A 227656-nucleotide genomic window follows, 5' to 3' on the forward strand; every position below is an offset into this window, starting at 1 on the left:
CACGAGGTCAGGTCGACCCCGATCCAGGCATCGTACGTGAAGGGGCTGCAAATCTCATCTGCTGTCGAAATGCAGCCGCCGCGATACACCATCTTGTGGGGCGTCGCTGACGCGGATCGGTCGGCGGCAGCGGGGGGCTCGACTAGCCTGGTCGCGTCGAACCTTTATGTCGCAAGCAGGTCGCTGACGGGCGTTGATAATGGATTTGGTGTCCAGGCGGATTGTGCTCGCTGCCCCGTGCATCGGAGCGCTCGCTATAACCGTGGCGGCAGGTGCATCAGCCGCGACGACGCCCAGCACCCTTGCCAACTTGCCGGCCTGGATGGGCCTGGCGTCCGCACAGGGCGCAAGCTGGGCAGTGCTGGCAGGCTCCGGAGCAATCTCGTCCGGTATGGTCGGCTATGCAAAGGCTGATACGGTGCTCGCGACACCCGAACCTCTGTTCGAAGCGGCATCTCTGTCCAAGGTGGTTCTGGCGGTCGCGGTTCATGACATAGTGGGGGAGGGCCTGATCGATCTGGATCGACCAGTGGCCGAGCATGTCGCGTCCACCGACGATGGCGTGACGGGGTCGATCACGCCTCGCTACCTGCTCTCTCACTCCAGCGGCCCGCCTAACTGGCGCGACGAAGCGAGCGAGCCGCTAACAAGCGCGTTCGCCCCCGGCATCCGTTTCCGCTACGCTGCCTTGGCCTGGCTGAAGCGACCTCTGCCGGCCCATTGGGCTCCGTTCGCGACATCAGGGTAGCCGTGTTGGGGTTGCAGCCCTATCCATCAGTGCTTCGTAGTCCGTTCCGACCGTCAATGCACATGAACGGGCGTCAGCGTCTGGCTATGAACGAGAGGCTCTTAGTGGCCGGATGTGGGCCTAGCATTACCTAGTGGTCCAAAGGTCAGTCTTAATCTTCGGCCCAGCGCCTGAGCAGGTTGGACTGCGTCTTTGCCAGCAAGTCCAGTTCGGGCGTCTTGCCAAGGCGGTCGAACAGGACGTGCCGTGCGGTTTCCAGATCGAACAGGAGTTCGCGGGCATCGGCATCGCGGATCAAGCTGCGTACCCAGGTTACGGCGGCGAGGCGCTCGCCGGATACGACTGGCGCGACGCGGTGCAGCGCCGTCGTCGGATAGACCACTGCATCGCCTGCCGCGAGTTTCACGTCCTGTTCGCCCGCCGCGGACTCGATCACCAGTTCGCCGCCTTCGTACGTGTCGGGCTCTGACAGGAATATCGTAACCGACACGTCGGTGCGCATGCCGCCCATGATCGCGTCGTCGACATGGCTGCCATAGGCCATGCCAGGTTCGTAGCGGCTGAACAGCGGCGGGCGAACCACGTGCGGTCGTGTGGCCATCCGGAACAACGGGTTCGCGAGCAACCGGTCGACCACCAAGTCCTGCATGTCGGCCAACAGCGGGTCGGCGCGGTCGACCTGCTCGTTGCTCTTGACCGGGCGGGCTTCGCGACCAGCGGTCCGGCGCCCATCGACATAACGCGTCTTGCCGAGATTATCTCGCAACGACTGGAGATTGTTGGCGTCCAGAACGTTGGCAATCATGATCAACATCAAGTTTCTCGTCGCGTCGGCGTGACGTCGGGACGGGTCCCTATCAGTCCAAGGCCATGTGGCCAACGCATTGGCGAGTAAGGAATTAGTATGCGTATGAAATTGTGGATGGGCGTTGGCGCCTTCGTCGTCGCGCAATCCGGTCAGGGGATCCTGACCGAAGCGGCAGCCAAACCTCTGGCGCCGTCCGTCGACCAGGTCGGCGAAGGCGGCGAGAACGAGCGCGGCGAGGGTGAGGGTGAAGGTGAGGGGCGACACGTCGTGCGCTCGACCAAGTCGCGCCACGTCGTCCGCAATCCCCGTCGCGCACGTGCCGCGCAACAGCATGCGGGCCAGCGCGGCGAAGGCGAATATGAAGGTGGCGAGAACGAAGCTGGTGAAGGCGAGGGCGAACGCTGATTCTCGGTCAAAAACGAGGAGGAGCCAGTCTGGGATCACGCGCACACTCACATGGGCCGTGGCGGCGATAAAACAGTATACCTGGTTAAAAAGCGAGATCGTCTCGCACCGGCTGATTCTGGACTCGAGCGTCTTTAATGCGGTTAAAACGCCGGGAACGGTGCTGGCGGCATCGTAAGCACAGGCGCTACCCAGCCGCTCCGCCTTGCTGACAACGGCACGTCCCTGAAACCGGTGGCCGGGCGGGCTGATGGTCACCTCATGCGCGCTTAAGTTCAACCGTTCGTCGTTCGTTGGACCCGCATCGTGCGGTGAGGTCTCCTGCAAAAAACGATTGTCGTCGGGCAAATCGGATGATCGGTCGTCGTCCCCGGCTGACCGTTTGCATCGAAACACTACATTGTCACGGTTCGCCGTCACTATCGGTAAGGGCTACGATGACGTGCCCCGCCGGGTCGGGATCGTGGTCGATCAACCAGTCACGGGTTTCCTGGCCATTTACGTCGGCCGTCTACTGCTATCCCCTTCCATGCGGACCAGTATAATTTCTCGTCCCAGCGCCTGTGCGGTCGCTGTTCGCGCATCGCCAACGTCAGGTGTTCAGGACGAGTATCGACGCCGATCCTTGCCGAGTTACGGTTGCTACCTCCGGTTCGTGGCCAGTTTCCCGTGCTGTAGGATCGGCGAGGCTGTCGGGTTGCGACGACTCAAAAGAGTTGAAATTTCTATAAATTTAGACGTCTTCGATTGCGGTCACTTGTGGCGCAGTTCCACCATCGCGACGTCTTGCTCGCGCATTGGTAGCGTCAGTCGAAAAGGCTTTCCTGCGCGGACATGAATAGTGCTGATAAGCGGGGCGTCGGTCGTAACGCTTTGCAGTTTTTGCAGCTGCGCATCAGTCAGCTTGGCGGGGCTGCCCATTTCCAGGTAGGTCGAATACGCGTCGTTCTGCTGAAAGCCGGTGCGCCGCGTCCGTAGCTGGTATGATCCCGGCTTTAATCCTGTCAGGTCGAGCGTGAGCGGCGTGGTCAGTGCAGGCTTGCGCAGCTTGGTAAAGAACGGGCGATTGCTGACGGGCTGATTTGGCAACACCGCTCGCCAGGCCAGTACCTGCAATGTTCCATCCTTCAATGCGGCGATGGTCTGATCATCGCCGGTGGGCAATTCACGGTCGCCGAGATCCGCCAGATACTTGTACGCGAACCACGATGCCTTGCGCACGCCTTGCGGCGTCATCAGTCCGAAGCCGCCCTCGAACGGTCGGGCTTGTGGGCCCGGCTCTTCGAACAAGTCGCTGTAAGTCCAGTAACTCATGCCCTGCGCCAGTCCCTCGGTGCGACGGAGCTTCGACAAGATGTACGCAGCGCTCAGATAATCATCGTGAATGGGATCGCGCGGATTGTAGCTGGTACTCCATTCGGTGAAAAAGAGCGGAAGGCTGGATCGCCCGGCTGCTTCCATTTCCTTGCGAACCTTACGCACGTCCTGAACAATAGCATCCGGATTACGCGAGAGTTTGTTGTCGCCCTCACCCTTTTCGTCCAGAAAACCGCCTTCGACGCCGTAGGTATGCGTCGTGATGAAGTCGACCGGAACGCTGTTCGTCTTGGCGTATGCGAGAAATTCGGGGATCCATGCCGCGCCCGCGGTCGATGGTCCACCGATGCGCAGCTGCGGGTCGATCGCCTTGATCGTGCGCGCCGTCCGGGCATAATAATCGAAATACGCCTGCTGGTCCGCTTTCTCCCAGAAACCGTCGAGGTTCGGCTCGTTCCAGAATTCGAAATACCAACTGCGCACCTCCTTCGCCCCATAGCGTGACACCGCATGGCGAACGAACGCATCGACCAAAGCCGTCCATTTTGCGGGCTCTGGGTGTGAGGTATTGCCCTTCCAGTAAAAGAGCGTTTGGTCGGATTGTTTCATGCCGTCGGGCGTGAAGCCGAGTTCCACAAACGGCTTCAAGTCCATCTTCAACAAATTATCATACAGATAATCAATACGACGCCAGTCATAGACGGGCTTGCCGGCAACTTCCCGATACACATGCAGTTGATCGGCAAAGATGTTGTGGAAGCGAATATGTCGGAAGCGAAGTTCCTTCTGCACCGTTCGCAGTTGCTCCAGACTATCATGACGGATGAGCGTGCCCGGATAATCCGCGCCGATGGACATTTCCGCCATTCGATTTCGCGGTTGGGTTTTACCCTGAACGTTGACCGCAATGACGTGGGGTGCCGTCTTTTGCGCGCTCGCGTCACTTGGAACTGAGACGCCCAGAACGATCCCGGTTGCCAATGCGGATGCCCGTGCTGCGTACCGAAAATGCATTCTGTGCTACCCCGCTGAAGCGGTCGACGTACGATGATAGCCTTATCAAGGCAATTCCATGCGGTTCGCCTGGTTCGAACCACATAATGCCGAGGTCGGTGCCGGAACAAGAGCCTGCCGTTTCCGGGGGAATGCCGGGGCGGCGAAGCAGGCCCGGTAATATCCAGGCCACGGCTCGTGGCTCGACAGGCGAAATTTGGAGCGATGGCAGCGAGATGAGGGGTAATTGCGACGAAGCCGCGCTCTTGCGGCTGTCCAAGGGATCTCATCACGGCGGCGGAGCAGGCTGCATAAAAGATGACGTATTATTCAATTGTCCTATAATAGTGTTAGGGCTAACGCCGGCGTAGAAGCATCGTGACGAGAAGATGCAGCTAGAGGATGTGGCGTCCCAAAGGGTGTCGCATAATGGGGGGGGATTTATGAGCGTTTTCACTACCGATTCCGGTCGACGTTGGCATGCCGCAGCCGCAATGCGCGCTAGTGTGTCCTTGGCAGCGCTGCTCGCTGCCGGCGTTAGCGGCAATGCCTGGGCACAGGCCGCTACGCAGGCCATATCGCCGAACACGACGCAGGCAGCAGCACCGGGACAGGGTCCCGGCGATCCGGCCGCTGACCAGGGCGATGGTGACATCGTCGTCACCGGCCGTCGCGCCGCACTGGAGGCGGCGGATGAGCGCAAGCGTCGCAGCGAGACGATCGTCGACTCGATCGTGGCCGACGATGCCGGCAAGCTTCCCGACAACTCGATCACCGAGGTTCTTCAGCGTGTCTCGGGCGTGTCGATCGTGCGCTTTGCAGCACTCGGCGATCCCGATCACTATTCCGTCCAGGGTTCGGGCGTGCAGGTCCGCGGCCTGACCGGCGTGGCATCGCGTCTCAACGGCCGTGAGATCTTCAGCGCGAACAACGGCCGCGCGATCCTGTGGAGCGACGTGACGCCCGAGCTGATGTCGGCGGTCGACGTCTACAAGGCATCGACGGCGGACCTGATCGAGGGCGGCACCGGCGGTCAGATCGATCTGCGTACCAAGCTGCCGTTCGACTTCAACGGCAAGTTCCACATCGCGGGCACCGGGGAGCTCGCGCTCGGCGACATGGCGAACAAGGCCGATCCTTCGGGCTCCGTGCTGGTCACCGACTCGTTCGATACGCCGATCGGCCGGATCGGCCTGCTCGGCGACGTCGCGTTCAGCCAGTTCAGCTCGCTGTCGCAGTTCATCCGCGTCAGCCCCTATTTCAAGACGAAGCTCGGCGATGGCAGCGAGCGGTACGTCCCCAGCGGCTTCGCGTATGGCGACGAGGCGTTCCAGTACAAGCGCTATGGCATCTACGGTGCGGCGCAGTGGCAGCCGGTCGACTCGCTGACCTTCACCGGTAGCTTCTTCCAGTCGCGCTACAAGAGCCAGTCGAGCGACTACGGTACGCAGCTCGATTCGCAGACGCTGGCGGTCGATCCGGCGAGCAGCACGTTCGACAGCAACGGCCTGCTAACCAAGACGAACGCACTGTTCAATCGCGATACGGGGACGTTCCTGCCTACCGGCGGCTCGGTCAACAGCAGCGGCAACAAGGGTTTCGTGGAGAGCAATACGCGGACACGCGATTACTCGCTGTCGTTCGCGTGGGCGCCGGATGACAGTCATCTGTCGCTGAAGGGATCGCTGCAGCGTGTCGATTCACGCCAGATCTACGACCGCGTCGACATCTTCCGCGACATCGGGTTCGGCCAGAGTTTCGGGATGGACCTGACGGGCGACCTGCCGCAGATCACCGTCGGTCCGGCGACGCAGGCGTCTTTCGCCAATCCAGCGAATTATTTCTGGACGGCATCGATGCCGCACAACGAACGCAACAAGGGTCGGCTGGACGCCGGGCAGCTCGATGCCGAATACAAGTTCGACGACAGCTTCTTCCGGTCGGTCAAGGTCGGCGGCCGCTATGCAAAGCGGACTGAGCGCGACCTTGCGAACGGCTATAACTGGGCGGCGCTCGGCCGCGGGTGGAATGGCGATCCGCAGCTGACCTATGCCAACGCGGCACCGGGCGACGTCGCCAGCCACGCGTTCAAGGACTTCTTCCGCGGCGACACGACCCTGCCGGGCAACCTGATGTTCGCGTCGGAAAGTCTGGCGGACCGGTTCAACGTCAATCGCACCGGGTTGGTACAGTCGCCGCCGACGAACTTCTGTGGTCCCCCGACTATCGACGATGACAACAACCCGGCTACGCCGAACGTCTCCAATCCTCTCTGGAACGATTGCTCGTCCAAGGGCCCATTGCCGGCCACTGGCTATGGCGGCCTTTCTGGGATCCGAGCACCGGGCTTCGTCCTCCCAGGCGACGAGGTGCAAAATCGTACCAAGAACATCGCGGGCTATGCGCTGGTGCGGTTCGGGCCCCAGGGGGATGCTCGTGGCATCTCCGGTAACGTAGGTGTGCGGGTCGTGCACATCGAGAACGAGGGCAGCGGGTTCATCCAGCAGAATGGCGGCACTGTCTTTATCCGCAACGGCGCTCAGGTTTCGCTCGCGAACACCTTCCTAGCGCGCGGCGGCAAGGCGGACTTCACGCGCGTTCTGCCGTCGGTCAATATCGAATATGCGCCGACCGACCGGATCAAGGTGCGCGGCGGGTACAACATCACGATGGATCTGCCGACCTTCAACGCGCTGCGCGCCTCGGGGTCGATCGGCGTGGCGACGACGCCCAGCCAGACTCCGGGCGGTATCGGGACGTTCAACAACTTCACCGCAGACACCGGCAATCCGTTGCTGAAGCCGACGCTGTCGAACAACTTCGACGTCTCGCTCGAATATTACGGACGTGCGGGGACGTCGTTCCACATCGCACCGTTCTACAAGCGGCTGACCAACCTCCCAATCTATGCGCTGACGACCCGGCAGGTCACCGTCCAGTTCACCGACGGGACGACGGAGAACGTCTCGGCGTCTGCGACCGACTATAGCAACGCTACCAAGGCGGCGACGGTCAAGGGCGTCGAAGTCGGGGGACGCTTCTTCTTCGACATGCTGCCGGGCGCGCTTGCCGGTATCGGGTTCGAGGGCAACTACACGTTCATCAAGAGCAGCAATCCGGGCGATGCCTACCGCGATATCACCGGTGCCAGCAGGAACGATGCGCCGCTCGTGGGCCTGTCGAAGCACAACCTGAACGCGACTTTGCTTTACGAGCGTAACCCGATCTCGTTGCGGATCGCGTACTCGTGGCGCTCGCAATATCTGCTGTCGACGAACAGCAACGGCACGAACGGTACGTACACCTATTACAGCGCGCCGGGCGTCGTCAGCAATCAAGATGGCGGCCTCGATCCCACCACCCAGATCGCGCTGCCGATCTATGGCGGCAACTACGGGTCGATCGATGCCGGCGTCCGCTTCAAGGTGACCGACTATCTGTCGTTCGGCGTGCAGGGGACCAACCTGACCGCGTCGACGCAGCGCACGCTGATGGGGGGCTACCCTGGCGGCAAGCTGGTCGGGCGTAGCTGGTTCCAGGCCGATCGTCGTATCAGCACTGGTATCAACCTCGCCTTCTAACGATGATACGCTGCTCGCCGACACGGTGTCGGCGAGCAGCAAAGCGAGGCTGCAATGGGCAAGCGGATATTGATCGTGGGCGGTGGCACCGCCGGGTGGCTGACCGCGGGCTATCTCGCCAAGCGGCTTGGCGCGGACCTGCCGGGCGGCGTCGCGATCACGCTTGTCGAGTCGCGAGACATTGGGATCCTTGGCGTCGGTGAGGGGACGTTCCCGACGATCCGGCGAACGCTGGCGACGATCGGGATCGACGAGGCCGACCTGATCCGTCGTTGCGGTGCGACGTTCAAGCAGGGTGCCAAGTTCGTGCACTGGCGCCACGCGCCGGGGCAGGGGGCGACCGATCACTACTCGCATCCCTTCCAGGTCGCGGATTCAAGCGATGGCCTCGACCTGCTGCCGTATTGGCTGCTGGGGCATGGCGGTCCGGAGAATTGGGACGAGGTCTCCAATCCGCAGAAAAAAGCCTCCGACCAGCATCGCGCACCCAAATTGCCGACCAATCCCGATTATGTCGGGCCGCTCAACTACGCGTTCCACTTCGACGCCGTCGCGCTGGCCGGTCTGTTGCGCGAGCAGGGCGTGAAGAACGGCGTCCGGCACCTGACCGACACCGTGAGCGAGGTGCTGCTCGATGCCGAGGGTGCGATCGGCGGCGTGCGCACCGAGCGGAACGGCGTTCTGGACGCGGATCTTTATATCGACTGCACCGGCTTTCGCGCCGAACTGATCGGCAAGGCGATGAAGGTTCCGTATCGCTCGTGCCGGGACGTCCTGTTCTGCGATCGCGCGATCGCGGCGCAGCTACCCTATGCGCGGCCCGACGATCCGATCGCCTCCTACACGATATCGACCGCGCAGAAGAACGGATGGATCTGGGATATCGGGCTCGATCGCCGGCGGGGCATCGGCCATGTCTACTCGTCCGATCATGGCGACGACGAGACGGCGGAGCGCGTCCTGCGGGACTATCTCGGCGCGGCGGGTGAAAAGGCCGATGTGCGCCATTTCAAGTTCGATGCCGGCTACCGCGAGGTCAACTGGTACAAGAACTGCGTCGCGGTCGGGCTGTCGAGTGGTTTCTTCGAGCCTCTCGAAGCGACCGGCATCGCGTTTGCAGAGGTGTCGGCGGGAATGATCGCCAACCTGTTCCCGTGGGGCGGCGATTACGAGACGTCCGCGCGTCAGTTCAACGCGAACATGCTCCGCCGCTACGAGCGCGCGCGCGATTTCATCAAGCTCCATTATTGCATCTCGGAACGGCGCGACACGGCGTTCTGGCGCGATAACGTGGCCGACGCGTCGGTGCCCGACAGCTTGCTGGCACTGCTAGACCGGTGGCGCTTCCGGCCGCCCAACGAGCTAGACATCGACGGCCAGGTCGACATCTTCACCGAGGCGAGCTGGCAGTATGTGCTGTACGGCATGGGGTGGAAGACGGACCTGAGCGCGAAGGCCGGTGCCCTGCGCTATCACGAGGATGCGCGGCGCGCGTTCGCCGAGGTACAGCGTCAGGCGCGCTACGCGATCGCCAACCTCCCGTCGAACCGGGACCTTGTCGCGTACGCTCAGACCCACAGCTTTGGTGCGCGGGCCGCGGCATGACCAGCGACGGTGCCGCCCGAGTCACGAAGGTCGTCATCGTCGGCGGTGGCACGGCCGGCTGGATGACCGCCGCTGCGCTGTCGCGGCTAGTGCCGAGCGGCGTATCGGTCACACTCGTCGAATCCGAGGAGATCGGCACCGTCGGCGTCGGCGAGGCGACGATCCCGCCGCTGCTCGACTTCAACCGCATGCTGGGGATCGACGAAGACGCGTTCGTCCGCGCGACCGGCGCGACGTTCAAGCTGGGGATCGAGTTTCGCGACTGGGCTCGGCTCGGCGACGCGTATCTGCATCCGTTCGGTACGCATGGCCGTGATATCGGCGGGGTGCAGTTCCATCAGCTCTGGCTCCGTCAGGCCGCGTTGGGCAACCCCGATCCGGGACCGATCGGCGACTATTGCCTGTCGGCGGTCGCGGCGCGTCGCGGGCGGTTCACCCGGCCGAGCGCCAATCCCGAGTCGGTCCTGTCGACCTTGTTCTACGCGTTCCACTTCGATGCCGCCTTGTACGGGAAGTTCTTGCGCGACATGGCGGAGCAGGACGGCGTGGTTCGCGTCGAGGGTCGCGTGGTCGCGGTCGAGAGGGACGCGGGGACGGGATTCATCGAGGCGGTGCGGCTCGAAGGCGATCGCCGCATCGACGGTGAATTGTTCATCGACTGCAGCGGTTTCCGATCGTTGCTGCTGGGCGGCGCGCTGGACGTTCCGTTCACGAGCTGGAAGCATTGGCTACCGTGCGACCGGGCCTGGGCGGTGCCGAGCCAGCGACAGGGAGGTCTGACCCCGTATACGCGCGCGACCGCCGATACCGCCGGATGGCGCTGGCGCATCCCGCTTCAGCACCGGGTCGGCAACGGGTACGTCTATTCCAGCGCACACATCGACGACGACGATGCAAGGCGGGCGCTTTTGGCGGGGTTGGAAGGGGAGGCGTTGGGCGAACCACGCCAGTTGCGCTTCGAGGCAGGTCGACGGGACCGGCTATGGGAGCGGAACTGCGTCGCGATCGGGCTCTCCGGCGGCTTTCTCGAGCCGCTCGAGTCCACCAGCATTCATTTGATCCAGTCGGGCATTACGCGACTGATGAGCCTGTTTCCCGACCTGGGGTTCGGCGTGACCGAGATCGACGAGTATAACCGCGTGATGCTGCGCGAATACGAACAGGTCCGCGATTTCATCATCCTGCATTATCACGCGACCGAGCGATCGGACTCGCCGTTCTGGGACCAGTGCCGGACGATGGCGATCCCGGCGTCGCTGTCGGCCAAGCTGGCGCTCTGGTCGGGGAAGGCGCGGGTGTTTCGCGAACAGGGGGAATTGTTCACCCCAGATGGCTGGATCGCGGTGCTGCTCGGCCAAGGCATCCGGCCGGCGTCGTTCGACCCCCTGGCCAGCGCGTTGCCGGCCGACGAGTCCGCGCGGTTCCTGGCGCATGTTCGGGACGTGATCGACAAGACAGCTGCGGCGATGCCGACGCACGAGGCGTTCATCGCCCAGAACTGCGCTGCACGAACGCACCAGGCGGCATGATCCCGTCGCGGCGGTGCACAGACGGACGGTTGGCTTGGGCAAAGCGGCTGCGCATCGTCGCGACGACGGCGTTGCTGCTGGCGTCCCTCGCAACGCCGGGGTCCGCCCGCGCGCCGGACGCGGTGGCGTATCGCTGGACCAACGTGACGGTCGGCGCGGGCGGGTATGCGCCCAACATCGTCTTCAGTGCGGTGGAGCGGGGGCTCGCCTATCTCCGGACCGACATGGGTGGCGCGTATCGCTGGGACGAAAAGATCGCGCGCTGGGTGCCGCTGCAGGACGGTAACGCGGTGCCGAGCTACATGGGTATCGAGAGCATCGCGCCCGATCCCCGCGATCCCGATGTTGTCTACATGGCGGCAGGGGTGGGTGCCAGCCAGCCCGCGGCAATTCTGCGATCCTCCGACCGGGGACGATCCTGGCGGATCACGCCCGTCCCGTTCGCGATGGGCGGCAACGAGGATGGTCGCGGGCTCGGCGAACGGCTCGCGATCGATCCCAACGTGACACGGCGACTGTTCTTCGGCTCGCGGCACGACGGCTTGTGGCGCAGCGACGATGCCGGCGCGACCTGGGCAAAGGTCGCGCGCTTTCCGGTCGCCGGGCTGGGACGCCCCGGTTTTCGCCGGACGCATGGCGGGGTCGCCTTCGTCGCGATCGATCCTACCAGCGGCGGGGCAGGCCGACCGTCCCGACGCGTGTGGGCCGGCGTTGCCGATCCGGGCGCCACGCATCTGTATCGGTCGGACGACGCCGGCGAGACGTGGGTCGCGGTGACGGGCCCGGCGCTGCTCGCGGCCAAGGGCGTCGTCGATCCGCGGGGCGTGCTGTGGGTCGGCTATGCGAGCGGGCTGGGGCCGAGCGGCATCGCGACCGGGGCGGTGTGGCGTTACGATCGCGACGGCACCGGCCGCGACGTGACCCCCGTCGCGTGGCGCGATACCGGGGCAGAGGGCGCATTCCTCGGCGTTGCGGTGTCCGCGATGTCGCCGGGAACCGTCGCGGTCAGTACCGTCGACCGCTACAAACACCGGGATTCACTCTGGATCAGCCGCGACGACGGCCGAAGCTGGGACGATGTCGGGCCGCGCAGCCGGCGCGACGTGTCGGCGACGCCGTTCCTGCTGCATGAGGGCAAGGGCGCCGATTTCGGCCACTGGATTTCCGGCCTTGCGATCGATCCGTTCGATCCTGATCATGTCGCCTACACGACCGGTGCGACGGTCTACGCGACCCGCGCGCTCAGGCGTTTGGGCGCGGTCGACTGGGCGCCCTGGACCCGCGGGATCGAACAGACGGCGATCATCACGCTTGCATCGCCGACCGGGGGCGCGCCGTTGATCTCGGGGTTCGGTGATCTCGCCGGTTTCGTACACGACGATCTCGACCGCTCGCCGCGGCCGACGTTCGTCGATCCGTACATGTCGAACACCAACACCATCGATTACGCCGGGATGGCGCCGAACGTCGTCGTCCGAAGCGGCAGCCTGTACCTGGACAGGCCGCGGGACGCGTCGATGGGGCGGTCGGAGGACGGCGGCCGCACCTGGACCGAGATCACCGTGCCGCCGATGGGCAACCCACCGCGGCGCGAGGATCTGAATGGCGATTGGCCGATCACCGTATCGGCCGACGGCACGACGATGGTCGTGGCGACCCCGGTCCCGCAGATGTCGCGCGACGCCGGCCGCCATTGGTCGATCGTCGCCGGGCTGCCGGGCAAGATCCGTGCGGTCGCCGACAAACGCGACCCAAGGATTTTCTATGCGATCGACGTCCTGCATGGGCGGGTGCTGGTGTCGCGCGATGCTGCAGCCAGTTTCTCCGTCGTCGCGGCACGAGGGCTGCCGGCCGATCTCAAGCCGGTCGGCCGGCAAGGTCGCGAAGCGCAGAGCAGCCTTGTGGCGGACCCCGACCGCACGGGAACGTTGTGGCTGCTGGCGGGCGAACGGCTGTTCCGGAGCATCGACGGCGGCGCAAGTTTCGCGCCCGCGCATGGTGAGTTGCGGGTCGAACTCTTCGGTCTCGGCCGGAACGGTGTGTTCGCGATAGGAACGCTCGCCGGTGTCCGGGGGGCATGGCGCTCGGTGGATCAAGGACGGTCCTGGGCGCGGATCGACGACGACGCGCATCGCTGGGGCGGCCGCTACCGCGTCATCTCCGGCGATCCCAGGCGCGAGGGGCGGGTCTATATCGGCACGGACGGCCGTGGCCTGTTCTACGGCGATCCGATCGCGGCGCGATAATCCGGCGCTCACGAACGCCCGGCATGCGTCGCTAGGGTCGGCTCGAAGGAGCGGATCGTCGAATGCTAGACCAGGCCGCGGCCTTCCAGCTTCAGGACGGGGACGAAACCCTCGCCGGGGTTGGCAGGCATCGTCAGGTGCAGCCCGCGTGCATCGCGGCGGTGCGCCACGCGGTTGCCGCCGAGTAACGTCACGCGCTCGACCACGCCGTCGGCGAAGCGGTTGCGTCCCAGCGCCTCGATCGTGACCTCGCCCTGCGGCCAGCCCAGGAACAGCGCGTAGAGCGCCCCCTTGTTGGTGGTGAAGCGCACGTCGCGCGACGTGAACACGCCCGAAGACTGTTCGTTCTGCATGCCGGCCTGGAGCTTGGTCGGGCCTTCGCCGTAGATGCGCCATGGCCGCGAACCGAAGATTGCCTCGTCGTTGACCGCGATCCAGCGGCTCATGCCGTCGAGGATCTTCTCCTCCTCGCCGTCGATCGATCCGTCGCCGGGCTGCGGGATCGAGAGCAGCAGGTTGCCGTTCTTCGACACGACGTCGGCAAGCCGCTGGATCACCTGCTCGGCGGTCTTGTAGCTCTTGTCGGTGAGCCGCGCGACGTTGTAGAACCAGTCACCGATGCACGTATCAGTCTGCCACGGCTCGTCCCACAGATGGTCGGTGAAGCCGCGCTCGACGTCCTGCACGAGGCCGAACCGTGCATAGGGCTTCAACTGCTTGGCAGTCAGTACGACGTCGATCTCGCCGTGCCACGCGATCGAGCGGTTATAGTAATCCGCCGCTGCCTGGAGTCCGATCGGGCCGAACGGCAGCTCGTAATCGTCGAAATAGCAGAAGTCGGGCTTGTACTTGTCGATCAGGTCGGTCTGGCGCAGCAGCCATTTGGCGGCATAGGACGGATCGTTCGGCGGCGGCGTTTCGATCCACTGGCCATCGTTCGCGTCGTGCCACGCGTTCATTGCCGCCACCGTGTCGATGCCGTTGGGCAGGACCGCGTGCGCGCCGGTGTAGAGATGTTGCGGGTCGAGCCCGTCCCACCACTTGCCGTGCCCGTCGGCGGTGCGCAGCGTGAACGCGTCGTAGCGCTGGCCCTTCAGCGGACCGGTCGGGTCATAGCCATAGGCGGTCTGATACCAGTGCCAGCTGTGTGCGGCATGGTTCGAGACGCCAAACTTGAGCCCGGCTTTCCGCGCGGCCTTTTCCCAGGTGCCGACGACATCACGCTTCGGCCCGACGCGGAGCGAATTCCAAGCGTGATAGCGGCTGTCGTAGCAGTCGAGATTGTCGTGGTGATTGGCGAGCGAGACGAAATATTTCGCCCCCGCCTTGGCATAGCGGGCGATCAGCGCGTCGGGATCCCAACGCTCCGCCGTCCAGCGGTTCATCACCTCCATCATCCCCGACTTGGTCGGATGACCGTACGTCTTGAGGTGATGTTCGTAGGCAGGGTGCCCCTGCATGTACATGAAGCGGCCGTACCAGTCGCCCTGCTCGGGCACCGACTGCGGCCCCCAATGCGACCACAGGCCGAGCTTCGCGTCGCGGAACCACTCGGGGTAGCGATAGTGATCGACCAGCGATTGCCAGGTCGGTTGCACCGGGCCCCGCGCCAGCCCCATCGGGCTCTGCGCTAGCGCATGTGTTGCGGGACCGAGTGCGGCGATCCCGGCGAGAACCGAACGGCGGCTGAGATCGATACTCACTTGGCTGCGACGGTCCGGCGGATCGCGGCGAGCGCCAGCGGGCGCATTACCGCATAGCCGGCGGGGGTCGGGTGGACGCCGTCGCTCGCCAGCCCCGGCTTCATCGCGCCCTCGGGCGTGGCAAGCACGGTGTAGTAATCGACATAGGTGAAGCCGTTCTTCGCCGCATAGGCCTTCAACCAGGTGTTGAGCGCGCGGATCTGCGGGACCGGCTGCTTGTCTTTGCTCCACGGGAAGGCGGCGGCGGGCGGGGTCGAGGCGATGATGACCTTGATGCCGTTCGCACGCGCGAGGTCGGCCATGCTGGCGATGTTGCCCTCGACGATCGCCATCGTCGAGGCGCCGGTGTTGCCGGCGATGTCGTTGGTGCCCGCCATGATGTGGACCGCACGCGGTTTCAGCGCGACCACGTCCTCGCGGAAGCGCACCAGCATCTGCGGCGTGGTCTGCCCGCTGATCCCGCGATCGACCAGCCCGCCGGTGAACAGCGCAGCATCCGCACCGATCCAGTTGTCGGTGATCGAATCGCCCATGAAGACCACGCGGACCGGCGTGTTCGAGGCCTTCAACTGTTCGTTCTGCGCACGGTAGCGGCACAGTTGGCCGAAGTCGCGCGTGAGCGAATGCAGCTTCCATGCCTCCCATCCGGCTCCATCGGTCGGCGACGGATGCGCAGGGCAGGGGGCCGCGACGATCCCGACCGGATCACCGGCATAGGGATCGCCCGGAACATTGGTCTGCGCAGCCGCCGGCAACGAGACCAACGCCAACGCCGCAATGGCGATGCCGCGCATCACTTCCCCGCGCATCACTTAGCCGAGACGATCTGGACCAGCGACGCGGCGTCCTGCCCGGTCGGCAGCTTGCCCGATGCGGTGAGCCTCCGGGTCTTGTCGTCCCAGCGCAGCATTGCCTTGCGCCCGCCCTTGGTCCGATAGTCGTTGGTCACGCCGTCATCGTCGTACAGCGCGAAGTTGGCATCTGCGCCCGGATACACGCGGATGCTCTCCAAGGCCTGGGCCGTCGCCGTGCTCGGCACCTGGACGCCCATCGGTATGATCGACCCGGCGCGCACGAACAGCGGGATCTTGTCGATCGGCGCATTCGCGGTGACGGTCTGGCCGCCGGTGAACCGCTGGTTGGTCCAGTAATCATACCATTCGGCACCGGCCGGCAGATAGACCTGGCGGCTGGTCTTGCCCTGTTCGGTGACGGGCGCGACCAGGAAGGCGGGACCGAACATATATTCGTCGCCCATGTCGGCGACGTTGGGATCGTTCGGGAAATCCATGAACAGCGCGCGCATCATCGGCGCATTGCTCTCGTACGTATGGCGCCCGAGCGAATAGATATACGGCATCAGCGAGTAGCGCAGCTTCAGGAAGTTCGCGAGGACCGGCTCGGCCGCGGTGCCGTACTGCCAGATTGCGGTGGCCGGCCGCTGGCCGTGGATCCGCAATGTCGGCGTGAACACGCTGTAGCCGAACCAGCGCGTGAACAACTCGGGATAATCCGCGTAGTCGGGCGCCATCGCGGTCGCGCCCGCTGGATCGAGCAGCACGGGGCGGGTCGCCTTGGGTCCGTTGGGCCACTGCCACCCGCCGATGTCGCTGCCCCAATAGGCCATGCCGCTCGCGGTGAAGCCGAGCCCGGCGGGCACTTGGCGGTGCAGCGCCTCCCAGGTCGACTTGATGTCCGACGACCAGAACAGCCCGCCGTTGCGCTGTGCGCCGAGATAGGCCGCGCGCGACAGGATCAGGTTGCGCATCGTGGGGCGATCCTTCGCCGAACCGTCCGCCACGCTCATCGTGTGGAGCAGCGGGAAGACGTTGTGATAACGGTCGCCCGAACCGATCGAATAGAAGCTGCCATCGGGCACCAGATCGGGCTCGGTCTCGTCGAGCCAGAACCAGTCGAAGCCCTGGCTGGCGATGTTGTCGCGGATCCGGTCCCAGAACCAGTGGCGCGCATCGGGGTTGGTGCTGTCGAGCAACGCGCCCGCGCGGTCCGACCGGATCGGCAGGCCGTCGACGACGTTGCCGTCCTTGTCCTTCAGCAACCAGCCCTTGGTCGACAACAGGTCGAAGTAGCGCGATTCCTTTTCGAACCGCGGCCAGACGCTGATGATCGAATGCATCCCCATCGACTTCAGCTTGTCGTTCATGCCCTTGGGATCGGGGAAGTAATTCCGGTCGATGTCGAGCTGGCCCATGCGCGACCAGTAGAACCAGTCGAGCACCATGATGTCGAGCGGCAGGCCGCGGCTGCGATACCCGTTGGCGACGTCGAGCAGTTCCTTCTCGGTCTCGTAGCGCGCCTTGCTCTGGATGAGGCCGAACGCGGCCTTTGGCGGCAGCGGCGTGGTGCCGGTCAGCGTGGCGTAGCCGGCATAGATTTCGTCGGTAGTAGCGCCGGTGATGACGAAGAACGAGACGCGCTCGCCGACTTCCGACTGCCAGTGCGTCGCGCTGTGCAGGCCGGGGGAGACGATTGTCGAGGACGGGTTGTCCCAGACGATACCGTAACCCTTGTTGGTGACCATGAACGGTACGCACACCGTCTCGCCCGCGGGCGCATCGTAATTGTGGCGGCAGTCGATCGTGCGGCCGCGCAGGTCGAGCTTGCCCTCCTGGTTCTGGCCCAGGCCGTAATAATGCTCGTCTGCGGGCGAGGCGAAGCTCGCGCCGACGCGGAACGTCTTCTCGCCGTTGACGGTGTGCGGCGCCATTTCCCAGCCGGTCATCTGCGTCAGCATCGAGCCATCGGGCTTGCGGATCGTCACCGACACGGGCGGCAGCGAGGGCGCGAAATAGCGCTCCATCTGCGACGGCGCCTTGGGCCAGGGCTTGGCGTCGACCGACAGCGACAGCGCGGACGAGGTGAAGACGTCGGCGCCTGCGTCGTTACGATGCGTCCAGCCGGCGGCATCGGGCTTTGCGTTGGGGCCATCGCCGGGGGGCGCGTCGACCTGGCCACGGTCGGTCGCGATCGTCACGCGGACGATGTTGGGGGCATAGGCCTCGACCGAAACGAGGCTGCCGTTGCGATCGACTGTCGCGATCGGTGCGGCAAAGGCGGTGGTGCCGAGCGTGGCGAGAGCGACACCAATAGCCAACCGTGCGACCAGGCGCGACGACCAACCCCGCGACGAGCGGTCTAGTCGTGACGTCTTGCCGGACTGATCGGACGGCTGCGTGACGACACGGGCTGGGGCAATATGCATTAAAATCCTCTCCACGGGCTTATGCCCTTACGGTAACGCGATCATGGCCGGAACGGCGATTTTGTCGTATAATTGCAGATACGGGAGATGGATCAACTGTATTTCCGTTGATCGTCGTACCCCGGGACTAGAAATCCGGGCGTAACCCGTTCGCTTTGCGCTCACGGAGAAGGATGCAGTCTTGGTTCGTATGAATAAGCTAATCGCGGGCGTGGCCCTTTCCGTGTCGTTGACCGGCGGTACCGCGTCGGCGCAGACCACGACCGAGGTTCCGCGGATCGTCAGCAAGGCGGGCCGGCATGCGCTGATCGTCGACGGTGCGCCGTTCCTGATGCTGGGCGCGCAGGTCAACAACAGCAGCAACTACGCGTCCGCGCTGCCGCAGGTGTGGCCCGTGCTCGACCGGATTCATGCGAACACCGTCGAGATCCCGATCGCGTGGCAGCAGGTCGAGCCGGTCGAGGGCAGATTCGACCTGAGCTTTCTCCAGACGCTGCTCGATCAGGCGCGGACGCACGACAAGCGCGTCGTGCTGCTCTGGTTCGGGACGTGGAAGAACACTTCGCCCGGCTACACGCCGGATTGGTTCAAGGCCGATAATCGCCGTTTTCCGCGGATGAAGATGAAGGACGGCACCGACCATTATGTCCATTCGCCGATGTTTCGCGCGACGCTGGAGGCGGACAAGCGCGCGTTCGTCGAGGTGATGACATATCTGAAGGCGCATGATCCTCAGAACACGGTGATCATGGTGCAGCCCGAGAACGAGGTGGGCAGCTATCGCTCGCCACGCGACTACGGCCCGCAGGCGAACGCGGTGTTTGCAAAGCCCGTGCCCGCCGCGCTGGCGAAGGCGTTGAAGAAGCCGGGCGGCAGCTGGACGCAGATGTTCGGCGCGCAGGCCGACCGCGCGTTCAACACCTGGCACACGGCGCGTTTCGTCGACGAGATCGCCGCGGCGGGCAAGGCGATCAAGCCGCTGCCGATGTACGTCAACGCGTCGCTCGCCGGGCCCTCGAACGTGCCCGATCCGACCGGCGTCGCGAGCGGCGGACCGCAGCAGGACGTGCTGGATATCTGGAAGGCGGCGGCGCCTGCGATCGATTTCCAGGCGCCCGATATCTACGACCGCGATGCAGGCCATGTCGCGCTGTACCTCGACGCGTATGCGCGGCCCGACAATGCGCTGATGGTGCCCGAGATCGGCAATGCGAAGGAGTTTGCGCGGTTCTTCTATGCGGCGCTCGGGCGCGGTGCGATCGGCTATGCGCCGTTCGGCATGGATGACACCGGGTATTTCAACTATCCGCTCGGGGCGAAGGCGCTCGACGACGACACGGTCGACGCGATCGGGCTGAAATACGCGGTTCTATCGACGATGGCGCGCGACTGGGCGAAGATCGCGTACGAGCATCCGACCTGGGGGGCGGTCAAGCCCGACGAGAGCACGGGGCCGACCGCTCCCCAGTCTACCACCATGGGGAACTGGACGATCGCCACCAGCTACGGCGAATGGCAGTTCGGTCAGAAGGACTGGACCTGGATCAAGTCCGAGCCGCCCATTTGGGCGAAGCAGCCTGTGGGCGGCGTTGCGGTCGCACACCTGTCGCCGAACGAATTTCTCGTAGTCGGCGATCACGTCCGCCTGAACTTCGGGACGGCGAAGGATGGCCCGAAGAACGGTTCGGTATTCCGCGTCGAAGAAGGTCGCGTGGTCGACGGACGATGGGTGATGAGCCGCGTGTGGAACGGCGACCAGACCGACTACGGGATCAACCTCACCACGCCGGCCGTTCTCAAGGTGATCATGGGTAGTTACAAGTAACTGCGCCGGGCTCGACCGATATCAGGCAATGGGGAGGGCTCTATAGTGCTGCTCGCGATCGGTGTTCTCTCTTCGTCGTAGCGCATCGCGGATGCCATGAACCTGCACCGCGTCATGGCTTCGGGCTGCGCCGGAGAATTCGGTGTTGGCGCTGGAACACTGCGTTGGAAATTGAAAACCACGCTTGGATGTCCGCTATTGGGGCTTGGCGCCACACATCCGTACCCGCCGGGTAAGAATAGCCTTACTCCGCGCGTTATATCGTAGAATTTTCCATTCCCATTTCAGGGTCATCGGAAAAGAAAACTTAAAGGGCGTCTCAAGACCGGCTATTTGCGCCAAATCTTATGGCCGCAACACGTATGTTCCAATAATGGCTTAACCACGTTTCCACCACAAAGTGGTGGTTGGTGACCCCTACGGGAATCGAACCCGTGCTTCAGCCGTGAAAGGGCCGCGTCCTAACCGCTAGACGAAGGGGCCTGCGTGGTGGAGGCCGACTAAGGGGAAGGGGGCGGGGCGTCAAGCGTTTCGGTACAAGAATTTAGTCCGCCCATGCCGCGTCCTCGACATGGAGTTCCGCCGACGGCCGCGAGGACCAGTCGTCGATCTTCGCACGACCGGCGAGCCAGAGCTTGCGGTGGGGGGCGGCACCGAGCAGCGCCTGGCCCAGTGCGCTCTCGGCGGCGCGGAATGCCATCGCCTTGATGCTGCGGCCGTCGTCGCCTGTGACGATCGTGCGGACGTGGCCGTTGCCGACCACGTCCGCCTTGATGACGCGGACCGGGCCCATCGCAACGCGGGGGGCCGGCCAGCCCATCCCGTAGGGGCCGCCGGCTTCCATCGACTCGACGAGGCCTGGGTTTACGCCGCCGGCTGCGAGGACCGCATCTAGCAGGAGCGCGCGGTCGCCATTCGAGCGTTCGACCGCGGCGGAGAGGCGCTCTTGGAGGAAGTCGGTGAAGGCGGGGATTGCTGCCTCGGCGATCGTCAGGCCGGCGGCCATCGCGTGGCCTCCGCCCGCCACGAGCAGGCCGTGTTCGCGTGCGGCCATCACCGCTGCGCCGAGGTCTACGCCGGGGATCGAGCGGCCGGAGCCCTTGCCGATGCCGTTCTCGTCGATCGCGATGACGATCGCGGGGCGGCCGAGCTTCTCCTTGAGGCGACCGGCGACGATGCCGATCACGCCGGGGTGCCAGCCGTGCCCGGCGACCACGGCGACTGCACGGTCGCGGCTGGAGAGGAGGTCGGCGGCCTCCTGTACCGCGGTTTCGATCGCGCGACGTTCTTCGTTGAGGCGGTCGAGTTCGGTGGCGATCTGGCGGGCTTCGTCGGGGTCCTGCGTGGTGAGCAGGCGGACGCCGAGGTCTGCGCGACCGACGCGGCCGCCGGCGTTGATGCGCGGGCCCAGCGCGAAGCCGAGGTCGGTGCAGGTCGGGTTGCGCGTCAGGCGCGAGGCCTCGATCAGCGCGGCGACGCCGATGTTCTTGCGCGCGCCCATGACCTTGAGACCCTGCGCGACGAACGCGCGGTTGAGGCCGCGGAGTTGTGCGACGTCGGCGACCGTTCCGAGCGCGACGATGTCGAGCAGGTCGATCAGTTTCGGCTCGGCGCGATCCTTGAAGAAGCCGCGGCCGCGGAGTGTGCGGACGAGTGCGGCGGCGGCGAGGAAGCACATGCCGACGGCGGCGAGGTGGCCGTGGGCCGCACCCTCGGTCTCGTCGAGACGGTTGGGGTTTACCAGCGCGAGCGCGTGCGGGAGCGCGGTCGAGCATTTGTGGTGGTCGATGACGATCACGTCGACCTGCGCGTCGCGGGCGGCATCGAGCGCGTCGAACGCCTGTGCGCCGCAGTCGACCGTGACGATCAGCGTAGCGCCTTCGCCGGCGAGGCGGACGAGCGCTTCGCCCGACGGGCCATAGCCTTCGAGCAGCCGGTCGGGGATGTAGGGGCGGGCTTCGATGCCGAGATCGCGCAGTACCAAGACCATCAGCGCGGCGGAGGTGGCGCCGTCGACGTCGTAATCGCCGAAGATCGCGACCTGTTCGTGCGCCTGTACCGCGTCGGCGAGGCGGTCGGCGGCGCGGTCCATGTCGCGGAAGATCGACGGGTCGGGCATGAATGCGCGGATCGACGGCGTGCGGTGCGCGTCGAGCGCGTCGCGGGGGCAGCCTCTGGCGAGGAGGAGCTGGGTGACGAGGTCGTCGCCCGACCCGTTGATACCGAAACCGTCCCGGCCGTCGGCGGCGAGTGCGCGCCAGCGCCAGGGTTGGCCGAGGATGGAAGAGGTTACGCCGAGAACTGTCATGCCTTGGACGTAGTGGTTGTGAGGGGATTGTCGAGCGGGGAGGGACGCGTGGTTAGGGCGATCTGGCAACCGCGTGCACCACTCGCGTCATGGTCTCCCGCGAAGGCGGGAGGCCAGTCTGCGTCCCCGCCTTCGCGGGGAAACAGTTTTGCGCGGACTGGCGGAATGTAAACTCTCCCCCCGTTCGTGCTGAGTAGCGACCGAGTAGCTTCGTAGAAGCGTATCGAGGGCGCGTATCGAAGCAGGGTTTCGTGCGCCAACCTGTCCTTCGATACGCCGTCTCGATACGCCGCCTGCGGCGCCTACTCGACGGCTACTCAGGACGAACGGGGAGGGGGGCGAGATAAGGAATCCACGCCGGGCGGATCCGCAACAGGGGAGGCGAGCGATGTTGGAGTCGGTCTACGCAACCCTCACTTCATCCACGGCCGCTCGCGAAACCACTTCGTCACGATATACTTAACGCCCTCAACCACCGGCATGCCCTCGTGCAGCGTCAGTCCGTTCGGCGTCCCATCCGGGTTCATGTTGTTCCACGCGAGCAGCATGCCGCGTTTCGGCGCGATCTTCACGCCGGCCTGCGGGAACCAGGTCGCACCGCCCTCGGGGACGTCGTTGAGGAACACCATCGCGGTCCAGGTGCGCTGGCCGCCCTGCTCCTGCATCTTGGCCCAATAGCTTTCGGACTCATGGAAATAATCATGGTGCGCGCGGAATTGCTGGCCGGGGGCGTAGCGCTGGCCCTGCATGGTCTCGCCGTGGAGCAGGTCGATCCCGAGCAATGTCGCGATCGCTTCGTCGGTCGGCTGCACCTCGGGCGACCAGCGATCCATGTCGCAGCTCTCGCTGGTGCGAAAATTGCTGTTCGGGCGATCGGACAGCAGCGTCGACGGACGCCGCTTCGAATCGATCACCGCGATCAGTCGCTTGCAGGTCGCGGGGTCGAGGAACTTGTCCTGATAATAGAACTGCACGGTGTCCATCGCGATGCGCTGCACCGCCGGATTGGCGTCGAGGCGCGCGGCGACCTGCGATCCGAAGGCCTGGCGAACTGCCGCGGCCGGATCGACCCTCTTGGCTTTTGAAAAGATACCCACGCCGTAGGATTTGGCGAACTCGCCCCGAAAGGCAAGAGGGGTAAACGCAAGAGCCCCGCGGCGATCTGGACCACCGCGGGGCTCTCCCCTGTTACTGCGTGACGGTAAGCTGGAGCCTACCAGAAGATGTCGTACACCGTGTCGACCACGCGGCCGCTGTCGAGATCGACCAGCAGCGCGTCGTTGTAATAGCGCACCCAGCGATACGGGCCGTACGCCTCGGGCAGGCGGTAGGTGTACGGGTCCTGGATCCAGTAATTTTGGTTGTAGAGGATGCTGTTCAGCGAGAAGCCGACGCCGAAGCGACGATAGCCCGAACCCCAGCCGCTCGGCGCGTAGTAGCGTGGGAGGCGGTACGCGCCGCGGTTGGATGCGCGGTAATTGCTCCAGGCATAGCGGTTGTCGTTACGCCAGCCACGGTTCCATGCGCCGCCTTGGTTGTAATGCCCCTGGTTGTAGCCGCCGCGACCATAGCCCTGGACGTTGCCGTAGGCGCGGTTGGGCTGGCGGTTCTGGTAGCCATCGCGGCCGCCGTTGCGCCAGTCGCCGCGGTTGTCGCCCCGGTTGTCATTGCGCCCGTCGTTGCGCCAATCGCCGCGTCCACCGTTGCGGTCGAACTGGCCGCGATCCGCTTGCTGGTTGCCGCGATCGAAACCGGGGCGTCCCTGGTCGCGGTTCCAGTCGGGGCGGTTCTGGCCGGCCTGCGGGTCGGGACGGTTTTGGCCGTTCCAGCCCTGACCGTTGCCACGCTGGCCGTTCCAAGCCTGTCGGTCGCCACGCTGTCCGCCGCGCTGCCCGTTCCAATCGGGACGGCCTTGACCATCGGGGCGGTCTTCGCGGACTTGCGGTTGCGTGCCGAGATCGGCGCGTTGCGGGCGCTGGCCTTGGTCGGGCGCGGCGGGGCGGTCGGGGCGCTGCTGCTGGAAGGGTTGTCCGTCCGGACGTGGGCCCCGATCGCCACGATCCTGACGCTGGCCGCGATCGGGGCGCTGGCCACGGTCACCGCGGTCCTGATCGACCTGTTGCGCGGTCGCGGTTGTTGCCATCATGGTTGCCGGCACCAACGCGGAAGCCGCCATCAAGAGTTTGAGAAACTTGCCCGTCATCGCCGTCGTCCTCGACTGCCGGCGCACGAGCCGGCTCCTATGATGTGTCGGGTCTAGACAATGCGGGGTGTGGGGAGGCTGAATGGGTTCGTCAGCGATTAGACAGGTTTAGTGCGGATACGTCGCTACGTCTCTGAAGCATCCACCCCGGCGAAGGCCGGGGCCCAATTGAGGGCGGAGAGTAACAAGGCGCGCGGCCAATTACCTCGGACGTTCCAATTGGGCCCCGGCCTTCGCCGGGGTGGTGGAAACCGCCGACGTGTTCATCGAGAACCTTGTTCTCCCGCGAAGGCGGGAACCCAGACTGGACTCCCGCCTTCGCGGGAGAACAAGCTTGGCTCTGGGGATCGCCTACCGCGCCGGCGGCGGCACCAGTGCCGGCACCAGCCGCGCCGAGTCCGCGGGATCGATCCCCGGGCGCGGTCCTGCCGGGATAACCTCTCCCTCGCGCATTGCCCGCCCGGCGCGTTGGATCGCCTCGATCACCCGCGGATACACCCCGCATCGGCACAGGTTCGTGATCTGCTCGCGGATCAACGCTTCGCTCGGGTCGGCATTGCGCTTCAACAAAGCCGCGGCGGCCATGATCATCCCCGGGATGCAGAACCCGCATTGCGACACCGACTCCGCGATAAACGCCAGTTGCACCGGATGATTGCGCTCCCTCGACAGTCCCTCGATCGTCGTGACGTACGCGCCTTCGATCGAGCCGATCGGCACCCGGCAACTCCGCACCGCGCGCCCATCAATATCGACCGTGCATGCGCCGCACTGCCCCGTGCCGCAGCCATATTTGGTCCCCGTCAGGTTCGACGCATCGCGCAGCGCCCACAGCAGCGGCGTCTCGTTGTCGAGCTTGTATTCGATCGGTTCGTTGTTGACGGTGAAGCGGCTCATGCCCGCCGTCCTAGCCCCGCAGGACGGATCGCACCACGCGGCATTGCCACGCGCTGCCGCCCCGGCTTATGTCGCGCAGATAATACCGCGAGGGGGCGCACCACGATGCACGTCGATACCAAATCCACACCAGCCGCCGGAGGCGATGCCAGCCACGGCTACGACGCGCCCGACCTGCGCGTGTTCGTGTTCGCGCTGTTCTTCATCTTCGGCGGCATCACCTCGCTGAACGACATTATCATCCCGAAGATGAAAGAGCTCTTCACGCTGGACCACGCGACCGCGATGCTGGTCCAGTCGGCGTTCTTTCTGGCCTATGCGCTGTTCTCGATCCCCGCCGCCGCGATCGTGCGCAAGGCCGGCTACATGCGGACCGCGTCGATCGGCCTCGTGACCATGACCGCAGGCTGCCTGTTGTTCATCCCCGCTGCAGGACAGGCGAGCTTCGGCATGTTCCTGTTCGCGCTGTTCGTGCTCGGCGCAGGCATCACCGTGGTGCAGGTCGTCGCCAATCCGCTGATCTCGGCGCTCGGCCATCCCAAGTCGGCGTCGAGCCGCCTGACGTTCGCGCAGGCGTTCAACTCGCTCGGCACCACCATCTTCCCGTATGTCGGCTCCGCGCTGATCCTCGGCGGGCTGGCGACGGTCGACTCTTCGAAGCTCACCGGCGCCGCGCTCGACGCGTACCGGACGGAATCGTCGCGGACCGTCGTGCACACCTATATCGGCCTCGCGATCGCGCTGCTGATCGTCGCCGCGGTCGTGTGGACCCGTCGCAACCGGCTCAACGAGGAGCAGGACCAGACCGGCAGCATCTTCCACGCGTTCACGCTGCTGAAGCGCCCGCGGTTCGCGATGGGGACGGCGTGCATCTTCCTGTACGTCGGTGCCGAAGTCGCGGTCGGCTCGCTGATCGTCAACTATCTGATGCAGCCGAGCGTGATGGACCTGAGCGACGTCGCCGCGGGCAAGCACGTGCCGTTCTACTGGGGCGGCGCGCTGGTCGGCCGGTTCATCGGCGCCTACGTGCTGAACAAGGTGTCGCCGGGCAAGGTGCTCGCCGGCGTCGCTACCGGCACGCTGGCGCTGATCCTGATCTCGGCGAACACCGAGGGCGCTTTGTCGGGCTGGGCGCTGCTGGCGATCGGCCTGATGAACGCGGTGATGTTCCCGACGATCTTCTCGTTGGCGTCGGAAGGTCTGGGCAAGCGCGCGGCGGAAGGCTCGGGCGTCATCGCCACGGCGATCGTCGGCGGTGCGATCGTCCCGTATCTGACGGGTATGCTGGCGGACAAGTCGGGCAGCCTGCACTTCGCGCTGCTGCTCCCGGCGATCTGCTACGCGCTGATCCTGGCGTATGGGCTGTATGCCCGGAAGCCGGTGGTCGAAGCGGCCTACTGAGCGTGTTCCCCCGCGAAGGCGGGGGCCCAGACTGTGTCCCCGCCTTCGCGGGGAAACAATTCTACGTTGGTGACCCCAACATCGGCGCGGCCCGCCCGGTTGCGAGATCCGCATCGGAAAACCGGATCGGCGTACGGAGGCCGGGAACCAACGACCCATCCGGCCGCGCGACATCGATGGCCATCCCTCGCGCGATGACCTGCGGATCCTCGAAAGCCTGCGCGACCGTATTGATCGGCCCAGCCGGCACCCCCACCGCCTCCAGCCGCGCCAGTAACTCGAGCTTAGGCACACGAGACGTCGCCGCCTCGATCCCCGCGAACAGCAAATCCTTGAACGCCAACCGCCCGGCATTGGTCGCGAACCGCGGATCGTCGCGCATCTCGGGCAAGCCCATCGCGTCGCAAAACCGCCGGAACTGCCCGTCATTCCCGACCGCCAGGATGAACCACCCATCGGCACACGGAAAGACCGCATACGGACACACGTTCAAATGCGCATTCCCGACCCGCGTCGGCGACACGCCGCTCGCGAACCAGTTCATCGCCTGGTTCGCAAGCACCCCCGTCATCGTATCGAGCAACGCCATGTCGATCTGCTGACCCCGGCCGGAGCGCTCGCGCATCGCCAACGCCGCCTGGATCGCGATCACGGAATACAGCCCGGTCATGATGTCGGCGAACGCGACACCGATCTTCTGCGGCGCGCCATCAGGCTCGCCGGTCAGATCCATGATTCCGCTCATGCCCTGGACGATGAAATCGTAGCCCGCGCGAGGCGCGTAGGGCCCGTCCTGCCCGAACCCGGTGATCGAGCAGTACACAAGGCGTGGGTTGATCGCAGCGAGCGTGGCGTAGTCTAGCCCGTATTTGGCCAGTCCTCCGACCTTGAAGTTCTCGATTACGACATCCGCGTCGGCGATCAGGTCGCGGACGATCGCCTGGCCTTCCGGCGTGGTAAAGTCAGCTACGACCGACCGCTTCCCGCGGTTGGCGGCGTGGAAATACGCCGCGTCGCGCGTGCCGTCGGGATTGTCGATGAACGGCGGGCCCCAAGTGCGAGTGTCGTCACCGGCGGGGCTCTCGACCTTGACGACGTCGGCACCGAGATCGGCAAGGACCTGTCCCGCCCAAGGCCCTGCAAGGATCCGAGCAAGTTCAACGACCTTCAGCCCGGTGAGGGGGGAAGGTTTGCCCTCCACGATCATAGCACCACCCCGGCGGAGGCCGGGGCCCAATTGGAAAGTTCGGAGTAACAACGCGCAGCGTCAGCCAATACGCGTTCCCCAATTGGGCCCCGGCCTTCGCCGGGGTGGTAGGACGTAGGGGTTGAACTCAAAACGCAGCGATACCCGTGATCGCCCGGCCGAGGATCAGCGCATGAACATCATGCGCGCCCTCATACGTGTTGACCGTCTCCAGGTTCATCAGGTGGCGCATCACCTGATACTCCCCCGAAATCCCGTTGCCGCCGTGCATATCGCGGCTCATGCGCGCGATATCGAGCGCCTTGCCGACGTTGTTGCGCTTCACGATCGAGACCATTTCCGGCGCGAACCGGCCCTCGTCCATCAGGCGCCCGACGCGCAACGACGCCTGCAACCCGAGGGCAATCTCTGTTTCCATGTCCGCCAGCTTCTTCTGGAAAAGCTGCCGCCCCGCCAGCGGCGTCCCGAACTGGTTGCGGTCCAGCCCATATTGCCGCGCCGCATGAAAACAGAACTCCGCCGCGCCGAGTGCCCCCCACGAAATCCCGTAGCGCGCGCGGTTGAGGCAGCCGAACGGTCCCTTCAATCCCTGCACGTCGGGCAGCAGTGCGTCGTCGCTGACCTCGACCTCGTCCATCATCACCATGCCCGTGATCGACGCGCGCAACGACAGCTTGCCCTCGATCTTGGGCGTCTCCAGCCCCTTCATCCCGCGCTCCAGGATAAAGCCGCGGATGCCGCCGCCATGCTCGTCGGACTTTGCCCAGATCACGAACACGTCGGCGATCGGCGAGTTCGAAATCCACGTCTTCGCGCCCGAGATCACATAGCCGTTCGCCGTCTTCTTCGCCCGCGTGGTCATCCCGCCGGGATCCGACCCCGCATCCGGCTCGGTCAGTCCGAAGCAGCCGATCCATTCGCCGGTCGCGAGCTTAGGCAGGTATTTGCGCTTCTGCTCTTCGGAGCCGAACGCATTGATCGGATACATCACAAGGCTAGATTGCACCGACATCATCGAGCGATAGCCCGAGTCGATCCGCTCCACCTCGCGCGCGACCAGCCCGTAGGCAACATAGGACGCGCCGACGCCGCCATATTCCTCGGGGATCGTCGGCCCGAGCAGCCCAAGCGCGCCCATCTCGCGGAAAATCGCGGGATCGGTATGCTCGTGCTGGAACGCATCGATGATCCGCGGCGCGAGTTTGTCGTCGGCATAGGCCTTCGCGCTGTCGCGGATCATCCGCTCGTCCTCGCTCAACTGATCGTCGAGCAGGAACGGATCCGCCCAGTCGAACTTGCCCATTCCGGCCATATGAATCTCCTTCGTTGACCGCCGACTTCGTGGTTCGGCCAGCGAAAGTCCACCCCTGACGAGACGTTTACGCGTCGATCAGCGTCAGCACGGCGATCGTCACATGCTCGCGGTCGCCGATCGACTCGATGCGGTCGACCACCAGATCGGCGACGATGTGCCCGCGCATCGCGAACTCCGCGTCGGGCAACGCGTCGATCCAGTCTCGAAGACCGGGTACGGGCATCGCCGCGATCGTCAACCGGTGCAGCGTGCCGACGAACGTAGCGCTCGCCCAAGGCGTGCACGCGATCGTCTCGACGTGCATCGTCAGGCCTGCCGCCCCCGCATGGCCGCGAAGCGCGCGGATCAGCAGCGTGCCCGCATCGGGGCCGCGGATCGCGTCCATCCTCACGATCCGTGCCGTTCGATAAAGGTTTCGATCCGCGCCACCATCGGCGCGCGCGGCTGGCGACCGAGTCTGAGATCGTGGACCAGCCGCGGATCGCCGACCGCCAACCGGCCGAACTTCGATGTCGGCATGCCGGTCTGCCGCAAATATCGGTCGATCTTGATGAGAACGGACATGGTCGCTCCTTCCTGTTCCTGGCCTCGAGTCCCTGGCCCGGGTCCCTGCGTGTTCTTGATCTGTTCCGGCAAATCCTACTTGTCTAGGAAAATTCCTACGCTACGGTTCGGGCGTGGCTAGAACCGTGTCCGATCCCGATCCAAGAACCGCGCTGGCAACGCTGGCCGCGGCGCGTGGCGACAGTCTGGCGGCGCTGTCGGCGATGCTGGGGCGCAACGCGGCGTACCTTCAGCAATATGTCCGGCGTGGATCGCCGCGGGTGCTCGGCGAACGCGACCGTCGATTGCTGTCGGAATATCTGGGGGTGAGCGAGGTAACGCTGGGCGCACCCGCCGACGGGCCGGCAGGGTTTCGCATCCGCAAGCTCGACGTCGCGGCGTCGGCGGGGCCGGGCGCGCTGCTCGATGGCGAGATCGTGCTCGGCACCGACACGCTGGACCCCGGCCTCGCGCGGAAACTCGGGCTAAGGGACGGGCGGGCGGCGATCATCCGCGTGCGCGGCAATTCGATGGAGCCGGTACTGTTCGACGGCGATCACATCGTGGTCGACACCGCCGACCATACGCCGCGCGCGAAGGGCGGGGTGTACGTTATCCGGATCGACGACGCGGTGATGGTGAAGCGCGTGGCCCTGATACAGGGAGCGCTGGTGGCGACGAGCGATAACCCGGATGCGGTGGCTGTGCCGGACGGAGCGATCGCCGTCATCGGCCGCGTAGTCTGGCAAATGCGCGAGCCACGCTGAGGGCTAGCAGATTTCCCGAACCAATCTCGTTCTCCCGCGAAAGCGGGAGCCCAGGGTTACAGGTGACAGCCTTTGTGGTCCTGGGCCCCCGCTTTCGCGAGGGAACGGTCGGAAAATTCTAGCCTGCCATGTGGGGCAAGTGGTCAGCGCCCCTGCAGCTTGCTCAGGATGGTCACCGACTGTTCCGAGCCAGACTGCGGGACGATCTCACCAGTCCGGTCGATGATCGCGTCCCAGTGTGCCGCGACACCCTCCACTGACAGGTCGTCGCGGGTCAGCAGCTTGCCCTGCGTCAGCGTGACGTACGCCGCCTGGAACACGCCCGCGCCCGCGCCAACGATCATGTTGGTCGGCGCATCCTCCGATACCAGGAACACCGCGGCGGGCGCGACCTTGTCGGGGGAGAACGCCTTGAACGCTTCCTCGGGGAAGATGTCCTGCGTCATGCGCGTGCCCGCGGTGGGCGCGATCGTGTTGACCTTGATGTTGTTCTTCGCGCCCTCGATCGCGAGCGTCTTGGTCAGGCCGGCGAGGCCGAGTTTGGCCGCACCATAGTTTGCCTGGCCGAAATTGCCGTAAAGACCGGTCGACGACGCGGTCATCAGGATGCGGCCGTAATTCTGGCTGCGCATCGTGTCCCAGACCGCCTTGGTAGCATTGGCCGAGCCGTTGAGGTGGACGTCGACGACGAACTTGAAGTCCGCGGGCTCCATCTTGGCGAAGCTCTTGTCGCGCAGCACGCCGGCATTATTGATGAGGATGTGGACGCTGCCCCATTTCTCCGAGGCTCGGGCAACCATCTCGACCATCTGGTCGTACTCGGTGACGCTGCCGCCGTTCGACATCGCCTCGCCGCCGGCCGCTTCGATTTCCTCGACGACTTTCAGCGCGGCGTCGGAATGGCCAGTGCCATCGCGCGACGTACCCAGATCGTTGACCACGACCTTGGCGCCACGCCGGGCGAGTTCGAGTGCGTATTCGCGACCCAGGCCACCGCCTGCGCCGGTGACGATCGCGACCCGATCTTCGAAGCTGATAGACCCAAAGTTCTCAGACATGGAAAAGGCGCCCCTCTCTTATAGTTGGAGCGCCTTTCCTAGAACGTAAAGCCAGCTAGGCAAGCGGCAGGATCACCCGCCGCTTGCCGTCTGACTTACTTGCCGCCGCGGTTGCGGCAGCCGTCCTTGACCGTCTTCGAGCACACCGGATACTCGGCGGGTGCCGGCGTCGGCGGGGTCACGGTCGGCTGGCCGAACGTCACGCCACCGGCGGGTGCTGGCGGTGCCATCGGTGCGGCGGGTGCTGCTGCCGGATCGGCAGGAGCGGCCATCGCAGGATCGGCAGGCGCTGCGGGATCGGCCGGTGCCGCCTGGTCCGCGGGCGCGGTCTGCGCGGCGGGGTCTGCCGGCGGCGTCGTCTGGGCGATCACGGGCGACGCGAGAAGAGCGGCGGCAGCGAAGAGAATGGACTTCATACGAATCTCCTAAATGGGTGCACCATTTTGGTAGCGCGACGTCTGAACGCACTAAGTCGTGCTTGGGTCCTTCGTTTCGCATCCGATTCCATTCGCCCCACCGCGGGACAGTCTCGTTACCCCCCCGTATCGAGCGAATACCCCGCCGAACGGACGGTGCGGATGATGTCCGGACGCTCGCCGACGTTGATCGCCTTGCGCAGTCGCCGGATATGCACATCGACCGTCCGGCTCTCGATATCGCTGTCATGCCCCCACACCGCATCGAGCAGGCGTTCGCGCGAGAACACCCAGCCCGGATGCTCGAGGAAATGCTTCAGCAGCCGGAACTCTGTCGGTCCGAGCGACACGACTTCGCCCGAGCGGCGGACCTTGTGGCCGACCGTGTCCATCTCGATGTCGGCATAGCTGAGCGCTTCACCGGCGAGGGCAGGGCGGACGCGACGCAGCACGGCCCCGACACGAGCGACCAGTTCGCGCGGCGAGAAGGGTTTCGTCACGTAATCGTCGGCACCGGTTTCGAGCCCGCGCACGCGATCTTCTTCCTCACCGCGGGCGGTCAGCATGATGATCGGCACGTTCTGCGTTTCGGGTGCACGGCGCAGGCGACGGCACACCTCGATCCCCGACAGCCCCTCGACCATCCAGTCCAGCAGGACGATGTCGGGCACCTTCTCCTTTGCGAGCAGCAAGGCTTCCTCGCCATCGGGAGTATGCGCGATCTCGAAATCCTCGCGCTTGAAATGCCAGACCAGCAATTCGGCCAGCGCAGCATCGTCCTCGACCAACAGCATTTTCGCGCGTGCCATTATGCCTGCTCCTTCTTTATGCCGCGTTCGCGATCGACCATCTGCGTGCCGGTCGCGGCGAAATAGACCATCTCGGCGACGTTGGTGGCGTGGTCGCCGATCCGCTCCAGGTTCTTCGCGACGAACAGCAGATGCGCGACCTGGCTGATCGTCTTCGGATTCTCGACCATGTAAGTGACCAGCGTGCGGAAGATGCTGTCGTAGAAATCGTCGAGCGCATTGTCGCTTTCGACCACGCGCACCGCCTCTTCCGCGTCCCGAGCGGCGAACGCGTCGAGCACGTCGTGGACCATCTCGCTCGCCATCCGGCCCATCGCCGGCAGGATCGAGATCGGCTCGATCCGGTGCTCGCTCTCGATCATCGGCACGCGCTTGGCGATGTTCTTGGCGTAGTCGCCGATCCGCTCGACCACGCCCGCGATCTTCAGCGCGGCGACGACCTCGCGCAGGTCGACCGCCATCGGCGCGCGCAGGGCGATGATCCGCACCGCGAGGCGCTCGACCTCCGCCTCGATGACGTCGATCTGCTTGTCGGCGACGCGCACCTGTTCCGCGAGCGCGAGGTCGTTGCGTTGCAGCGCCTGCATCGCCTTGTCGATCGCGTCCTCGGCGAGCCCGCCCATCTGCGAGATCAACCCGCGGAGCTCGCCGATGTCGTTGTCGAAGGCCTTGACCGTATGCGTGTTCATGGTCGTTTCCCGACTCAGCCGTAACGGCCGGTGATGTAATCCTTGGTCCGCTCTTCGCGGGGATTGGTGAAGATGTCCGAGGTGTTGCCGTATTCGACCAGCGTGCCGAGGTGGAAGAACGCGGTCTTCTGGCTGACGCGTGCGGCCTGCTGCATGTTGTGCGTGACGATCACCATCGCATAGCGGCCGCGCAGTTCGTGGATCAGCTCCTCGATCTTGGCGGTCGCGATCGGATCGAGCGCCGAGCAAGGCTCGTCCATCAGGATGACCTCGGGATCGACGGCGATCGCGCGCGCGATGCATAGCCGCTGCTGCTGTCCGCCCGATAGCGCCGTGCCGCTGTCCGAGAGGCGATCCTTGACCTCGTCCCAGAGACCCGCACGTCGCAGCGACTTCTCGACGATCCGGTCGAGATCCGCCTTGGCGCCGGCGAGCCCATGGATGCGCGGGCCGTAGGCGACGTTCTCGTAGATCGATTTCGGGAACGGGTTGGGCTTCTGGAACACCATGCCGACGCGGGCGCGCAGCTGCACCACGTCCATGTCCGGCGAATAGATGTCCTGGCCGTCGAGCTTGATCTCGCCCGTTACGCGCGCGCTCGCGACGGTGTCGTTCATGCGGTTCAATGTCCGCAGGAAGGTCGACTTGCCGCAGCCCGACGGGCCGATGAACGCGACCACCTCGTCCTGGTCGACGTCGATCGAGACGTCGTTGATCGCGATCTTGCTGCCATAGGCGACGGAGACGTTGCGCGCCGTCATCTTGAGGATGGGAGGCTTAGAATGTTTTGGCATCACCAGCGGGTCTCGAATCGGTTGCGGAGGTAGATCGCGACGCCGTTCATCGCGAGCAGGAACACGAGCAGGACGATGATCGCGGCGGAGGTCTTCTCGACGAAACCGCGGCTGACCTGATCGGACCACAGGAAGATCTGGACGGGCAGCACGGTCGCGGGATCGCTGAGCCCGGACGGCGGGGCTGCGATGAACGCGCGCATGCCGATCATCAGCAACGGCGCGGTCTCACCGAGCGCGCGCGCCATGCCGATGATCGTGCCGGTGAGGATACCGGGCAGCGCGAGCGGCAGGACGTGGTGGAACACGACCTGCACCGGCGACGCGCCGATCCCGAGCGCGGCGTCGCGGATCGACGGCGGCACCGCCTTGATCGCGTTGCGGCCGGCTATGACGATCACGGGCATCGTCATCAGCGCGAGCGTGAGGCCACCGACGATCGGCGCCGAACGCGGCATCCCGAACGTGCCAAGGAAGACCGCGAGCCCGAGCAACCCGAAGATGATTGACGGCACTGCCGCGAGGTTGTTGATCGACACCTCGATCAGGTCGGTCCAGCGGTTCTTCGGCGCATATTCCTCGAGGTACAGCGCCGACAGCACGCCGATCGGGAACGCCAGCAGCAGCGTGACGATCATCGTCAGCAACGATCCCTTGAACGCGCCCCAGATCCCGACGCGCGTCGCATCGGTCGAGTCCGCCGAGGTGAGGAAGCCTGCGTTGAACCCGCGGGTCAGCGCACCGCTCGCCTTCAGCCGCGCGACGACCGCTTCGGCGTCGCGCGTGCCGTTGCCCTTGGCGGCGACGTCGATCGGGCTGGAGACGGGGACCTCGAACACGGTCTTGCGCTGCAGCAGCGACGGGTCGGCCTTGATCGCATCGCGCACCACTGCCCAGGCGCCGTCGGAGAGAAGGTCGGTGCCGTCCTTGCCGAACGCCTTCGTGGCGGCGGAGTCGACGGTGCCTTCCAGCCCTGCACCGGCGAGCGCGAGATCGGCGCCGCGACCGACGAGGCGGGCGGGTTCGATCGGCAGCTTGGCGGCGGCGAGATCGACCGGGAGCGACACGCGCGTCTCCACGAAGCCGCTGGCGCCCTGCATCACCATCGTGATCAGCAGATAGGCGAGGAACGCGGCGGACAGCCATACCGCGGCGAGCCCGGCGAAGCGGAAGCGGCGTTCGGATGCGTAGCGGCGGCGGATGCGCGATTGCATCGCCTGCGTCGTCCAGTCGGTCGGGACGCGGCGCACGGGCTCCGCATTCGTCACAGGAATCTGGGGCACGAGCGTGTCACTCATAGGCTTCGCGGTACCGTTTGACGACGCGCAGCGCGACGATGTTGAGAAGGAGCGTGACCACGAACAGCGTCAGGCCCAGCGCGAACGCGGCGAGCGTCTTGGGGCTGTCGAACTCGGCCTCGCCGGTCAGCAGGTCGACGATCTGCTTGGTGACCGTGGTGGTGCTGGCGAACGGGTTGAGCGTCAGCGTCGCGACACCGGAGGCGGCCATCACGACGATCATCGTCTCGCCGATCGCGCGCGATACGGCCAGCAATACGCCGCCGACGACGCCGGGGAGGGCGGCCGGGAGCAGCACGCGGCGGATCGTCTCGGACGAGGTCGCGCCCATCGCGAGGCTCCCGTCACGCATCGACGAGGGGACCGCGGCGATCGAATCGTCGGCCATCGACGACACGAACGGGATGATCATGATGCCCATCACGAGCCCCGCGGCGAGCGCGCTCTCCGACGACGCCCAGCTGATCCCGACCGAAACCGCCAAGTCACGCACCGCCGGCGCGACCGTCAACGCGGCGAAATAACCGTAGACGACGGTCGGCACGCCCGCGAGCACCTCGAGGATCGGCTTCATCCATTTGCGCGTGTTCGGCGCAGCATATTGCGTGAGGTAGATCGCGCTCATCAGCCCGAACGGAATGGCGACGATCATCGCGATCACCGCGCCGATGAAGAACGTCCCCCAGAACAACGGCACCGCACCGAGCGACGCGCCCGGATCGCGCCCGTCGATGACCTGCGGGCTCCAGTGCGTGCCGAACAGGAAATCGGTGATCGGCACGACCGAGAAGAACCGTGCGGATTCGTACAGCAGCGACGCGACGATCCCGACGGTGGTCAGGATCGCGATCAGCGACGCACCGAGCAGCATCAGCATCACGACCCGCTCGACCTGCGTGCGTGCGCCGAAGCCGGGCTTGACGCGGGTAAAGGCGAACGCACCGCCCGCGAAGGCGAGCAGCAGGGCGGCGGCGGTGGCGATCCAGTCGTAGCGCGATTGCGCCGCGGCGTAGGAGGGCGCGAGCGTGCGGGCGAGCCCGTGGAACGCGCCGAAGCTGCGACCCTCCGCGAGGCTGCGCGCTTCGGACAGGATCGAGGCGCGGTCGAAGCCGGGCGGCGGAAGCTGGATCGCGGCTGGCGTGGCAAGCACGGCATCCGTGACGAGCGCGGGTGCGGTCATCGACCAGACGACGAGGAAGACGAGCGGCGGGATCGCGGCCCACAACGCGACGTACCAGCCGTGATGCGACGGCAGCGAACTGAACCGCACGGTGCTGCCGGCGCGGAACCGGGTGGCGCGGACGCGCGCGGTGAGCCAGCCGATGAGGCCGATGCCTAGGACCAGGAAGAGGAGGGCGATGGGGGACATCAGGCATGTCCTCCGAATGCTGATATTCCGGCCTGCACCCGATGGAGCACCGGGGGGGGCTCCCCCCCGGCGAAGGCCGGGGTCCAATTGGAAAGGTCGGGGTAAAGGGGCGCTGCACTCACCAATGCAACGGTCCCCAATTGGGCCCCGGTCTTCGCCGGGGTGGTTGCCCTGTTAAGTGATGTTGCCGCCGCCAAATCCCCGTTCCCCCGCGGACGCGGGGGCCCAGCTAAGTTCCAGTGGCGCGCTTGGCTCCTGGGCCCCCGCGTTCGCGGGGGAACTAGGAGGGGCGTGCGATTACGTGGGCCGAACATCACGACAACACCGCCGGATCCAGCACCGTCTCATTCGCGATAATCGCCGCCGACCGAGCCTGAATCGCCGCCGGAGACGCAATCAACCCCCGCTTCACCAACGGCCCCGTCGCACCCCAGTTAGCCGCATACAGTTTCAACAAATTCCGCAGCCCCGGAATCGCGGTCAGATGCGCCTTCTTCACATAGACATACAGCGGCCGAGACCCCGGATATGCGTTGTCCGCGATCGTCGCATAGGTCGGCGCGACGCCCGAGATCGATACACCGTTCACGTCGTCCTTGTTCTCTTCGAGATAGCTGTACCCGAACACCCCGATCGCATTGGGGTTCGACTGCAATTTCTGGACGATCAGATTGTCGTTCTCACCGGCATCGACATAAACCCCATCCTCGCGCACCCGCGTGCACAGCGCCTTGTGCGCCTCAGCATCCGACTTCGCGAGCGCCTTCGCTGAAGGGTCGCTAGCCTCGCACCCTTTGGTCAGGATCAGCTCGGCCAGCGCATCGCGGGTGCCGCTGGTCGCCGGTGGCCCATAAACCTGGATCGGCACCGCGGGCAGCGCAGGATTAACGTCGCGCCACACCCGCGCCGTGTTCACCTTGCCCCCCGGATTGGCGGCGAGCGCCTTGTAGAGATCGGTCGGCGTCAGCTGCATCTTCGGGCCGTTCTTCGCCTCGGCGAAGGCGATGCCGTCGATCCCGACCTGGATCTCGATCACGTCGCGCACGCCGTTCTTGGCGCACGTCGCGTACTCGCTCGCTTTCATCCGCCGCGACGCATCCTCGATATCGGGATGCGCCGCGCCGACCCCTGCGCAGAACAGCTTCATGCCCGCGCCGGTCCCGGTCGATTCGATCACCGGCGCCTTCGCATCGGGATCGTTGGCGACGAGTTGCTCGGCGATCATCGTCGTGAACGGATAGACCGTCGACGACCCGACCGCCGTGATCTGGTCGCGCGAGCCCGCCCCGCCGCCGTTCGCCTGATCGACGCACCCGGCCAGAGCCCCAACCACCCCTAGAAGAACGAACCGCTGCACCAGAATTCCCGTCATGCACCGGCCTTAGCGGTACTTAAGGCGATCCTGTGTGACAGTTGAGTTACCCTTTTATGACAGCGCCTTTGGCCGCGCCGCCGCTCGGGGGCAGGATGACCGAAACGACCGTCCCGATACCGACCTGGCTGGCGATATCCAGCCGCCCACGGTGCCGCTCGACGATGTGCTTGACGATCGCCAGCCCGAGACCCGTACCGCCCAACGACCGGCTGCGTCCCGCATCGGCACGATAGAAGCGCTCGGTCAGCCGAGGGATGTGCACCGCCGCGATCCCGTCGCCCTCGTCGCGGATCGACAGGCGGATCATACCGGCATCGTCGCGCTTCAGTTCGATCGTCACCGGCGTCCCCGCACGCCCGTACTTCATCGCGTTGCCTATGAGGTTGTGGAGCATCTGCGACAGCTGCACCCGATCCCCCGACACCGACGAGAGGTTCGGATCGATCGTCGCGACCAGATCATGTCCCCGATCGCCCGCGGCGTCGGCCAGTTCCTCGCGCGTGTCCTCGACCAGTTGCGCGAAATCGACCGCCTGGTCGGGCAGGCGAAATTTCTCCGCCTCGATGCGCGACAACGAGATCAGGTCCTCGACCAGCCGCTGCATCCGCCGCGCCTCGTCGTCCATCACCTTCAGGAAGCGCGCGCGGACCTCCGCATCTTCGCCTGCCTCGTCGCGCAACGTCTCGATAAAGCCGAGGATCGACGCCAGCGGCGTGCGCAGTTCGTGACTCGCATTGGCGACGAAATCGATCCGCATCCGCTCGGCCGCGTAGTTGCCGGTCTGGTCGACGAGGTGGACGATTCGCTGGCCCTCCGACGTCTCGCTGAGCAGCATCTCCCAGCGCTGGTCACGCGTGCCGAGCCCGACCAGTTCGATCGGTCGCTCGCCGTCGATCGGTCCCGGCGTTCCCAGCCGTTCGGCGGCGGCAGGATGGCGGATCGCGACGCGCGCGTCCTCGCCAAGGATATGCGCGCCGAGCAACGTCCGCGCGGCGCGATTGGCGACCACCACGCGGCCGTCCTCGACCAGCATCACCGGTGCGACGATAGCGTCGAGGACGTCGTCGAGCACGGACGGCGACACACTCGTCGCGTCATCGGGAGCCGGCACTTCGTCCCCGGTGCCGGCGGCGACCAGCGCGGCGGCGATCCCACCGACCAGCGCGACGACCGCGCCTTGCACGTCATGCGTGAGTGCGAACACCGCCACGGCGGCGATGACGACCACGACGATCGCCCAAAACGTACGCAGGCCAAATCCGGAAAGCATTGCGGTCTCCTGGGACGGAATCGACGTCCACGCACCGCGCCATACAGCGCCGCAGTGCAAACCGGTATCGTCTGTTGGCGCCGTCGACTTGCCGACCGCGGAAACGAACGGCGTGTGAAGTCGTCCTACTCCGGCACGCTCTCCCAAGCGTCGATACGGCGATGTTGTCAGCGCTTCAGGATTATGAAAGGGCTGTGGTCTAGCAGGGGCATCATGGACGACATCGAACTCAACCAAGATCCGGTCGCAACCGCGGAGACCGACACCGGCATTCCATCGCGTCGCCGCGTGCTGGCTTTGGGTGCAGTGACGGCGGGCGCGGTCATGTCGATCCGTCCGGCGCTGGCGCAGACCGCGGGCTCGGTGCTGAATTGCGAGATTCCGGTGCCCGATCCGGGCCGCGCCGGCAGCTATATCGACGCGGATGGTGGCGTCGTGCCAGCGCGTACCAAGGGTGCATTCCCGCCCTCGACCCGCGCGTTCAAGGGTGAAGAAGTCAAGCGCGCCTTGGCCAGCGGCAGCACGCTGCCCGGTACCGATTCAGATCGCAGCCGCGCGTACGTCAAATATATCCGCCGGTTGCAGCGCGGCCAGGGCGGCTTCACCTGCTTCGCATCGTTGCAGATGCCGCGCGGCTGAAGCCGTGTCCGAGCCGATCTTTCGGGGCCCGCCCGACGGGGGCCTGCTGGTCGCGCCGCTCGATGAATTCACCGCGGTCTATCATCGCGCGTCGGGGATCACGCACTTACTGACCGAACCCGCGCCGCAGATTCTGGCGGTGTTAGGCGAAGGAGCATCGTCGCTGGACGTCCTCCTGGAGCGGCTTGGACGGGACTATGATCTCGATGACGGTACGCGTGAGGCTTTGGCGGCACGGCTTGAAGAACTCGTCGAAGCCGGACTGATCGAGCGGGCATGAGGCACGCTTTTTCCGTCCGCATCGGGCCGGTCGGTTTCCGCATCGGCTCCGATTGGCGCGCGCCGATCGCCGAACTGGAAAGCCTGTACCGCGACTATCCCAAGCCGCACGACGGCGTGCCGGACTTCACCGTGCGCCTGTTTGCGCGGCGTCCGTGGCGACGATTAATTCGCCCGTCCGTCGAGATCGGTGGCGACTACATGCTCCCTGAAGCTGCACCTTTGCCGCTCCGCCAAGGATTGCTCGCAGCCGAGATGGCGATGAATCTTCAGATGGCGCTGGGCGCCCGTCGCTATCTGTTGCTCCACGCGTCCGCAGTCGAGCGCGATGGTCGTGCCCTGTTGCTGACCGGCATCTCGGGCGCAGGGAAATCGACGCTGGCGACGTTGCTCGCGGCGAAGGGCTGGCGGTTCATGGGGGACGAGTTCGCGTTGCTCGATCCCGCGACCGGGCTGATCAATGCGTTCCCGCGACTGATCAGTCTCAAGAACGAAGCGATCGCTACGGCCGAGACAGCGTGGCCTGATGCGCGGATGGGGCCGCTGATGCCAGCGACACCGAAAGGCGACATCCGTCACATGGTCCCCGACACGCGCGCGATCGCGGCGATGGACACGCCCGCTTTGCCGGCGCTGCTCGTCTTCCCGCGCTACGGTTTCGAGCCGGAGACGCGACCGGTGCCACCGGCCGAGGCGTTCGTGCGGATGACGCAGGCCTCGACGAATTACGTCGCGCTCGGCGAGGCCGGCTTTCGCGCTTTGACGGGCCTGATCGCCGACGTCCCTTCGGTCGCGATCGATTATCCGGACGGGGCAAGCGCGATCGAGCAGGTCGAGGCGCTATGGTCCGCGCTGTGAGCGACGCCCGCATCCTCGCCCGCGCGCTCGCCGATCCGGCCAGCATCGTCGGGCTCGATTCGAACGGCTGGACCGCACTTCTGACGATGGCGCGGGCGGAGCAGTTGATCGGTACGCTGGCGATGCGTCTCGACGGCCTGCCGATGCCTGATGGCGTGCAGGCCATCCTGGCCGACGCCCGCGCCGCCGCCGAGCACGGCCGCCGTGCCGCGCTCTGGGAGGCGGAGATGGCGCGGCGTGCGCTGTCTGCAGTCGATTGCCCGGTCATCCTGTTAAAAGGCACCGCGTTCGTCGCGGCAGGACTTTCGGCGGGGCAGGGGCGGTCCATCGGCGATCTCGACATCCTGGTGCCCCGCGCATCGCTCGACGCGGTCGAGGCGGCGCTGCTCGCGGCTGGCTGGGAATGGGTGAAGCCCGACCCGTATGACGACGTCTATTACCGCCGCTGGATGCACGAACTCCCGCCGCTGATCCACCGCGACCGCGACCGGATGATCGACGTCCACCACACCATCCTGCCACTGACCGCGCGAATCACGCCGGATGCGGCAGCGTTAATCGCCGGGAGTTTCACACTGGAGAACGGCCTGCGGACTCTCTCCCCCAACGGAATGCTCATACACGCGGCGGCGCATCTGTTCGCCGATGGAGACCTCGCCGGTGGTCTCCGCAACCTGTGGGACATCCGCTGTCTGATCGAGGAGTTCGGCACCGACGGCCTCGACGAGGAGGCAGAACGTCACGGCCTATCCCGCGAAGTGGCCCGGTCCTTGCGCCTCATCGATGCGCTTTTCGCCGAAGGAACCGCACGCGGGGCCGATCGCCTATACATCCGCCGCATCACCGCGCGAGACGGCTGGGGCAGGCCGACCCGACCGATCACCCGGCTGGCCTTCTACGTCCGATCGCACTGGCTGCGCATGCCGCCAGCGATGCTTGCCCGCCACCTCTGGACGAAGTGGCGCAAGGCTTAGTTCAGACGTGCTCCACGTTTGCGCCGGACGGCCCAGACGATCAGCAACACGACCGTGATCGCGAACGTATCGGCGATCCAGTCGTAGATGTCGCAATCGCGGTGCAGCGACGGGATGGCCTGCAGGACCTCGATCATCGCGCCGAGGAACGACAGCCGCTCGCCGATCCGGAACAGCCTCGCGGTCGGAAACGACAGCGCCGCCAGCAGCGCCATCGTCGCAAAAGCGAGCATATGCCCGAACTTGTCGCCGAACTGGTCGATCGGCATGTGCGGCGGCTTCGGCAGCAAAGCCATCGTCACCGCGAACACGATCGCCACGACCAGGGCGATACGCGTGAGCGTCGTCCGGTTCATGCGCCGAGTCTTTCGAGCGTCGGGACGAGTTCGTCGAAACCGTCGATCACCGCGTCGGCGCCAAGCTCTGCTACGGGCTGCATCAGAAAACCGAAGCTGCACGCGATCGTCGGCAGGCCTGCTGCTTGCCCCGCCTGGATGTCGAAGATCGAATCGCCGACGAACGCCGCGCGGTCTCCGCCGCCCCCGCTTTCACGACACAGCTTCACCATCTCGTGGATCGGCATTGGCGACGGCTTCGACTCCGCCATCGTATCGCCGCCCAGGATGCAGGCAAATCGATCGGTCAGCCCAAGTTCGCCCAGCACGGTCCGCGCGAACCGTTCGATCTTGTTGGTGACGATCCCCAGCGTCACGCCCTTCGCGGCCAAAACGTCCAGCGCGTCGATCACACCTGGGTAAGGCTTTGTCAGCACGCAGATATTCGCCTCGTAATAGACGAGCAGCTTGGCGTGCAGCGCATCGAGCATCGGTTCGTCATACCCGCCGGTCGCGGTCAGTCCCTGCTTTAGCATGTGCCTCGCGCCGCCGCCGATCATCGGCTTGACCTGCTCGACGGTAAGGGGCGGGCGACCGACCGTAGCGAGCGCGTGGTTGACGGCGGCGGCTAGGTCGCCGCTCGTGTCGAGCAACGTGCCGTCCAGGTCGAACCCGACGATATCGAATAAAAAATACGTCATTGGGTGCGGGCCTGCCAGCGAGACTATGGAATTGGCAAGGCTTTCGTGGCAGCGATCCTTCCATGACGACGCATTCCATCGACCAACCGATTCCAGCCCACCCCATCGCAGTCGTGATCCTCGCTGCCGGCAAGGGTACGCGGATGAAATCTGATCTTCACAAGGTGCTTCACCCGATCGCCGGCCGACCGATGTTGCTACACCTCGTCGCAAGCGCGGCGGCGTTGCAGCCGGCGAAGACCGTCGTCGTGACGGGGGCAGGGCGTGAACAGGTCGAAGCGGCGGTGGCGCCGCTTGGGATCGCCACTGCGCTCCAGGCGGAACAACTCGGCACCGGTCACGCGGTCGCGCAGGCCCGCGAAGCGCTGGCCGGGTTCGAGGGCGACGTCCTGATCCTCTACGGCGACGTGCCTTTGGTCACCGCCACGACGATGCAGCGGATGATCGACCGGTTGCACGGCGACGACACGCCCGCCGTCGTCGTGCTCGGCTTTCGCCCCGCAGATCCCGGCGCCTATGGCCGCGTTATCGCCGATGCCGCGGGCCGGATGGACCGGATCGTCGAGTATAAGGACGCGTCGGAGGCGGAGCGCGCGGTGACGCTGTGCAATTCCGGGCTGATGGCGGTGCGCTCTACCGACCTGTTCGCGCTGCTCGACCGGCTCGGCAACGACAACGCGGCGGGCGAATATTACCTTACCGATATCGTCGAGCTTGCCGCAGCCGCCGGCCGATCGTCCGCGGTCATCGAAACCGGCGCGGACGAAGTCGCCGGCGTCAACAGTCGCGGTGAACTCGCCAGCGTTGAAGGGGCATGGCAGGCAACGCGACGCGCGCAGGTGATGGCCGACGGCGTCACGTTGATCGCGCCCGACACGGTCTGGTTCTCGCACGACACGGTCCTCGGCCGCGACGTCGTGATCGAGCCCAACGTCGTGTTCGGCCCCGGCGCGCGCATCGCCGACGGCGCGACGATCCACGCGTTCAGCCACATCGAGGGCGCCTCGGTCGGCAAGGGCGCGAACGTTGGTCCGTTCGCCCGCCTCCGCCCCGGCGCGGACCTGCATGCGGATGCCAAGGTCGGCAATTTCGTCGAGGTGAAAAAGGCGATCATCGGCGAAGGCGCGAAGGTCAGCCACCTTACCTATATCGGCGACGCGGACATCGGCGCTGGCGCGAATATTGGCGCGGGGACGATCACCTGCAACTACGACGGTTATTTCAAATACCGCACCGTGATCGGCGAGGGCGCGTTCATCGGTTCGAACTCCGCACTGGTCGCGCCTGTCACGATCGGCGCAGGTGCCGTCGTCGCCGCGGGATCGGTCGTGACTCAGGACGTCGAGGCCGATGCGCTGGCACTGGTCCGCCCGCCGCAAATCGCGAGGCCCGGCTGGGCCAGGCGCTTTCGCGACGGCATGATCGCGCGTAAGGCCGCGCAGGCAAGCGGCAAGTAAGACCCGTTCCACGGAGTATGATGTAAATGTGTGGTATCGTTGGAATCCTGAGCGATGAAGATGTTGCCGGTCGTCTCCTGGATGGCCTGAAGCGGCTCGAATATCGTGGCTATGATTCGGCCGGCATCGCGACCGACAATGACGGCGCGATCGAGCGGCGTCGGGCGTCGGGCAAGCTGGTCAATCTGGCGAACGAACTCGCCGCGCATCCGCTGCCCGGCAAGACCGGTATCGCGCATACGCGTTGGGCGACACATGGTGGACCGACCACCAACAACGCGCATCCGCATGCGACCGGCGAGGTCGCGGTGGTCCACAACGGCATCATCGAGAACTTCAAGCCGCTGCGCGACGAACTGATTGCCCGCGGCCGGACGTTCACCAGCGAAACCGACACCGAAGTCGTCGCGCATCTCGTCAGCGAAAAGATCGAGGCGGGGATGGACCCCGTGTCGGCGGTCCGCGAGATCCTGCCGCGCCTGCACGGAGCGTTCGCGCTCGCCATCCTGTTCCGCCAGCATGCCGATCTCCTGATCGGCGCGCGGCTCGGCTCGCCTTTGGTCGTCGGTCACGGCGAGGGCGAGATGTATCTCGGCTCCGACGCACTCGCGCTCGCGCCGCTGACGCAGCGGATCGCGTATCTCGACGAGGGCGACTGGGTCGTTCTGACCCGCGACGGCGCGCAGGTCTACGACCGCGACAACGCACCCGTGGAGCGCGCTATCACGATTTCTGGGATCACCGGCGACGTGATCTCGAAGGGCAACCACAAGCATTACATGCTGAAGGAAATCTACGAGCAACCGATCGTCGTCGCACAGACGCTGCGCTCGTATCTGAAGCGGATGGAAGGCGAGATCACGCTGCCGATCCCAGAGTTCGACCTGTCGACCATCAAGCGCGTGACGATCGTTGCGTGCGGGACGAGCTTCTACGCGGGCATGGTCGCCAAATACTGGTTCGAACAGTTCGCACGCGTCCCCGTCGACCTCGATGTCGCGTCCGAATTCCGCTACCGAGAGCCGGTGATGGAGGAGGGCGGCCTTGCTCTCTTTATCTCGCAGTCGGGCGAGACCGCGGACACGCTCGCGGCGCTGCGCCACGCCAAGGCCGAGGGCCAGAAGATCGCGGTCGTCGTCAACGTGCCGACCAGCACGATGGCGCGCGAGGCCGACCTGCTGTTGCCGACCCATGCGGGGCCTGAAATCGGCGTGGCATCGACCAAGGCGTTCACCTGCCAGTTGGCAGTTCTCGCGGCACTTGCGGCCAATCTAGCGCATGCCAAGGGTCTGCTGACGAAGGACCAGGAACGCGAGATCGTCCGCCACCTCGCCGAGGCACCCGCCGCGCTTAATGGCGCGCTCGCGTATGACGAAGCGATCGAGGCGATGGCGCACAACATCGCCGGCGCGCGCGACGTGCTGTATCTCGGCCGCGGCACGGATTACCCGCTGGCACTCGAGGGTGCGCTCAAGCTGAAGGAAATCAGCTACATCCACGCCGAGGGCTATGCCGCGGGCGAGATGAAGCACGGCCCGATCGCACTGATCGACGAGCATGTCCCGGTCATCGTCATCGCACCGTCGGGGCCGTTGTTCGACAAGACCGTCAGCAACATGCAGGAAGTCATGGCGCGCGGTGGCAAGGTCGTGCTGATCTCGGATTACGACGGCATCCAGGCAGCCGGCGAAGGCTGCATGGCGACGATCACCATGCCCAAGGTCCACCCGCTGATCGCGCCTTTGGTCTATGCGGTGCCGGTGCAGTTGCTCGCGTATCATGTGGCGGTGCTCAAGGGCACGGACGTCGACCAGCCGCGGAATCTCGCGAAGTCAGTGACGGTCGAATAATCTGTTCCCCCACCCATTACACCACCCCGGCGAAGGCCGGGGCTCAATTGGGGGGGAGGAGGTAACCGAGGCGCGGTCCTCCGTTACAGCGACCTTTCCAATTGGGCCCCGGCCTTCGCCGGGGTGGTGCGTCTGGTAGGCGGCGAGCGCCAATTTCTTTCGGGCGCGCGCATCCCTCGATTGACTAAGATTGTGCGCCGCGTCACAACCCGCGGCGTCGATGTCGGGCAACCGGCATGGCACCGCGCGGGAGAGCGTTTCCGGTCCTTTCAGGGCTGATGGAACCGCCGAAGGAGCAACCACCCCGGAATCTCTCAGGCACCAGAGACCGCGCGAGGCTGATCGACACTCTGGAAAGCGTCCTGGCGTTCGCGCCGAGGGCCACCGAAGGGGTAAGCGCTGGACAAGTCCGCCGCGAAAGCTCTCAGGTCCCGTGACAGAGGGGGTTAGGATCGTTGCACCCATTGGTGCCGCGCGCCCCTTCGACGGAGACCGGATATGAGCGATTACGCCAGCATCATCGACCAGGCGGACGACTACGTCGAGCCCGAGGTCCTGCCGTTGCCGCTCGACGCATGGCATCGCGCCCACGGCGCGCGGATGGTCGAGTTCGCCGGCTACGAGATGCCGATCCAGTATGAAGGCATCATGGCCGAGCACGCCTGGACGCGCGACTCGGCGGGGCTGTTCGACGTCAGCCATATGGGCCAGCTCGTCTTCTCCGGCGAAGGCGTCGCGCACGCGCTCGAAACCGTCCTGCCGGGCGACATCGCAGGGCTCGGCGAGGGCAAGATGCGCTACTCGCTGCTGCTCGCGCAGGACGGCGGTATCCTCGACGACCTGATGGCCACGCGCCTTCCCGACGACCAGCCGTCGCCGTTCTCCGCGCAGGACGTCGAGCCCGAAGCGTACGACCCGCTCCACCCGTCGCCGACCGCGAGCGGCAGCTTCTACGTCGTCGTCAACGGCGCGACCAAGTATGACGACATCAGCTACCTGATCGAGCATCTCCCCGACGACGTCACGATCAACATCCTCGAAGACCAGGCGCTGCTCGCGGTGCAGGGTCCCAAGGCGGTCGAGGCAGTCGCGCGGATCGTCCCCGGCATCGACGGCCTAGTGTTCATGACCGCCGGCGCGTTCCACTGGAACGACGTCCCGCTCTGGATCAGCCGCTCGGGTTACACCGGCGAGGACGGCGTCGAGATTTCGTTCCCCGCCGAGCATGCCGTGGCGTTTGCCGACGCCTTGCTCGCACTTCCGGAGATCAAGCCGATCGGCCTCGGCGCGCGCGACTCGCTGCGTCTCGAAGCCGGCCTGCCGCTCTACGGTCACGACCTCGACCCCGAGATCACGCCGGTCATGGCCGACCTCGGTTTCGCGCTGTCGAAGCGCCGCCGCGAAGCCGCCGACTTCCCCGGTGCCGAGCGTATCCTCACCCAGCGCGAGCACGGCCCCGCCACCAAGCGCGTCGGCCTGATCGTCGAGGGGCGCCAGCCCGCGCGCGAAGGCGCCGAAGTGATCGACGACACCGGCGCGACGATCGGCCGCCTCACCAGCGGTGGTTTCGCACCCACCCTCGGGAAGCCGATCGCGATGGCCTATGTGCCGCTCGCGCTGTCGACGCCAGGCACCCGCATCGAGATCGCGCAACGCGGCAAGGTCCACACCGCCACCGTCACCGCGATGCCCTTCATTCCCCACCGCTACGTCCGCGCAGGAGCCAAGTGATATGAGCCGTTACTTCACGCAGGATCACGAATGGGTCGATGTCGACGGTGACGTCGGCACCGTCGGTATTTCCGAATACGCGCAGAGCCAGCTCGGCGACGTGGTGTTCGTCGACGTTCCCGAAGCCGGCAAGACGCTGAGCAAGGGCGACGAAGCCGCGGTCGTCGAGTCGGTCAAGGCCGCGTCGGACGTGTACTCGCCGGTCTCGGGCACCGTCACGGAGGGCAACGCCGCTTTGACCGACGATTCCAGCCTGGTGAACTCGGATGCCGAAGCGGCGGGCTGGTTCTTCAAGCTGACGCTCAGCGACCCGAGCGAACTCGACAGCCTGATGGACGAAGCCGCCTACGCAGCCTTCGTCGAAGGGCTTTAAGTCACTGCTCCCCTCCCGCTTGCGGGAGGGGTCGGGGGAGGGGCTAATACAGTCGTTCCCCGTCTCATTCCCTCCCCCGACCCCTCCCGTGAACGGGAGGGGAGGAGACTAGAATGCGCTACCTTCCCCTGACTCAGCCCGACCGCGCGGAAATGCTCGCCGTCATCGGCGCCGCGACGATCGACGACCTGTTCGTCGACGTGCCCGAAGCCGCGCGCCTCGACGGCCCGGTCCGCGACCTGCCGATGCACGCCTCCGAAATGGCGGTCGAACGCCACATGTCGGCACTCGCGAAGAAGAACCTCACCGCCGGCGAAGCGCCGTTCTTCCTCGGCTGCGGCGCGTACAAGCATCACGTCCCCGCGTCGGTCGACCACTTGATCCAGCGCGGCGAGTTCCTCACCGCCTACACGCCGTACCAGCCCGAAATCGCGCAGGGCACGCTGCAGATGCTGTTCGAGTTCCAGACTCAGGTCGCGCGGCTGCTCGGCACCGACGTCGCCAACGCCTCGATGTACGACGGCTCGACCGCGTGCTGGGAAGCGATCGTGATGGCCCGGCGCATCACCAAGCGGGGCAGGGCGATCCTGTCGTCGGGCCTCCACCCACATTACGTCTCCGTCGCCAACACGATGGCCAAGTTCACCGGCGACGTGCTCGACACGACCGCGCCCGAACTGGTCGCCGACATGGACCTCGACCAGCTGATCGCGAAGATCGACGACGACACGTCGTGCGTCGTCGTCCAGTACCCCGACATCCTAGGCCGCATCGCCGACCTGCGCCCGCTCGCGGATGCGTGCCACGCGAAGAAGGCGCTGCTGATCGCGGTCGTCACCGAGCCGGTCGCACTCGGCGCGATCACCTCGCCCGGCGAGATGGACGCGGACATCGTCGTCGGCGAAGGCCAGTCGCTCGGCGTCGGCCTCCAGTTCGGCGGGCCTTATGTCGGCCTGTTCGGCTGCAAGGACAAATATGTCCGCCAGATGCCAGGCCGTCTCTGCGGCGAGACCGTCGACGCGGACGGCCGCCGCGGCTTCGTCCTCACGCTGTCGACCCGCGAGCAGCACATCCGCCGCGAGAAGGCGACGTCGAACATCTGCACCAACTCCGGGCTCTGCGCGCTGGCCTTCTCGATCCACATGACGCTGCTCGGCGAAGCCGGCCTGCGCCAGTTGGCCGAGGTGAACCACGTAGGCGCGGTGTCCGCCGCCGAGCGCCTGTCGCAGATCCCCGGCGTGGAACTGGTCAACGACAGCTTCTTCAACGAGTTCACGCTGAAGTTGCCCGTCGAAGCCCGCCCCGTCGTCCGCACGCTCGCCGATCGCGGCATCCTCGCCGGCGTATCGCTCGGGCGTCTTTACCCCGGCCAGGACGCCCTCGCGAACGGCCTCGTCGTCGCCGTGACGGAAACGACCACAGCGGAGGACGTCGAAACGCTTGCGTCCGCACTCCAGGAGATACTGGCATGAGCATCAACCAGAGCGGCTGGCGCCCAAGCTCGCCCGAGCAGAACACGGGTAATGTCCCCGCATCGGTAACCGGCAACAAGGCCCTGATGCTGGAAGAAGCGCTGATCTTCGAGATCGGCGACACCAACACCACTGGCGTAGATTTCGATACCTTCGGTTCTCCTGCGAACGCAGGAGCCCAGGGTTCCAAGGACGCCGCTCGCAACCCTGGCTTCCTGCGTGCGCAGGAAAACAAGCTGGGCGGGTTGCTCCGCACCGCACCCATCGGCCTCCCCGGTCTCTCCGAGCCCGAAACCGTCCGCCACTACACCCGCCTGTCGCGCCAGAACTACGGCATCGACCTCGGCTTCTTCCCGCTCGGCAGTTGCACGATGAAGCACAACCCGCGCCTCAACGAGAAGATGGCGCGGCTCCCCGGTTTCTCCGACGTCCACCCGCTCCAGCCGGTCGACACCGTCCAGGGCGCATTGGAAGTCATCCACCAGCTCGCACACTGGCTCGTCACGCTCACCGGCATGACCTCGGTCGCGATGAGCCCCAAGGCGGGCGCACACGGCGAACTCTGCGGCATCCTCGCGATCCGCGCGGCACTCGAAGCCAAGGGCGAAGGCGCGCGGAAGATCATTCTCGTCCCCGAGAGCGCACACGGCACCAACCCTGCCACCGCCGCGTTCGCCGGCTATAGCGTAGAGGACATCCCCGCCACCGCCGAAGGCCGCGTCGACACCGCCGCGCTGAAGGCCCGACTCGGCCCCGACGTCGCCGGCGTGATGATCACCAACCCCAACACGTGCGGCCTGTTCGAGCGCGACATGCGCGAGATATCCGACGCGGTGCACGCGGCGGGTGGCTTCGTCTATTGCGACGGCGCGAACTTCAACGCGATCGTCGGCCGCGTCCGGCCAGGCGATCTCGGCATCGACGCGATGCACATCAACCTCCACAAGACGTTCTCGACGCCCCACGGCGGCGGCGGCCCGGGCTCGGGTCCGGTGGTGTTCTCGGAGGCTTTGACGCCCTACGCACCGCTCCCGTTCGTCGAGAACCAGGACGGCCAGTTCGTCCTCGTCGAGGAGGAAACCGCAGGCGAACATCACGCCGGCAGCTTCGGCCGCATGGTCGCGTTCCACGGCCAGATGGGCATGTTCACGCGCGCGCTGACCTACATCATCAGCCACGGCGCGGACGGCCTGCGCCAAGTGTCGGAGGATGCGGTGCTCAACGCGAACTACATCCTGCGCAGCCTCGACGACACGCTCGACGCACCGTTCGGCCCCTCGGGTCCGTGCATGCACGAGGCGCTGTTCTCGGACTCGGGTCTCGCCGCCGGCTTCTCGACGATCGACATCGCCAAGGGCCTGATCGACGAGGGCTTCCACCCGATGACGATGTATTTCCCGCTCGTCGTCCACGGCGCGATGCTGGTCGAGCCGACCGAGACCGAGTCGAAGGCGGCGCTAGACCAGTTCATCGCCGCGCTCCGCTCGGTCGCCGAACGCGCCAAGGCCGGCGACCCAAGCCTCAAGACCGCCCCGCACTTCGCCCCCCGCGCTCGCCTCGACGAGACTCTCGCGGCACGGAAACCGGTACTGGTCTGGAAGGACCCCGCCCCGCTGGCGCAGGCGGCGGAGTAAGGGAAGCAGGTGACCTTCGGGGTGTGACGCTTCCACCCGAAGAATAATACCACCCCGGCGAAGGCCGGGGTCCAATTGGGCGACGCTGCTGAGGGATGGCGGCGTATCGTTATTGCCACCTTTCCAATTGGGCCCCGGCCTCCGCCCGGGGTGGCAGTTCAAATGTGTCGCCGCCTCTTTTACCTCGGCTGTATTGCTGCCATGCTACACCAATTGAAGGTGATCGCGTGGGGGACGCAATGCAGACGCACGAAGCACAAGGCTGGATCAGCTACGCGATCACCGCAGTCGTCATCGGCATAGTCTTCGCGGTCCGCTGGCGCCGCATGAGTATCGTAAAGCCGCTCAAGCTCGAACGCCTCTGGGTCTTCCCCGCGCTCTACGCCGCCGTCACGCTCTACATGTTCGCGATGTACCCGCCGCACGGCCTCGCCTGGCTGTTCTGCGTGCTGGCTTTGGTCATGGGCGCAGCGCTCGGCTGGCAGCGCGGCAAGCTCATGCGGATCACGATCGACCCCGACAGCCACGCGCTCAACACGACGTCCTCCCCGGCAGCGGTCCTGTTCATCGTAGCGATCGTCGCAGTCCGCATCGGCGCGCGCGCGGTGATCGGCGACGGCCAAGCCCTCCACCTCGACGCGTTCGCCATCACCGACATGCTGGTCGCGCTCGCGCTAGGCTTGTTCACCACCCAACGCATCGAAATGTACCTCCGCGCCAAGCGGATGCTCGAAACGGCACGCGTCCGCTAACCCGCCGCTACCGTACGATCCTCCCCCGCAAGGGGGAGGTGGCTGGCCCTTTGCCAGACGGAGGGGGAGGAAAGGGCAACCTTTGTTGCGTGTCCTCCCCCTCCGACGCCGTCGGCGCCACCTCCCCCTGGCGGGGGAGGATCGAGGGGTTCGCCATCAAGCGATCGCTTGCTCGGTCTCTTCCCGCCGCCGCACATGTTCGCGCCAGACGATATACAATCCGCTCGCCACGATAACCGGCGCCCCGACCCATGTCGCCTCCGCCGGCAGCGTGTCGAACACCAGCCACCCCAGCAGCGTTGCCCATAGCAAGCTCGAATAATCCATCGGCACCACCACCGACACCGGCCCGAGCCGCAACGACGTCGTCATCGCGATCTGCGCCAGCCCGCCGAATATCCCGACACTCGCCAGGCAAATCCACGCGACCAGATCATGCGACTGCGCCGCCCGCCCGTAGAACACCGACAACGGGATCAACGACAGCGCCGAGAACCAGAACACCGTCGTCAGCGCGCTCTCGGTCTTGCCGATCTGCCGCAACAGGATCGACACGCTCGCCGTCCCGAACGCTCCCGCCAGCGCACACCCGGCACCCCATAACGGAAAGTGATCCCCGCCCGGCTGCGCGACGATCAACACGCCCGCGAACCCGGTCGCGACCGCCGCCCAGCGATGCCACCCGGTAGGCTCGCGCAACACCAGCGCCCCCAGGATCGTCGCGAACACCGGCACCGTGAACCCGATCGTCGTCGCCTCCGCGAGCGGCAACGCAACGATCCCGTTGAACGTGAACGCCATCGCCGACAGCCCGACGATCGCGCGGACGATGTGCGCCGGCAACCGCTTGGTAGCGATCGAAGGCAGACCCGGCCCCGCGACGATCACCGCCGACACCAGCAAGCATGCGCCGAACTGGCGGAAGAACAGGATCTCCGACACGCTCGCGCCGTGCCGCTCGGCCAACTTGATCGCGGTATTCATCAGCGCGAAGATCACGACCGACAGCAACCGCATGCCGATAGCGGGAAGGATGCGGTCGGTGGGCATGCGCGACCCCTACGCAAACCACCGCCGCGTCGCCACCCCGCAACTCACACGTGACGAACCCCCGCGCACCCGCTATCCGCACCCCATGATAAAGCGCGCACTCCCCGTCACCCGCGAGGCGGATTTCTCCGCCTGGTACCAGGCCGTCATCTCCGAGGCCGATCTCGCCGAGGAATCCGGCGTCCGCGGCTGCATGGTCATCCGCCCGTGGGGCTACGGCATCTGGGAGCGTATCCAGCGCCTGCTCGACGACCGGATCAAGGCGACCGGCCACGAGAACTGCTATTTCCCGCTGTTCATCCCGCTCTCGTACTTCGAGAAGGAGGCCGAGCACGTCGACGGGTTTGCCAAGGAAATGGCCGTGGTCACGCACCACCGCCTCAAGGCCGACGGTTACGGCCGCCTGATCCCCGATCCCGACGCCAAGCTCGAGGAGCCGCTCGTCGTCCGCCCGACCTCCGAGATGGTCATCGGCGCCGCGTTCGCGCGCTGGGTCCAGTCGTGGCGCGACCTGCCCGTGCTGATCAACCAATGGGCCAACGTCGTCCGTTGGGAAATGCGCACCCGCATGTTCCTGCGCACCAGCGAGTTCCTCTGGCAGGAAGGCCACACCGCGCACGCCACCGCTGACGAAGCCCGCGACGAGACGCTCAAGATGCTCGAAGTCTATCGCGACTTCGCGGAGGAGTGCCTCGGCGTCCACGTGATTGCCGGCGAGAAGCCCGAGAACGAGCGCTTCCCCGGCGCCGTCGCGACCTATTCGATCGAGGCGATGATGCAGGACGGCAAGGCGCTCCAGGCCGGCACCTCGCACTTCCTCGGCACCAACTTCGCGTCGGCGCAAAACATCCGCTTCCAGAATGCGGGCGGCGAGTTCGAGCTGTGCAACACCACCAGCTGGGGCGTGTCGACGCGGATGATCGGCGCGGTCATCATGGTCCACGGCGACGACGACGGACTGCGCGTGCCGCCGATGATCGCCCCGTGGCAGGTCGTGATCGTGCCGATGCTGCGCGACGTCCCCGAAGACGCGGCGATCGTCGAATACTGCAAGTCGCTCCAGGCCGAACTCGCCAAGCAGTCCGCGCTCGGCGAACCGGTCCGCGCGCTGCTCGACCTGAAACCCGCCAAGGCCGCGACCAAGCGCTGGGGCTGGGTCAAGAAGGGCGCGCCGATCGTAATCGAGGTCGGCGGCCGCGACATGGCCGGCGGCAACGTCACGGTCATCCGTCGCGATCGACTCTACCGCGAGGACGGCAAGCTCGACAGCGTCGCAACGCCGCGCGACGCGTTCGTCGGCGACGTCTCGGGCATGCTGCATGACATCCAGGCCACGCTCCACGTCGAATCGATGAACCGCGTGAAGGGCAACATCGTCCCCGCCAACGACTTCGCCGCGGTCGAAGCGCATTTCGCCGATGGCGTGAAGAACCCCGGCTGGGTCGACGTCCGCTGGTCCAAGCCCACTGGCGCGGCACTCGACAAGGTCGTCGAGCGGTTGAAGGCGCTCAAGCTCACGATCCGCAACGCACCGATGGGGCAGACCGGATGTGACGACGGCGCCTGCATCTTCACGGGCGAACCCGCGGTGGAACGCATCCTGATCGGCCGCGCCTACTAGGCCCTGACAAGCTGGGACCGGCGTCACGTCCAAGGCTGCTTACCGGCGCTGTGCCGGGAGTAGCCTGGATACCCGATGCCCTAGAGCAACCGAAACGGACCGGTCTGTAGGCTGTGTCGCCATGCTCCGTCTGCTATCATCCCCGTGGCTTTGGCGGGGCGATATTAGGGGGCGGCTATGGGCGTGACCGGGATCGGCGGCTTCTTCTTCCGGGCAAAGGACCCGGAGACGATACGCGCATGGTATGTCGAGCATCTCGGTGTCGGCTCAGTGCCCTATGGATCGTGGGAGACGCAGGCCGGACCCAGCGTCTTCGCGCCGTTCGCGGTCGACGCCGATTATTTCCCCGCGGATCGGCCCTGGATGCTCAATCTGCGCGTCGACGACCTCGACGGCCTGATCGCGACGCTCCGCGCGGCCGGGATTGCGGTGATCACCAATCCCGAGTGGGACATGCCGGGCTTCGGCCGTTTCGCCCGCATCCACGATCCGGAAGGCAACCCGATCGAACTCTGGCAACCCGAGGGTGCTGCATGAGGACGATAAGCGTTAAGTTGGTCTGACGAGCTGCCGGGTTCGTGGCGTACCAGAACTCGACCGGGCGAGCGCCAAGACTTCCCCTCTCCCTGAAAGGGAGGGGCCGGGGGGTGGGTTGGCCCAATTGAGCCATGACGGTTCGGACGCACGGAAGCTGACCCACCCCCAACCCCTCCCTTCCAGAGAGGGGGGCAGAACGGCAGGTCTGACCCGCGTGGGGGATAGCGCGGGGATCGCCCGCTGAGCCATCCACCGCGCCACCCGCCAAGCCTCCGCTCAAAACAACTCTCCCTGCGGCCCTCGCGGCGCCCGGAACAGATCGCTCCGCAAAGCCACCCGCTCCCGGTTCAACCCGTGCTTAGCGCACGCAATCCGGAACCGCGTTCCCAGCAGGTCCGCCCAAGGCCCTTGCCCCTGCATCCGCGTGAAGAAGTTCGGATCGTTATCCTTTCCCCCGCGCAGCGACGCAATCGTCGCCATTACCTTCCCAGCGCGATCCGGGAAATGCTCGTCGAGCCAAGCCCGGAACAGCGGGGCCACCTCATGCGGCAATCGCACCGGGATGAAGAACGCCCGCGTTGCCCCAGCGTCGGCCGCGCGCGCGATCAGATGCTCGATCTCGTGATCCGTAATTGCCGGGATGACCGGCGCGATCGAAACGTAGACCGGCACGCCCGCGGCCGCGAGCTTGCGCACCGCCGCCAGTCGTCGCTCGGGATGCGGCGCGCGCGGCTCGATCGTCGACGCCACCTTCGAATCGAGTGACGTGATCGACATTGCCACCGCCGCGAGGCCTTTCGCCGCCATCGGTGCCAGCAGGTCGATATCGCGCACCACGCGGTCGGACTTGGTGGTGATCGTCAGCGGATGATCGGTCTCAGCCAGCACCTCGATGATGCCGCGCGTGATCCGCCAGTCGCTCTCGATCGGCTGGTACGGATCGGTGTTCGTCCCCAACGCCATCGGCGCACAAAGATAGCCGGGCTTGCCGAGCTCGACCCGCAACAGCGCTGCCGCGGACGGCTTGGCGAACAGCTTGCTCTCGAAATCCAGTCCCGGCGACAGGTCGTGAAACGCATGGCTCGGCCGCGCGAAGCAATAAATGCAGCCGTGCTCGCACCCGCGGTAAGGATTGATCGAACGGTCGAACGGTACGTCCGGCGAGGCATTGCGGCTGATGATCGTCCGCGGCGTCTCGACCGTCACCGTCGTGCGCAGTTTGGGCGCGATCCCGTCGATCCCCTCGCGCATGTCGAGCCAGTCGCCGTCAGCCTCGGTCCGCGGCAGGTTGAACCGCCGGCTCTCGCTATTTAGCGTCGCACCACGATCCGGACGGGCCTGTTTCATGCAACGAAACTAAACGCCGCCCGGGAACATAGCAAGAACGAAATCAGAAGCGAACGCCGAGCCCTGCAACTACCTGATGCCGGCTGAAATCTAGGCTCGCCTTGTCGGTGCCGTCGGTGATCTCGTAGCCGTTATAGTCGGTGTAGACATATTCGAGCTTGCCGTAGAAATTGCGTCCGAACGCGGTCTGCACGCCTGCGCCGGCATGGAAACCGCTCAGATTGTCCGACACGCGGAAATTGTCCTGGGGAAAGTCACGGTCCGAATAGCCGATGCGGATCTGGCCGTTCGAATAGCCGCCCTTGATGTACAACACCGTGTTAGGGTTCAGCAGGAAGCCGCCGCGTACGCCTGCCGTCAGGTTGCGCCCGGGGGTAAGGCACGTTTCCGTCCCGGTGCCGGGGAAGCACTGCTCGACGCTCGATCCCTCGATGCCGCCATAGACGCCCAGCATCATGTCGGTGTTCACGACCATGTCGTAGCCGAGTTCGCCACCATAAGTGACGCCGCTCTTGCCCTCGCGCACGCTAGCCGAGTCGTCCGCGGTCTCGACGTTCAATTCGGTGATCACGCGGTCGTACCCGATGCGCGGCTCGGCACGGAAACCGCTGACGCCGTCGGTTGCGCCGTAGCCCGGTCCGGCATCGCGGCCGAAATCCTGCCCGGTATCGGACTGTGCGAACGCAGGCGCCGCCGGCGTTGCGGCGAGTGCCGCGATAAGCATGAACTTGTACATTAGACGATATCCCCTTTGGACCGGCCCCCTGGCCTATTCCACGCCGGGTTCATGGATTCGACGTGCCTTCCAGACGGTTAATTCGGTGGTGAAACATTCGTTTTCGATCTGTTTGCACCGGTGCGAATGATCGCTCGCAGAGGTGCGGCAGAGCGCCTAGGGCAGAGAGATGACGGAACAGATCACAACGGTGGAGCGCGCCTTCGAGTTAGCAAGATCGGGTGCGTGCAACTCGGTCAACGACTTGCGCCAACGGTTGCGGCGCGAGGGGTATGACGCGGTGCATCTCCATCTGCACGGGGCTTCGATCAACAAACAGCTGGTCGACCTGATTCACGCCGCTAAGGGCTGAACTCCGGTCACGTTATACGCCGCGACGCGGCCCGCTACCCTAGCGGACCGCGCAACGCCGGTCACTTCTGTGCGAGCTCGGTCGCCTTCGGCATGTTCAGTCCGGCTTCAGACCATTGTGCGGAAGTCCGGCAGGTTTTCCGATCGATCCGTGTTCCGGTCATTGCGAGTTCGGTCAGGCAATATTGACCGGTTTTCGCCTCGTATTTGAGAACGGTCTTCTGTTGTGGATCCGACGGTGCTGCGAAGGCTGGCGCGCTGGCGACGAGCACGGTGGCGAGGGCTAGGCTCTTCAGGATGGTCGAGATCATGGTGGCGTCCTTCGATGGTTGAGACGCGCCCGGTTGGGCGGTATCCAAACCTTTGCATCGACCGTGCCAGTTATGTAATACAGCAGCACACAGCGTTGAAGGTGTTCAATTAGCGAGATATTATCGCCAGTTCATGACGCAGCCCCGGTCAGTTCTGACTGGTGGGATGCGCCACAACTTGGCAAAAATTGCAGCAAATTGGGAGGGGCGATCTTCTCGTACCCCTCGCTCTCTCGCACGCCAGTCAGGGGCCGCAGCAGCTAGTCGGGGACGGGAAGGCAGGGGAGTTACCAGAGCCCCCCAAATAAAAGGTTCAGCGCTCCAGCAGTCGTGGCATCAGCTCGACGAAGTTGCAGGGGCGGTGGCGGCTGTCGAGCTGGTCGCGCAGTATGCCGTCCCAGCCGTCCTTCACTGCCCCGGTCGAGCCGGGCAGCGCGAAGATATAGGTGCCATGCGAGACGCAGGCGCACGCGCGCGACTGGACCGTCGATGTGCCGATCGTCTGGTAGCTGAGCATGCGGAACAGCTCGCCAAACCCAGGAATCATCTTCTCCGCGACCTGTTCGACCGCTTCCGGGGTCACGTCGCGCCCCGTCACACCGGTGCCGCCTGTCGTAATGATGCAGTCGACCTCGGGGTCGCCGATCCACGCGTGCAGGCGCGACACGATCGTCTCGACGTCATCCTTCTCGATCCGGCGGTCGGCGAGAACGTGACCCGCCTCGGTCAGTCGCGCGACCAGCGTATCGCCCGAGCGATCTTCTGCAAGGCCACGCGTGTCCGACACGGTCAGCACGGCAATTCGGACCGGCAGGAACGTCCGGCTCTCATCGATCGGCATGAAACTCAGTCCGCGCGCGTGACGGTGGTGGACTGCGGCCCGACGCTGGCATTCACCGCGACGGTGGCATTCAAGGGCGCCGTGCTCGCACGATATTGCGTGTACGGCTTGGCCGCCATCCGCACCGCGGTCGCACCCGGCAGGCCGGGGAAGCGCGGCCACATGCCCTGCGCCAGCGCGTTGCGGCTGGTCGATGCCTTCTTGCCGCCCTGCGCCTCGTACATCCAGTAATTGCGCAGCACGGTGGTGACGTATCCGCGCGTCTCCCAATACGGGATGCTCTCGATATACATCAGCGGATCGCCATTATCGTGGACGATCGCGTTCCAGTCGCCAACGGGGCGCGGACCTGCATTATACGCCGCGATTACCTTGGGCAGCAGCCCGCCGGTGACGCCTGCCATGTCGCGCAGCCGCTCGAGATGGCGCTGGCCGACATCCATGTTGGTGCTCGGCTTGGTCAGCGCTTTCACATCGATCGAGGTGCCACGCTCGCGCGCGAAATCGGTCGCGGCGGCGGGCATGATCTGCATGAGACCATACGCGCCGGCCGGGCTCTTGATCGTGTTGCGGAACCGCGATTCCTCGAGCGTGTGCGCGTAGACCAGCGCCTTGTCGATGTGCCAGCCGCTGTCGGGCGTCCAGTTCGGCGTCGGATAGCGCGCCTCGGCGGTCGACGTGACCCCCTGCGGGCAGTTGTGCGCAAGCCATACCGTGGTCGCCGGCAAGCTCAGCGCTTCCGCCACGCGGACCAGGTTGGCGAACTCGCGCGGATCGCCGATCTTGGCCTGCTGGCGGATGACGGTATCGGCCAGGTCGGTCTCGCCGACCTCGACCAGCGCCGCCGCGACGCGCACGTTCGGGCGCTTGCCGACGACCTTCCAGTCGCTGGCCACGAGCCCGCCGACGGACGTGCCCTTGTCCTTCATCGCCAATTGCTGGCGCGCTAGCTGGCCGTAGAAGCTCTCGCCGAACTGGGCCGCAACCTTCAGTCGACCCTCTATCTTGTCGGGGCGCGAGCACACCATGTCCGCACGCGACGCCCAGTACAAAGCCGCCGCGCGGAGATCGACGTCGCCGGCCCGTGCCGCAACACCTTCGAACCCGGTCTCGGCATTCGCGCAGTCGTTCTGCCGCCATGCCGAAAGAGCGCCGACCCAGCGGCCCTGGACGGCCCAGTCGCCGACGCCGTCCTGTGCCTTCGCCGCCATCACGCGCGCGTTCACGTCGTCGCCCTGGAGGAAATAGATCCACGCGATCTTCTGCTGCCACTCGGTCAGCGCTTCCGGAGTAAGCCCTGGCGTACTCTCCAGCAGGGACTGCGCCTCGCGGCCCATGTCCGCCTTGACGTAAGGCTGCATCTTCAGCGCGAGATCGGCGGCGATCATGTCGCCCTGCAGGCTCTTGGCGCGGACGCGACGCGGGGCGCCGTCCTGCCAGATCAATCGCTGGGCTGTGGGGAGGGGAGGCAGGTCGACCGCGCCACGAGTAGTCGCGAGGCGCGAGATCTGTGCGGCTTCGGGGAGTTCGGGCGCTTCGTTGAGCAGCGCGACCAGCGGCTCCATCTCGACACGCGGCGAACCCTTCGCCGTATACATCTCGGCGCGCGCGATCGCATGCAGCGGGCCGGGCTTCATCGTGTCGAGCCCGATCTGCGCGTCGGTCCACTTGCCGTCGCGGATTGCGGCGAACACGGTCTTGTAAGCCTCGCGCTGGCTGGCGTCGAGCTGGTCGGGGATCTGCTCAATCGTCGGCGCGCCGATCAACTGCATTGTGCCGAGCCGCGCGTCGCCAGCAGGCTCACCGGCAACGGTCGCCGCGAGTGCTGGAAAGGGAAGGGCGCTGAGCCCCAGAACGATAGCTAGAGTCCGAATCATCTCACACCCTCTTGCGACGTCAATCCGCGCATCAGCATCTGCAAATCCTTCCAGGCCTCGGCCTTGGCCGCGGGCTTCTCGATCAGAAACCGCGGGTGAAAGCTCGCGACCACGCCGGTCTCGTCGGGAGCTTCGCCAGACGCCGAACCGGACCCCGTTTCTCCGGTCTTATGGTTAAATCCGTGTAAACGCCCGCGGGCCGCCTGCAATTCCGTCCCGAGGATCGCACGGCTCGCCGCATTGCCGAGCAGCAACAACCGCTTGGGCGCAACCAACCCGATGTGATGCTTGGCGATTTCCGACAGCCGTGCCTCGACCTCGCTCTGGATCCGGCCCGCGGTCGGCCGCTTCGCGCAGACCGCCGCGAGATGCACTTCGTCGCGCGTCAGACCGATCGCACCGAGCATCTTGTCGAGCAACCGTCCCGATGCGCCACTCAGCAGCGCCCCGGCATCGCCGTCATCGCGATCGGGACAATCGACAAGCACCATGACCGTAGCGTCAGCCGGACCTACGGCAGCGAGCGAAACCCCGCTCCAGTCCGCCTCGGGAACCTCCGCACTGCTCCGCCACGCCAGGAAATCGGCGAGCAAAAGCGGCATGGCGGACGGTGCGACGACCGGCGCAACAGGTGCTGCGGCTGGTAGGACCAGCGGTTCGGGCGCCGCAAACCAGTCGCGCGGGACGTCGTCGACCAGCGTGTCGACGCCAGCCTCGTGCCACCAATCGAGCGCGCTCGCGGCGGCGTTTCGCCAATCGATGGTTTGATCCGCCCCCACTGGGTAACCTATGCTGCATGGTTGACGTGGCGGTCAACTCGCGCAATCGCCATATTGGACAAGACGGTGCCGGCCCGAGCCCGAACGAAGGGTGGGGCGCAAAGCTATGGCAATAGGGGACATCCCCCGGGAGACGATGATGACGACACGTGAATCGATGCCGTACGACGTGGTGATCGTCGGCGCTGGCCCGGCCGGTCTCTCGGCAGCGATCCGCCTGAAACAGCTGGCGGCCGAGAAGGACGCCGAAATCAGCGTCTGCGTGCTCGAAAAGGGCTCCGAAGTCGGCGCGCATATCCTGTCGGGCGCGGTGATCGATCCGAAGTCTCTCGACGAACTTCTGCCGAACTGGCGCGAAGACGGCTGCCCGCTCGCCGAGGTGCCGGTGACCGAGAACCATCACTGGATCCTGACCAAGACGAAGAAGAGCGAGATGCCGCACTTCGTCACGCCCTCGTTCATGCACAACAAGGGCACCTATACCGGCTCGCTCGGTAACCTGTGCCGCTGGCTTGCGGGCAAGGCGGAGGAACTCGGCGTCGAGATCTTCCCGGGCTTTGCCGCGGCGGAAATCCTGTTCAACGACGACGGCTCGGTGAAGGGCGTGGCGACCGGCGACATGGGCGTCGCGCGCGACGGCACGCACAAGGGCGACTACACCCCCGGCCTCGAACTCCACGCCAAATACACCTTCTTCTCGGAAGGTTGCCGCGGTCACCTCACCAAGGAACTGATCCGCAATTTCGCGCTCGACAAGGACAGCGACCCGCAGGTCTACGGCCTCGGCATCAAGGAGCTGTGGGACATCGATCCCGAACTCCACGTCCCCGGCCGCGTCATCCACACGCAGGGCTGGCCGTTGTCCGAGACGGACGGCTCGAACGGCGGCGGCTGGATCTATCACCAGGCGAACGGCCAGGTCTCGATCGGCTTCGTCACGTGGCTGAACTACACCAACCCGTATCTCTCGCCGTTCAGCGAGATGCAGCGCTGGAAGACGCATCCCGAGATCGCCGCGCTGCTGAAGGGCGCCAAGCGCGTCAGCTACGGCGCGCGCGCGATCAGCGATGGCGGGCTGCAGTCGATCCCCAAGCTCGTCATGCCCGGTGCGGCTCTGATCGGCGACAGCGCAGGCTTCCTGAACGTGCCGCGGATCAAGGGCACGCATACCGCGATGAAGTCCGGCATGATGGCCGCCGAGGCCGCGGTCGAGGCGATCGTCTCGCAGCGCGGCCATGACGAGCTCGCCGCCTATCCCGAGGCGTTCGAGAAGTCGTGGGTCAAGAAGGAGCTGTCGGTCGTCCGCAACGTCGTGCCGCTGGTCAAGAAGTTCGGCGACCTCGTCGGCTCGGGCCTCGCCGGCGTGACGATGTGGATGGAGCATCTCGGCATCAAGGTGCCCTTCACGATGCACCATCACCCCGACAATGAGAGCCTGTGGCGCAAGGATCTCGTCAAGCCGATCGTCTATCCGAAGCCCGACGGTGTCCTGACGTTCGATCGCCTGTCGTCGGTGTTCGTCTCGAACACCAACCACGAGGAGGATCAGCCGGTCCACCTGACGCTCAAAGATGCGAGCGTGCCGATCGCCTACAACCTGCCGATGTACGACGAACCCGCGCAACGCTATTGCCCGGCCGGCGTTTACGAAGTCGTCGGTGAGGACACGGCCGATCCGAAGTTCGTCATCAACGCGCAGAACTGCGTCCACTGCAAGACCTGCGACATCAAGGACCCCACCCAGAACATCAACTGGGTCGTACCCGAGGGCGGCGGAGGCCCCAATTATCCCAACATGTAAGCGTCTGTTTTTAGCCCTAGGTCTTGCCGTGGCGGCGCCTGCCACGGCTGCGCCTGCCACGGCTGCGCCTGCCACGGCGGCGCGGGCAGATTTGTCCGCGTATCTGAAGGCCCGCGCCGCCGACGCTGCCGGCGAGACGGGCCTTGCCGCCGCAAGCTATGCCAAGGTGCTGGCCGCGGCGCCCGACGACCCCGTCGTCGCGATTCGCGCCTATCGCGAGGCGCTGGAGGCGGGCGATATGCCGCTTGCGACCCGCGCCGTCGCAGTATTGAACAAGGCCGGCGTCGCGCCCGCGGACGCCGCGCTGATCCCGCTCGCCGATGCGGCGCGACGCGGCGACGCGAAGGCCGCCAGCGCCGCGATCGCAACACTGTCGGGTGGCCCACTCGTGGTGCTTGCGCCCTCGCTCTACGCCTGGGTCGCGCAGGCAGAAGGTCGCGATCCCGAACCCTCGCTCGCCACCGCCGCGAAAGACCCGGTCGCCAACCGCTTCGCCACCGAATCCCGCGCGCTGATCGCCGCGGCACCGCGCAAGCAACCGCTCGCGATCGGCGTCTCGCGCCTGCTCGCCCGCCTCGCCAGCGACCTCAGCGCGGGCGAGCCGTCACCGCTGTCGATTGCGCTAACCCAGGCAGCCCTGCGCGCCGACCCCAGCTACGACGCAGCGCGCGTGCTCCTCGCCGACGCGCTCGCCCGCAACAAGCTGGTCGACCGCGCGCTCGTGGTGCTCGACGGCATCGACGCGAAAAGCCCCTCCGCCCCGGCCGCCGCCGCCGAACGCATCGACATCCTCGCCACCGCCGACCGCAACGGCGAAGCGCTCGCCGCCGCCAAGAACCGCGTCGACCAGAAGGGTTCGGAGCCCGCCGACTGGCAACGCTACGCCGACCTGTTGCTGACCACCGGCAACCCCGCCGCAGCGGCGACGTGGTACCAGCGCATCATCGCCGCCGACGGCGCGAAGGGCGGCAGCTGGGGCAACTGGCTGCAATATGGCGGCGCACTCGACCAGGCCGGCCGCTGGCCCGAAGCGCGCGACGCACTGGAAAAAGCCGTCGCCCGCGGCCCCGCGCAACCGCTCGCGCTCAACTATCTAGGCTTTGCGCAAGTCGAGCACGGCGACGACATCCCCGCCTCGATCAAGCTGTTAGAACGCGCCACCCGCCTCGACCCGACCAACGCGTCGATCACCGACTCGCTTGGCTGGGCTTACCACCTCTCCGGCAACACTGCCCAAGCGCTCCCCCTGCTCGAAATCGCCGCGCAAGCCGAACCCACCAACGCCGAAATCGCCGACCACCTCGGCGACGCCTATTGGAGCGTCGGCCGAAACTACGAAGCACGCTACGCCTGGCGCGCCGCCTTGCTGACCGCCGAACCCGCAGACACGGCACGCATAACCGCCAAGATCGCCAACGGCCTCCCGCCACAAGCCCGCCGCTGAAACAACGGCCCCCGCCCCAAAAACTGAGAGGGAAGGGGATTGCTCCGCCAACATCCGTCACCCTAGCGAATGCTGGGGTCTCCCACGAGGCGCGCACCGCCCGCCAAACGATGATATCCCAGCGTGCGCTGGGATGACGGTCGATTGTTGGCTAAGCGCATGGGCAAAGCACGCACCAAGCCCGCCGCCAACTCCCGAGACCCTCAATGCCCGCCATCACCGAACCCGCCCCCGCCAAGATCAACCTGGCCCTTCACGTCCGCCGCCGCCGCCCCGACGGCTACCACGACCTCGAAACGCTCTTCGCCTTCGCCACCGACGGCGACCTGATCACGGTAGAACCCGCCCAAACCAACAGCTTCACCATAACCGGCCCCTTCGCCGCAGCACTCCTGCCCGCCCAAAACGCTGCCCCAACCCCCAACACCACCCCGGCGAAGGCCGGGGCCCAATTGGGGACGGACAATGACGAAGCACCCCGCTCGTCCGGCGCCGCCCCCTGGCAAGGCAACCTGGTAACCGCCGCAGCAGACGCCTTCACCACCGCGTTCGCCCCCGAGGCTCACCACGCCATAACCCTGGAAAAGCACCTCCCCATCGCCTCAGGCATAGGTGGAGGCTCCGCCGACGCCGCCGCCACGCTCCGTGCGCTGGCCCGCCTCCACGGCATAGCCCCAACCGACCCCCGCCTCCACGACATCGCCGCAAAGCTCGGCGCAGACGTCCCCGCCTGCCTAGCCAACCGCACCACACTCGGCACCGGCAGAGGCGACACTCTCACCACCCTCGAAGGCCTGTCCGGCACCCCCCTCCTGCTCGTAAACCCAGGCGTCGCGGTCTCCACCGCCGCCGTCTTCAAGACCTGGGACGGCCACGACCGAGGCCCGATCCCCGAAGGCAATCTCCTCGACCGTGCAAAAGCCGGCCGCAACGACCTAGAACCCCCCGCGCTGGCCCTCGCCCCCGTAATCGCCGAAGTCCGCACGCTCCTCGACGCAGCACAAGGCGTCCTCCTGTCCAGAATGTCTGGCTCCGGCGCCACCTGCTTCGCCCTGTTCGAAACCCCCGAAGCCAGAAACACCGCCGCCACCGCCGCCCAAGCCAAAGGCTGGTGGACGCTCGCAACAAAGCTCGCCTGATCGATAGATAGGCGGCGGCACCTTTGAGACTGGTCGCCGCGTTGCCGCAACCGCCCGTCATCCTGACGAAAGTCAGGATCCAGAGCGGCAAACGAAACCGCCCGTCACAACCAGTTGCCGACACCATCGATGAGTTGATCGCCGCCAAACCCGCGCTCGAACAACCGGAACCGTTCTCGACCAAACTCTGCCCGGCCCATCTCGTCATCCAGACATGTTCGGCACTTATCCCCTTGGAACATGTGTGAGTCTGCAGTCATACGGCACCACGCCCTTCCCTTGTTCTCCCGCGAAGGCGGGAGCCCAGTCTGGATCCCCGCCTTCGCGGGGAGACATATTTTATTTGCGAGAAAGGACAGCAGCCGGCGCGTTCTGGGGCCAGCGCTCCGCATACTCAAAGGTCGACAAGCGCGGACCGGTGGATGCTGAACCAAGCCCCGCATGACGAGGATTGGCAACCACCCACGGCCGTTACCAAATGTCCACCTTTTCCGAAAAACCCATCGTTCCCCACTTGTTCCAAAAGAACAAAGAGAATACATGGTGTTTGACGCGTTGAATGGCACGCGCGCTTGCTTTAGCGATGGGAGCATATTCGATGGCCGCTAATCTGAAAGTGATCGACACCGGCATGGCAACCGCAACCAACGACCGGCAGAAGGCGCTCGACGCCGCGCTCGCGCAGATCGACCGCGCCTTCGGCAAGGGCTCGGCAATGCGCCTGGGCTCCAAGGAAACCATGCAGGTCGAGGTCATCTCGACCGGCTCGCTCGGGCTCGACATCGCGCTCGGCGTCGGCGGCCTGCCGCGCGGCCGCGTGATCGAGATCTACGGTCCGGAGTCGTCAGGCAAGACCACGCTCGCGCTCCACGTGATCGCCGAAGCGCAGAAGGGCGGCGGCACCGCCGCGTTCGTCGATGCCGAGCACGCGCTCGACCCGGTCTACGCCAAGAAGCTCGGCGTCAACATCGACGAACTGATCGTGTCGCAGCCCGACACCGGCGAGCAGGCGCTCGAGATCGTCGACACGCTGGTCCGCTCGAACGCGATCGACGTGCTGGTGGTCGACTCGGTCGCAGCACTCGTGCCGCGTGCCGAAATCGAAGGCGAGATGGGCGACAGCCATGTCGGTCTCCAGGCCCGCCTGATGTCGCAGTCGCTGCGGAAACTGACCGGCTCGATCAGCCGCTCGCGCTGCATGGTGATCTTCATCAACCAGCTCCGCATGAAGATCGGCGTCATGTACGGCAACCCCGAGACGACGACCGGCGGCAACGCGCTGAAGTTCTACGCCTCGGTCCGGCTCGACATCCGCCGCATCGGTGCGATCAAGGCCGGTGAAGAGGTCACGGGCAACCAGACCCGCGTGAAGGTCGTCAAGAACAAGGTCGCCCCGCCGTTCAAGCAGGTCGAGTTCGACATCATGTACGGGCAGGGCGTCTCCAAGCTCGGCGAGATCCTAGATCTCGGCGTGAAGGCGGGCCTGGTCGAAAAGTCCGGCGCGTGGTTCAGCTATGACAGCGTGCGCCTTGGCCAAGGCCGCGAGAACTCGAAGACGTTCCTCAAGGACAACCCCGAAACCGCCGACCGCCTCGAAAAGCAGATCCGCGCACGCACCGACAAGGTCGCCGAAGAAATGATGGCCGGCCCCGAAGAAGGCGACGACGCCTAACCCTACTTTCCCTCTCCCTCAGGGGAGAGGGAGGGACCCATTGCCTTCGCAATGGGAGGGTGAGGGCACGCTGCATGGCTCACGGCTCACGGCTCATGGCTCATGGCTCATGGCTCATGGCTCATGGCTCATGGTGGTCGAGGGTACGCTCGGCCTATGGTTTAGACACATGGTGAACTGACGCCGCATCCACTCACTCTCAGCACCACCCCGGCGAAGGCCGGGGCCCAGTTGGCATGACCCCGCAAATAAAATCCCGCGCTAAGCCAAGCTCTTTAGCGGCATGGCCCCGCATTCTTAAACGAGTCCATGCCTTGTTCTCCCGCGAAGGCCGGACTCCAGCCTGGATTCCCGCATTCATGGGAAAACAAAGCTGCTGATGTCAGCATGCTCGCCTACATCGGACCGCAAAACACCGCTTCACAAATACCACGCCAGCGTCTGCACTTTGTGCACTTCGGACCCAATGTACCGATTATGTGAGACCCTATAGACCGTCCAATTGTCCCCCCGCCCGAGCATGAAACGGATCACCGAATGACCACCGCCTATGACTGGACCGGCAGAATAGGCGACGTCTGGGCGGAGGAATGGCGTCGAACCGACCGAAGCTTCACCAACCTGACACCGTACCTGAACGCAGCGATCCTGTCCGTCGCCATCCCCCAAACCCGCAAGATCATCGACATAGGCTGCGGCGCTGGAGCAACCTCTCTAGCCACGGCCCAAGCGATCCCGACCGCGCAGATAACCGGCATAGATCTCTCACCCACCCTGATCGAGATCGCCAAACACCGCGCCAAAACCTCATCCAACGCCAGCTTCGAGTGCGCGGACATCACCGCCGCCGCCCCGAACCACGCTCCCATCGACCTCTACGTCTCGCGCCACGGCGTCATGTTCTTCGCTGACCCCGTCGCCGCCTTCACGACATTAGCCGAAGCCGCCGCCCCCGACGCGACGCTCGTCTTCACATGTTTCGCCGACCGCGCCGCCAACCGCTGGGCCACCGAAATCATCACCGCGACCGGCGGCAATGCAGACGCTCCGGCAAGCACCGCACCCGGCCCCTTCGCCTTCGCCGACCCGACTTACGTCGCGAGCATCCTCGAGAAATCCGACTGGCATGTCGCGTCACCCGAGCGTGTCGAATTCGCCTACCGAGTAGGGGACGGCGCCGATCCCGTAGCCGACGCCGTCGACTATTTCAGCCGCATTGGCCCGGCAGCATCCGCCATCCGAGACGCTGCCCCCGAGGAACGCGAGCGCCACATCGCGCGTCTCACCCAGGTCTGCGACCGGTACCGAAGCGGCGACACGGTGGAATTCCCCGCCGCCGCTTGGATCTGGACCGCGCGCAAATCGTCCTAATAAAAACAGGGGGTTCAGCATGATCATCGTCCACCACCTCGAAAACTCGCGATCGCAGCGGATCCTGTGGATGCTCGAGGAACTCGGCCTCCCCTACGAGATCAAGCGCTACGAGCGGAACAAGGCAACGATGCTCGCGCCGCCCGAACTCAAGCAGGTCCACCCGCTCGGCAAGTCGCCGGTGATCGAGGATGACGGCCAGGTGGTGGCCGAGACCGGCGCGATCGTCGAATATCTCGTCGACAAGGCGGACGGCAAGCTGGGCGCCCCCGCCAACCGCGCCGACGCGCTGCGCTACCGTTTCTGGCTCCACTATGCGGAAGGCTCGATGATGCCGCCGCTGCTGCTGAAGCTCGTCCTCGCGCGCATCCCGATCCTCGGCAAGGCGGCGACCAAGAAGATCCAGCCGATGATCGACGTCCATCTCGACTATGTCGAATCCGAACTGTCGAAGCGCCCCTGGTTCGCCGGCGCCGAGATGACCGCGGCCGACATCATGATGAGCTTCCCCTTGGAAGCTGCGCGCAATCGCGGCGGCCTCAACGAGTCCCGCCCCGCGACGATTGCATGGCTGGCAAAGGTCCACGCACGGCCCGCGTATCAAGCAGGGCTCAAAAAAGGCGGTCCGTACGCCTACGCCTGAGGCGCTCGATGGGGAGCCTCCGACCAGGGTAGATTACTCCACCGTCTTTAAGACACCTCCCCGGCGAAGGCCGGGGCCCAATTGGAGAGGTCGGAGTAACGAAGCGCACCGTTCGCCAGCCAAGTTTCCCAATTGGACCCCGGCCTCCGCCGGGGAGGTGCTTCTTTAGCGCTCCGCCAACGTAAAAGGGTATCCTCGAGCAATTACCGGTTCAACATTGCCCTCAAACCTCAAACCTCAAACCTCAAACCTCGAACCTCAAACCTCAAACCTGCCCCGGCCCGATCTTCTCATAGCTGTCCACATCCACCTTCGGACCATGCCCCGTCGGCGCAACCGGTGGATCCCGATCGGCCGGCTCACGCTCATCAAGCCCGCCCTCCCACTTCGCGACCACAGTCGCCGCCACCGCATTCCCGATCACGTTAGTCGCCGAGCGCCCCATATCGAGGAAATGATCCACCGCCAGGATCAGCAATATCCCAGCCTCCGGGATCTTGAACATCGACAGCGTCCCCGCGATCACCACCAGCGATGCGCGAGGCACCCCCGCAATGCCCTTCGACGTCACCATCAGCACCAGCAGCATCGCGATCTGCTGCCCGATCGGCATGTGGATGCCGTAGGCCTGCGCGATGAACAGCGACGCGAACGTCATGTACATCATCGACCCGTCGAGATTGAACGAATAGCCCAGCGGCAGCACGAAGCTCGCGATCCGCGGCGGCACGCCGAACCGGTCGAGCGCCTCCAGCGTCCGCGGATACGCCGCCTCCGACGATGCCGCCGAGAACGCGAGGATCAACGGATCGCGAATATACCGCACCAGCAACCGCGTCCGCGGACCGATCAGCAGGAACGCAATCCCGATCAGCACCGCCCACAGCAGCGCCAGCCCGATATAGAAGCTCAGCATGAAATAACCGAGCTGGCCGAGGATGGCCGGCCCCCGCTCGGCAAGCGTCGCGGTCACCGCTGCGAACACTGCGAAGGGCGCGAATCGCATCACGTAGTTGGTTATCTGGAGCATCACCGCAACCAGCGCCTCGATCGCCTTCACCAGCGGCGCGACCTTCTCGCCGACCGCGGTGATCGCGACGCCGACGAACACCGAGAACACGACGATCTGGAGGATCTCGTTGCCCGCCATCGCCGCGATCATCGAATCGGGGACGATGTGCGTAATGAACTTGGCAAGATCGAACGCCGCGCGGTCGACGCCGCTCGACGCGGTGGCCGGCGGGATCGCGAGCGCGAGGCCGACGCCCGGCTGCAACACGTTGACCAGGATCAGGCCCAGGGTGAGTGACAACAGGCTCGCGCAGATGAACCAGCCGAGACTGCGCAGGCCGACCCGCCCGAGCGCACCGGTATCGCCCATGTGCGCAATCCCCACGACGAGCGTCGAGAACACCAGTGGCGCGATGATCATCTTGATCAGCCGCAGGAACAGCGTCGTCACGATCGAGAAATAGCCAGCAATGTCCTTCAGCCGTTCCGCGGACTCGGCCGTGCCGTTGTCGATCGACGCGTTCAGGATCCAGCCGACGACCATCCCCGCGACGAGGCCGAACAAGATGTAATAGGTTAGCCGCTTGGCCATTAATCGCTCCCGAGAATTGCCGACAGGGAAGGGGATTGCGGCGCCCGGGTCAAGGACCCTATCGTCCGGCGATGTCGACCGCACGCCACAAACCCGCCTTCAGCCCCTCGCGCCGCGACCTGCTGAGCCTCGCCATCGCGGCGCCGTTGCTGTCGACCAGCGCGATCCTCCGCGCCGCCGAACCCGACCTGTCGGCGCTGTCCGACATCACCGGCACGACCAGACCGATCGATGCCGCCGAACGCGCCGCGAGGCTGGTCCGCGCGCAATCGCTGATGAAGGCGGCCGGCATCGGCGCGGTGCTAATCGAGCCGGGATCGTCGATGATCTACTTCACCGGCGTCCGCTGGCACACGAGCGAGCGGCTGACGCTGGCGATCCTCCCGGTCGAGGGCGAACCGTGCATCGTCACGCCGTTCTTCGAGGAACCGTCGGTGCGCGAGACGCTCGCCGTCCCCGCCGAGATCCGCGTCTGGCAGGAGGACGAGAACCCGCTCGCCGTGGTCGCCGGATTCTTGCGTGACCGGAAACTCGCCGCGCGGCCGATCGGGCTGGAGGCGGAGGTGCGGTACTTCGCCTATGCCGGGCTCGCTCGCGTGCTGCTGGCGGCGAGAATCGTGTCCGCCGACCCGGTCGTTCGCGCCTGCCGGATGATCAAAACGCCCGCCGAGATCGCGTTGATGGAGGCCGCGACCGAGGTAACACTCGCTGCGTATCGCTGGACGAAGCCGCGCGTCGAGAAGGGCATGACCGGCCCCGAGATCGGTGCGCTGATGAACGCCGCGACCAAGAAACTTGGTGGCGCGCCCGAGTTCGCGCTCGCGCTGATCGGCGAAGCGTCGGCCTATCCGCATGGCAGCCGCGAGATCCACCGCGTCGCCAACGGCCAGGTCGTGCTGATGGATTGCGGCTGCACCGTGCAGGGCTATCAGTCCGACATCTCGCGCACCTGGGTCCACGGCGCGGCAACCGCTGACCAGCGCAAGACGTGGGACCAGGTCGCCCGCGGCCAACAGATCGCGTTCGCCGCCGCCAGGATCGGCGCACCCGCCAGCAGCGTCGACGATGCGGTCCGCCGACATTACCAAACGCTCGGTTATGGGCCGGGGTACAAGCTCCCCGGCCTGTCGCACCGCACCGGCCACGGCATCGGCATGGACGGCCACGAACCCGTCAACCTCGTCCGCGGCGAGACGACCAAGCTGGCGGCGGGGATGTGCTTCTCCGACGAGCCGGGAATCTACATCCCCGGGAAGTACGGCGTGCGGATCGAGGATTGCTTCCACATGACGGATGCGGGCCCGAAATGGTTCAGCGAGCCGCCCAAGTCGATCGACGCACCCTTGGGGTAGTGGACGCCCAAGGAACGCCACCACCCCCACCAACACCACCACCCCGGCGAAGGCCGGGGCCCAATTGGGGGACGGCGATAACGAAGCGCTGCTCTCCATTATTTCCACCTCTCCAATTGGGCCCCGGCCTTCGCCGGGGTGGAACATCGGGGCGAACGGCAGCTTTTACCTACCTTGTTCTCCCGCGAAGGCGGGAGCCCAGTCTGGGTCCCCGCCTTCGCGGGGAAACAAGCTATCTTCGTTTCAATGCGATGCGTGCAAGGCGAGCGCTACACCTCACTTGAGCGAACCGCCCCGCTCGCCTAAGTCCCCGCGCATGACATCGACGAACGACATCCGCCGCGGCTTCCTCGACTATTTCGGATCGCAGGGGCACCAGATCGTGCCCAGCGCGCCGCTCGTGCCGCAGAACGACCCGACGCTGATGTTCGTCAATGCCGGGATGGTGCCGTTCAAGAACGTCTTCACCGGCCTCGAATCGCGCCCGTACACCACCGCGACCTCAAGCCAGAAATGCGTCCGCGCCGGCGGCAAGCACAATGATCTCGACAATGTCGGCTACACCGCGCGCCACCACACGTTCTTCGAAATGCTCGGCAATTTCTCGTTCGGCGATTATTTCAAGGAACAGGCGATCGTCCACGCCTGGACGCTGCTCACGCGCGAATGGGGCCTGTCGCCCGACAAGCTGACCGCCACCGTCTACCACACCGACGACGAGGCGTTCGATCTCTGGAAGAAGGTCGCCGGCCTCCCCGATCACCGCATCATCCGCATCCCGACCAAGGATAATTTCTGGTCGATGGGCGACAACGGGCCGTGCGGGCCGTGCTCTGAGATCTTCTACGACCACGGCGACCACATCCCCGGTGGCCCTCCCGGCAGCCCCGACGAGGACGGCGATCGCTTCGTCGAGATCTGGAACCTCGTGTTCATGCAGTACGAGCAGGAGAACGCCGAGATCGTCGGCAACCTGCCCAAGCCGTCGATCGACACCGGCATGGGGCTCGAGCGCATCGCCGCGGTCATGCAGGGCGTCACCAACAATTACGACACCGACACGTTCAAGGCGCTGATCGCAGCGTCGGGCGCGCTGACGCACACCGCGACCGACGGCGCCAACACCGCCAGCCACCGCGTCATCGCCGATCACCTGCGCACCGCCGGTTTCCTGATCGCGGACGGCGTGCTGCCCGCGAGCGAGGGCCGCGGCTATGTCCTGCGCCGGATCATGCGCCGCGCGATGCGTCACGCGCACATCCTCGGCGCCAAGCAGCCGCTAATGCACCGGCTCGTTCCCGCGCTCGTCACCGAGATGGGCGCCGCCTATCCCGAACTGTCGCGCGCACGCCCGCTGATCGAGGCGACCTTGCAGCAGGAGGAAACGCGCTTCCGCCAGACGCTCGACAAGGGCCTGAAGCTGCTCGACGAGGCGACCACCGGGATGACCGACGGCACGCTGGCGGGCGACGTCGCGTTCAAGCTCTACGACACCTACGGCTTCCCGTACGACCTGACCGAGGACGCACTGCGCGAACGCAACATCGCGGTCGACCGTGCAGGCTTCGACACCGCGATGGCCGAGCAGAAGCGCGCCGCCCGCGCCGCCTGGAAGGGCTCGGGCGCGAAGGCCTCGGACGACATCTGGTTCGACATCGTCGAGCAGACCGGCGGCACCGAATTCCTCGGCTACGCGTCCGACACCGGCGAGGGCGAAGTCGTCGCGCTGGTCAAGGACGGCGCGCGCGTCGATCACGCGACGACTGGCGACACGGTCGCGATCGTCGTCAACCAGACGCCCTTCTACGGCGAGAGCGGCGGACAGGTCGGTGATGCCGGGCACATCTCGAACGACACCGGCTTGCGCGCGAACATCACCGAGACGTCGAAGCAGCTCGGCCGCGTGTTCGTCCATCACGCGATCGTCGACTCCGGCGAGATCAAGGTCGGCGACCCCGTCAAGCTCCAGATCGACGTCGCCCGCCGCGCGCAGATCCGCGCCAATCACTCGGCAACGCATCTGCTGCACGAAGCTCTCCGCGAACGCCTCGGCAAGCACGTCGCGCAGAAGGGGAGCCTCGTCGCGCCCGACCGCCTGCGCTTCGACTTCTCGCAGCCCGTCGCGATGACCCCCGCCGACATCGCGCAGGTCGAGGCCGACGTGAACGCGCAGGTTCGCGGCAATGGCGCGGTGACGACGCTGCTGATGACTCCCGACGACGCGATCGCGATGGGCGCGATGGCACTTTTCGGCGAGAAGTACGGCCACGAAGTTCGCGTCGTGTCGATGGGCGAGACCGACGAGGGCACCTACTCGATCGAACTGTGCGGCGGCACGCACGTCAACGCGCTCGGCGACATCGGCCTGTTCAAAGTGGTCGGCGAAGGCGCGGTCTCCAGCGGAATCCGCCGTGTCGAAGCGCTCACCGGCGAAGCGGCGCGCGCCTACCTGACCGGCCGCGACGATCGCCTCCGCGAAACGGCGGCGGTGTTGAAGTCGACCCCCGACGAGGTCCCAGCCCGAGTAGCGTCGCTGCTCGAAGACCGCCGCCGCCTCGAACGCGAACTCGCCGACGCGAAGAAGGCGCTCGCGCTCGGCGGCGGTGGTTCGGGCGAAGCGGCTGGCCCCGAACAGGTCGGCGGCGTTGCTTTCATCGGCCAGGTGCTGAACGACTTCGAAGCCAAGGGCCTGCGCGGCGCGGTCGACGAAGCCAAGCAGCGCCTCGGCTCGGGCATTGCGGTGATGGTCGCGATCAACGATGGTCGCGCCTCGGTCGCGGTCGGCGTGACGGCGGATCTGGTGGCGAGCCACAACGCAGTAGACCTGCTCAAGATCGCGGTAGCGACGCTGGGCGGGCAGGGCGGTGGCGGCCGTCCCGACATGGCGCAGGGCGGTGGTCCCGATGGCGACAAGGCTGCGGAAGCGGTCGCTGCGGTTCGCGCCGCGCTCGAGGCCGTTAACGCATAATCCTGTCGTTGCGCTAACGGTCCGTGCGTAGGGTGGTGCCTTCCAGGAGAGTATCATGATCATCACGACCCTGATCCAGACGGTGTCTGCCATGTTCCCCACGGCGCCTCCGGCACCACCTGCGCCGCCTGCACCGCCGATGATGATGCAGCGCGGATTCGGCGGCGCGATGGTGGCGGAACGCTACGTCGTCGATGTCGACGTTCGCGCAGACGGTGCGGTCGTCTGGACGGGATCGCTCCGGGTCGCATCGAATGCGGCAGCAAGCTTCCGCCGCGATCAGACCGAAGCAGAGGAGAGTGATTGCGGCGTCCGGGCGGGATATCGCAGCGGCGTACAGACAGGCTTCTCGCTGCAATTGCGACCGACCAGGTTCGACGAAGCGGATAGCGGCGTCGCCGTCACGTTGCGCTGGACCCGCCCTGGAACCGGGCAATGTCCGGTGCAGGCCAGCACACGAACGGTTGAAATGAACGATGCGGTCAGATTGAAGGCCGGCGAGACGGTGACGATGAAGGGGGACGGCGGGCTCGTCGTCAAACTTCACCGCCGACCGTGACGGGCAGGGTCAGCCCCGAACCTCCGCCAGCGTCGTCCCGGCGGTAATCGCCTCGATATCCGTCACAACATGCAGCAAACGCACCCCAGACCGCGCCATCGCCCGGTCGAGCGCCGCTGCGAAATCTTCGGTCCGCTCGACGGTTTCCGCCCAACACCCATAAGCCCGCCCCAGCGCGGCAAAGTCCGGATTGCGCAACGCAGTCCCTGACACCCGCCCCGGATACTCCCGCTCCTGATGCATGCGGATGGTGCCGTAGCCGCCATTATCCACGACGATCACCAGAATGTCCGCGCCGTGTGCCACCGCGGTTGCCAGTTCCTGGCCGTTCATCAGGAAGCAGCCGTCGCCTGCCAGGGCGACGACGGTCCGCTCTGGATGCCGTAACGATGCCGCGACGGCGGCCGGGACGCCGTACCCCATCGCTCCTGCGGTCGGCGCTAGTTGCGTCCCCGGACCAGCATACGCCCAGTACCGGTGCCACCACCCCGAGTAATTCCCCGCCCCGTTGCAGATGATCGCATCCCCCGGCAGCCGCTCGCGCATCGCCGCCACGCACGGACCCAAGTCCATCACCAGATCCCGCGGCGCCGGCGTCGACCAGTCGAGCCACTCGGCATGCGCGTCCGACCCGGCAGTTCGCGGCGGCAAGTCGACCGCTAGCAACGCCTCGGCAAACTCCGCCATCCCCCCACACACCGCGACATCCGCGCGGTACGCCCGGTGCAACTCGTCCGGATCGGGATGCACATGGATCAGCCGCTGCCCCGGATGATCGGGCGTGATCAGCGCATAGCCATCGGTCGTAGCCTCCCCCAGCCGCGGCCCAACGACCAGCAGCAGATCCGCCGCCTTGACCCGCTCGACCAGCTTCGGATTAGGCCCATACCCAAGGTTGCCAGCCCAAACGGGGCATTCGTTCGGAACAGCATCCTGCCGCCGAAACGCCGCCGCCACGGGAATGCCGTTACGATCCGCCCAGGTCGAGAACGCCCCCGACGCCGCGACATCCCAGCCAGCCCCGCCAACGATCGCCACCGGCCGCTCCGCCGTCGTTAGCAAATCCGCGAGCAGGTCCATTGTGTCGGCGTCGCAAGCCTGCGCCACCCGTTCGACCCGCGGCCGATCGACCGCGTCGACGACATCGAGCAGCATGTCCTCGGGCAACGCCAGCACCACCGGCCCCGGCCGCCCTGACATTGCGGTCGCATAGGCGCGCGCGACATATTCCGGGATCCGCCGCGCATCGTCGATCCGCGCCGCCCATTTCGCGATGGGGGCGAACATCGCCGGGAAATCGATCTCCTGGAACGCCTCACGGTCGCGCGTGGCGCGGTCGATATCGCCGACAAAGAGTATCATCGGCTGCGAATCCTGCATCGCCACGTGCACGCCGATCGACGCATTGGTCGCGCCCGGCCCGCGAGTCACGAACGCCACCCCCGGCCGATGCGTCAGCGTCCCGTCCGCGCACGCCATGAACCCGACGCCGCCCTCCTGCCGACACACGACCAAGTCGATCGCCGGCGTATCGTGCAGCGCGTCGAGCACGGCCAGGAAGCTCTCCCCCGGCACGGTGAAAATCCGGTCGCATCCCTGTGCGACGAGTTGGTCGACCAGGATACGGCCGCCGGTGCGTGGTGTGATCATTGGCGCATCCTGCCTTCCGTTGCCCCCGAAGTCGAGAAACGGTTACGCTTGCGCCGAAGCCGGGACCAACCCGACTCGCTGGAGAGGATCATGACCGAATTCACCGCCGTCGCCAGTGGCTTGCGCTTCCCCGAGGGTCCCGTCGCGATGCCCGAGGGCAGCATCATCCTCGTCGAGATCGAGGCGGGCCGTATCACGCGCGTCGCTCTCGACGGCACGAAAACAACGGTCGCAGAACCCGGCGGCGGCCCCAACGGCCTTGCGATCGGCCCCGACGGCAAGCTCTATTGCTGCAACAACGGCGGCTTCGCGTGGCGCGAGGCCAACGGCTTCCTGACCCCCCACGGCCAGCCGGACAACTATTCAGGCGGGCGGATCGAACGAATCGACATCGCCACCGGCGCGGTCGAGATCCTCTACAAGGACGGCGATTTCGGCTGTGCGTTGCGCGGACCCAACGACATCGTCTTCGATTCGCTCGGCGGCTTCTGGTTCACCGACCACGGCAAATCGCGCGACCGCGACCGCGCCCGCGACATCACCGGCATCTTCTACGCGAAGGCCGACGGCAGCCATTTGGAAGAAGTCATCTTCCCGAGTGAAAACCCCAACGGCATCGGCCTCTCGCCAGACGGCACGCGGCTCTACGCGGCGGAGACGTTTACCTGCCGCCTGATGGCATTCGACATCGTCGCGCCCGGCAAGGTCGCCAGCGCGTCGGGCACGCCGCTCTACCGCCCCGCCGGCTACAAGTTCTTCGATTCGCTCGGCGTCGAGGCATGCGGCAACATCTGCGTCGCGACGATCGGCGAATGCGGGATCAGCGTCATCTCGCCGGCGGGGGAGTTGGTCGAGTTCGTCGCGACCGACGACGTGTTCACCACCAACATCTGCTGGGGCGGTGCAGACATGATGGACGCGTACATCACCTGCTCGGGCAGCGGCCGGCTGGTGCAGACGCGGTGGAAGCGGCCGGGCTTGAAGCTGGCGTATTGAAGGCGTCGGGAGGAGGCCGCCCAACTCCTCCGTCACCCCGGACTGGTTCCGGGGTCCACCGTTCCGCGTACTCATCGGCTAGCGAGTTTGCGGAGCCGTGGATGCCGGAACGAGCCCGGCATGACGGAGAGTAGCCGAGTGTCGCTTGAGGTACGTTGCCGACCGACCGCCAGCGCCTTATGCGAGGCGAAAGACCTGAGGAGGATGCATGGCGAACAAGCGCTACACCGATGCGGCAACGGCACTCGAAGGCGTGCTGTTCGACGGCATGACGATCTGCGCGGGCGGGTTCGGGCTCTGCGGCATCCCAGAACGCCTGATCGACGCGATCGAGGCGTCTGGGGTGAAGGACCTGACGATCGCCAGCAACAATGCCGGGATCGATGGGCAGGGCCTCGGCAAGCTGCTCCGCTCGCGCCAGGTGAAGAAGATGATCTCGTCCTATGTCGGCGAGAACAAGGAATTCGAGCGGCAATATCTCAGCGGCGAACTCGAGGTCGAGTTCTGTCCGCAGGGCACGCTCGCCGAACGCTGCCGGGCAGGGGGAGCGGGCATCCCCGGCTTCTACACCAAGACCGGCGTCGGCACGCAGGTCGCCGAGGGCAAGGAGGTCAAGGTCTTCGACGGCCAGGACTACATCCTCGAACGCGGCATCCGCGCCGATCTCGCGATCATCAAGGGCTGGAAGGCGGACGAGAGCGGCAACCTCATCTTCCGCAAGACCGCGCGCAACTTCAACCAGCCGATGGCGACCGCGGGCAAGATCTGCGTCGCCGAGGTCGAGGAGATCGTCCCCGTCGGCAGCCTCGATCCCGACACGATCCACCTGCCCGGTATCTATGTGAAGCGGATGATCGTCGGTGCGCCGTACGACAAGCAGATCGAATTCCGCACCGTCCGCGAGCGGGTTTCCGCGTGATCCACTTTCGGTTCTCCTGCGCACGCAGGAGCCCAGGGTCACGGGCGTTGCGGGCGGTATCCTGGGCCCCTGCGTTCGCAGGGGCACTGGTTTTGCAGGGCTGCGTCAGCGTGTCTGCGCCGACGTCGATCGCCGCCACGCCGACTGTCTCCGCGCCCGTCACCGTCGATGGCGTCCCCGCCGGCATGCAGTATCTCTACGCCTCGGGCGAAGCCGCAGCCGTCAGCATCCAGGCCTGGAACGCACTCGTCGGCTATGTCCGCGCGCAACGCACGCCAACATCCGTCGTCCTCGCCCAAGGCGCTTCGCTAGCCGCACCCACCTGGACCACCTGCGGCACCAAACCCAAAGCTGCGGTGTTCGACGTCGACGAAACCGTCCTCCTCAACCTCGGCTTCGAATACGACGCGTCCTCTGGCCAACCCTGGTCCGATCCCCGCTGGCAGGACTGGGAGCGCACCGGCGCCAAGCAGATCGCCCCCGTCCCGGGCGCGCTCGCCGCGCTCACCCAACTCCGCGCGATGGGCGTCACGGTGGTCTTCAACACCAACCGCTCCGCCGCCAACGCCGCGCAGACGCAAGCGACGATCGAAACCGCCGGTCTCGGCCCCGCGCGCCACGGCGAAACGCTGTTCCTCGCCGGCGACGACGCGACGGGCTCGAAGAAGGACGGCCGCCGCGCGACGATCGCCGCGAAATACTGCGTCGTCGCGATGGGCGGCGACCAGCTCGGCGACTTCAGCGATCTGTTCAACGCCGGCCAGACCCCCGCCGCCCGTCGCGCAACAGTCCAGTCGCCCGCGATCGCGGCCAGATGGGGGGCAGGGTGGTTCGTGCTGCCCAACCCCGTTTACGGCACCGCGCTGAAAGGCAACCGCGACGAGGTATTTCCGCCAGCAGTCCGCTGGGCCCCGACTGGAGGCGTACGCTAATGGCCGACCATCCCGCCAATCACCCCAATGCGATCGCGCTCGACAAGGGTGCGCAACTCACCAGTGAATCGGTCGAGGTCGCGCGCATCTGGATCACCAACGGCGCCGGCAGCAACGTGCTGATCGACGCGGGCATTCTCGAGGATCCGACCGTGTTCGGCTACCTTCTCGCCGACACGATCCGCCACGCCGCGCGCGCCTATGCGGGCACCTGGGGCCTCGACGAGGACACCGCATTGCAGGCGATCGTCGACGGCGTCGGCACCGAACTCCGCGAACAATTCACGACCATCACCACCATCCAGGAAGGAATGCACTGATGCCCTGGGACCGTAACCAGATGGCCGCGCGCGCGGCGCAGGAACTGAAGGACGGCTATTACGTCAATCTCGGCATCGGCATCCCGACGCTGGTCGCGAACAACATCCCCGAGGGTATGACCGTCACGCTCCAGTCGGAGAACGGCATGCTCGGGATCGGGCCGTTTCCGTACGCAGGCGAGGAGGACGCCGACCTGATCAACGCCGGCAAGCAGACGATCAGCGAACTCCCCTCGTCCGTCTATTTCAGTTCGTCGGACAGCTTCGCGATGATCCGCGGCGGCCATATCGACCTCACGGTACTGGGGGCGATGGAGGTCAGCGAAGGCGGCGACATCGCCAACTGGATGATCCCGGGCAAGATGATCAAGGGCATGGGCGGCGCGATGGATCTCGTCGCCGGCGTCAAGCAGATCATCGTCGTGATGGACCACACCGCCAAGGACGGAAGCCCCAAGTTCATCCCGTCGTGCACGCTGCCGCTCACCGGCAAGAACGTCGTCGACATGATCGTCACCGACCTCGCCGTGTTCCAGCGCGCGGATCACGACAGCCCGTTCAGGCTGGTCGAGATGGCGCCGGGCGTTACCGCCGACGAGATCGCTGCAAAGACCACCGCGCGCTACACCGCCTGATGGGTTACACGCTCGTCACCGCGAACCGCAATTATTCGAGCTGGTCGCTGCGCCCCTGGGCCTTGATGAAGGCGCTCGGCATTGACTTCGAGGACCGGATCGAGCCGTTCCTGGAACCCGTCAATTACGAAGCGTTCCGCGCCTTCTCGCCGACCGGGCAAGTGCCGGTGCTGATCGACGGCGAGCGGACGGTATGGGATTCGCTCGGCATCGTCCTCTACCTCGCCGAGCGTCATGACGGAATCTGGCCGGTCGATGCCGAGGCACGCGCGTGGGCGATCTGCGCGACGGCGGAGATGCATGGTGGGTTCTCCGCACTCCGCAACGAGCGGACGATGAACGTCGGCGTCCGTGTGAATGCCGCCCCCGGCAGCGACGCGCTCGACTGCGACGTCGCGCGGATCGCCGAACTCTGGACCGAGGGACTCGACCGGTTCGGCGGCCCCTGGCTCGCCGGCGCTCAGTTCACTTCCGTTGACGCCTTTTATGCGCCGGTTGCGTTCCGCGTGCGGACCTACGGGATCGACGTCGGCCCGGCAGGTCTCGCCTGGGTCGAGCGGATCATCGCGCACCCGGCAATGCGCGAATGGGAAGCGACTGCGCTCGCCGAGACATGGCGCGAAGAAAGCCACGAGGCCGACCTCGCGACATGCGGGTCGATCACTGCGGATTTTCGCCGCTGATGCGCCGCGCCGTGATCGTCATAGCGCTGATCGTGATCCTGATCGCAGGCACGGCGTTCACCGCAGGGCCGGGTACGCTCAGCGTCCTCGACGGTATCATGGGCGGCGGACGCGGCACCGCCCGTATCCGCGAAGGCGTCCCGTTCGGCACGCACGGTCAGAAACTCGACGTCTGGCGCCCGTCCGGTGGCGCCAAGACCGGCCTGCCGGTGCTGATCTTCTGGTACGGCGGCGGCTGGGTGCACGGCTCGCGCGGCGCCTATGCGTTCGCGGCGCGCGCCTATGCGAAGGCAGGCTACGTCGTCGTGATGCCCGATTACCGCAAAGTGCCCGACGTGCGCTTCCCCGCCTTCCTCCAGGACGGCGCCGAAGCGGTGAAATGGACCCGCGACCACATCGCGCAGTCTGGCGGCGACCCGAACCGAATCGCCGTCGCCGGCCATTCCGCGGGTGCCTACACCGTCGCGATGCTGACGCTCGACCAACGCTGGCTGAAGGCGGAGGGCGTCGACCCGCACATCATCAAGGCGGCGGTCGGCCTGTGCGGGCCGTACGACTTCTACCCGTTCACCGCCAAGCGCGCGGTCGACGCGATGCAGGGCGCCACCGACCCGGTTATGACCCAGCCGATCCACTTCGCGCGCGCGGACGCCCCGCCGTTGCTACTGATCACCGCCGGCGACGATACGCAGGTCAAGCCGCACAACGCGATCAACCTCACTGCGCGACTGAAGGCGCTCGGGGCGTCGGTGACGCACATCGATTACCCCGGTTTGAGCCACGAGAACGTCGCGATGGCACTCTCGAAGCCGTTCCGCGGCAAGGCCCCGGTGCTGGCCGACAGCGTCGCATTCCTGAACAAGGCGATGCCCGCGCGGTAATCCATCTTGTTTCCCCGCGAAGGCGGGGACCCAGTCTGGGCTCCCGCCTTCGCGGGAGAACAAACTTCCTCTGAGCGTGACCCCGGCTCATCCGAACGACCGAAAATTACATACAACCTTGGCGCAGCACCCCTTTTCGGTTACCGCGCGCTCCATCATGGCCACTCCCCAAACGCTGTACGAAAAGATCTGGGCGGCGCACGTCGTCGAACGCCGCGACGATGGCACCTGCCTAATCTATATCGACCGTCACCTCGTGCACGAGGTCACCAGCCCGCAGGCCTTCGAAGGTCTCCGCGTAGCAGGCCGCAAGGTCCGCCGCCCCGACCTGACGCTCGCCGTCCCCGATCACAACCTCCCGACCACCGCGCGGAAAGATGCCGCCGGCCGCGTCCTGCCGATCGCCGACCCCGAAAGCGCGCAGCAACTCGACGCACTCCGCCGCAACACCTCCGAGTTCGGCATCGACTATATCGACGCGACCGCGATCGAGCAGGGCATCGTCCACGTCGTCGGTCCCGAGCAGGGCTTCACGCTGCCCGGCACGACGCTCGTCTGCGGCGACAGCCACACGTCGGCGCATGGCGCACTCGGCGCGCTCGCGTTCGGGATCGGCACCAGCGAGGTCGAGCACGTCCTTGCCACGCAGACATTGCTGTTGTCGCAGGCCAAGACGATGGAAGTCCGCGTCGACGGCGAACTCGGCTTCGGCGTCAGCCCGAAGGACGTCATCCTCGCGATCATCGGCAAGATCGGCGCGGCGGGCGGCACCGGCCACGTCATCGAATTCACCGGCAGCGTGATCCGCGCGATGTCGATCGAGGGCCGCCTGACGATCGCCAACATGTCGATCGAGGCAGGCGCGCGCGCCGGCCTGATCGCGCCAGACGACACGACCTTCGCGTACCTCAAGGGCCGCCCGATGGCCCCGACCGGCGAGAACTGGGATCGCGCCGTTACGTGGTGGCGCAGTCTCGCGACCGATCCTGGCGCGAAATACGACAAGTCCGTCACGCTCGACGCCGCCGATATCGCGCCCGGCCTCACCTGGGGTACCAGCCCCGAGGACGTCGTGCCGATCACCGGTTTCGTGCCCGAACCGTCGAGCTTCGCGGACCCCGCCAAGCAGGCCGCCGCGCAGAAGTCGCTCGACTATATGGGCCTCACCGCCGGCACTGCGATGCGCGACGTGCCGATCCAGCACGTCTTCATCGGCAGCTGCACCAACAGTCGCATCGAAGACCTCCGCGCCGCCGCGGCGATCGCGGACGGCCGCCATGTCGCGACCGGCGTCCGTGCGCTCGTCGTCCCCGGCTCGGGCCTCGTGAAGCGTCAGGCCGAAGCCGAAGGGCTCGACCGGATCTTCATCACCGCTGGTTTCGAATGGCGCGAACCGGGCTGTTCGATGTGCCTCGCGATGAACCCGGACAAAGTCCCTGCGGGGGAGCGTTGCGCTTCCACGTCGAACCGTAATTTCGTCGGCAGACAGGGTCCCGGAGCGCGCACGCATCTGGTATCACCCGCGATGGCGGCAGCGGCGGCGGTTACCGGTAAGCTGAGCGACGTCAGAGAGTTGATGGGGGAACGAGCATGAAGAAGGTTTTTGTATTGCTGGCGGCTGGGGCAATGCTTAGCGGCGTAGCGGCCTATGTCGCATCGGCACGTGTGGTTCCGGAGCGCACGGAACAGCGATGACTCCCGTCACGACCGTCTCGGGCCGCGCCTATCCCTGGGGCGCGAAGAACATCGACACCGACGTTATCATCCCGGCGCACTGGCTGAAGACGATCACGCGCACCGGCCTTGGCCGCGGCGCGTTCGAGACGGTCCGCGCGCAACCCGGCAACATCTTCGACGACGCGCGCTACGCCGGGTCGCCGATACTCATTGCCGGCGATAATTTCGGCTGCGGCTCCAGTCGCGAGCATGCCGCGTGGGCGCTCGCCGACATGGGCATCACCGCGGTGATCGCGCCGAGCTTCTCCGACATCTTCTCGGGCAACGCGTTCAAGAACGGCATCGTCCCCGTCGTGCTGCCCCAGGAGGCGATCGACCGGCTTATCGAAGTCGCAAAGGACCAGACCGTCACCGTCGATCTCGAGACGATGACCGTCACCACCCCGTTCCAGGACCGCTTCACCTTCGAACTCGACGCATTCCGTCGCCAGTGCCTCATGGAAGGGCTGGACGAAGTCGGCCTGACGCTGGCAAGGGATACCCAGATTTCAAATTTCGAGGAGGCGGTCGCATCGAATCGCCCCTGGATGACGGTGGAGAGCGGGTATGCGAGCATTGGTGTCGAAGGTAGTCGGCGGACCTGAAACTCTGGAAATGGTCGAGCTGCCCGATCTGGTAGCCGGCCCCGGACAGGTGGTCGTCGCGGTCAAGGCCTGCGCGATCAACTTCCCCGACGTCCTGATCATCGAGGACAAATACCAGTTCAAGCCGCAGCGCCCGTTCGCACCGGGCGGCGAAATCGCCGGCACGATCGATTCGATCGGCGAGGGCGTCACCGGCTGGACAGTCGGCGACCGCGTGATCGCGATGCTCGGTCACGGCGGGCTGTGCGAGAAGGTCCTCGCCGACCCCGCCAAGCTCTACCGCCTTCCCGAAGGCCGCAGCTTTGCCGAGGGCGCCTCGCTGATCCTCACCTACGGCACGACCATCCACGCTTTGCTCGACCGCGGCCATATCAAGGCGGGCCAGACGCTGCTCGTCCTCGGCGCCGCCGGCGGGGTAGGGCTCGCCGCGATCGAACTCGGCAAGGCGTTCGGCGCGAAGGTCGTCGCCGCCGTCTCGTCCGAGGAAAAGGCCGCCGCCGCCAAGTCCGCCGGTGCCGACGAAACGCTGATCTACGCCCGCGCCCCGTTCGACAAGGACCAGTCGAAAGCGCTCGCCGAGCAGTTCAAGGCCGCGGTCGGTCGCGACGGCGCGCATGTAATCTACGATCCGGTCGGCGGCGACTATGCCGAGCCCGCGCTGCGATCGATCGCCTGGGAGGGCAAGTATCTCGTCGTCGGCTTCCCCGCCGGCATTCCGAAATTACCGCTCAACCTGACGCTGCTCAAAAGCTGCGACGTGTGCGGCGTGTTCTGGGGAGCATTCGCGGCGCGTGATCCCATGGCGAACCAGGCGCATATCGAAACGCTGTTCGATCTGTGGGAAGCGGGAAGGATCGCGCCGCGCGTGACCGAGACATTTGCGTTCGAGGACGGCGGCAAGGCTATCGCGAAGATGGCAGCTCGAGGTGCTATCGGGAAACTCGTCGTAGAGGTCGGCTGAGTACAGCCGCCTCTACAGGGGGTTCAAAACACGTTGTACGCAACGGTGGCGATCGCGCCCCACATCGCTATCGACGCGAAAATTCCGTAGGCAAGCCCGTGAACGACCGGCGGCGTCGCGCGCGTCTTGGTCAGGGGAACGGATGGCAGTTGGGATAGCGTCGACATATCACTCTCCTATCCGTGCACTGTGTCACGTGATCGACTTATATATCGTTACAACCAGACCATAGTTCCAGTAGTTTTTGTACGTTTTCGTCGATTGTTGCGCGGGGGCGCTGTGCGACCTATCTCGGGGCCGACGACAAGGCTGAACGGGGACCCGCGACATGACCACTTTCGACGACCGCGAACGCGCCAGCGAGGCGAATTTCGCGCGTGAGGAAGAGATGGCCTTCCGGATAACGGCCCGTCGCAATCGCCTGTTGGGTGGCTGGGCGGCGCAGGAAATGCAGCTGACCCCTGAAGAGACGGACGCCTATGCGACCGCGCTCGTGCATGCCGACATGGAAGGCGGCGGCGACGACGACGTCGTGCGGAAACTGGTTGGCGACCTGACCGCCGCGGGGCTCGACCATGACGAGGCTACCGTCCGCCGCGCGCTCGCACAGCAGATGATCGAGGCGCGTCGCCAATTGCTGGAGTCGCATTGATATGCCGATGGCTGCCAACGATATCGAAGCGATGATCAAGGACGCGATCCCCGATGCCCAGGTCGAGATTACCGATCTCGCGGGCGACGGCGATCATTATGCTGCCAAGGTCACCGCCGCCAGCTTTGCCGGGATGAGCCGGGTGAAGCAGCATCAGGCCGTCTATGCCGCGCTCGGCGGTCGGATGGGCGGCGTCCTGCACGCACTACAGCTTACGACCGCAATCTCCTGAGGACCGAAGACATGACCGACGATTCCAACGCCCGCATCGACGCTCTGGTAAAAGCCAGCCCGGTAGTCTTGTTCATGAAGGGCAGTCCGCTGTTCCCGCAGTGCGGCTTTTCCAGCCGAGCGATCGCGATCCTCAACCACCTCGAGGTCGAGTTCGAGAGCGTCGACGTGTTGCAGGATCAGGGCATTCGCCAGGGCATCAAGAGCTATTCCGACTGGCCGACCATCCCGCAGCTGTACGTCGATGGCGAATTCGTCGGCGGCTCGGACATCATGATGGAGATGTATGAGAGCGGTGAGCTGGCGCAGTTGTTCGAGACGCAGAAGGCCAACTGATCGAGGCACCGGGTGGGTGGATCGACGCGAGACCGGAAGGAAAAGCGGTCGATCCACCCTGTGAACGCGATCGCATTCGGTGACGGGACTACATCTGCACTGTCTGTGCCAGAACCCGTCGTTCGCAGTTTTGGCGACGTTCGATAGTTAATCCAGGTTTGGCCCGGCGTCGGCCTGTAAGAGTTTCCGACAGCTCTCCGCGACTAACTGAGGTCTTGCCATCGCCGCGTCGAGCCGCCATTTCGCATCCATGGCTGAGCATCCGACCGGTATCCCGATCCAGCTCGAGCCGCTCGTCGTTCGCGTGCTCGCGCCCAACGCCTCTCCCTATACCTATACGGGTACGCAGACGCACATCGTCGGCATGACCGATATTGCCGTGATCGATCCGGGCCCCGACGATCCCGCGCACATCGACGCACTGGTGCGGGCGATCGATGGCCGCCGGGTCGAGGCGATCGTCGTCACGCATCACCACCGCGACCATAGCCCCGCCACGCGTCCGCTCCAGTCGCTAACAGGCGCCCCGATCGTCGGCGCTGCGCCGTTCGACCTTGCCGACGTGGGCGCGCGAGCAGACGCCACGTTCGATGCCGCCTACGCACCCGACCGCGTTCTTTCCGAGGGCGATACCGTCACCGGCACAGGTTGGACTCTGGAGGCGATCGCGACGCCTGGCCACACCTCGAACCATCTCGCTTTCGCGCTGCCCGAGACGAAGGCGCTGTTCTCCGGCGATCACGTCATGGGCTGGTCGACCACGATCGTCTCGCCGCCCGACGGCAATATGACGGCGTACATGGCGAGCCTGGAAAAGCTGATGAGCCGAGACGACCGCATCTATTATCCCGGCCACGGCGAGGCGATCGATAAGCCGCAACGGCTCGTGCGCGGCATGCTCGGTCACCGCAAACAGCGCGAAGGGCAGATTCTCCGCCTGCTCCGCGAGGGCGCGCGGCCGATCCCGGCGATGGTCGAGCGCATGTATGTCGGTCTCGGCGCGCAACTCGTGCCCGCCGCCGAACGATCGGTGCTGGCGCATCTGTACGACCTGCAAACCCGCGGACTGGTTATCGAGGAAGGCGAGACATGGCGAACGACAGCGTGACCGAACCCGTACGCAAGAGCGGCGTGGCCCCGTTTCTGGCCAAGGCGGTCGGCGTCGTCGTCATCCTCGTCCTCGCTGGCCTGCTCGTGCTCTGGGGCGTCCAGCGCTATGTCACCAATCGCCTCACCCCCGATCCGACGACGATCGCCAGCGCGAGCCTCGAAGGACTGCGCGAGCAGAACCGCCTCTCGGCGTTCGCCGCGCGCTACGTCGCGGTTGTAACGTCGAAACAGTCGCAGCTCGGCTTCACGATGGAGAAGACGCTGATCATGCCCGGCATGGTGCGTTACGAGGTCGACATGGCCAAGCTGACACAGTCGGATGTCGCTTGGGACGGCAATTCGAAGACGCTGTCCGTGCGCTTGCCCGCCGTCGAAGCCGATGGCCCGCAGGTCGATCTCAACGCGGTGCGCGAATATGGTTCGGGCGGCGTGTTGACGACGTTCACCGATGCCGAGAAGCGCCTCGACGCCGCCAACCGCCGTGCCGGCCAGATCGAACTGATCCGGCAGGCGGGCGAGCCCGCGATGATCAAGCTCGCCCGCGATGCGACGCGCCGTGCGGTCGAACGCAGTTTCGCGATGCCGCTGCGGGCTGCCGGAATCGACGCGACCGTCGCAGTGCGCTTCGCCGACGAGCCGACCGCGAATACCGAGCGCTGGGACACCTCGCGCTCGCTGCAGGACGTGCTAGGGAATCGTCGCTAGAAGACGGGCGCTAAACTCGGGATACGACCATGGAATTGAAGCAGAACTTCGCCGGCATCGACATACGCGCCGAGATCGAGCGCCTCCGCAAGGAAAAGAACGCGGTCATCCTCGCGCATTATTACCAGAAGCCCGAGCTTCAGGATCTGGCCGATTTCGTCGGCGACAGTCTCGACCTCTCGCGCAAGGCCGCTGCCACCGACGCCGACGTCATCGCCTTCTGCGGCGTGCGCTTCATGGCAGAGACCGCCAAGATCCTGTCGCCTAACAAGATCGTCGTGCTCCCCGACATGGACGCCGGGTGCAGCCTGGAGGACAGCTGCCCGCCCGAGCAGTTCGCGGCCTTCCGCGCGAAGCACCCCGATCACATCGCGCTGACCTACATCAACTGCTCGACCGAGGTGAAAGCGCTCTCCGACATCATCGTCACGTCTTCGTCGGCGGACACGATCCTCGCGCAGATTCCGCCCGAGCAGAAGATCATCTTCGGCCCCGACCGCAATCTCGGCGGTTACCTTGCGCGGAAGACCGGCCGCGACATGCTGCTCTGGCCGGGCGTATGCATCGTCCACGAGGCGTTCAGCGAGACCGAGCTGATGAAGCTCAAGGCGCAGCACCCCGGTGCGCCCGTGGTCGCGCATCCCGAGTGCCCGCCGATCATCCTCGATCATGCCGATTACGTCGGCTCGACTCGCGGCATCCTCGATTATGCGCTGGCGATGCCTGGCGACACGCTGATCGTCGCTACCGAGCCGCACATCATCCACCAGATGGAAAAGGCGCTCCCGAACAAGCGCTTCATCGGCGCGCCGGGTGCGGACGGCAACTGCAACTGCAACATCTGTCCGTACATGGCGCTCAACACGCTCGAAAAGCTGTATGTCGCGCTACGCGATCTCTCGCCGCGGATCGAGATCGAGGAAGGGCTTCGGCTCCAGGCGAAGACGAGCCTCGACCGCATGCTGTCGATGGCATCGAATACCGTGGGGAAGGGCGATCTCGGGCCGAAGTGACGGCCCGTTTCAGTTGGCCGTCATTCGGGCTGGATTGTTCCAGCCCGGCGCGGTCACATCAGGAACAGTTCAGATCAGGGCGCGCTCAGAGCGCCGGGACGTCGACATCGCTCAACTGGGCGAGCGCCTGGTCGATATGGATGGCAGCAAGCGGCAGCTGTAGCGTGTCGGCCAGCGTCAAGGCTTCGTCGAGCAGGGCATGCAGGCGTGCGGTATCGGCCATCGTGGTGGTGGGCATAAGAATATCCTCGGTAGTGATCGGCAAACCCTCGACGTCTCGAATGGTTCCTATACCGGAAAAATAATTCGATGAGTCGAATGAACCGTGAAGTCACTGTTGCGACCGTCTCTTTTTTGGCACCGCGCGCCGAGCATATTTTCGACGAACAATCCGGAGACGCCAGGTGAAGACAGCATTGCCCGAGTCGTTCGATATCGACGCCTTCGTCGCGGCAACGCTGGCCGAGGATCTCGGCACGATCGGCGACATAACCTCGGCCGCAGTGATTCCCGCCGACGCACGGTTCACCGGCGTCATGGACAGCCGCGATCCGATCGTCGTCGCTGGCCTCGATCTCGCCGAGGCGTTCTTCCGTGCGCTCGACCCGGGCGTGCGGATCGAACGCCTCGTCCGCGACGGTCAGCAGGTGGACGCCGGCACCGAACTCATGCGGCTAGAAGGGGCAGGGCGCGCCATGCTGACGGCAGAGCGATCCGCGCTCAACACCGTCCAGCATCTGTCGGGAATCGCGACGATGACACGCGTGTATGTCGACGCGATCGCGGGCACGGGCGCGATCCTGCTAGACACGCGCAAGACGATCCCGGGCCTGCGCGTACTGGAGAAATACGCGACGCGGATGGGCGGCGCACAGAATCACCGCATGGGGCTGTGGGATGCGGCGATGATCAAGGACAATCATGTCGCGGTTGCCGGTGGCGTCGCCGAGGCGGTTCGTCGCGCAAAGGCCGCTGGAATCGCGCAGATCATCGTCGAGGTCGACCGCATCGACCAGATCGAGCCGGCGCTGGAGGCTGGCGCGACGCACCTGCTGCTCGACAACATGCCGCCGGCGGTGTTGCGTGAAGCGGTGGCGCTCGTCGCCGATCGCGTTCCGACCGAAGCATCGGGCGGTGTCAATCTAGACACGATCCGCGCGATCGCCGAGTCGGGCGTGACCTATGTGTCGGTCGGCCGCTTGACGCAGTCGGCGCCCGCAGCAGATATAGGGCTGGACTTCGCGACCGTCGAATAGCTCCGCCAGATCCGGCGCGGGCCTTCGGCTGGCCAGGTCAGGGAGTAGGACCATGATCAGGCCGGTTGCCATCGTTCGCTACGAGCGTCTCTATTGGGCGGCGTTCATACTGGATACTGTCGTCGCGGCGATGACCTGGACGCAGCGCGAGGCGATCGTCACCGCCTATCCGGTACTTGCCAAGGCGACGTGGATTTTGCCGACGTTCCAGGCCATCGGGATCGCGGTGACGGTGCTGCTTTGGTACTTCACCGCGCGCGCGCCGAGCGTCGTCGCGAAATGGGTGGTCGTGATCCTCGCGGCTTTGTCGATCTGGGCCGCCGTCCAGGCGCTCGCGACGCTCGCGACGGGTAGCGCGATTGTCGGCACGGCATCGATCCTCTCGCTCATCGCAGAGGCACTCTACGTCGCCGCCGCCGTCCACCTTTTCCGGCCCGGCAGCAAAGCCTGGTTCGGTCAGGACGACGCCGCCGAATTCGATACCGATACCGACAGAGGAAACGTCGCATGATCTCCAGGCTGACCCTCGCTGCCGTCGCGATCGCACTGCCGAGCGTCGTGCAGGCGCAGGCCTATCAATGCTCGACCCCCACGTCGGTCGAGCGCGTCCGCCCGGACCTGCCGTCGGAGAGCCAGCCGAAGCGGGATATCCCGACTGGTAGCTACACGCTCGCGATCACCTGGGCGCCGCAATATTGCCGTGAGAATGGCGATCGCACCGGGTCGACCTTCCAATGCGGTGCGGGGAACCGGTTCGGCTTTACGTTGCACGGCCTGTGGCCGGACGGGGTCGGCAAGGACTGGCCGCAATATTGTCATGACGCCGAGTTCGTGCCGCCTCCGGTGATCCGCGCGCACCTGTGCACGACGCCGTCCGCGCAGTTGCTCCAGCACGAATGGGCCAAGCACGGCACCTGTATGCCCGGCTATCGTCCGGCGAAGTATTTCAACCAGTCCGCCGGGTTGTACGGCAAGCTCCGCTATCCGGACATGGATGCGTTGTCGCGAGCGCCTCTGACCGCAGGCCGGTTCGCGGCTGCGATGGCGGGCGCGAATCCCGGCCTGAAGGCGGACATGATGCGCGTGACGGCGACGAAGCAGGGTTGGCTCGACGAGGTCTGGATCTGCCTCGACCGCCGCTTCCGCTACCGCCGCTGCCCGGTGCATCAGGGCGGACTGAACCCAAGCGCACCGCTTCAGATCTGGCGCGGGAGTCGGTAATCTCTACGAGGTAGGTGGCCGCTAAATCGGCATGGTACGGGGCCCCACGCCACATCCCGTTCGTGCTGAGTAGCGACCGAGTAGCTCCGTCAGGAGCGTATCGAGGGCGCGTATCGAAGCATGGGTCTCACGCGCCAACTGTCCTTCGATACGCCGTCTCGATACGCTCCGTTGGAGCTACTCGACGGCTACTCGGGACGAACGGAAATGAGGCGCGATGCCCCTACCGCCGGTCCCTCAACCAAATCAACACCGCCGCCAGCACGCCAATCCCAGTCCCAACCAGAAACCCCGGCGTCGCCTGCCCGATCGCAAACCCCACCCCAGCACCGCCCAGCATCCCCAGCGCGACGAGGAACCCGCCCGCAGCGCTCGGGTCCTTGTGGGGGGGGAGGGTGTCGCGGGAAGTCGGGTCGGTCATCGCTATGTCCTGCCACGCGCCGCCGCCAGACGCCACCCACACGCCGAGCGCGATCCGCCGCCCGGACGAAACGTGGCGGAAATACGGCGTTAGATACTGTTCCGCAACGACAAGCCCGGCTAGAGGCCGGACATGGTGTTCCGCGTCGGGCGAGCCGGGCCGGCCGCCGCCTTTTTCGTTCTGACGACAGCGGGTGCCGTACCTTGCGCGGGCGTACGCGCCGCAGAAGCGCAGACCGTGCCTGTGCCGACGCAGACTCAGGCCAGCCCGACCGCCGACACGCCGATGTCGCTCGACCCGAATTCGCCGCTGGCCCCGCTGCCCGAGATCGGTGTCGCCTGGCCCGACCTCGCGACGTCGCCTATGGACCCGGCCGCCACGGTCGCCGCAGTCGATGCCAATGCCGAAAGCCGCTACGCCTGGCGGATCGACGGCATCGACGGGATCAACGACGCGCTGCTGCGACAGCGGTTCGCACAACTTTCGACGCTCGACGCGAACGATCACCAGGCCGCCAACGCCGCCCAACTCGATCGCCGCGCGCGCGAAGATGCCGATCTGCTCAACAGCCTGCTCCGCGCGGAAGGCTATTACGACTCCAACGTCGTCACGCGCGTCGAGCCGGGCCCAAAGCAGATGGTCGTGCTCTCGGCCACTCCCGGCACGCTCTACACATTCAAGGGCGTGACGATCGACGGCATCGCCGCGGCAGGCGACAAGGCGCCTGGCCTCACGACCGCGTTCGGGATCAAGCCCGAAGACCCGGTCAATTCCGATGCGATCGTCGCGGGGCAAGCCAAGCTGACGACGCAGATCGGCCGCGAAGGCTTTCCGTTCGCCAAGGTCGGCGATCCGGCGATCGTGGTCGATCACGCCACCCGCACCGCGACGCTCGACCTGTCCGTTCAACCCGGCGGCGTGCGCAAGTTCGGGCAAGTCGTCGCGCTCCCCGGCAACCGCGTGTTCGGCGCGAACCATGTCGCGGAGATCGCGCGCTTCTCGCCCGGCGACCCATACGATGCCGCCAAGCTCGACGATCTCCGCCGCGCGCTGATCCAGACCAGTCTGGTCTCCGCCGTCGACTTGAAGCCGGTGCAGGGCGCGACCCCCGATACCGTCGACATCGCCGTGAAGCTCGATCGCGCGCCGCCGCATACCGTTGCGGGCGAGCTCGGCTACGGCACCGGCGAAGGCGCGCGCGCGGAACTCAGCTGGACGCACCGCAACCTGTTCCCGCCCGAAGGCGCGTTGACGCTGCGCGGCGTGTTGGGCACGCAGGAACAGCTCGGCTCGGTCGTCTTCCGCCGCAACAACTTCAAGGCACGAGACCGGGTGCTGACGCTCCAGGCCTCCGCTGCACATACCAACCGTGACGCCTACGACGCCAAGACCTATTCGCTCGCCGGCACGCTGGAGCGCCAGACCAACATCTTCTTCCAGAAGACCTGGACATGGTCGGTCGGCGCCGAGCTGCTAGCGTCGGACGAGCAGGACGTGATCCTCTCGACCGGCGCGCCACGTCGCCGCACCTTCTTCATCGGTGCGTTGCCGACCAGCCTCAACTACGACGGATCGGACGATCTGCTCAACCCGACCAGGGGCTTCCGCCTCGGCGGCCGGATCAGTCCGGAAGTGTCGTTGCAAGGTTCGGTGTTCGGCTATGCGCGTACGCAGTTCGACGGTAGCGTGTACCAACCGTTCGGCGATCGGGTGGTGCTCGCCGCCCGCACCCGGCTCGGCACGATAGTCGGCGCGCCGCGCGATCAGGTCGCGCCATCACGCCGCTTCTACGCCGGCGGCGGCGCGTCGGTGCGCGGCTATGGCTATCAATCGATCGGCCCGCGCGATCCCAACAACGACCCGATCGGCGGCCGCAGCCTGACCGAATTCTCGATCGAGGCGCGCGTCCGCGTCCTCGGCAGCTTCGGGATCGTGCCGTTCCTCGACGCGGGCAATATCTACACCTCGCCGCTGCCGAAGTTCACCGGGCTGCAATACGGCACCGGGATCGGCGTGCGCTATTATTCGAACTTCGGCCCGATACGCCTCGACGTCGGCACGCCGATCAATCCGCAGCCGGGCGATAGCCGCATCGCCGTCTACGTATCGCTGGGGCAGGCGTTTTGACCGAAGAGGTCGTTCTTCCAAAGCGCCGGATCGCTTGGTGGCGATGGATCGCAAGCGCAGTCATGGCGCTGCTCGCGATCATGGGTGCGGCGTTGCTGATCGTCGACACCGACATCGGCCACCGCTTCGTCGCGGACCGGATCGCGGCGATCAAGACCGCGAACGGCCTGCGTTTCACGGTCGGTCGGATCGACGGCTCGCTGTACGGCGACACCCGCCTGACCGATCTTCGCGTGTACGATCTCGAAGGGCTCGTCTTCCAGGCGCCCAACGTCACGCTCGACTGGTCGCCGTTCGACTGGTTCTCGAACCGGCTCGAGATCCGCCGCCTGATCGTCGATCGCGCGATCCTGACTCGTACCCCGCGCACCCGGCCCTCGAAGACGCGCGGCCCGATACTCCCCGACTTCGACATCCACATCGGCAAGCTCTCGGTCGGTCGCCTCACACTGGCGAAGCGCGTACTCGCGACCCAAAGGATCGGGACGCTCGAAGGCCGCGCGGACATCCGCTCCGGCCGCGCACTCGTCGACCTCAAGGCACGCGTCGCCGGCAGCGACGACCTGAAGCTCCGGATCGACGCCGAGCCCGCGCGCGACCGCTTCGACCTCGACGTCGCCGCGAAGGGGGCTGCGGGCGGCGTGCTCGCGCGGATGGTGAAGGCAAAGGGCCCGGTCGCGCTGGCGGTCACCGGCGACGGCAGCTGGGCGAAGTGGAACGGCCGCGCGAACGGCATCGTCGGTACGACGCGCGTCGTCGATCTCGCGCTCGCGCAGGTCGCCGGCCGCTACACGCTGTCGGGCACGCTTTCGCCTTCGTCTCTGCTGAAGGGCCGGCTGCAAAAGCTGACCGCGCCGCGCATCCTCGTCAACGGCAGCGCCAGGTTCGCCAACCGCCGCCTCGACGGCCAGCTCTCCCTGCGTACGCCCGCGCTGGCGGTCGATACGACCGGGATCATCGATCTCGGCGCCAACGCGTATCGTGACGTCCGGATCAAGGCGCGGCTGCTGAGGCCGCCCGCGTTGTTCGACAACATGACCGGCAACATGGTCGAGCTGCGCGCGATCCTCGACGGCCCGTTCGCGACCGCGGCGTTCGACTATCGTCTCGATGCGAGCCGGTTCGCATTCGACCAGACCGGGTTCGAGAACGCGCACGCCGCCGGCAAGGGCAGGCTATCCGCTGCGCCGGTGACGGTGCCGATCCGTTTCACCGCAGCGCGCGTAACCGGGGTCGGCACCGTCGCGGGCGGGATCCTGCGCAACCTGTCGGTCGACGGCCTGCTTCGCGTGACGCCAACGCTGCTCACCGGCGACGCGCTCAAGCTCCGCTCCGACAAGCTCACCGGCAGCATCAATCTCGCGGTCGACCTGCGCAACGGCCAGTTCGAGGTCGGCATCAACGGCGGGCTCGGCCGCTATCTGATCCCCGGCCTCGGCATCGTCGACGTCAAGTCCACCTTGCGCGTCGTTCCCGGCCCCAACCGCCACGGCACGCGCGTGATCGGGCAGGGCAGCGCGCAGATGGTGCGGCTCGACAACGCGTTCTTCCGCAGCCTCGCAGGCGGGCTGCCGCGGATCACCACCAATCTCGAACGCACGACCGACGGCGTGCTGCACTTCACCAACCTAGTCCTCACCGCACCGCAGATCCGGCTGACCGGTAACGGCTATCGTCGGCGCGACGGGACCTTCCATTTCGAGGGCGGGGGGCGACAGCAGACTTATGGCCCGGTGACGCTGAAACTCGACGGCCAGATCGAGAAGCCGACGCTCGACCTCGTCTTCGCCAGCCCGAACGCGACGCTCGGGCTGTCGAACGTCCGCGCGCATCTCGATCCGACGCCGCAGGGATTCGCGTTCACCGCGGCGGGTGGATCGCGGCTTGGGCCGTTCACCACCAACGGCGTGATCCTGTTGCCGCCGGGCGCGGGCGCGACGATCGCGATCGCCGCGCTGAACGTTGCCGGCACCAAGGCGAGCGGCAACATCGCGGTCGTCGATGGCGGCTTCAACGGCGCGCTCGCGGTTGCCGGCGGCGGCATCTCGGGTGAACTCCTGTTCCGCCCGGTCGGCCAGATCCAGCGCGTCGAAGGGCACCTCGCCGCGAAGGCCGCGACGCTCGACGGCATCGCGCTGCGCCAGGGCAAGCTCGATTTCGTCACGTTGCTCGATCCCGCCGGCACCTCGATCGAGGCGACCGCGACCGGCCTCGGCCTGCGTCGTGGCACGTTCAGCCTCGCGCGGTTCAACGGTTCCGCGTCGCTGCGCGGCGGCGTCGGCACGATCAAGGCATCGATCGTCGGCTCCCGCGGCCGCGCGTTCGATATCCAGAGCGTCACGCAGGTGACCCCCAGCAGCTACGCGATCTCCGCGCAAGGCACGCTCGACGGCCGTCCGCTGAAACTGCTCACCCCCGCGGTTTTGACCCAGGAAGACGATGGCTGGCACCTCGCGCCGACCAGGCTCAGCTTCTCGGGCGGTGAGGCTCAGGTCGGCGGCCGCTTCACCGGCGACAGCACCGCGATCGACGCCAGCCTGACGCGGATGCCGCTCGCGATCCTCGACATCGCCTATCCCGGCCTCGGTCTCAGTGGCAGCGCCTCGGGAAGCTTCACGATCGCGACCGCCAATGGTGCGGCCCCGACCGGCAAGGCGAACGTGACGATCCGCGGGCTCAGCCGCGCCGGCCTCGTCCTCTCGTCGCGCCCGATCGACGTCGGCGTCGCGGCGGTGCTGTCGCCCGACAAGCTGGGCCTGCGCGCGGTGATCGCGTCCGCCGGCAAGACCATCGGCCGCGCCCAGGCCCAACTCGCGCCGCTGGGGCAGGGGGACTTGGCCTCGCGGATCAGCAACGCCCGCCTGTTCGGGCAGCTTCGGTACAGCGGCCCCGCCGACACGCTCTGGCGCCTCACCGGGGTCGAGCTGTTCGACCTGTCCGGCCCGGTCGCGATCGGTGCGGACGTCGTCGGTACGCTCGCCAACCCGACCCTGCGCGGCGTCGTCCAGGCCAATGGCGCGCGGATCGAGAGTGCGACCACCGGCACCGTCCTCACGAACGTCCAGGCGACCGGCCGGTTCGGCGGTTCGCGGCTCGTGATCGACCGGTTCGGCGCGGACGCGGGCAAGGGCGGGCGCGTCACCGGCACCGGCCAGTTCGAATTCGCCGCCGCCGCCGGGATCGGTCTCGATTTGACGCTTCAGGCCGACAAGGCGGTGATGATCAACCGCGACGACATCGGCGCGACCGTCTCCGGGCCGCTGACGTTCAAGTCGAACGGCTCGGGCGGCACGATCGCCGGCGACGTCATACTCGACAAGAGCCGCTACCGCCTCGGCCAGGCCACCGCCGCCAGCGCCGTGCCGCAGCTCAACATCCGCGAGATCAACCTGCCCGACGGCGGCGAGGAAGTCGCGACGCCGGCCAAGCCCTGGACGCTGGCGATCAAGGCGCGCGCGCCGAACCAGGTGATGGTCAGCGGCCTCGGCCTCACCAGCGAATGGTCCGCCAACCTCCAGATCGCCGGCCAGCCCGAGAACCCGGCGATCACCGGCCGCGCCACGCTGATCCGCGGCGACTACGAGTTCGCCGGGCGACAGTTCGAGTTGGCGCGCGGCGTGATCCGCTTCGACGGGCAGGTCCCGGCGAACCCGGCTTTGGATATCGAGGCGAACGCGGACTCGACCGGGCTCAGTGCGTCGATCCGCGTCACCGGCTACGCCCTCAAACCCGAGATCGGCTTCACCAGCACGCCCGCGCTGCCCGAGGACGAACTGCTCTCGCGGCTGCTGTTCGGTACGTCGATCACCAATCTGTCCGCGCCCGAGGCTCTCCAGTTGGCCGCGGCGGTCGCGGCATTGCAGGGCGGCGGCAGTGGCTTGAACCCGATCAACGCGGTGCGTCGCGCGGCCGGTCTCGACCGCTTGCGCATCCTTCCCGCCGATCCGCAGACGGGACAGGGCACCTCGATCGCCGCGGGCAAATACGTCACCCGGCGCCTGTATGCGGAGATCGTCACCGACGGTCAGGGCTATTCCGCCACGCAGGTCGAGTTCCAGGTCACCCGCTGGCTGTCATTGCTGTCGAGCATCTCCACGCTCGGCCGCCAGAGCGCCAACGTCCGCGTGTCGAAGGATTATTGAAGGATGATCGCGCACGCCGGTTTCGCTAGGAAGAACGCATGAAGCCCGTCATCTTCGGCCTGTCCGGCCCCGTCCTCACTCTCGCCGAACGCGCGTTCTTTGCCGAATGCGAGCCCGCCGGCTACATCCTGTTCAAACGCAACATCGTCGATCGCACCCAAGTCCGTGCGCTGACGGACTCGCTACGTGCGCTTGCCGGACGCGACGACCTCGCGATCCTGATCGACCAGGAGGGCGGCCGCGTTGCGCGGATGGGACCACCCGAATGGCCCGCATTCCCCGCCGGCCCGGTATTCGACGCAGCTTACGAACGCGCGCCAATGACCGCGATCCAGGCGGCACGCGCCAATGCGCAGGCCCTCGGCGTCATGCTCAGCGAGGTCGGGATCACCGTCGACTGCCTGCCGCTGCTCGACGTGTCGCAGCCGGATACCACCGAAGCCGTCGCCTCACGGACGTTCGGCTCCGACCCCATGCGCGTCGCAGCTCTCGGTCGCGCGACGCTCGAAGGGCTGGCCGAAGGCGGCGTGGTCGGTGTCGTCAAGCACATGCCGGGCCACGGCCGCGCCAAGCTCGACACGCACCATCACCTCCCGACCGTCACCGCGACCGACGCCGACCTCGAGGTCGACATCGAACCGTTCCGCACGCTCAACCAGGCGCCGATGGGCATGACCTCGCACATCGTCTTCGACGCCTGGGACGCCAATCGCTCCGCGACGCTGTCGCCGATCGTGATCGACGAGATCATCCGTCGACGGATCGGCTTCGACGGCCTGCTGATGACCGACGACATCGACATGAAGGCGCTGTCGGGCACCGCCGGCGACAAGGCGGCGGGTGCGATCGCGGCGGGTTGCGATCTGGTGCTCGATTGCTGGGCACGGATGGACGAGATGGTCGAGATCGCCGGGCGGCTCGGGGAAATCTCGGAAGCGTCGCGCGCGAGGCTCGATCGGGCGATGGCGTCGGTCGGGGCGGCTAAGGGTGACTTCGCGGAACTGATCGCAATGCGTGATGCGCTGTTGGCGCGCGCCTGACGCTAGCCCATCATCCACCACCCGGGCGGAGGCCGGGGCTCAATTGGAAAGGTCGCAGTAACGGAGCGCCGTCCTCAATCATCGACGTCCCCCAACTGGGCCCCGGCCTTCGCTGGGGTGGTGGGCTCTGTGGAAAGCACGCCATCCGTTCGTCTTGAGTACTGCTGAGCTTGTCGAGGTGGCGTATCGAAGGACAGGTTGGCGTGCGGAACCCATGCTTCGATACGCGCCATCGACACGGCTCTGACGAGCCTGCTCAGTCGCTACTCAGCACGAACGGAATGGGGATGCGAACGGCCACGCATTCCCCCCGTCACCCCAATCCGCGCGCCCGTTCGTCCCCCCGCAACGTCAGCACCTCGACCCCATCGCGCGTCACCGCCACCGTATGCTCGAACTGCGCCGAAAGCTTGCCGTCGTCGGTCACCACCGTCCACCCGTCGTCCTCGGTCGACACCTTGCGCGTCCCCTGGTTGATCATCGGCTCGATCGTGAACACCATCCCCTCGCGCAGCGTCATGCCCGTCCCCGCGCGCCCGAAATGGAGCACCTGCGGCTCCTCATGCATCTCTCGACCGATGCCGTGCCCGCAATAGTCGCGCACCACCGCATAGCCGTGCTTCTTCGCATGCCGCTCGATCGCAAAGCCGATATCGCCGAGATGCGCGCCCGCCCGGACCTGCCGGATACCCTGCCACATCGCCTCCTGCGCGACCCGCACGAGGCGCTTTGCGGCGGGCGAAACGGTGCCCACCATGTACGTCTTGCTCGAATCGGCGATGAAGCCGTTCTTCTCCAACGTGACGTCCAGATTGACGATGTCGCCGTCGCGGATGACATCGCGCGGGTTCGGCACACCGTGGCATACGACATGATTTATCGAGCTGTTGAGAACAAACTCGAAGCCATATTGCCCTTTGCTTGCGGGGCGGGCGGCGAGGTCGTCGGTGATGTAGCGGTCGACCATGTCGTTGACCTGCAACGTCGACATTCCCGCAAGGTCCAGCGCGTCGAGCATCTCGAACACCGACGCGAGCAACGCGCCGGATATTCGCATCAGCGCCAGTTCGGCGGGCGTCTTCACCATCTCAGGCGACGCGTACCGAGGCCGCGGCGAGTTGCGCGGTGACGATATCGTTGAACGACAGCGTCGGGTTGGCCTCGGCGAGCATGCCGATCTTCATCCAGAACTCCGCCTGCGCATTGATCGACCGACACAGCACCTGGCTCGCCCGCCGCGCATCCTCGTGCAGCGCGTCGTCGATCTTCACGATACCCATTCAAGCCTCACATTCACCCTGACCATATGAAACGTCTACGGTTCATATGGTTCGTAGTCAAACGTGGAGGGTGGATGCTCGGCAGCGCGCGCTGTAGCGTCCGGCGATGGACGACGCGCAACTGACCCTGGATCTCGACGGATGGGAGGGGCCGCTCGATCTGCTGCTCTCGCTCGCGCGCGGGCAGAAGGTCGATCTACGGAGAATCTCGATCCTCGCGCTGGTCGAGCAGTATCTGGCGTACGTCGACTCCGCCCGCGCGTTGAAGCTCGAACTGGCCGCCGACTATCTCGTGATGGCCGCGTGGCTGGCGTATCTAAAGTCGGCGTTGCTTCTGCCGCGTGATCCACTCGCCGAGCCCGATCCCGAGGAACTCGCGCTGCGGCTCCAACTGAGGCTCGAACGCCTGAGTGCGATGCGCGAGGCCGGTGCGCGGCTGATGGCGCGCGACCGGACCGGGCGCGATGTGTTCCTGCGCGGCGCACCCGAGGGGCTGCGGACGGTCCGCAAGGCGTCGTGGCAGGCCGAGATTTTCGACCTGATCGCTGCGTACGGCCGCATTTCCGCGCGGACGCGGCCGGTGATGCACGTCGTTGCCGACCGTGAGGTGATGACGCTGGAAGCGGCGCTGGAGCGCGTGTCGATGCTGGTGGGCGAGCGGATCGACTGGAGCGTGATCGAGAGCTTCCTCCCCGAAGCGGGCGAGCGTCTCCGGCGGTCGGCGCTGGCATCGAGCTTCGTCGCGGCGCTCGAACTCGCGCGGCAGGGCAGGATCGAACTGCGCCAGGCGTCACCCTTCGCGCCGCTGTATCTGAGAGCCCGCGCGTGACCCCGCACGATGACCTCACCCGCGCCGTCGAGGCGGTGCTGTTCGCGGCCGAGACTCCGCTGACGCTCGACGCGATTCGCGCGCATGTCGGCAGCGGTGACGTCCGAGCGGCGCTCGACCAACTGACGGCCGACTATGCCGGCCGCGGCATCGCCATCGTCCGGCGCGGCGAGCGCTGGCAGTTCCAGACCGCGCCCGACATGGCGCACATGCTCCGCCGCGACCGCGAGGAACCGCGCAAGCTTAGTCGCGCTGGGATCGAGACGCTGGCGATCATAGCGTACCACGAGCCCGTCACCCGCGCGGAAATCGAGGCGATTCGCGGGGTGCAGATTTCGAAGGGGACGCTCGACGTCCTGATGGAAGCGGGCTGGGTGAAGCCGGCCGGTCGGCGCGAAGTGCCGGGGCGCCCACTGATGTTCGCGACCACGCCCGCATTCCTCGTCCATTTCGGCCTCCAGAGCCGCCGTGACCTGCCCGGAATCGACGATCTGCGCGCCGCCGGGCTGCTCGATCCGGTCGATCTCGCCTTCGATCGCCTCGAAGATGGCGAAGATGACAGCGGAGATGGCGAGGTGGCTGGCAAAGCGGCGGGATGAGGCTTAGATAGGGTTCAGTTTCCAGGAGAATTGCCATGGGCGGTTTTAGCCCGATTCACTTGCTCGTTCTCGCGGTCGTCGCGATCCTCCTTCTCGGCGGCGGCCGATTCTCGAACCTGATGGGCGACGTCGCCAAGGGTGTGAAGAACTTCAAGAAGGGCATGTCCGAGAACGACGACGAGACGCCGGCCAAGCCATCGGCCCGGATCGAAGCGCAGAAGACTGCCGATCCGGCGTTCGATCGCGACGGCAATCGCGTCCGCGACGACCGTCCTGCCTGAAGCCGGCAGAGTTGACGACCCTAGATAGGCGCGGCTGAATGTTCGATATCGCGCCCTCCGAGTTTCTGCTCGTGGCCTTCGTCGCGCTCGTCGTGATCGGTCCGAAGGATCTGCCCAAGGCGATGCGCGTGGTCGGCTATTGGGTCGGCAAGGCGCGCGGCGTCGCGCGGCAGTTCCGTTCGGGCTTCGATTCGATGGTCCGCGAGGCCGAACTCGAAGAGATGGAAAAGCGCTGGGCGTCGGAAAACGAACGCATCATGCGCGAGCATCCGCAGACGGGCACGGACTCGACGGCCGATACCACGGAGGTGGTGCACTCGCCGGAGACGGAAGAGCACCGCCGCGATTACCGGTCCGTCGATCATACCGACGAGCCGGTGATGGTCGAGAAACCCGTGGTGGCTGCTGCTTCGGAGCATGCTTCGCCGATACCGGCCGAGCAGGAGCATAAGCCATTGGCGGATCGCGGTCCGGACCTGTTCGACGGACCGCTGGATACGCCAGCCGCGACCGCACCCCATCCCGGCGACAAGACCGGCAAGTCCGACGTTGCGTCATCGTGAACGCAGCGGTCGTGACTACCCACCATAACGCCGAAAGCCAGACATGAGCGAGATCGACGAAAGCCGGGCGCCGTTGCTCGACCATCTGATCGAGCTGCGGCGGCGGCTGCTTTATTGCATCGCCGCGCTGGTCGTGACGTTCGCGGTGGCGATGTATTTCGCCGAGAACATCTTCGGCTTCCTGGTTCATCCGCTGCTCGCAGCCGGCCAGAACAAGGTCATCTATACCGAGATTTTCGAGGCGTTCTTCGTCCAGATCAAGGTGGCGTTCTTCGCCGCGATGATGCTGTCGTTCCCGGTGATCGCGAACCAGGTGTGGCAGTTCGTCGCGCCCGGCCTGTACAAGAAGGAACGCGGCGCGCTGCTGCCGTTCATCCTCGCCACGCCGGTCCTGTTCCTCACCGGCGCCGCGATGGCCTATTACGTCGCGATCCCGATGGCGCTGCACTTCCTGCTCGGTTTCGACGGCATGGTCGGTGGCATTCATCGCGAAGCGCTGCCGGCGATCGGCAACTACCTCTCGTTCACCATGCAGTTCCTTTTCGGCTTCGGCATCTCCTTCCTGCTGCCGGTCCTGCTGATGCTGCTGGAACGGGCAGGGATCGTCACGCGCAAGCAACTGATCGGCGCGCGTCGCTATGCGATCGTCGCGGCGTTCGCGATTGCGGCCGTGCTGACACCGCCGGATATCGGCTCGCAGCTGCTGCTCGCGATCCCGCTGGTGATCCTGTACGAACTGGCGCTGATCGGGATCTGGTTCACCGAGCGTAGCCGGGCGAAGGCCAAGGCGGTCGAGGGCGATTCTACCGACATCGTCGAGGGCTGACCCAAGCCGCAGAGTCTATTTGAGAAGCAGAGCAGATATGAAAACGGGGCCCGGTGCATGTGCACCGGGCCCCGTTTCATTATCATAAGCGCAAAGGCTTACTTGGCGTTGTTCGCGGTCTTTGCGACGGTCTTGCCCGCCGAGCTCACGTCCTTGCCTGCGCCTTCGACCGTGTTGCATGCCGACACCATCAAAGCGCTGGCTACAATCGCCAGTCCAACCAACTTACGCATGATACTTCCTCCAAGAAGGGCTTGAATGCCACGGGAGGGGGAATGTTCGGGGACGCCATTCGTTCCGCCGCTGGAACCAACGCACGGCAGGAAAAGGCTATTTTTGGAATAAAGGCCCGGCAGCATCACCAGGGGGGGGAGGGTGTGCTACCGGGCCTGTGTTCTGGATAGCGAGAGCGGGGGGGCATAAAGTCGCTATCCGAAGTGTAGAACGGTAACGGCGATGGTCGGTTCCCGCTTTTCTTCGAATCTATTCAATTAAATGCGTCGTCTGATATGGATCAGTCGACTTTGCAAAAAGCCTCAGTCGCGCCCCGTAATGGCGAAGGCGATCTCGTACGCGCCGACCAGTGGATCGTGGTGGAGAGGCGACCGCAACTGGCGCGACAGGCCTTCCATGACGCGACCATAGCGCGACAAGGCCTCTCGGAACGCATCGCTCTCGACCAGCGCGCGCGAAACGACTCGGACAACCGCCCGGTCCGGTTTGTCGGCAAGCTTGTCGGCCGGCTTCACGACGATCCTGATCTGCGCCGCAGGATCGCAGCTCATCGCCAGTTCGATCGTCTCCGTCACCAGGAACGCCAGCGCAACCGCGACGTCCTGGTTGACCAGATACGGATCGATATCGAGCGTGATGCCCAGGCCGTGCGAGCGATCCGATGCGGTCGCGCGGATATTGGCGGAAAGCTCGCCGATCATCGTCCGCAAGTTCAGCCCACGGTTTTCCTCGAGCTCGGCAAAGTGGTTCCGGTGAACCACGGCCAGCGCATCGACGCGGCGCTGGATCGACGAATAGGCTGCAGTGGCGTCAGGGCTGGGGGCACTGCGGGCGTGAAAGTTGATCAGGCTGGAGATCACCTGAAGGTTGTTCTTCACGCGGTGGTGCACCTCGCGGGTCAGCTTGGTCTGGCGCACCAGTCCTTCGGCAAGGCCGGCCTCGTGCAGCGCAACCGTCCGGCTGATCGACTGGAAGGTTTCCCCCAGTTCGCGAATTTCCTGTGCGGGCAGGGTGTGGACGGTGCCGAAGTCCAGTTCCTCGCCGGGCGTGAAAGCGGCGACCGCACCGCGCAGGCGGCGGAGCGGTCGGATCAGGAGCCGGTCGACCACGAACCACGCTATGCTCGCCGCGGCGATCCACATCAGCAGCGGCAACAGCATCGCCACGATCAGCGACGACGTCACCGGTGCGCTGCGAATGCTCGTCCGCAACGCCAGCCCAGCGACGCCCAGTTCGGTCCGCATAGTCTCCATGCGATCGAGCGGTCGCTCGTCGGCAATCGTCTCGAGGTGAAGCGCGTCCTCGTCGAGCACGATCGCGCTGCTGAACGCGGACGCGCGCGTCGAGGGACGTCCGATCTTCTCCAGGAACGCGCGTGGGAAGAAGGCGCGGGCAGAGGTATCGCCGCTGGGGCCGGAAATCGCGAGGATCAGCCCATTGTCGGGGACGATCGCTGCCGCGACGGGCATGTTGTCCTGCCGCACGGTCACTGGGTTTGGTAGAGGCACGCCGCACAGGACATGGCCGGCGCGGTCGGTGATGATGAAGCGCGTACCGGCCGACGACTGCTGGGCGAACACGCCCTGAGCGCGTGCGCAGCTTGGGGCATCGGCAGGATCGGTCCCCAGCGCGTTCACCGCAACCCGAAGCGCGGTCATGTCACCGACGAGTTCGATCGCGATGGCGCGGGCGCTCTCGTCCGCCGTCACGCGCAAGCGAGCACGCGCCTCTGCATCAGCCAATCGCGTCGTCTGCAACGTGGCAAACACCGCGATCAAGGCCAACGGCAATAGAGCCGCACTGATAATCAGGAAAAGCTTGGCGCCGGTGGGCAAACTGCCCATCGCGGACAGCAGGCGACGTTTATTTAGCGGCGCTGGCTCCGGGGAGATCGTATCTGGAGCGGTCACTATGGGCTCGCGGCCCACCGTCAGTCCAGCTTGCCGAGGAGTTCGAGAAGGTCGTCCGGGATCGTCTCGTCCACGGTCTTCTGATACACCGAGCGCAACGCCGAACCCATTTGTTGGTCCTTATCAGGGACCTTGGCGGGTTTCGTTGCAGGCACTGTCTTCTCCGTGTCGTGGCCCAAACTCAAAACTTCCCCCTGCACGACGCAAACCAATATGTGATGACGAGCAAAACTGCGCCCATGGGCACCGGACTACATACTCGCGAAAGATGTTCGTGAAACCAAATAGCGTCTGGATGGTTCCACACCCGAGCGAAAAATACGCATCTCCGCTCGATCGCGGCCTATATCTGGCGGCGATGGCGTGGACACGGGGCATTTTCGACCGACACCATTGCAATGACGCGAGCCACCCGACACATGAGGGGCCGCGTAGGATCAGGGAGTATTCGTTACCCATGTCTCTTGGACAGCAACTTGCACCGCACCTTCCATTTTTGCGGCGCTATGGCCGGGCCCTGACCGGCAGCCAGATGCACGGCGACAAATATGTGCGCGCCACGCTCGAGGCGATCGTCGCCGCACCCGAAGAATTTCCCCGCGACGTCGATCCGCGCCTCGGTCTCTATCGGATGTTCCAGGCGATCTGGAATTCGGCGAACTTCGACGAGGTCGCTGACGAGACTGCGACCGATTCCGAAGGTCACGAAGCCGTTGCCCGTGCGCGGCTGGCGCGGATGACGCCGCTGTCGCGTCAGGCCTTGCTGCTGACCGCGATGGAAGGTTTCACACCCGAAGACGCGGCGTATCTGATCGAGGTCGATACCAGCGAAGTCGACGATCTGGTCGCGGATGCGCTGTCCGAGATCGAAAACCAGACCCGCGCCAAGGTCCTCATCATCGAGGACGAGCCGATCATCGCGATGGATATCGAGACGATCGTCCGCGATCTTGGTCACGACGTTACCGGCGTTGCGGTCACGCGTGACGAAGCCGTCGCGCTGGCGATGGAAATGCGTCCCGGTCTCGTTCTTGCGGACATCCAGCTCGCCGACGACAGTTCGGGCATCGACGCGGTCAAGGACATCCTGGCCGAATTCGAGGTCCCGGTGATCTTCATCACCGCGTTCCCCGAGCGTCTGCTGACCGGCGAGCGTCCCGAGCCGACGTTCCTGATCACCAAGCCGTTCCAGCGTTCGACCGTGAAGGCCGCGATCAGCCAGGCGCTGTTCTTCGACCAAGCGACCGTCCCGACCGCCTGAAGGCGGCAATGCGTATCGGGTTCGTGACCGCAAGACGGTTACGGACCCAAAACGTTTTTCGCGAGTTTGGTGATTATGGCTGATCCGAACGAACCAATTCATATCGATACCGAGGATGCACGGGCTGGCGCCACGCCGCACATGACCCGCTACATCCTGGCGATCTCCCTCGTCTTGGTCATTGTTATCTTTGGCTTTATAATCCTGCGCTGAGCCGGATTATGAGCAGGTCGCTGGTATTTCCCGCGACCTGTGCCTATGTCTGTCGTCCGCGTACGGCAGTGTTTTATCGGGATTGATCGGATTACCATGACCCAGCCTGCTTCGCCCGTGGATGACGAAATCGAGAACGTTGTCGAGCCGGTCGAGCATGTTTCCTTGTCGGATGCCGAGTTCAAGGTTCAGCTTGCCCAGGTGATCCCACATTTGCGCGCGTTCGGTCGCTCGTTGTCGGGTAGCCGTGATTTAGCCGACGATCTCGTGCAGGAAACGCTGCTCAAGGCCTGGGCCGCACGTCTTCGATTCCAGGCCGGGACGAACATGCGGGCGTGGACGTTCATCATTCTTCGCAACCTGTATCTGTCGCAGATGCGGCGTGCGCGCTTCAAGGGCGAGTGGGACGATCTGGTCGCAGACCGTATCCTCGCTGCGCCTGCGAGCCAGGATCGTCACGTCGAGCTGGGCGATATGCAGCGTGCGTTGATGCATCTCCCTCAGCCGCAGCGTGAAGCGCTGATTCTGGTCGGTGCGGGTGGCTTTGCGTATGAAGAGGCGGCAGAGATCTGCAGCGTTGCCGTGGGCACGATCAAGAGCCGTGTTGCGCGTGGTCGCGTTGCGCTCGAAACGATCCTCACCGATGGTTCGCTACCATCGCGACGCGATCACGAGACGGATACGAGCAAAACCGCACTTGATTCCATCATGGGCGATGTCGAAGAACTCAGCCGCGGTCGCTAAACTCGACTGACGAATGCCGCATCGCTCAGTTGAGGCGATGCGGCATGGCGTCCAGACGGCGCAACATCATCATCATATCGTCGGGTACCGAGTGCGTGTCGTCGAACGCGCCACGCAGCGCGTGACCGATCACGTCCGTCGCGCGGGGGTGGCGCACGACCTGCTGGCCGTTCTCTTCGCGCCTGATCGTGAGGAATGCGTAAGTCATGTTCGCTACAACGGGCCAATAGCGTTTTCGTTGCTTTATCGTGACACGCGTAGGCAGCGGATTATAGCGATGTCGCATGGCTTTAGTCTCACCTGAACTGGCGATAAACGCCGCGCTCGACCGCGCAAGACTTTGGTCCCCATTCCTGGCGATGGTCCTCAACCGTGAGCCGGACTTGGCGCGATCGCTGGCGGCCGGAAAGCTGGACCTCTCCGTGTCGAGTGCCGAAGCCGACATGCCGGTCGCGCGTCGCCTGCGCATCGAACGGCGCGCGATGGCGCTCAACGTCGCGATCGGCGACCTGGCCGGCGTTCTCGATCTCACCGCCGTGACCGGCGCGCTGACCCGCTTTGCCGACTATGCGCTCGACACCGCGATCCGCACCGCGATGGAGGAACGGACCCCTGGCGCCGAACCACGCGGCTTCGTCGCGATCGCGCTCGGCAAGCAGGGCAGCCGCGAACTCAATTATTCGTCGGACATCGATCCGATCCTGTTGTTCGACCCGGCGACGCTGCCCCGGCGTCCGCGCGAGGAGCCGGAAGAAGCGGCGGTGCGGATCGGCAAGCGAGTCGTCGAACTGCTCCAGGCGCGTGATGGCGACGGCTATGTCCTGCGCGTCGACCTCCGCCTGCGGCCATCGCCCGAGATCACGCCGATCGCGCTGCCGGTCGATGCGGCGATCGGCTATTATGAGGCACAGGCGCTGCCTTGGGAACGTGCCGCGTTCATTCGAGCGCGTGCGGCGGCCGGTGACATCGCGCTAGGCCAGCGATTTCTCGACGCGATCCGTCCGTTCGTCTGGCGTCGCGCGCTCGATTTCGGCGCGATCGGCGAAATCCGCGGTATTTCCGCCCGGATCCGCGATCATCATTCACAAGGCCAGGCATTCGGCCCCGGCTATGACCTGAAGCGCGGTCGTGGCGGCATCCGCGAGGCCGAGTTCTTCGCGCAGATCCATCAGCTGATCCACGGCGGTCGCGATCCCGCCCTGCGCGCGCCTGCCACCCGCGATGCACTCGCCCGGCTGGCCGAAGCAGGATGGATCGGCACAGACGAATCGACGGCACTGATCGAGGGCTACACGCTGCTCCGGACGATCGAGCACCGCGTCCAGATGATCGACGATCGCCAGACGCACGCCTTGCCGACCGGTGAGGCGCTAGACCGCATGGCGAAACTGCACGGGCTGGACGATTCGGGCGCGCTGCTAGCCTTGCTCGAACCTCGTGTCACGGCGACCGGCCGGATCTACGATGCGCTCGACGATACCGTCCGCCCCGCCTTCTCCCATGACGCGGTGACGCTGGAAGCCGACCTCGCCGAGGCGGGCTTCGACGAGCCCGAATCGGCACGTCGGCGGATCGAGGCATGGCGAGGGGGCGCCTATCCCGCGCTGCGCAGTCCGGCCGCGCGTGAGGCACTGGAGGCGGTGTTGCCTACGCTCGTCCCCGCGCTGGCGACCGCGCCCGTCCCGCAGGCGGCGCTTCTCCGATTGGACGCATTGCTCGAACGCCTGCCGAGTGCGATCAACATCTTCCGCTTGTTGGAGGCGCGACCGGGCTTGGCGACGTTGCTTGCCGCCATCCTTAGCCATGCTCCGACGCTCGCGGATGATCTCGGTCGCCGCCCCGACCTGCTTGACGGACTGATCGATGCGACCGCGTTCGAACCCGTCGGCGACGTCGCCGCGCTCGAAGCCATCATGCGTGCGGGCGAGGCGGGCGGCGACTATCAGTCTCGGCTCGATCACGTCCGGCGCGTCGTCGGCGAGCTTCGATTCGCGCTCGGGGCACAGATCGTCGCTGGCGTGTCCGATCCGCTAGACGTCGCGGCGGGCTATGCGCGCGTCGCGGAGGCGGCGATCGGCGTCCTCGCAACCGCGACGATAGAGGAGTTCGCCAAGGTCCATGGCCGCGTGCCGGACAGCGAACTCGTCGTGCTGGCGCTAGGTCGAATGGGTGGCGCGATGCTCACCCACGCGTCCGATCTCGATCTCATCTATCTGTTTACGGGCGATTTTGCCGCAGAGTCCGATGGCCCCAAACCGCTTGGCGCAACGCTCTATTATAATCGTCTCGCACAGCGGCTGACCGGCGCTCTGTCGGTCGCGACCGCAGCAGGCCCGCTGTACCAGATCGACACCCGGTTGCGGCCATCGGGCGGGCAGGGGCCACTGGTCGTCACGCTCGACAGCTTCGCCCGCTACCAGCGCGAGGATGCCTGGACCTGGGAGCACATGGCGCTCACCCGCGCCCGCCCGGTATTCGGATCGGCCGTAGCTCGGGATGCGGTGGCGGCGATCGTCCGCGGCGTGCTCGAAGGTGATCGCCCGGCTCGCGACGTGATCGCCGACGCGCGAACGATGCGGAGCGACATGGCCGCGCACAAACCGCCCAAGGGCGCACTCGACGCCAAGCTGCTTCCCGGTGGCCTCGTCGATCTCGAATTCGCGACCCATGTCGTCCAGCTCGTGAACAAGGCCGGGTTCGATCCCAATCTAGGCGGCGCGATCGATGCATTGATCCGGGAGGAGCTGGTCCCGCCGTCACTTCGACCGGCGCACGACGTCCTCACGCGTTTGCTCGTGACGTTGCGGCTCGTCGCACCCGATGCCGCGCCGCCAGGGCATGCCACGGAGGATCTCATCGCCCGCGCGATCGGCGTGACGGACTGGCCGGCGGTGGTTGCCACGCTCGAAACGACGCGGCAGGAGGTCCGCCAGTTCTGGGCGCAGGTGACGGGAGAGTAGGATGAATGAAGGTTCGAAGATCCCTGACGTGTCGGTGACGATCGATGACGCCGTGGTTTCGCTGGCAAGCCTTGGCGCGCCGCTGGTGGTGTATTTCTACCCGAAGGACGACACGGCAGGGTGCACCACCGAAGCGAAGGACTTCTCCGCACTTTCCGACGCTTTCGCAGAGGCGGGCGTTACTGTCGTCGGCGTGTCCAAAGACAGTGCGGCATCGCACGCAAAATTCACCGCGAAACATGGACTTGCGGTCCGGCTTGCGAGCGATGTCGAAGGTGCCGCGTGCGAGGCTTTCGGCGTGTGGGTCGAGAAGGCGATGTACGGTCGCAAATATATGGGGATCGAGCGCGCGACGTTCCTGTTCGGCGCCGATGGGACGCTGGCCAAGGCTTGGCACAAGGTCCGCGTGGCGGGGCATGCCGAGGCGGTTTTGGTCGCCGCCAAGGCGCTCTGAACAGCCAGCAGTAACGTTCGGAGATTCGCTGACATTTCACGTCCGATGTCATTGTCGCCTTCCTGTTCCCTCGCAATCGTCCCAATTTGCATCAACTCGCCGCATCAACCTGCCGCTCCACCGCCCCGATAACGTCGCGCTCTTGCCCGGAACGGCGGTATCCGGCCTAACCCACAGTGTCTGGTGCGCGGAGGGGCTGCGAGTCAGGACAGAGTTTCGGAGCCGTCCGCCTTGAAGCGAACGGCCCTGCATTTTTGTGTCGGGGACCAATGGTCGAATTTACCGCAGCAGCCATCGTGACGCGCCTCAAGGCCGTGTCGATGGTGTCCAAGTCGTTTACGTTTCGCCGGTTGGCGATTGCCGCAACAGTGATGGGAATGGCCACGGTCGGCGCCACTGCCGAGGCTCAGGTCGTCGCCTCCAAGGTAGCGCACCACGTCGCTGCAACCGGTGGTCCGATGATCGCCGCGAACACCGAGGAAGCCACCGCGGATCTCCGCGCCGACGCGCAGTTCCGCACGCTGTTCCAGACCTGGAAGAAGCTCGATGCGACGCAGCAGGGCGTGATCGCGATCCCGTCAGTGCAGCCGGTCCACTCGCTCTCGTTCACCAGCAATTTCGGTATCCGCTCCGATCCGTTCCGCGGGACCGCGGCGATGCATGCCGGCGTCGACATTCCCGGCCCGGTCGGCACGCCGATCTACGCCACCGCCGATGGCATCATCGCACACGCCGGTCGCCAGGGCGGCTACGGCAACATGGTCGAGATCAGCCACGGCAAGGGCATCGCGACGCGCTACGGCCATCTGTCGAAGATCCTCGTCGGCGACAACGCCCGCGTCGTTCGCGGCCAGCTGATCGCACTGATGGGCTCGACCGGCCGTTCGACCGGTTCGCATCTTCACTACGAAGTCCGCATCGACGGCCACGCGGTCAACCCGGTGCCGTTCCTGACCACCGCGGATTACCTCCTCGCCGCACAGGACCGCTCGGTAAACGCGATCCCGGTCTCCACCGGTGGCCCCGCCGCGCAGGACTGAACCCCATCTAGCTCCCCTCCCTGAAAGGGAGGGGCTGGGGGTGGGTAGGCCAGCTTAGGCCACCACCGTCCACCATGCGGAAGCCGACCCACCCCGACCCCTCCCTTCCAGGTAGGGGAGAAGCAGGCTCTGGTTCAGCCCTCCCAAACCCCAAGGTTGCCGCCGCTACCGCAACCTCCTATCTCCAGCGCATGGCAACGCTGGTCCAAGACATCATCCTCACCCCCTCCGCCGCGGCGCGCGTCGCGGCGATCGCCGTCAAACAGGGGAAGCCGGCGATCCTGCGTCTCTCGGTTGACGGCGGCGGTTGTTCCGGCTTCCAGTACAAGTTCGGGTTTGCCGATTCGGTCGAGTCCGACGACGTGATCGCCGAGCATGACGGCGTGAAGCTCGTCGTCGACAGCGTCAGCATCGATCTCGTCCGTGGCTGCGCGGTCGATTACGTCGAGTCGCTCGCCGGCGCCGCGTTCAAGGTCGAGAACCCCAATGCCGCGTCGGGTTGCGGCTGCGGCTCCAGCTTCTCGGTCTGAGACTGCAATGAAAATCGTCACGTACAACGTCAACGGCATCAAGGCGCGGTTGCCGCGGCTGATCGAGTATCTCACCGAAGACCAGCCCGACATCGTCTGTCTCCAGGAACTGAAGTCGAGCGACGACACCTTCCCGATCGCCGACATCGAGGCCGCCGGATACGGGGCGGCCTGGCACGGCCAGAAGGCCTGGAACGGCGTCGCGATCCTCGCGAAGAGCGGCACGCCGGTCGTGCGCCAGCGCGGTCTCGAAGGCGAACCCGAGGACGAGCACAGCCGCTACATCGAAGCGGAGATAGACGGCCTGATCGTCGCCGCGCTCTATCTGCCCAACGGCAACCCGCAGCCTGGTCCGAAGTTCGACTATAAACTTCGCTGGATGGACCGTCTCGCCGCTCGTGCCCGCGTCCTGCTCGCGGAGGAAAAGCCGGCCATTCTCGCCGGCGACTACAACGTCATCGCCAACGACGACGATACCTTCTCCGTCCGCGCGATGCAGGACGACGCTCTGATGCAGCCCGAGAGCCGCGAACATTATCGCGCGCTCGTCGCGCAGGGCTGGACCGACGCGCTCCGCACGCAATTCCCCAAGGGCGGCGTCTGGACGTTCTGGGATTATCAGGCGGGCGCGTGGCAGCGCGACGCCGGCTTCCGGATCGATCACCTGCTGCTCAGCCCACAGGCCGCCGACCGGATGATCGATGCCGGCGTCGACAAGGCCTATCGAGGGCGTGAAAAGGCAAGCGACCACGCGCCGACCTGGGTCCGCCTGCGATGAAACGGCTACTGATCGGTATCGCCCTGGCGAGCCTGTCCGGCGCGGCGATGGCGCAGGACCGCGAATATTGCCCCGATCGTCCTGGCATCGACACCCCCGCCTGCACGATCGCGCCTGGCAAAATCTCTGTCGAGACGTCGATCGCGGACTGGACGCGCGACGATCAGCCGGGCTCGCGCGAGGACAATATCCTGTTCGGCGATACGCTCGTCCGCGTCGGCGTCAGCGACACGATCGAGGCGCGGATCGGCTGGACGCCGTTCGGGCACGACCGGATGCGCGATTCGACCAGCCTCGATACGGTGAACGGTGTCGGCGACGTGTCGCTCGGGATGAAGGCGAATCTCCACAATCCCGACGGCGCCGGCTTGTCGGTATCGGTGCTGCCGTTCATGACGCTGCCAGTCGGCCGCTCGTCGATCGGCGCCGGCGATTGGGGCGCAGGTTTCCTCGTCCCCGTCACGTACGAGATATCCGACACGGTCTCGCTTGACCTCACACCTGAGATCGATGCGGCGGTCGATCAGGACGGCAATGGCCGGCATCTCGCGTACAGTTCGACGGCTGGCCTGGCGGTGAAACTCGACAAGGCCTTCACGCTTACCGGCGAGATGCAGGCGCTCCGCGACGACGATCCGCAGGAGCATGAGACGCAGGCTGTCGCGGCGTTGTCCCTTGCCTGGATGGCGAACGACAATCTCCAGTTCGACATATTCGGTGCGGCGGGGTTGAACGCGAACACGCCGGATGCGCGGGTCTACGCCGGCATTTCCCGGCGGTTCTAGATGCTGGCCGGCCTGCTCCTGCTGCAAGCGGTAGCCGGGCCGCCGCTTCCACCCGAATTTCGCAAGCGGCCTGTTCGGCCGACGATGCCGTGTCCCGTCCAGACGGACCCCGATGGCGAGATCGTCGTCTGCGCCCTTCCAACCGACCAAAGGCTGGCGACGCTTCCCGAACCGGTCCAGCCTCCGCGGGGTGACCCGCTGTCGTTCCGGCTGCCGGGTGGTGGCAAGGGGAATGTCCACGCGATCCGAACGCAGCTACCCGGCGCAAGCGGGCAGGGGGCTGCGGTCACCCTCAAGCTTCCGTTCGGCAATAGGAAACGGGAGTAGGGGCAGCAACAACCGTCGGTTTCAGCCTTCTTGTTCTCCCGCGAAGGCGGGAGCCCAGTCTGGATCCCCGCCTTCGCGGGGAAACACGCTGTTCTTCGGTGGAAGAATGTCGCCGCCTCGCCCTAAAGCACCCGCTCGTACACCTGGTACACCTTGTTTACCCGGCTCTCGATCGTCTCGGCGATCGACCGCATCCCTTGGTTGTCGTCCAAGATCCAGCCGATCTCCGCGCGCTGCGCCCCGTAATTCTCGACCGAAGCACGACGGATATATTCGATCATCATGAAGGCCAGCTGGCTCGCCATGCGCGACGCCTGCAGTTCCTTCACCACCCCCATCAACGGCACGCGCACCGTCCGCACTTTGGGTTTGCGCAACCACCACAACAGCTTTGCCCAACCGAACGGCAGCAGGTTCCCGTTCAGCGGCTTGATCGCCTCATTGAGGTCCGGCAACGTAATCATGAACGCGACCGGCTTGCCGTCGAGTTCGGCAATCCGGATCAGGTCGTTGAACACGATCGGCTTCAGCTTCACGCCCACGTCCTTGATCTCCGGCGGGGTCAAAGGCACGAACCCCCAATTGTCGCGCCACGCGTCGTTGAGGATCGACAGAATGATCGCCGCCTCCTCCTCGAACTTCGTCTTGTCGACGTTACGGACGCTGATCCGCGGGTTCTTCTCACCCGACTTGATGATGCGCTGAACGATCGGCGGGAACTGCTTCGTGACGTCGACCTCATAGGTCATCAGCTGCTTGATCGGACGGTACTGCGCCCATTCGATCCAGCCGCGATATTCGCGCTTGGCGTGCCCCATCATGATCGTCGGCGGATGGTCGTATCCGTCGATCAGCAGGCCCGGCTCCTCCCAGATCGACATGCTGACCGGCCCCAGCGCGCGCGTCATGCCCTGCTCGCGCAGCCATGCCTCGGCGCGCTCCAGCAGCGCCTGGAACACGTCCTGCCGCTCCGCTTCCATCAGCCCCCATTGGCCGACGCCGGGCCCGAACCCCTGTTCGGGCGGCATCGTGAGCGCGAGTGTATCGATATGCGCCGAGATCCGCCCGACCACGCGACCGTCCTCTTCTGCAAGGAACAACTGCGCCTTGGCATGGCTGAACCAGCCGTTCTTCTCGGGCGTGATCAGTCCCAGCGCTTCCGACTTCAAAGGCGGCACCCAATTGGGATCGTCGGCATAGAGACGAAACGGCAGATCAATGAAGATCTTGCGGTCCTTCTTGGTCTCGACCGGTCGAATGATGAGCTTGGCCATGTCGTGTTCCCAAATAGGCAGTTGCGCGTGTCTACCCAGCGAAGCGAATAAAGGCGAGTGACACGTGCGTCATCGCAGGACCCTGTCAGAGTGATCGGGTTTCCTCCGGCACGGCGGCTCCGCGCGACCTGTAAATGCCACGGTACCGCCACTATCTTCGGGCAATGGACATGCCCATGGACACATCGCTCAGCCTCGCTCGCGGCACGGCCGCTCCAGCTTCCACTCCCGCGGGTTCGCCCCGTGTCGGAGGGATGGAGCGCGTTGCCGACGACAAGGCGATGTTGCGTGCAGCCGCAGACCTGACGCGAGATCTGGTGAAGCCGCGTCCCGCAATCTACTGGGCGGACCTGATCGCATCGATGGTGGTCGGCTACGGTGCACTGGCAGTGGCGGCCACATCGACGTCGACGCCGGTAGTGATCGTTGCCGGCATCGTGGCAATGCTGGGGCTCTACCGCGGTCTGAGCTTTATCCACGAAGTCAGCCACATGAAGCATGCGTCCGTGCCCAACTTCCGGCTCGGCTGGAACGTGCTGGTCGGCATTCCCCTGTTGACCCCGTCCTTCATGTACGAGGGCGTCCACAACCTTCACCACGCCAAGACCCGCTACGGCACGGTCGAGGATCCCGAATATTTGCCGCTCGCACTCATGAAGCCGTGGACGCTGCCGCTGTTCATCGTCGTATCGGCGCTCGCACCGATCGCACTGCTGATCCGGTTTGCAATTCTGTCGCCGATCTCGCTGCTGTCGCCCAAGCTGCGGACGATGATCGTCGAGCGCTATTCGGCCCTCGCGATCAACCCGCAGTTCCGCCGTCGCGCTCCCGACGGTGAGGCAAAGGTCTATTGGGATCGGCTCGAGATTGCTGCGAGCCTGTGGGCGATCACGCTGATCGCGATTACCGTGACCGGCGTGCTGCCGTTGCGCGCGTTCGTGACGATCTTCGCGGTAGCCTCGGCATTCGCGGTGCTTAACCAGGTTCGTACGCTGGTCGCGCATCTTTGGGAGAATGACGGCGAGCCGATGACGGTGACCGCGCAGTATCTCGACACGGTCAACGTGCCGCCTCCGGCGCTGCTGCCCGCGCTCTGGGCGCCGGTGGGTCTGCGCTACCACGCGCTGCATCACCTGTTGCCGGGTCTACCCTACCACGCACTGGGCGAGGCTCACCGGCGGATCACCGCCGAACTCGACGCGCTCTCGCCGTATCACAAGGCGAGCTATCCCGGTCTGCCCGGTCTGGTGAGTAAGATCGCACGCAGCACGATGGTCCGCCGCTGATCAGAATGCCGGGCCGGTCCCGAGTGACTGGCCCAACAGTCCAGATTATTTCGCAGCGTCGAACTGCTTGAGCGCCATGACCGCGTTGCGTCCGACATCGGTCGTCGGCGACAATTTCGCAGCCGTTCCCCATGCCTCCCGCGCAGCCGCTTCGTCGCCAGCCGACGCCGCGATGTTCCCCGCTTCCAACTGAACCGACGCATCGTCGGCCGAGCGCTTCAAGGCCTGTGCGATATCTGCTTTGGCGCGCGGAATGTTGCTCATCCGACGGGCTAGCGTCGCCGACAACAGCCACGCGAGCGGGTCGGCGCCGGCGGTCGTCAGCGCAAGATCGAGATCGCTCCGCGCCGCATCAAGCTCGCCCGCCGCGACCAGCGCGCGCGCATGATCCAGTTGCGCTTCACCGAGCGGCAGTCCGGTCAGCGACCCCGCGGTAAGCGCGGAATCGAGCGCGACACGCGCCTTGGCGGGCTGCCCCGAGGCGAGCCATGCATTGCCCGCCTGTGCCCAATAATTGGCTGCTCGCGTGTCCTTCGCGATCTGTGCCTCCCGCGCCGCTTCCTCGAATTCGGCCGCCGCCGACGGCCAATTCTTTTCGGCGGCGAAGGCGAGCCCGGCGCATTGCCGCGCGAAATACCGTCCCCCGCTGATTCGCCAGCGCCCCGCCGCGGCCCGTGCGCCGGCGGGGTCGCTCTGCGCCAGGGCAGCACAGCGAGCGAACCGACCGCTCTGCGCATCGACGGGGCCGGCAGCAGGAGCGGCGGCTGGACTGGGGGCGGCGGCCTGCGCAGCGGCAAGCAACACTATCAGTATCATAAGGCGGCGATCACATCCTCCACCGCCCGGATAATGAGGGAAATGTCGCTGTCACGCGACAGGCGGTGGTCGCCGTCCTTGACCAGCCACGTCTGCACGTCGGCTGAACGCAACAGTTCGGCCAGCCGCGCGGTGCGGTGCCACGGCACGTCCGGATCGCGCTGCCCCTGGACCAGCCGGACCGGGCCGTCGAACGCGATCTCGCCGAACATTAGCCGGTTGGCCTCGCCCGACGACCAGAAGGGGCGCGTATAGACGGTCGGCTCGGGACCATAGGGGTTCTTGCGCTCGATCCGCCCGTTGCTGAGCAGCGCCATCTTCTCGTCGGTGCTGAAGCCCCAGTCGGTGAAGTCGGGCGCCGGCGCGATGCCGACCAGCCCCTTCACCAGATCGGGCCGCATCTTCGCCGCCAGCAGCATCAGCCAGCCGCCCATCGACGATCCGACGAGGATCGCCGAATCCTCCACCAGCGCATCGATCATCGCCAGCACGTCGTCGCGCCAGTCGACCAAAGTCTGGTCCTCGAACGCGCCCTCGCTCTGCCCGCAGCCACCATAGTCGAACCGCAGGAACGCGCGCCCCTCGGACTTCGCCCACGCCTCCAGCGTCACCGCCTTGGTCCCCATCATGTCGGACGCATAGCCCGACAGGAACACGATCGTCGGTCCCGTCACGCCCTCGGCTGCGGGCGTATGATGATAGGCGAGGCGAGGGCGCTCATTTGCGGGCGGCGTCGGTGCAGGCGGCGTGGCGGTATCGGTCATGCCGATACCTTAGCCGCCCCTCAGTCGCGGAGAAAGGCGTCGAGTGCAGCCTGGAACGCGGCAGGTTGATCGAGCATCACGAAATGGGCCGCATCGCCGATATCGACGAAGGTCACGTGCGGTGCCGTCGCGTAGGCCTTCCGATAGAGCGCATCGGCGACTGGCTTGGTCGGCCCCACCGCGTTCCACGGGTAGACCAGCGTAATTGGCGCTGCGATCGACGCCATGTCGGGACGCAAGTCGGTGGTCAAATCTTCGTACATCGCCTGCGCAGAGACGCGCGCATCCGCCTTCGCTGCCCAATCGGCTACGGTCATGCGTGAGTCCGGCTTCAGTGCCATCCGCGCGGCAAGCGCCTCGTTCGCCGCCGGGTTCGCCGGCTTCCCGTACGCTGCGGCCATCCCGGCACGCATCGCCTTGGCCTGTGGTTCGAGCGCCGCAACCGTCGCACCAGGCGCGAAGATCTCCCCGATATACGGCAGCGAATCGACGATCATCAGCTTGCTGACGTCATCCGGATGCGCCTTGGCCAGCATCAGCGCGACCAGCCCACCCATCGAATGCCCGACGATGGCCGGCTTGCCGAGCTTCGACTGGGCGACCAGCGTGTGCAGGTCGCCGACGATCCCATCGAGGATGCCCGGCGACAGGTTCGCGCGCGGATCGTCGCCGCCGAAGCCGTTGACCTGCACCACATACACTTGGTGCGACTTGGCGAGTGTGGGCACGACGCCCGCCCACACCGCGCGAGGCGACGACAGCCCCGGAACGAGGATCACCGGCGTACCCTTGCCGATGGTCTGCACCGAGATGTGCGGCATCTGAGTCTCGGCCGCATCGACCTTCGGCGTGGCGGCCGTCGCAGCCTGCGCGTGGCTCGCGGCGGGGCTCAGGACGATCATCAGCGTCACGGCGGTAGCTGCAAGGCGAGCTTTGAAGTGCGAAATCATGTCACGACTCCTTCGACGGGCTAGTGAAAATGTCTTCGATGCTGAGGTCGAACAGTTCGGCGATCTTGAACGCGAGCGGCAGCGACGGATCATAGCGCCCCGTTTCGATCGCGTTGACGCTCTGCCGCGACACGTCGAGACGGTCGGCGAGGTCGCCCTGGCTCCAGTCCCGCTCGGCGCGCAGCACCTTGAGGCGGTTCTTCATGCCGAGCGCCGCGTCACCACGATATTATATCCCAAGCCGACCCACATGCCCGCGAACCAGAGCACCGCAGCGTAGTAGGAAACGATGTGCGGGACGAGGCCGAACCCTTCGAGAAACCCCCAGGCCGTGACGATGCTGAGCATGAAACCACTAGCGATCAACGACTGCCGGATCATCAGCATCCGGAGATATTCGTCGGTTTCCTCGATCAGGTAGCGGCCCATCGCGATGAATATGCCGATGATCGGCAGGGCGGGCAGGATCGCCGCCACATAGGCCGGGGGACCCGTCAAGAGATGCCGGCTGAAGCTGTAGACGACCGCCATCAGGCTCGCCGCATACAGGAACATCAACACCATGACCCGTTGGCTGTATCGCCGAACCGCTGCACTGTTAGCCATGGAAAGCACCCTTTCGAATCAGTAAAGGAAACTTGTCACATGAGTCATTTAGTGTCAACCGAACTTTACACTAAGACGTGCCAGCTTGTCATGAGGCATCGCTACCAGACGCTAGCGAACGCGTCCTAGGTGTGACTTTATCCTAACCTTTGGAAACCGGCGGGCTTCCGAAGCATCCTCAGATGATGAATTCGACCGTCTTCATCTGCGTCTGGTCGGCCGCGACCGCGCCGCGTTTGAGCACCATCTGGCGGTGCAGCTCGGCGACCGTCTCGCTCCCGCGCGTCTTGCACAGAGCGGGCACGAACGCATGGACCAGAGCGCCGAGGCCGCCCTTGATCATCGTCATCCCGAAGCGTCCGGCGACGCCGAAATGCTCGACATAGCTCTCCCCGACGGTGGCAGGGTGGTCGAGGAACAAGCGGCGGAACATGGGCGGTCTCCTGTCTTGCTCTGTATCAGGTAGCGGCCAAGGCGTCGACCATCCCCGCCGCCAGCACGCTCAGCGTGTCGTCCCGCGCGCCCATCACCACGATCCGGTCGCCCGGCCGCGCCTCCGCGACCAGCGCCGCGGCAGCCTCGGCACGGTCGGCGATGTGCCGCGCGACCCGACCACCCTCGACGATCTGCCCGACGATGTCCGCGCTGGTGACCTCCCGCGCGACCGTCCCGCCGTAATAGGCCGGGTCCGGCAGCACGAGCACGTCGTCCTCCGCCATCCGCTCGACGAACGTAGCTACAAGCTCGCGCCCCATCACCTTCAACGGCCCATACCCATGCGGCTGGAAGAAGAGGAGCAACCGCCCCGGAAACGCATGGAGCGTATCGAGCGTCGCGGCGATCTTGTCCGGGTTGTGCCCGAAATCGTCGATCACCGCGACCCCGCCGGCCTCTCCCACGAGGTCGAAGCGGCGACGCAGCCCTGTGAACCCAGCAATCGCCTTGACCGCATCGGCCAACGACACGTCCGCCGCCATCGCCGCACCGATCGCCGCGAGCGCATTCGACACGTTATGCCGCCCAGGCACGGCCAGCTTCACTGGCGTCCGAACGCCACGCGAGACGATGTCGAAGCGGATAGCGAACGGCTCCGGCTTAAGGTTCTCGGCACGTAGATCCGCCGACGCATCAATCGCAAAGGTGGTGATCTGACCGCGCGGCAGCCGTGAGGCGAGCGCCGCCGCATCGGGATCGTTCGCGTTCACCACCGCCGTCTCGGCCTTCGCGATGAAGTCCCCGAACAGGACGCGCAGTTCCTCCAACGACTTGTGGTCGAGGCTGACATTGTTCAGCACCGCGATCTTCGGCGCATAGCCGGCGATCGACCCGTCGCTCTCATCCACTTCGCTGACGAAAGCCTCACCCTCTCCGCCCAGCGCGCTGGCGAACGGAGCGTCAGCCGTGGCAAAGTTCTTCATCACCGCGCCGTTCATCACTGTCGGATCGCGCCCGACGGCGTGCAGGATCCAGCCGATCATACCGGTCACGGTCGACTTGCCGCTCGTCCCTGCGACACCAATCGGCAGCCGGCTGTCGTTGAACAAAGACGCCAGCATCGCCGCGCGGGTCGAACGGGTGCAGCCAAGCGCATCCGCCGCGATCATGTCCGGCACGGTCGCCTCGATCGCCGCCGAGGCAATAACAAGCTGGTCGGCCGATACGATCCCGCTGCCGTCCTGCGGGAACAGCGCGACGCCCTTCGCCGCGAGGTCGTCGAACTTGGCGGGCACGCGGCCCTGGTCGAGATTGCGGTCCGATCCCGCAACGGTCGCGCCGCGGCCCGCGAGGATCATCGCGAGCGGCATCATGCCGCTGCCGCCGATGCCGACGAAGAAACAGGGTTTGCTGATATCCATCGGCCCGCGATATGGGCGGTTTGGTAACGGGGCAAGGTCGGGAACACGAACAATGCGCATCGGTGTCCTCGCCGCGTCGAGCCGGACCAATCCCGCGGCAATTGCGAAGATGACCGCTTACGCGGCAACCGCGTTCCCGGAGGTCGAGCTCGTCTTCCACCCGCAATGCATGGAGATCGATGGCCATTTCGCTGGCTCCGACTTTCGCCGCGCGGGGGCGTTCCTCGAATACGCGAACGATTCCACATTCGACGCGATCTGGTTCCTCCGTGGTGGCTATGGTTCGAACCGCATCCTGGCGATGGTCATGCCGGAACTCGGCCGCGCCGCTCGGCACAAGACGTATCTCGGCTATTCCGACGTCGGCTTCCTGCTCGGCGCGCTCTACGCCCGGCGGATCGGCAGACCCGTGCACGGCCCGATGGTCAGCGACATCAACCGCCACGACGGCGCAGCTACGGTGGCGCGATCGCTCGGCTGGATGGTGCGCGGTGACAGGGCGGGGCTGGAGCCGGGACTGAACGGGCAACCGTCGGCGGCGTTCAACCTCAGCATCATCACCTCGCTGATCGGCACGCCGTGGCTGCCCGACCTGACCGATCACGTCTTGATCGTCGAGGAGGTGTCCGAGCCCATGTACGCAATCGACCGCATGCTCTTCAAAGTCGCCAACGCCACGCAGTTGAAGGGCATCGCGGGCCTGCGCCTCGGTGCGGTGACCGCGGTGCAGGAGAACGATCCGCCCTGGGGCGAGACGCTGGATTACATGATGGTGCGGTGGAGCCGCGACATGGGCGTGCCGTATCTCGGCCGCGCCGAGGTCGGCCACACACAGGCAAACCATGTCGTCCCGTTCGGGGTAGCGTGACGTTCGACGCCGGCTTGCCTATATAGGGTGTGCGACGGCATAAGCCGCGCCTCTTCCAACACCAGAAAGTCCTCCATGTCCGCCATGTTCCGAATCACGCTGCCCGACGGTTCCGTCCGCGAGGTTGCGCCCGGGACTACCCCCGCGGATGTCGCCGCCGCGATTGGGCCGGGCCTCGCCAAGGCGGCACTTGCCGCGCGCATCGACGGGCAGGTGCGCGATCTCAACCGACCGTTCGAGGGCGACACCGCGCTCGCGCTGGTGACCGCGCGCGACGAGGCCGATGCGCTCGAACTGGTCCGCCACGATCTTGCGCACGTTATGGCCGAAGCGGTCCAGCACCTCTTCCCCGGTACGCAGATCACCTTCGGTCCCGCGACGGACGATGGCTTCTACTACGACTTCGCGCCGAAGGATCGTCCGTTCACCGACGAGGACCTGCCCGCCATCGAAGCCGAGATGCGCGCAATCATCGCCCGGAACGAGCCGTTTCTGCGCGAGGTCTGGTCGCGGCAGCAGCTGATCGATCGTTGGACGCAGCAAGGCGAGAGCTTCAAGGCCGAATGGGCCGCCGAACTGCCCGAGGGCGAGGAGCTGACGATCTACCGCCAGGGCGAGTGGCTCGACATGTGCCGCGGGCCGCACATGGCCTCGACCGGCAAGCTCGACCCCGCCGCGTTCAAGCTGACGCGCGTGTCGGGCGCGTATTGGCGCGGCGATCAAAAGAACGCGATGCTCAGCCGCATCTACGGGACCGGCTGGCTCAACAAGAAGCAGCTCGACCAGCATCTTTTCCGTCTCGAGGAAGCCGCCAAGCGCGATCATCGGAAGATCGGCGCGGAGATGGACCTGTTCCACCTACAGTCCGAAGCGCAGGGCTCGGTGTTCTGGCATCCCAAGGGCTTCGTGCTCTGGCGCCAGATGGAGGCGTATATGCGCCGCCGTCTTGATGCTGCCGACTATGCCGAGGTCAAGACCCCGCAGCTGATGGACGCCAAGCAGTGGGAGCAGTCGGGCCACTGGGGTAAGTATCGCGAGAACATGTTCGTCGTGCCGGACGAGATCCCGAACGTCGAGGACGAGGGCGCAGTGTTGTCGGGCGAAGGCGACCTGATGGCGCTGAAACCGATGAACTGCCCCGCGCACGTGCTGATCTTCAAGCAGGGGATCAAGTCGTACCGCGACCTGCCGATCCGGATGGCCGAGTTCGGCTGCTGCCACCGCAACGAGCCGCACGGTGCGCTGCACGGCATCATGCGCGTCCGCCAGTTCACGCAGGACGACGCGCATATCTTCGTTCGCGAGGACCAGCTGGTCGAGGAAGTGCGCAAGTTCTGCGAGCTGCTCGACAGCGTCTACAAGGACCTCGGTTTCGACAATTACGCGGTAAAGCTCGCGTTGCGCCCCGAGAAGCGGTTCGGCGAAGATTCGATGTGGGACAAGGCCGAGGCGGAACTGCGCGAGGCAGTGATGCAGTCGGGCCTGAGCGACACGATCAAGGCGAACTTCGAGGAACTGCCGGGTGAGGGCGCGTTCTATGCTCCGAAGCTCGAATTCCACCTGACCGACGCGATCGGCCGGACGTGGCAGGTCGGCACGATCCAGTCGGACCGCGTGCTGCCCGAGCGACTCGATGCGTCGTACGTGGGCGCGGACGGCGAACGGCATCGCCCGGTCATGCTCCACCGCGCGATTCTCGGTACGTTCGAGCGCTTCATCGGCATCCTGATCGAGCATCATGCCGGCCGCTTCCCGCTTTGGCTCGCGCCGGTGCAGGCGGTCGTCGCGACGATCGTGTCGGATGCCGACGACTATGCGCTTGAGGTTGCGGCCAAGCTGAAGGCTGCCGGGATCCGCGTCGAGACCGATCTCCGCAACGAGAAGATCAACTACAAGGTGCGCGAGCATTCGCTGGCGAAGGTGCCGAACCTGCTGGTCGTTGGCAAGCGCGAGGCCGAGGAGGGCAAGGTCGCACTCCGCACGCTCGGCAGCCAGGCCCAGACCATCCTGACGCTCGACGAAGCGATCGCGCGTCTTGCGGACGAGGCACGCGCACCCGATATGTGACGTAGCCAATTGATCTTGGGAGGGCCGGCTTTCCGAGCGCGGGTTTCTGCGCTATAAGCCGGCCCAAATATTGTCAGAAACTTCAGGAGCAAACCCCATACGTCCTCCCACGATGCGCCGGCCGATGCAGACGCCCGCAATGAACGGCCCGCGATTCAACGAATTCATCCAGAGCCAGAAGGTCCGCGTGATCGATCACGAGGGCGAGAATCTGGGCGTGATGTACACGCGCGAAGCGATCGAGCAGGCAGCCGAGCACGGCCTCGACCTGGTCGAAGTGTCGCCTAACGCCGATCCGCCCGTCGCAAAGTTCCTCGATGTCGGCAAGTTCAAGTACGAGGCGCAGAAGAAGGCGAACCTCGCACGCAAGTCGCAGAAGACGCAGGAGATCAAGGAGATCAAGATGCGTCCGAACATCGACGATCATGACTACGACACGAAGATGAAGAAGGTGAACGATTTCATCGGCGAAGGCGACAAGGTCAAGATCACGCTGCGGTTCCGCGGTCGCGAACTTAGCCATGGCCAGCTCGGCATGAACCTGTTGAAACGCGTCCAGGACGACGTCGCGGAGATCGCCAAGATCGAGGCGTATCCGCGCATGGAAGGTCGCCAGATGCTGATGGTGCTCGCACCGAAGTAAGTGGCATGGCGGCTTTGGTTGCCACCACGAGATTTGAGGCTGGTCAGTCCTGACGGACTGGCCAGCCTTTTTTGTTTGTCGGTACTGGGCGTCTGGTTGCTTGCATCTAGCGCCGGAGTTCCGGCTCCTGTGAGATCGCGGCGGCCGTATGCATTGGTTCAAACGGGACGCGCGGGCCCTCCCTAATACCGGTGAGGCGGGATGCCAGATGCGCGACCTGAGAAGCCTCGTTCGATAGGTCGGAATTGGTCAAACTCCCTTTCCAAGTAGCCGAGGGATGGTTCGTATCCACGGCTGATGCTCAGAATGCAGCTCTATCTCCTGTCTTCCAGTCGAACCCAACACTCCGGGTCGCTCGGCCCCATGGTAACCAAGTTGCAATTTGAAACTAGGGTTTGGTGCCTGTCACTATGTGGCGGTTTGGAGACACAATGTTCAAAAATAGATTTCCGTATGCGGAAATCAGTAGACGCGAAGGTTGGAATATCTCTACCTAACGGCCAAACCATAAGTTCGAAAACATTCGAACACGTCAGGGAGAGAATGCCGATGCGTATGACCGCATATCTGTTGTCCGCCGTCGCGACTGCGGCCATCGTCACGCCGGCATTCGCGCAACAGGCAACGTCCACCGTCGAAGCGCAGGCGTCGCCCTCGCAGGGTACCGCCAACGCATCGGTTGCGGGCCAGACCAACGCTGCAACGGACGCCGACACCACGCGGGCGGCAAGTGCCAACGCCGGGATTCAGGGTAACGCCAGCGACATCGTCATCACCGCGACGCGCCGTTCCGAGCGTCTGTCGAACGTGCCAATCGCGGTTTCGGCAGTCGGTCAGGAAGCGCTGCAGAATTCGGGCGGCAGCGACATCCGCTCGCTCAACCAGCTCGCACCGTCGTTGCTGATCTCTTCAACCGGTAACGAGTCGAACGCGTCCGCGCGTATTCGCGGAATCGGTACGGTCGGCGACAATCCCGGCCTCGAAAGCTCGGTCGCGGTCTTTATCGACGGTGTCTATCGCAGCCGCACCGGCGTCGGTCTCAACGAACTGGGCGAGATCGACCGCGTCGAGGTTCTTCGCGGACCGCAGGGCACATTGTTCGGGCGCAACGCTTCTGCAGGTCTCATCAATATCATCACACGGTCGCCCGAGTTCGACTGGCATGGCAACGCCGAGGCGACTTACGGCAATTACGACCAGAAGCGGCTTGCAGGCGGCATCACCGGGCCGCTGATCGCCGACAAGCTCGCCTTCCGGGTCGACGGCGTCTACGTGAACCGCAACGGCTTCTACAAGAACGTCACGGCAGCCAACGGCAGCGAAAGCCGCGTCAACGACCGCGATCGGTATTTCGTCCGCGGCCAGTTGCTGTTCAAGCCGACCGATACCTTGAGCTTCCGCCTGATCGGCGACTATTCGCACCGCAAGGAAAGCTGCTGCGGCGCGGTCTATTACAACCAGGTCGAGACGACCGATCCCACGCCCACTGCGCCAGGAGTCGCGCCGTTCTTTCCCACGGTCAACACCGATGGCGCGGTCACGAACAACACGACGAACCGCATCGTCGACATCCTGCGTCGCCAGGGCGCAGTGTTCCCGCTGGCCGGCAACACGCCTGATCCGTTCAGCCGCGACGTCGCGATCACGCCCGGTCAGACCTTCCGGAATACCACCAAGGATTACGGCGGCTCGCTGCAAGCCGACTGGGATCTCGGTGGCGCGACGTTGACGTCGATCACCGCGTATCGCCAGTACAAGTCGGGCAATGCGGGCGATGTCGACTATACCAATGTCGATCTCACGCACCGCGCGGCGGATGGCAATGCCTACCGCCAGTTCAAGACCTTCACGCAGGAAGCGCGCCTCCAGGGTTCGCTGTTCAACGACAAGCTCGACTGGCTGGTCGGCGGCTTCTATTCGAACGAGAAGCTGAAGCTGGTCGATAACGTCGTCTTCGGCGCACAGTATGGTCAGTTTGCTGCCTGCCGCCTCGTTGCAAACGTTAGCCCTGCACTCGCCGCACTGGGACAGAATTCACCCGGGTGTTTGAACAGCACCGTTGCCCTTCCCGGCACGGGCTTGACCGCGCGTCAGACTGTTTCCGGAGCGTTTGGTGGGGCTGCCGGTGCCGGCGGCCTGATCACGTCGGCGCTTGACCGCCTCACCGGTGGGGTCGGTCTCGGTGGCGGGGTCAACAACGTCGGCGACTCCGGCTCGATCTACCGCCAGAAGAGCGAGAACTACGCGTTCTTTACGCACAACATCCTGCATCTGACCGACACGTTGTCGCTGACCGGCGGTCTTCGCTACACGCACGAAACGAAGAAGTTCAACGCGAAGTTCAACAACAACAACACGGTCTGCCCGATCCAGCAGGCGGCACTCGCGCCCCTCACGCAGTCGCAAAGCGGCGCCACGGCGTTCGCGCAGGGCATCGTGACCTTGACCTGCACCGGCAACTCCAGCCCGGCGTTGAACGCGCTGAACCTCAACGACAGCTTCGGCGATGGCGAGTTCACCGGCACGGCAGTCCTGTCGTGGAAGCCGTTCACCAAGCTGCTGACCTACGCGTCGTTCGCCAAGGGCTACAAGGCGGGCGGCTACAACCTCGACCGTTCGGATCTCGGCGGGGTAAACGGCGTGCTGACGCCGCGGACCAATGCCGATGCACCGGGCCTGCGCTTCAACGCCGAGAAGGTGAACAATTACGAACTCGGTGCGAAGTTCAACACGCGCGGCTTCACGTTCAATGTCGCCGCGTTCCGCGAGGAGTTCACCGACTTCCAGCTCAACACCTTCAACGGCTCGATCTTCGTCGTGCAGAACATCGAAGCGTGCAAGGACAGCCTAGGCGGCCTCGATAGCGACAACGGGTTCAATCCGGTCACTGGTGCGCAGACCGGAGGGTGCCCGACCAACCGTTCGAAGAAGCCGGGCGTGATCTCGCAGGGCGTCGAGCTGGAAGCGACGATGTCGCCGATCAAGCAGGTCACGTTCACGGCAGGCTATACCTATGCGGATACCCATTTCCGCAAGAACCTGATCGGCAGCTCGACCACCGGCGAGCCGCTCGACCGCGCACTCTTCCTGCTGCCGGGCAGCCAGTTGTCGAACGCCCCCAAGAACGTCGTCACGACGTCGTTCGCCTGGACGCCGGATCTCGGCTCGAACGGCATGTCGGGGCTGATCTATGTCGATAGCCGCCTGTCGTCGGACTATAATACCGGTTCCGATCTGGCGCCGGAGAAGAAGCAGGACGGCTTCGCCGTGGTGAATGCCCGCGTTGGCCTGCGCGGCAAGGACCAGGCTTGGGCGCTCGAGTTCTGGGCACAGAATGTGTTCAACAAGAACTACATCCAAGTCGCGTTCAACACGCCGTTCCAGGGTGCCGGGTCTTCGGCCAACGTCGCAGCCTATGGTGGCACCGGCAACGCGCTCTACTCGGCATTCCTCGCCGAGCCACGCACTTACGGCCTGACGCTGCGCTCGCGCTTCTGATCGGGTGATTGAATGAAAAGCCGGTCCGCAGTTCGCTGTGGGCCGGCTTTTCCGTGCTCGTGCTCCCTGAAAACCCCGGTTCTCCTGCGAACGCACGGGCCCAGGATTACAGGCGCTACGCTCTGTTACCCTGGGCTCCCGCCTTCGCGGGAGAACCGGAAGCGCGCTAAGCGGCCAGATCGATCTCTTCGCCTGCCGCCGCCGCCAGCAGACGCCGCTCCAGCGTCCTCAACCGCGCGGGCTGGGTGATCCGATCGCCGGTCAGGTCGGTGACGTAGAAGGTATCCACGGCCCGCTCGCCATAGGTCGCGACGTGCGCGGAGTGGATCGTCACCTTCGACTGGAACAGCGCATTGGCGAGTTGATTCAGCAGCGCCGGCCGATCGCGCGCGTTGACCTCGACCACGGTGAACCGGTTCGACGCCTTGTTGTCGACCAGCGCATTCGGCACGATATCGAACGCCTCCGCACGCGTGCGCGGCAGCGGTTTCGCGACGAGGCGGTCGGCAAGCTTGCCGCGGTTGGCGAGCGCGTCCTCGATTGCGGTCTTGAGGCGTGAAAGCTGCCCGGACTCGTCAAACGGCCGCCCGAACGGATCCTGCACGAGGAAGTTGTCCACGGCCATCCCGTCGCGCGTGGTATGGATGCGCGCGTCGATTATGTTGCCGCCGGCGACGTGGATCGCGCCTGCGATGCGGTAGAACAGCCCGGGATGATCGGCGGCGTAGATCGTCACCAATGTCGCCCCGCGACCGGGATAGACATGCGCGTCGATCGCGAGCTGCGCGTTGCCCGTGGTCGCCAGGAAGCGGGCGTTGTGCGCCAGCACGTCTTCGGGTTCGGCAATCCAATAGGCTTCGGGAAGCCGGTGAACGAGCGTCGCGAACGATTCCTCGCTCCAGCCTAGCGCGTCCCGCAGATGCTGCTGCTTGGCCGCGATCCGCTCGGCGCGACCCTTTTGCTTATGACCCAACCGAAGGACTTCCTCGGCCGATTCGTAGAGGTCGCCGAGCAACTGGCGTTTCCAGCCGTTCCACACGCCCGGTCCGACCGCGCGGATATCGACGATCGTCAGCGTGAGCAGCAGGCGAAGGCGCTCCGGGCTCTGCACCACGTCGCAGAAATCGAGGATCGTCTTGAAATCGCTGAGGTCGCGCTTGAACGCGGTGGCGGACATCAGCAGATGCCAGCGCACCAGCCACGCGACGGTCTCAGTTTCGGCGGGCGTTAGGCCGAAGCGAGGGCACAGACGCTGCGCCACCTCCGCCCCGAGAATCGAATGATCGCCGCCGCGGCCTTTGGCGATGTCGTGAAGCAAGACCGCAACGTACAGCGCGCGCCGCGACACGATCTGTTCGAAGATCGCACTGGCAAGCGGATGGTCCTCCTTCAGCGTGCCGTTCTCGATCCGCGCGAGCAGGCCGATGGCGCGGATCGTGTGTTCGTCGACGGTGTAGTGGTGATACATGTCGAACTGCATCTGCGCGACGACGCGCGCGAAATCGGGCACGAAGCGGCCGAACACCCCAGCCTCGTTCATCCAGCGGAGTACGAGTTCGGGATCGCGCGGCGAGGTCAGCACGTCGAGGAACAGCGCGTTCGCCGTCGGGCTGTTGCGGACGTCGTCGACCAGCTTGGCATCCCGCGCGGCGGCGCGCATCGCCAGCGGGTGGATCTCGACGCCGTGCTTGTCGGCGAGCTGGAAGATCTCGATCAGGCGTTCGGGATCGGCCCGGAAGAAGTCGTCATTCGGCAGCGCGAGCCGCCCGCGATCGAGCACGAAGCCGTTGAGTTTCCGCGGAGAGCGTCGAATCGTCGGCAATCCGAAACGCCGGCCCCGCGCCGCGAACTTCTCGTCGAGATGCGCGAGGAAGACGCCGCTGAGCGTGCCGACGGTCTTGGCCTGCAGGAAATAGAATTGCATGAAGCGCTCGACCTTCGACTTGCCGGGTCGGTCGGAGAACCGCATCCGGTCAGCGATCTCGCGTTGCAGGTCGAACGTCAGCCTATCCTCGGCGCGGCCGGTGATGCTGTGCAGGTGGCAGCGCACCGCCTGGAAGAAATTGTCGGCGCGGTGGAACAGCCGGTATTCGGCCTTGGTGAACAGGCCGACCTCGACCAGTTCGGCGGCGCGCTGGACGTCGTAGATGTATTTGCCGATCCAGAACAACGCGTGGAGATCGCGCAGGCCGCCCTTGCCCTCCTTGACGTTGGGTTCGACGACGTAGCGCGTGTCGCCCATCTTGCGGTGGCGTGCGTCGCGTTCGGCGAGCTTGTCGGCGATGAAGGTGCGCGCGGTGTCAGCCTGAACTTCTGTCTTGAAGCGGTGTGAGGCCTGTTCGTACAGATCGGTGTCGCCGCAGACGTAGCGTGCCTCGAGCAACGCGGTGCGGACGGTGACGTCGCTCTTGGCCTGGCGGACCATCTCGTCGAGCGAGCGGCTGGACTGGCCGAGCTTCAGCCCGAGATCCCACAGCGCGTAGAGCATCGACTCGATCACGCGCTCGGCCCAGGGCGTCTGCTTGCCGGGGGTGAGGAAGCCGATATCGACGTCCGAATGCGGCGCCATTTCCGCGCGGCCGTAACCGCCGACGGCGATCAGCGTGAGGCGTTCGCCCGAGGTGGGATTGGGTAAGGGGTAGAGCCGCTGCGTCGTGAAATCGAACAGGATGCGGAGCAGCGCGTCGATCAGATAGGCCTGCGCACTCGATGCTTCCAACCCGCGCGATGGGTGTTCGACGAGGCGACGTTCGACTTCTACCCGGCCTTTCTCCAGCGCTGCCTTCAGCAGCGTGGTCGCGTCGCGGCGGAGCGCGGTCGGGTCGACGCCTTCCAACGCGGCAATGGTTTCGGCGACGGCGCGGCGATCGATGATCGTGCGACGGTTGGGGAGGTGATCGAAGCGGCCGGACATGACGCCCAGATAGGGGCGCCGGGCGCGTGCGTCATCAGGATTGCGCAAATGCCCGCCGAAACGTAACCGGACGCGCGAGTGGAGGACGAAAATGAGCGAACCATTGCGCGTGGCCCTTGCGGGCCTGGGGACCGTTGGCGGCGGGGTGATCCGATTGCTGGATGCGAACCGCGAGTTGATTGCGAGACGGGCTGGGCGTGAGATCGAGATCGTCGCGGTGTCCGCGCGCGACCGCGGCAAGGATCGCGGCGTGGATCTGTCGCGGTTCGCGTGGGTCGACGATACGACCGCGCTGGCAAAGCAGCCGGGGGCGGATGTCGTGGTCGAGCTGATCGGGGGATCCGACGGACCGGCGCTGACGCTCGCGCGGAGCACGCTGGGGGCGGGGCGGAGTTTCGTCACCGCGAACAAGGCGATGATCGCGCACCACGGGCTCGAACTCGCGCAGGCAGCCGAAGGGGCAGGCGTCGCGCTGAAGTTCGAGGCCGCGGTCGCGGGCGGCATCCCGGTCATCAAGGGCCTGCGTGAAGGCGCCGCGGCGAACGAGATCGCGCGTGTTTATGGGATCCTGAACGGTACCTGCAATTTCATACTTTCGAAGATGGAATCTGAAGGTCGTGATTTTGCCGAGGTGCTGGCGGAAGCGCAGGCGCTTGGGTTTGCGGAATCAGATCCGAGCTTCGACATCGACGGCGTCGATGCGGCGCACAAGCTGTCGATCCTGGCGGCGGTCGCGTTCGGGACGCAGCCGGCGTTCGACGACGTTGCGATCAGCGGTATCCGGCATCTGCTGGGTGCGGACATCGCCGAGGCGGCGGCTTTGGGGTATCGCGTGCGACTGCTCGGGCTGGCGGAGGCGGGCGCGGACGGGCTGTTCCAGCGCGTGCATCCGCATCTGGTGCCGATCGATCATCCGCTCGCCCACGTCACCGGATCGCTCAACGCGGTCGTGGCGGAGGGCAATTTCGTCGGTCGCCTGCTGTTCCAAGGCGCGGGCGCGGGCGACGGCCCGACTGCGAGCGCGGTAGTGGCCGACCTGATCGACATCGCGCGCGGCGAGTTCGGCCCGCCGTTCGCGATGCCGGTCGTCTCGCTTACGGCGGCACCCAAGGCGGACAGCGGCGAGCGGCGGGGGCGTGCGTATCTGCGCTTCACTGTGGCGGACCGGGTCGGGGTGCTGGCGGAGATCGCTGCGGCGATGCGGGATGCGGGCGTGTCGATCGAGAGCCTGATCCAGCGCGGGGCGATCGCCGATGGCAGCGTGCTGGTGGCGATCGTCACGCATGAGAGCCCGGAACGCTCGATCGCCCAGGCGTTGGAGAAGCTGCGGGGGTCGCAGAGCCTCGTGGGGCAGCCGATGTGGATGCATATTCTGGATTGAGGAAGCGGGATTGAGCGGGGCTCGGCAACCTTAGTGGCACCGCCCCGCTCATCGGCGACCACCCCGGCGAAGGCCGGGGCCCAATTGGAGAGGTCGCAGTAATGATACGCGCGGTTCGTTAGCGCCGTCCCCCAATTGGGCCCCGGCCTTCGTCGGGGTGGTGGACAGCAAAGCTACCCCCCCCTTGTTCTCCCACAAAGACCGAAGTCTAGGCTGGGTCCCCGCCTTCGCGGGGAAACAAGGGAAGGGCGATCGTGCGTGCTGAAGACATGAGCCGCGCTACCTTATTCCACCAACTCATTCGCCTAGTTCACTGAGCCAACGGGGCCATCGAGGTCGATCGGCACGCGGCCGGTTTTGTCGGGTTTTTTCGCCAGCGCGCTCTTGATCAATCCTACCGCAGCCTTCGCGATCGGGGCGATGGGTGGACCGAAGCCGACCTGGCATCCTCCCTGTCGGGCGGCGCACGGTGTATCCGACAACTCCAGCGCGCGGACGGCGGTGAGGTTGGGGTTGGAGGCAACCGCGTGGTCGGGCGGGCCGCGATCATCGCGCATCGGTAGGCGAGGGGTCGTCATCGCGGACTTGCCGCAGACGACGACCTCGTTGCCGTCCCGCGTCTGCGTGGCGCACGGATCGACGAGGATCGAGAAACGCTCGGGCACGGGCGGTGCCGCGGGCGCAGCGGTGGTGGCAGACGCTTGGAGCAGCGCAGACAGGATTATGGCGAGCATGGTCAAATCCCTACGGCGCGGGCTTGCGGAACGACGTGCCGCCTTCGCCGCCGACCGTCATCGTGACACCCACCATCCCGCCGCCAACCTGGAATGGACTGAGATCGCCAAGCGGGGAGGTGCGATTGAGAAGGCGGGTGCGCTCGTTGCGGACGCTCTCATGCTTGGGGTCGCCCGGTTCATGGACGACGAGCGGCACTCGGAACCGGTCAGCGGTGCGCATACCGCAGACGGTAATGTCGGTCTCGTCCGCGCTCTGGATACACGGTTGTTCGGCGGCCATACGGGCCCTAGCAGTTGCCATCAGCGGGTCTTCGATCAGTATCGACAGCAGCATCGCGAGCATCGGCGCCTCCCGTACAGACACGCAGACTGGCCGCGATCGCCGGGGAGGGCAAGCGTCATTGCTCGATCTTGGCGACCCCGAGCCGGGGAATGTCGATCGCCGGGCAGCGGTCCATCACGACTTGGAGGCCGGCGGCTTCGGCGCGTGCCGCGGCCTCTTCGTTGACCACGCCGAGCTGCATCCAGACGGCCTTCGCACCTGCTGCAATCGCCTGATCGACCGCTTCGCCGGCTGCGGCCGAGTTGCGGAAGATGTCGACGATGTCGATCGGGTCGCCGAGTTGCGACAGGTCTCGGAAGACGAACTCCCCATGGACATGCTCGCCGGTAATCTGCGGATTGACCGGGATCACGCGGTAGCCGTGCGTCTGGAGCTTGGCCATCACGCCGTAGGAAGGACGATCGGGGCGGTCGGAGGCGCCGATCATGGCGATCGTGCGCGCGTTTTCGAGCAGCGTCTTGATATCGGCATCGGCGGTCAACGGCATCGATGCCTCCTGCAAGAAGAAACCTGGTCCGCTCGTACCGCGACTCTACGCGTCGGGTACGACCGGTAATCACACAACGTGGATCAGGCCTGCGGGTTTCACAGTTTTCCCAGCCATGCGACGACCTGAGCCGCGATCGGCATGAAAATCATATCGTCCGGGTTCGAGGCGGGCGGCGTGCCGGCATCGGACGCGGTGCGGATCGAGATCGTCAGCGGGACGCGGCCGAGGAACGGGATGCCGAGTTCGCGCGCCGCCGCCTCTGCCCCACCATTGCCGAACGGGTCCGACGCCTCGCCGCAATGCGGGCAGATATAGCCGGCCATGTTCTCGACGAGGCCGATGATCGGGATGCCGGCCTTTTCGAACAGGTCGATCGCGCGGCGGGCGTCGATCAGCGCGAGATCCTGCGGGGTCGAGACGATCACCGCGCCTGCGGGGCGGTATTTCTGGACCATCGTCAGCTGGACGTCGCCGGTGCCGGGGGGGAGATCGAGCACCAGCGTATCGGTCACGCCCCAGTCCGCCTCGACCAGCTGGCCGAGCGCCCCCGCCGCCATCGGCCCGCGCCACGCGATCGCCTTGCCCGGCTCGACAAGCTGGCCCATCGACAATAGCGGTACGCCGTACGGGGTGGGGACGGGGTCGAGCACCTTGTCCTTCGCGGTCGGTCGCGTGCCCTCGACGTTCATCAGGCGTGGCTGCGACGGGCCGTAGATATCGGCGTCGACCAGCCCGACGCGGCGCCCCGCACGCGACATCGCGATGGCGAGATTGGCAGCGAGCGTGGATTTGCCGACGCCACCCTTGCCGCTGGCGACCGCGATCAGCCGGCGGGTCGAGCGTTCCGCGGTCACCGCGATCCGCACCTCAGACACACCGGGTTGCGTCGCGGCCATCCGCACGGTTGCCTCCAGCGCATCGCGTGCCTGCGGGTCGAGCCCGGTCGCATCGATGATGATGCCCGCTCGCGTCCCTTCCATCCGGACGGTCGCCCGCTTGCCCGCTACCGCAGCAACCGCCGCCTTTACGCCTTCGATGTCGATCATCCGCGCCAGATAGGACCGCTAAGGCCGCTTGGCACTGTTTTTCCGCCAGCGCACACCTATAAAGGTTGGTATGACGATCTTCTCGCGCTGGTTCCGGCGCCCCGATATCCTCGCCACCGAAACACCGAAAGGCCCTTGGGGCGGCTCGGGCGACGACGGTAACAGCGGCCCGCGTAATCCCTGGGCGCAACCTCCAGGTGGCCGCAAGCCTGCCGCCAAGCCGACCGCGCTCGACGAGTTCCTGCGTAAAGCGCGCGGCTCGGGCGGCGGCGGTGGCGGCACGGGCGGCTTCGGCGGCCTGCCCTCGGGCGCTAACGCCCGCGGACTCTGGGCGATCGGCGTCGCGATCATCGCGGTCGTCTGGATCCTGTTCACATCGGTCCACCAGATCGGTCCCCAGCAACGCGGCGTCGTCACCTATTTCGGTAAATACGCCGGCACGCTCGATTCGGGCGTTCGCCTGACGATGCCCGCGCCGATCGCCGACGTGACGGTGGTGGACGTGCAGAAAATCCGCACGGACAATTTTCCCGTCGGTGACGGCGAGAACCTGACGCTGACCGGCGACCAGAACATCATCGACCTGGCGTATTCGGTCCGTTGGGACATTTCGGATCCACGCGATTACGTGTTCCAGCTTGCCGAGCCGAACGACACTGTTCGTGCCGCTGCCGAGAGCGCGATGCGTGCGGTGGTGGCTACGACGACGCTGGACCAGGCAATCGGTACGGGGCGCACGGTGATCGAGCAGCGCGTCGCCGAACTTACGCAGCAGATCCTCAACGACTACAAGTCGGGCGTGCGTATTCAGGGCGTCGCGATCAAGCAGGCTGCGGCGCCTGCGCGGATCGTCGAGGACTTCAACGCGGTCACTGCCGCGCAGCAGGAGGCGATCGCCAACCTCAACCAGTCGCGCTCTTACGCGCAGCAGGTCGTGGCGCGCGCGCAGGGCGAGGCCGCGTCGTTCGACAAGGTCTACGAGCAGTATAAGCTTGCGCCGGAAGTGACGCGTCGCCGCATGTATTACGAGACGATGGAGGCGGTGCTCGCCAAGAGCGACAAGACGATCGTCGAGACGCCGGGTGGGGTGGTGCCGTATCTGCCGCTGTCGAACGCCAAGCGTCTGCCGAACCCCGAGGCTGTCCAGTCGACACCAGCGCCTGCTGCGGCGGCTGCTGCCCCCCAGCCTGGAGCTGCCCAGTGAACGCCGTGAGTTTCCGCAACCCGATCGTCGCCGGGATCATCGCGCTATTGCTCGTGATCCTCGCCGCATCGACGTTCGCGATCGTGCCCGAGACCAAGCAGGCGGTGATTCTGCGCTTCGGCCAGCCGATCCGCACCGTCAACGCGTGGCAGCCGAACACGCCGTTCGGCCAGACCGGCGCCGGCCTGATCGCGCGTATCCCGTTCGTCGACCGCATCGTCTGGATCGACAAGCGGGTGCAGGATCTGGAACTCGACAACACGCTGGTGCTGTCGACCGACCAGCTCCGGCTCGAGGTCGACGCCTATGCGCGCTACCGGATCGTCGATCCGCGCAAGATGCGCAATGCGGTCGGCAGCGAGGACCGGATTCCGGATCAGCTTCGTCCGATCCTCGGGTCTGCGCTGCGTAACGAACTCGGCAAGCGGCGCTTCGTCGAATTGCTGAGCCCGGAGCGGTCCGAGTTGATGGACAACATCCAGAAGGGTCTCCAGCGCGTCGCCAGCCAATACGGTGTCGAGATCGTCGATGTCCGTATTAAGCAGGCGAATCTTCCCGTCGGCCTGCCACTCGAAAGCGCGCTCAAGCGTATGTCGAGCGCGCGCCAGCAAGAGGCGATCACGATCCGTGCCGAGGGTCAGAAGCAGGCGCAGATCGTCCGTGCGCAGGCGGATGCGGATTCCGCGAAAATCTACGCCGAGAGCTTCGGCAAGGACGCTGATTTTTACGACTTTTACCGTGCGATGCAGTCGTACCGGCACACGTTCGGTGCCGACGGTGGCCCGGCACCGGAAGGATCGACTTCGATCATTCTGTCGCCGAACAACAGTTACCTGAGGGAATTCGAGGGCCGCGGGCGTTGAGCCTGCGGAACCTTTGAACGCCGAGCCATATTCAAGACCATATTCAAGCATCATTCAGGACGGCGTCCCTACGGGGTACCTGTTTCGATTGATGAAACGAGAGGACAACATCTAGTGCGTTACGCCTACGCCATTACCAGTGCTCTTCTCCTCGGCGGTGCGACCGCGACGCTCGCGCTTCAGCCGAGCGGCGCGCAGGTCGCGCAGAACGAACCCGGCGCGATCCAGGCCGTCTCGCCGAAGCCCGGCGCGCCGATGAGTTTCGCCGACATGGTCGCTCGGCTCCAGCCTGCGGTCGTCAACATCTCGACCAAGCAGACGATCGTCCAGAAGCAGCAGGCCAATCCGTTCGCGGGCACGCCGTTCGGCGACCTGTTCGGCGGCATGGGCGGCGGCGGCCAGGGTGGTGCGCCGGTGAAGCGCGAAGGCGCCTCGCTCGGTTCGGGCTTCCTGATCTCGCCGGACGGCTATGTCGTCACGAACAACCACGTGATCTCGCCAGGTGCGCAGGGTGCGACGGTCGATTCGATCACCGTCACGCTCAGCGACAAGAAGGAATATGTCGCCAAGGTCATCGGCAAGGATCAGGAATCGGATCTCGCACTGCTGAAGATCGACGCGGCCAACCTGCCGTTCGTGAAGTTCGGTGATTCGAACGGTGCGCGCGTCGGTGACTGGGTCGTCGCGATCGGCGAGCCGTTCGGCCTCGGCGGCACCGTGACCGCGGGCATCGTCTCGGCGATCAACCGCGTCACCGGTCAGGGCGGTGCGTATGACCGCTTCATCCAGACCGACGCGTCGATCAACCAGGGCAATTCCGGCGGCCCGATGTTCGATCTCAACGGCAACGTGATCGGCGTGAACTCGCAGATCTTCAGCCAGTCGGGTGGCAATATCGGTATAGGCTTCGCGATCCCCGCGGCCGTAGCCAAGCCGATCATCGCTACCTTCATGAAGGGCGGTACGATCGAGCGCGGCTATATCGGCGTCCAGCTCCAGCCGGGCGGCACGATCAACGAGGATACCGCCGCGGCGCTCGGCATCGCCAAGAACCAGGGCGAGTTGATCAACGACGTGACGGCCGGCGGCCCGGCGGCGAAGGCCGGCGTGCGCGCGGGCGACGTCGTGACCAAGGTCAACGGTCAGGCCGTGACGGTCGACCAGTCGTTGTCCTATCTCGTTTCGAACGTGAAGCCGGGTGCGACGGCTCGCCTCGACATCCTGCGCAACGGAAAGCCGGTGGTCGCCAATGTGGTCGTCGTACCACGCCCTAGCGCGGACAAGCTGGCGGCGGTGGTCGGCGGTGATGCCCAGGGCTTCGGCAGCGACGACGGCGATGACGGCGACGATTCGGCTACTCCCGCTGCACCGACCGCGGGCGCGGCGCTCGGCATCGGCGTACAGCCGCTGACCCCGGCGATCGCGCAGGCGGTTGGCGTCGAAGCCAGCACGCAGGGCGTCGTCATCGCCGTGGTCGCGCAGACCAGCGATGCGTATGGCAAGCTCAAGCGCGGCGACGTCATCATCTCGGTCAACGGCACGCCCGTCCGCACTGCGGTCGACGTCCAGAACGCGGTCAACACGGCGAAGGCGGCAGGCCGTCCGCAGGTGTTGTTGCAGGTGAAGCGCGGCCGTAGCCCCGCAACGTTCCTGCCGGTCAAGATTAAGTAATCCACGACCGACCCGACTGATTGAGAAGGACCGTCGCTCCCCTGAGCGGCGGTCCTTTTTCTTTATGGCGCGCGGGGTTAGGGTCCGCGCCGGATACAGAGGACGAGACCCATGACCGACGGCATCTTCATCGGCGCCAGCGTGGACGGCAAGCCGCAGACGCTGGAATTGAAGCGCGCCAACCGCCACGGCCTGATCGCAGGCGCGACCGGCACCGGCAAGACCGTGACGCTGCAGGGAATCATCGAGGGCTTCTCGGCGAACGGCGTGCCGTGCTTTGTCGCCGACGTGAAGGGCGACCTGTCCGGGCTCGCGATGGCAGGATCGCCGACCGCGAAGACGCATGCGAGTTTCGCCGAGCGTGCCAAGGCGATCGGTGACGATAGCTGGGCCTATGCAGACAATCCCGTGCAGTTCTGGGACTTGTTCGGGGAGCAGGGCCATCCGATCCGCACCACGATCAGCGAGATGGGACCGCTTCTGCTGTCGCGGCTGATGGACCTGAACGAGGTCCAGGAGGGCGTGCTGACGATCGCCTTCCACGTCGCCGATAAAGAGGGGCTGCTGCTGATCGACCTCGACGATCTGCAGGCGATGCTGACCGAATGCGCGGGGAGGGCGGACGAGCTGACGGTGAAGTACGGCAACGTCTCGAAGCAGTCGATCGGCGCGATCCAGCGGTCGTTGCTCCAGTTGCGCACGCAGGGTGCGGAGAATTTCTTCGGCGAGCCGGCGCTGGAGATGAACGACTTCATCGGCGTCGACGACAAGGGGCGGGGGATCGTCAACATCCTCGCCGCCGACAAGCTGATGTCCTCGCCGAAACTGTATGCGACGTTCCTGCTGTGGCTGATGAGCGAACTGTTCGAGCACCTTCCCGAGGTCGGCGATCCCGACAAGCCGGTGCTGTGCTTCTTTTTCGACGAGGCGCATCTGCTGTTCGACGAAGCCCCGAAAGCGCTGTTGAAAAAGATCGAACAGGTCGTCCGCCTGATCCGCTCGAAGGGCGTCGGCGTGTATTTCATCACGCAGAACCCGATCGACATTCCCGACACGGTCGCGGGACAGCTTGGCAACCGGGTGCAGCATGCGCTGCGCGCGTTCACCCCGCGGGATCAGGCGGCGGTGCGCTCGGCGGCGGAGACGTTCCGGGCGAACCCGGGCGTCGACGTCGCGACGATCATTACCGAGTTGAAGGTCGGCGAGGCGCTGGTGTCGCTGCTTCAGGCGGATGGCGCGCCGACCCCGGTCGAACGCACGCTGATCAAGCCGCCCGCCTCGCGGGTTGGCCCGATCACGCTGGCCGAGCGCAAGGTGATGATCGAGACCGATGCGGTAGGCGCGAAATACGACACGCTCGTCGACCGCGAGTCGGCGGAGGAGTTGCTGGCGGCAAAGACGCTGGAGGCGAGCGCTGCTGCCGCCGAGGCGAAGGCGACGACCGAGGCGGAGAAGGCCGCGGCGGCGCAGGCGAAGCTTGATGCCAAGGCCGCGAAAGAAGCGGAACGCTCTCGCATTGCGGACCAACGCGAGGCGGACCGCCAGCAGCGCGAGGCTGACCGCGAGACGGCGAACTCGCCCTGGACGAATATGGCATCGTCGGCGACACGCGCGGCAAGTTCGTCGATCGGCCGGCAGGTGGCGAACGAGATCGGCAAGCAGGTGTTCGGGACGAAGTCGCGGCGGTCGTCGTCGAGCGGCGGTCTGGTCGGTACGGTGCTGCGCGGGGTTTTAGGCGGCCTCTTCCGGGGGTAGACTGCCCACATGATAAGGGGCCGAGCCGCCCCCAAACCAACATGCCACCCCGGCGAAGGCCGGGGCCCAATTGGGGAACGGAGGTAACGTCGGACGGCGCTCCGTTACATCGACCTTTCCAATTGGGCCCCGGCCTCCGCCGGGCTGGAAGCTAGTTTTCAAGGAGTCAGACATGTCCCTCGATTTCGAATCTGTCACCGACTGGACCGCCGTAGGCGAAGACAGTCTCGACGACGCGATCACACTCCGGCGCGCGATCCACGCCGATCCCGAGGTCGGGCTCCATTGCCCGCGCACCTCGGACAAGGTGAAGGCTGCGCTCGCCGGCCTCCCTCTGGAAATCCGCGAAGGCACCTCGACCACCGGCTTCGTCGCGATCCTCCGCGGCGGTCGCGCAGGCAATGCCGGCGGGAACGGTCGCACCGTGCTGCTGCGCGGCGACATGGACGCGCTGCCGATGCAGGAGGAGACGGGCCTGCCCTTCGCCTCCAAGATCGACGGCGCGATGCATGCCTGCGGCCATGATTCGCACACCGCGATGCTGGTCGGCGCGGCCAAGGCGCTCTGCGCCCGTCGTGACGAACTGCCCGGCACGGTCGTCTTCATGTTCCAGCCTGGCGAAGAGGGGCATCACGGCGCGCGCCACATGATCGCCGACGGCCTGCTCGATGCGCCGCTGCCCGAGGCCGGGTTCGCGCTCCACATCTCGCCCAACATGCCGATGGGTCATGTCGTCAGCCGCGCGGGCACGCTGATGGCGTCGACCGATACGCTGCGGGCGACGATCACCGGTCGCGGGGGGCACGCCGCTATGCCGCACGACTGCCTCGATCCGCTGCCGATCGCCTGCGAGATCGTCACGGCGCTCCAGACTTATGTCGCTCGTCAGGTGGCGGTCACCGACCCCGCGGTGCTGTCGATCACCAAGCTCAACGCCGGCAGCGCGCACAACGTCATCCCGTCGACGGTCGAGATGCTCGGCACGATGCGGACGCTGTCGGAGCGGACTCGCGAGCAGGTCCGCGCGGCGTTCATCCGCATGGTCGAGGGCATCGCCGCCGCGCACGGCGCGGTCGGTACGCCGACGATCGAGGAAGGCTATCCGGTCACGGTCAACGACGAGCGTGCGACCGATCTGATGAAGGCGTGCGCGACCGCGATCGGTGGCGAGGGCGCGTATCAGGTGATGCCGCCGATGATGGGCGCGGAGGACTTCTCGTACGTGCTCCAGAAGCTTCCCGGCGCGATGGCGTTCATTGGTGCGGCGCCCGAGGGTAGCGATCCGCGTACCAACCCGCCCCTGCACAACACGAAGATGACGATCGACGAACGCGTGATGGCGCACGGGATCGCGATGCACTGCGCGGTGGCGGAGCGCTTCCTGGCGAACGGGTTCGACTAAGAGCACCTGCTGCTCCCCTCCCTAGAAGGGAGGGGCAAGGGGTGGGTCGGCGTCTGCAGATCCAGACGTTGATGGCTCGAACCGGCCGACCCACCCCCGACCCCTCCCTTTCAGGGAGGGGAGCAGAAGCTCAGTCTCTCGGCCGCGTTGTCTCGGCGTAGTTCGCCACCGCCGCCGCGGCCGCCTGGATCAATTTCTGGCGTTCGGGCATCGGTCGGATGGTATCGCCGATCATCACCGCGATCCCATATCGATGTCCATCGGGGGCGGTGAGGAGGCCGACGTCGTTGAAGCCGGCGTTGCGGCGGCCGAGGTCTTGGCCGGTGCCGGTCTTGTGCGCGATCTCCCAGCCGCCGGGCAGCGCCGCGCGCAAGCGAGCGCGGCCGGTTACCGAACGACCCATCGTGTCGAGCAGGATCTTGGTCGAGGTCTCCGACAACAGGTCGCCCTTCGCCAGCCGGGCAATCGCGTCCGCGATCGCGATCGGCGCGGCGCCGTCGGGTGGATTGCGGACATACGCGTTCAGCGCAGCCTCACGGACGGCGGGCGACAGCCGGTTGCGCGCCGTCATGAAGCCCCCATTGACCGCGTAGGACGGTTGCCAGACCAGCCCTGCCGTATCGCTCTGCAAACGCCGCTCGCCCGGCCCGAACCGGATCGCGCCGAGTTGTTTGCGCGCGATCATCGACCGTACCGCGGACGGTCCACCGACACGCGTGAGCAACCGGTCGTTCGCGGTATTGTCGCTGTGCGTCAGCGCGCGCGTCAGCAGCTCGCCGACCGTCGTCCGGTAGCCGTCGCCCTTGACCAGCATCGCGATCGGCTGGTGGAACAGCGTCAGATCTTGCGGCCGCACGACGATCGGCTCGTCGAGGCGGATCTTGCCCTGGTCGCGCAGGTCCATCACGGTCATCGCGACCCAGAGCTTGCTGACCGATTGCTGCGGCAGCAACTGCCGCCCGCCGGCCTCGACCGTCCAGCCATCGTCGACCGCGCGTATCGCGATGCCAGCCTTGCCCTGGAACCCACTTTGCAGTTCGGAGATCGCGTTGACGAGACCGGCGGGCGCGGGTCGCGGCGTACGCGGCAGGGGCGGCGGCACCGGGATCGACACGAATCCCTCGGACTGATGCACCGGGGAGACGGCGGGCGGGGTCGGCCGCGACGCCGATCCGCATCCGGCGAGCACCGAGCCGAACAGGGCGGTTGCCAGAAGACGCTTGAACGCACTCGCCGATGTCATGATGGATTGAACGTCCTGCACTGAAGCATCGACCCTTATCCGTTGATGGGCCACGCGAAACAGCACTCTTCCGACACTGCGACGAAGCGCGCGCGGGGCGCGCCGAATCGTGGTCGCGTCAGGGAACGAGAACCGTATCGACTGCGTCCGGCAACGTGTCAGGATAATCGAGCGTGAAATGCAGCCCGCGGCTCTCGTGCCGGTGCAGCGCGGATCGCACGATCAGCTCGGCAGTCTGGAGCAGGTTGCGCAGTTCGATCAGGTCGGGCGTGACGCGGAAATGCTGGTAATATTCCGCAACCTCGTCGTTGAGCAGTTCGATGCGGTGCTTGGCGCGTTCGAGCCGCTTGGTGGTGCGGACGATGCCGACGTAGTTCCACATGAAGCGGCGAATTTCGGTCCAGGTCTGCTTGATCACGACCTCTTCGTCGGAATCGGTGACGCGGCTTTCGTCCCAGGGGCGGATTGGCGGGGGCGGGGGCAGTGAGTCCCACGCGGCTGCGATGCTGTCCGCCGCTGCCTCGCCGAACACGAAGCATTCGAGCAGCGAGTTGGACGCGAGCCGGTTGGCGCCGTGCAGGCCGGATTCAGTGCATTCTCCGGCTGCGTAGAGGCCGGGAAGATCGGTCTTGCCGTGTTCGTCGATCACGATGCCGCCGCAGGTATAGTGCTGTGCGGGGACGACCGGGATCGGCTGCGTGGTCATGTCGATGCCGACTGTCAGCAGCTTCTCGTGGATGTTCGGGAAGTGATGCCGAATGAACTCGGGCGGCATGTGGCTGATGTCGAGATGGACGTAGTCGAGTCCGTATCGCTTGATCTCGGCGTCGATCGCGCGCGCGACGATATCGCGGGGGGCGAGTTCCATCCGCGCGGGGTCGTAATAGGTCATGAAGCGCTTGCCGGTCGACGGGTTGATCAACCGGCCGCCTTCGCCGCGGACCGCCTCGGTGATCAGGAAATTCTTGACCTCCAGATTGTAGAGGCAGGTCGGGTGGAACTGCATCATCTCCATGTTGGAGACACGGGCGCCCGCGCGCCATGCCATCGCAATGCCGTCGCCGGTCGCGCCGCGGGGGGCGGTCGAGAACAGGTAGGTGCGGCCTGCGCCGCCGGTCGCGAGGATCGTCGCGCGCGCGGTGTAGAGCGCGACGCGCTCGGTCTTGCGGTCGACCGCGTAGACGCCCCAGACGTTGCCCGAGCCCGAATAGCGTTCCTCGTGGCGGCCGGTGGCGAGGTCGATCGCGATCTGATCTGGGACGAGTGTGATGTTCGGATGTGCTTCGGCAGCCTTCTGCAAGGCTTCCTGCACCGCCCAGCCGGTCGCGTCGGCGACGTGGACGATGCGGCGGTGGCTGTGGCCACCCTCGCGGGTCAGGTGGAGCGCGTTGCCCTCGGTCTCGAACGGCACGCCGAGATGCGTCAGGCGCTCGATCGCGGCGGGGGCGCCTTCGACGACCATCTCGACGATCGCGCGGTCGTTGAGGCCTGCGCCGGCGACCATCGTGTCCTCGACATGGTTCTCGAACGTGTCGCCGGGTTCGAGCACCGCGGCGATCCCGCCCTGCGCCCAGGCGGTCGAGCCTTCGTTGAGCGCGCCCTTCGCCAGCACGGTGACCTTGAACCGGTCGGCAAGGTTGAGCGCTGCGGTTAGACCTGCGGCGCCCGAGCCGACGATCAGGATGTCGCTCGTCATGCGTTGGCGGCGCGAGTCAGGCTGAGGAAGACGTCCTCGAGATCGGGTTCCTTGGTCGAGACGTCGACGATGCCGAAGCCGCTGCCTTGGATCGCGGCGAGGACTTCGCCGGCGTTCACGCGGTCCTTCTTGTAGGTGATTTCAAGGGTGCGCGTGCCCTTGAGCGTGATCTTCTGGAAGCAGGCGTTGGCGGGGATGTCGGTCACGTCGCGATCGACGGTGACGGCGACGATCTTCTCCTGCGCCTTGCCGACCAGCTCGCGGGTCGGTTCGTTGGCGATGAGCCGGCCGTTGTTGATGATCGCGATCCGGTCGCAGAGTTCTTCGGCTTCCTCGAGATAATGCGTGGTGAGGACGACCGTCACGCCGGCCTGGTTGAGGCTGCGGACATAGGTCCAGAGTTGCTGGCGCAGTTCGATGTCGACGCCCGCGGTCGGCTCGTCGAGGACGAGGACGGGGGGCGAGTGGACCATCGCTTTCGCCACCATCAGGCGACGCTTCATCCCGCCCGACAGCGTGCGGGCGTACGCGTGCGCCTTGTCCTCGAGATGGACCGCACGGAGCAGTTCCATCGTTCGGCGCTTTGCCTTCGGGACGCCGTAGAGGCCGGCCTGGATTTCGAGCGTTTCGAACGGCGAGAAGAAGGGGTCGAACAGGATCTCCTGGTTGACGATCCCGATCGATGCCTTGGCGTTGCGCGGGTGCTCGTCAATGTCGAACCCCCAGATCGCGGCGCTGCCGTCGGTCTTGTTGACCAGCCCGGCGAGGATGTTGATCAGCGTGGACTTGCCTGCGCCGTTGGGGCCTAGCAGCCCGAAGATCTGGCCGCGCGGGACGTCGAACGTCACATCGTCGAGCGCGCGCTTGGGCGGGGCGGTGCCGACGGGCGCGTAGGTCTTGCTGAGGTTTTTGATTGCGATCGCAGCTTCGGTCATGGCTGCGGCATAGCGGGGCGGGCGGGGCTGGTCATCCCCTCGGGCGTTGCAAAGAAGATTTGTTCACGCGAAGGCGCGGAGACGCGGAGGTGTTGCGCTTGTCGCGTAGCGACCGCTCGATCACCTACCTGCGGAACAGATCATGATGTCTCCTGAGCGATGGGCTGGATGCAACGCCTCCACGTCTCCGCGCCTCCGCGCCTCCGCGTGAACCCATTCTTCCTTCTTGCCCACGCCGAAGAACCAATTGCCCGGCCGGCGCGCGCTTGCTATCGCCACCTCATGCATCCGCCGCTCGAAACCACCCGCGTCACCCACGCCCGCGTCGCCTGCGACGGGGCCACCGACATTCCCGGCGGCGCAGCGCTCGGCCATCCGCGTGTCTGGTTGCAGATTGACGATACCGGCTATGTCGATTGCGGCTATTGCGACCGCCGCTTCATCCTCGTCGGCGGCGCTGCCGATGGCGCGGACCAGTCGACTTTGCGCGATCACGGGGATGGCGCAGGGCGCTAAGCCGCTTATATCTATCGGATGACGATAGCAGCAGACCCCCGTTCGTTCCTCTACCGCGATACTCTGGACCCCGAACAGGCGCAGGCGCTGACCGCCAAGGCGCTCGGCAAGGCCGATGACGGCGAGCTGTATCTCCAGTACCGCAAGGCCGAGGCCTTCGGGTTCGACGATGGCCGGCTGAAGACCGCCTCTTATGACACGAGTTCGGGCTTCGGCCTCCGCGCCGTATCGGGCGAGATGACCGCGTTCGCGCATTCGAACGAGATGACCCCGGCTGCGATTCGTCGCGCCGCCGAGACGATGGCGCTGATCGAACCGGGCGTCGCCGCGAAGGCCGGTCCGCCGCAGGGCACTAACCAACGTCGCTATACCGCCGCCGATCCGCTCGACCTCGTGCCGTTCGCCGACAAGGTGAACCTGTGTCAGACCATCGATGCCGCCGCGCGCGCGCGCGATCCTCGCGTCGCGCAGGTATCGGTTAGTCTTTCGGGAACATGGTCGGTGGTTGAGATCGTCCGTGCGGATGGCTTCGTCGCGACCGACGTTCGGCCGCTGGTCCGCCTCAACGTATCGATCGTCGCGGAACAGAATGGCCGTCGTGAGACGGGCAGCTACGGCATCGGCGGCCGCTATCTCTATACCGACCTGTTCGAGCCGGCGACGTACAACCGCGCGATCGACGAGGCGTTGTCGCAGGCGTTGGTGAACCTCGACTCGATAGCTGCGCCCGCGGGCGAGATGACCGTGCTGCTCGGCAATGGCTGGCCCGGTATTCTGCTGCACGAGGCGATCGGCCACGGGCTCGAGGGCGATTTCAACCGCAAGGGGACGTCGGCGTTCTCGGGTCGCATCGGCGAGCGGGTCGCGGCGGAGGGCGTGACGGTGGTCGACGACGGATCGCTTCAGGACCGCCGTGGGTCGCTGACGATCGACGACGAGGGCACGCCGACGCGCGAGACCGTGCTGATCGAGGACGGCATCCTCAAGGGCTATATGCAGGACCGGCTCAACGCGCGGCTGATGGGCGTCGAGGCCACCGGCAACGGGCGGCGCGAGAGTTATGCACACGCGCCGATGCCACGGATGACCAACACCTTCATGAAGGCCGGCAACGACGATCCGGCCGAGCTTTTGTCGCGCGTGAAGAAGGGCATCTTCGCAAAGGCGTTCGGTGGCGGGCAGGTCGATATCGTGTCCGGAAAGTTCGTGTTCAGCTGCACCGAGGCGTATCTGATCGAGGACGGCAAGCTCGGTGCGCCGATCAAGGGCGCGACGCTGATCGGCGATGGCCCGAGTTCGCTGACCAAGGTCCGTGGGATCGGCAACGACTTCGCGCTGGACGAGGGCATCGGGATCTGCGGCAAGGGCGGACAGTCGGTGCCGGCTGGTGTGGGCCAGCCGACGTTGCTGGTCGATGGGCTTACGGTCGGTGGAACGGCGGCTTAAAGTCCGCCGACGACCATGTCGATTGCGGCCTTCAGATCATATTCGTAGTCGAGAAGCGAACCGATCTTTTCACCGAGTTGTCGGCTGTCGACGGCGCGTAGAAACTGGACGGCGACCCGATATTCCGTCTGATGCACCGTCACGAGTGGGTTGAGCCTCGACTGCGAAACCGACGGTTCGTCAGGCTGGCGTAATGGGGCAACGACCCGCGAACGTAAGTCGCTCAAAAGATCGCTCTGGCAATTCACGACAAGCCCGTGACCGTCGATCGAATGAACGTCGAATTGCGCCATTCAGAGCGGCTCGAGGCCGGAAAGCGGAATTCCGTTCTCGTCGATCCATCGATTCTGTGCTTCGATCCACTGTCGATTCTCCTCCTTCCACCGCCGTTCGCGCTCGGTCTTGATTGCGCCGCGGAGTGCGGATTCCGTGACGCGCGACAGGTTGACGCCCGCTTCCTTGGCAGCGGCGACAATGCCGGTATCAACGGACATATTTACCGATTTGCGCTTGCCGGTAGCGATAGGATCATGTTTCATGCGCACAAGTTATGCGCGTTGACGACGCGCGTCAATTCGGAGCCGAACAATGGACTTCTTCCCCGCGCTCACCGACGATCATCTCGCGTTCGTGATGCGGCAACCAGTATTCTTCGTTGCAACAGCCGCGGAAGGTGCGCGGATCAATCTAAGCCCGAAAGGCATGGACAGCTTTCGCGTACTCGATCCGAAGACGGTCGCGTATCTCGACGTCGGTGGGTCGGGGAACGAGACGAACGCGCATCTGGGCGTCGATGGTCGCATCACGATCATGTTCTGCGCGTTCGACCAGCCCGCGCTGATCTTCCGCATCTATGGCAAGGGCCGCGCGGTGTTGCCACAGGATGATGGCTGGGCTGACCTCTACGCGCAGTTCACGCCGTTGCCGGGCACGCGGCAGATCTTCTTGATCGCGGTCGACGAGGTGCAGACGAGTTGCGGGTGGGGCGTGCCGTTCATGACGCTGGACCGCGAGCGGCAGACGCTGTCGAAATATCACGCGAGGCAGTCCGACGCCGAACGGACCGAGGAATTGGCGGGGCCAGTCGCGAGCATCGACGGGTTGCCAGTTCGGCTCGGCACCGTCCTGCCGGACCGCGTCGGCGCATGAGCCTGGTCGAACTCGGGCGGTACGGCCGCAACGAGGCGCATATCATCGTCGGGCGGTTCGAGAGCGAAGGCATCCCCGCGATCGCGTTCGATGGCGGGATGTCGATCATGGAGGGGAGCTGGCTGCTGATCCCGGTCCGGGTGATGGTCGACGAGGAGGATCTCGACGAGGCTCGGGGGATTTTGGCGGGGTGAGCGGGTGCGTTAGGCGCTGATAAAATCGCCTAGCTAAACCCCAAAGTTGTCATTCCCGCGCAGCCGGGAACCCATACTGGCAATGATCGCGAGTCAATCGATAGCTCTTGAGCATATGGGTCCCCGCCTCCGCGGGGATGACGACAAGTTGGGATCGTACGCCTTTTGTATAGAGGGCGGGGCTATCGATGCCCTCCGCTGAATTCAGCCTCCCGCGCTTACCCGCCAGATCGCGTTGCCGACGTCGTCCGCGACCAGCAGCCCGCCGGTCTTGTCGGTGATGACGCCGACTGGCCGGCCCTGCGCATCGCCGTCCTTGTTAAGGAACCCGCCGAGCACGTCGACTGGCTTCGCGTTTGCCGCCGGGAAGCCGGTGTCGCCGAAGGGCACGTAGACGACCTTGTAGCCCGAGACCGGCTTGCGGTTCCACGAGCCGTGCTCGCCCACGAACGCGCCGTTGGCGAACTTTGCGCCGAGCTTAGCATCCGCGGAGAAGGTCAGGCCGAGCGCGGCGACGTGGGGGCCGAGCGCATAGTCAGGGCGCTTGGCATATTGCTGGAGCGCGGGGTTCTTCGGTTCGACGCGGGTGTCGGGATAGCCGCCCCAATAATACCAGGGCCAGCCGAAGTGATCGCCGAACTCGACCTGCGTCAGGTAATCAGGCGCGAGGTCGGAGCCGAGCATGTCGCGCTCGTTGACGACCGTCCACAGGCCGCCCGACTTGGGATTGATCGCCATGCCGTTGGGGTTGCGCAGGCCGGCTGCGTAGATCCGCCAGTTCTTGTCCTTCGGCCAGACCTGCAGGATGTTGGCGCGGTATTTCTCGGCGTCCATGCCGTTCTCGGCGATGTTCGACGACGACCCGACGCCGACGTAAAGCGTCTTGCCGTCCGCGGCGGCAATGACGTTGCGCGCCCAGTGATTGCCGCCGGGGTTGAGCTTGATGACGAGCTCCGGCTTGGCGGTGATCTTGGTCGCGCCATCGGTGTACGGCACGCGGACGAGCGCGTCGGTGTTGCCGATATACAGCTGACCGTCGAGCAGCGTCATGCCGAACGGCGAATTGAGCCCAGTCATGAACACCGACTTCGTCTCTGCGACGCCGTCGCCGTTCGCGTCACGAAGCAGCGTGATGCGGTTGGCTGAGGGCACGCCGGCGCCGGCGCGGCCCATCAGCACCTTCATTACCCAGCCGGTGATCCCACCGCCCTCGCGTGGTGGCGAGTTCGTCTCGGCGACCAGCACGTCGCCGTTGGGGAGGCGGTACATCCAGCGCGGGTGGTCGAGCCCGGTTGCGAACGGCTGGACCTTGAGACCCGCGGCAGGCGTCGGCATCGCGCCGTTCTGCCAGCCGACGACCTTGGCGACCTTGACGGTCGGGATCGTCTGGATGCGGGGATCGGTGATCTTGGGCAGCTTGCCGGCAACCTGGTCGACCGACAGCTCCGCCGTATCGGGCCAAGCGAGATAGGTGACGCCCGCGGCGATCACCAGCAGGATCAGCCCGAGGACGATGAGGATGTGTTTGCGCATGGAGGGAAGTTAGAACGGAGGCAGGGCCGGGGCAATGGATCATGGGCAAAAGGCCCGTCGATCCATTGCGTAGGCTGCGTCAGTCGTCGTCCTCGACCGGAACCACTGGCGGATGCAGGCGCAACCGATTGATGCGGCGTTCGTCAGCGTCGGTGATCTCCAATTTCCACCCGCTGGGATGATCGACGCATTCGCCGATCTGCGGGACATGCCCTGCCAGAAGCGCGGCCAAACCACCCAGCGTGTCGATATCGCCATCGACCTCCGCGAGCCGTGAATCGATCAGTTCGGCGGCATCCTCGAGTTCGGCGCGCGCGTCCGCGTCCCAGGCGCCGCCTTCGATCGGCGTCATCAGCACTTGGGGCGCCTCGTCATGCTCGTCCTCGACCTCGCCGACGATCTCCTCGATCAGGTCCTCGAACGTGACCAAGCCTTCCGTCCCCGAATATTCGTCGAGCACAATCGTCAGGTGGACGTGCTTCTGGCGCATGTCCGCGAGGAGATCGAGCGCACCGCGCGACATCGGCGCGTAGAGGGGCTCGCGGATCAGCCCGGCGATCGACGTCGGATGCTCGACGCCGGTCGCCAGGATGTTGAAGACGTCCTTGATGTGGACCATGCCGATGATCGTATCGAGGTTGTCGCGGTAGACCGGCAGGCGGCTATGGCCCGCTTCGGCGAACAGCTTGACGAGATCGGCGAACGGCGTCTCCTCCTCGACCGCAATGATGTCCGCGCGCGGCACGCCGACATCGCCCGCGTCGCGCTCGCTGAAGTGGAGCAGGTTGCGGACCATCTGGCGCTCGAGTGGGGTCAGATCGCCCTTCGCATCGGGGGCGGGATCGCCCTCGTGCCGGTCGATCGCATCCTCGAGCTGGTCGCGGAGGGATTCGTCTTGAGCACCGAAGATCAGGCCCTTGAGCCCGCGCCAGATACTGTCGCTACTATCGCCGTTACCGGCATTGGGGCCATCGGCCATCGTGGTCGTCAGTCCTCTGTTATCAGATAGGGGTCGTGGAGGCCCAAAGCGGCGAGCGCGTCGCGTTCGATCTGCTCCATGCCCTCGGCCTCGTCGTCGTCGATATGGTCATAGCCTAGCAGATGCAGCGTCCCGTGCACCATCAGATGCATCGCATGATCCTCGACCGAGATACCGCGTTCGGCCGCTTCCGCGACGCAGACGCCGTGCGCGAGGATGATGTCGCCTAGGAGGACTTCGCCGTCGTCCGAATTCTGACTGACCGTGGCGAGCAGATCGGGCTGGACCATCGGGAAGGACAGGACGTTGGTCGGCTTGTCCTTCTGGCGGTATTGCTTGTTGAGCGTGTGGACCTCGTCGTCCGACGCAAGCCGGATCGAGATCTCGACCGTCGCGGCGCTGGTCAGGAGTTCGCCGTGCGGGGTCCGCTCGATCGCTGCCGTTGCCGCGCGCAGGGCGAGGGCGTCCCAATCCTGCTCAGGCCAGGGGGCGTCGGAAGAGAGCGCGATTTCGAGCATGCAGGTCCTTCAGGCGAGATCGGTCAGGGCGAAATCATTACCCTTGTAGAGAAGTTCCGCGCCATGGGTTTTCGCGCAGGCGTACGCGAAGCAATCGCCCATGTTCAGCTTCGCGGGGTGGCGGCCCTTGCCGTAGCGTACTGCCGCGACAATGGCTTCCCTTCCCTCGCTTTCGCCGATCGGCACGAGACGAAGTCCGGCTTCATACGCAAAGCTCGAAATGAGGTCGGCCGCCTGCTGGAGGCTGACGGTTTTCAACCGTGAGATGGCCTGCGCTGCCTCCCATGCGCCGACTGCGCAATAATAGCGGTCGACGTGCGACTCGATCACGTCGGCGAAGTCGTCCGCTTCCGGCTCGCCGTGAACGATTGCGACGATAGCGGATGCGTCGACGAGAATGGTCAATCGTCGTCCTCATCGTTCAACGAATCGTAGAAGGCCTTGTCGGCCTCAAGTCCTGTGGACTCGCCTAATAGATGCGCCTCGCGCCATGCGCGCAATCGTTCTCGCATGCTCAGCGAAGCAGCTTCCGGTGCCAGTTCCGCTTTGCGCTTACGCAGTAGATCACGAACGACCTCGGTCTTGGTCACACCCAGAAGCGTCGCAAGCTCGGTCGCGAGTTCGGCGGTTTCGTTGTCCTTGATGTAGAGAGACGCCATCGTCATCCTCCTGGGATATCCCGGATATACCCCGGGATATCCCACGCATCAACCATCGGTTCCTTCGTAGGCCTCGACGACGCGGCCGACGATCGGGTGGCGGACGACGTCGCCGACGGTGAAGCGGCACATCGAAATGCTCTCGACACCTTCCAGCCGCCGGACCGCATCCGCCAGGCCGGACGCCGCGACGCCGCCGGGAATGTCGACCTGCTTCGGATCGCCGCAGATCACCATGCGGCTGTTCTGGCCGAAGCGGGTGAGGAACATCTTCATCTGCGCAGGCGTGGTATTTTGCGCTTCGTCGAGGATGACGAAGGCATCCGCAAGCGTGCGGCCGCGCATGAAGGCGATCGGGGCGACCTCGATCTCGCCCGATGCGATGCGGCGTTCGACCTGTTCCGCGGGGAGGCAGTCGTAGAGCGCGTCGTACAAGGGGCGGAGGTAGGGATCGACCTTTTCTTTCATATCGCCGGGGAGGAAGCCGAGGCGTTCGCCGGCTTCGACCGCGGGTCGTGACAGGATCAGCCGCTGGACGCTGCCGTTGATAAGCTGCTGCACGGCCTGCGCGACTGCGACATAGGTCTTTCCGGTGCCTGCCGGCCCGAGCGCGAAGATCATGTCGTTGTTGGCAAGCTCGCGCATATAGTGCGCCTGCGCCGGCGTGCGGGGGACGATCGTTTTCTTACGTGTGCGGATCATGATCGGGGGCGCACCGCCGCCACCGGCATCGGCGCGGATGATGCCTTCGAGCACGGGTTCGTCCGCCATCGCTATCGACGCATCGACCAAGCCTGCGTCGACATCTTCGCCGCGCTGGATGCGGGCGTAGAGATCGTGGAGCACGTCGCGGGCCTTAGCGACCTGTTCGGCGGTGCCCTCCAAGCCGATCTTGTTCCCTCGTGCGGTGATGTAGACGCCGAGGCGATTTTCGAGCGCTACCAAGTTCTGGTCGTACTGGCCGAACAGCCGGACGAGCAATTGGGGCTTGTCGAACAGCAGTTCGACTCGGGCGCGGTCACCGGACTGGGCGGGAACGGGTTTACGGCTCATACGGTCCTTTCAGGGTGTCAAAGGTTACGCCTGGAAGCGTCGAACCGTAACCTTTGAAAGGAAGATGAGCACGCCAAGCGACGCGTTCAAGCCGCGCCGGGGCGCTGGCCGACAGATGATTCGAGTCGCGTGGGCGAAGCTGCATCGGGGGTGAGTGTGACAGGCGATCGGGGTGTAGGACAGCGAAATCGCGGGGGTGGTTTCGCGATCCGCGCGTATTGTTTTGAAGCCTCAGGGACGCCGTTGCGATCCTCCCCCGCAAGGGGGAGGTGTCGCCGCAGGTGACGGAGGGGGAGGACGCGCAACTGCGGTTATCGCGCCCTCCCCCTCCGTCAGGCAAGTGCCTGCCACCTCCCCCTGGCGGGGGAGGATCAGATCGGGGCTTAGGCTGCCTCGGCGACCCGTTCGATGCCGGTGAGCGAGTTCGGGCCAGCAGCGGCTAGCGTCACCTCCACCAGGTCACCGATAGCGTGGTTGCCGATCAGGTGGACCGATTGCAGCCAGGGGGACTTGCCGATCAGCTGGCCAGGGAGTTTGCCCGCGCGCTCGAGCAGGACCGAACAGGTGCGGCCGACGGTGGCGGCGTTGAAGGCGTGCTGGTCGCGGTTGAGCGCGGCCTGGAGGCGTTGGAGGCGCTCGTCCATGACCGATTCCGGGACCTGCTCGACGATCGAGGCGGCAGGCGTGCCGGGGCGGGGGCTGTATTTGAAGCTGTAAGCCTGCGCGTAGCCTACCGCGTCGACCAGGCTCAGCGTGTCCTCGAACTCGGCATCGGTCTCGCCGGGGAAGCCGACGATGAAGTCGCCCGAGAGTGCGATGTCGGGGCGGACTTCGCGGACGCGGTCGAGCAGGCGGAGGTAGGAGTCGCGGGTGTGGCTGCGGTTCATCGCCTTCAGCACGCGGTCGCTGCCGGCCTGCACGGGGAGGTGGAGGAACGGCATCAGGCTTTCGATGTCGCGGTGTGCGTCGATCAGGCCTTGCGTCATGTCGTTGGGGTGGCTGGTGGTGTAGCGAATGCGCGCGAGGCCTGGGATGCGGTCTAGGTCGCGGATCAGGTCGTGGAGGCCGCGCTCATCCTCGGACCACGCGTTGACGTTCTGGCCGAGCAGCGTGATCTCGCGCGCGCCGGCATCGACCAGCGCCTTCGCCTCGTCGACGATCGCCGCGAACGGGCGGCTGATTTCCGCGCCCCGCGTGTAGGGGACGACGCAGTAGGTGCAGAATTTGTCGCAGCCTTCCTGCACGGTGAGGAAGGCGGAAGGGGCGACCTTCCGCCGGGCGGGGAGCGCGCCGAACTTCGACAGCAGCGGCATGTCGGTGTCGAGTGAGGGCGTGCCGGCGGCTGCCTTCGCAACCAGATCAGGGAGGTTGTGATAGGCTTGCGGGCCGACGACGATGTCGACCTTGGCGCGGGTGAAGATCTCCTCGCCCTCGGCTTGCGCTACGCAGCCGGCGACGGCAATCATGGGGGTCTTGCCGGACTTGCGGCGCTGGTCCTTCCGGAGGCGGCCGATGTCCGAATAGACCTTTTCGGTGGCGCGTTCGCGGATGTGGCAGGTGTTGAGGACGACGACGTCGGCGTCGACCGCATCGGCTTGGGTGAGGCCTTGGGCGGCCATCAGTTCGGCCATGCGCTCGCCGTCGTAGACGTTCATCTGGCAGCCGAAGGATTTTACGTGGAAGGTTTTGGGGGGAGACATGCGGGGGCGTGTAGCGGATTTGTGGGGGTTGGGGGAGGGGGCGTTGCTGGTTGGTAGAGCGTGGAAGGGCGCTTGACGATTTGCATCTCCCCGGCGGAGGCCGGGGCCCAGTTGGGGGACGTCGCTAACTGAGCTCTGCGCTTCGTTACTGCGACCTTTCCAATTGGGCCCCGGCCTTCGCCGGGGTGGTGGCTGAGATTGGGGATAGGTGGGAGCCTCCCTCCCTTGTTCTTCCGCGAAGGCGGGAGACCAGTCTGGGCCCCCGCCTTCGCGGGGGAACAAGCTTTGTTCGGGTTACAGCGCTTCCATGCGGCGGCGGGCTTCGGCGGCTATGGCTTTTCGGTCGCCGTATTCTGAAGGGTCGAACGGTTCGGCGAAGTGGAGTGTTGCTACGAATGTGCCTCGCCGCTTCAGGACGCGGGCGGCGTGGTGTTGGCCGGGCTCGTCGCCGACCCAAGCGAGTTCGTCCGTGGCCAAGCCATAGTCTATGCGGACGGGTTGCACGCGGACGCCGGGTGGGGGCGGGTCCAGGGCCGCCAGCAGTGCGGCCTTGAAGGGGAGGAGGGTGGTGCCGTCTCCCGTCGTTCCCTCGGGGAAAAGGGTTACGGGCCAGTCAGCCGCCAACGCGTCGCGGATTTGGGCGATCTGGGCGGTTACTGCCATGCGGTCGGCGCGGCTTACGAAGATCGTGTGGTTGAGCGTGCAGAGCCAGCCGACCAGCGGGGCGCTGCGGAGTTCCGATTTCGCCACGAACGCGCTGCCCGTCGCGCCGGACAGGAGGAGGATGTCGATCCAGCTCAGATGGTTCGAAACGAAGACGACGTCGTGGCGAAGCGGCGTGCCGACGATGCGGTGGCGGGCGCCGACTATGCGCGCGACCAGCCCCAGGAATCGCGGTGGCCAAGGCGATTTGCGGCCGAGCAGCCGCCACATACCGTGCAATGGCAGCGCCAAGATCAGCGCGAGCAGCAGCGCAGCAAGTCGCGCGCCGAGGCGGATCGCGCCGATCGTTTCAGTCCTTGCGGGTGAGCGCGACGCCGTAGAGTTCCATGCGGTGGTCGACCAGACGGAAGCCCAGTTTCTCGGCGATCGCCTTCTGCAACTGCTCGAGTTCGGGATCGACGAATTCGATTACCTTGCCGCTCTCGACATCGATCAGGTGATCGTGATGTGCCTCGGGCGCAGGCTCGTAGCGCGCGCGGCCGTCGCCGAAATCGTGGCGGTCGAGGATACCGGCTTCCTCGAACAGCCGGACCGTGCGGTACACCGTCGCGATCGAAATGCCGGGGTCGATCTGCGACGCGCGCTCATAGACCTTCTCGACGTCGGGATGGTCGTCCGCCTCGGACAGTACGCGCGCGATGACGCGGCGCTGCTCGGTAATGCGCAGGCCCTTCTCGTTGCAGAGTGCTTCCAGATCGATTTTGCGCGGCATGTGTCGTTCCCTCGTTGAGTGCCATGTAGGGCCTCCGCGCTGTTGCGAAAAGGGATAGTGACTCGCAATAAGCCTTAGCTGTTGATATCTTTCGAATATGTATGTGCGTCATACGCGACGCCGGTCTTGCCGCGGTAGTAGGCGCGGCGCTCGCCGACCTTGGTGAAGCCGTGCGCGTCGTACATCTTCACCGCGTCGTTGCCGGCGCGGACCTCGAGATGGATCTTGGCGATGCTACCGACCGAGCAATCGGCGATCGCTGCGCGGATAAGGGCAGTACCGACGCCACGGCGGCGATAATCGGGCGCGACCGCGATCAGCAGGAGTTCGGCTTCGTCGGCGACCGACCGGGTCATCGTGAAACCGGCGGGGAAATCGTCGACGAACGCGATCGTGAGGTGGACGCCGGTCAGTGCGAGTACGCCGAGGCACTGGCTGCGCGTCCATGCCTCGCCGTAGCGCGGGTCGAACGCCTCGGTCATCAGCGCGTCGACGATCGCGAGATCGCGGGCGTCGCCGGTGCGGAGCGTGACGGTGCGCGTGGTGGCCTGGCGCGTGGCCATTATTTCGGCACCGACGGCTTGGCGTCGGGCGCGCGGCCGTAGATCGGGCTTGGCGTCAGTGCAGTCAGTTCTGAAGGGAGCAGGACCGCGGAGGCCGCATCCGGAAGCGCTTCGGTGAGATCCAAGCCGTCGTCGAGCGCGGCGAGCCAGCGGATGCCGTTGCCGACTGCGCGCCGTCCTGCCAGCGCGGCGAGCGCGGCGTCGGGCTTCAGCGATACCATGTCGGATCGCGGCGACAGATCGGCGGAGAACGCTTGCATGAAGACCTCGCCATGCCCGCCTTCCATGATCACCGCAATATCGTGGGTTGGTCGCGCGGCGAAACCGGCGGCGGCGATGAGCGGGAGCGAGGAAAAACCGGCGATGTCCGCGCCCCAGCCGAGTGCGAGGCCGCGCGCGGCGGCAATCCCGACGCGGACGCCGGTGAAGCTGCCGGGGCCGCAATCGACTATGATGCGGTCTGCTCGGCCACCTTCGGGCAACTCGGCGATCATCGGAATGAGGCGCTCGGCATGGCCGCGACCGACGACTTCGTGCGAGTGGGCGATGATCGCGCCCTCTTCGATGAGCGCGACCGAGCAGGCGGTGGTGGATGTTTCGATGACTAAGGTGCGCATTACTTCTTACCCTCTCCCCTCAGGGGAGAGGGAGGGGTGAGGGGCGCCGCGAGCGCTGTCCTTCCCAACTACCCCTCACCCCGACCCTCTCCCCGCAGGGGAGAGGGAGCAGGTCCCGCCTCAAGCGATGCTGTTGAATTTCGCGAAGTCGGGGCGCGGCGAGCGGGCGTAGATCGTCGCGGGATCGCCGTGGCCGAGCGTCGAGATGAAGTTGGTGCGCACCGCGGGCGTATCGTGGAAGAACGCCGCATCGACCTTGCCCGCGTCGAAGCCCGACATCGGCCCGGTATCGAGCCCGAGCATCCGCGCGGCGATGATGAAATACGCCCCCTGCAACGTCGAGTTGCGGAACGCTGACGCCTCGCGCAGTTCGGCGTTGCCGTCGAACCACGACTTCGCATCGGCGTGCGGGAACAACTCGGGCAGGTGTTCGTGAAAATTGGTGTCCATGCCGATGATCACCGAGACGGGCGCCTTGAGGATCTTCGGCTGGTTCTGCGCGCTGCATGCATCGGCAAGCTTCTGCTTGGCCTCGTCGCTGACGACCCAGATCAAGCGCGCGGGGAGCTGGTTGGCCGATGTCGGGCCCCACTTCATCAGGTCCCAGATCGCGTGCAGTTCGGATTCGGCGACCGGCTGATCGGTGTAGCCGTTATAGCTGCGGGCGTCGCGGAAGACGGCGTCGAGAATAGTGTCGTCGAGTTTATGACGCATCAGACCGCTCTCACTTCGGTGACTTCGGGGACGTAGTATTTCAGCAGCTGCTCGATGCCGTTCTTGAGCGTCGCGCTCGACGACGGGCAGCCGGCGCAGGCGCCCTGGAGCTGGAGAAACACTTTGCCCTTGTCGAAGCCGCGATAGACGATGTCGCCGCCGTCGTTCGCCACCGCCGGGCGCACGCGCGTATCGATCAACTCGCGGATCTGCGCGACGATGTCGGCATCGGCCGGGTCATCCGACAGCGCAGGCTCGTCGGACGGCACCGAGAAGCCGGCGCGCGCGGGCTTGAATAGCGGCATCGCGGCGGAGAAATGATCGAGCAGGATCGCCAGCACGTCTGGCTTGAGGTCCGACCAGGCGGTGCCTGGCGCGGCGGTGACCGAGACGAAATCGCGGCCAAAGAACACGCCGGTGACGTCGCCGAGCCCGAAGATCGCGTCGGCGAGCGAACTTACTTCCGCTTCTTCAGGCGTGGCGAAGTCGCGCGTGCCGGCTTCCATGACGGTGCGTCCCGGGAGGAACTTCAGCGTCGACGGGTTGGGAGTGGATTCCGTTTCGATTAGCATGAAGGGCATGTGGCCCGAAGGGGGCGGGGGATCAAGCGCGGAACGGGAAACGGTTTCTTTCGGGGGGTGAGGGGCATTCCGGCTAACGCGTTCGCGCCGGCACTGCGCTCTGGCTGTCCGGCAACGCGAAACGTGTAAATTGCGTCAGGGGGCTTACGCTGCGAGCGGCAGCGGTGGACCTGACTGCTTGGTCCGTAGCTTGTCGGCCCAGCGGGCGAGCACGGCATCGTTGGCAGCGATCCAGTCCTCGGCCAGCGTGGTGAGAGCGGCGAGATACGCGGCACTCGAATTGTCCAGTCCGCCATCACCAGAGGGCAACGCGAAATCGGCGCGGTCATATGCGGCGATGTCCAGCCGTCGGGCCTGATAGGAGATCGTGCTGGAACCGGCCTGCATCAGGATCGAGAAGATCGGCACGCCCCGGAACGGGTTCACCCAGCCGAGGAACGACCAGTTCCGCGCAGAGGGATAGGGTCGATCGGACCGGCCCGTACCCAGCGACAGGATCTCGATGTCGCCGAGATGCCAGCCGAGCTTACGCCCCTCGATGATCGCCGCGATCGTCGGATCATTGGCGAACACGCCGCCATCGACCATCAGCAGATCCGGTTCCAATTTGGTGGGATCTTCGATCGCGGCCGGCTTGAAGAACGTCGGGGCCGCCGATGTCGCGCGTGCGGCGATATGCAGCGGGAAAACCCGCTCGGGGATGCCCAGCTTACAGTTATAGTCGGGGCCGCCGGCCATGAACACCGCCTTGCGCGCCAGCAAATCATACGCCGGAATGACGATGTTCGTCAGCGCGTCGCGCGTTGTCACGCGTGTGCCGATCCGCGCCGCCAGGATCCGTTCGAGCGGCCGGGCGCTATAGGGCCAGCCCGGTACGCGAAGGGGTATGCCGAAGATGTGCGGGAATATCCGCTTGCTCTCGTTGCGGTACAGATCCACGAGGTCGCTTGCCGAGCAGGCGGCCCGTTTCGGATCCGCTTCGCTGGGTGCGGTGAGGCCGGCGGCGATGATTCCACCGGTCGAGGTGCCGGCGATCAGATCGAAACAATCGTGCAGTGGCCGGCCGATCCGGCGCTCCAGCTCGGCGAGGATCAGCGCGGGGATCAGTCCGCGCGTCCCGCCGCCATCGATCGTCAGGATGAATCTCGGTTTCGTACGATCACTGTCCACGGCGCCTTCTCCCACTGCTGGGCCGAGCGTATCAGTAGGCGACCACAACGACGTCCGGAAATCGGTCCGGATCGGTGCAACCTCTCACGTGGGATCGCTCAGACGTCGAGTTGCTTCACTGCCGCGTTCCAGCTGCCGATGTTGCGGACCGCGTCCTGGACGAACGCAGAGCGGCGGACGACGCCGAGGAACAGGTCGGCGATCCACTTGCCGGGGTTGCGCAGGGGGCGCTCGAACTGGATCAGCAGCACGACGCGGGTACCGGTCGTGTCGTTCCAGACCTCGTGTTGATAGGTGTCGTCGAACACGAGCGTCTCGCCTTCCGCCCAGCGGACGGTGCGGTCGTGGACGCGCATCCGGACGTCGCCGTCGCGCGGGACGATCAGGCCGAGGTGGCAGGTGATGAGGCCCTTGGTCACGCCGCGATGCTCCGGGATATGCGTGCCGGGCGCGAGGATCGAGAAGAACGCGCTGTTGAGGCCGGGGATGCGCGCGACCGCCGCTGCAGTGTGCGGGCAGCGCGCGAGGCTTTCCTCGATTGGGTAGCCATAGCCGTAGAGGAAGAACGAGCGCCATTTGTCGATCTCGGCGATCGAGCGGTGGTCGGGCGAGATCGTCGCGAGGCTGGGCGAGGCCTCGCCTTGCAGCGCGACGCGGACCGCTTCGTCGCGGATCGCGGTCCAGTTCTCGCGCAGGCCTGCGGTCCAGGCGAAGTCGCGGACGTCGAGCACCGGATCGTTGGCGACCAGCGAGGACGAGGCGATCATGCGGTCGAACACGCCGCGTAGGTGCTTGCCGACGCGGATGATCAGCGGGCGGTTGGCCTCGGCGACCATCGGCGCACCGGGTTTGGGCGCGCCGGATATGATTTTCAGATCGGGCACGCGGGTGCTGCGGCGCACTGCCGGTTCGCCCGAATCCCGCCACAATGAACACTGCCCCAGTTCGCGCCCCAGTTCGGCTTCGACCGTCATCTCTACCCTGCATCCAGGCGCGCGGTGGCGCCGATCCCCTTGTTCGGACACGATATACCGGCAGTGTTGGACGAAATGATGGCATCACTCGCCCGGTGCGCAGGCAGGGCACTGGCGAGCGACGCCCGCGACCGCTACAGGTGAACCATGGTGTCCTTTTCGCGCTTGTACCGCGCTCCCGTCCTCATCCCCGTCATCCTCGGCCTCGCCATTCCGGCGAGCGGCCAGATGGCGACGCAGCAGGCCGTATCTACCCCTGCAAAGGAAGCGCCGACGCTTCCCGAGCTACCGGGAATCGATACGACCGCGTGGCTCTACAAGGGCAGCGATCTCACGCGGGATCCGGAGTGGAAGTTCGGCACGTTGCCCAACGGCATGCGGTTCGCGGTGCGCAAGAACGGCGTGCCACCGGGCCAGGTGTCGGTGCGCGTGCGGATCGACGCGGGCTCGCTGAACGAGACCGACAGCGAACGCGGGTTCGCGCATTTCATCGAGCATCTGTCGTTCCGCGGTTCCGAATACGTGCCGGACGGTGAGGCCAAGCGCGTGTGGCAGCGGTTCGGGGCGACATTCGGGTCGGATACGAATGCGCAGACGACGCCAACCTCGACCACGTTCAAGCTCGATCTTCCGTCGGCGACCGAGTCCGGCCTCGACGAGAGCCTGAAGATCATGTCGGGGATGATGGAGAAGCCGGTCATTACCGACGCTTCCGTCACCGCCGAGCGGCCGGTCGTGCTAGCCGAACAGCGCGAGCAGCCGGGGCCACAGGTGCGGTTCGGCGATGCGATCCGCGCGACGTTCTTCGCAGGGCAGCCGCTCGCGGATCGCTCGCCGATCGGCAACATCAAGACGCTGGAGGCCGCCACTGGTGCTACGGTGAAGGCCTTCCACGATCGCTGGTATCGGCCGGAGAACACCGTCGTCATCATCTCGGGCGACATGGATCCGGCGCTGTTCGGGCGGTTGATCGTCAAGAATTTCGCGGACTGGAAGGGGATCGGCCCGGTCGTGCCCGCGCCCAGCTTCGGCAAGCCCGATCCGAAGGCGCCGGTCTCCGCGACGATTGCCGAGCCTGCGATTCCGGCGGTGGTGACGCTCGGCGTGGTGCGGCCTTGGGAGTATAAGGACGACACCGCGATCATGAACCAGAAGCGGCTGGTCGATGTGCTCGCGACGCGGCTGATCAGTCGGCGGCTGGAGACGCGGGCGCGCGCGGGCGGGAGTTTCCTGCAGGCAGGCGTGTCGATCGACGACGTCTCGCGCTCGGCGAACCTGACCAGCGTCAACATCGTGCCGATCGGGACCGACTGGGAAGCGGCGTTGAAGGACGTCCGCGCGGTGATCGCCGACGCGCAGACCAACGCGCCGAGCCAGGCCGAAGTCGACCGCGAATATGCCGATTTCGACACGATCATGCGGACCAGCGTCGAGACGGCGAAGGTCGAGGCCGGGTCGAAGCAGGCGGACGACATGGTCGGCGCGCTCGACATCCGCGAGACGGTGGCTGGGCCGGAGACGTCGTACAAGATTTTGCAGGACGCCAAGGCGAAGGGCATGTTCACGCCCGCCACGCTGCTCGCGTCGAGCAAGGCGATCTTCGAGGGGACCGCGACCCGGGCGCTAGTGAATACGCAGACGCCGGATGCGGGGGCTGCGGCGAAGCTGGCGACTGCGTTGAAGGCTGACGTATCGGGCTTGGCCGGCAAGCGCCGCGCGCAGGCCGCGGTCGATTTCTCGAAGCTGGCGTCGCTCGGCAAGCCGGGCGCCGTCGCGAGCCGCGAGAAGATCGCCGCGTTCGACATGGAGCAGGTGAACTTCGCTAACGGCACGCGCGTGCTGCTCTTCCCGAACGCGGGCGAGACAGGGCGTGTGTATGTGCGCGTGCGGTTCGGTGGCGGCTATACTGCGATCCCGTCGAACCGGCCGACGCCGGCGTGGGCGGGTGATCTCGCTCTGGTGGCGGGTGGTATCGGCAAGCTCGACCAGGGCGATCTCGACCAGCTGACCGCGGGGCGTCGGATCGGGCTCGACTTCGGGATCGACGACGATGCGTTCACGCTGAGCGCGATCACATCGCCGGCGGATTATGCGGATCAGTTGCGGCTCATGGCCGCCAAGCTCGCGTTCCCGGCTTGGGATCCGGCGCCGGTGGCGCGCGCTCGTGTGGCGGCGCTGGCGGGGTTCGCCGGGTATGATTCATCGCCCGACGGCGTGTTGTCGCGCGATCTCGAAGGTCTGCTGCGGGCAGGCGATCCGCGTTGGGGGACGCCGTCGAAGCCTACTGTCGAGGCGCTGAGTGCGAAGGACTTCCGCGCGTTCTGGGAGCCGATCCTGAAGACCGGACCGATCGAGGTCTCGATCTTCGGCGACGTGAAGACCGAGGACGCGATCGCAGCGGTGGCGAAGTCGTTCGGGGCGATGAAGCCGCGGACGGCGGTGTCGACGGTCGGAGCGCCGGTCGGCTTCCCCGCGCACAACGCGACGCCGGTGATGCGCGCGCATACCGGCCCCGAGAATCAGGCGGCAGCGGTGATCGCGTGGCCGACCGGCGGAGGGATCGACAACATCGTCGAGGCGCGGCGTCTCGACGTGCTGGCGCAGGTGTTCAGCGACCGCCTGTTCGAGCGGCTCCGGCAGGCGGCGGGTGCGAGCTACAGCCCCAACGTGTCGAGCCAGTGGCCGGTGGGCATGAACACCGGTGGGCGGATGGTCGCGATCGGGCAGGTCGCGCCGGACAAGGTGTCGTTCTTCTTCCAGATCGCGCGGCAGATCGCGGCGGAACTGGTGTCGACGCCGATCGCGGCGGACGAGCTGGACCGGATCAAGAAGCCGATGGGGCAGTATATCCTGCGCGCGTCGACCGGGAACCAGTTCTGGTTGCAGCAGCTCGGCGGCGCGACGTTCGATCCGCGGCGGATCGCGGCGACGCAGCGGATCGCTTCGGATCTGGTGGCCACCACGCCGGTGGAGTTGCAGGCGACGGCGGCGAAGTATCTGCGGCCGGAGAAGGATTGGACGATGGCCGTGGTGCCGGCTGCGAGTTCGGCGAAGAAGTAGCCGGACCTTCCTTCTGCTCCCCTCCCTGAAAGGGAGGGGGCGGGGGTGGGTTGCCGTCCGTAACACGATCGGCCAGCCTGTCGCGTATGGCCCGCGTCGTACCTTTGATGACTATCCGCGCTCGCTCGTTGCGGACGCATGCGACGGAGACCGAGCGTCTGATTTGGCACAGGCTGAGCGGTGTCCGCCCCCGCTTCACGCGGCAGTTCGTGGTCGGGCACTGCATCATCGATCTCGCCTGTCGCAGTGTGAAGCTGGCAATCGAGTTCGATGGAAGCCAGCATATTGGCTCGCAGTCAGATATCGAGCGAACTGCTTTCCTTGAAGGACTCGGGTGGCGCGTGATCCGGTTCTGGAATTCTGACGTTCTATAAACCCGGATGGCGTCGCCGAGGTGATCTTGGCGAAGGTCGGTGGGACTCACGGGCCTACCCACCCCCGACCCCTCCCTTTCAGGGAGGGGAGCAGATAGGCAGCCGGGCGCTCAGCTTTTGTACAGCGCGTCCAGTCTCTCGCCGTAGGCCTGTTTCAGGACGTGGCGGCGGATCTTCAAACTCGGCGTCAGTTGCTCGTTCTCGATCGTGAACGGACCATCCGCAAGCACGAACCGCCGCACCCGCTCCGTGACCGTCAGGTCCTTGTTCACACGTTCGACCGCATGGCCGATCGCCGTGCGGAACTCGCTGTTCTCCGCCAGCCGGGTGAAGCTGCACGCGTCGCCGTTCTTTGCGCACCATTCCTGCGTCCACTCCGGATCGGGCACGATCAGCGCCACCATATACGGCCGCTTGTCGCCGGCAATCATCGCCTGCGCGATCTCGGGCTGGAGCGTCAGCATCCCCTCGACCTTTTGCGGGGCGACATTCTCGCCCTTGTCGTTGATGATCAGGTCCTTCTTGCGATCGGTGATGCGGATCCGGCCGCGGTCGTCGATCTCGCCGATGTCGCCGGTGTGGAGCCAGCCGTCCTTCAGCACCTTGGCCGTCTCTGCGTCGTTGCGCCAATAGCCGTGCATGACGAGTTCGCCGCGGACTAGGATCTCGCCATCCTCCGCGATGCGGACCTCGGTGTCGTTGAGCGCGGGGCCGACCGAGTCCATCCGGACGCCGGCCTTGGGGCGGTTGCACGAGATGACGGGAGCGGCCTCGGTCTGGCCATAGCCTTGCAGGAAGGTGAGGCCGAGTGCTTCGAAGAACAGGCCGACCTCGGGATTGAGCGGAGCGCCACCCGAGATCATCGCCTTCAAGCGGCCACCGAACTTCTTCGATATCTTGGGCTTGAAGAGCGTGGCGACGGCCGCCTGCATCGGGCGGTCGATCAGGCGGAGGCGGCCGGCATAGCGTTTGCCGCCGATGTCGAGGGCTTGGCGCAGGAGATACGCCGAGGCGCCGCCCTGTTTCTCGATGGTCTTCGAGATGCGCGTGCGGAGGACCTCGAACAGGCGCGGGACGACGAACATGATCGTCGGGCGCGTTTCCTCGATGTTCGCGGCGAGCTTTTCGAGGCCTTCCGCGTAGTAGATTTGGCCGCCGAGCGAGATCGGGAAATGCTGGCCGCCGGTGTGTTCATAAGCGTGGCTCAAGGGCAGGAACGAGAGGAAGACCTCGTCGTCCCAGCCGAAATCCTCCGAGATGACGGACGCGCAGCCGGCGCAATTGTGGAGGATCGCGCCGTGGTGCTGCATCACGCCGCGTGGCGCGCCGCCGGTGCCCGAGGTGTAGATGATGCAGGCGAGGTCCTCGCGTTCGAAGTCGGCGCGCGCAGCGGCGGTCTCGGGCGCGGTCTGGTGCGCGGCGATCAGCGCGTGCCAGTTGTGGAAGTCGATTCCGGCGGGGACCTTCATGTCCTCGAACCCGATCACCGTCTGCGCCTGGTTCGAGCGGATGACCGCGGGGAGCAGCGTCTTTGCCAGCTTGGCGGTCGAGACGATGATCGCACACGCGCCGGCGTTCTCGATGATGTGGAGGTGATCGCGTTCGGTGTTGGTGACGTAGGTCGGTACCGTCACGCAGCCGGCCGCCATGATCGCGAGGTCGCTGAGGCACCATTCCGGCCGGTTCTCGGCGACGAGCATGACGCGGTCGCCGCGCTTCAGGCCGATTGCGGTGAGTGCGGTGGCGAGGCTCGCGACCTGGCGCGCCGCCTCGGCCCAGCTTGTCGCGACCCACGTGCCGCTCGTCTTGGTCCAAAGGAACGGCGTGTCGCCTTTTTCGGCGGCGCGCGCGAAGAACATCGTGACGAGGTTCGGGAAGCGTTCGAGCTGGCGGGCCATTGTCTCTCCTGAACTGCTCTGCGAGCTTGCCTTGGCGGGGGTGCTCGATCTTTGGGGTGGTATAGCCCGGTGGGGTGTCACGCTCCAACCTTGTTTCCCCGCGAAGGCGGGGACCCAGACTGGGCTCCCGCCTTCGCGGGAGAACAAGGGGGCAGAACGCGGCTTATTCCGGTGCGCGTTGGAGAGCGCCGACGCGCTGGATCTTGGTGACGGTACCGTCCTCCGCGATCGCGACACCCTCGCTACGGGGGTCTGCCGCGCCGACCCATTTGTCCCCTACGCGTTCGATCGCGTTCGCCTTCAGGCCCAGTGCTGCGACCTGTACGGTCTCGCCTAGCGCCTGCAACGCGGGGACCATCGCCTCGCGCTCGGTGCCCTTTTCCGCCGCGGCAACGTGGCCCGGCGCGTACAGCAGCCCGAGTGCGATCGAGTCCTGGGCGGACAGTTTCCAGTCGACCACGCCGATGATCGCCTTGGCGACCTGCGCGATGATCGTCGAGCCGCCTGCTGCCCCGACTGCGAGGCGGACCTTTCCGTCGGGGCCGTAGACGATCGTCGGGCTCATCGAACTGCGTGGGCGCTTGCCACCCTCGACGCGGTTGGCGACGAGGGCGCCGTCCTTGACGGGGACGATGTCGAAGTCGGTGAGCTGGTTGTTGAGGACCGTACCGTCGACGGTGATGCCGGAGCCGAAATAGCCCTCGACGGTGGTGGTCACTTCGACGACGTTGCCAAGCGCGTCGACGGTGGCGATGTCGGTAGTGCCGGGGACCTCGCTGACCGGGGCTCGGGTGCGTGCGGGGGCTCCGGGAGGCGACCCGGCGATGACGGTCGCCATCGTCTTCGTAGGGGAGATCAGTGCGGAGCGCGACGCGAGATACTTCGTGTCGAGCATGCCCTGCACCGGCACGCGGACGAAGTCGGGATCTCCGACGTACAGGTCGCGGTCGGCATAGGCGAGGCGCGAGGATTCGGCGAACAGGTGCCAGGCCTGCGCGCTGTCCTTGCCGAGCTTGGCCATGTCGAAGCGTTCGAGCTGCTTCAGGATCATCAGCACGGTGATGCCGCCAGACGAGGGCGGGCCCATCCCGCAGACGCGGTAGACGCGGTATTTGACGCAGACCGGCGGGCGCGACTTGGCGTCGTAGCTGGCGAGGTCGCCTAGCGTCATCTTCGACGGATTGCGCGCGGCGGTGTTGACCGCGGTGACGATCTTCTGCGCCTGCGGGCCGACGTAGAAGCTGTCGGGGCCCTGGGTGGCGATGCGCTGGAGGAGGGCGGCTTGCTGGGGGTTCTTGATGACCGCGCCGATCGCGACCGGCGAGCCGTCGGGGGCTGAGAACAGCTTGCGCGTCTCTGGGGTGATGTGGTCGCCATAGGCGGTCATGCCGTTGACGAGGCGGGGGGAGGCCTTGAAGCCGTTGGTCGCGAGCCGGATCGCGGGGGCGAACAGTTGCGACCAGGGGAGCTTGCCCGACGCGCGGTGCGCGAGCGCCATGCCGCGGAGCGCGCCAGGGATGCCGACGCTGCGACCGCCGGGGACCGCGTCGCTGTGGCTGAGCGGCGTGCCGTCGGGCGCGTAGAACCAGCGTGCGTCGGCGGCGGCGGGGGCCTCTTCGCGCGCGTCGATCGTGCTGAGCGCGCCGCCGGCCGCGTGGGAGATCCAGAAGCTGCCGCCGCCGATGCCGGAGCTTTGCGGCTCGACGACGTTGAGCGCCAGCATCGTCGCGATCGCGGCGTCGGTGGCGCTGCCGCCGGCGCGGAGGATCTCGACGCCGGCGGCGGCTGCGCGCGGGTCTGCGGCGCTGACCATGCCTTGGTCTTTTGCTGGGGTGGGGACGGCTTGGCGCGCCTCTGCGGTGGCGACGGGGACGAGGAGGGCGAGCGCGAGGAGGGAGGTCTTCATCGAGCGCGAGCCTAGCGTGGTTCGAATACTAGGCAACCCGTCTCGCAACCTTGCGATCCTCCCCCGATAGGGGGAGGTGGCGCCGAAGGCGACGGAGGGGGAGGACACGGAGCAGGGGTTTCCCTTTCCGCCCCCTCCGTCTGGCAAGAGCCAGCCACCTTCCCCTGGCGGGGGAGGATCGTTAGGCGTCGACCCCTACCGCGTCGGCGACTGTGGCGAAGCCGTCTCGCTGCAAAAGCGCGTCCAGTTCGCGGAGGATGCGGGCGGGGAGGCCGGGGCCTTCGTACACCAGCGCGGTATAGAGCTGGACGAGGCTCGCGCCGGCGCGGAGGCGGGCATAGGCTTCGGCGCCGCTGTCCACGCCGCCGACCGAGATCAGGGGGATCGCTGCGCCGGTCGCCTTGCGGAAATCCGACAAGCGTCGGCGGGCTAGCGGGACGAGCGGCGCGCCGGAGAGGCCGCCGGTTTCCTGGGCATTGGCCGAGCGCAGGCCGGGGCGGGAGATCGTCGTGTTGTTGACGATCAGCGCGTCGATGCGGTTGTCGAGTGCGGCGCGGGCGATGTCGTCTATGTCGGCGGGCTCGAGGTCGGGGGCGACCTTCAGGAAGATCGGCGTCGTGCCCTTAGCGGCGGTGCATGCGGCTAGGAGATCGCGCAGGGCTGCACCGTGCTGGAGATCGCGGAGGCCGGGGGTGTTGGGGGAGCTGATGTTTATGGTGATGTAGTCGGCGTGGGGGGCGGCTCGGGTTACGCCGTGGACGTAGTCGGCGGCGCGATCGCTCGCGTCCTTGTTCGCGCCGACGTTGATGCCCAAAACGCCTTCACCGCCCGGCCCCTTGTTCACCCGCGAAGGCGGGTGCCCAGACTGGGCACCCGCCTTCGCGGGTGAACATACTCGGGAGAGGGCCGGGTCCAAGCCGCCGTTGTTGAAGCCGAGGCGGTTGATGACTGCACGGTCTTCGGGGAGGCGGAAGATGCGGGGCTTGGGGTTGCCGGGCTGCGCGAGCGGCGTGAGCGTGCCGATCTCGACGCTGCCGAAGCCCAAGCCGAAGAAGCCGTCGATCGCGCGGCCGTCCTTGTCGACCCCTGCCGCCAAGCCGACCGGGTTGGGGAAGGCGATCCCCGCCACGGTCGTCGCGAGCCGCGGTACGCTGGGGGCGAGTGGCGTGCCGGCCTTCCCCCATGCGCCGAGCGCGGCGATGGTGAGGGTATGCGCGCGCTCGGCGTCGAGACGGAAGAGGATCGGGTGGTAGAAGGCCATGCGCGTCGTCCTTGCTCCTTCCACCTGTCGGGAAGGGTCATTCTTGCTCCCCTGCCCGGAAGGGAGGGGCTGGGGGTGGGTTGGTCCGTTGGCTCGTGCTCCCTGACGTCAGCAGCCGACCCACCCCCGACCCCTCCCTTCCAGGGAGGGGGGAAGTCAAGCTTTCGGGTCATCCACGACACACAAAACCAGCGCTCAGTTGCGAGTCGTTAGCACCCCTCGGCGGGTTGACGATGCACTGCACAAAGCCCATTTGACCAATCGGATCATATCGGTCCGATTGGACTCCAAAGCCACCATGCGTCTTTCCAGCCTAGCCGACTATGCGGTCGTGATGATGAGCGCCGCGGCGCGTCATTGCGGCGGTATCGCGCGGCTGAACGCGACGCTGCTGGCGGAAGAGACCGGCGTGCCGCTTCCTACCGTGCAGAAGCTGGTGAGCCGGCTGTCCGCGGCCGGGTTGATCGAGAGCACGCGCGGCACCGGTGGCGGCTTTCGCCTGTCGCGCCCTCCCGCGATGATCTCGCTCGCCGACATCATCGAGGCGGTCGAAGGGCCGATCGCGCTGACGTCGTGCGTCGATGGTGCATCGCAGGATTGCTGTGTTGAGCAGACGTGCAAAGTGAAGCCGCACTGGAACGCCGTCAACGGCGCGGTCCGCGGTGCGCTTGCCGGCGTGTCGCTCGCCAGCCTCTCGCAAACCCCGGTTTTACAGGTGCCCGCATGAAGAACACATCGCGCGCAGCGCTTCACCTTTTCCTCCGCGTCTCCGCGTCTCCGCGTGAATCAGTTTTGTTCACGCGGAGACGCGGAGACGCGGAGATTTTAGAGAGCCGCTTTGCGGCCGAGGACAGATAATGGCTACCCGGAACGCTGAGGCTTACGCCGCCGCGAACAAGACGTACGAGTGGGGTTTCTCCTCGGACATCGAACAGGAATTCGCGCCGAAGGGTCTGTCGGAAGACACGGTGCGCTTCATTTCCGCCAAGAAGGGCGAGCCGCAGTGGATGCTCGATTGGCGGCTGAAGGCGTTCGCGTTGTGGCAGACGATGGAGGCGCCCGACTGGTCGAAGCTCAACGTGCCGCCGATCGATTACCAGGACGCGTATTATTACGCGGAGCCCAAGGCGAAGCCGAAGCTCGGGTCGCTCGACGAGGTCGATCCGGAAATCCTGCGCGTCTACGAGAAGCTCGGCATTCCGATCGGCGAGCAGAAGATGCTGGCGGGCGTGGTCGAGGATCCGCTGAACGAGGACGGCACGCCCAAGCGTCGCGTCGCGGTGGATGCGGTGTTCGACAGCGTCTCGGTCGCGACCACGTTCCGCAAGGAGCTGGAGGCCGCGGGCGTGATCTTCCGCTCGATCTCCGAGGCGATCAAGGAGTATCCCGAGCTCGTCCGCAAGTGGCTCGGTAAGGTCGTGCCGCAGCGCGATAACTATTTCGCGACGCTGAACTCGGCGGTCTTCTCCGACGGCACGTTCGTCTACATCCCGGAGGGCGTGCGCTGCCCGATGGAGCTGTCGACGTACTTCCGCATCAACGCGGAGAATACCGGGCAGTTCGAACGAACGCTGATCGTCGCGGACAAGGGGTCGTACGTCTCGTATCTCGAGGGCTGCACCGCGCCAATGCGCGACGAGAACCAGCTGCATGCCGCGGTGGTCGAACTGGTCGTGCTCGACGATGCCGAGATCAAATACTCGACCGTGCAGAACTGGTATCCGGGCGACGAGAACGGTGTCGGCGGGATCTACAATTTCGTCACCAAGCGTGCGCTCTGCCAGGGCAAGAACTCGAAGGTCAGCTGGACCCAGGTCGAGACCGGCAGCGCGATCACGTGGAAATACCCCTCGTGCGTGCTGCTTGGCGATGGCTCGGTCGGCGAGTTCTATTCGGTGGCGGTGACGAACAACCGCCAGCAGGCCGATACCGGCACGAAGATGATCCACCTCGGCAAGAACACGCGATCGACGATCGTGTCGAAGGGGATTTCGGCGGGGCGTTCGGACAACACCTATCGCGGGCTGGTGCGCGTCGCGCCGACCGCGGAGGGTGTGCGGAATTTCACGCAGTGCGACAGCCTGCTGCTGGGCGACCAGTGCGGCGCGCATACCGTGCCGTATATCGAGGTCCGCAATCCGTCCGCGCAGATCGAGCACGAGGCGACGACGTCGAAGATCTCCGAGGACCAGCTGTTCTACGCGATGTCGCGCGGGCTGGACCAGGAGGCGGCGGTGGCGCTGATCGTCAATGGCTTTGCGCGGGAGGTTCTGCAGCAATTGCCGATGGAGTTCGCGGTGGAAGCGCAGAAGCTGCTGGGGATTTCGTTGGAAGGCTCCGTGGGGTGACCCTTTCCTCCCGTCATTCCCACCTTCGCAGGAATGACGGGATGGGGTTGGGGCAGTCGGCGCCGCGCATTTTAGAGATTTGGAATTGGGCTACATTCGATGCTGAAAATTGAAAACCTCCACGCCGAGATCGACGGCAAGGAAATCCTCAAGGGCCTATCCCTCACCGTGAACGCGGGCGAGGTGCACGCGATCATGGGGCCGAACGGCGCGGGCAAGTCGACGCTGGGCTATGTGCTCGGCGGGCGGCCCGGCTATGAGGTCACCGCCGGCTCGGTGACGTTCGACGGCGTCGACCTGCTGGAGCTGGAGGCGCATGAGCGCGCTGCGGCGGGCGTGTTCCTCGGCTTCCAGTATCCGGTCGAGATCCCCGGCGTGTCGAACGTCCAGTTCCTGCGCGAGGCACTCAACGCCCAGCGTGCGACGCGGGACGAGAAGCCCTTGTCGGGCGGCGAGTTTCTGAAGCTCGCGCGTGGGCAGGCGGATCTGCTCGGCATGGATTACGACATGCTCAAGCGGCCGGTGAACGTCGGCTTTTCGGGTGGCGAGAAGAAGCGCAACGAGATGGTCCAGATGGGCATCGTCAACCCGAAGTTCGCGATCCTCGACGAGACCGATTCGGGGCTGGACATCGATGCGCTGCGCGTCGTCGGCGACGGCATCAACCGCATCATGCGCGCGCCCGACAAGGCGGTGCTGCTGATCACGCACTACCAGCGGTTGCTGGATTATGTGGAGCCGGACTTCGTCCATGTGCTGGCGGACGGCAAGATCGTCCGCTCGGGCGGCAAGGATCTCGCCAAGCAGCTCGAGAGCGAAGGCTATGTGGGGATCGCCGCGTGACGATGCTGCTCGACCTTCCCTCGACGCGAGAGGAATCGTGGCGCTGGGGTGATCCGGCGGCGATCGCGGCGGCGGCTGGACTGCCGCGCGGCGCCGCGCTGGACGCCGATGCGTGGTTTATGGACCTGCCGGGTGCGCGTGCGCTGTTCGTCGATGGCGTGCTGGATCAGAGTCGGAGCGATCTGCGCCATGTCACAATGACGGCGATCAATGGCGGCGAGCATGCGCTTGGTCGTCGCACCACGGGTAGCGGTTGGTCGATACGAGTCGAGGCGAACGCCGGCGTTGAGCTTCTCCAGATCGTCCACATCGCGACCGGTGGTGAGAACCAGCTTCCGGCGGAGATCGTGCTGGCCGATGGCGCGAGCGCTTCGGTGGTCGAGACGTATGTCGGGGCTGGCTGGTCGAACCGGTCGACGCGGATGATGCTTGGCAAGGGTGCGAAGCTGACGCGCGCGGTGCGGCTGCTTCAGGCGAACGGCTTCGTGTCGTTGCGCGACGAGGTCGAGATCGGCGCGGAGGCGAGCTTGATCGTGACGGTGCTTGGCGCGGGCGATGCCGGGACGCGGATCGATGGGTCCGTGACGGTGACGGGCGACGATGCGTTTGCCGAATATGGTGGCGCGTTGCTGACGCGGCATGGCCAGCGGCAGGAATGTGCGGTGTCGGTGCGGCACGCGGCGCTGAACGGGCAGAGCAAGCAGATCTGGCGTGCGGTCGCCGCGGACAAATCGACGGCGAGCCTTGCGGCGCGGGTTGAGGTGGCGCGCGATGCGCAGAAGACCGACGGCGTGCAGTCGTTGCGCGGGTTGCTGTTGCAGCGCACCGCCACGGTCAACCTGAAGCCCGAGCTGGAAATTTTCGCGGACGACGTGAAGTGCGCACACGGCGCGACGGTCGGCGAGCTCGATCAGCGCGCGCTGTTCTACATGCAGAGCCGCGGCATCCCGCACGCCAAGGCGCAGGCGCTGCTCACGCGCGCGTTCGTCGGCGATGCGTTCGTCCAGATCGCGGACGATACGGTGCGCGAGGCTTTCGTGGCGGACGCCGATGCGTGGCTGGAGCGGGCGTTGTGAGTGTGATCGCCGACGTTCGTCCCCTGGATCGCCTGTCGGATTTCCCCGCGATCCCCGAGGGTTGGGCGTATCTCGATACCGCTGCGACTGCGCAGAAGCCGCAGGTGGTGGTCGATGCGATCACGCGCGCGTATGGCGAGACCTACGCCACCGTGCACCGCGGCGTGTACCAGCGGTCCGCTGACATGACGGTCGCGTATGAGGCGGCGCGTAAGGCCGTCGCGCGGTTCATCGGTGCGGGTTCGCCTGATGAGATCGTGTTCGTGCGCGGTGCTACCGAGGCGATTAATCTTGTCGCGCAGTGCTGGGCCGGAACGCAGTTGAAGGCGGGCGATCGCATTCTGCTCTCCATGCTCGAGCATCACTCGAACATCGTGCCGTGGCAGATGGTCGCGGAAGCGCGCGGCGTCGCGATCGACGTGTTGCCTTTGACGCCCGACCACCGCATCGATCTCGACGCGATGGAGCGGATGATCACGCCGGCGCACAAGCTGGTCGCGCTCGGGCATGTCTCGAACGTGCTCGGCTCGGTGCTCGACGCCAAGCGCGCGACCGAGATCGCGCATTCGGTCGGCGCGAAAATCCTGCTCGACGGGTGCCAATCGGTGCCGCGGATTACGGTCGACGTGAAGACGATCGGCTGCGATTTCTACGTGTTCTCCGGGCACAAGCTGTACGGTCCGACCGGGATCGGCGTGCTGTGGGCGAAGCCGGAATTGCTCGACGCGATGCCGCCGTACCAGGGTGGCGGGTCGATGATCGACAAGGTGTCGTTCGCCAAGACCACTTACGCGCCGCCGCCGGGACGGTTCGAGGCGGGGACGCCGCATATCGTCGGGGCATTGGGGCTGCATGCGGCGATCGACTATGTCGAGAGCATCGGGCTCGACGCGATCCACGCGCATGAGACCGCGCTGGTGACGGCGACGCGCGAGGCGCTGTCGGGGATCAATTCGGTGCGCCTGTACGGCCCGGCGGACTCGGCGGGGATCGTGAGCTTAACGATTCTGGGGGTTCATCCGCACGACATCGGCACCATATTGGACGAGGAGCGCGTCGCGATCCGTGCCGGCCATCACTGCGCGCAGCCGTTGATGGAGGCGCTGGGCGTCGAGGCGACGGCACGCGCGAGCTTCGGCGTGTATAACGGGCCGGCGGACGTCGAGGCGCTAGTGCGCGGCATCGAGCGAGTAACGAGGATCTTCAAATGAGCGATCGGTTCGAGATCGAGGAAGTGGATGCCGTCGCATCGCCGCCCAAGGCGCGGGTGGTGATGGAGACGGACTCCGACGCGGAGCGCAAGCGGGATTATCTCGCGGGGTTCCTGGCGCAGAAGCCGCAGGTGGATTCGCCCGGCGAGCCCGGTGGCGCGGTGTACGATGCGATCATCGACGCGCTGAAGGAGATCTATGATCCCGAGATCCCGGTGAATATCTATGACCTGGGGCTGATCTACGGCGTCGAAGTGACCGAGGACGGGCACGCGGTGGTGGCGATGACGCTGACCACGCCGAACTGTCCGGTCGCGGAGTCGATGCCGGCCGAGGTCGAGATGCGGGTCGGGTCGGTGCCGGGGGTCGGGTTCGCGGAAGTGAACCTGGTCTGGGATCCGCCTTGGGATCCGCAGAAGATGTCGGACGAGGCTAAGTTAGAGCTGGGCATGCTGTAATCATTCCCCTTCCGCTTGCGGGAGGGGTTAGGGGAGGGGAGAGCGGAACGCTGCTGTTCAAGCCCTCCCCCGACCCCTCCCGCAGGCGGGAGGGGAGCAGAAGGAATTGATGATGGCGACGACATTGCGAGCACGGCCGGCGGCGCTGAACCTCACGGCGACGGCGCTCGCGCGGATTGCGGACCTGATGGCGCGTGCTCCGGAAGATGCGATCGGCGTTAAACTTTCGACGCCCAAGCGCGGCTGTTCCGGGCTGGCCTATTCGGTCGACTACGTCACCGAGGCCAAGCCTTTCGACGAGCGGATCGATACGCCGGGGGGGACCCTGTTCGTCGACGGCGGGTCGATTTTGTACCTGATCGGGTCGACTATGGATTGGGTCGAGGACGACTTCACCGCCGGCTTCGTGTTCCAGAACCCGAACGCCAAGGGAGCTTGCGGGTGTGGGGAAAGCTTCACGGTCTGAGAGTTGCCGTAAGGTAACGTGTTTCCCCGCGAAGGCGGGGACCCAGACTGGGCTCCCGCCTTCGCGGGAGAACAAGGACTAGCAGACTGCCGTTCGATTTCGGCTCCTCTTCTACCACCCCGGCGAAGGCCGGGGCCCAGTTGAAAAACGCTGCTGACATTGCGCTGCGCATGGTCACGATGACATTGCCAACTGGACCCCGGCCTCCGCCGGGGAGGATATTGACGCTCGGGTAAGTGGTTCGCCGCTGGCCTTGCCCCCCGGTCCCGTCCTGTGCCACTCCCCGCCCAACGAGAGGGGATATCCGTGGCCAGTCTGTTTCGCCGAAAAATCGTCACCGAGCAGCCGCCCGAGCATCAGCTAGCGCGGACGCTGTCGTGGCCGCACCTCGTGGCGATGGGCGTCGGCGGGATCGTCGGCACCGGCATCCTCACGCTGATCGGCGTCGGCGCAGGGCTCGCTGGTCCCGCCGTGATCCTGTCCTTCATCATCGCCGGCGGGATCTGTGCCTGCGCGGCGCTCGCCTATGCCGAGATGGCGACGATGATCCCCGCCTCGGGCAGCGCCTACACCTACAGCTATGTCGTGCTCGGCGAGTTGATCGCGTGGGCGATCGGCTGGTCGCTAATCCTCGAATATTCGCTGGTGGTATCGACCGTCGCGGTCGGCTGGTCGGGCTATGCGACGCCGTTGCTGCAACACTGGCTGCCGATCGATCCGAAAGTATTTACCGCGATGACCCGGGGGCCTGAGCTTAGCGGCTACGTAAACCTGCCCGCCGTGTTCATCATCGCCGTCGTCGCTGGGCTGCTGTCGTTCGGTACGCGCGAGAGCGCCACGCTGAACGCGGTCCTCGTCGGGGTGAAGATGATCGCCCTGGCCGTGTTCGTGTTCATTACGCTGCACTATTTCAACAGCGCCAACCTGCACCCTTTCATGCCCTACGGCTTCCCCAAGGCCGTGCAGCCCGATGGGGCGGAGCGGGGCGTGATGGCGGCGGCGTCGATCATCTTCTTTGCTTTCTATGGCTTCGACGCGATCTCCACCGCGGCTGAGGAGACGAAGAATCCGGGGCGCGATCTTGCGATCGGGATCGTCGGGTCGATGGTCGCCTGCATCGCGATCTACATCCTCGTTGCGGTCGCCGCGGTGGGTGCTCTGTCGTACACCCGGTTTGCCGGCAGCGCAGAGCCGCTCGCGCTGATCCTCCGCGAGATCGGTCGGCCCGGGTTCGCGACCTTCCTGGGTGCATCCGCCGTGATCGCATTGCCGACGGTGCTGCTCGCGTTCCTGTTTGGGCAGAGCCGGATTTTCTTCACGATGGCGCGTGACGGGTTGCTCCCGTTGAGCCTCGCGAAGGTCTCGAAGCGTGGCGCGCCCGTGCGTATCACGTGGATCACCGCGGCGATCGTTGCCGTCATCGCAGGGCTGTTGCCGCTCGCCGAGATCGCCGCGCTCGCCAATGCGGGGACGCTCGCCGCATTCGTCGCGGTCTGCGCCTGCATGCTGGTGATGCGCCGCCGCGCGCCCGACGCGATCCGGACGTTCCGGGCACCGGCTGCGACGCTGGTCGGGACGATCGGTATCCTCGGCTGCCTGTATCTGTTCTTCAGCCTGCCTTCGAAGACGCAGCTGTATTTCGGGCTGTGGAACCTGCTCGGACTGGTGATCTACTTCGTCTACGCACGGCCGAGGGCGCTGGCCGAATGAGCGGCTGGACGATCGGGATTATCGGCGGGTCGGGGCTGTACGCGGTTGATGGGATCGAGGACGGGCGTTGGCAGACGGTCGAGACGCCTTGGGGCGAGCCGTCCGATGCGATCTATACCGGGCGGGTCGGGCATGTCGGGGTGGCGTTCCTGCCGCGGCATGGGCGGGGACACCGGATCTCGCCGTCGGAGCTGAACGCACGGGCGAACATCGATGCGTTAAAGCGGCTTGGCGTGACGGACGTGCTGGCGGTGTCGTCGGTCGGGTCGCTGATCGAGCAACGGCCGCCGGGCAGTTTTACCGTGGTCGACCAGTTCATCGATCGTACCAAAGGGCGGCCGTCGAGCTTTTTCGGCACCGGCCTCGTCGCGCACGTCTCGATGGCCGACCCGGTCTGCCCGCGCCTGTCGCGTTATGCCGCCGACGCCGCGCGGGAGGCGGGCGCGCAGGTCGACGACGTGGGCACGTATTTCGCGATGGAAGGCCCGCAATTCTCGACGCGGGCGGAAAGCCGGCTTTACCGCCAATGGGGCTGCGACGTCATCGGGATGACCGCGATGCCTGAGGCGAAGCTCGCGCGGGAGGCGGAGCTTCCGTACGCGCTGGTCGGGATGGTGACGGATTACGATTGCTGGCGCGAGGACGAGGTGGGCGTCGATGTCGCGCAGGTCGTGGCGCAGCTTGGTGCGAATGCGGCGAAGGCTCGGGCGATGGTGATGGCGCTGCTGCGCGCGTTGCCGGTGGAGCGGGAGGCTTCGCCGATCGATACGTGCCTCGATAGCGCGATCATTACGGCGCGGGAGGCTCGCGATCCCGCGCTGGTGGCGAAGCTGGATGCTGTGGCGGGGCGGGCGCTTTCTAGGGGCTGAAGCTTGGCCTTGCCCTCACCTTTCCCACCGGCAAGAGCCGGCGGGCCCCTTCCCTCTCCCGATGGGAGAGGGGGAGACGGCGAAGGCGGCGAGGGTGAGGGCAGGGGGCGCTAGCGATGGCGCTTGGAACCCTGGGCTCCCGCTTTCGCGGGAGAACAAGGTTGACCGGCGGTTCGTGAAAAGTTCGTCATTCGCCGCGTTCGACATATCCCTGCAACATATCGGGGCGAAGGGGAGTGCGTCGCCGCTCCCTCTCCCCCTGTGGACGGCGATTTGACCGGGTCTCCCCTGTCCCGGTCTTTTCCCTGAACTACGGGGCGATCCTTGCGATCGCCCCGCCTTTTTCGATTGGGAGTGCGGGGAATCGCGGCGAAAGCCGCGCGGCAATAGCTTGAGATTTTGGAAGTCTATCGACCCTCCCCCGCTTGGGGGAGGTGGCAGGCGGTTGCCTGAGGGAGGGGGGAGGTAAGGGGAACCTCTGTTCCGATGTCCTCCCCCTCCGTCACCTACGGCGCCACCTCCCCCTTGCGGGGGAGGATCAATAGGGCGCAGTCTTACGCGGCCAGCTTGCGCAGGACGTAGTGGAGGATGCCGCCGTTTAGGAAGTATTCCAGCTCGTTGACGGTATCGATCCGGCACTTGGTCTGGAACGTCTCGCTCGACCCGTCGGCGCGGGTCATCTTCACGGTGACGTCCTGGCGCGGGCGGATGCTCGCCACGTCGAGGATCGTGAACGTCTCAGACCCATCGAGGCCGAGCGTCTTGCGATCGGTGCCTTCCGCGAACTGCAATGGCAGCACGCCCATGCCGACCAGGTTCGAGCGGTGGATGCGCTCGAAGCTTTCGGTGATGACCGCGCGGACGCCGAGCAGGTTGGTGCCCTTCGCCGCCCAGTCGCGCGACGAGCCGGTGCCGTATTCCTTGCCGGCGAGGATCACGAGCGGGGTGCCGTCCTGCTTGAAGCGCATCGCCGCGTCGTAGATCGCCATGACTTCGCCGTCGTACTTCGACATGCCGCCCTCGATGCCGGGGACCATCTCGTTCTTGATGCGGATGTTGGCGAAGGTGCCGCGCATCATCACGTCATGGTTGCCGCGACGCGCGCCATAGCTGTTGAAGTCCGCCTTGCTGACCTGATGCTCCTGCAGGAAGCGACCTGCGGGGCTGTCGGCCTTGATCGAACCGGCCGGCGAGATGTGATCGGTGGTGATCGAATCGCCGAGGATCGCGAGCGGCTTGGCGTCGATGATGTCCTGCACGGGGGCGGGGGTCATCGACAGGCCGTCGAAGTAGGGCGGGTTGGCGACATAGGTCGACCCGGCGCGCCACTGGTACGTGTCCGAACCCGTGACGTCGATCTCGCGCCACTTGGCGTCGCCCGCATAGACGTCGCCGTAGCGCGCACCGAACATGCCGGCGTCGATGTTGGCGTCCATCGTCGTGCGGACTTCCTCGTTGGTGGGCCAGATATCGCGCAGATACACGTCCTGACCGTCCGATCCCTGACCCAGCGGCGTCTCGATCATGTCGGTCGTGACGGTGCCCTTGATCGCATAGGCGACGACGAGCGGCGGCGAGGCGAGGAAGTTGGCGCGGACGTCGGGCGACACGCGGCCCTCGAAGTTGCGGTTGCCCGAGAGCACCGATGCGGCAACGAGGTCGTTCTCGTTGATCGCAGCAGAGATCGCAGGCGCGAGCGGGCCCGAGTTGCCGATGCAGGTGGTGCAACCGTAACCGACGAGGTTGAAGCCGAGCGCGTTCAGGTCCGCGGTGAGCCCAGCCTTGTCGAGATAGTCGGTGACGACCTGCGAACCGGGCGCGAGCGAGGTCTTCACCCAAGGCTTCGACTTCAGGCCGAGTGCGTTGGCCTTGCGCGCGACGAGCCCTGCGGCGACCAGCACCGACGGGTTCGACGTGTTGGTGCAGCTGGTGATCGCGGCGATCACGACGTCGCCGTCGCCGATGTCATGCTCGCGGCCTTCGACGGCGACGCGGGCGGGCTGCTCCTTGTGGTAGAGCTTGTGGAGGTCGCTGTTGAAGACCTCGTCGACCTTGTTGAGGCTGACGCGGTCCTGCGGGCGCTTCGGGCCGGCGAGCGACGCGACGACGGTGCCCATGTCGAGTTCGAGCGTGTCGGTGAAGACGGGGTCCTCGGCGTTCTCGTCGCGCCAGAAGCCGTTCGCCTTGGCGTACGCTTCGACCAGCTCGACGTTCTCGTCCGAACGCGCGGTGAGGCGCATGTAGTCGAGCGTCTTGTCGTCGATCGGGAAGAAGCCGCAGGTTGCGCCATATTCGGGCGCCATGTTGGCGATCGTCGCGCGGTCGGCGAGCGTCATCGACGACAGGCCGGGGCCGAAGAACTCGACGAAGCGGCCGACCACGCCCTTGGCGCGCAGCATCTGCGTGACGGTGAGCACGAGATCGGTGGCGGTGATGCCCTCGTTCAGCTTGCCGAGCAGCTTGAAGCCGACGACCTCGGGGATCAGCATCGACACGGGCTGGCCGAGCATCGCGGCCTCGGCCTCGATCCCGCCAACGCCCCAGCCGAGCACGCCGAGACCGTTGATCATCGTGGTGTGGCTATCGGTGCCGACCAGCGTGTCCGGATACGCGATCATCGTGCCGTCGCCGTGGTCACCCGACGACGCTGACGACCAGACGGCCTGGCCGATATATTCCAGATTTACCTGGTGGCAGATGCCGGTGCCGGGGGGGACGACCTGGAAATTGTCGAGTGCCTTCGAACCCCACTTCAGGAACTCGTAGCGCTCGATGTTGCGCTCGTATTCGAGGTCGACGTTGTCGTGGAACGCCTGCGGGGTGCCGAATTCGTCGACCATCACCGAGTGATCGATGACGAGGTGGACGGGGACCTGCGGGTTGATCTTCTCAGGGTTGCCGCCGAGCTTGGTCATCGCGTCGCGCATCGCGGCGAGGTCGACCACGCAGGGAACACCGGTGAAATCCTGCATAAGTACGCGGGCGGGGCGATACTGGATCTCGCGGTCGCTGCGACGCTCCTTCTGCCAGTCGACGATCGCCTGGATATCCTCGCGCGTGACGGTCACGCCGTCCTCGAAGCGGAGCAGGTTCTCGAGAAGGACCTTCATCGAGAAGGGCAGGCGACTGATGTCGCCGAGCTGTTCCGACGCCTTGGCGAGGCTGTAATAGTCGTACGACTTGCCGCCGGTCGACAGGCTGGTGCGGGTCTTGAGGGTATCCTGGCCAATGGCAGTCATAGGGGTCCTTCCCGTGGGCGTCGGGCCGCCGGGCGCCGAGGGGACAGCCATATAGGCCACGCGGGCGCGTCGGGGACCGAGCGAAAAATGCTGTTACCGGGAGGGCCTTAGCAAGGGGGAGCGGATCGGGGAAGGGCGCGGGAGTGCCGTGGGCCGGTTATTCCGCCTTCGCGTTGCCGAGTGGACGAGTGCACTGGCGCGTCAGGCTGAGGGGGTAGGCCGGCGCGTCAGGCGGGACCATCACTTTCGTGGACGCCGGCCGCGCGTCGCAGGAACAGGTTCATGCGATCGACCGCGGAACGGGTGAGCGTTATAGTGCCGCCGTCCGAATAGGGCTCGATCTGCGCATCCGCGACGAGATGTGCGAGCCAGCGCTGGCCCACCGCTGGCGGCGTGTTCGTTAGCGCCATCAGGTCGGGTGCGGTAATGGCCTCATCGCTGGCTTCGGCGACGAACAGCCGCAACAGCATGTTCCATGCGTGTTCGTCGAAGATCTCGCTGGGAAATATGTCCCCGCGCATGTCGCGTACCGTGAGGAGGTTTTCCGCGGTGCGGACCGAGTCGGTGTCGATTGCCATACGCTAACATGACAGATCGCGGTTGCGACGCGCTAGCAAAAATAGCGCGATTTCGTGACTAACACAGGTTGCTGAGAGCCGTGATAACCTAACACATTGCGCACGATCGCCGCGATGGCGAACGTGGGACATGGGCCCCGATACCGACGACACACGGATTCTGCGCGATGCCATCGAACATGCCTTGGCAATTGCCGATGCGCAGCGACGGTATCTGATGGCGGCGTTGCTGGCACATTGCCTCGACGAACTGGCGGACAACCCTCCAACAAGCGCATGATGGTGCCAAGCCGGGCACCGCCTTTGTTCATTATCGCCGCTGTCGTCACGAAACACCGAAGCGTCCAAACCGGCCGAGCGGTGACAATTTTACAACGTTAAAGACAGAATGTTACAGTTCCCTGAATAAGGCGTAGTCATTGATTGCGTTCCCAAAATGGTCTGCATACCCTCTCCATATTGGCGTACGTCCCAGAGCGGGTGGCGCGAACAAGGGGATGTAACGTGACGACTATCGCTACCTCGCGCACGCGCGGCGCACGCACCGGATCGCGCCATGCGCGCGCGGCCTTGCTGACCTCGACGGCGTTGCTCGCCGCGGCGGCGCTGCCGTCGATCGCTGCCGCGCAGGACCGCCTGCCGCGCATGGAATCGATCGCCTACGGAAGCACGCTGAACCCGGTCGATGTCGTTTCCGAACCCAACATCGTGATCTCGGCACCGGGCACGCCGACCACGGCGCAGGATGTCGCTGGCGGCGTCAACGGCGTAGGCCAGATGACGATCTCGACGGGCGGCGGCGGCGTCGGCCTGTGCACGGGGACGCTGATCAATCCGCGCACCGTGATCTTCGCCGCGCACTGCGTGAACGAGAACGCTGCCGGCACCGGCGCGCAAAACCCCTGGGGCTACGGCGCGCAGGGCGGTGGCATCCCGATCGCGTTCGGTTTCCAGCAGAACAACCGTCCAGCGCTGCTCGACTGGTTCCTACCGACCACCGCGACCGGCGCGGTCAACACGCAGCAGTACAAGACCAACACCGCCAACTTCCTCTATAACGTCAACCAGGTCGTCTATAACGCCGACTCGCTGAAGCTCGGGCTCGCGCAGAACTTCCTGCAGGGCGACGTCGCGATCGCGGCGCTGGACACGCCCGCGGCCAACGTGCCGACCTGGGCGCTGCTGCTGTCGGCGCTGCCCGCACCTGCCGCGATCAGCGACACCACCGGCACCGGCTACCACGTCACGATCACCGGCTATGGTCGCAACGGCCAGGGCGGTACGCTCGTCGGCGACACCAACGGAATCGATTACCGCCGTCGCATCGCCGAGAACACGATCGGCATCCTCGGCTCGTTCGACGACCTCAACGGCTTCCTCTACGGCTCGATCGATGGGATGCCGCAGAACCTGTATCAGCTCGATTTCGACGATCCCCGCCGTGGCACCGCCGCTGCCAGCCCGTACGACTTCAACATTTTCAAGGACAACGCACTACCCAACGAGGGAACGACCGCAGGTGGGGATTCGGGTGGGCCGCTGATCCTCGACCGGACTTTCGCCAAGCAGGTCGTGATCGGCGTGTTGTCGGGCGGTAACCGCTTTTACAACGAGACACCGTTCGGAGCTTACGGGACGGCGAGTTTCTACCAGCCGCTGTATCTGTTCGCGGACTATATCGCTGCCAACAACCCCTATCGCTATGTGCAGACCAAGACCGGCGACGGCTTGTGGACCGATGCGTCGCACTGGGTGACCGCGCTCGATCCGAACTACCAGATCATCGTCGACGGCAAGCTCGTGAACGGCGTTCCCACCACCGTCGGTGCGGGCATCGCAGGCGATGGCAACAAGTTCGGTCAGGTCTGCTTTGAGATCGACTGTCTCGATGTGAAGACCGGCGTCGAGACGATCGGCGGCGTACCGGTGGCCAACGGGCCACGTCCTGCCGCCGGACCTGCGCTAGCGGCGCTGTCGCCCACGCTTGCCAACGGCCTGCCGGGCGCGAGCAATTTCGTGCCAAACAACATCGATCCCGATCGCACGACACAGCGTAGCGCACGCTATTACGACGTCACGTTGTCGGCGGCGGGCACGACCACGCTAAACTCCGCGGTGACGGTCGACAAGTTCACCGTCGCGGGCAGCACGGCGAAGCTGGCGGTGACGTCGGCCGGGTCGCTCACCAGCCTGATGGCGATCAACCAGGTGACCGGCGTCGTCCAGAACGACGGCGTGATCTCGACCCCCGGCGATTACTTCATGCTGTCGGGCATGCTCACCGGTTCGGGGCGGATCAACACGCCATTCTTCACCAGCGTCGCCGGGATGATCGCACCCGGCACGACGGGGACGATCGGCACGCTGACGATCGGCGGCAACGGCGTGCTCGCCTCGAGCACCAACCTGCTGGTCGATCTCGGCCCGAACGGCACCTCGGACAAGCTCGCCTTCGCGGCGACGACGTTCAATGCGGCAGGGGCCGCGACCAACGGCATCGTCAGCCTCAGCGGTCGCGTCGGGTTCGCGCCGGTCGCCGGCTATACCGTGCGGTATAACGATCTCTACACGATCCTGACCGCACAGGGCGGCATCACGGGCGCGTTCGGTGCGGCGACCCCGCTGAGCGCGATCCTGACACCGAGCTACGTCTACAGTGCCAATGCGGTGCAGGTCCGGATCCTCGCGGGTCAGTATCGCAACGTCGTCGATGCAACGCCGGTCCAGTCGGCCTATGCCGGGCTGCTCGACCAGAACCGCTCCAATTATGCGGCGCTGAGTGGGGTATATGGCTCGCTCGACCTGCAGAATGCGGCGACGATCCGCTCGACGCTCGAGGGCCTTGCGCCGCGGGCCGAGACGCTCAAGTCGAGCCTCGGCGTCGCGTCGATCGACACGATGTCGCGCTTCTACCGTGATCACATCGCGCAGATCGATACGCGTGGCGGGCTCGGCGGTACGCTCGCGCTGATCGGCAAGCCGGTCCAGGTCGCCTCGCTGATGGCGAGCGACCTGCCGGGTGGGCAGGACACGATGAGCGACTCGAGCGGCACCGTGTTGCAGCAGGGTCGTCTGCCCGACGACATGAGCGGCTTCATCGCGGGCGGCTATATCGACGGCAAGAGCCGGTCGATGCCGGGGACCAATCCGTTCGGCGGGCATGACAAGTTCGACGGCTATTTCGCGGCTGTCGGTCTTGAAAAGCAGGCAGGCGAGGGCGGCGTGATCGGCTTCTCGTTCTCGTACACCAACACCGACGGAACAACCGGCGGGATCGCGCAGCGCGCGAAGGGCGAGCTGTTCCAGGGCACGCTGTACGGCAAGCTGGAGACCGCATCGGGGATCGTCCTCGATACGCAGTTCAGCGCGGGTGCGTTCGTCGCCAAGACCGATCGCAATGTCGGCTTCGTCGGCACGAACTATCGCCTGCGCGGCACCGACAATGCGTTGACCGTGGTCAGCGAGGTAGGCCTCGGCAAGGCGTTCGACCTTTCGACGCTCAAGGTCGGACCGCGGGTGTCGATGCGCGCCAGCCATATCGGCTTCGGCAAGTCGATCGAGAATGGCGGCGGACCGGCCCTGTTCGTCGATCGCGACAGCTTCGACAGCCTGCAGGGACGCGCCGGGCTGGTGCTCAGCGGCAGTGGTTCATTCCGGCCTTATGCCGCCGCGAACTACGTCCATGACTTCCAGTCGACGCCGGGCGTGTTCGGTGCGAACTTCGTCGGCGGGATCGGCCCGAACGCACTGTTCGCGCTGGCCGGGCAGGACAAGAACTGGGGCGAGATCAGCGCCGGGCTGACGCTGGTCGGCGACAGCGTCGACATCTCGGTCGGCGCGGACACCACCGTCGAGCGCAAGGACGTTTCGAACCAGTCGTACAAGGGCTCGATCAAGATCCGCTTCTGATCGGGGGCGTTCCAGATCGTTGTATTGGCGAAAGGGTCATCCGCTCGTGCGGGTGGCCCTTTTCGTATTCGCTGCCGAGCATGCGTGAGCTTTGGGGGACTAAGCTCTTTCGCGGCGCCCCGATCCACCAGTCCGTCATCCTGACGAAAGTCAGGATCCAGAGCCGTAATGGGCGGTCCTCCGTTACCCTGGATCCTGACTTTCGTTAGGATGACGGAGGGTGGGAGCGCGCACACGGACGACTTGTCGTACCTCGGGCCGCCACGACACGAACGTCCGCCGTCCTCACCTCAACATGCAAAACGTGCAATTGACTGCCTGGGCAATGGTTGCCATGGCAACGGTATGGCGTTCTACACCAAATCGGAATTCGGGCCGGACTGTTCGCTCGGTTACCTCGCGCGGCGGATCCATCAGATCGGGCAGAGCCTGATCGAGCCGGTGTTCGCGGCGGAGGGCCTGTCCGGGACACAATGGTCTGCGCTCATGTCCATCCTCGCAGGCCGGGCGGCGACGTGTGCCGACCTCGCGCGCGATCTTTCGCACGACAAGGGCGCGACGACGCGGCTGGTCGACGCGATGGAGCAGAACGGGTGGGTCACGCGGTCGCGCGCGAGCGACGACCGGCGCGTGCTGAATCTCGAACTGACGTCCGACGGCGAGGCGGTTGCGATCCGGTGTCGCGATAAGATCATAGAATACTGGAATAGCCTGCTGACGGGCTGGGACCGGGCCGAAATCGAGAAGTTGATCGAACTGATGCAGAAACTCCGCACGACGCTGGACGACGCTCTGACCGAAGGACGCCGCGCATGAAAATTGGCACTGCCCTGGCCCCGCTCACGGTGGCGGGGCTGCTCGCGGGGTGCGCGATCCCGGCGTCCAAGGCCGTCGTGGAGCCGGTATCGGCCACTGCGCTAGGGCTGGCTCCGGACGCGGCGCCGGTGATCGCGTCGGACTGGTGGCGGTCGTTCGGCGATCCGCAACTCGATCGGCTGGTGCGCGATGCGGTCGCGGGCAGCCCGTCGCTCGATGCGGCGCTGGCACGGGTCGCGCAGGCGCAGGCGGTGCTGTCGACGCGGCGTGCCGACAATGGCCCCGACGTGACGCTCGATGCGCAGGAGCAATTGGCGCGGCTGAGCGGGCGCTACACGATCCCGCCGCCCTATGCCGGGTCGACGCGGTTTGTCGGGTCGACCGCGGCGAACCTCAGTTGGAACCTCGATCTGTTCGGGCGGCAAAAGGCTGCGATCGAGGGCGCGCGGGCGTCGGTGCGTGCGGCTTCGCTCGACGTCGCGGCGGCGCGGATGGCGCTGTCGGGGGCGGTGGTGCAGACGTATATCGATCTCGAACGCGCCGAGGCGCAGGCGGGGATCGCCCGGCGTACGATCGCGACGCGCCAGAATTCGCTGCGGCTGGTGAACGTGCGGATCCGCAACAACCTGGCGAGCAAGCTCGACGCGCAGGCCGCGACGACGCTGCTGGCGCAGGCGCGGCAGGCGTTGCTGCGCGCGCAGGCGGCGCAGGTGCTCGCGAAGAATGCGCTGGCGGCGCTGGCCGGGCGTGGTGCGGATTATCCCGCGACGATCGGACTGACCGCGTTGCGGCTCGACGCGGCGTTGCCGTTGCCGAAGACCGTACCCGCCGACCTGCTCGCGCGACGTGCCGATATCGCGGCGGCGCAGGCACGGATCGAGGCTGCGGCCGCCGGGCGTCAGGTCGCGCGGAAAGCGTTCTATCCGAACGTCAATCTGGCGGCGCTCGCGGGGTTCCAGGCGGTCGGGCTCGGCAATCTGTTCTCGCTCGATGCGGGCACGGTCGGCGTCGGGCCGGCGGTCCATCTGCCGATCTTCGACAATGGCCGGTTGAAGGCGGATCTCGCGGGCGCGACCGCGGCGGTTGACCTGGCGACCGCGGATTACAACGACCGGGTGATCGGTGCGGTGCGCGAGGCGGGGGACGCGGTCGCGCGGATCGGGGCGCTCGATGCAGACCGGCAGCGACAGCGCGAGGTGGTGCGCGGCTATGCAGAGACCGGGCGGCTGAACGCGATCCGCGTGTCGAGCGGCCTCGATAGCCGGCTCGACCTCGTCGACAACGACGTTCGCACGCTGGCCGCCGAACAGGCCGATGCCGACCTCGCCGCCGATGCCGCGCAACAGCGCGTGCAGCTCGTGCTGGCGCTGGGTGGTGGTTATGATTTTCAGGGGATGACGCGATGACCGATACGCAAACGCCGGCGCCCGCCGCGGCTCCGACCGGCAATCCGCGCGCACGCAAGCGCGCGCTGACGATCCTAGGCGTGGTCGTCGTGATCGGCGCGATCGTGTGGGCGGTGTTCCACTTCCTGCTCGCCGCGCCTGAGCAGGAGACCGACGATGCCTATGTCGCGGGCGACGTGGTGGCGATCACCGCGCGCGATCCGGGGCAGGTGACTGCGATCCATGCGGACAACACGCAGGTCGTGAAGGCGGGCCAGCCGTTGATCGACCTCGACGCGGCGACTGCCGATGTCGGTGTTGCGTCGGCGGAGGCGGAACTCGCGCGCGCGGTGCGCGCGACGCGGTCGGACTTTTCGAAGGTGAACGAGACCGGGGCCGCGGTCGTGCAGGCGGAGGCCGAACTGGCGCGGGCGCGGAACGATCTTGCGCGTCGTCGTGGGGCTGCTGCGGAGGGCGCGATCTCGGGCGAGGAACTGAGCCACGCGGCGGACCAGGTGAAGGTGGCGAGCGCGACGCTGCAACTCGCGCGGAGCCAGCAGGCGCAGTCGAAGAACGGCGTCGTGGGCACCACGGTGTCCAACAACCCGGCGGTGCTGGCGGCGATCGCGGCCTATCGTCGCGCGGCGATCACGCGCAGCCACATGCACGTGGTGGCGCCGACCGACGGCGTTGTCGCGCAACGCACGGTGCAGCTTGGGCAGCAGGTTTCTGCGGGGATGCCGCTGATGGCTGTGGTGCCGCTCGACCGGGTGTGGGTCGATGCGAACTTCCGCGAGACGCAGTTGCGCGATCTGCGGATCGGGCAGGCGGCGACGGTGACGGCGGACATGTACGGCGACGATCTGGTCTATCATGGCCACGTGGTCGGGCTTGGCGCGGGTAGCGGGAACGCGTTCGCGCTGCTGCCGCCGCAGAACGCGAGCGGGAACTGGATCAAGATCACGCAGCGCGTGCCGGTGCGGATCGCGCTCGACAAGGGTGAACTGCGGCGCAATCCGCTGCGGGTCGGGCTGTCGGTGAACGCGACCGTCGATACGGCTGACAAGTCGGGGACGATGGTCGGGCGGCCTGCGGTGGCGGCGTATAGGGGGTTGGCGACCGGGCAGGGGGATGCCGCGGTCGATGCGAAGATCCGCCAGATCATCGCGGCTAACCGGTGATGATTGTGCGGTGGCCGCTAGTAGGGTCCGGTCCCTTCCTCCTTGTTCTCCCGCGAAGGCGGGAGCCCAGTCTGGGTCCCCGCCTTCGCGGGGAAACAAGCTTGGGGCAGTCCACCGCGTTTCAGGGTGCACCACCCCGGCGGAGGCCGGGGCCCAGTTGGAAAGGTGGTCGTAACGACGCGCTGTCTTTCGTCACCAGCGTCCCCCAACTGGGCCCCGGCCTTCGCCGGGGTGGTGGATTGGTTGGGATTGGGCTCCCTGAACGGAGTGCTACCTGATGGCAGCCCCCTCCGGCCCCGGTCCCGCCCCCCTCGTCGGCGGCTCGCTCGCCCTCACCGCGTTCGCGCTGGCGCTTGGCACCTTCATGCAGGTGCTCGACACGACGATCGCCAACGTTTCTCTCCCCACCATCGCCGGTAATCTCGGCGTTTCCAGCGACAACTCCACCTGGATCGTCACCGCGTTTGCGGTGGCCAACGGCGTCGCGGTGCCGCTGACCGGCTGGCTGATGGGCCGATTCGGCGTGGTGCGGACGTTCTGCGTGTCCGTCTTCCTGTTCACGATCGCGTCGTTCCTGTGCGGGATCGCGTGGGACCTGCCGTCGCTGATCGGCTTCCGCATCCTCCAGGGCGCGGTGTCCGGGCCGATGATTCCGGGCAGCCAGGCGCTGCTGATCGCTATCTTCCCCGTCCACAAGCGCTCCACCGCGCTCGGCATCTGGTCGATGACCACGCTGGTCGCGCCGATCATGGGGCCGATCCTCGGCGGCTACATCTCCGACAATTATCACTGGAGCTGGATTTTCCTGATCAACGTGCCGTTCGGGATGTTCTGCGCGTTCGTGTGCTGGAACAAGCTCGGCAAGCGCGACACGCCGACGCGGAAGCTGCCGATCGACCAGGTCGGGCTGATCCTGCTGGTGATCTGGGTCGGTGCGCTGCAGATCGTGCTCGATCTCGGCAAGAACGACGACTGGTTCGCCGCCGACCGCATCGTCATCGCCGCGGTCGTCGCCGCGATCGGCTTTGTGGGCTGGATCATCTGGGAGCTGACCGACGCCAACCCGGCGGTGAACCTGTCGCTGTTCAAGAGCCGCAACTTCACCATCGGCACGATCGCGTTCTGCTTGGGCTATGCTGTGTTCTTCGCCAACACGCTGCTGCTGCCGCTCTGGTTGCAGACGCAGCTCGGCTACACCGCGACCTGGGCGGGGCTGGTCGCCGCACCATCGGGCGCGGTGGCGGTGATCCTGACGCCGTTCGTCGCGCGACTGAGCGGCAAGATCGACGCGCGCATCCTCGCCACGGTGGCGTTCGCGTCGTTCGGCTACTCCTATTACCTCCGCTCGGGCTATACGACGGGCGCGAGCTTCTACGATTTGATGCTGCCGCTGATGGTGCAGGGGATCGCGATGAGCACGTTCTTCCTCGCGATGCTGACGATCTCGCTCGACCGTATCCCGGCGGAGCGGCTGCCGTCGGCGACGGGCATCTCGAACTTTGCGCGCATAACCTCGGGCAGCTTCGCCGCGTCGATCATCACGACCGCCTGGGATCGCCGCGAGACGCTCCACCAGAGCCGGTTGTCGGAAGCGATCGGGACCGGTTCGCCCTACCAGATGGCGCAGGGTGCGCTGACGCGGATGGGGCTGACCGACGTGCAGGCGGCGGGTGCGATCACGCGGCAGATGGTGGCGCAGGCGTATCTGCTCGCGTCGACCGACCTGTTCCGCGTCTCGGCTTGGCTGTGCCTCGCGATGGTGATCATCGTCTGGTTCACGCGCCGCGCGAGCCCCCCGCAAGGCCCGATCGCAGCGGATTGATCGCTCCGGTTGTCGTTTTCTTACCACAAGAGGGCCGTCGTACGATTGCCCGCTGATTGAAACGTTATCGCAACCACTTCGCCCCTAACGGTCGCTTTACCAGATACCAACTGCCTGTGGGGGGCCAGCTACCATGATGACCAAGAACACCGTTTTGCGGATCGCAGCCGCATGCCTTTTGTCGAGCGCGGCGCCAGCCTGGGCCGGTACGCCGACGACCTGCATACAGTCGATCAGCACGCCGCGCCTGGTCTGCGACGAAGGGGCGTGCGTGCGCGTCTCGGTCAAGGATTTGTGCGACGCCGTGCGCGCGTCCTATCCCGTCAAGCGCCGTGCCGTGAAGCCGATCCGCATCGACGACAACCCGGTCCGTACCGAACTGACGCTGCTGATCGCCAGCGTCAGCTAAGCGACGAAGGCATACGCGGCGCCGGGGACGTGCACCGCGAAGTCGGTCGGGGCGAGCGTCCCGTCCGGCAGGATATCGAGCATCGTCACGCGCTGATCGCGTTCGTGGACGACGATCATTCGGTTTTCCTCTTCCAACACCATGAAGAAGCGCGGCGACACGCCTCCGCTGGCGATATGCTGGAGGAGGGTGGGATCGCCGCCTTCGTTCACCGCGAAGACCGCGATGCTGTCATGGCCGCGGTTGGAGACGTACAGGCGGTCGCCCGCGGCATTGGCACCGATGTGCGCGACGATGTTCGCGCCGTGCCAGCCTGCGGGGAGGGTCGATAGTGACATGCGGGGCTTCAGATCGCGACCTTGAACGTCGAGCGCGAGAAGCGTGCTGTCGAGTTCGCAGATAAGATACGCCGATCGTGGATGACGCTCTTGGAAAAACAGGTGGCGCGGTCCTGATCCAGGCACTGCCTTGAGTGCCGTGTGCGGCTCTCCGAGTGTTGCCCGTTCCGCGTCGAATGCGAACGCGAGCACTTCGTCGGTGCCTAGATCCGCAACATATAGGAATTGGTTGTCGAGACCAAACCCGACCCAGTGCGCGTGCGGCGATTGCTGGCGTTCGGGATCGGGGCCGCTGCCGTCATTGGCGTGCACCGTTGGCTGGCCGATCGGCAGGCCGCTCCGTGGATCCAGCCGAAACAGCGAGACGCTCCCGCTCGCATAGTTCGCGACCGCAACGCAGGATTGCGTGCGATCCAGCGCGGCATGGCACGGTGCTGCGCCACCGACCGGGACATGCGCTAGCCGGACCCAGCCCGAGGCGGTGCGACGGTGTACGCCGAGCGCGCCATTGTCCTGCTCGTCGACCAGATAGTGAAGATCGAACCGCGACGAATATGTGCCGAACGATGCGTTGCGTGCATCCGGATATGGAGCGCCGAGCAAACCGGTTCTGCCGAGCGGATAGATACCGGCGCCGCCACCGCCGGCATAGGTGCCGATCCAGAGCGATCGCACGGTGTCGAAATCGGGGCGGGGGTCGGGAAGCGTCATGCAACGGCTTCTAGCCGCGGTCGGCCCGTCGTCGCATCCCAATTCGGATCAGCGTTCGAGCAGCGCGATCAGCTGTTCGCGGTACAGCAGCGCCAGTTCCTCATGCATCTGCGCGATGATCGGGGTCGGCGCACGCATCGCCAGTACGGACTGGTCATCCATGCGGCGTTCGATCACGGAAGGGTGCGGTAGGAAGTCCATTATCACCGTGTTGCGCCGGCTATGTTGCCACGGGATTTCTCGCTAGGGTTAACGCCGGTAACCGCAGCAAGACGTGGATGTTTCGTCAAAATTTCCAGAGGCTGGTATTGGCGTCGGCGTTGCCCTACCGCGGCGCGATGGGCGATCTGGATAGACTGGTACCTTCGGGGATAATCGAGCAATGGGTCTATCACCTGCGACGACAGCGTTCGCGGGCGAGCGACGCGATCTGGTTGATAGACCAAGGGTTTACCCTGCATGACGGGCAGGATGGTATTCCGTCGCACGACGCCACCGCGCGCTGGCGGGCTGAGCAGGAGACCGTGGTCGAGGAAGTGACCGCGTTGCTCGCGCTCTACGACAAGATCAACCTGGGCAAGGCCGACATCGCCTGACATTCCCAGCCGGATGGGCTGCTATCCGGCATCACCGTAACTCCGGCGGATCAGGTCGCCGGTCTGCTCCAGCGACGAGCTTTGCGGTGGTTCGGCATCCGGCATATCGGCGACCAGTTCGGCAGTAGCCGCGAGTTGAAGATGTCGCTCGCTGAGTACCCGATGCGCGGTATAGGCCGCGTCCGAGCGCGCGGAAACGGCAAGTACCCGTTCCTGCGCAGCCCGGTCTTCATGATACGTGGCCCGATCACGCCACGCTGCGGCGTTGGTATCCGTCTGTTCGATGTCGTCGGTCATACTGCATTCCGCCAGATGTCAAACTTGATCTATCTTAGTCGCTCCTTACACCATTATGTTTGTTAACGTATCGTTTCTGGCTGCATTTACCTCATGCGGCGGGGCGACTTGGCGCCTGCCAGCCACCACCCAGCGCACGGAACAGGTCGACTTGCGCCCCCGCGATCCGCGAGTCGGCGGCGGCAAGGTCCGTGTCCGTGTCCGCCAACGTACGCTCCGCGTCGAGGACGTCGAGGAAGTCGATCTGGCCTTCGCGTTGACGGGCACGGGTGATGCGGGCGGCGGTGGCGGCGTTGTCGTGCGCGGACTGTAGCTGCGTGCGGCGATCGAGTTCGCGGGCGTAGTTCGACAGCGCGGTTTCGGTTTCTTCGAGTGCGGTGAGGACGCTGCCGTCGAAATTGGCGAGCGCGCCACGCGAGTCCGCCTCGGCGCCGGCGATGCGCGCGCGGGCGGCGGACTGATTTAGCGACCAGTTCAGCAGGGGCCCGAGCAGCCAGCGGATCGGCCCGCCGGTGAAGATGTCGCCGACGCTAAGTGCGGTCGAGCCGATCGACCCGCCCAGCGAGATCTGCGGATAGAGCTGCGAGGTCTGGACGCCGATCCGCGCGGTCGCCGCGGCCAGCCGACGTTCGGCGGCGTGGACGTCGGGGCGACGTGCTAGCAACGCGGCGCCGTCGCCAATCGGGATCGGCTGGTCGAGGCGGGGCGTGGTGGTGCGGGCGCCGGCGGTTGCGGGCAGGTCCTGCGGGGTGCGGCCGGTGAGCGTGGCCATGCGGAAGAGCGCGGCTTGGCGCTCGGCCTCGATCTGCGGGATGTTGGCGGCGCGCTGGTCGCGCAGGGCTGCGATGCGGACCTGGTCGAGGCGGGCGGCACGACCGGCGTCGACGCGCTTGCCGGTCAGCGTGTTCGACTTGTCGAGCAGGTCGACGATCCGCCGGGCGACCGCGAGACGTTCGGCGGACGAGGCTGCGTCGACATAGGCGCGGGTGGTGGCGGCGACGATCGAGACGCGGACGGCGTCCGCATCGGCCTGCGCTGCACCCACGTCGCCGCGCGCGGCTTCCACGTTGCGGCGGACGCGGCCGGCGAGATCGACCTCGTAGCTGACGTCGAGACCGACGTCGTAGGTAGCGCGCTCGCGGTCGAGGCCGGGCAGGTTCTGGAGTTGCGAGGTGCGCGCGTAATTGCCGCTAGCGCCCGCGTTCACCTGAGGCTCGCGGTCGGTCTTCGCGCCGCGCAGGGATGCGCGGGCGCTGTCGAGCCGCGCGACTGCCACGCGCAGGTCGGTGTTCGCCGCGAGCGCGTCCGCGACGAGGCCGTCGAGGACGGGGTCACGGTACATCCGCCACCAGTCGTTATCCGGCGCGGTCGTGACGGTGGCAGCATTCGCGGTGACGAACGACGCCGCCGCCTTGGGTGGAGTGATCGGCGCGACATAGTCGGGGCCGGCGGCGCACGCGGCGAGCGTCAGCGCCGAGAGGCTCGCGAGGAGGGCGGACTTCATGATGCTGGTCCTATTCGGCTGGCTGAAGGGTCGCGGCGGGGGCGGGGCGGCGGCGTTCGAACCGCAGCGCCAGCGCCCGCGCGACGACATAGAAGGTGGGGGTGAAGAGCAGACCGAACCCGGTCACGCCGATCATCCCGAAGAACACCGCGGTCCCGAGCGCCTGGCGGAGTTCCGCACCGGCACCGGTCGCGATCACCAGCGGCACGGCGCCGAGAATGAACGCGAAGCTCGTCATCAGGATCGGCCGCAACCGGTCCTTCGCCGCGCGGACCGCGGCCTCGACCGGGGTGAGGCCGTCCTGTTCCTCGGCCTGCTTGGCGAACTCGACCACGAGGATCGCGTTCTTTGCGGCGAGCGCAATCAGCACGACCAAGCCGATCTGCGTGAGGACGTTGTTGTCCATGCCCCGCAGGTTCACGCCGGTCATCGCCGCGAGCAGACACATCGGCACGATCAGGATGATCGCGAGAGGCAACGTCAGGCTCTCGTACTGCGCGGCGAGGACGAGGAAGACGAACACCACCGCCATGCCGAAGACGAGCGCGGCGGTGCTGCCGGCGGCCTTTTGCTGGTATGCGATGCCGGTCCATTCATGCGCGTAGCCGGCGGGCAGCGACGCATCGGCAAGCTTTTCCATCGCGACCAGCGACTGGCCCGAGGAATAGCCCTTGGCGGTGTCGCCATCGACCTCGACCGCGGGGAAGAGGTTGTAGCGGACCACGCGGTACGGGCCGGTCTTGTCCTTGAACGTCGAGACCGAGCCGACCGGGACCATCTGGCCCGAGTTGGAGCGCGTCTTGAGGTTGGCGATGTCCGCGGTGGTGTTGCGGAACGGTGCGTCGGCCTGCGCGGTGACGCGGTAGGTGCGGCCGAGCAGGTTGAAGTCGTTGACGAATGCCGAGCCGAGATAGACCTGCAACGCTTCGAACACGCGCTCGGGGGGAACGCCCAAGAGGTTGGCCTTGGCGCGGTCGACATCGGCGAAGATGCGTGGCGTGGCGGTGTCGAAGAAGGTGTAGATCTGGGCGAGACCCTTGGTCTGGTTCGCCTGGCCGATCAGCGCGTAACTCGTCTTGCCGAGGTCGGCGTAACCGTGGCCGCCCTGGTCCTGCACCATCAGGCGATAGCCGCCGGCCGAGCCGATACCCTGGATGAGTGGCGGCGGGACGATCAGCAGTCGCGCCTCGGTGATGTCGCCGGTCGCCTTCTGCGATTCCGCCATGATGCTGGCGAGCGTGACGCCGAGTTTCTTGCGTTCCTCGAAGCTTTTGAGCGGGATGTAGGCGGCGGCCGAGTTGGGGGCGAGCGTCTGCGACGGGCCATCGAAGCCCGCGAGCATGACCGCGCCCTTGACGCCGGCGAGCGGCAGGATGCGCTTGGCGACCTTCTGCATCACCGCGTCGGTGCGCTCGACCGAGGAGCCGGGCGGAAGCTGGATGACGGTCAGGAAATAGCCCTGGTCCTGCGCGGGGACGAAGCCCGACGGCGTAATCGTGAACACCCCGACCGTGACCGCGATCAGCGCGGCATAGGCGATCATCATCCGGCGCGGTGCGGTGACCAGGCGCGCGGTGAGGCGGGCATAGCTGTCGCTCATCCGCTCGAAGCCGCGGTTGAAGGCATCGCCGGCGCGGCGGACCGTACGGGTCAGGCGGTTGCCGGAGTCGGCGGGTGCGGTCGGCTTGAGCAGCATCGCGGCGAGTGCCGGCGACAGTGTCAGCGAGATCAGCAGCGAGATGATCGTCGCGGTCGAGATCGTCACCGCGAACTGGCGGTAGAACGCTCCTGAGAGACCGGTGAGGAACACGGTCGGGATGAACACCGCGCACAGCACGAGCACGATCGCGACCAACGCGCCCGAGACTTCGTCCATCGACGTGCGTGCGGCCTCCAACGGGGAGAGCCCGTGTTCGAGGTTGCGCTCGACATTCTCGACCACGACGATCGCATCATCGACGACGATGCCGATCGCGAGGACGAGGCCGAACAGCGAGAGGTTGTTGAGGCTGTATCCGGCGGCGGCGAGCACCGCGAAGGTGCCGATCAGCGAGACCGGGATCGCGACGATCGGGATGATCGCCGCGCGCCACTTCTGCAGGAAGACGAGGATGACGAGCACGACGAGGACCATCGCCTCGAAGAGCGTGTGCTTCACCGCGTCGATCGACTGCGCGATGAACTCGGTCGGGTTGTAGATGACCTTGTATTCGAGCCCCTTGGGGAAGCGCTTCGACATCGACTCCATCTCGGCGGTGACGGCCTGCGCCGCGCCGAGTGCGTTCGAGCCGGGACGCTGGAAGACCGCGGCGATGACCGTCGGCTTGCCGCTGAGATAGGTATTCGCGCCGTAATCCTGCGCGCCGAGTTCGACGCGGGCGACGTCCGAGACACGGACCTGGCGGCCTTGCGCGTCGGTGCGGATGACGACGTCGGCGAACTGCTTGGGATCGGTCAGGCGGCCCTGCGTCTCGACGTTGAGCTGGAACGCGCTGTTGCCCTTGTCATAGGGCGGCTGGCCGAGCGTACCGGCAGCGACCTGGACGTTCTGCGCACGCAACGCGGCGACGATCTCGCCGGCGGTGAGGTCGAGTGCGGCGGCGCGACCGGGATCGATCCAGACGCGCATCGAATAATCGCGTGCGCCGAACAGCTGCACGTCGCCGACGCCGTCGATGCGGCTGAGGCGGTCGCGGACCTGCGTTAGCGCGTAGTTGGAGATATACCCGCGATCGAGCGAGTTGTCGGGCGAGACGAGGTTCACCACCATCAGGAAGTCGGGCGACGTTTTCCGCGTCACCACGCCGAGACGCTGGACGTCCTCGGGCAGGCGCGGGACGGCGACGGCGACGCGGTTCTGGACGAGCACCTGGGCGGCGTCGAGATTGGTGCCGATCTTGAAAGTGACGGTGATCGTGACCTTGCCGTCGCCGGTCGATTGCGACGACTGGTACAGCATGTTGTCGACGCCGTTGATCTCCTGCTCGATCGGCGCGGCGACGGTCTCGGCGACCGTCTCGGCCGAGGCACCGGGATAGGTCGCGCTGACGGTGACGGTGGGGGGAACGATATCGGGATATTGCGACACCGGCAGCGTCATGTAGGCGATCGCACCGACGATCGTGATGATCACCGCGATCACGCCTGCGAAGATCGGCCGGGTGATGAAGAAGCGCGAGAAGCGCATGGGAATTTCCTCGGTAGAGGGGCGCGGGCACACACCAACACCACCCCGGCGGAGGCCGGGGCCCAATTGGGCGAACCGCAGTGATTAAGTCGAAACGCTATCCCAATTGGGCCCCGGCCTTCGCCGGGGTGGCGTCTATCTCGCGAGGGTGGCTTCACCCGAGATCGGCTGGACCGACGCCGGCGCACTCGTACCCGAGGCGACCACGATCCGGCCGACCTTCGGCGCGACGGTCGCGCCCGGCATCGCCATCTGCGTACCCTGGATGATGATCCGGTCGTTTGGACCGATCCCCGAGCGCACAATCCTCAGCCCATCGACCACCGGTCCAAGCTCGACCGGCTTCTGGCTCACGACGTTCTTCGCATCGATCGTCAGCAGGACCTTGCGCGCCTGATCGGTCTGCACCGCATCGTCGGGCACCAGCAGAGCCTGGCGCGTTCCCGCACTGGCGAGGCGCATGTTGCCGAACATCCCCGGCGTCAGGAAATATCCCGGGTTGGCGAGAACCGCGCGGCCGCGGATCGTCCCCGAGCGCTGGTCGAGGCCGTTGTCGGTGAAGTCGAGCTTGCCTTTCCAGCGATGCTCGGTCTCGTCCTGCAACTGGATCTCGACCGCCGCTGGCGTCGCGCCGGGCTGCCGTGCGCGCTGCGTCTTGAGGTACAGCGCTTCCGACCCATCGAACGTGAAGTAGATCGGGTCGAGCGCGTTGATCGTCGTCAGCACCGTGCCGCCAGTGCCTTCGCCGCCCGCGACCTGGTTACCCGCATCGACGCGACGATCGGAAATGCGACCGCCGATCGGTGCGCGCACCTGCGTGAAGCCGACATCGAGCGCGCGAGCGCGTTCGCGAGCCTGCGCCGCAGCGAGTGCGGCCTGCGCTGCTTCGAGCCGACCGCGGAGGGCGTCAACTTCGCCTGCGGAGACCGCTTCGTCGGCTACCAGGCGTTGCGCGCGACCAAGATCGGTACGCGCCAGCGACAGAGCGCTGCGTGCACTGGCGACGTTAGCGTGTGCCTCGGCCAGAGCGGCGGCGAACGGGCGGGAGTCGATCGTGAAGAGCAATTGCCCCTTGCTGACGATCTCGCCATCGCGGAAATGGATGCCGGTGACTTCGCCCGCAACGCGCGGGCGGATCTCGACGGTGCGGCTCGGTGCGAAGCGGCCGACATAATCGTCCCACTCGCTGACCTGCCGGACGAGCGGCGACGCGACCGTGACGGAAGCGGGTGGGGGTGCCGCCATCGCCGCGTCGGGATGATCGAACATCTTCACGCCGACCGCGCCCAGCAGCGCGATCGGCACGAGCACCATCGCGCCGCGCTGCCATGCCGGCCGTCGGTGACGGTCCGCGGGCGGCGACGCGACGACGTCGGCGTCGTTCGCGGCCGTGATCGTGGTAAGTTGGTTCACGCTGCGATGCTCCGCTTCTGCTGGATGCCGACGCGCATGCCGGTCACGCTCTCGACGAGCGTTTCGATCTGGGCCTCGGCAAAGCCGGCGGCGAGGAAGCCCTGGATCTCGGCCATCGGCAGCGCGAAGCCGCGGCGCCAGGCGTACACCGCCATCCGCCGCAGCGCCTCGAGCCGGGGGTCGGCGAGCCGCGACGCGGTGCTCAGCCCGAACAGGCTGCCCATTGCGCGCGACATGCGGCTCGGGCCGGACAGGCTGCGCAACGTGTCGCGCTTGGCGAGCGCGATGACGCTCCATTCCAGCGCGGAAAAGCCGGTCGGGGCAGGGGCGGCGACCGTCTGCGTGCGGCTGGTGACGGGCGAAGCGAACATGTTGTCGAGGTCGAGATAAGCCATGGGATTGTCCCCCTTTTGATCTTGGGCAAGCGCTGGCCTTCGTCGGTGGACGGTCCACCGACGTCAGCTGGTCGCGAGGCGTGCGCGGTCGTTGCCGGCACATCACCGTGCCGCGCTTGCCCGCTTGGAATTTTCGAAAGTTAGGCCGAAGCCGTCTTAGGTTTGAACCGTGGTCATGGGTTGGTGTCCCCGGTTGCCCCATCCGAAGTAGGAGAGAGCTTCGATACCAGTCGGTATATAAACCTGACGTTCATCTAGTCAACACACTTTTGTACCGGCCGGTATTTTTTCCCGCGGCGCGGCAGAAACCGTGTCTATTTGGTTGGCCACATGAGCATGCTGGTCTCGACGAGCTGCTGGAGTTCGGTGCAGCTAGCGCCCGAGCCGGCCTGGATCGACAGCCCCTGCATGATCGCGAAGAGGTAGCGCATCAGCGCGTGCGACTCGAGGCCATTGGGGAACTCGCCCGCCGCCTTGGCCTCGTCGAACCGCTTCATCAGCGCGGCTTCGGACGACGCGCGACGCTTGGCGACCTCGGCCTTGATCGGCTCGGCTTCGGCGCTGCACGCGACGCTGCTGATCACGCTGAGACACCCCTTGGGGTCGCAGGTGCTCATCTGCATCTGAAGCGCACCGCGAAGCAGGTTTTCCGCTACGGCACGCGCGGTCGGCGCATCGAGCGCTGACGTCATATAGGCCAACTTCTCGCGCTCGTAGAGATCGAGCGCCTTGTGGAACAACGCCTCCTTGTTACCGAACGCGGCGTACAGGCTGGGCTTGGTGATCTTCATCTCGGCGGTCAGTTCCGCCATCGATGCGCCCTCGTACCCGTTACGCCAGAACACGCGCAACGCACCCGCCAGTGCCTGGTCGAGATCGAACTCGCGGGGGCGGCCCTTGGGGGCGGTGAGCGTGCAAAGCCTATTCATACCGTTCGGTATATAGTGAGAGCGCGCAAAAGGTCCAGTGACTGGAATATGTTGCCGGGGACGCTCACCGACCGACGGCGGTGTAGGCGAACCCGGCCTGCTCGACGTCGGCACGCTGATAGACGTTGCGGAGGTCGACCATGACCGGCCCGGCCATCACGCGCTTCAACCGTGCGAGGTCGAGTGCGCGATACGCGTCCCACTCGGTCACGATCACGACCGCATCGGCACCCTCGGCCGCGTCATACGCGTCGGTGCAGTAGACGAGGTCGGGCATCATCGCCTTGGCGGGCGTCATGCCTTCGGGATCGTGCGTGCGGACCGTCACGCCGGCGTCCGCAAGCGCGGTCGCGATCGCGAGGCTCGGGGCGTCGCGCATGTCGTCGGTGTTGGGCTTGAACGTCAGCCCGAGCAACGCGACCGTCTTGCCACGCGGATTGTCGCCCAGCGCGTGCAGGACTTTGCGGCCCATTGCGCGTTTGCGGCTGTCGTTCACCTTCACGACGGCTTCGACGATGTGGACCGGGGTGTCGTAATCCTCGGCGGTCTTGAGCAGCGCCAGCGTGTCCTTGGGGAAGCACGAGCCGCCATAGCCGGGTCCGGCGTGGAGGAATTTCTTGCCGATCCGGTTGTCGAGCCCGATCCCGCGCGACACGTCCTGCACGTCGGCGCCGACCGCTTCGCACAGGTCCGCGATCTCGTTGATGAAGGTGATCTTGGTCGCGAGGAACGCGTTCGCCGCGTATTTGATCAGCTCGGACGTGCGGCGACCGACGAACAGGATCGGCGATTCGTTGAGGTAAAGCGGACGATAGACGTCGCGCATCACCTGCTTGGCGCAGTCGTCCTCGGTGCCGATGACGATCCGGTCGGGGCGCTTGAAGTCGCCGATCGCGGCGCCTTCGCGCAGGAACTCTGGGTTGGAGACGACCGCGACGTCGACGTCCGGACGCTTCTCGCGCAGGATCGCCTCGACTCGGTCGCCGGTGCCGACGGGGACGGTCGACTTGGTCACGACCACGGTCGGTCCGGTGACCGCAGCGGCGATCTCTTCGGTCGCGGCGAACACGTAGCTGAGGTCGGCATGGCCATCGCCGCGCCGCGACGGCGTGCCAACCGCGATGAAGATCGCATCGGCGCCCGCGACCGCGCTGGCGAGATCGGTGGTGAAGGTCAGCCGCCCCGCGGCGACATTGGACGCGACCAGCTGGTCGAGGCCGGGTTCGAAGATCGGCATGCGGCCGGCATGCAGCGCATCGATCTTCGACTGGTCCTTGTCGACGCAGATCACGTCATGGCCGAAATCCGAAAAACAGGCGCCGGACACCAGGCCGACATAGCCAGAACCGATCATCGTGATGCGCATGGACGTTCCTCGTAAAAGCCGCGCGACCTATCGTGAGTAATGCGCGCGCGTGCAAGCTGGAGAAGACCGACCGGTGTCGTTCGCGCCGGCTGCTCTGACGCTTTCGACGATAGGCAACCTGCCACATTGCGCGCATCATGGTTCCGATAACGGAGGCGGATATGCAGACGACGATGGCAGGCTGGGTGTTGGTGGCGACTGTGATGTTCGGTTCCGCGGATAGGGTTGCGGCACAGCAGGCGGCGGCTCCGTCGTGTCCGACTACCGTCGCGGCGGAGTTCGCGGGATGGAGCAAGCCGGCTTCGGTCGCGTCGGGCGGGGTGCTTCCGATCGGCTCGGTGGGTCGGCTGGCGTTGAAGCCGTCGACTGGGGTTTCGTTCGAGGTCACGCCGGCGAAGGCACCCGCAGCTGAGACGTTTTCCGGCGTGGTCCAGTTCGACGTCGCCAAGGCGGGGACGTACCGCGTGGCGCTTGGCGGAGCGGCGTGGATCGATGTCGTCCAGTCGCGCAAGGTGCTGACGTCGACCGCGCACGCGCATGGACCGGCCTGTTCGCCAGTGAAGAAGATGGTCGACTTCGTGTTACCGGCGGGGCGCTATGCCTTGCAGCTATCGGGTGCGAAGACGGCCGAACTGTTCGTGTCCGTCACGACCATCCGCTGACCCGAGCGGCTGCAACCAAAGCCGGGCATGCCGGTTGAAACCACGACCGATAGCGCAACACAGGAGAGAGACGATGGCGGACGACTTCAAGCAGGCAGTCGATGACGGTGCGAACGCTAGCAAGGCGGCAACCGACCGCGCGGCGGATGCGGCGAAGGACGCGGCGGACACGATGCGCGAGAATGCCGGGAAGGCGCGCGATGCGTTCTCGGAGAAGGTCGTCGATCCGGCGCGGCGCGCTGGCGAGGCGATGAAGGAGTCGGGCGGCAAGATCGCCGAGGGCGGCGCGACGATCGGCAAGGCGATGATCGACCAGGCCGAACAGAATGCGCGCGAGGCCTTCGCGGCGATGCGCGAGGCGGCGAGCGCCAGCGACCTGACCCAGGTGATGAAGATCCAGGGCGACTACCTGCGCGAGCAGAGCCAGCGCAGCATGAGCCAGGCGCGCGAGATCGGCGAGCTGATCGTGAAGTTCGGCAAGGACGCGGTCGCACCATTGCAGGGCGGCGGGATCAAGTAAGCCGTCCGGCCGATACGTTGCTCTGGGTTTCGGGTGGAGCGGCGTACGGACGAGCAAGAACGCCGCCGCTCCGATACGATGACGGAGCGGCGGCGGACCAGCCTCAACTATTTCCGGCTTAGACGAACAGTCCGACGAGCCAGTACGTGCCGGCGCCGATCAGCCCCGCGGCGGGTAACGTCAGTGTCCATGCCACGACGATGTTGCTCGCGACGTTCCAGCGAACGGCGGACAGGCGCCGCGCAGCGCCGACTCCGACGATCGAGCCGGTGATGGTGTGAGTCGACGATACGGGAATGCCCCAGAAGGTGGCCGCGAACAGCGTGATCGCGCCGCCGGTCTCTGCGCAGAACCCTTGTGCCGGGGTAAGACGCGTGATCTTCGAGCCCATCGTGTGGACGATCCGCCAGCCGCCCGACAGCGTGCCGAGCGCCATCGCCGCTTGGCACGAGAGAACGACCCAGAGCGGCACGTGGAATTCGCCGCCGAGCAGGCCCTGCGAATAAAGCAGCACGGCGATGATCCCCATCGTCTTCTGCGCGTCGTTGCCGCCATGCCCTAGCGAGTAGAGCGCGGCGGAAATCAGCTGGAGCTTGCGGAAGCGCTTGTCGACGCCGAGCGGGGTGAGCTTGAGGCTGGTCCACGCGACGATCAGGACGAGCACCAGTGCGAGCATCAGGCCGATCGCGGGCGAGGCGAAGATCGCGAGGACGGTGGCGATGACGCCTTTCCAGACGATCGCGCCGAAGCCGATCTTGGCGATGCCGGCGCCCAGCAGCCCGCCGATCAGCGCGTGGCTGCTGCTCGACGGGATGCCGAGCACCCAGGTGATGACGTTCCACGCGATCGCGCCCATCAGCGCGGCGAAGATCACCTGCGCGTCGATGACGTGCGCCTGGACGATGCCGGTGCCGACGGTCTGCGCGACGTGGAGGCCGAACACCGCGAACGCGATGAAGTTGAAGAACGCCGCCCAGAGCACGGCGTATTGCGGCTTCAGGACGCGTGTCGAGACGACCGTGGCGATCGAGTTCGCTGCGTCGTGGAGGCCGTTCAGGAAGTCGAACAGCAGCGCGATGCCGATGAGGCCGATGAGGAGCGGGAGGGAGAGGATCATGCGGTTGCCGCCCTATCCGCTGCCGCTTCACCCCCCCGGCGAAGGCCGGGGTCCAATTGGAGAGGTCGCAGTAACGGCGCGCGGTCCTTCGTTATTCCCGTCCCCCAATTGGGCCCCGGCCTTCGCCGGGGGGGTGCTTCATGGAAACTCTCGGACTCAAACACATCAAGCATGGTCGATGACCAGCCCCTGGATCTCGTTCGCGACGTCCTCGAAGCGGTCGACGATCTTTTCCAGGCTGCTGTAGATCTCGCGGTTGATGATGAACGTCATCGGGTCCGCACTGATCTTCGATGCCTGGAACAGCGCGCGCAGGCCCGTGTCGTGGATGTCGTCGGCATGACCCTCGATCTGGATCAGCCGCGCGGTCAGATCGTGCAACCGCCCCGCATTGCTCCCGAGCGAGCGGAGCAGCGGAATCGCCTCTGCCGTAATCCGTGCGGCCTCGACGATGATCCCCGCCATGTCGCGCATCTGCGGCGAGAATTCGGTGACCTCGTACAGCGCGATCGCGTTGGCGGTACCGTTCATCTGGTCGATCGCGTCGTCCATCACGCCGATCAAATCCGTGATCGCGCTGCGGTCGAACGGCGTGACGAACACCCGGCGCACGTCCTGCAACACCTCGCGCGTGATATCGTCGGCCTCGTGCTCGCGCTTGACGATCTCGGCGATCTGACCCTCGATCGAGCCTTCGCCGTGGAGCAGCCGTGCGAGCGCATCGGCGCCGGCGACCAGGGTCGCGGCATGCGCGTCGAACAGTTCGAAGAACCGTCCCTGCTTCGGCATCAGCGACTGGAACCAGCCCAGCATCGGAATTCTCCTTTTCGCACTCGTGCGCACGACGGGTAAGATACGTTGCGCGAGCGACGCCGGGATCGGCGGCTCACGGAAAGCAGCGATCAGCGCCTTCAGGCCGGGCTCATTGACAGCCTCCGCCGCGCGATCAAGCGTAAACCAGCGTGTGTCGCGCTGATGACGCTCGGGCCAGTCCTCGACCTGCTCGACGAAGGCGAGTGGAAACACGGTGACGATCATGTCGCGGTAGCGGCCGGTGCGGCGGCGTTTGCGGTACGCGAACTGTCCCACGGGCGAGGGGCAGGGGATGCCGCGGATGCCGGCTTCTTCGTACGCCTCCTGCGCGGCGGCCTCGTGGCTGGCGAGACCTACAATGGGGTTGCCCTTGGGGATCACCCAGCGCCCGGTATCGCGCGAGGTGATCAGCATCACGCGCGCATGCCCGGCTTCGTCGATCACATAGGGAAGTGCGCCGATCTGCTCGATGGTTCGGGTCCTCGCACCCGCAGAATCGCGGGGAAAGTCGGGAGCTTATACTCGGTTTTTACGCAAGGATAGCGGCGCGGCGGAGAGTTTTCGGACCGTCATCGCGGGTCCATTTCTGTCCCATTGCCGGACGCCGCTACCTTAACCACCTTTGCCACTGGTCGAATTGGTAAACGCGACGTTAACGTTTGCATCATGACCAGACGCCTAGTCCTTACCAACGAAGCCGCCCGCCACCCGCTGCGCCGTTCGCTGCCGCCGCCGGTGATCGCGAGCGCAAGAAACGACGATCAGGACGTGAAACTGTTCCTGCTCAGTTTCGCCGCGTTCTTCACGTGCTTTTACAGCTTCATTTTCTGAGAAAGCCGGGCGTAATCCTCCCCTTGGCGGGGAAGGATACTTAACCTCGAAGCGTCGGCAAACAGCCGATCGCGTCGTCGTCGCAGGCCCGGTGCAGCTTTTGCGCCAGCCACGCCGAGACGAGGCACATCGCCGCCACGAGGAACAGCATGTCCTCCGGCGTCACGCCCATCGCGGTGATTCCGATCACCAGGATCGAGCCGATCGTCATCGCGCCCGAATTGACGACGTTGTTCGCCGCCACGGTGCGCGCGGTCTGGTCCTTCTCGACGGTGGTCGTGAGGAACGCGTAGAGCGGCACGACGAACATCCCGCCGGTTATCGCGATCGCCAGCAGCGTCGCCAGCACCGGGATCGCACCCGGCTGATGGATGAACCCCGCCCAGTCGTAATAATGTCCCGGAGCCGCGGGCGTCCAGTTGCGTGCCAGGAACGAGAACAGCACGACGAACCCGCCCATCGCGATCACCGACGCGGGCGAGAACTTCGCGGAAATCCGCCCGCGTAGCATCGAGTTGATGACCACCGAGCCGATCGCGACCCCGACCGAGAACACCGCGATTACGAAGCTGGCGACTCGCTCGTCGGCGGTCAGCACGTTCTTGACCAGTGGCGGAAAGACGATGATCAGCACCGCGCCGATCGTCCAGAAGAAGCTGATCGCGACGATCGCCAGGAACAGTCGAGGGATGTGCAGCGTCGCGCTGATCAACCGCCACGACGCGGTGAACGGGTTGTAGTCGAGCTTCAACGGCGGGCCTTCGCGCGGTGCCGGCGGCACCTGGCGGCCGGAGAACCAGCCGATAACCGCGACGATCAACACACTGGCAGCGGCGCCTTCGATCGGTATCCAGCCTGCCGTCACCGTGCCGAGAAGGATGGCGAGATACGTCCCAGCCTCGACCAGCCCAGTGCCGCCGAGCACGTCGCACGGCTTCAGATGCTGCGGCAGGATCGCGTATTTGATCGGCCCGAAGAAGGTCGAGTGCACGCCGAGGCACAGCACCGCGCCGAGCATCAGCCCGATTCCTAGCGACGGGTGCCCAGCACGCGCGACCATCAGGCCGGTCGCACCGAGCAGCATGATGCCGATCTCGACCGTCTTGACGATCCGGATGATCCGCGCCTTGTCTTCGCTGTCCGCCAATTGCCCGGCGAGCGCGGACAGCAGGAAGAACGGCAGGATGCCGAGTCCCGTCGCCAGCGCGTTGAAATTGGCCTCCATCTTCGGATCGTTGAAAACGGCATAGGTCGCGAACAGGACCATCGAGGTCTTGAACAGGTTATCGTTGAACGCGCCGAGAAACTGCGTGGTGAACAGGGGCAGGAAGCGACGTTGCTTCAGCAACCCGAGGGCATTGAGCATGACGGGAAATAGCCCTGATCGTTGCGGTAATATGTCGAACCCTTAGCCGAGCGTCATCCGCACGCCAACGTTAAACCGGTTTCGCCCCGCGACCGACCGGTATAGGGGTGGTGGGTGCTGAGCTTGCCTAACCTCCTGACATTGTCGCGGATCGTCGCGGTGCCCCTGCTGGTCTGGTTCCTGTGGTGGCCCGACTGGGAGGCTGGGTACGGCATCGCCTTCGTGCTGTACTGCCTGATGGGCATCACCGATTATTTCGACGGGTATCTCGCGCGGTCGAGCGGTGCGGTGTCGCGATTGGGGATTTTCCTCGATCCGATCGCGGACAAGATCATGGTCGCGGCGGTGATCCTGATCCTGGTCGGCACGCGCGATATTGCCGGCATCCATGTCATCGCCGCGTTGGTCATCCTGCTACGCGAGATCGCGGTGTCGGGATTGCGCGAGTTCCTGGCGCAGGTGCAGGTTTCGGTGCCGGTATCGCAGCTCGCCAAGTGGAAGACGACGCTGCAGCTCGTGTCGCTCGGCGGGATCATCCTGGGCGGTTCCGTGCCCGAAATGGTCTGGGTCCATACCGTCGGCATCGTCGCGCTGTGGGGCGCGGCTGTCCTTACGTTGCTGACCGGGTGGGACTATCTCCGCGTCGGCCTGAAGCACATGGACTGAAAATGACGATACGGATGGTGTATTTCGCGTGGGTGCGCGAGCGTATCGGCACGGGTGAGGAGGCGGTCGAGCCGCCGGCGAGCGTCGTGACGGTGGCGGATCTGGTCGATTGGTTGGCCGAGACCAGCCCGGCGCATGCGGGGGCTTTCGAGAACCGATCGCGGTTGCGCGCGGCGGTCGATCAGGACTTCGTGCCGCTCGATACGCCGATCGGTCACGCACAGGAGATCGCCATCTTCCCACCGGTGACCGGCGGATGATCCATATCTCGGTTCAGCAATCGCCGATCGATATCGCCGCCGAGATGACGCGCGCGGAAGTGGCAGGAGCGGGCGCGGTGGCGACGTTCACCGGGCTGGTGCGTGCTGACGACGGTGTGGGAACGCTTGAGCTAGAACATTATCCCGGCGCGACCGAAGCTACGTTGCTCAAGGTCGCCGAAGGCGCGATCGAACGCTGGTCGCTGAGTGCCGCTATCATCGTGCACCGCGTCGGGCCGATGCACCCGGGGGAGCGGATCGTATTCGTCGCGGCAACGGCGGCGCATCGCGGCGCCGCGCTGGAGGCCTGCGCGTATCTGATCGACCGGCTGAAGACCGACGCGCCGTTCTGGAAGCGCGAGACGCGCGGTATCGAAGCTAGCTGGGTCGAAGCACGTGATGGCGACCACGCGGCCGCGGCACGCTGGGATATCTCGAAGGGCTAACCCAAATAATGTTCTCCCGCGAAGGCGGGAGCCCAGACTGGATCCCCGCCTTCGCGGGGAAACAAAGTAGTGCGGGCCGCGCTCCCGGATGGGATCGCGGCCCGCAGTCGCATCAGCCGAGCTTCGGAACGCTCATGCCGTTGGTGAGATGAACGACGCCGTTCGTTTCCTTGATGTCCGCCGTATCGACATACGACTTGATACCAGCCGTGTCGGTCAACTCGATGTTTCCGTTCGGTCCGAGCCCTGCAATCAACGGCTGGCCTGCCAGCGTCGTCAGCGTGGCCTTGCCACCGCCCGCAGTGATCCGCGCCTTCAACTGGTCCGCGGTCAGCGCACCGGCAACGACGTGATACTTGATGATCGTCGCGAGCGTCGGTGCCGACTCAGGCTTCAACAGCGTGTCGAGCGCACCGGCGGGCAGGCGCGTGAAGGCCTCGTCGCTGGGTGCGAACAGCGTGTACGGGCCGGGGCCTGCGAGCGTCGCCTGCAACTTCGCGGCGGTCACCAGCTTTGCCAGCGTCGCGCGGTTCGGCAGCGTCGGCAGTGCGGCCGCAATGGTCGTCGTTGCCGCCGCAGTCGGGGCGACAGGCGCACCGGACTGTTGCGGAGCAACCGCGGTGCCGGGTGCCGCCGGAGTGGTTGGCGTCGCCGGCATCGCCGTTTGCGGTGCGGCCGGTGCCGCAGTACGCGGCGCGGTTGGCGCTGCCGTCTGGGCAGTCGCACCCGTGGCAATAAACAGGCTCGTTGCCGCAGCAATCATAAGGTTGGTCTTGACAGTCATCTGCAACTCCAGAGATTGTGATTGGGACGAATGAAACTCGAACGGTCCAATTTGGGTATAGAACCAGCGATCTCAAGAATTTCACTGACAGGCCGTAGCATCGGTGCGATGAACCGAGCCTGTCTAACTCATATTTAGCTCAGTTTAGGGACGATCACGCCATTGACGACGTGAACGACGCCGTTCGACTGGCGGACATCTGCGGTCTCGACATAACTCTTGTTACCGTTGACGTCGGTCAACGCGATGACAGCGCCTACCATCGTCGCAGTGATCGGGTCGCCCTCGACCGTGGTCAACGTCGCGGTACCGCCACCGGCGGCGATGCGCTGGCGCAGATCGTCGGCAGTGATGACGCCCGGCAGGACGTGATACGTCAACACCTTGGTCAACGAGGCCTTGTTCTCGGGCTTTAGCAAGGTGTCGACCATGCCCGGCGCGAGCCGTCCGAACGCATCGTTGGTCGGGGCGAATACGGTGTAGGGGCCGGGGCCGGACAGCGTGCCGACCAGATCTGCGGCCTTTACCGCGGCAACCAGGGTCGACAGGTTCGGTGCAGCCGACGCATTGTCGACGATCGTCCGCGTCGCCATCATCGGCACGCCGCCGACGGTCGGATTGGCGACAGCGGGCGGCCCGTTCGGTACTGCCAGTGCGGGATTGGCGGGCGTTGTCGAGGCGCTGGCCACGTCGTCCTTGGATTTGCCGCTACACGCGGCGAGTGCCAGCGCGCTGGTCATCAGCAGCAGTGGAAGCGTCTTCGACATCGTTCGATCTCCAGCGGGAACTGGGAAACATACGATCGAAGGCCGAGTTGGTTGCGCAAGCGTGTCGATCTCGGGATGGGGTGAATACCGCGCGCGCCCAGACCGCAACGGTCTCCCATCCTTGAAAGGGAGGGGCAGGGGGTGGGTCGGCTTCCGCATCTTGGACCGTCGGCGACACAAGCTGGCCGACCCACCCCCAACCCCTCCCTTTCAGGGATGGGGGCAGAAGTGAGCGATGAGAGTAAGTGCGTCCTACTGAACGTCGGCCAGCGCCTTTGCCATCAACCGGAAGTCCTTCTCCCGCGGGCTGGCCCTCCGCCACACCAAGGCAATCTTTCGTACGGCATTCTTCTCGTCGAGCGGCCTCGCGGTGATGTTAGTGTTGTCGAGGATCCCCGCCTTCAACGCCATTTCCGGCAGCATCGTGATGCCGAGCCCGTTGTCGACCATCTGCACGATCGTGTGCAGCGACGTACCCAGCATCGTCGCCTCCGCCCGCAGCTCCGGGCGGTTGCACGCGCCGAGCGCATGATCCTTCAGGCAATGCCCGTCCTCCAGCAGCAGCAGTCGCGTCTCGTCGATCGCCGACGCGGGGATCGCGGGGAGCGCGGTCGGCTCTTCGCCCGACGGATACGCCACGAACAGCCGATCTTCGAACAGCGTCTCCGACGTCACCTCGCCGCACGCATAGGGGAGTGCCAGCAGCACGCAGTCGGTTCGACCATTGTGCAGTCCCTCGCATGCCGGACCGCTCGGCTCCTCGCGGAGGAACAGCTTCAGGTCGGGATAATCCTTCCGCAGCCGTGGCAGGATCCTCGGCAGCATGAACGGCGCGATCGTCGGGATGACGCTCATCCGCATGTCGCCCGAAAGCGGTTGGCCCGCGGCGCGCGCCATGTCGCCCAGTTCCTCCGCCTCGCGCAACACGCGCCGCGCCTTGTCGGCGATCCCGTCGCCCAGTGGCGTGAACCGCACGACTCGCCGGGTACGCTCGACCAACACCACGCCGATCAGCGTTTCCAGCTCGCGAAGGCCCGCCGACAGCGTCGATTGCGTCACGAAGCACGCCTCCGCGGCGCGTCCGAAATGGCCGTGGTCCTTCAGCGCAACGAGATATTGCAACTGTTTCAACGTGGGTAGGTAGGTCGCAGCCATTAATCGCCTCTATCGATCATCAGATGATAAATAGAGCGTTGGATCGATTACACCAGCCCCCTATACCGCAATGCACAACAACCGAGCGGGCCAACCGCCGCCTTTGAGGATGCCTGGAGTCAAGTTTATTTCCAGGAGGCTTCCATCATGTTGACCATCGGCGACCAGTTCCCATCGATGACCATTCCCGTCCAGCAGGGCACCGCAGCGCTGCCCGCCGGCGAGACGCTCGACCTGACGACGGCATATCCCGGCAAGTGGAAGGTGCTGTTCTACTGGCCGAAGGACTTCACGTTCGTGTGCCCGACCGAGATCGTCGGTTACAGCGATATCCGCGGCGATTTCGAGGACCGCGACGCCGTACTGATCGGTGCGTCGACCGACACCGCGCACGTCCACCTCGCCTGGCGCAAGTCGGACGCGGATCTTGCCGCCGCGGACTTCCCGTGGCTCGCGGACAACGGCGCCAAGCTCGCCGACGCGCTCGGGATCGTCGACAAGAACGAGCATGTGGCGTTCCGTGCGACCTTCATCATCGATCCGGACAACGTCATCCAGGCGGTCCAGGTCAACGGCCTGAACGTCGGCCGCAACCCCGCCGAGACGCTCCGCGTGCTCGACGCGCTGCAGACCGACGAGCTCTGCCCGTGCAACTGGAACAAGGGCGACGACGTCCTCCAGCTCGCTGCGTAAGTAAAACTCCCCTCCCGCTTGCGGGAGGGGTTGGGGGAGGGCGTGTCCACATGGGCCGCCCTCTCTTTTTGTCTCCAGTCCCTCCCCCGACCCCTCCCGCAGGCCGAAGGGGAGCAGAAGGAATTATCATGTCGCTCAAGGAATTCGCCGGGACACTCCCGGACTACGCCAAGGACATCCGTCTCAACGTCGGCTCGCTGCTCAACGAGACGCACCTCACCGACCAGCGCAAATACGGTTTGTTGCTCACCTGCGCACACGGCGCGGGCTACAAGCCGCTGGTCGAAGCCGCCGAGGCCGAATGCGCGCCGAAGCTCTCGCCCGAGGCCGCGAACGCAGCGCGTGCAGCCGCTGCGGTGATGGCGATGAACAACGTGTATTACCGGTTCACTCATCTCGCCGGAAACCAGGAATACCGCAACATGCCCGCCAAGCTGCGCATGAACGTGATCGGCCAGCCGGGTATCGACAAGGTAGATTTCGAGCTGTTCAGCCTGGCGGTGTCGGCGATGAACGGCTGCGGCATGTGCATCGACAGCCACGAGCAGGTCCTGAAGAAGGCTGGTGTGACCGCGGAGGCGATCCAGACATCGGTGCGGATCGGCGCGGTGATGGCCGCGGTCGCGACGATCCACGCGACGTTGTGAAGTAATCCCCCTCCCACTTGTGGGAGGGGTTAGGGGAGGGGCTGGCCTCAAGTACGGCGTCGTATTTGGCACGCCCTCCCCCGACCCCTCCCGCAAGCGGGAGGGGAGTTCGGTCAGTGCCAGATCGCGCGATACAGCCCGAACAGACTGGTGATCGTCAGGATCACCCCCACCAGCACCATCAGCGTCTTCGCCGGCACGCGCTTCGCCAGCATCGCGCCGAACGGTGCCGCCAACACCCCGCCGATCAGCAGACCCACCGTAGCCTGCGTAAACGCCGCCCAGCCAAGCTGCGTGATGAACGTTGCCGAGATCGTCGCGGTCAGGAAGAACTCGGCCGTGTTGACCGTCCCGATCGTAGTCCGCGGCGACGCGCCCTGCACCAGCAGGTTCGACGTCACCACCGGCCCCCAGCCGCCACCGCCCGCCGCGTCGAGGAACCCGCCGACCAGCCCGAGCGGCTCGACGATCTTCGGCTCCTTCTGCTTGGGCGGATAGCGCAAGCCCCGCCACAGCAGATACACGCCGATCGACGTCAGATACGCGAGGATGAACGGTTTTGCCGTGCTCGCATCGATGTTCGACAGCACGTACGCGCCCAGCACGCCGCCGATCACGCCCGGGATCATCAGCCGCAGGAACAGTGTCCAGTTGACGTTCTTGTGCAGCACATGGCTGATCCCCGACACCGCGGTCGTGAAGGTCTCGACGGTATGCACGCCAGCAGACGCCGCGGCCGGCGGCACGCCGACCCACAGCAGCAGCGTGTTCGAAATCACCCCGAACGCCATCCCCAGCGCGCCATCGACGATCTGCGCGGCGAACCCGACAAGTATGAAGGGCAGGAGCGTCTCGAAGCTCAAGGTCGTCAGGTCGAACATCGGCATCCCCTCAATATTGGGCCCAGATTGCAACGCGCGGGCTTATCCCACAACAAAGATAGGCTTTACCCCGATCCTTATGGCTCGATGCAGCCCTGATGAGCGGTTCTGGAAATCGGCCGCCCGATACCCTAGATACGGAAATCGCGAAGGGGACTGCGGATGTCGAGCGGATTACTGGCCTATCTGGATTCGATCCGCGCCCGCGATCCCGCCCCGCATTCGCGCGCCGAAATCATGCTGTACCCCGGCGTCTGGGCGCTCGGCTATCACCGCATCGCGCACCGCCTGTACAAGGCGAAGCTCTATTTCCTCGCGCGCTGCGTCAACCATTGGTCGCGCTTCACGACCGCAATCGACATCCATCCGGGCGCGACGATCGGCCGCAATTTCTTCATCGACCACGGCTTCGTCGTGATCGGCGAGACCGCGGAGATCGGTGACGACGTCACGATCTACCAGTGCGTCACGCTCGGTGGCACCAGCCCCGACAACGGCGTGCAGGGCAAGCGCCACCCGACCATCTCCGATGGCGCGATCATCGGCTCGGGCGCGCAGGTGCTGGGCCCGATCACGCTCGGCAAGCGCTCGCGCGTCGGCGCCAACGCAGTCGTCACGCGCGACGTGCCGGCGGGCACGACGGTGGTTGGCATCCCCGCTCGCGCGACGACGATCGAGGGCGGCAACGCGCCCGAGGTGCCTCGCTTCGTGCCCTATGGTACGCCGTGCAGCGAGATGTTCGACCCCGCGACGCAGAAAATGGAGATCATGCGCTGCGAACTGGAGACGATGCGCAAGCGGCTCGACGCGCTGCTCGCCGACGAGCATCCAGAGGACCGTCGCGACCGCGCATGATGGTGAGTCACTGATGGGCGTCGTACCTTTTCCCACACCGTCCAAGGCGACACAGGTCGGCTTCGAACGCCTCGAACTGAATCGGATCCTCGATCTCTACGGCCGGATGGTCGCAGCGGGCCATTGGCGCGACTATGCGATCGATCTCGGCAAGGACGCGGCAGTGTTCGCTGCCTTCCGTCGCGCCGCAGAACGGCCTGAATTCCGGATCGAGAAGCGCCCGGCACTGCGCAACAAGCAGGGGATGTGGGCGCTGATCGGCGAGGGCGGCGCGGTGGTGAAGCGCGGGCATGAACTGGGCCCGGTGCTGGCCCCGGTCGAGCGCCGTTTCATGAAGTTGGTCGAGGATTAAGCGTAAGTCCCAATCCTCCCCCGCAAGGGGGAGGTGGCAGGCGCTTGCCTGACGGAGGGGGAGGACGCGACAACCGCTGCTCCGTGTCCTCCCCCTCCGTCGCTTCGCGCCACCTCATCCTTGCGGGGGAGGATTATTCGGCACGCTGTCAGCGTAGCGTCAGATCAAAGCCCCCATGACAGCCGGACATACCCGAACTGCCCCGGCACGTCGTACGTGCTCGGATCGTAGTTCGGCCCGGTGCAGCTGAAGCACGCCGGCGGGTCTTGGTTGAACACGTTGTTCACGCCGACCGTCAGCCCCAAGCGATTCTCCAGCCAGCCCGGCGACAGCGTAACCTGCACGTCGCCGTAGAAGGTGTTGTCGAGTGTCTTGCCGTCCGCTTCCTTCACGCTCTTGATATAGCGACCGGTGAACGAGGCGCGCGCCAGGCCGATGTCCCAGTCGACGACCGCATTGCCCTTGAACTTCGGATAGGATTGCTCGGGCGACCCACGCGTCGTACCCTGGTAATTGGTGGTGGTGAAGCCGACCGTCGCCGGGAAGCTTTCGGCGTATTTCAGCAGGATGTTGCCGTTGAGCGAAAGCCCGAACGTCCCGGCCGAGGTCTGCGGCGAGCGATAGACCGCTGTCACGTCGACGCCGCGGGTGCGGATGCCGCCGATGTTCTGCAACTGCGCGTCGATGCGCGAGATGATCCCGTTGGGCGTGCGGGAGATCGCCGCGCAGCTGAGTGCGTCCGCCACCTGCGAGCAGCGGCTGAGTGTCAGCGTCGCGTCGGTCGCCGCGATCGCGTCGTCGACCTTGATGTCGTAATAATTGCCTTCGATGCTCAACTGGCTGGCGATCCCGCTGGTCCGTGCCCAGCTCGGCGCATATACCGCGCCGAACAACCATGTCCGCGACGTCTCGGGCTTCAACGCCTCATTGCCGCCGGTCAGCACGCTCAGCTGTCCGCCATTCGGCTCCTGATAGCTGCCGTTCGCGGGCACGCCGTTGGCGACGCAGTTGGCGCGGACGGTCGCGGACGACTGGAACGGCGATCCGGCGACGTTGGTGCAGGGATCGTCGATCGCGGCGTCGGACCGCGATGCCGCGCCGAACAGTTCGCCGATGCTCGGCGCGCGGAAGCCCTGTGCATAGGAGGCGCGCAACAGCAGGTCGCTGAACGGCTTCCACAGGCCGCTGCCGGTATAGGTCGTGTTGCTGCCGCTGATCGAATAGTTCGAATGCCGCACCGCGCCGCCGATCTCGAGCGACTGGATGAGCGGCGTATTGTGGATCAGCGGTACCCGCAGCTCGGCATAGACTTCGTCCGAGTTGAAGTGCCCACGCGCCGGTTGCGCTGGGATATCCGCGCCGAGCCCTGCGGTGATCAGCGGATCGGGCGTGAAGCTGCCATATTGGACACGGTGCTCATAGCCCGCGGCGAGACCAACGGCGCCGGCGGGAAGGTCGAACAGGTCGCCCGAGATATTGGCGGTATAGTCCTCCAGGCTCTGCGAACTGCGTGCACGCTCGTCGAACGCGATGAAGCCGAGCATCGCCGGTGTGACCGAGCCTGCACCGCCGAAGATGTTGAACGGTACGCATGCCCCGGTGCAGTTCGCGACCGGGCCCAGTGCCTGAGCCAGATTGGCCGCGTTGATGTTGCCGGTGAACAACTGCTTGGCATCGTTGAAGCCGAGGACCGCGTTGACGTCCCAGTAGAACTTATGGCTGCCGACGTTGAACGAACCGTCGAGCGTCGCGGTCGCCGACATCGTGTCGACGGTCTGCGAATAAGTGCGCTGCCCCGCTTCGACGAGGCGACGGCGAACCGTCGAGTAGTTCGCCGGACCATTGCCCGCGCCGCCCGCCGACAGCGTGTAGCCGAACGGATTATACGGGTTGGTGGCATCGACCGAGATAGTGTCGAGCAGGTTGCCGTTGCCAGCGTCCGGCCCGATCACCAGCGGCAGGAACGCTGCCTGGTTCTGCGAATTGCGTCGCGTGTAGTTCATCTTCACGCGCAGGTTCACGTTGTCGGTGAGTTCCTGCTTGGCGCTGACGAAAAAGCCGTAGCGCTCGGACGGGGTCAGGAAATAGTTGAACGGCGAGAAGTTGAAGCGGTCGGCGGAGGTGAACTCCTTGAAATCGCTGTTCGGGCCGGTCGGATTGGCGGCGTCGTAGCGTGGCCGCCCGAGGATGGGGGCGGACTTCAGCGTCAGGTTCCGGCCACCGACCTGGAAGAATCCGTTGGGGGTAGCGCCCGAACAGCCACCAATGACGTCCGAGCAACTTGTCTGGCCGGGGTTCGGAAACTGCGAGATCCTGCGATCGCGCGTGCTGACCGCCTCCTGCTTCACGTAGCTGCCGCCGAACACCACGCTCGTCCGCGGCGCCTGGATGCCGTAGCTGACGTTATAGTCCTGCGTATGGCCGTCGCCCTGGCGGAACGTGCCGAACTGCGCGGACGCTTTGAGGCCCTTTTGCTGCGATTTGGTGATGATGTTGACGACGCCGGCCAGCGCGTCCGAGCCGTAGAGCGGCGACTGGCCTGACTGGAGGATTTCGATCCGCTCGATCGAGCCGACCTGGATCGTGTTGAGATCGACGGTCGAGGGAATGCCGCTTGCCGATGCGCCGTTGACGAAGCGCAGGCCGTCGACCAGCACCAGCGTTCGCTTGGCCGTCAGATAACGCAGGTCGATCTCGGCCGACCCTGCACCGACGCCGCCGCCGTCGGGCGGATTGCCGATGTTACCCGAATTGTTGACCTTCGAATTGAGCCCGCCGGCCGCGCTTGGCAGCCGCTGGAGGACGTCGGCGACCGACGAAAGCCCGGTGCGCTGGATCGACTGCGCATCGACCGTGACGACGGGGGAGGGCTGGTCCAGTGGACTGCGGCGAATGCGCGATCCGGTCACGACGATCTCATCTCCGCCAGCCTGGTCTACGGATGGGTCGGCAGCCTGCACGCCCTCGGCGGCCGGTGTCGTCACAGCTTGTGCGAAGGCCGGCATCGCTGCGAGCATCGCCACCAATGCCAACCCGCTGGCGCCGGCATATTTGCTCGCGCCCGTGAACGTCTTGATCCCACGCTTCAACATTTTTCCCCTTGTCCGCGCCCCAGCAAACATCCGCTCTCTTATCTTATGTGTGCGAATGATGGCTCAGGGGCGTAACGAAGCAAGGGAAGATTGCGTGATGCGACAATTTTGTTGCGATATGTGTCCTGCGTGTTGCGCGCAGGACACGCAGGTGATCAGACTAAAACGGGTGCCGCGGCGCGATCCGCTTCCCCAAACACACGCAGATACCGCGCGATCTCCGTGGGTTCGCCCGTCGCCTTCGCCGGATTGTCGGACAGTTTTACCGCCGGCCGGCCATTCGCTTCGATTACCTTGCAGACCAGCGAGATCGGCTCCAGCGCCGCCGCGCCATCGGGATCGCAGCCGCGGAAGTCGTTGGTCAGGTTGGTCCCCCAGCCAAAGCTCATCCGCACGCGGCCGTGAAAATGGCGATACGTCTGTTCGATCGTGTCGATGTCCATCCCGTCGGAGAAGATCAGCAGCTTGGTCTTCGGATCGACGCCCTGCTCCTCCCACCAGCGGATGATCTGCTCGCCGCCCGCGATCGGCGGCGCGCTGTCGGGACGGAAGCCGGTCCACTCCGCCAGCCAGTGCGGGGCGTTGCGCAGGAACGCGGTCGTCCCGAACGCGTCGGGGAGGGCAATCAACAGATTGCCGTTATAATGTTGCCGCCAATGCTCGAGCACGCGGTACGGCGCTTCGGCCAGCTCGGCGTCGCTGTCGGCCAGCGCGGCGGTCACCATCGGCAGTTCGTGCGCGTTAGTGCCGATCGCCTCCAGGTCGGCGTCCATCGCGAGCAGCACGTTCGAGGTGCCGATGAAGCGGTCGCCAAGCCCTTCCTTCAGCGCTTCGACGCACCAGCGCTGCCACAGGAACCCGTGCCGCCGCCGCGTGCCGAAGTCCGACAGCACGAGGTCGGGCAGTTCGCGCAGCCGCTCGACCTTCTCCCACAGTTTCGCCTTGGCGCGTGCGTAGACGATGTCGAGCGCGAACCGGCCGCGATCACGCAGCGCGGCGCGCGACTTCAGCTCGTTGATGATGGTCAGTGCAGGGATCTCCCACATCGTCGTGTGAGCCCACGGGCCCTCGAAATGCAGTTCATACTGCCCGTCGACCTTCCGCAGGTCGTAGGCAGGCAACTGGAACTCGGCGAGCCACGCGAGGAACTCGGGCCCGAACATCTTCTGTCTACCGTAGAAGCTGTTGCCGGCGAGCCAGATCAGCTCCTTCTTCGCGAACCGCAGCGTCCGCGCGTGATCGAGCTGCGCGCGCAGTTCGGCCTCGTCGACGATCTCCGCCAGCCGCACCGTCTTCGTCCGGTTGATCAGCGCGAAAGTGGCGCTGACGTCGGGATACACCTGCCGGATCATCTGCAGCATCAGCAGCTTGTAGAAATCGGTATCGAGCAGGCTGCGCACGATCGGATCGAGCCGGAAATTGTGATTGTACGTCCGGGTGGCGATATCGGTCACGGCCATGCGCATGGGCTCCTGCGTTGCGTAGGGGCCGGGTGTCCGAGAAGACGCGTTTGTGTCAAGCAGTGGGCAAAGGAGACGGGCGATGACGCGGTTCGTGGTCGTGGTGGATACGCAGTGGGATTTCATGGCGGGCGAGGGCGCGCTGAGCGTGGCGGGGGCGGAAGAGTTGGTCGCGCCGATGCAGGCGTGGCTGTCGGCTCTCACGCCTGACGAGGTTGCCGGCGTCCTGTTCACGTTCGACACGCATTTCGTCGAGACCTACGCCGCGTCTCCCGAGGCGCAGATGTTTCCGATCCACTGCGTGCGGGGCACGAAAGGGTGGGGCAACATGCTCGACGTCGCGTCGGTCGACCCGGCGATCCCGGCGTGGCGGATCGAGAAGGGCGTGTTCGACATGTGGGCCGAGCCGGGTCTGGTGATCGAGGATGCGCGGAATGCCGAGCGGCCGACTATTGAGCGCGAGGCTTTCTTCTCGGCGTTGGCGGCAAGTGGCGTTACGGAGGTCACGGTGATCGGTGTCGCGGCGGATTACTGCGTCCGCTGGGCCGTTGAAGGCCTGCTCGCGCGGGGTTTCGTGGTGACCGTGCCGGCGGGCCTCACGCGCGGTATCGAGCGACAGATCGACGCGGTTGCGGGCGAGAATTTTGCCGGCAAGATACTCGTCGTCTGACCTGATGTAGCGCTGGGCGAACGATCCTCCCCCGCCAGGGGGAGGTGGCACCGAAGGTGACGGAGGGGAGGTAAGAGCAAACTGTCGCTCCGTGTCCTCCCCCTCCGTCTGACAAGTCTCTGCCACCTCCCCCTAGCGGGGGAGGATCAGCGAGGGCCTTCACGCCATCGCCGCAAGCAGCCGCCCGACATCCACCGTCGCGAACGAGGCGAAATTGTCCGCCACGCCGAACGGTAGCAACAGCGTGCGATCATGGACGATTCCGCCGCAGCTATACACGACGTTCGGCACATAACCGTCACGCTCGGCCGGGCTCGGCACGATCAGCGGATCAGTCATCCGCGCGAGCAATTTGGTCGGGTCGGCCTTGTCGAGCAGGCATGCGCCGATGCAATAATTGCGGACGCTGCCGACGCCGTGGGTCAGCACCAGCCAGCCTTCGTCGATCTCGATCGGGGATCCGCAATTGCCCATCTGGATGAACTCCCATGGCCATTTCGGCTCGACGATCCTGGTGCCGCCGTCCCAGGTCAGCAGGTCGTCCGAGGTCAGGTACCAGATATTCTCGTTGTCCTGCCGTCCGAGCATCGCATACTGTCCGCTGATCTTACGCGGGAACAGCGCCATGCCCTTGGTCGCCGAGACCGCGCCGCGCATCGGCTGCATCTCGAACGTCTTGAAGTCCTCGCCGCGCAGCAGTTCGCACCGCGCTTCCGAGCCGCTGAACGCGGTATAGGTGCCGAGATACTGCACCTTGCCAGCGTCCTCGAAACGGACGAGCCGCAGGTCCTCGATCCCCTGGTGCTGGCTCGGCAGGATCGGAAAGATCACCGTCTCCGACAATTCGCGACTGCCACCGCATTCCAGCCGGGTGGGACCGCCATCGGTTGCGCCCTGATCGGTCGGTGTGACCCGCGGTGGCACCGCGGTCTGGCTCGCGGGATCGACCGAGAAACCGTCGTCGGGCGACCAGCTCCCGGTGCGGAACGTGACCGACGAGACATGGCCTTCGCCGATGCCGCGTAGCGACAGGATGAAGCACAGGCCGCCCTCGGGTGCCTTGGCCTGGTCGGGGTCGAGGACCATGCTCGGATTGAACAGCGCGGCGGCCTCGAACGAATATTCGCCGCTGAGATACGCGCCGATCAGCAGTTTCTGGTCGGTGTCGATCTCGCGCGGGTCCTTCAATACCGCCATGATCTCGCCGAACCGGTGCAGGAGAAGCTCGTCGACATCGCGGTGGCGTTCGTCGAGCGACTCCATCACGCGGCGACGTTCGGCGCGGAGTTCGTCGGGCGACAACGACAGCACGCGGTCGATCACGCGGACGGCGCGGGGGTGGCCATCGACCTTGAACGCGCCGGGATATTCGATGTTGAACGGCCGGATGACGGTCCGCGATGGGTCTGGCCGCAACTGGATATTGGAAAAGGCGACGAGTTCGGCTTCGGCCATGGTCGGCTCCAAGTGACGCGCCGCCGTCGCGTCGAAACGGACGCCACGACACTGCGAGGGGTGCCCAGCACTGAACGCCGAAACCGCCGCCTTGGCTACATGAATTCCCCGTCACGCGCGGCTGCCGAAACACCGCGGAAAACTTCGTCTGTCACACCACCAGTTCGATCATTCGACGACCGGTGCACGAAGGAAGCGGTATGCAAGCTCAACCATCACGACCCGGCAATTGTGCGATCGGCCGCCACATGCCGCGATCCCGGCACCGCGACGTGAAGGGCGAGCCGATCCAGCGGTCCGCCTGCAGGTGTTGCGGCGCGGCGATCGTCAAGTCCGCGGTCAGTCGCCGCTGGATCGTGTCGGGCATGCTCGGCTGATTAGACGTCGCCCTTAGCGTCAGCGGTCGCGACGTTCCGGAGGCGGGGCGGCCGGTTCGTCCGAGCCGTTCCGCCACGTCTCGCCGCCCGCGCGTGGCAGTTCGCCGCGGGTCAGCGTGCCGTCATGGTTCCGGTCGAGCGCGGCGAAGCGCGTTGCCGCAGCCTTGGCAAACTCGCCTGAATCGATGCCGCGGTTAAGGTTCGCATCGGCGGCGATTACCGGCTCCGGCAGGTCGAAGAAGCCGTAGCGCGCGGCGCCGATGCGTTCGTGGACGGTGGCGCCCTTCTTGCTGTCGCCGTTGCCGAACTGCATGCCCTGGCCGCCAGACCCGCCGCCACCTCGTCCGCGTCCGCCACGGCCTCGCTCGCCACCTTCGGACCTTGGCCCACGGCCGCCCGACGCCACGCGGATTTCCGGCACCATGACGTTCTCGTAATAGGCGATGTCGTCGGGATCGATCTCGCCGTCCTTGCGGCGATCGAGCACAGCGAAGAAGCGCGCGGCGTCATGCTGGAATTCGGCCATCGTGATCCGCCCGTCGCCATCGGTATCGGCGCCGGCAAACCACAGGTCCTGCGCCGCACCCGGCTTGAGTGAAGCGCGGAACGGTTCGCCCATCGGACTGATGAATAACTGGCCGCGGCCGCGAGCCGGACCGTGTCCGCCCTGAGGGTGCGGCTGAGCCGAGCATCCGGCCAGCGCGGCGGCGATGCCGAGGTAAAGGATACGCATGCAATCTCCCGAAATGCCGTGATATTCGTCTGACACGGCGATCGTTGCCGTGATGTTTGGGCTGACCGCTGGCGCAGTTCAGATCGGCAACGTCACCCGCGCGAGCAACCCGACGCCGGGGCGGTTCTCGATCGTCGCATCGCCGCCGTGCGCGCGCGCCACCGCGCGGACGCTGGCCAGACCAAGCCCGCTGCCGCCGGTATCGCGGTTGCGCGATTGCTCGGCACGGAAGAACGGCTCGAACGCGCGGGCAAGATCCGCTGGCGCCATGCCCGGTCCCGAGTCGCACACCTCGACGATCGCCACGCTACCCTCGCGGCGCACTTCCACCTCGGCATGGCCGGCGTATTTGACGGCGTTGCCGACCAGGTTCGCGATCAGCGCCTTCAACGACGGCGCATCGCCCTCCAGCGCGAGCGGGTCGCCCGGAAGCAACGCGACGGCATCGCCGCGATCGGCAAAATC

The 227656-nt window shown here is 65.7% G+C and carries 215 protein-coding genes, 1 tRNA gene and 1 riboswitch (1 of these 217 cut by a window edge); of the genes, 114 read left to right on the forward strand and 102 right to left on the reverse strand.

Features of this window, described 5'->3' with window-relative positions:
• Nucleotides 1-262 precede the first annotated feature (262 nt).
• Nucleotides 263-748 (forward strand): serine hydrolase domain-containing protein, encoded by a 486-nt coding sequence (locus C8J42_RS05455; RefSeq protein WP_243644134.1) that lies wholly within the window; start codon nucleotides 263-265, stop codon nucleotides 746-748.
• A 151-nt stretch (nucleotides 749-899) separates the two neighbouring features.
• On the opposite strand, the gene C8J42_RS05460 is transcribed toward C8J42_RS05455, so the two are convergent.
• Nucleotides 900-1562 (reverse strand): Fe2+-dependent dioxygenase, encoded by a 663-nt coding sequence (locus tag C8J42_RS05460; RefSeq protein ID WP_133019905.1) that lies wholly within the window; start codon nucleotides 1560-1562, stop codon nucleotides 900-902.
• A gap of 90 nt (nucleotides 1563-1652) precedes the next feature.
• On the opposite strand from C8J42_RS05460, the gene C8J42_RS20040 reads away from it, so the two are divergent.
• A complete protein-coding gene (locus tag C8J42_RS20040; protein WP_165895439.1) occupies nucleotides 1653-1961 on the forward strand; it encodes a hypothetical protein in 309 nt (102 codons plus the stop codon).
• Nucleotides 1962-2714: 753 nt separating this feature from the next.
• Here C8J42_RS20040 and C8J42_RS05465 read toward each other — a convergent pair.
• Nucleotides 2715-4259 (reverse strand): cellulase family glycosylhydrolase, encoded by a 1545-nt coding sequence (locus C8J42_RS05465; protein WP_243644136.1) that lies wholly within the window; start codon nucleotides 4257-4259, stop codon nucleotides 2715-2717.
• 455 nt (nucleotides 4260-4714) lie between these two features.
• Here C8J42_RS05465 and C8J42_RS05470 point away from each other — a divergent pair, with 455 nt between their 5' ends.
• The 4 genes from C8J42_RS05470 to C8J42_RS05485 are packed head-to-tail and all read left to right on the forward strand — an operon-like array spanning nucleotide 4715 to nucleotide 13232.
• Nucleotides 4715-7852, forward strand: coding sequence for a TonB-dependent receptor (locus C8J42_RS05470; protein WP_165895441.1), 3138 nt, complete (start codon nucleotides 4715-4717; stop codon nucleotides 7850-7852).
• 54 nt (nucleotides 7853-7906) lie between these two features.
• Nucleotides 7907-9457, forward strand: a complete 1551-nt coding sequence (locus C8J42_RS05475; RefSeq protein ID WP_133019244.1) for a tryptophan halogenase family protein — start codon at nucleotides 7907-7909, stop codon at nucleotides 9455-9457.
• Nucleotides 9454-10986, forward strand: a complete 1533-nt coding sequence (locus tag C8J42_RS05480; protein WP_133019245.1) for a tryptophan halogenase family protein — start codon at nucleotides 9454-9456, stop codon at nucleotides 10984-10986. The genes C8J42_RS05475 and C8J42_RS05480 overlap by 4 nt, the downstream gene beginning before the upstream one ends.
• A complete protein-coding gene (locus tag C8J42_RS05485) occupies nucleotides 10983-13232 on the forward strand; it encodes a hypothetical protein (protein ID WP_243644138.1) in 2250 nt (749 codons plus the stop codon). Before C8J42_RS05480 ends, C8J42_RS05485 begins: the two co-directional genes overlap by 4 nt.
• Before the next feature lie 65 nt (nucleotides 13233-13297).
• Here the strand turns inward: C8J42_RS05485 and C8J42_RS05490 are convergent, their stop codons facing one another.
• From C8J42_RS05490 to C8J42_RS05500, 3 genes are read right to left on the reverse strand one after another with little or no spacing between them, the layout of a single operon-like run.
• Nucleotides 13298-14929 carry an alpha-L-fucosidase gene (locus C8J42_RS05490; protein WP_243644271.1) on the reverse strand — a complete coding sequence of 544 codons (1632 nt, stop codon included), beginning with the start codon at nucleotides 14927-14929 and terminating at the stop codon, nucleotides 13298-13300.
• 2 nt (nucleotides 14930-14931) lie between these two features.
• Nucleotides 14932-15729: an SGNH/GDSL hydrolase family protein gene (locus tag C8J42_RS05495; protein WP_207897076.1), complete on the reverse strand. Its 798-nt coding sequence runs from the start codon at nucleotides 15727-15729 to the stop codon at nucleotides 14932-14934.
• A gap of 14 nt (nucleotides 15730-15743) precedes the next feature.
• Complete coding sequence (locus tag C8J42_RS05500; RefSeq protein WP_133019247.1) at nucleotides 15744-18158, reverse strand: glycoside hydrolase family 31 protein; 2415 nt, start codon at nucleotides 18156-18158, stop codon at nucleotides 15744-15746.
• A gap of 190 nt (nucleotides 18159-18348) precedes the next feature.
• Between C8J42_RS05500 and C8J42_RS05505 the strand changes: the two genes are divergently transcribed.
• Nucleotides 18349-19983 carry a DUF5597 domain-containing protein gene (locus tag C8J42_RS05505; protein WP_133019248.1) on the forward strand — a complete coding sequence of 545 codons (1635 nt, stop codon included), beginning with the start codon at nucleotides 18349-18351 and terminating at the stop codon, nucleotides 19981-19983.
• A 408-nt stretch (nucleotides 19984-20391) separates the two neighbouring features.
• Here C8J42_RS05505 and C8J42_RS05515 read toward each other — a convergent pair.
• From C8J42_RS05515 to C8J42_RS05535, 5 genes are all read right to left on the reverse strand, one after another.
• Nucleotides 20392-20466: transfer RNA gene (locus C8J42_RS05515), tRNA-Glu, on the reverse strand.
• A 61-nt stretch (nucleotides 20467-20527) separates the two neighbouring features.
• On the reverse strand, nucleotides 20528-22291 hold the full coding sequence (gene recJ / locus C8J42_RS05520) for a single-stranded-DNA-specific exonuclease RecJ (protein WP_133019249.1): 1764 nt from the start codon (nucleotides 22289-22291) through the stop codon (nucleotides 20528-20530).
• Nucleotides 22292-22704: 413 nt separating this feature from the next.
• Nucleotides 22705-23388: a 2OG-Fe(II) oxygenase gene (locus C8J42_RS05525; protein ID WP_133019250.1), complete on the reverse strand. Its 684-nt coding sequence runs from the start codon at nucleotides 23386-23388 to the stop codon at nucleotides 22705-22707.
• Between the two features lie 116 nt (nucleotides 23389-23504).
• On the reverse strand, nucleotides 23505-24494 hold the full coding sequence (locus tag C8J42_RS05530) for an RcnB family protein (RefSeq protein ID WP_133019251.1): 990 nt from the start codon (nucleotides 24492-24494) through the stop codon (nucleotides 23505-23507).
• Between the two features lie 351 nt (nucleotides 24495-24845).
• Nucleotides 24846-25391 (reverse strand): (2Fe-2S)-binding protein, encoded by a 546-nt coding sequence (locus tag C8J42_RS05535; protein ID WP_133019252.1) that lies wholly within the window; start codon nucleotides 25389-25391, stop codon nucleotides 24846-24848.
• Nucleotides 25392-25496: 105 nt separating this feature from the next.
• Here C8J42_RS05535 and C8J42_RS05540 point away from each other — a divergent pair, with 105 nt between their 5' ends.
• The gene (locus tag C8J42_RS05540) at nucleotides 25497-26792 is read left to right on the forward strand and encodes a sugar MFS transporter (RefSeq protein ID WP_120300435.1); all 1296 of its coding nucleotides are present in this window, start codon (nucleotides 25497-25499) and stop codon (nucleotides 26790-26792) included.
• Nucleotides 26793-26853: 61 nt separating this feature from the next.
• Here the strand turns inward: C8J42_RS05540 and C8J42_RS05545 are convergent, their stop codons facing one another.
• The 4 genes from C8J42_RS05545 to C8J42_RS20045 form a co-directional block, all read right to left on the reverse strand.
• Complete coding sequence (locus C8J42_RS05545; protein ID WP_133019253.1) at nucleotides 26854-27999, reverse strand: CaiB/BaiF CoA-transferase family protein; 1146 nt, start codon at nucleotides 27997-27999, stop codon at nucleotides 26854-26856.
• A 127-nt stretch (nucleotides 28000-28126) separates the two neighbouring features.
• Nucleotides 28127-29311: an acyl-CoA dehydrogenase gene (locus tag C8J42_RS05550; protein ID WP_133019254.1), complete on the reverse strand. Its 1185-nt coding sequence runs from the start codon at nucleotides 29309-29311 to the stop codon at nucleotides 28127-28129.
• A 67-nt stretch (nucleotides 29312-29378) separates the two neighbouring features.
• Nucleotides 29379-29699: a hypothetical protein gene (locus C8J42_RS05555; RefSeq protein ID WP_133019255.1), complete on the reverse strand. Its 321-nt coding sequence runs from the start codon at nucleotides 29697-29699 to the stop codon at nucleotides 29379-29381.
• A gap of 2 nt (nucleotides 29700-29701) precedes the next feature.
• Nucleotides 29702-29878: a hypothetical protein gene (locus C8J42_RS20045; RefSeq protein ID WP_165895153.1), complete on the reverse strand. Its 177-nt coding sequence runs from the start codon at nucleotides 29876-29878 to the stop codon at nucleotides 29702-29704.
• 125 nt (nucleotides 29879-30003) lie between these two features.
• Here C8J42_RS20045 and C8J42_RS05560 point away from each other — a divergent pair, with 125 nt between their 5' ends.
• Complete coding sequence (locus C8J42_RS05560) at nucleotides 30004-30624, forward strand: S24 family peptidase (protein WP_133019909.1); 621 nt, start codon at nucleotides 30004-30006, stop codon at nucleotides 30622-30624.
• Nucleotides 30625-30767: 143 nt separating this feature from the next.
• On the opposite strand, the gene C8J42_RS05565 is transcribed toward C8J42_RS05560, so the two are convergent.
• From C8J42_RS05565 to C8J42_RS05605, 9 genes are all read right to left on the reverse strand, one after another.
• On the reverse strand, nucleotides 30768-31682 hold the full coding sequence (locus C8J42_RS05565; RefSeq protein WP_133019256.1) for an SDR family NAD(P)-dependent oxidoreductase: 915 nt from the start codon (nucleotides 31680-31682) through the stop codon (nucleotides 30768-30770).
• Nucleotides 31683-31777: 95 nt separating this feature from the next.
• Nucleotides 31778-32098: a hypothetical protein gene (locus C8J42_RS05570; RefSeq protein ID WP_056057295.1), complete on the reverse strand. Its 321-nt coding sequence runs from the start codon at nucleotides 32096-32098 to the stop codon at nucleotides 31778-31780.
• Nucleotides 32099-32214: 116 nt separating this feature from the next.
• Complete coding sequence (gene phoB, locus C8J42_RS05575) at nucleotides 32215-32907, reverse strand: phosphate regulon transcriptional regulator PhoB (RefSeq protein ID WP_055873047.1); 693 nt, start codon at nucleotides 32905-32907, stop codon at nucleotides 32215-32217.
• Nucleotides 32907-33596, reverse strand: a complete 690-nt coding sequence (gene phoU, locus C8J42_RS05580; protein ID WP_056489018.1) for a phosphate signaling complex protein PhoU — start codon at nucleotides 33594-33596, stop codon at nucleotides 32907-32909. The genes phoB and phoU overlap by 1 nt, the downstream gene beginning before the upstream one ends.
• A gap of 14 nt (nucleotides 33597-33610) precedes the next feature.
• The gene (pstB, locus tag C8J42_RS05585; protein WP_056489020.1) at nucleotides 33611-34390 is read right to left on the reverse strand and encodes a phosphate ABC transporter ATP-binding protein PstB; all 780 of its coding nucleotides are present in this window, start codon (nucleotides 34388-34390) and stop codon (nucleotides 33611-33613) included.
• Complete coding sequence (gene pstA / locus C8J42_RS05590; RefSeq protein WP_133019257.1) at nucleotides 34390-35688, reverse strand: phosphate ABC transporter permease PstA; 1299 nt, start codon at nucleotides 35686-35688, stop codon at nucleotides 34390-34392. The genes pstB and pstA overlap by 1 nt, the downstream gene beginning before the upstream one ends.
• Nucleotides 35681-37057: a phosphate ABC transporter permease subunit PstC gene (gene pstC / locus C8J42_RS05595; RefSeq protein WP_133019258.1), complete on the reverse strand. Its 1377-nt coding sequence runs from the start codon at nucleotides 37055-37057 to the stop codon at nucleotides 35681-35683. Before pstC ends, pstA begins: the two co-directional genes overlap by 8 nt.
• 313 nt (nucleotides 37058-37370) lie before the next feature.
• The gene (locus C8J42_RS05600) at nucleotides 37371-38429 is read right to left on the reverse strand and encodes a substrate-binding domain-containing protein (protein WP_133019259.1); all 1059 of its coding nucleotides are present in this window, start codon (nucleotides 38427-38429) and stop codon (nucleotides 37371-37373) included.
• 46 nt (nucleotides 38430-38475) lie between these two features.
• Entirely contained in the window at nucleotides 38476-39702 is a 1227-nt protein-coding gene (locus tag C8J42_RS05605) for an ATP-binding protein (RefSeq protein WP_133019260.1), read from the reverse strand.
• Between the two features lie 213 nt (nucleotides 39703-39915).
• Here C8J42_RS05605 and C8J42_RS05610 point away from each other — a divergent pair, with 213 nt between their 5' ends.
• The 4 genes from C8J42_RS05610 to C8J42_RS05625 are packed head-to-tail and all read left to right on the forward strand — an operon-like array spanning nucleotide 39916 to nucleotide 42452.
• The gene (locus C8J42_RS05610; RefSeq protein ID WP_133019261.1) at nucleotides 39916-40341 is read left to right on the forward strand and encodes a hypothetical protein; all 426 of its coding nucleotides are present in this window, start codon (nucleotides 39916-39918) and stop codon (nucleotides 40339-40341) included.
• A 4-nt stretch (nucleotides 40342-40345) separates the two neighbouring features.
• Nucleotides 40346-40621 (forward strand): HPr-rel-A system PqqD family peptide chaperone, encoded by a 276-nt coding sequence (locus C8J42_RS05615; RefSeq protein WP_243644141.1) that lies wholly within the window; start codon nucleotides 40346-40348, stop codon nucleotides 40619-40621.
• Nucleotides 40618-41478: an HprK-related kinase A gene (locus C8J42_RS05620; RefSeq protein ID WP_133019262.1), complete on the forward strand. Its 861-nt coding sequence runs from the start codon at nucleotides 40618-40620 to the stop codon at nucleotides 41476-41478. Before C8J42_RS05615 ends, C8J42_RS05620 begins: the two co-directional genes overlap by 4 nt.
• Nucleotides 41463-42452, forward strand: coding sequence for a nucleotidyltransferase family protein (locus tag C8J42_RS05625; protein WP_133019263.1), 990 nt, complete (start codon nucleotides 41463-41465; stop codon nucleotides 42450-42452). Before C8J42_RS05620 ends, C8J42_RS05625 begins: the two co-directional genes overlap by 16 nt.
• On the opposite strand, the gene C8J42_RS05630 is transcribed toward C8J42_RS05625, so the two are convergent.
• Nucleotides 42449-42808 (reverse strand): hypothetical protein, encoded by a 360-nt coding sequence (locus tag C8J42_RS05630; protein ID WP_133019264.1) that lies wholly within the window; start codon nucleotides 42806-42808, stop codon nucleotides 42449-42451. The two genes, C8J42_RS05625 and C8J42_RS05630, sit on opposite strands and share 4 nt — an antisense overlap.
• Entirely contained in the window at nucleotides 42805-43488 is a 684-nt protein-coding gene (locus C8J42_RS05635) for an HAD-IA family hydrolase (protein WP_133019265.1), read from the reverse strand. The genes C8J42_RS05630 and C8J42_RS05635 overlap by 4 nt, the downstream gene beginning before the upstream one ends.
• A gap of 62 nt (nucleotides 43489-43550) precedes the next feature.
• On the opposite strand from C8J42_RS05635, the gene glmU reads away from it, so the two are divergent.
• The 7 genes from glmU to C8J42_RS05670 all read left to right on the forward strand — a co-directional run bounded on the left by glmU (nucleotide 43551) and on the right by C8J42_RS05670 (nucleotide 52757).
• A complete protein-coding gene (gene glmU, locus C8J42_RS05640; RefSeq protein WP_133019266.1) occupies nucleotides 43551-44945 on the forward strand; it encodes a bifunctional UDP-N-acetylglucosamine diphosphorylase/glucosamine-1-phosphate N-acetyltransferase GlmU in 1395 nt (464 codons plus the stop codon).
• 26 nt (nucleotides 44946-44971) lie between these two features.
• The gene (glmS, locus tag C8J42_RS05645; RefSeq protein WP_133019267.1) at nucleotides 44972-46795 is read left to right on the forward strand and encodes a glutamine--fructose-6-phosphate transaminase (isomerizing); all 1824 of its coding nucleotides are present in this window, start codon (nucleotides 44972-44974) and stop codon (nucleotides 46793-46795) included.
• A 237-nt stretch (nucleotides 46796-47032) separates the two neighbouring features.
• A riboswitch (glycine riboswitch) is annotated at nucleotides 47033-47136 on the forward strand.
• Nucleotides 47137-47293: 157 nt separating this feature from the next.
• Entirely contained in the window at nucleotides 47294-48526 is a 1233-nt protein-coding gene (gcvT, locus tag C8J42_RS05650; protein ID WP_133019268.1) for a glycine cleavage system aminomethyltransferase GcvT, read from the forward strand.
• Nucleotide 48527: 1 nt separating this feature from the next.
• Entirely contained in the window at nucleotides 48528-48899 is a 372-nt protein-coding gene (gcvH, locus tag C8J42_RS05655; RefSeq protein WP_132735659.1) for a glycine cleavage system protein GcvH, read from the forward strand.
• Nucleotides 48900-49012: 113 nt separating this feature from the next.
• A complete protein-coding gene (gcvPA, locus tag C8J42_RS05660; protein ID WP_133019269.1) occupies nucleotides 49013-50371 on the forward strand; it encodes an aminomethyl-transferring glycine dehydrogenase subunit GcvPA in 1359 nt (452 codons plus the stop codon).
• On the forward strand, nucleotides 50368-52005 hold the full coding sequence (gene gcvPB, locus C8J42_RS05665) for an aminomethyl-transferring glycine dehydrogenase subunit GcvPB (protein WP_133019270.1): 1638 nt from the start codon (nucleotides 50368-50370) through the stop codon (nucleotides 52003-52005). The genes gcvPA and gcvPB overlap by 4 nt, the downstream gene beginning before the upstream one ends.
• 239 nt (nucleotides 52006-52244) lie before the next feature.
• A complete protein-coding gene (locus tag C8J42_RS05670) occupies nucleotides 52245-52757 on the forward strand; it encodes a CcdC protein domain-containing protein (protein WP_133019271.1) in 513 nt (170 codons plus the stop codon).
• 156 nt (nucleotides 52758-52913) lie between these two features.
• Here the strand turns inward: C8J42_RS05670 and C8J42_RS05675 are convergent, their stop codons facing one another.
• Entirely contained in the window at nucleotides 52914-53807 is an 894-nt protein-coding gene (locus C8J42_RS05675) for a DMT family transporter (protein ID WP_133019272.1), read from the reverse strand.
• A gap of 85 nt (nucleotides 53808-53892) precedes the next feature.
• On the opposite strand from C8J42_RS05675, the gene C8J42_RS05680 reads away from it, so the two are divergent.
• Nucleotides 53893-55428 carry an aminoacyl--tRNA ligase-related protein gene (locus tag C8J42_RS05680; protein ID WP_133019273.1) on the forward strand — a complete coding sequence of 512 codons (1536 nt, stop codon included), beginning with the start codon at nucleotides 53893-53895 and terminating at the stop codon, nucleotides 55426-55428.
• Between the two features lie 177 nt (nucleotides 55429-55605).
• Nucleotides 55606-55965, forward strand: coding sequence for a VOC family protein (locus tag C8J42_RS05685; RefSeq protein ID WP_120299805.1), 360 nt, complete (start codon nucleotides 55606-55608; stop codon nucleotides 55963-55965).
• 276 nt (nucleotides 55966-56241) lie between these two features.
• Here the strand turns inward: C8J42_RS05685 and C8J42_RS05690 are convergent, their stop codons facing one another.
• Nucleotides 56242-57312 (reverse strand): PA0069 family radical SAM protein, encoded by a 1071-nt coding sequence (locus C8J42_RS05690; protein ID WP_120299806.1) that lies wholly within the window; start codon nucleotides 57310-57312, stop codon nucleotides 56242-56244.
• A gap of 43 nt (nucleotides 57313-57355) precedes the next feature.
• Nucleotides 57356-58048, reverse strand: coding sequence for a porin family protein (locus C8J42_RS05695; RefSeq protein ID WP_133019274.1), 693 nt, complete (start codon nucleotides 58046-58048; stop codon nucleotides 57356-57358).
• Between the two features lie 169 nt (nucleotides 58049-58217).
• On the opposite strand from C8J42_RS05695, the gene C8J42_RS05700 reads away from it, so the two are divergent.
• Nucleotides 58218-58400, forward strand: a complete 183-nt coding sequence (locus C8J42_RS05700) for a hypothetical protein (protein ID WP_056057360.1) — start codon at nucleotides 58218-58220, stop codon at nucleotides 58398-58400.
• A 61-nt stretch (nucleotides 58401-58461) separates the two neighbouring features.
• Here C8J42_RS05700 and C8J42_RS05705 read toward each other — a convergent pair whose 3' ends face one another.
• The 4 genes from C8J42_RS05705 to C8J42_RS05720 form a co-directional block, all read right to left on the reverse strand.
• The gene (locus tag C8J42_RS05705) at nucleotides 58462-58710 is read right to left on the reverse strand and encodes a hypothetical protein (RefSeq protein ID WP_133019275.1); all 249 of its coding nucleotides are present in this window, start codon (nucleotides 58708-58710) and stop codon (nucleotides 58462-58464) included.
• A gap of 313 nt (nucleotides 58711-59023) precedes the next feature.
• A complete protein-coding gene (gene moaB / locus C8J42_RS05710; RefSeq protein ID WP_056057366.1) occupies nucleotides 59024-59551 on the reverse strand; it encodes a molybdenum cofactor biosynthesis protein B in 528 nt (175 codons plus the stop codon).
• Nucleotides 59552-59556: 5 nt separating this feature from the next.
• Nucleotides 59557-61428: a lytic transglycosylase domain-containing protein gene (locus C8J42_RS05715; RefSeq protein ID WP_133019276.1), complete on the reverse strand. Its 1872-nt coding sequence runs from the start codon at nucleotides 61426-61428 to the stop codon at nucleotides 59557-59559.
• Entirely contained in the window at nucleotides 61425-62207 is a 783-nt protein-coding gene (locus C8J42_RS05720; RefSeq protein WP_133019277.1) for a uracil-DNA glycosylase, read from the reverse strand. The genes C8J42_RS05715 and C8J42_RS05720 overlap by 4 nt, the downstream gene beginning before the upstream one ends.
• A 139-nt stretch (nucleotides 62208-62346) precedes the next feature.
• Between C8J42_RS05720 and C8J42_RS05725 the strand changes: the two genes are divergently transcribed.
• The 7 genes from C8J42_RS05725 (at nucleotide 62347) to C8J42_RS05755 (ending at nucleotide 70277) form a co-directional block, all read left to right on the forward strand.
• A complete protein-coding gene (locus C8J42_RS05725; RefSeq protein ID WP_133019278.1) occupies nucleotides 62347-64008 on the forward strand; it encodes an electron transfer flavoprotein-ubiquinone oxidoreductase in 1662 nt (553 codons plus the stop codon).
• Between the two features lie 28 nt (nucleotides 64009-64036).
• A complete protein-coding gene (locus C8J42_RS05730) occupies nucleotides 64037-65452 on the forward strand; it encodes a tetratricopeptide repeat protein (protein ID WP_133019279.1) in 1416 nt (471 codons plus the stop codon).
• A gap of 206 nt (nucleotides 65453-65658) precedes the next feature.
• Nucleotides 65659-66591, forward strand: coding sequence for a 4-(cytidine 5'-diphospho)-2-C-methyl-D-erythritol kinase (locus C8J42_RS05735; RefSeq protein WP_133019280.1), 933 nt, complete (start codon nucleotides 65659-65661; stop codon nucleotides 66589-66591).
• 23 nt (nucleotides 66592-66614) lie between these two features.
• A complete protein-coding gene (locus tag C8J42_RS05740; RefSeq protein WP_132833388.1) occupies nucleotides 66615-66839 on the forward strand; it encodes a hypothetical protein in 225 nt (74 codons plus the stop codon).
• 350 nt (nucleotides 66840-67189) lie between these two features.
• On the forward strand, nucleotides 67190-68263 hold the full coding sequence (gene recA / locus C8J42_RS05745) for a recombinase RecA (protein WP_056047175.1): 1074 nt from the start codon (nucleotides 67190-67192) through the stop codon (nucleotides 68261-68263).
• A gap of 537 nt (nucleotides 68264-68800) precedes the next feature.
• The gene (locus C8J42_RS05750; RefSeq protein ID WP_133019281.1) at nucleotides 68801-69634 is read left to right on the forward strand and encodes a class I SAM-dependent methyltransferase; all 834 of its coding nucleotides are present in this window, start codon (nucleotides 68801-68803) and stop codon (nucleotides 69632-69634) included.
• 19 nt (nucleotides 69635-69653) lie between these two features.
• Nucleotides 69654-70277 (forward strand): glutathione S-transferase, encoded by a 624-nt coding sequence (locus C8J42_RS05755; RefSeq protein WP_133019282.1) that lies wholly within the window; start codon nucleotides 69654-69656, stop codon nucleotides 70275-70277.
• A gap of 265 nt (nucleotides 70278-70542) precedes the next feature.
• Here the strand turns inward: C8J42_RS05755 and C8J42_RS05760 are convergent, their stop codons facing one another.
• Nucleotides 70543-71880, reverse strand: a complete 1338-nt coding sequence (locus C8J42_RS05760) for a dicarboxylate/amino acid:cation symporter (RefSeq protein ID WP_133019283.1) — start codon at nucleotides 71878-71880, stop codon at nucleotides 70543-70545.
• 71 nt (nucleotides 71881-71951) lie between these two features.
• Here C8J42_RS05760 and C8J42_RS05765 point away from each other — a divergent pair, with 71 nt between their 5' ends.
• The 3 genes from C8J42_RS05765 (at nucleotide 71952) to C8J42_RS05775 (ending at nucleotide 76759) form a co-directional block, all read left to right on the forward strand.
• Nucleotides 71952-73232, forward strand: coding sequence for a Xaa-Pro peptidase family protein (locus C8J42_RS05765; protein ID WP_133019284.1), 1281 nt, complete (start codon nucleotides 71952-71954; stop codon nucleotides 73230-73232).
• A 316-nt stretch (nucleotides 73233-73548) separates the two neighbouring features.
• Nucleotides 73549-76200: an alanine--tRNA ligase gene (gene alaS, locus C8J42_RS05770; RefSeq protein ID WP_133019285.1), complete on the forward strand. Its 2652-nt coding sequence runs from the start codon at nucleotides 73549-73551 to the stop codon at nucleotides 76198-76200.
• Nucleotides 76201-76255: 55 nt separating this feature from the next.
• Nucleotides 76256-76759 (forward strand): hypothetical protein, encoded by a 504-nt coding sequence (locus tag C8J42_RS05775; RefSeq protein ID WP_120299819.1) that lies wholly within the window; start codon nucleotides 76256-76258, stop codon nucleotides 76757-76759.
• 9 nt (nucleotides 76760-76768) lie between these two features.
• Here C8J42_RS05775 and C8J42_RS05780 read toward each other — a convergent pair whose 3' ends face one another.
• Nucleotides 76769-78409 carry a thiamine pyrophosphate-binding protein gene (locus tag C8J42_RS05780; RefSeq protein ID WP_133019286.1) on the reverse strand — a complete coding sequence of 547 codons (1641 nt, stop codon included), beginning with the start codon at nucleotides 78407-78409 and terminating at the stop codon, nucleotides 76769-76771.
• A 90-nt stretch (nucleotides 78410-78499) separates the two neighbouring features.
• On the opposite strand from C8J42_RS05780, the gene C8J42_RS05785 reads away from it, so the two are divergent.
• From C8J42_RS05785 to C8J42_RS05830, 10 genes are all read left to right on the forward strand, one after another.
• The gene (locus C8J42_RS05785; protein WP_133019287.1) at nucleotides 78500-79405 is read left to right on the forward strand and encodes an SMP-30/gluconolactonase/LRE family protein; all 906 of its coding nucleotides are present in this window, start codon (nucleotides 78500-78502) and stop codon (nucleotides 79403-79405) included.
• Nucleotides 79406-79613: 208 nt separating this feature from the next.
• Nucleotides 79614-80324 carry a CoA transferase subunit A gene (locus C8J42_RS05790; protein WP_133019288.1) on the forward strand — a complete coding sequence of 237 codons (711 nt, stop codon included), beginning with the start codon at nucleotides 79614-79616 and terminating at the stop codon, nucleotides 80322-80324.
• Nucleotides 80325-80509: 185 nt separating this feature from the next.
• Nucleotides 80510-81256 carry an HAD family acid phosphatase gene (locus tag C8J42_RS05795; RefSeq protein ID WP_133019911.1) on the forward strand — a complete coding sequence of 249 codons (747 nt, stop codon included), beginning with the start codon at nucleotides 80510-80512 and terminating at the stop codon, nucleotides 81254-81256.
• Nucleotides 81256-81576, forward strand: coding sequence for a DUF5076 domain-containing protein (locus C8J42_RS05800; RefSeq protein WP_165895442.1), 321 nt, complete (start codon nucleotides 81256-81258; stop codon nucleotides 81574-81576). Before C8J42_RS05795 ends, C8J42_RS05800 begins: the two co-directional genes overlap by 1 nt.
• On the forward strand, nucleotides 81576-82211 hold the full coding sequence (locus C8J42_RS05805) for a 3-oxoacid CoA-transferase subunit B (protein ID WP_133019290.1): 636 nt from the start codon (nucleotides 81576-81578) through the stop codon (nucleotides 82209-82211). The genes C8J42_RS05800 and C8J42_RS05805 overlap by 1 nt, the downstream gene beginning before the upstream one ends.
• On the forward strand, nucleotides 82211-82894 hold the full coding sequence (locus C8J42_RS05810; RefSeq protein WP_133019291.1) for a glutathione S-transferase family protein: 684 nt from the start codon (nucleotides 82211-82213) through the stop codon (nucleotides 82892-82894). The genes C8J42_RS05805 and C8J42_RS05810 overlap by 1 nt, the downstream gene beginning before the upstream one ends.
• Nucleotides 82861-83775 carry an alpha/beta hydrolase gene (locus C8J42_RS05815; protein WP_243644144.1) on the forward strand — a complete coding sequence of 305 codons (915 nt, stop codon included), beginning with the start codon at nucleotides 82861-82863 and terminating at the stop codon, nucleotides 83773-83775. Before C8J42_RS05810 ends, C8J42_RS05815 begins: the two co-directional genes overlap by 34 nt.
• Before the next feature lie 154 nt (nucleotides 83776-83929).
• Nucleotides 83930-85369, forward strand: a complete 1440-nt coding sequence (leuC, locus tag C8J42_RS05820; RefSeq protein ID WP_133019913.1) for a 3-isopropylmalate dehydratase large subunit — start codon at nucleotides 83930-83932, stop codon at nucleotides 85367-85369.
• Nucleotides 85370-85466: 97 nt separating this feature from the next.
• A complete protein-coding gene (gene leuD, locus C8J42_RS05825; protein ID WP_133019292.1) occupies nucleotides 85467-86096 on the forward strand; it encodes a 3-isopropylmalate dehydratase small subunit in 630 nt (209 codons plus the stop codon).
• The gene (locus C8J42_RS05830; protein ID WP_207897077.1) at nucleotides 86059-87057 is read left to right on the forward strand and encodes an NADPH:quinone oxidoreductase family protein; all 999 of its coding nucleotides are present in this window, start codon (nucleotides 86059-86061) and stop codon (nucleotides 87055-87057) included. Before leuD ends, C8J42_RS05830 begins: the two co-directional genes overlap by 38 nt.
• 23 nt (nucleotides 87058-87080) lie before the next feature.
• Here the strand turns inward: C8J42_RS05830 and C8J42_RS20050 are convergent, their stop codons facing one another.
• Complete coding sequence (locus tag C8J42_RS20050) at nucleotides 87081-87224, reverse strand: hypothetical protein (protein ID WP_165895443.1); 144 nt, start codon at nucleotides 87222-87224, stop codon at nucleotides 87081-87083.
• Nucleotides 87225-87385: 161 nt separating this feature from the next.
• Here C8J42_RS20050 and C8J42_RS05835 point away from each other — a divergent pair, with 161 nt between their 5' ends.
• The 6 genes from C8J42_RS05835 (at nucleotide 87386) to nadA (ending at nucleotide 91104) form a co-directional block, all read left to right on the forward strand.
• Nucleotides 87386-87709 (forward strand): DUF1476 domain-containing protein, encoded by a 324-nt coding sequence (locus C8J42_RS05835; RefSeq protein WP_056489104.1) that lies wholly within the window; start codon nucleotides 87386-87388, stop codon nucleotides 87707-87709.
• A gap of 1 nt (nucleotide 87710) precedes the next feature.
• Nucleotides 87711-87941: a BolA family transcriptional regulator gene (locus C8J42_RS05840; protein WP_056489106.1), complete on the forward strand. Its 231-nt coding sequence runs from the start codon at nucleotides 87711-87713 to the stop codon at nucleotides 87939-87941.
• 11 nt (nucleotides 87942-87952) lie between these two features.
• The gene (gene grxD / locus C8J42_RS05845) at nucleotides 87953-88276 is read left to right on the forward strand and encodes a Grx4 family monothiol glutaredoxin (protein ID WP_056057434.1); all 324 of its coding nucleotides are present in this window, start codon (nucleotides 87953-87955) and stop codon (nucleotides 88274-88276) included.
• 250 nt (nucleotides 88277-88526) lie between these two features.
• On the forward strand, nucleotides 88527-89384 hold the full coding sequence (locus C8J42_RS05850; RefSeq protein ID WP_133019293.1) for an MBL fold metallo-hydrolase: 858 nt from the start codon (nucleotides 88527-88529) through the stop codon (nucleotides 89382-89384).
• Nucleotides 89366-90091, forward strand: coding sequence for a DUF4230 domain-containing protein (locus tag C8J42_RS05855; RefSeq protein WP_133019294.1), 726 nt, complete (start codon nucleotides 89366-89368; stop codon nucleotides 90089-90091). Before C8J42_RS05850 ends, C8J42_RS05855 begins: the two co-directional genes overlap by 19 nt.
• A gap of 29 nt (nucleotides 90092-90120) precedes the next feature.
• Entirely contained in the window at nucleotides 90121-91104 is a 984-nt protein-coding gene (gene nadA, locus C8J42_RS05860; protein WP_133019295.1) for a quinolinate synthase NadA, read from the forward strand.
• Between the two features lie 85 nt (nucleotides 91105-91189).
• Here nadA and C8J42_RS20055 read toward each other — a convergent pair whose 3' ends face one another.
• The gene (locus C8J42_RS20055; RefSeq protein ID WP_156348710.1) at nucleotides 91190-91342 is read right to left on the reverse strand and encodes a hypothetical protein; all 153 of its coding nucleotides are present in this window, start codon (nucleotides 91340-91342) and stop codon (nucleotides 91190-91192) included.
• A 166-nt stretch (nucleotides 91343-91508) separates the two neighbouring features.
• On the opposite strand from C8J42_RS20055, the gene nadC reads away from it, so the two are divergent.
• Genes nadC through C8J42_RS05875 form a run of 3 tightly spaced genes read left to right on the forward strand, consistent with a single transcriptional unit; the run spans nucleotide 91509 to nucleotide 93581 of the window.
• Nucleotides 91509-92360 carry a carboxylating nicotinate-nucleotide diphosphorylase gene (gene nadC, locus C8J42_RS05865; protein WP_133019296.1) on the forward strand — a complete coding sequence of 284 codons (852 nt, stop codon included), beginning with the start codon at nucleotides 91509-91511 and terminating at the stop codon, nucleotides 92358-92360.
• 52 nt (nucleotides 92361-92412) lie between these two features.
• The gene (locus tag C8J42_RS05870; protein ID WP_133019297.1) at nucleotides 92413-92871 is read left to right on the forward strand and encodes a hypothetical protein; all 459 of its coding nucleotides are present in this window, start codon (nucleotides 92413-92415) and stop codon (nucleotides 92869-92871) included.
• Nucleotides 92868-93581 carry a ribonuclease T gene (locus C8J42_RS05875; RefSeq protein WP_133019298.1) on the forward strand — a complete coding sequence of 238 codons (714 nt, stop codon included), beginning with the start codon at nucleotides 92868-92870 and terminating at the stop codon, nucleotides 93579-93581. The genes C8J42_RS05870 and C8J42_RS05875 overlap by 4 nt, the downstream gene beginning before the upstream one ends.
• A 223-nt stretch (nucleotides 93582-93804) precedes the next feature.
• On the opposite strand, the gene C8J42_RS05880 is transcribed toward C8J42_RS05875, so the two are convergent.
• Nucleotides 93805-94044 carry a hypothetical protein gene (locus tag C8J42_RS05880; protein WP_243644146.1) on the reverse strand — a complete coding sequence of 80 codons (240 nt, stop codon included), beginning with the start codon at nucleotides 94042-94044 and terminating at the stop codon, nucleotides 93805-93807.
• Nucleotides 94045-94134: 90 nt separating this feature from the next.
• Between C8J42_RS05880 and C8J42_RS05885 the strand changes: the two genes are divergently transcribed.
• From C8J42_RS05885 to C8J42_RS05895, 3 genes are all read left to right on the forward strand, one after another.
• Nucleotides 94135-96129, forward strand: coding sequence for an autotransporter assembly complex family protein (locus C8J42_RS05885; RefSeq protein WP_133019299.1), 1995 nt, complete (start codon nucleotides 94135-94137; stop codon nucleotides 96127-96129).
• A gap of 62 nt (nucleotides 96130-96191) precedes the next feature.
• Complete coding sequence (locus tag C8J42_RS05890) at nucleotides 96192-100271, forward strand: translocation/assembly module TamB (RefSeq protein ID WP_133019916.1); 4080 nt, start codon at nucleotides 96192-96194, stop codon at nucleotides 100269-100271.
• Between the two features lie 38 nt (nucleotides 100272-100309).
• A complete protein-coding gene (locus tag C8J42_RS05895; RefSeq protein ID WP_133019300.1) occupies nucleotides 100310-101311 on the forward strand; it encodes a glycoside hydrolase family 3 N-terminal domain-containing protein in 1002 nt (333 codons plus the stop codon).
• 313 nt (nucleotides 101312-101624) lie between these two features.
• Here C8J42_RS05895 and map read toward each other — a convergent pair whose 3' ends face one another.
• The gene (gene map / locus C8J42_RS05900; RefSeq protein WP_133019301.1) at nucleotides 101625-102398 is read right to left on the reverse strand and encodes a type I methionyl aminopeptidase; all 774 of its coding nucleotides are present in this window, start codon (nucleotides 102396-102398) and stop codon (nucleotides 101625-101627) included.
• 1 nt (nucleotide 102399) lies between these two features.
• Nucleotides 102400-102591: a ParD-like family protein gene (locus C8J42_RS05905; protein ID WP_133019302.1), complete on the reverse strand. Its 192-nt coding sequence runs from the start codon at nucleotides 102589-102591 to the stop codon at nucleotides 102400-102402.
• 106 nt (nucleotides 102592-102697) lie between these two features.
• On the opposite strand from C8J42_RS05905, the gene C8J42_RS05910 reads away from it, so the two are divergent.
• From C8J42_RS05910 to tatC, 5 genes are read left to right on the forward strand one after another with little or no spacing between them, the layout of a single operon-like run.
• Entirely contained in the window at nucleotides 102698-103420 is a 723-nt protein-coding gene (locus C8J42_RS05910) for a ScpA family protein (protein WP_133019303.1), read from the forward strand.
• Complete coding sequence (scpB, locus tag C8J42_RS05915) at nucleotides 103417-104019, forward strand: SMC-Scp complex subunit ScpB (protein WP_133019304.1); 603 nt, start codon at nucleotides 103417-103419, stop codon at nucleotides 104017-104019. The genes C8J42_RS05910 and scpB overlap by 4 nt, the downstream gene beginning before the upstream one ends.
• A 35-nt stretch (nucleotides 104020-104054) precedes the next feature.
• Nucleotides 104055-104300: a Sec-independent protein translocase subunit TatA gene (locus C8J42_RS05920; RefSeq protein ID WP_056055794.1), complete on the forward strand. Its 246-nt coding sequence runs from the start codon at nucleotides 104055-104057 to the stop codon at nucleotides 104298-104300.
• Nucleotides 104301-104338: 38 nt separating this feature from the next.
• The gene (gene tatB, locus C8J42_RS05925; protein WP_133019305.1) at nucleotides 104339-104863 is read left to right on the forward strand and encodes a Sec-independent protein translocase protein TatB; all 525 of its coding nucleotides are present in this window, start codon (nucleotides 104339-104341) and stop codon (nucleotides 104861-104863) included.
• 43 nt (nucleotides 104864-104906) lie between these two features.
• Nucleotides 104907-105689 (forward strand): twin-arginine translocase subunit TatC, encoded by a 783-nt coding sequence (tatC, locus tag C8J42_RS05930; protein ID WP_120299841.1) that lies wholly within the window; start codon nucleotides 104907-104909, stop codon nucleotides 105687-105689.
• Between the two features lie 98 nt (nucleotides 105690-105787).
• Here tatC and C8J42_RS05935 read toward each other — a convergent pair whose 3' ends face one another.
• From C8J42_RS05935 to C8J42_RS20625, 3 genes are all read right to left on the reverse strand, one after another.
• Nucleotides 105788-105922, reverse strand: a complete 135-nt coding sequence (locus C8J42_RS05935; RefSeq protein WP_056057480.1) for an entericidin A/B family lipoprotein — start codon at nucleotides 105920-105922, stop codon at nucleotides 105788-105790.
• A 303-nt stretch (nucleotides 105923-106225) separates the two neighbouring features.
• Nucleotides 106226-107767, reverse strand: a complete 1542-nt coding sequence (locus C8J42_RS05940) for a sensor histidine kinase (RefSeq protein ID WP_107953733.1) — start codon at nucleotides 107765-107767, stop codon at nucleotides 106226-106228.
• Nucleotides 107768-107853: 86 nt separating this feature from the next.
• Nucleotides 107854-107943: a NepR family anti-sigma factor gene (locus C8J42_RS20625; protein WP_162236688.1), complete on the reverse strand. Its 90-nt coding sequence runs from the start codon at nucleotides 107941-107943 to the stop codon at nucleotides 107854-107856.
• Between the two features lie 347 nt (nucleotides 107944-108290).
• Between C8J42_RS20625 and C8J42_RS05945 the strand changes: the two genes are divergently transcribed.
• From C8J42_RS05945 to C8J42_RS05950, 3 genes are all read left to right on the forward strand, one after another.
• Nucleotides 108291-109094: a response regulator gene (locus C8J42_RS05945; RefSeq protein WP_107953735.1), complete on the forward strand. Its 804-nt coding sequence runs from the start codon at nucleotides 108291-108293 to the stop codon at nucleotides 109092-109094.
• 75 nt (nucleotides 109095-109169) lie between these two features.
• Entirely contained in the window at nucleotides 109170-109307 is a 138-nt protein-coding gene (locus C8J42_RS20065; protein WP_162236661.1) for a hypothetical protein, read from the forward strand.
• A 96-nt stretch (nucleotides 109308-109403) separates the two neighbouring features.
• Entirely contained in the window at nucleotides 109404-110051 is a 648-nt protein-coding gene (locus tag C8J42_RS05950; RefSeq protein ID WP_056489136.1) for a sigma-70 family RNA polymerase sigma factor, read from the forward strand.
• A 25-nt stretch (nucleotides 110052-110076) separates the two neighbouring features.
• On the opposite strand, the gene C8J42_RS05955 is transcribed toward C8J42_RS05950, so the two are convergent.
• Entirely contained in the window at nucleotides 110077-110259 is a 183-nt protein-coding gene (locus tag C8J42_RS05955) for a hypothetical protein (protein ID WP_120299843.1), read from the reverse strand.
• A 76-nt stretch (nucleotides 110260-110335) separates the two neighbouring features.
• Between C8J42_RS05955 and C8J42_RS05960 the strand changes: the two genes are divergently transcribed.
• The 6 genes from C8J42_RS05960 to C8J42_RS05985 all read left to right on the forward strand — a co-directional run bounded on the left by C8J42_RS05960 (nucleotide 110336) and on the right by C8J42_RS05985 (nucleotide 116598).
• Nucleotides 110336-113011: a bifunctional [glutamine synthetase] adenylyltransferase/[glutamine synthetase]-adenylyl-L-tyrosine phosphorylase gene (locus tag C8J42_RS05960; RefSeq protein WP_243644148.1), complete on the forward strand. Its 2676-nt coding sequence runs from the start codon at nucleotides 110336-110338 to the stop codon at nucleotides 113009-113011.
• A gap of 1 nt (nucleotide 113012) precedes the next feature.
• Complete coding sequence (locus C8J42_RS05965) at nucleotides 113013-113465, forward strand: peroxiredoxin (RefSeq protein WP_133019306.1); 453 nt, start codon at nucleotides 113013-113015, stop codon at nucleotides 113463-113465.
• A gap of 269 nt (nucleotides 113466-113734) precedes the next feature.
• Nucleotides 113735-114505 (forward strand): M23 family metallopeptidase, encoded by a 771-nt coding sequence (locus tag C8J42_RS05970; RefSeq protein WP_243644149.1) that lies wholly within the window; start codon nucleotides 113735-113737, stop codon nucleotides 114503-114505.
• A 191-nt stretch (nucleotides 114506-114696) separates the two neighbouring features.
• The gene (erpA, locus tag C8J42_RS05975; RefSeq protein WP_056057508.1) at nucleotides 114697-115035 is read left to right on the forward strand and encodes an iron-sulfur cluster insertion protein ErpA; all 339 of its coding nucleotides are present in this window, start codon (nucleotides 114697-114699) and stop codon (nucleotides 115033-115035) included.
• A gap of 7 nt (nucleotides 115036-115042) precedes the next feature.
• Entirely contained in the window at nucleotides 115043-115813 is a 771-nt protein-coding gene (xth, locus tag C8J42_RS05980) for an exodeoxyribonuclease III (RefSeq protein WP_133019307.1), read from the forward strand.
• A complete protein-coding gene (locus C8J42_RS05985; protein ID WP_133019308.1) occupies nucleotides 115810-116598 on the forward strand; it encodes a transporter in 789 nt (262 codons plus the stop codon). Before xth ends, C8J42_RS05985 begins: the two co-directional genes overlap by 4 nt.
• Before the next feature lie 449 nt (nucleotides 116599-117047).
• On the opposite strand, the gene C8J42_RS05990 is transcribed toward C8J42_RS05985, so the two are convergent.
• Nucleotides 117048-118199: an N-acetyltransferase gene (locus tag C8J42_RS05990; protein ID WP_133019309.1), complete on the reverse strand. Its 1152-nt coding sequence runs from the start codon at nucleotides 118197-118199 to the stop codon at nucleotides 117048-117050.
• Nucleotides 118200-118375: 176 nt separating this feature from the next.
• Here C8J42_RS05990 and C8J42_RS05995 point away from each other — a divergent pair, with 176 nt between their 5' ends.
• Nucleotides 118376-119485, forward strand: a complete 1110-nt coding sequence (locus tag C8J42_RS05995) for a fatty acid desaturase (protein ID WP_133019919.1) — start codon at nucleotides 118376-118378, stop codon at nucleotides 119483-119485.
• Between the two features lie 45 nt (nucleotides 119486-119530).
• On the opposite strand, the gene C8J42_RS06000 is transcribed toward C8J42_RS05995, so the two are convergent.
• The 7 genes from C8J42_RS06000 to C8J42_RS06030 form a co-directional block, all read right to left on the reverse strand.
• Complete coding sequence (locus C8J42_RS06000) at nucleotides 119531-120301, reverse strand: hypothetical protein (protein WP_120299850.1); 771 nt, start codon at nucleotides 120299-120301, stop codon at nucleotides 119531-119533.
• Complete coding sequence (locus C8J42_RS06005; RefSeq protein ID WP_133019310.1) at nucleotides 120298-121065, reverse strand: alpha/beta hydrolase; 768 nt, start codon at nucleotides 121063-121065, stop codon at nucleotides 120298-120300. Before C8J42_RS06005 ends, C8J42_RS06000 begins: the two co-directional genes overlap by 4 nt.
• Nucleotides 121066-121085: 20 nt before the next feature.
• On the reverse strand, nucleotides 121086-122015 hold the full coding sequence (locus C8J42_RS06010; RefSeq protein WP_133019311.1) for an alpha/beta hydrolase: 930 nt from the start codon (nucleotides 122013-122015) through the stop codon (nucleotides 121086-121088).
• Nucleotide 122016: 1 nt separating this feature from the next.
• On the reverse strand, nucleotides 122017-122220 hold the full coding sequence (locus tag C8J42_RS06015) for a helix-turn-helix transcriptional regulator (RefSeq protein WP_120299853.1): 204 nt from the start codon (nucleotides 122218-122220) through the stop codon (nucleotides 122017-122019).
• Complete coding sequence (locus tag C8J42_RS06020) at nucleotides 122217-122621, reverse strand: hypothetical protein (protein WP_133019312.1); 405 nt, start codon at nucleotides 122619-122621, stop codon at nucleotides 122217-122219. Before C8J42_RS06020 ends, C8J42_RS06015 begins: the two co-directional genes overlap by 4 nt.
• Nucleotides 122622-122799: 178 nt before the next feature.
• Nucleotides 122800-123054, reverse strand: coding sequence for a DUF6356 family protein (locus C8J42_RS06025; RefSeq protein WP_120299855.1), 255 nt, complete (start codon nucleotides 123052-123054; stop codon nucleotides 122800-122802).
• Between the two features lie 25 nt (nucleotides 123055-123079).
• Nucleotides 123080-124477 carry a Mur ligase family protein gene (locus C8J42_RS06030; RefSeq protein ID WP_133019313.1) on the reverse strand — a complete coding sequence of 466 codons (1398 nt, stop codon included), beginning with the start codon at nucleotides 124475-124477 and terminating at the stop codon, nucleotides 123080-123082.
• Between the two features lie 52 nt (nucleotides 124478-124529).
• Between C8J42_RS06030 and C8J42_RS06035 the strand changes: the two genes are divergently transcribed.
• The 4 genes from C8J42_RS06035 (at nucleotide 124530) to C8J42_RS06050 (ending at nucleotide 131553) form a co-directional block, all read left to right on the forward strand.
• Nucleotides 124530-125345, forward strand: coding sequence for an LD-carboxypeptidase (locus tag C8J42_RS06035; protein ID WP_133019314.1), 816 nt, complete (start codon nucleotides 124530-124532; stop codon nucleotides 125343-125345).
• Between the two features lie 75 nt (nucleotides 125346-125420).
• Entirely contained in the window at nucleotides 125421-127412 is a 1992-nt protein-coding gene (thrS, locus tag C8J42_RS06040) for a threonine--tRNA ligase (protein ID WP_133019315.1), read from the forward strand.
• Between the two features lie 112 nt (nucleotides 127413-127524).
• Nucleotides 127525-128055 carry a translation initiation factor IF-3 gene (gene infC / locus C8J42_RS06045; protein ID WP_031396176.1) on the forward strand — a complete coding sequence of 177 codons (531 nt, stop codon included), beginning with the start codon at nucleotides 127525-127527 and terminating at the stop codon, nucleotides 128053-128055.
• Nucleotides 128056-128604: 549 nt separating this feature from the next.
• On the forward strand, nucleotides 128605-131553 hold the full coding sequence (locus C8J42_RS06050; RefSeq protein WP_133019316.1) for a TonB-dependent receptor: 2949 nt from the start codon (nucleotides 128605-128607) through the stop codon (nucleotides 131551-131553).
• Nucleotides 131554-131719: 166 nt separating this feature from the next.
• Here the strand turns inward: C8J42_RS06050 and C8J42_RS06055 are convergent, their stop codons facing one another.
• Nucleotides 131720-134467: a [protein-PII] uridylyltransferase gene (locus tag C8J42_RS06055; RefSeq protein ID WP_133019317.1), complete on the reverse strand. Its 2748-nt coding sequence runs from the start codon at nucleotides 134465-134467 to the stop codon at nucleotides 131720-131722.
• Nucleotides 134468-134558: 91 nt separating this feature from the next.
• Between C8J42_RS06055 and C8J42_RS06060 the strand changes: the two genes are divergently transcribed.
• On the forward strand, nucleotides 134559-135848 hold the full coding sequence (locus tag C8J42_RS06060; RefSeq protein WP_056489170.1) for a homoserine dehydrogenase: 1290 nt from the start codon (nucleotides 134559-134561) through the stop codon (nucleotides 135846-135848).
• A gap of 305 nt (nucleotides 135849-136153) precedes the next feature.
• Here the strand turns inward: C8J42_RS06060 and C8J42_RS06065 are convergent, their stop codons facing one another.
• The 4 genes from C8J42_RS06065 to C8J42_RS06080 form a co-directional block, all read right to left on the reverse strand.
• Nucleotides 136154-136582 (reverse strand): hypothetical protein, encoded by a 429-nt coding sequence (locus C8J42_RS06065; RefSeq protein WP_133019318.1) that lies wholly within the window; start codon nucleotides 136580-136582, stop codon nucleotides 136154-136156.
• Nucleotides 136583-136592: 10 nt separating this feature from the next.
• Nucleotides 136593-136928 carry a hypothetical protein gene (locus tag C8J42_RS06070; RefSeq protein WP_133019319.1) on the reverse strand — a complete coding sequence of 112 codons (336 nt, stop codon included), beginning with the start codon at nucleotides 136926-136928 and terminating at the stop codon, nucleotides 136593-136595.
• 55 nt (nucleotides 136929-136983) lie between these two features.
• Nucleotides 136984-137415, reverse strand: a complete 432-nt coding sequence (locus C8J42_RS06075) for a CoA-binding protein (protein ID WP_133019320.1) — start codon at nucleotides 137413-137415, stop codon at nucleotides 136984-136986.
• A gap of 98 nt (nucleotides 137416-137513) precedes the next feature.
• A complete protein-coding gene (locus C8J42_RS06080; RefSeq protein WP_133019321.1) occupies nucleotides 137514-138464 on the reverse strand; it encodes an Mrp/NBP35 family ATP-binding protein in 951 nt (316 codons plus the stop codon).
• Nucleotides 138465-138534: 70 nt separating this feature from the next.
• Here C8J42_RS06080 and C8J42_RS06085 point away from each other — a divergent pair, with 70 nt between their 5' ends.
• The 5 genes from C8J42_RS06085 to C8J42_RS06105 all read left to right on the forward strand — a co-directional run bounded on the left by C8J42_RS06085 (nucleotide 138535) and on the right by C8J42_RS06105 (nucleotide 145359).
• On the forward strand, nucleotides 138535-139668 hold the full coding sequence (locus C8J42_RS06085) for a protease modulator HflK (RefSeq protein WP_133019322.1): 1134 nt from the start codon (nucleotides 138535-138537) through the stop codon (nucleotides 139666-139668).
• Complete coding sequence (locus C8J42_RS06090; protein WP_235518904.1) at nucleotides 139665-140531, forward strand: protease modulator HflC; 867 nt, start codon at nucleotides 139665-139667, stop codon at nucleotides 140529-140531. The genes C8J42_RS06085 and C8J42_RS06090 overlap by 4 nt, the downstream gene beginning before the upstream one ends.
• Nucleotides 140532-140645: 114 nt before the next feature.
• On the forward strand, nucleotides 140646-142202 hold the full coding sequence (locus C8J42_RS06095; RefSeq protein ID WP_133019323.1) for a Do family serine endopeptidase: 1557 nt from the start codon (nucleotides 140646-140648) through the stop codon (nucleotides 142200-142202).
• A 111-nt stretch (nucleotides 142203-142313) separates the two neighbouring features.
• Nucleotides 142314-143957 (forward strand): helicase HerA-like domain-containing protein, encoded by a 1644-nt coding sequence (locus C8J42_RS06100; RefSeq protein ID WP_133019324.1) that lies wholly within the window; start codon nucleotides 142314-142316, stop codon nucleotides 143955-143957.
• 172 nt (nucleotides 143958-144129) lie between these two features.
• Nucleotides 144130-145359 carry a M20 family metallopeptidase gene (locus tag C8J42_RS06105; protein ID WP_133019325.1) on the forward strand — a complete coding sequence of 410 codons (1230 nt, stop codon included), beginning with the start codon at nucleotides 144130-144132 and terminating at the stop codon, nucleotides 145357-145359.
• 130 nt (nucleotides 145360-145489) lie between these two features.
• Here C8J42_RS06105 and C8J42_RS06110 read toward each other — a convergent pair whose 3' ends face one another.
• The 3 genes from C8J42_RS06110 to C8J42_RS06120 all read right to left on the reverse strand — a co-directional run bounded on the left by C8J42_RS06110 (nucleotide 145490) and on the right by C8J42_RS06120 (nucleotide 149233).
• Nucleotides 145490-146602, reverse strand: a complete 1113-nt coding sequence (locus C8J42_RS06110) for a serine hydrolase (protein WP_133019326.1) — start codon at nucleotides 146600-146602, stop codon at nucleotides 145490-145492.
• Nucleotides 146603-146720: 118 nt separating this feature from the next.
• Entirely contained in the window at nucleotides 146721-148298 is a 1578-nt protein-coding gene (nadB, locus tag C8J42_RS06115; protein ID WP_133019327.1) for an L-aspartate oxidase, read from the reverse strand.
• Nucleotides 148295-149233, reverse strand: a complete 939-nt coding sequence (locus tag C8J42_RS06120) for an ABC transporter ATP-binding protein (protein ID WP_133019328.1) — start codon at nucleotides 149231-149233, stop codon at nucleotides 148295-148297. The genes nadB and C8J42_RS06120 overlap by 4 nt, the downstream gene beginning before the upstream one ends.
• A gap of 282 nt (nucleotides 149234-149515) precedes the next feature.
• Here C8J42_RS06120 and C8J42_RS06125 point away from each other — a divergent pair, with 282 nt between their 5' ends.
• The gene (locus C8J42_RS06125; RefSeq protein ID WP_133019329.1) at nucleotides 149516-149749 is read left to right on the forward strand and encodes a zinc-finger domain-containing protein; all 234 of its coding nucleotides are present in this window, start codon (nucleotides 149516-149518) and stop codon (nucleotides 149747-149749) included.
• A gap of 18 nt (nucleotides 149750-149767) precedes the next feature.
• Complete coding sequence (gene tldD / locus C8J42_RS06130; protein WP_133019330.1) at nucleotides 149768-151195, forward strand: metalloprotease TldD; 1428 nt, start codon at nucleotides 149768-149770, stop codon at nucleotides 151193-151195.
• Here tldD and C8J42_RS06135 read toward each other — a convergent pair.
• On the reverse strand, nucleotides 151192-151488 hold the full coding sequence (locus C8J42_RS06135; RefSeq protein ID WP_133019331.1) for a CcdB family protein: 297 nt from the start codon (nucleotides 151486-151488) through the stop codon (nucleotides 151192-151194). The genes tldD and C8J42_RS06135 overlap by 4 nt on opposite strands.
• Complete coding sequence (locus C8J42_RS06140) at nucleotides 151489-151734, reverse strand: type II toxin-antitoxin system CcdA family antitoxin (RefSeq protein WP_133019332.1); 246 nt, start codon at nucleotides 151732-151734, stop codon at nucleotides 151489-151491.
• Between the two features lie 49 nt (nucleotides 151735-151783).
• Between C8J42_RS06140 and C8J42_RS06145 the strand changes: the two genes are divergently transcribed.
• Nucleotides 151784-152344 (forward strand): pyridoxamine 5'-phosphate oxidase family protein, encoded by a 561-nt coding sequence (locus C8J42_RS06145; protein ID WP_133019333.1) that lies wholly within the window; start codon nucleotides 151784-151786, stop codon nucleotides 152342-152344.
• Nucleotides 152341-152538 carry a DUF2007 domain-containing protein gene (locus C8J42_RS06150; protein ID WP_133019334.1) on the forward strand — a complete coding sequence of 66 codons (198 nt, stop codon included), beginning with the start codon at nucleotides 152341-152343 and terminating at the stop codon, nucleotides 152536-152538. The genes C8J42_RS06145 and C8J42_RS06150 overlap by 4 nt, the downstream gene beginning before the upstream one ends.
• Nucleotides 152539-152742: 204 nt before the next feature.
• Here the strand turns inward: C8J42_RS06150 and C8J42_RS06155 are convergent, their stop codons facing one another.
• The 15 genes from C8J42_RS06155 to C8J42_RS06225 form a co-directional block, all read right to left on the reverse strand.
• On the reverse strand, nucleotides 152743-154071 hold the full coding sequence (locus C8J42_RS06155) for a sorbosone dehydrogenase family protein (protein ID WP_133019335.1): 1329 nt from the start codon (nucleotides 154069-154071) through the stop codon (nucleotides 152743-152745).
• Between the two features lie 79 nt (nucleotides 154072-154150).
• On the reverse strand, nucleotides 154151-155050 hold the full coding sequence (locus C8J42_RS06160; RefSeq protein ID WP_133019336.1) for a hemolysin family protein: 900 nt from the start codon (nucleotides 155048-155050) through the stop codon (nucleotides 154151-154153).
• A gap of 8 nt (nucleotides 155051-155058) precedes the next feature.
• Nucleotides 155059-155568, reverse strand: a complete 510-nt coding sequence (ybeY, locus tag C8J42_RS06165) for an rRNA maturation RNase YbeY (RefSeq protein WP_133019337.1) — start codon at nucleotides 155566-155568, stop codon at nucleotides 155059-155061.
• 9 nt (nucleotides 155569-155577) lie between these two features.
• On the reverse strand, nucleotides 155578-155973 hold the full coding sequence (locus tag C8J42_RS06170) for a type II toxin-antitoxin system VapC family toxin (RefSeq protein WP_133019338.1): 396 nt from the start codon (nucleotides 155971-155973) through the stop codon (nucleotides 155578-155580).
• A complete protein-coding gene (locus tag C8J42_RS06175; protein WP_133019339.1) occupies nucleotides 155970-156227 on the reverse strand; it encodes a type II toxin-antitoxin system VapB family antitoxin in 258 nt (85 codons plus the stop codon). Before C8J42_RS06175 ends, C8J42_RS06170 begins: the two co-directional genes overlap by 4 nt.
• Nucleotides 156228-156275: 48 nt before the next feature.
• Nucleotides 156276-157280: a PhoH family protein gene (locus C8J42_RS06180; RefSeq protein ID WP_056057614.1), complete on the reverse strand. Its 1005-nt coding sequence runs from the start codon at nucleotides 157278-157280 to the stop codon at nucleotides 156276-156278.
• A gap of 383 nt (nucleotides 157281-157663) precedes the next feature.
• On the reverse strand, nucleotides 157664-158980 hold the full coding sequence (gene miaB / locus C8J42_RS06185; RefSeq protein ID WP_120299878.1) for a tRNA (N6-isopentenyl adenosine(37)-C2)-methylthiotransferase MiaB: 1317 nt from the start codon (nucleotides 158978-158980) through the stop codon (nucleotides 157664-157666).
• A 294-nt stretch (nucleotides 158981-159274) separates the two neighbouring features.
• A complete protein-coding gene (locus C8J42_RS06190; protein ID WP_243644151.1) occupies nucleotides 159275-159934 on the reverse strand; it encodes a lysophospholipid acyltransferase family protein in 660 nt (219 codons plus the stop codon).
• Between the two features lie 58 nt (nucleotides 159935-159992).
• On the reverse strand, nucleotides 159993-160415 hold the full coding sequence (locus C8J42_RS06195; protein ID WP_056047123.1) for a Fur family transcriptional regulator: 423 nt from the start codon (nucleotides 160413-160415) through the stop codon (nucleotides 159993-159995).
• A gap of 74 nt (nucleotides 160416-160489) precedes the next feature.
• A complete protein-coding gene (locus tag C8J42_RS06200; protein ID WP_133019340.1) occupies nucleotides 160490-160978 on the reverse strand; it encodes a GNAT family N-acetyltransferase in 489 nt (162 codons plus the stop codon).
• The gene (gene tsaB / locus C8J42_RS06205) at nucleotides 160978-161595 is read right to left on the reverse strand and encodes a tRNA (adenosine(37)-N6)-threonylcarbamoyltransferase complex dimerization subunit type 1 TsaB (RefSeq protein WP_133019341.1); all 618 of its coding nucleotides are present in this window, start codon (nucleotides 161593-161595) and stop codon (nucleotides 160978-160980) included. Before tsaB ends, C8J42_RS06200 begins: the two co-directional genes overlap by 1 nt.
• Nucleotides 161596-161715: 120 nt before the next feature.
• Nucleotides 161716-162309, reverse strand: coding sequence for a malonic semialdehyde reductase (locus tag C8J42_RS06210; protein WP_133019342.1), 594 nt, complete (start codon nucleotides 162307-162309; stop codon nucleotides 161716-161718).
• A complete protein-coding gene (locus C8J42_RS06215) occupies nucleotides 162309-162881 on the reverse strand; it encodes a NifU family protein (RefSeq protein WP_093398839.1) in 573 nt (190 codons plus the stop codon). The genes C8J42_RS06210 and C8J42_RS06215 overlap by 1 nt, the downstream gene beginning before the upstream one ends.
• A 153-nt stretch (nucleotides 162882-163034) precedes the next feature.
• Nucleotides 163035-164060 carry a patatin-like phospholipase family protein gene (locus C8J42_RS06220; RefSeq protein WP_165895444.1) on the reverse strand — a complete coding sequence of 342 codons (1026 nt, stop codon included), beginning with the start codon at nucleotides 164058-164060 and terminating at the stop codon, nucleotides 163035-163037.
• Between the two features lie 98 nt (nucleotides 164061-164158).
• Complete coding sequence (locus C8J42_RS06225; RefSeq protein WP_243644152.1) at nucleotides 164159-165034, reverse strand: aspartyl/asparaginyl beta-hydroxylase domain-containing protein; 876 nt, start codon at nucleotides 165032-165034, stop codon at nucleotides 164159-164161.
• Between the two features lie 147 nt (nucleotides 165035-165181).
• Between C8J42_RS06225 and C8J42_RS06230 the strand changes: the two genes are divergently transcribed.
• Both C8J42_RS06230 and C8J42_RS06235 read left to right on the forward strand, forming a co-directional pair.
• Complete coding sequence (locus tag C8J42_RS06230; RefSeq protein ID WP_133019344.1) at nucleotides 165182-168094, forward strand: M16 family metallopeptidase; 2913 nt, start codon at nucleotides 165182-165184, stop codon at nucleotides 168092-168094.
• Nucleotides 168095-168180: 86 nt separating this feature from the next.
• On the forward strand, nucleotides 168181-168468 hold the full coding sequence (locus C8J42_RS06235) for a DUF559 domain-containing protein (protein WP_347812400.1): 288 nt from the start codon (nucleotides 168181-168183) through the stop codon (nucleotides 168466-168468).
• A 110-nt stretch (nucleotides 168469-168578) separates the two neighbouring features.
• Here the strand turns inward: C8J42_RS06235 and C8J42_RS06240 are convergent, their stop codons facing one another.
• The 3 genes from C8J42_RS06240 to C8J42_RS06250 all read right to left on the reverse strand — a co-directional run bounded on the left by C8J42_RS06240 (nucleotide 168579) and on the right by C8J42_RS06250 (nucleotide 173533).
• Nucleotides 168579-170366 (reverse strand): AMP-dependent synthetase/ligase, encoded by a 1788-nt coding sequence (locus tag C8J42_RS06240; protein WP_133019345.1) that lies wholly within the window; start codon nucleotides 170364-170366, stop codon nucleotides 168579-168581.
• Between the two features lie 163 nt (nucleotides 170367-170529).
• Nucleotides 170530-172272, reverse strand: coding sequence for a gamma-glutamyltransferase (ggt, locus tag C8J42_RS06245; protein ID WP_133019346.1), 1743 nt, complete (start codon nucleotides 172270-172272; stop codon nucleotides 170530-170532).
• Nucleotides 172273-172453: 181 nt separating this feature from the next.
• Nucleotides 172454-173533 (reverse strand): quinone-dependent dihydroorotate dehydrogenase, encoded by a 1080-nt coding sequence (locus C8J42_RS06250; RefSeq protein ID WP_133019347.1) that lies wholly within the window; start codon nucleotides 173531-173533, stop codon nucleotides 172454-172456.
• Nucleotides 173534-173831: 298 nt separating this feature from the next.
• Here C8J42_RS06250 and C8J42_RS06255 point away from each other — a divergent pair, with 298 nt between their 5' ends.
• The 9 genes from C8J42_RS06255 to C8J42_RS06295 all read left to right on the forward strand — a co-directional run bounded on the left by C8J42_RS06255 (nucleotide 173832) and on the right by C8J42_RS06295 (nucleotide 182514).
• On the forward strand, nucleotides 173832-174260 hold the full coding sequence (locus C8J42_RS06255; RefSeq protein ID WP_056057656.1) for an SUF system Fe-S cluster assembly regulator: 429 nt from the start codon (nucleotides 173832-173834) through the stop codon (nucleotides 174258-174260).
• A gap of 130 nt (nucleotides 174261-174390) precedes the next feature.
• Nucleotides 174391-175881: a Fe-S cluster assembly protein SufB gene (sufB, locus tag C8J42_RS06260; protein ID WP_060523826.1), complete on the forward strand. Its 1491-nt coding sequence runs from the start codon at nucleotides 174391-174393 to the stop codon at nucleotides 175879-175881.
• Nucleotides 175882-175980: 99 nt separating this feature from the next.
• Nucleotides 175981-176724, forward strand: coding sequence for a Fe-S cluster assembly ATPase SufC (sufC, locus tag C8J42_RS06265; RefSeq protein WP_056057662.1), 744 nt, complete (start codon nucleotides 175981-175983; stop codon nucleotides 176722-176724).
• Nucleotides 176725-176726: 2 nt separating this feature from the next.
• Nucleotides 176727-177800, forward strand: coding sequence for a SufD family Fe-S cluster assembly protein (locus C8J42_RS06270; protein WP_133019922.1), 1074 nt, complete (start codon nucleotides 176727-176729; stop codon nucleotides 177798-177800).
• Entirely contained in the window at nucleotides 177797-179011 is a 1215-nt protein-coding gene (locus C8J42_RS06275) for a cysteine desulfurase (protein WP_133019348.1), read from the forward strand. The genes C8J42_RS06270 and C8J42_RS06275 overlap by 4 nt, the downstream gene beginning before the upstream one ends.
• Complete coding sequence (locus tag C8J42_RS06280) at nucleotides 179008-179469, forward strand: SUF system Fe-S cluster assembly protein (protein WP_056057670.1); 462 nt, start codon at nucleotides 179008-179010, stop codon at nucleotides 179467-179469. The genes C8J42_RS06275 and C8J42_RS06280 overlap by 4 nt, the downstream gene beginning before the upstream one ends.
• Before the next feature lie 112 nt (nucleotides 179470-179581).
• Nucleotides 179582-179935, forward strand: a complete 354-nt coding sequence (locus tag C8J42_RS06285; protein ID WP_133019349.1) for an iron-sulfur cluster assembly accessory protein — start codon at nucleotides 179582-179584, stop codon at nucleotides 179933-179935.
• A 306-nt stretch (nucleotides 179936-180241) separates the two neighbouring features.
• A complete protein-coding gene (locus C8J42_RS06290) occupies nucleotides 180242-181645 on the forward strand; it encodes an amino acid permease (protein ID WP_133019350.1) in 1404 nt (467 codons plus the stop codon).
• On the forward strand, nucleotides 181642-182514 hold the full coding sequence (locus C8J42_RS06295) for an S-methyl-5'-thioadenosine phosphorylase (protein WP_133019351.1): 873 nt from the start codon (nucleotides 181642-181644) through the stop codon (nucleotides 182512-182514). Before C8J42_RS06290 ends, C8J42_RS06295 begins: the two co-directional genes overlap by 4 nt.
• A 554-nt stretch (nucleotides 182515-183068) precedes the next feature.
• Here C8J42_RS06295 and acnA read toward each other — a convergent pair.
• Together acnA and C8J42_RS06305 are read right to left on the reverse strand one after the other, a co-directional pair.
• Nucleotides 183069-185753 (reverse strand): aconitate hydratase AcnA, encoded by a 2685-nt coding sequence (gene acnA / locus C8J42_RS06300; protein WP_133019352.1) that lies wholly within the window; start codon nucleotides 185751-185753, stop codon nucleotides 183069-183071.
• A gap of 227 nt (nucleotides 185754-185980) precedes the next feature.
• The gene (locus C8J42_RS06305; protein ID WP_133019353.1) at nucleotides 185981-186331 is read right to left on the reverse strand and encodes a hypothetical protein; all 351 of its coding nucleotides are present in this window, start codon (nucleotides 186329-186331) and stop codon (nucleotides 185981-185983) included.
• 130 nt (nucleotides 186332-186461) lie between these two features.
• Between C8J42_RS06305 and C8J42_RS20070 the strand changes: the two genes are divergently transcribed.
• From C8J42_RS20070 to C8J42_RS06335, 7 genes are all read left to right on the forward strand, one after another.
• Nucleotides 186462-186611 carry a hypothetical protein gene (locus tag C8J42_RS20070; protein WP_165895445.1) on the forward strand — a complete coding sequence of 50 codons (150 nt, stop codon included), beginning with the start codon at nucleotides 186462-186464 and terminating at the stop codon, nucleotides 186609-186611.
• A 224-nt stretch (nucleotides 186612-186835) separates the two neighbouring features.
• Nucleotides 186836-190240, forward strand: coding sequence for an autotransporter outer membrane beta-barrel domain-containing protein (locus tag C8J42_RS06310; protein WP_243644153.1), 3405 nt, complete (start codon nucleotides 186836-186838; stop codon nucleotides 190238-190240).
• 345 nt (nucleotides 190241-190585) lie between these two features.
• Nucleotides 190586-191056, forward strand: a complete 471-nt coding sequence (locus tag C8J42_RS06315) for a MarR family transcriptional regulator (protein WP_133019354.1) — start codon at nucleotides 190586-190588, stop codon at nucleotides 191054-191056.
• Entirely contained in the window at nucleotides 191053-192462 is a 1410-nt protein-coding gene (locus C8J42_RS06320; protein ID WP_133019355.1) for an efflux transporter outer membrane subunit, read from the forward strand. The genes C8J42_RS06315 and C8J42_RS06320 overlap by 4 nt, the downstream gene beginning before the upstream one ends.
• Nucleotides 192459-193622, forward strand: a complete 1164-nt coding sequence (locus C8J42_RS06325; protein WP_133019356.1) for an efflux RND transporter periplasmic adaptor subunit — start codon at nucleotides 192459-192461, stop codon at nucleotides 193620-193622. Before C8J42_RS06320 ends, C8J42_RS06325 begins: the two co-directional genes overlap by 4 nt.
• Nucleotides 193623-193899: 277 nt before the next feature.
• A complete protein-coding gene (locus tag C8J42_RS06330) occupies nucleotides 193900-195444 on the forward strand; it encodes a DHA2 family efflux MFS transporter permease subunit (protein ID WP_133019357.1) in 1545 nt (514 codons plus the stop codon).
• A gap of 133 nt (nucleotides 195445-195577) precedes the next feature.
• Nucleotides 195578-195853, forward strand: a complete 276-nt coding sequence (locus tag C8J42_RS06335; protein ID WP_107953852.1) for a hypothetical protein — start codon at nucleotides 195578-195580, stop codon at nucleotides 195851-195853.
• Here C8J42_RS06335 and C8J42_RS06340 read toward each other — a convergent pair.
• Nucleotides 195850-196902, reverse strand: coding sequence for a beta-propeller fold lactonase family protein (locus C8J42_RS06340; protein ID WP_133019358.1), 1053 nt, complete (start codon nucleotides 196900-196902; stop codon nucleotides 195850-195852). The two genes, C8J42_RS06335 and C8J42_RS06340, sit on opposite strands and share 4 nt — an antisense overlap.
• 338 nt (nucleotides 196903-197240) lie before the next feature.
• On the opposite strand from C8J42_RS06340, the gene C8J42_RS06345 reads away from it, so the two are divergent.
• The gene (locus tag C8J42_RS06345; protein ID WP_056489263.1) at nucleotides 197241-197498 is read left to right on the forward strand and encodes a hypothetical protein; all 258 of its coding nucleotides are present in this window, start codon (nucleotides 197241-197243) and stop codon (nucleotides 197496-197498) included.
• Between the two features lie 21 nt (nucleotides 197499-197519).
• Here C8J42_RS06345 and C8J42_RS06350 read toward each other — a convergent pair whose 3' ends face one another.
• The 7 genes from C8J42_RS06350 to C8J42_RS06380 form a co-directional block, all read right to left on the reverse strand.
• Nucleotides 197520-197795, reverse strand: coding sequence for a hypothetical protein (locus C8J42_RS06350; RefSeq protein ID WP_133019359.1), 276 nt, complete (start codon nucleotides 197793-197795; stop codon nucleotides 197520-197522).
• A gap of 91 nt (nucleotides 197796-197886) precedes the next feature.
• On the reverse strand, nucleotides 197887-199299 hold the full coding sequence (locus C8J42_RS06355; RefSeq protein WP_133019360.1) for a TolC family protein: 1413 nt from the start codon (nucleotides 199297-199299) through the stop codon (nucleotides 197887-197889).
• A 10-nt stretch (nucleotides 199300-199309) separates the two neighbouring features.
• Nucleotides 199310-202486, reverse strand: coding sequence for a multidrug efflux RND transporter permease subunit (locus C8J42_RS06360; RefSeq protein ID WP_133019361.1), 3177 nt, complete (start codon nucleotides 202484-202486; stop codon nucleotides 199310-199312).
• Between the two features lie 135 nt (nucleotides 202487-202621).
• Entirely contained in the window at nucleotides 202622-203800 is a 1179-nt protein-coding gene (locus tag C8J42_RS06365) for an efflux RND transporter periplasmic adaptor subunit (protein ID WP_133019924.1), read from the reverse strand.
• A 95-nt stretch (nucleotides 203801-203895) separates the two neighbouring features.
• Complete coding sequence (locus C8J42_RS06370) at nucleotides 203896-204294, reverse strand: hypothetical protein (protein WP_107953860.1); 399 nt, start codon at nucleotides 204292-204294, stop codon at nucleotides 203896-203898.
• A gap of 314 nt (nucleotides 204295-204608) precedes the next feature.
• A complete protein-coding gene (locus C8J42_RS06375) occupies nucleotides 204609-205223 on the reverse strand; it encodes a TetR/AcrR family transcriptional regulator (RefSeq protein WP_133019362.1) in 615 nt (204 codons plus the stop codon).
• A gap of 64 nt (nucleotides 205224-205287) precedes the next feature.
• Nucleotides 205288-206589 (reverse strand): UDP-glucose/GDP-mannose dehydrogenase family protein, encoded by a 1302-nt coding sequence (locus C8J42_RS06380; protein WP_133019363.1) that lies wholly within the window; start codon nucleotides 206587-206589, stop codon nucleotides 205288-205290.
• Nucleotides 206590-206750: 161 nt separating this feature from the next.
• Between C8J42_RS06380 and C8J42_RS06385 the strand changes: the two genes are divergently transcribed.
• Together C8J42_RS06385 and C8J42_RS06390 are read left to right on the forward strand one after the other, a co-directional pair.
• On the forward strand, nucleotides 206751-207251 hold the full coding sequence (locus C8J42_RS06385; protein ID WP_133019364.1) for a hypothetical protein: 501 nt from the start codon (nucleotides 206751-206753) through the stop codon (nucleotides 207249-207251).
• A gap of 73 nt (nucleotides 207252-207324) precedes the next feature.
• The gene (locus C8J42_RS06390; RefSeq protein ID WP_347812401.1) at nucleotides 207325-207771 is read left to right on the forward strand and encodes a phasin family protein; all 447 of its coding nucleotides are present in this window, start codon (nucleotides 207325-207327) and stop codon (nucleotides 207769-207771) included.
• A gap of 118 nt (nucleotides 207772-207889) precedes the next feature.
• Here C8J42_RS06390 and C8J42_RS06395 read toward each other — a convergent pair whose 3' ends face one another.
• Both C8J42_RS06395 and C8J42_RS06400 read right to left on the reverse strand, forming a co-directional pair.
• Complete coding sequence (locus tag C8J42_RS06395) at nucleotides 207890-208888, reverse strand: inorganic phosphate transporter (protein WP_133019365.1); 999 nt, start codon at nucleotides 208886-208888, stop codon at nucleotides 207890-207892.
• Between the two features lie 165 nt (nucleotides 208889-209053).
• Entirely contained in the window at nucleotides 209054-210172 is a 1119-nt protein-coding gene (locus C8J42_RS06400; RefSeq protein WP_133019366.1) for a DUF47 family protein, read from the reverse strand.
• Between the two features lie 195 nt (nucleotides 210173-210367).
• Between C8J42_RS06400 and C8J42_RS20075 the strand changes: the two genes are divergently transcribed.
• Nucleotides 210368-210532, forward strand: a complete 165-nt coding sequence (locus C8J42_RS20075) for a hypothetical protein (protein WP_165895438.1) — start codon at nucleotides 210368-210370, stop codon at nucleotides 210530-210532.
• 40 nt (nucleotides 210533-210572) lie between these two features.
• Here C8J42_RS20075 and C8J42_RS06405 read toward each other — a convergent pair whose 3' ends face one another.
• Nucleotides 210573-211898, reverse strand: a complete 1326-nt coding sequence (locus C8J42_RS06405) for an MFS transporter (RefSeq protein ID WP_133019367.1) — start codon at nucleotides 211896-211898, stop codon at nucleotides 210573-210575.
• A gap of 114 nt (nucleotides 211899-212012) precedes the next feature.
• On the opposite strand from C8J42_RS06405, the gene pgsA reads away from it, so the two are divergent.
• The 3 genes from pgsA to C8J42_RS06420 are packed head-to-tail and all read left to right on the forward strand — an operon-like array spanning nucleotide 212013 to nucleotide 213270.
• The gene (gene pgsA / locus C8J42_RS06410; protein WP_056489286.1) at nucleotides 212013-212564 is read left to right on the forward strand and encodes a CDP-diacylglycerol--glycerol-3-phosphate 3-phosphatidyltransferase; all 552 of its coding nucleotides are present in this window, start codon (nucleotides 212013-212015) and stop codon (nucleotides 212562-212564) included.
• Between the two features lie 2 nt (nucleotides 212565-212566).
• Complete coding sequence (gene moaD / locus C8J42_RS06415) at nucleotides 212567-212824, forward strand: molybdopterin converting factor subunit 1 (RefSeq protein ID WP_133019368.1); 258 nt, start codon at nucleotides 212567-212569, stop codon at nucleotides 212822-212824.
• A complete protein-coding gene (locus C8J42_RS06420) occupies nucleotides 212821-213270 on the forward strand; it encodes a molybdenum cofactor biosynthesis protein MoaE (protein WP_133019369.1) in 450 nt (149 codons plus the stop codon). The genes moaD and C8J42_RS06420 overlap by 4 nt, the downstream gene beginning before the upstream one ends.
• Nucleotides 213271-213382: 112 nt before the next feature.
• Here the strand turns inward: C8J42_RS06420 and C8J42_RS06425 are convergent, their stop codons facing one another.
• The 3 genes from C8J42_RS06425 to C8J42_RS06435 all read right to left on the reverse strand — a co-directional run bounded on the left by C8J42_RS06425 (nucleotide 213383) and on the right by C8J42_RS06435 (nucleotide 215976).
• A complete protein-coding gene (locus C8J42_RS06425; protein ID WP_133019370.1) occupies nucleotides 213383-214054 on the reverse strand; it encodes a fasciclin domain-containing protein in 672 nt (223 codons plus the stop codon).
• Between the two features lie 134 nt (nucleotides 214055-214188).
• Nucleotides 214189-214821, reverse strand: coding sequence for a fasciclin domain-containing protein (locus C8J42_RS06430; protein ID WP_165895446.1), 633 nt, complete (start codon nucleotides 214819-214821; stop codon nucleotides 214189-214191).
• 252 nt (nucleotides 214822-215073) lie between these two features.
• Entirely contained in the window at nucleotides 215074-215976 is a 903-nt protein-coding gene (locus tag C8J42_RS06435) for a hydrogen peroxide-inducible genes activator (RefSeq protein WP_133019371.1), read from the reverse strand.
• Nucleotides 215977-216123: 147 nt separating this feature from the next.
• Between C8J42_RS06435 and C8J42_RS06440 the strand changes: the two genes are divergently transcribed.
• Nucleotides 216124-216669, forward strand: a complete 546-nt coding sequence (locus C8J42_RS06440; RefSeq protein WP_055879693.1) for a peroxiredoxin — start codon at nucleotides 216124-216126, stop codon at nucleotides 216667-216669.
• Nucleotides 216670-216797: 128 nt separating this feature from the next.
• Nucleotides 216798-217316 (forward strand): carboxymuconolactone decarboxylase family protein, encoded by a 519-nt coding sequence (locus C8J42_RS06445; RefSeq protein WP_133019372.1) that lies wholly within the window; start codon nucleotides 216798-216800, stop codon nucleotides 217314-217316.
• A 113-nt stretch (nucleotides 217317-217429) separates the two neighbouring features.
• Here C8J42_RS06445 and C8J42_RS06450 read toward each other — a convergent pair whose 3' ends face one another.
• On the reverse strand, nucleotides 217430-218203 hold the full coding sequence (locus C8J42_RS06450) for a sulfite exporter TauE/SafE family protein (RefSeq protein ID WP_107953879.1): 774 nt from the start codon (nucleotides 218201-218203) through the stop codon (nucleotides 217430-217432).
• Nucleotides 218204-218359: 156 nt separating this feature from the next.
• Here C8J42_RS06450 and epsC point away from each other — a divergent pair, with 156 nt between their 5' ends.
• On the forward strand, nucleotides 218360-219052 hold the full coding sequence (gene epsC, locus C8J42_RS06455; protein WP_056057758.1) for a serine O-acetyltransferase EpsC: 693 nt from the start codon (nucleotides 218360-218362) through the stop codon (nucleotides 219050-219052).
• Between the two features lie 13 nt (nucleotides 219053-219065).
• Entirely contained in the window at nucleotides 219066-219404 is a 339-nt protein-coding gene (locus tag C8J42_RS06460; protein ID WP_056057761.1) for a DUF2794 domain-containing protein, read from the forward strand.
• Between the two features lie 164 nt (nucleotides 219405-219568).
• Here the strand turns inward: C8J42_RS06460 and C8J42_RS06465 are convergent, their stop codons facing one another.
• Together C8J42_RS06465 and pncB are read right to left on the reverse strand one after the other, a co-directional pair.
• Nucleotides 219569-222493, reverse strand: a complete 2925-nt coding sequence (locus C8J42_RS06465; RefSeq protein ID WP_347812402.1) for a TonB-dependent receptor — start codon at nucleotides 222491-222493, stop codon at nucleotides 219569-219571.
• A gap of 158 nt (nucleotides 222494-222651) precedes the next feature.
• Entirely contained in the window at nucleotides 222652-223956 is a 1305-nt protein-coding gene (pncB, locus tag C8J42_RS06470; protein WP_133019374.1) for a nicotinate phosphoribosyltransferase, read from the reverse strand.
• Between the two features lie 82 nt (nucleotides 223957-224038).
• Between pncB and C8J42_RS06475 the strand changes: the two genes are divergently transcribed.
• Nucleotides 224039-224626: an isochorismatase family protein gene (locus C8J42_RS06475; RefSeq protein WP_120299907.1), complete on the forward strand. Its 588-nt coding sequence runs from the start codon at nucleotides 224039-224041 to the stop codon at nucleotides 224624-224626.
• A gap of 159 nt (nucleotides 224627-224785) precedes the next feature.
• Here C8J42_RS06475 and C8J42_RS06480 read toward each other — a convergent pair whose 3' ends face one another.
• The 4 genes from C8J42_RS06480 to C8J42_RS06490 all read right to left on the reverse strand — a co-directional run.
• Entirely contained in the window at nucleotides 224786-226081 is a 1296-nt protein-coding gene (locus tag C8J42_RS06480) for a glycoside hydrolase family 130 protein (RefSeq protein ID WP_133019375.1), read from the reverse strand.
• Between the two features lie 208 nt (nucleotides 226082-226289).
• On the reverse strand, nucleotides 226290-226448 hold the full coding sequence (locus C8J42_RS20080) for a hypothetical protein (protein ID WP_165895159.1): 159 nt from the start codon (nucleotides 226446-226448) through the stop codon (nucleotides 226290-226292).
• 29 nt (nucleotides 226449-226477) lie between these two features.
• On the reverse strand, nucleotides 226478-227191 hold the full coding sequence (locus tag C8J42_RS06485; protein ID WP_133019376.1) for an EF-hand domain-containing protein: 714 nt from the start codon (nucleotides 227189-227191) through the stop codon (nucleotides 226478-226480).
• Between the two features lie 78 nt (nucleotides 227192-227269).
• Nucleotides 227270-227656: the 3' portion of a HAMP domain-containing sensor histidine kinase gene (locus C8J42_RS06490; RefSeq protein WP_133019377.1), read on the reverse strand. 993 nt of this gene lie beyond the right edge of the window; the window shows 387 of its 1380 coding nt (coding positions 994-1380); the start codon falls outside the window, past its right edge; its stop codon occupies nucleotides 227270-227272.

Origin of the sequence: Sphingomonas sp. PP-CE-1A-559 (assembly GCF_004340965.1) — a bacterium.
In the GTDB taxonomy this organism is placed as follows: domain Bacteria; phylum Pseudomonadota; class Alphaproteobacteria; order Sphingomonadales; family Sphingomonadaceae; genus Sphingomonas.

Bases quoted from the DNA above. Each gene is read 5' to 3' on its own strand.
- C8J42_RS05460 (WP_133019905.1), bottom strand. From the start codon at position 1,562: ATGTTGATCATGATTGCCAACGTTCTGGACGCCAACAATCTCCAGTCG.
- C8J42_RS20040 (WP_165895439.1), top strand. From the start codon at position 1,653: ATGCGTATGAAATTGTGGATGGGCGTTGGCGCCTTCGTCGTCGCGCAA.
- C8J42_RS05470 (WP_165895441.1), top strand. From the start codon at position 4,715: ATGAGCGTTTTCACTACCGATTCCGGTCGACGTTGGCATGCCGCAGCC.
- C8J42_RS05475 (WP_133019244.1), top strand. From the start codon at position 7,907: ATGGGCAAGCGGATATTGATCGTGGGCGGTGGCACCGCCGGGTGGCTG.
- C8J42_RS05480 (WP_133019245.1), top strand. From the start codon at position 9,454: ATGACCAGCGACGGTGCCGCCCGAGTCACGAAGGTCGTCATCGTCGGC.
- C8J42_RS05485 (WP_243644138.1), top strand. From the start codon at position 10,983: ATGATCCCGTCGCGGCGGTGCACAGACGGACGGTTGGCTTGGGCAAAG.
- C8J42_RS05495 (WP_207897076.1), bottom strand. From the start codon at position 15,729: ATGCGCGGCATCGCCATTGCGGCGTTGGCGTTGGTCTCGTTGCCGGCG.
- C8J42_RS05500 (WP_133019247.1), bottom strand. From the start codon at position 18,158: ATGCATATTGCCCCAGCCCGTGTCGTCACGCAGCCGTCCGATCAGTCC.
- C8J42_RS05505 (WP_133019248.1), top strand. From the start codon at position 18,349: ATGAATAAGCTAATCGCGGGCGTGGCCCTTTCCGTGTCGTTGACCGGC.
- recJ (WP_133019249.1), bottom strand. From the start codon at position 22,291: ATGACAGTTCTCGGCGTAACCTCTTCCATCCTCGGCCAACCCTGGCGC.
- C8J42_RS05530 (WP_133019251.1), bottom strand. From the start codon at position 24,494: ATGACGGGCAAGTTTCTCAAACTCTTGATGGCGGCTTCCGCGTTGGTG.
- C8J42_RS05535 (WP_133019252.1), bottom strand. From the start codon at position 25,391: ATGAGCCGCTTCACCGTCAACAACGAACCGATCGAATACAAGCTCGAC.
- C8J42_RS05540 (WP_120300435.1), top strand. From the start codon at position 25,497: ATGCACGTCGATACCAAATCCACACCAGCCGCCGGAGGCGATGCCAGC.
- C8J42_RS05545 (WP_133019253.1), bottom strand. From the start codon at position 27,999: ATGATCGTGGAGGGCAAACCTTCCCCCCTCACCGGGCTGAAGGTCGTT.
- C8J42_RS05550 (WP_133019254.1), bottom strand. From the start codon at position 29,311: ATGGCCGGAATGGGCAAGTTCGACTGGGCGGATCCGTTCCTGCTCGAC.
- C8J42_RS05555 (WP_133019255.1), bottom strand. From the start codon at position 29,699: ATGGACGCGATCCGCGGCCCCGATGCGGGCACGCTGCTGATCCGCGCG.
- C8J42_RS20045 (WP_165895153.1), bottom strand. From the start codon at position 29,878: ATGTCCGTTCTCATCAAGATCGACCGATATTTGCGGCAGACCGGCATG.
- C8J42_RS05565 (WP_133019256.1), bottom strand. From the start codon at position 31,682: ATGTCTGAGAACTTTGGGTCTATCAGCTTCGAAGATCGGGTCGCGATC.
- C8J42_RS05570 (WP_056057295.1), bottom strand. From the start codon at position 32,098: ATGAAGTCCATTCTCTTCGCTGCCGCCGCTCTTCTCGCGTCGCCCGTG.
- phoB (WP_055873047.1), bottom strand. From the start codon at position 32,907: ATGGCACGCGCGAAAATGCTGTTGGTCGAGGACGATGCTGCGCTGGCC.
- phoU (WP_056489018.1), bottom strand. From the start codon at position 33,596: ATGAACACGCATACGGTCAAGGCCTTCGACAACGACATCGGCGAGCTC.
- pstB (WP_056489020.1), bottom strand. From the start codon at position 34,390: ATGCCAAAACATTCTAAGCCTCCCATCCTCAAGATGACGGCGCGCAAC.
- pstA (WP_133019257.1), bottom strand. From the start codon at position 35,688: ATGAGTGACACGCTCGTGCCCCAGATTCCTGTGACGAATGCGGAGCCC.
- pstC (WP_133019258.1), bottom strand. From the start codon at position 37,057: ATGTCCCCCATCGCCCTCCTCTTCCTGGTCCTAGGCATCGGCCTCATC.
- C8J42_RS05600 (WP_133019259.1), bottom strand. From the start codon at position 38,429: ATGACGGGAATTCTGGTGCAGCGGTTCGTTCTTCTAGGGGTGGTTGGG.
- C8J42_RS05605 (WP_133019260.1), bottom strand. From the start codon at position 39,702: ATGCTTTCCGGATTTGGCCTGCGTACGTTTTGGGCGATCGTCGTGGTC.
- C8J42_RS05610 (WP_133019261.1), top strand. From the start codon at position 39,916: ATGGACGACATCGAACTCAACCAAGATCCGGTCGCAACCGCGGAGACC.
- C8J42_RS05620 (WP_133019262.1), top strand. From the start codon at position 40,618: ATGAGGCACGCTTTTTCCGTCCGCATCGGGCCGGTCGGTTTCCGCATC.
- C8J42_RS05625 (WP_133019263.1), top strand. From the start codon at position 41,463: ATGGTCCGCGCTGTGAGCGACGCCCGCATCCTCGCCCGCGCGCTCGCC.
- C8J42_RS05630 (WP_133019264.1), bottom strand. From the start codon at position 42,808: ATGAACCGGACGACGCTCACGCGTATCGCCCTGGTCGTGGCGATCGTG.
- C8J42_RS05635 (WP_133019265.1), bottom strand. From the start codon at position 43,488: ATGACGTATTTTTTATTCGATATCGTCGGGTTCGACCTGGACGGCACG.
- glmU (WP_133019266.1), top strand. From the start codon at position 43,551: ATGACGACGCATTCCATCGACCAACCGATTCCAGCCCACCCCATCGCA.
- glmS (WP_133019267.1), top strand. From the start codon at position 44,972: ATGTGTGGTATCGTTGGAATCCTGAGCGATGAAGATGTTGCCGGTCGT.
- gcvT (WP_133019268.1), top strand. From the start codon at position 47,294: ATGAGCGATTACGCCAGCATCATCGACCAGGCGGACGACTACGTCGAG.
- gcvH (WP_132735659.1), top strand. From the start codon at position 48,528: ATGAGCCGTTACTTCACGCAGGATCACGAATGGGTCGATGTCGACGGT.
- gcvPA (WP_133019269.1), top strand. From the start codon at position 49,013: ATGCGCTACCTTCCCCTGACTCAGCCCGACCGCGCGGAAATGCTCGCC.
- gcvPB (WP_133019270.1), top strand. From the start codon at position 50,368: ATGAGCATCAACCAGAGCGGCTGGCGCCCAAGCTCGCCCGAGCAGAAC.
- C8J42_RS05670 (WP_133019271.1), top strand. From the start codon at position 52,245: ATGCAGACGCACGAAGCACAAGGCTGGATCAGCTACGCGATCACCGCA.
- C8J42_RS05675 (WP_133019272.1), bottom strand. From the start codon at position 53,807: ATGCCCACCGACCGCATCCTTCCCGCTATCGGCATGCGGTTGCTGTCG.
- C8J42_RS05680 (WP_133019273.1), top strand. From the start codon at position 53,893: ATGATAAAGCGCGCACTCCCCGTCACCCGCGAGGCGGATTTCTCCGCC.
- C8J42_RS05685 (WP_120299805.1), top strand. From the start codon at position 55,606: ATGGGCGTGACCGGGATCGGCGGCTTCTTCTTCCGGGCAAAGGACCCG.
- C8J42_RS05690 (WP_120299806.1), bottom strand. From the start codon at position 57,312: ATGAAACAGGCCCGTCCGGATCGTGGTGCGACGCTAAATAGCGAGAGC.
- C8J42_RS05695 (WP_133019274.1), bottom strand. From the start codon at position 58,048: ATGTACAAGTTCATGCTTATCGCGGCACTCGCCGCAACGCCGGCGGCG.
- C8J42_RS05700 (WP_056057360.1), top strand. From the start codon at position 58,218: ATGACGGAACAGATCACAACGGTGGAGCGCGCCTTCGAGTTAGCAAGA.
- C8J42_RS05705 (WP_133019275.1), bottom strand. From the start codon at position 58,710: ATGATCTCGACCATCCTGAAGAGCCTAGCCCTCGCCACCGTGCTCGTC.
- moaB (WP_056057366.1), bottom strand. From the start codon at position 59,551: ATGCCGATCGATGAGAGCCGGACGTTCCTGCCGGTCCGAATTGCCGTG.
- C8J42_RS05715 (WP_133019276.1), bottom strand. From the start codon at position 61,428: ATGATTCGGACTCTAGCTATCGTTCTGGGGCTCAGCGCCCTTCCCTTT.
- C8J42_RS05725 (WP_133019278.1), top strand. From the start codon at position 62,347: ATGACGACACGTGAATCGATGCCGTACGACGTGGTGATCGTCGGCGCT.
- C8J42_RS05735 (WP_133019280.1), top strand. From the start codon at position 65,659: ATGCCCGCCATCACCGAACCCGCCCCCGCCAAGATCAACCTGGCCCTT.
- recA (WP_056047175.1), top strand. From the start codon at position 67,190: ATGGCCGCTAATCTGAAAGTGATCGACACCGGCATGGCAACCGCAACC.
- C8J42_RS05750 (WP_133019281.1), top strand. From the start codon at position 68,801: ATGACCACCGCCTATGACTGGACCGGCAGAATAGGCGACGTCTGGGCG.
- C8J42_RS05755 (WP_133019282.1), top strand. From the start codon at position 69,654: ATGATCATCGTCCACCACCTCGAAAACTCGCGATCGCAGCGGATCCTG.
- C8J42_RS05760 (WP_133019283.1), bottom strand. From the start codon at position 71,880: ATGGCCAAGCGGCTAACCTATTACATCTTGTTCGGCCTCGTCGCGGGG.
- C8J42_RS05765 (WP_133019284.1), top strand. From the start codon at position 71,952: ATGTCGACCGCACGCCACAAACCCGCCTTCAGCCCCTCGCGCCGCGAC.
- alaS (WP_133019285.1), top strand. From the start codon at position 73,549: ATGACATCGACGAACGACATCCGCCGCGGCTTCCTCGACTATTTCGGA.
- C8J42_RS05775 (WP_120299819.1), top strand. From the start codon at position 76,256: ATGATCATCACGACCCTGATCCAGACGGTGTCTGCCATGTTCCCCACG.
- C8J42_RS05780 (WP_133019286.1), bottom strand. From the start codon at position 78,409: ATGATCACACCACGCACCGGCGGCCGTATCCTGGTCGACCAACTCGTC.
- C8J42_RS05785 (WP_133019287.1), top strand. From the start codon at position 78,500: ATGACCGAATTCACCGCCGTCGCCAGTGGCTTGCGCTTCCCCGAGGGT.
- C8J42_RS05790 (WP_133019288.1), top strand. From the start codon at position 79,614: ATGGCGAACAAGCGCTACACCGATGCGGCAACGGCACTCGAAGGCGTG.
- C8J42_RS05795 (WP_133019911.1), top strand. From the start codon at position 80,510: ATGCAGTATCTCTACGCCTCGGGCGAAGCCGCAGCCGTCAGCATCCAG.
- C8J42_RS05800 (WP_165895442.1), top strand. From the start codon at position 81,256: ATGGCCGACCATCCCGCCAATCACCCCAATGCGATCGCGCTCGACAAG.
- C8J42_RS05805 (WP_133019290.1), top strand. From the start codon at position 81,576: ATGCCCTGGGACCGTAACCAGATGGCCGCGCGCGCGGCGCAGGAACTG.
- C8J42_RS05810 (WP_133019291.1), top strand. From the start codon at position 82,211: ATGGGTTACACGCTCGTCACCGCGAACCGCAATTATTCGAGCTGGTCG.
- C8J42_RS05815 (WP_243644144.1), top strand. From the start codon at position 82,861: ATGCGGGTCGATCACTGCGGATTTTCGCCGCTGATGCGCCGCGCCGTG.
- leuD (WP_133019292.1), top strand. From the start codon at position 85,467: ATGACTCCCGTCACGACCGTCTCGGGCCGCGCCTATCCCTGGGGCGCG.
- C8J42_RS05830 (WP_207897077.1), top strand. From the start codon at position 86,059: ATGCGAGCATTGGTGTCGAAGGTAGTCGGCGGACCTGAAACTCTGGAA.
- C8J42_RS20050 (WP_165895443.1), bottom strand. From the start codon at position 87,224: ATGTCGACGCTATCCCAACTGCCATCCGTTCCCCTGACCAAGACGCGC.
- C8J42_RS05835 (WP_056489104.1), top strand. From the start codon at position 87,386: ATGACCACTTTCGACGACCGCGAACGCGCCAGCGAGGCGAATTTCGCG.
- C8J42_RS05840 (WP_056489106.1), top strand. From the start codon at position 87,711: ATGCCGATGGCTGCCAACGATATCGAAGCGATGATCAAGGACGCGATC.
- grxD (WP_056057434.1), top strand. From the start codon at position 87,953: ATGACCGACGATTCCAACGCCCGCATCGACGCTCTGGTAAAAGCCAGC.
- C8J42_RS05850 (WP_133019293.1), top strand. From the start codon at position 88,527: ATGGCTGAGCATCCGACCGGTATCCCGATCCAGCTCGAGCCGCTCGTC.
- C8J42_RS05855 (WP_133019294.1), top strand. From the start codon at position 89,366: ATGGCGAACGACAGCGTGACCGAACCCGTACGCAAGAGCGGCGTGGCC.
- nadA (WP_133019295.1), top strand. From the start codon at position 90,121: ATGGAATTGAAGCAGAACTTCGCCGGCATCGACATACGCGCCGAGATC.
- C8J42_RS20055 (WP_156348710.1), bottom strand. From the start codon at position 91,342: ATGCCCACCACCACGATGGCCGATACCGCACGCCTGCATGCCCTGCTC.
- C8J42_RS05870 (WP_133019297.1), top strand. From the start codon at position 92,413: ATGATCAGGCCGGTTGCCATCGTTCGCTACGAGCGTCTCTATTGGGCG.
- C8J42_RS05875 (WP_133019298.1), top strand. From the start codon at position 92,868: ATGATCTCCAGGCTGACCCTCGCTGCCGTCGCGATCGCACTGCCGAGC.
- C8J42_RS05885 (WP_133019299.1), top strand. From the start codon at position 94,135: ATGGTGTTCCGCGTCGGGCGAGCCGGGCCGGCCGCCGCCTTTTTCGTT.
- C8J42_RS05890 (WP_133019916.1), top strand. From the start codon at position 96,192: ATGGCGCTGCTCGCGATCATGGGTGCGGCGTTGCTGATCGTCGACACC.
- C8J42_RS05895 (WP_133019300.1), top strand. From the start codon at position 100,310: ATGAAGCCCGTCATCTTCGGCCTGTCCGGCCCCGTCCTCACTCTCGCC.
- map (WP_133019301.1), bottom strand. From the start codon at position 102,398: ATGGTGAAGACGCCCGCCGAACTGGCGCTGATGCGAATATCCGGCGCG.
- C8J42_RS05905 (WP_133019302.1), bottom strand. From the start codon at position 102,591: ATGGGTATCGTGAAGATCGACGACGCGCTGCACGAGGATGCGCGGCGG.
- C8J42_RS05910 (WP_133019303.1), top strand. From the start codon at position 102,698: ATGGACGACGCGCAACTGACCCTGGATCTCGACGGATGGGAGGGGCCG.
- C8J42_RS05920 (WP_056055794.1), top strand. From the start codon at position 104,055: ATGGGCGGTTTTAGCCCGATTCACTTGCTCGTTCTCGCGGTCGTCGCG.
- tatB (WP_133019305.1), top strand. From the start codon at position 104,339: ATGTTCGATATCGCGCCCTCCGAGTTTCTGCTCGTGGCCTTCGTCGCG.
- tatC (WP_120299841.1), top strand. From the start codon at position 104,907: ATGAGCGAGATCGACGAAAGCCGGGCGCCGTTGCTCGACCATCTGATC.
- C8J42_RS05935 (WP_056057480.1), bottom strand. From the start codon at position 105,922: ATGCGTAAGTTGGTTGGACTGGCGATTGTAGCCAGCGCTTTGATGGTG.
- C8J42_RS05940 (WP_107953733.1), bottom strand. From the start codon at position 107,767: ATGGGCAGTTTGCCCACCGGCGCCAAGCTTTTCCTGATTATCAGTGCG.
- C8J42_RS20625 (WP_162236688.1), bottom strand. From the start codon at position 107,943: ATGGGTTCGGCGTTGCGCTCGGTGTATCAGAAGACCGTGGACGAGACG.
- C8J42_RS05945 (WP_107953735.1), top strand. From the start codon at position 108,291: ATGTCTCTTGGACAGCAACTTGCACCGCACCTTCCATTTTTGCGGCGC.
- C8J42_RS20065 (WP_162236661.1), top strand. From the start codon at position 109,170: ATGGCTGATCCGAACGAACCAATTCATATCGATACCGAGGATGCACGG.
- C8J42_RS05950 (WP_056489136.1), top strand. From the start codon at position 109,404: ATGACCCAGCCTGCTTCGCCCGTGGATGACGAAATCGAGAACGTTGTC.
- C8J42_RS05955 (WP_120299843.1), bottom strand. From the start codon at position 110,259: ATGACTTACGCATTCCTCACGATCAGGCGCGAAGAGAACGGCCAGCAG.
- C8J42_RS05960 (WP_243644148.1), top strand. From the start codon at position 110,336: ATGGCTTTAGTCTCACCTGAACTGGCGATAAACGCCGCGCTCGACCGC.
- C8J42_RS05965 (WP_133019306.1), top strand. From the start codon at position 113,013: ATGAATGAAGGTTCGAAGATCCCTGACGTGTCGGTGACGATCGATGAC.
- C8J42_RS05970 (WP_243644149.1), top strand. From the start codon at position 113,735: ATGGTCGAATTTACCGCAGCAGCCATCGTGACGCGCCTCAAGGCCGTG.
- erpA (WP_056057508.1), top strand. From the start codon at position 114,697: ATGGCAACGCTGGTCCAAGACATCATCCTCACCCCCTCCGCCGCGGCG.
- xth (WP_133019307.1), top strand. From the start codon at position 115,043: ATGAAAATCGTCACGTACAACGTCAACGGCATCAAGGCGCGGTTGCCG.
- C8J42_RS05985 (WP_133019308.1), top strand. From the start codon at position 115,810: ATGAAACGGCTACTGATCGGTATCGCCCTGGCGAGCCTGTCCGGCGCG.
- C8J42_RS05990 (WP_133019309.1), bottom strand. From the start codon at position 118,199: ATGGCCAAGCTCATCATTCGACCGGTCGAGACCAAGAAGGACCGCAAG.
- C8J42_RS05995 (WP_133019919.1), top strand. From the start codon at position 118,376: ATGGACACATCGCTCAGCCTCGCTCGCGGCACGGCCGCTCCAGCTTCC.
- C8J42_RS06000 (WP_120299850.1), bottom strand. From the start codon at position 120,301: ATGATACTGATAGTGTTGCTTGCCGCTGCGCAGGCCGCCGCCCCCAGT.
- C8J42_RS06005 (WP_133019310.1), bottom strand. From the start codon at position 121,065: ATGACCGATACCGCCACGCCGCCTGCACCGACGCCGCCCGCAAATGAG.
- C8J42_RS06010 (WP_133019311.1), bottom strand. From the start codon at position 122,015: ATGATTTCGCACTTCAAAGCTCGCCTTGCAGCTACCGCCGTGACGCTG.
- C8J42_RS06015 (WP_120299853.1), bottom strand. From the start codon at position 122,220: ATGAAGAACCGCCTCAAGGTGCTGCGCGCCGAGCGGGACTGGAGCCAG.
- C8J42_RS06020 (WP_133019312.1), bottom strand. From the start codon at position 122,621: ATGGCTAACAGTGCAGCGGTTCGGCGATACAGCCAACGGGTCATGGTG.
- C8J42_RS06025 (WP_120299855.1), bottom strand. From the start codon at position 123,054: ATGTTCCGCCGCTTGTTCCTCGACCACCCTGCCACCGTCGGGGAGAGC.
- C8J42_RS06030 (WP_133019313.1), bottom strand. From the start codon at position 124,477: ATGGATATCAGCAAACCCTGTTTCTTCGTCGGCATCGGCGGCAGCGGC.
- C8J42_RS06035 (WP_133019314.1), top strand. From the start codon at position 124,530: ATGCGCATCGGTGTCCTCGCCGCGTCGAGCCGGACCAATCCCGCGGCA.
- thrS (WP_133019315.1), top strand. From the start codon at position 125,421: ATGTCCGCCATGTTCCGAATCACGCTGCCCGACGGTTCCGTCCGCGAG.
- infC (WP_031396176.1), top strand. From the start codon at position 127,525: ATGCGCCGGCCGATGCAGACGCCCGCAATGAACGGCCCGCGATTCAAC.
- C8J42_RS06050 (WP_133019316.1), top strand. From the start codon at position 128,605: ATGCGTATGACCGCATATCTGTTGTCCGCCGTCGCGACTGCGGCCATC.
- C8J42_RS06055 (WP_133019317.1), bottom strand. From the start codon at position 134,467: ATGTCCGGCCGCTTCGATCACCTCCCCAACCGTCGCACGATCATCGAT.
- C8J42_RS06060 (WP_056489170.1), top strand. From the start codon at position 134,559: ATGAGCGAACCATTGCGCGTGGCCCTTGCGGGCCTGGGGACCGTTGGC.
- C8J42_RS06065 (WP_133019318.1), bottom strand. From the start codon at position 136,582: ATGCTCGCCATAATCCTGTCTGCGCTGCTCCAAGCGTCTGCCACCACC.
- C8J42_RS06070 (WP_133019319.1), bottom strand. From the start codon at position 136,928: ATGCTCGCGATGCTGCTGTCGATACTGATCGAAGACCCGCTGATGGCA.
- C8J42_RS06075 (WP_133019320.1), bottom strand. From the start codon at position 137,415: ATGCCGTTGACCGCCGATGCCGATATCAAGACGCTGCTCGAAAACGCG.
- C8J42_RS06080 (WP_133019321.1), bottom strand. From the start codon at position 138,464: ATGATCGACATCGAAGGCGTAAAGGCGGCGGTTGCTGCGGTAGCGGGC.
- C8J42_RS06085 (WP_133019322.1), top strand. From the start codon at position 138,535: ATGACGATCTTCTCGCGCTGGTTCCGGCGCCCCGATATCCTCGCCACC.
- C8J42_RS06100 (WP_133019324.1), top strand. From the start codon at position 142,314: ATGACCGACGGCATCTTCATCGGCGCCAGCGTGGACGGCAAGCCGCAG.
- C8J42_RS06105 (WP_133019325.1), top strand. From the start codon at position 144,130: ATGTCCCTCGATTTCGAATCTGTCACCGACTGGACCGCCGTAGGCGAA.
- C8J42_RS06110 (WP_133019326.1), bottom strand. From the start codon at position 146,602: ATGACATCGGCGAGTGCGTTCAAGCGTCTTCTGGCAACCGCCCTGTTC.
- nadB (WP_133019327.1), bottom strand. From the start codon at position 148,298: ATGACGAGCGACATCCTGATCGTCGGCTCGGGCGCCGCAGGTCTAACC.
- C8J42_RS06120 (WP_133019328.1), bottom strand. From the start codon at position 149,233: ATGACCGAAGCTGCGATCGCAATCAAAAACCTCAGCAAGACCTACGCG.
- C8J42_RS06125 (WP_133019329.1), top strand. From the start codon at position 149,516: ATGCATCCGCCGCTCGAAACCACCCGCGTCACCCACGCCCGCGTCGCC.
- tldD (WP_133019330.1), top strand. From the start codon at position 149,768: ATGACGATAGCAGCAGACCCCCGTTCGTTCCTCTACCGCGATACTCTG.
- C8J42_RS06135 (WP_133019331.1), bottom strand. From the start codon at position 151,488: ATGGCGCAATTCGACGTTCATTCGATCGACGGTCACGGGCTTGTCGTG.
- C8J42_RS06140 (WP_133019332.1), bottom strand. From the start codon at position 151,734: ATGAAACATGATCCTATCGCTACCGGCAAGCGCAAATCGGTAAATATG.
- C8J42_RS06145 (WP_133019333.1), top strand. From the start codon at position 151,784: ATGGACTTCTTCCCCGCGCTCACCGACGATCATCTCGCGTTCGTGATG.
- C8J42_RS06150 (WP_133019334.1), top strand. From the start codon at position 152,341: ATGAGCCTGGTCGAACTCGGGCGGTACGGCCGCAACGAGGCGCATATC.
- C8J42_RS06155 (WP_133019335.1), bottom strand. From the start codon at position 154,071: ATGCGCAAACACATCCTCATCGTCCTCGGGCTGATCCTGCTGGTGATC.
- C8J42_RS06160 (WP_133019336.1), bottom strand. From the start codon at position 155,050: ATGGCCGATGGCCCCAATGCCGGTAACGGCGATAGTAGCGACAGTATC.
- ybeY (WP_133019337.1), bottom strand. From the start codon at position 155,568: ATGCTCGAAATCGCGCTCTCTTCCGACGCCCCCTGGCCTGAGCAGGAT.
- C8J42_RS06175 (WP_133019339.1), bottom strand. From the start codon at position 156,227: ATGGCGTCTCTCTACATCAAGGACAACGAAACCGCCGAACTCGCGACC.
- C8J42_RS06180 (WP_056057614.1), bottom strand. From the start codon at position 157,280: ATGAGCCGTAAACCCGTTCCCGCCCAGTCCGGTGACCGCGCCCGAGTC.
- miaB (WP_120299878.1), bottom strand. From the start codon at position 158,980: ATGTCTCCCCCCAAAACCTTCCACGTAAAATCCTTCGGCTGCCAGATG.
- C8J42_RS06195 (WP_056047123.1), bottom strand. From the start codon at position 160,415: ATGCCGCGCAAAATCGATCTGGAAGCACTCTGCAACGAGAAGGGCCTG.
- C8J42_RS06200 (WP_133019340.1), bottom strand. From the start codon at position 160,978: ATGGCCACGCGCCAGGCCACCACGCGCACCGTCACGCTCCGCACCGGC.
- tsaB (WP_133019341.1), bottom strand. From the start codon at position 161,595: ATGCGCACCTTAGTCATCGAAACATCCACCACCGCCTGCTCGGTCGCG.
- C8J42_RS06210 (WP_133019342.1), bottom strand. From the start codon at position 162,309: ATGCGTCATAAACTCGACGACACTATTCTCGACGCCGTCTTCCGCGAC.
- C8J42_RS06215 (WP_093398839.1), bottom strand. From the start codon at position 162,881: ATGCTAATCGAAACGGAATCCACTCCCAACCCGTCGACGCTGAAGTTC.
- C8J42_RS06225 (WP_243644152.1), bottom strand. From the start codon at position 165,034: ATGACGGTCGAAGCCGAACTGGGGCGCGAACTGGGGCAGTGTTCATTG.
- C8J42_RS06230 (WP_133019344.1), top strand. From the start codon at position 165,182: ATGGTGTCCTTTTCGCGCTTGTACCGCGCTCCCGTCCTCATCCCCGTC.
- C8J42_RS06235 (WP_347812400.1), top strand. From the start codon at position 168,181: ATGGCCCGCGTCGTACCTTTGATGACTATCCGCGCTCGCTCGTTGCGG.
- C8J42_RS06240 (WP_133019345.1), bottom strand. From the start codon at position 170,366: ATGGCCCGCCAGCTCGAACGCTTCCCGAACCTCGTCACGATGTTCTTC.
- ggt (WP_133019346.1), bottom strand. From the start codon at position 172,272: ATGAAGACCTCCCTCCTCGCGCTCGCCCTCCTCGTCCCCGTCGCCACC.
- C8J42_RS06250 (WP_133019347.1), bottom strand. From the start codon at position 173,533: ATGGCCTTCTACCACCCGATCCTCTTCCGTCTCGACGCCGAGCGCGCG.
- C8J42_RS06255 (WP_056057656.1), top strand. From the start codon at position 173,832: ATGCGTCTTTCCAGCCTAGCCGACTATGCGGTCGTGATGATGAGCGCC.
- sufB (WP_060523826.1), top strand. From the start codon at position 174,391: ATGGCTACCCGGAACGCTGAGGCTTACGCCGCCGCGAACAAGACGTAC.
- sufC (WP_056057662.1), top strand. From the start codon at position 175,981: ATGCTGAAAATTGAAAACCTCCACGCCGAGATCGACGGCAAGGAAATC.
- C8J42_RS06270 (WP_133019922.1), top strand. From the start codon at position 176,727: ATGCTGCTCGACCTTCCCTCGACGCGAGAGGAATCGTGGCGCTGGGGT.
- C8J42_RS06280 (WP_056057670.1), top strand. From the start codon at position 179,008: ATGAGCGATCGGTTCGAGATCGAGGAAGTGGATGCCGTCGCATCGCCG.
- C8J42_RS06285 (WP_133019349.1), top strand. From the start codon at position 179,582: ATGGCGACGACATTGCGAGCACGGCCGGCGGCGCTGAACCTCACGGCG.
- C8J42_RS06295 (WP_133019351.1), top strand. From the start codon at position 181,642: ATGAGCGGCTGGACGATCGGGATTATCGGCGGGTCGGGGCTGTACGCG.
- acnA (WP_133019352.1), bottom strand. From the start codon at position 185,753: ATGACTGCCATTGGCCAGGATACCCTCAAGACCCGCACCAGCCTGTCG.
- C8J42_RS06305 (WP_133019353.1), bottom strand. From the start codon at position 186,331: ATGGCAATCGACACCGACTCGGTCCGCACCGCGGAAAACCTCCTCACG.
- C8J42_RS20070 (WP_165895445.1), top strand. From the start codon at position 186,462: ATGGGCCCCGATACCGACGACACACGGATTCTGCGCGATGCCATCGAA.
- C8J42_RS06315 (WP_133019354.1), top strand. From the start codon at position 190,586: ATGGCGTTCTACACCAAATCGGAATTCGGGCCGGACTGTTCGCTCGGT.
- C8J42_RS06320 (WP_133019355.1), top strand. From the start codon at position 191,053: ATGAAAATTGGCACTGCCCTGGCCCCGCTCACGGTGGCGGGGCTGCTC.
- C8J42_RS06325 (WP_133019356.1), top strand. From the start codon at position 192,459: ATGACCGATACGCAAACGCCGGCGCCCGCCGCGGCTCCGACCGGCAAT.
- C8J42_RS06330 (WP_133019357.1), top strand. From the start codon at position 193,900: ATGGCAGCCCCCTCCGGCCCCGGTCCCGCCCCCCTCGTCGGCGGCTCG.
- C8J42_RS06335 (WP_107953852.1), top strand. From the start codon at position 195,578: ATGATGACCAAGAACACCGTTTTGCGGATCGCAGCCGCATGCCTTTTG.
- C8J42_RS06340 (WP_133019358.1), bottom strand. From the start codon at position 196,902: ATGACGCTTCCCGACCCCCGCCCCGATTTCGACACCGTGCGATCGCTC.
- C8J42_RS06345 (WP_056489263.1), top strand. From the start codon at position 197,241: ATGGGCGATCTGGATAGACTGGTACCTTCGGGGATAATCGAGCAATGG.
- C8J42_RS06350 (WP_133019359.1), bottom strand. From the start codon at position 197,795: ATGACCGACGACATCGAACAGACGGATACCAACGCCGCAGCGTGGCGT.
- C8J42_RS06355 (WP_133019360.1), bottom strand. From the start codon at position 199,299: ATGAAGTCCGCCCTCCTCGCGAGCCTCTCGGCGCTGACGCTCGCCGCG.
- C8J42_RS06360 (WP_133019361.1), bottom strand. From the start codon at position 202,486: ATGCGCTTCTCGCGCTTCTTCATCACCCGGCCGATCTTCGCAGGCGTG.
- C8J42_RS06365 (WP_133019924.1), bottom strand. From the start codon at position 203,800: ATGGTGCTCGTGCCGATCGCGCTGCTGGGCGCGGTCGGCGTGAAGATG.
- C8J42_RS06370 (WP_107953860.1), bottom strand. From the start codon at position 204,294: ATGGCTTATCTCGACCTCGACAACATGTTCGCTTCGCCCGTCACCAGC.
- C8J42_RS06375 (WP_133019362.1), bottom strand. From the start codon at position 205,223: ATGAATAGGCTTTGCACGCTCACCGCCCCCAAGGGCCGCCCCCGCGAG.
- C8J42_RS06380 (WP_133019363.1), bottom strand. From the start codon at position 206,589: ATGCGCATCACGATGATCGGTTCTGGCTATGTCGGCCTGGTGTCCGGC.
- C8J42_RS06385 (WP_133019364.1), top strand. From the start codon at position 206,751: ATGCAGACGACGATGGCAGGCTGGGTGTTGGTGGCGACTGTGATGTTC.
- C8J42_RS06390 (WP_347812401.1), top strand. From the start codon at position 207,325: ATGGCGGACGACTTCAAGCAGGCAGTCGATGACGGTGCGAACGCTAGC.
- C8J42_RS06395 (WP_133019365.1), bottom strand. From the start codon at position 208,888: ATGATCCTCTCCCTCCCGCTCCTCATCGGCCTCATCGGCATCGCGCTG.
- C8J42_RS20075 (WP_165895438.1), top strand. From the start codon at position 210,368: ATGACCAGACGCCTAGTCCTTACCAACGAAGCCGCCCGCCACCCGCTG.
- C8J42_RS06405 (WP_133019367.1), bottom strand. From the start codon at position 211,898: ATGCTCAATGCCCTCGGGTTGCTGAAGCAACGTCGCTTCCTGCCCCTG.
- moaD (WP_133019368.1), top strand. From the start codon at position 212,567: ATGACGATACGGATGGTGTATTTCGCGTGGGTGCGCGAGCGTATCGGC.
- C8J42_RS06420 (WP_133019369.1), top strand. From the start codon at position 212,821: ATGATCCATATCTCGGTTCAGCAATCGCCGATCGATATCGCCGCCGAG.
- C8J42_RS06425 (WP_133019370.1), bottom strand. From the start codon at position 214,054: ATGACTGTCAAGACCAACCTTATGATTGCTGCGGCAACGAGCCTGTTT.
- C8J42_RS06430 (WP_165895446.1), bottom strand. From the start codon at position 214,821: ATGTCGAAGACGCTTCCACTGCTGCTGATGACCAGCGCGCTGGCACTC.
- C8J42_RS06435 (WP_133019371.1), bottom strand. From the start codon at position 215,976: ATGGCTGCGACCTACCTACCCACGTTGAAACAGTTGCAATATCTCGTT.
- C8J42_RS06440 (WP_055879693.1), top strand. From the start codon at position 216,124: ATGTTGACCATCGGCGACCAGTTCCCATCGATGACCATTCCCGTCCAG.
- C8J42_RS06445 (WP_133019372.1), top strand. From the start codon at position 216,798: ATGTCGCTCAAGGAATTCGCCGGGACACTCCCGGACTACGCCAAGGAC.
- C8J42_RS06450 (WP_107953879.1), bottom strand. From the start codon at position 218,203: ATGCCGATGTTCGACCTGACGACCTTGAGCTTCGAGACGCTCCTGCCC.
- epsC (WP_056057758.1), top strand. From the start codon at position 218,360: ATGTCGAGCGGATTACTGGCCTATCTGGATTCGATCCGCGCCCGCGAT.
- C8J42_RS06460 (WP_056057761.1), top strand. From the start codon at position 219,066: ATGGGCGTCGTACCTTTTCCCACACCGTCCAAGGCGACACAGGTCGGC.
- pncB (WP_133019374.1), bottom strand. From the start codon at position 223,956: ATGGCCGTGACCGATATCGCCACCCGGACGTACAATCACAATTTCCGG.
- C8J42_RS06475 (WP_120299907.1), top strand. From the start codon at position 224,039: ATGACGCGGTTCGTGGTCGTGGTGGATACGCAGTGGGATTTCATGGCG.
- C8J42_RS06480 (WP_133019375.1), bottom strand. From the start codon at position 226,081: ATGGCCGAAGCCGAACTCGTCGCCTTTTCCAATATCCAGTTGCGGCCA.
- C8J42_RS20080 (WP_165895159.1), bottom strand. From the start codon at position 226,448: ATGCCCGACACGATCCAGCGGCGACTGACCGCGGACTTGACGATCGCC.
- C8J42_RS06485 (WP_133019376.1), bottom strand. From the start codon at position 227,191: ATGCGTATCCTTTACCTCGGCATCGCCGCCGCGCTGGCCGGATGCTCG.